We start from the raw sequence: 224146 nt of genomic DNA, 5'->3' as shown, positions 1-224146 counted from the left end.
GTGCCCTACCAGTGGGGCTGGAACGTGTTGATGTACAACACCAAGGTCTTCGGCGACAAGAAACCCACCAGCTGGAGCGTGGTGTTCGAAGAGCAGACCCTGCCCGACGGCAAGAGCAACAAGGGCCGCGTGCAGGCCTTCGACGGCCCGATCTACATCGCCGACGCCGCGCTCTACCTCATGAAAAAGAACCCGGCCCTGGGCATCAAGGACCCCTATGAGCTGAACGAGGCCCAGTACAAGGCCGCGCTCGAGGTGCTGCGCGCTCAGCGCAAGATCGTGGGCAAGTACTGGCACGACGCCTTCGTGCAGATCGACGACTTCACCAACGAAGGCGTGGTCGCCTCCAGCAGCTGGCAGTTCCAGGCCAACATCCTGGGCTCCAAGAAGGCTCCGATCGCCACCGTGGTGCCGGTCGAAGGCGCTTCCGGCTGGGCCGATTCGACCATGATGCACGCCGACGCCAAGCACCCCAACTGCGCCTACAAGTGGCTGGAGCACTCGCTCAACCCCAAGCTGCAGGGTGACCTGTCGGCCTGGTTCGGCTCGGTGCCGGCCGTTCCCGCTGCCTGCAAGGGCAACAAGCTGCTGGGCGACGAGGGCTGCGCACGCCAGGGTTACAACGACTTCGAGCGCATCTCCTTCTGGAAGACGCCGACCAGCCAGTGCAAGACGCAGAACAACCAGTGCGTCCCGTACCACAAGTGGGTCTCGGACTACATCGCCGTCCTCGGCGGCCGTTGATCCGCACTTGAGCGTCTGAACGGGCTGGCGCGTGTGCGCCAGCCCCTTCCCCTGTATTTCTCTCGCGAAAGAGTGTTTCCGATGACTTCGGCTGTGAGTTTGCGCGATGTCTCGTGCGTGTTTCGTTCGGCGGGCAAGACCGTCCATGCGGTGGCCGGTGTCGACCTGGATGTCCAGGCCGGCGAGTTCTTCACCCTGCTGGGCCCCTCGGGCTCGGGCAAGACCACCTGCCTGCGCATGATCGGCGGCTTCACCCTGCCCACCAGCGGCCACATCACCATCCATCGCCAGGACGTGAGCCAGCTGCCCCCCTATGCCCGTCCGGTCAACACCGTGTTCCAGGACTACGCGCTCTTTCCGCACATGAGCATCCTGGACAACGTGGCCTACAGCCTCATGGTGCGCGGTGTGGACCGTGCCACCCGCGAGAAAAAGGCCCAGCAGCTGCTGGAGACCGTGCAACTGCCCGACGTGGGCCAGCGCAAGCCACCCCAGCTCTCGGGCGGCCAGCGCCAGCGTGTGGCCCTGGCGCGCGCCCTGATCAGCGAGCCCCAGGTGCTGCTGCTGGACGAACCCCTGGGCGCGCTGGACCTCAAGCTGCGCGAACAGATGCAGAGTGAGCTCAAGAGCCTGCAGCGCAAACTGGGCATCACCTTCATCTTCGTCACGCACGACCAGCACGAAGCCCTGTCCATGAGCGACCGCATTGGCATCTTCAGCAAGGGCCGCCTGGAGCAGGTGGCCACGCCGGCCGAGCTTTACAAACGACCGGCCACGCGCTTCGTTGCCGAATTCGTGGGTGCGGCCAATGTGCTGCAGGGCGGCGATGCGCGCCAGTACGCCGCGGCCGACGCCCTGATGATCCGCCCCGAACTCATAGGCATCGAGTTCGGCCCTGCCGCCACGCGCGGCAGCCCGCGCGCACGCGGCACCGTGCGCGAAGTGCAGTTCTTCGGCTCCTTCTGGCGCGTGCATGTGCAGCCCGAGCAGGGCGGCGCCGCACTGCTGGTCGACCTGCCCGTGCAGGGCAGCAGCGCCACGCCCGAGACCGGCGCCAGCGCCAGCCTCTACTGGAGCGACGCGGCCATGCACGTCATTGAAGCCGCCTGAGCATGAGCAGCCTCACCCTGCCCCCGCCCCGCAACAGCCTGGCCGACCGGCTGTCCACGCTGCTCTACACGCGGCGCGGCCTGCTGCTGGCCCTGCTGCTGGCGCCGCCCCTGCTGTGGTTCGGTGTCATCTACCTGGGCTCGCTGTTCAGCCTGCTGGCCAACAGCTTCTTCCGCCTGGACGACTTCACCGGCCAGGTGGTGCGCGAAATCGGCTTTTCCAATTTCGTCGAGATCTTCACGCCCACCAACCTGGACGTGGCGCTGCGCAGCACGGTGATGGCCATCCTCGTCACCGTGGCCTGTGTGGTGATCGGCTTCCCCATCGCCTATTACATGGCCCGTTACGCGCGCGGCCCGCAGAAGGCCCTGCTCTATGTGGCCGTGATGCTGCCCCTGTGGTCCAGCTACCTGGTGCGCCTGTACGCCTGGAAACTGCTGCTGGCCAAGGAAGGCGCCATCTCCTGGGTGATGCAGAGCCTGCACCTGCAGTGGCTGCTCGATGCCCTGCTGTCCATGCCGGTGGTGGGCGGCAGCTCGCTGAGCTTCTCGCCCATGGGCACCTTCATCGTCTTCGTCTACATGTGGCTGCCCTTCATGATCCTGCCCATCATGGCCTCCATCGAGCGCATCCCCGGCTCCTACTTGGAGGCCTCGGCCGACCTGGGCGCCAGCCCGGCGCAGACCTTCCGCCAGGTGATCTTCCCCCTGGCCATGCCGGGCATCGCGGCGGGTTCCATCTTCACCTTCTCGCTGACCCTGGGCGACTACATCATCCCGCAGGTCATCGGCAACTCCACGCTCTACATCGGCCAGGTCGTGTACCGCCAGCAGGGCGTGGCCGGCAACCTGCCTTTTGCCGCGGCGTTTTCCCTGGTGCCCATCGTGATCATCGGTGTCTACCTCTGGCTGGCCAAGCGCAAGGGAGCTTTCGATGCGCTCTGACACCGCCGCCAAATTTTCGAAGCCGCAACGCGGCGCCTCCTGGGGCCTGAAGGCGGCCACCTGGGCCGGCGTGCTCTTCCTGCACATTCCGCTGGCGCTCATCATCCTCTACGCCTTCAGCAGCGAGGACAAGAGTTATGTCTTCCCGCCCCCGGGCCTGACCACCCAGTGGTTCGCCGTGGCGCTGGAGCGCCAGGACGTGTGGGACGCGATGAAACTCTCCTTCCAGGTCGCGCTGTGGGCCACCGGCATCGCCGTGGTGCTGGGCACGCTGGCCGCCGGCGCGCTGGCGCGTACGCAGTTCTTCGGCCGCGATGCCGTCAACCTGCTGCTCATCCTGCCCATCGCCCTGCCCGGGGTCATCACCGGCATCGCGCTGCGCTCGTCCTACCATGCCATGGAGATCCCCTTCAGCTTCTGGACCATCGTGATCGGCCACGCCACCTTCTGCGTGGTGGTGGTCTACAACAACGCGGTGGCGCGGCTGCGCCGCATCAGCCCGGCGCTGATCGAGGCCTCCATGGACCTGGGCGCCAACGCCTTCCAGACCTTCCGTTACGTGCTGCTGCCCCAGCTGGGCTCGGCCCTGCTGGCCGGCGGCCTGCTGGCCTTTGCGCTCAGCTTCGACGAGGTCATCGTGACCACCTTCACCGCCGGCCAGCAGACCACGCTGCCGATCTGGATGCTGCAGGAGCTGATCCGCCCACGCCAGCGGCCCGTGACCAATGTGGTCGCCGTGATCATGATCGCGCTCACCTTCATTCCCATCGTGGCGGCCTACTGGCTGACCCGCGCCGACGAAGACAGCCAGAACCGCTGAGCGGTCCACCCCTACACCTCATTCATCAGCCCATCCAGGAGACCAGACCATGGGACACCCATCCGAACCCACCCTGCAGTTCCCCACCGAACTGCTGATCGACCAGCAAGTGGTCCGCGGCGAAGGCGCCGAAGAACCCATCCTCAACCCGGCCACGGGCGAAGTGCTGTGCACCGTGCGCGAGGCCTCGCCCGAGCAGGTGGCCCGCGCCGTCTCGGCCGCCAGCCGCGCCTGGGAATCCTGGTCGCAGACCACACCGGGCGAGCGCAGCAATCTGCTGCTCAAGCTGGCCGACGCCGTGGAAGCCAACGCCGAGCAGTTCGCACGCCTGGAGTCGCTCAACTGCGGCAAGCCCTATGCGCGTGCCCTGGGCGACGAGATCCCGGCCATCGCCGACTGCTTCCGCTACTTCGCGGGCGCCGCGCGCTGCATGAGCGGCACGCTGGCCGGTGAATACCTGGCCGGCCACACCAGCATGATCCGGCGCGACCCCATCGGCGTGGTGGCCTCCATCGCGCCCTGGAACTACCCGCTGATGATGGCCGCCTGGAAAACCGCGCCGGCCCTGGCTGCCGGCAACACCGTGGTGCTCAAGCCCAGTGAACAGACGCCGCTGACCGCCCTGCTCTTCGGTCGCCTGGCCGCCGAGATCCTGCCCAAGGGCGTGCTCAACGTGATCTGCGGCCGCGGCGCCAGCGTGGGCCAGCCCCTGGTGGAACACCCGCAGGTGCGCATGGTCTCGGTCACGGGGGATGTATCCACCGGCCGCAAGATCCTGCAGGCCGCATCCGGCACGCTCAAGCGCACCCATCTGGAACTGGGCGGCAAGGCACCCGTCATCGTGTTCGACGACGCCAACCTCGAAGAGGTGGTGGCCGGTGTGCGCACCTTCGGTTTTTACAACGCGGGCCAGGATTGCACCGCCGCCTGCCGCATCTACGCCGGCCCCAAGATCTACGACAAGCTGGTGACCGAACTGAGCGCCGCCGTGTCCACGCTCAAGATGGGCACACAGGACGAAGACGGCGTGGAGCTCGGCCCGCTGATCTCGGACCGCCAGCGCAACCGCGTGGCCAGTTTCGTGGAGCGCGCGCAGATGACCGGCCACATGGAAGTCACCACCGGCGGCAAGCTGCGCCAGGGCGCGGGCTACTTCTACGAGCCCACGGTGATCGCTGGCGCCAGGCAGGACGACGAGATCGTGCGCCGTGAAGTCTTCGGCCCCGTGGTCTCGGTCACGCGCTTTTCCGACGCCGAGCAGGTCGTGGGCTGGGCCAACGACTCCGACTACGGCCTGGCCTCCAGCGTCTGGACCCAGGACGTCAGCAAGGCCATGCGCGTGGCCAAGCAGCTGCAGTACGGCTGCACCTGGATCAACACGCACTTCATGCTGGTCAACGAAATGCCGCACGGCGGGCTCAAGTCCTCCGGCTACGGCAAGGACATGTCCATGTACGCGCTGGAGGACTACACCGTCCCGCGCCACGTCATGGTCAAACTGTGATTTGAAGGATAGAAGGACAAGATCATGAAACACTCATCCAACGAAGCCCTGATGGCCCGCAAGGCCGCTGCCACGCCGCGCGGCGTGGGCGTGATGGGCACCTTTTTCGCCGACCGCGCGAAGAATGCCGAGCTCTGGGACGTCGAAGGCCGCCGTTACATCGACTTCGCCGGCGGCATCGCTGTGCTCAACACCGGCCACCGCCACCCCAAGGTGATCGCCGCCGTGCAGGCGCAACTGGAACGCTTCACCCACACCTGCTACCAGATCGTGCCCTACGAGAGCTACATCGCCCTGGCCGAGAAGCTCAACGAGATCACCCCCGGCAGCCACGCCAAGAAGACGGCCCTCTTTTCCACCGGCGCCGAGGCGGTGGAAAACGCCATCAAGATCGCGCGTGCGGCCACCGGGCGCAGCGGTGTCATCGCCTTCGGCGGCGCCTTCCATGGCCGCAGCGTCTACGCCATGTCGCTCACCGGCAAGGTGGCCCCTTACAAAAACGCCTTCGGCCCCATGCAGGCCGAGGTCTACCACGTGCCCTTCCCCAGCGACGCCGAGAGCCTGGCCGAAGCGCGCAAGGGCGTGGAGCGCCTGTTCAAGTACGACATCGAGCCCAGCCGTGTCGCGGCCTTCATCTACGAGCCCGTGCAGGGCGAAGGCGGTTTCAACATCATCCACCCCGAGGCCGTGCGCTGGATGCGCGAGCTGTGCAACCAGCACGGCATCCTGATGATCGCCGACGAGGTGCAGACCGGCTTCGGCCGCACCGGCAAGCTGTTTGCCATGGGGCATTACGAAGACCAGGGCATCACGCCCGACCTCATGACCAGCGCCAAATCCATGGCCGCCGGCCTGAACCTGTCGGCCGTCACGGGCCGTGCCGAGGTGATGGACGCGCCGGCCCCCGGCGGCCTGGGCGGCACCTATGCCGGCAACCCCCTGGCCGTGGCCGCCGCGCATGCGGTGATCGACATCATGCGCGACGAGAACCTGCCGGCGCGCGGCCAGCAGCTGGGTGACCAGCTCCAGACCCGCCTACGCAGCCTGCAGGCCCGCGTGCCCCAGCTGGCCGAGGTGCGTGGCCTGGGCGCCATGGTGGCGGCCGAGTTCCGCCACGCCGACGGCCGCCCCGACGCCGATTTCACCAAGCAGGTCCAGGCACGCGCGCTGGGGCAGGGCCTGATCCTGTTGACCTGCGGCATGGACGGCAATGTGCTGCGCTTCCTCTTCCCGCTGACCATCGAGCAGCCCCTGTTCGAGGAGGCACTTGTCATCCTGGAGACGGCGCTCACGGGCGCCTGAGGCACAATGAGCGCCCACCCGGATACCTGACGAGGCCGACCATGGACATGAAAACCTCCCCGCTTTCCCTGCTGAAAGACCCCACCCTGCTCAAGACCGACGCGCTGATCAACGGCCAGTGGGTCAAGGGCGCAGCCGGCACACGCTTCGACGTACTGGACCCGTCCAACGGCCGCAAGCTGGCCGACGTGGCCAATCTGGGCCCGGCCGACGCTGAACTCGCCATCAAGGCGGCCAACGCCGCCTGGCCGGCCTGGCGTGCCAAGACCGGCAAGGAGCGCAGCATCATCCTGCGCAAGTGGTTCGACCTGCTGATGGCCAACCAGGAAGACCTGGGCCGCATCATGACGGCCGAGCAGGGCAAGCCCTTCCCGGAAGCCAGGGGCGAGGTGACCTACGGCGCCAGCTTCGTCGAGTGGTTCGCCGAGGAGGCCAAGCGCGTCAACGGCGAGACCCTGCCGCAGTTCGACAACAACCGCCGCCTGATGGTCATCAAGCAGCCCATCGGTGTCTGCGCCGCCATCACGCCCTGGAACTTCCCGCTGGCCATGATCACGCGCAAGGTCGCCCCGGCGCTGGCCGCGGGCTGCCCGGTCATCATCAAGCCGGCCGAGCTGACCCCGCTCACCGCCCTGGCCGCCGCCGAGCTGGCCATCCGTGCCGGCATCCCGGCCGGCGTGCTCAACATGCTGACCGCCGACGGCGACAACTCCATCGCCGTGGGCAAGGTCTTCTGTGCCAGCGAGGTGGTGCGCCACATCAGCTTCACCGGCTCCACCGAAGTGGGCCGCATCCTGATGGCGCAGAGCGCCCCCACCGTCAAGAAACTCAGCCTGGAACTGGGCGGCAACGCGCCCTTCATCGTCTTCGACGATGCCGACATCGACTCGGCTGTCGAAGGCGCCATGGCCAGCAAGTACCGCAACGCCGGCCAGACCTGCGTCTGCGCCAACCGCATCTACGTGCAGGAGGGCGTGTACGACCAGTTCGTGCAGAAGTTCGCCGCCAAGGTGGCGGCCGTGAAGATCGGCAACGGCTTCGAGGACGGCGTCTCGCAGGGGCCGCTGATCGAGCCGGCCGCGCTGGACAAGGTGGAGCGCCACGTGGCCGACGCCGTGGCCAAGGGCGGCAAGGTGCTGACCGGCGGCAAGCGCGCCACCGAGGTGGGCAGCCAGTTCTTCCAGCCCACCGTGCTGGCCGAGGCAAAACAGAACATGCTGTGCGCCACCGAGGAGACGTTCGGACCCTTCGCCCCGGTGTTCCGCTTCAAGACCGAGCAGGAAGTCGTGGAGATGGCCAACGCCACCATCTTCGGCCTGGCCAGCTACTTCTACAGCCGCGACGTGGGCCGCATCTTCCGGGTCAGCGAGGCGCTGGAGTACGGCATGGTGGGCATCAACGTCGGCGTCATCGCGACCGAACACGTGCCCTTCGGCGGCGTCAAGCAATCCGGCCTGGGCCGCGAGGGCTCGCACCACGGCATGGACGACTACGTGGAACTGAAGTACCTCTGCCTGGGCGACATCCTCAAGTGATGGCCGTTTGAACACCGCCCTGCTCCGGGTCAGCCGCCGTCTCGCGCTGGTCGTCCTGCCGTTTCTGCTGGCTGGCTGCGCCGCGCTGGCGCCCGACAACGCGCCCAGGGTCGAGGTCGCGGCCATCGAGCCGCTGCCCTGGCGGGGCCCGGAACTGCGCATGATGGTCCGCTTGCGCATCGTCAACCCGGGCAACGAGCTTGTGCAGTACGACGGCGTCTACCTGGAAATCAACGTGAACGGCCAGAGTTTCGCCAGCGGTGTCACGGACGCGCAGGGCAGCGTGCCGCGCTTCTCCGAGACGGTGCTCGAGGTCCCTGTCACCGTGACGACCATGGCCCTGGTTCGCCAGGCCATCGCCATCACCTCGGTCGAGAACAGTTCAACGATGAGCTACCAGCTGCGCGGCAAGCTCTCCGGCCCCATCTTCCGAAGCCACCGCTTCGACGCCACCGGCGAGTTGAAGCTGCCGATGCCACCTCACCTGCGCTGAGATCGCCCGTAGCGGGTCCGGCCGCCGGCCTTCCGCTAGAATCAAGCACTATCGCGGGTGTCGTTCAATGGTAGGACTCTTGCTTCCCAAGCAAATAACGTGGGTTCGATTCCCATCACCCGCTCCAGTCAGCCTCCATGTCCAGCACACCATCCGGCGCATCCGAACCCGAATTCGATGCGCCGTTTGTTTTTAGCGCTGACGGTCGCAAATCCCTGTATTTCACCTTCGACCAGCTGCAGAGCCGCATGTGCAGCGAGCATCCCACGCAGCTGGAACTGGACTACACCCGCACGATGATGGGTTTCCTGCTGTTTGAGCGCCAGCCGGCCCATATCGCGATCATCGGGCTGGGAGGCGGATCGCTGCTCAAGTTCTGCTACCACCACCTGCCCGACACCAGGCTGACGGTGATCGAGATCAACCCCCACGTCATTGCGCTGCGCCGTGAATTCGAAGTGCCAGACGATGCGGCGCGCATCACCATGGTGTGTGCTGACGGCGCCGACTTTGTCCGGACCCTGCCGCCCGCCCCTTCACAACGCTACGACGTACTATTGGTGGACGGCTTTGACAGCCGGGGTCAGGCTGCCAGCCTGTGTACCCAGCGCTTCTACGATGACGCTTTCCAGGCGCTCTCCCCCGAAGGCATCATGGTGGCCAACCTGCACCATGACATCCCAGACCACGCCTTGTACACGCAGCGTATCCGTCGCAGCTACGACGGCAATGTGCTGGAGGTGGCGTCCAAGGAAAAGAGCAACAGCATCCTCTTCGCGCGCAAAGGCCGCGGAATTTCAGTCGACGAAGTCCGGCAAAGCGACCCGCTGGAGCACTTCCCCCCGGAAGTGCGTACCGAACTTCAACGTGAGTTTTCGCGCATCGGCTGGGAGATAAGACCAGTCACCTAGCAAGGCGTCCCGGGAAGCGGGTGCCGCATCGGCTGGCGCGTCAGCGTCACCGTTAACTATTTCACGCACCAGCGCCCTTCCTCGCCAGGATATGTACTCTCACGCAAGCAAGGTTTTGGACAGGCCCGGATAATCAGCACACTCAGGAGTCTCCCCATGCTGATTCAATTGACCTACGCCAGCCACTCTTCCCGCGCCCTCGGCCCAGCCGACGTCAAAGACATACTGCAAACCTCACAGCGCAACAACGCGGCCGTCGGCGTGACCGGTGCGCTCTGCCTGGCCAACGGCCTCTTCCTGCAGCAGCTCGAAGGCGACCGTGACGTGGTGAACCAGGTCTATCTGCGCATCCTCAAGGACAGCCGCCATACCGAGCCGTCCATCCTGGACTTCGGCGAGATCGCCTCGCGCCGTTTCAGCAACTGGAACATGGGCCTGATCTCGTCGATCGCCGAGAACCGCCAGATCTTCCTGAAGTACTCGCGCAAATCCGAGTTCGATCCCTACAGCATGAGCCCGTCTTCGCTGCGCGGCTTCTTCGACGAGATCGTGCAGGGCGGCGTGCGCTGGATCGGCTGAAGCCGTCATCGAACAACAGCCCGACCCGGGCAACTGCCAGGCCAGCAAGGCCTGCCGTCCGGTCTTGAGTAGGCGTTCAGCCCCGGGTACGCAGGCTTGCAGATCCGGCGGCTAAGCCTGCGGCCCGAGGAAAAACTCGATGGCCCGCACCACCACCTCCGGCACGATCACATGATCGCCCTCAAAGGGCAGAAGCGTGAGATCGACACCCTCCTCCAGCAGCTTCAGCGCATGCTGTCGTGCGCTGGTCTCGAAAGGCAGTTGGGTATCTGAACGACCGTGGGCGATGAAGACCTTGGGTGAACCGTTGCGCGTGAAGGTGTTCATGAAACCCGCCGACAGCGCGATCACATGGCTGGCCACGTCGCCGTTGCTCAGCCCCACCGACAGCGCATAACTCCCGCCGTCGGAAAAACCCGCGAAGGCCAGGCGCGCCGGATCCAGCCTGAAGTGCGAGGCCACCTGCAACAGCGCGGCGTCCAGCCGTTCCAGGTCCGGCCCATGACCGCCGATCACGATGTCCCAGGTCGGGAACATGGACTGCGGGGCCAGCAGCAGGAAACGCCGGGCCCGCGCCCAACGCACGAAGTGCGGCAGTACCTTGTTGGCCTCGCCGCCCGCGCCGTGGAACAGCACGAGCAGGGGCACGGGCACGTCGGGGTCCAGGTCCTCGGGCACGACGAGCACGGCCTCGCGGCCTTCGGGAAAGGTCAGTGCATGGCGGCCCGCTGGCAGCGCTGCCGCGGTGGGTTCCGGCAAGCGGAAGACCAGGCGCCCGAGCAGCGCACCGCCCATGAGCTGGGGATCGATCATGCGCTCATTCTAGGAGTGGGGACCGCCCCCGCTGGCGCTGGCGATCAGAGCCGGCCGAAGCGGGACGATGCAGCCACCGGATGGTGGTCCCGGAACAGCGCGGTCAGCCCCATCAGGCAGTTGCGTGCCTGCGCCTCGCCGCATTGCGCGGCGATGGCGTTCATGATCTCGGGGCGCAGGTACCAGAGGCCTTCGATGTCCTGCGTGCATTCCAGCTGGCGCTGCAGGGCCCCGGCGTCCTCGCCCAGGTGCTCCTGCACGGCGCAGCGCATGGCCAGGCGCACACGCTCCACCACGGCCGAGGGGGCCTCGGTTTCCTGCTGGCCCAGCAGGGCCCAGAAGCTATGACGCAAACGCATGGATCGAAGGGAAAAAACAGCAAGCTACCCATCCATGATGGCGGCGTGCCGGCCGACGAAAGCCGGCAGGAAAGGGCCGATCACCGACCTTTTCCATGCTTCGGGGCAGAGGAAAAAAAGGACCCGTGCGGGGCCTTCTGCCTTTGACAAGAGCTCGGCCGTCTCAGACCAGCGGCACACCCGTCTTGGACTGGATGAACTCGCGCGTCACGCCCGGGGCCAGTTCCACCAGCTTGAGGCCCTGGGGGGTGATGTCCATCACGCCCAGGTCGGTGATGATGCGGTCGATCACGGCCTTGCCGGTCAGCGGCAGCGTGCACTCGGGCAGGATCTTGAAGTCTTCCGTGCCGTCCTTCTTCTTCGCCACATGCTCCATCAGCACGATGCAGCGCGGCACGCCGGCCACCAGGTCCATGGCGCCGCCCATGCCCTTGACCATCTTGCCGGGGATCATCCAGTTGGCCAGGTCGCCCTGGCCACTGACCTGCATGGCGCCCAGGATGGACAGGTTGATCTTGCCGCCGCGGATCATGGCAAAGCTCTCGTGGCTGCCGAAGATGGCCGAGCCCTTGATGGTGGTGACGGTCTGCTTGCCGGCGTTGATGAGGTCGGCGTCGACCTCGTCCTCGTAGGGGAAGGGGCCGATGCCCAGCATGCCGTTCTCGCTTTGCAGCCACACCTCGATGTGGTCGGGCACGAAGTTGGCCACCAGCGTCGGGATGCCGATACCGAGATTCACATAGAAGCCGTCCTGCAGCTCCTGCGCCGCACGCGCGGCCATCTGTTCTTGGGTCCAGGGCATGTTGTTCTCCTCAAACTTTACGGTCGCGGGTGGTGCGCTTCTCGATGCGCTTCTCGGGCGTGGGGTTGTGCACGATGCGGTGCACGTAGATGCCCGGCAGGTGGACGTCGTCGGGTGCCAGCTCGCCGGTGGCGACGATGCGCTCCACTTCCACGATGCAGATCTTGCCAGCCATGGCGGCGGCCGGGTTGAAGTTGCGCGCCGTCAGGTTGAAGCGCAGGTTGCCCGAACGGTCGGCGATGTCGGCCTTGATCAGCGCCACGTCGGGCAGCAGGGAGCGCTCCATCACATAGGTCTCACCGTCGAACTCGCGCAGTTCCTTGCCCTCGGCCACCACCGTACCCACGCCGGTTTTGGTGAAGAAGGCCGGGATGCCGGCGCCGCCGGCACGCAGCTTCTCGGCCAGCGTGCCCTGGGGCGTGAACTCCAGCTCCAGCTCGCCGGCCAGGTACTGGCGCTCGAACTCCTTGTTCTCGCCCACGTAACTGGAAATCATCTTCCTGACCTGGCGCGTCTGCAGCAGCTTGCCCAGGCCGAAGTCGTCGACACCGGCATTGTTGGAAATGGCGGTGAGGTTCTTGATGCCGGCATCACGCACGGCGTCGATCAGAGCCTCGGGAATGCCGCACAGGCCGAAACCGCCCACGGCAATCAGCTGGCCATCGCGGACCACGCCCTGGATGGCAGCAGCCGCACTCGGGTACACCTTGTTCACGCTGTTCTCCTTTTAAAAATATTCAAAGCAGCAGACGCGCAACGATACTACTTATCAGAATACGTAGTTATGCCTAGAATCCATCCCTTATGGATATCGACTACCGCCTCGCTTTCGAACTCGCCCCCGTCGGCATGGTGCTGTCACGCGACCGCATCATCATGGACTGCAATCGCCAGGTCTGCGACATGTTCGGCACCAGCCGCGAAGAACTGGTGGGCCAGTCCTTCCAGGTCCTCTACCCCAGCGCCGACGAATTCGAGCGCATCGGCGCGCGCATCAGCCCCATCATGAACCGCCAAGGCAGTTATGCCGATGACCGCATCATGAAACGGGTGGACGGCCGTTTCAAGGGGGAGGTCTTCTGGTGCCACGTGACCGGCCGTTCGCTGGACCCGGCCGAACCGCTGGGCGCCGGCATCTGGACTTTCGAGGACCTCAGCTCACGCCGCCCGGTCAAGGCCGAGCTCACGGCACGCGAGCGCGAGGTGGCCGCCCACCTGCTCGAAGGCCTGACCTCCAAAGAGATCGGCAAGGCCCTGGCCATCAGCTACCGCACGGTGGAAATCTACCGCGCCCGACTGATGCGCAAGTACAAGGCCAGCACCACGGCCGACCTGGTGCACAAGCTCACCGCCGGCTGATCCCGCCATGCCCCCATCTGCTGCACCCCTGCGCCTGCTGCTGGCTGGCGCCACCGGCGCCGTGGGCCGCGAAGTGCTGGCCGCCGCCCTGGCCGATCCGCGTTTCCAGCAGGTCGTCGCCCCCACGCGCCGGCCCCTGCCCGCCCACCCCAGGCTGCTCAACCCGGTACTCGACTTCGCGACCCTGCCCGCCGATGCGCCCTGGTGGCAGGTGGATGCCGTCATCTGCACCCTGGGTACCACGATCAAGGCCGCCGGCTCGCAGGCCGCCTTTGCCGCGGTCGACCGCGACCTGCCCATCGAGGTGGGCCGGCTGGCCCGTGCGGCCGGCGCCAGCCGCTACGCGCTCAACTCCTCGCTGGGCGCCAGTGCGCAAGGCAACTTCTACCTGCGTACCAAGGCGCAGGCCGAGGCCGGCATCCGCGCCCTGGGCTACCCGGTCTGCACCGTGGTGCGCCCCTCCCTGATCGACGCCCGGCGCGAGGAGTCGCGCCCGGGCGAGCGCATCGGCCTGGCCATCGCGCGCGCCCTGCGCCCGCTGATCCCGCGTCGTTACCGGGCCGTGCCGGCTGCGCGCATCGCCCAGGCCCTGCTCGCCGGCGTGCTGCGCGAGCAGCCGGGTGTAGACATCGTCGAATCGGAACAGCTGCAAGCCTGACAGCGCGGCCTCAGAGCCTGCGTGACTTCTTCATCACTTTGACGCCTGGCGAGGCCGGGCCATCTCGACGCGGCTGGGGATATGCATTAGAGTGCCAGTCTGGGTTTCAGGGACTGGCTGCAGGCGTAACAGGCGCGCAGAACAACAAGATCGAGTCGTTAGGAGTTCCCGTTTGCAAGGTCTCAAGGGCTGGCTGATCGAGCAGACGCTCGGGGTCCATCACCGCATCGTCTACGGGCTGGTGGGTGGTTTGCTTCTGTGTCTCTGGGGTTTCGTCGGCTTCTGGTCCTGGTGGGAGCGCAGCAGCACCCTCGCGGCCAACGAGCAGGTGCTCAAGCAGCTCAATACCGCCGTCCACGAGCAGACCCGCAACCTCTTCAAGGAGGCCCAAACCTCCCTCACCATCGCCAGCCTCTGGATGGCCGAACACCCCGACCAGGACCCCGGCAAGGCACCGGGCTTCATCCGCCTGGTCGAGAACCTGCGCAACGCCTCCGACAAGCTCATCGACATCCGCATGGTCACGCGCGACGGCACGCTGCGTTACGTCCCCGACCGCGGACAGACGAACCGGACCAATGTCGCCGACCGCGACTACTTCCAGGCCCAGTTCAAGGAGCAGACCCGCGGCCTCTACGTGGCCAAACCCGTGGTCAGCCGGGTCACGGGCAAGCTGGGCATCCCCATCTCCATCCCGGTGACCCGGGCCGGCGGCGACATCGCCGTGCTGTTCGCGGCCATCGAGCTCGACCGCATCGCCGGAAACTTTGAAGCCGAGCGCATCCAGCCCCGGGGCACCATCGCCATCCTGCGGGACGATGGCCTCTTCATGTTCCGCAGCCCCATGGATGACAAAATCATCGGTTCCTCCGTCGCACAGAGCCCGATGTGGAGGCAGCACATGGGCAACAAGCCTGGCGGTTTCTACCATTCCGAGCTGAGCCCGGTCGACGGCCGTTCCCGCGCCGTGGCCTACACCCGCGTGCAGGACTACCCCCTGGTGGTGGCCGTCACCGCCTCGATCGAAGACCTGCTGGCAGACTGGCGCCTGCACACCGGGCTGCTGGTCCTGGTCGCCCTCCTGATCTCGGGCTTCTCCGTGCTGCTGGGGTCCATCCTGCTGCGCACCCTCAAGAGAGAGGAGCTGGCACGGCACGAACTCGAACGGCTGATGCTGACCGACGCACTCACCGGCATCGGCAACCGGCGCATGCTGGAGTTGCGGCTGGACGACGAAATCCTGCGCGCGCAGCGCTACCGCCGCGCGCTCACCGCCGTCTACTTCGACCTGGACCATTTCAAGCAGGTCAACGACAAGTATGGCCACGACGTCGGTGACACCGTGCTGCGCCAGGTGGCCGACAGCCTGGTGGCCAATCTGCGCCAGAGCGACCATGTCGCGCGCATGGGGGGCGAGGAGTTCGTGACCCTGCTGACCGAAACCGGCCTCGACGATGCCGTGACGCTGGTGGAGCGCATGCGCGCGGCCGTGACGGCGCTGAAGATCCCGGGGCTGCCCCAGCACATCACCATCAGCGCCGGCCTGGCCCAGTGGCGCGAGGGCGAAACCGCCGAAACGCTGCTGCGCCGCGCCGACCGGGCCCTGTACCGCGCCAAGGCCTCGGGCCGCAACAGCGCTTTCACCGACCTGGAAGCCTGAGAGGGTGAGAGTCTTTCGTTCATGCCCGCTCACCACGCCCAAACGCACCCGCTCGGCGTTGCAAATGCGCGCCATAGCCCGAGCTATGGCTGTGCTTTGCGCCTAGATCGGATACGTTTGGGCGCGTTGCTCGGCCACGCTCGAAAAACGCTCACCCTCTGAGTCCGCGCCCGATAATGCGCTCTCCACCTGTCGGAGACCGCATGAACCGCTACCCCCACCCCGAACTCAAGGACCTGCCCGAGGACATCCGCGCCCGCATCCTGGAGGTGCAGGAGAAATCCGGTTTCATCCCCAACGTCTTCCTGGCGCTGGCGCGCCGGCCGGCCGAATGGCGCGCCTTCTTCGCCTACCACGACGCGCTCATGCTCAAGGAAGACTCGGGTCTCACCAAGGGCGAGCGCGAGATGATCGTCACCACCACCAGCGCAGCCAACCAGTGCCTGTACTGCGTGGTGGCGCACGGCGCCATCCTGCGCATCTACGAGAAAAAGCCCCTGGTGGCCGACCAGGTCGCCGTCAACTACCGCAAGGCCGACATCACGCCACGCCAGCGCGCCATGCTGGACTTCGCCATGAAGGTCTGCCAGCGCTCGCATGAAATCGGCGAGGACGACTTCGCCGCCCTGCACGCCCACGGCTTCAGCGATGAGGACGCCTGGGACATCGCCGCCATCACGGCCTTCTTCGGCCTCTCCAACCGCATGGCCTCGTTCAGCAACATGATGCCCAACCCCGAGTTCTACCTGCTGGGCCGTGTGCCCCGGGACAAGAAGTAAGGGCTGGTAACACCGCCAGCGGCACGGCTTGCAATCCCCGCGGGCCAAGCCTAAGCTTGTTGCCCGGACCCGACCCGCGGCCATCCCGCCGCCGTCCGGCAGGAGCCGCATCATGCGTTCCATCACCCTGCCCGCCATCGTTATGGCCATGCTGCTGTGTGCCACCCCGGTACGCGCCGCCGACATCACCCCCGTCACCCCGGACCCGCCCGACGAGTTGCAGCAGGCGCGCGCGCTGATCAAAAAGCAGGACTGGCGCGCTGCCGCCACCCTGCTGACAGGCTACACACGCGAACACCCCGGCAATGCCGACGGCTACAACCTGCTGGGCTACAGCTACCGGCATCTGCAGCGCTACAACGAATCGCTGGATGCCTACCTGCGCGCGCTGGCGCTGGACCCGAAACACCGCGGCGCCCACGAGTACATTGGCGAGGCCTACCTCTCGCTCGGCCGCCTGGACAAGGCACGCGAGCACCTCGAGATACTGGACCGGCTCTGCTTCTTCCCCTGCGAGGAATACCGCGACCTGAAAAAAGCCTATGAGGCCGCGCTCCTGGGCAAGTAGGCGCTACTTCAGCGTGCGTGGCCGGCGCTCGGGTTTCGCGCCGGCGGCCTGGGTGGCCTTGCGGTAGTCCTGCAGTGTCTTCTGTGCGCGGCCCAGCACCGTGTCGGCCGGGTAGCCGGCGGGACCGAGTTCACCAAAGCGCTGGCCACAGAGCAGCTCCATGCCCTCGCCGGCGCTGTCGGCCGTCCAGATGTGGAAACGCCCCTGGACCACCGCCTCCACCACGCGCGGGTCCAGCATCAGGTGGCGGCGGTTGCGGCGCGGGATCAGCACGCCCTGGCGGCCCGTCAGACCGATGAGTTCGCAGCTGCGGAAGTAGCCCTCGATCTTCTCGTTGATGCCACCCACCGGCAGCATCTCGCCATGCTGGTTCACCGCGCCGGTCACGGCGATGCCCTGCTGCAGCGGCAGGCCCGAGAGCGAGGACAGCAGGGCATAGAACTCGGCGCAGGAGGCCGAGTCGCCCTCCACCCCGCTGTACTCCTGCTCGAACACCACCGCGGCGTTGAGCGCCAGCGGCGCGATGTGCGCGAACAGCGCGGCCAGGTAGCTGTTGAGGATGAGCACGCCCTTGTCGTGGATGGGGCCCGAGAGCTCCACCTCGCGCTCGATGTTGAGCAGGCCCTCGTCGCCCGCGTGCGTGCGCGCCGTCACGCGCACCGGGAAGCCGAAGCGGTAGTCGCCCAGGTCGACCACGGTCAGGCCGTTGACCTGCGCCACCCTCTCGCCGTCCACGTCCAGCAGGCGCTCCCCATCCAGTATGGTTTCCTGCAGGCGCTGCTCGGGGTAGTCGTGGCGGTGGATGCGCGCCAGGCGTGCGGCCAGCACATCGCTCGCCTCCACCAGCGCGGCGCCGCGTGCGCGCGCCATGGCTGCCGCCTCCATCACCAGCGCCTCGCTGTGCGCGAAGATGGCGCTCTGGCGCGTCTGGTCCTCGGCCTCGCGGTGGGCCTGCTCCAGCAGCGCAGCCACGGCCGGCGCGCTGAAATGCGGCAGGCCCAGCTTGCGGCAGGTGTGGGCCACGAAGATGGCGGTGGCGCGGCGGGTCTGGGCACTGGCCGTGAAGCTCTCGGCAAAGTCCACCTTGCAGCGGAAGCGCCGCGCGAACTCGGGGTCACCCTCCTGCACGGCGTAGTACTCCTCCACCGAGCCCACCAGGATGATCTTCACGTCCACGTCCACCGGCTCGGGCTGCAGCGACACGGCGGCGATGGGCGCGTAGAGCATGCCGGGCTCCTCGATCTGCAGGCGGGCGCTGCGCAGGAAACGGCGCAGCTTCTCCCACACCGGCTCGTCGGCCAGCAGGTCGCGCAGGTGCAACATGAGGAAACCGCCGTGCGCGCGCAGCAGGCTGCCTGCGCGGATGCGCGAATAGTCCGTCACCAGCACGTCGTTCTCGTTCTGGTACTCGACGCTGCCGAACAGGGTGCGGAACAGGGGGTTGTCCTCGACGATGACCGGCGCGCCGGCGCGGCCCTGGTTGTCCACCACCAGGTTCACGCTGTAGCGCGTCAGCACGCTGGCCAGCGCCACGGCACGCACGCCATCCTCGTCGCTGTCACCGGGCTGGAACAGTTCCAGGTTCTCCAGCACGTCGTGCGCCACCTGGTCCAGGTAGCTGCCCAGCTTGACCGTGTCCTTGATCTGCTTGCGCAGTTCGTTGCGGATCTCCTGCAGCTCGTGCTCCAGCAGGGGCTTGATGACCTGGCGGCGCAGCGCGGCCAGGCCCTCGTTCATCACCCGTTCCAGCGCGCGCGTCTTCTCCAGGTAACGCGTGATCTCGCCGCGCAGCTCTTCCTCCAGCCGGTCGGTCTCGGCACGTTTTTCCTTCGGCAGGGCCAGCAGCTTGCCCTCGGTCATGGGCTCGCCCTTGTCGTCGCGCAAGGTCAGCACCAGATGGCCCTCATCGCGGATGATGGCAAAGTTGCGCGCCTCGGCGTAGGCGTCCAGTTCGGCGTAGACGCGCTGGTCCTCGGCCTTGTAGGCCTTCTGCAGGTGGGCACTCTCGCCACGGAAGTCCTCGCCGTCCAGGCGCTTGGCAATCTCCGCCTGCAGGGTCTTGACCAGCTGCTGCATCAGGCTGCGCAGCTGGCGGCCCTGGCCGGGCGGCATGCGCAGCGCGCGCGGGCGTTCGGGCGCGTCGAAGTTGTGCAGGTAACACAGGTCGGGTGGCACCGGCCGACTGGCCGCCACCTCGCGCATCATCTGCGCCAGCAGCGTGGTGCGCCCGCTGCCCACCTCGCCCAGCACGAAGAGGTTGTAGTCCGGCGCGTCCATCTGCAGGCCGAAGCGCGCCGCCTGCTCGGCCCGCTCCTGCCCGATCCAGGGCAGGGGCTGGTCCAGCAGTTCGGAGGTGTCGGCAAATCCCAGCGCCCGGGCGTCGACGCTCAGGCGCAGGTCGGCAGGCGGGACCGTGATGATGGGCATGTGCCTATTTTGCGCCGCCGGGCCCGCCGTTTCATGACCTGCATCAAGGCCCGGCCACGGCAGCCGAAGGCAGCCCTCAGGTCGCGAAGCCGTCGTCGGCCTGGATCACCGCGCCGTTGATGAAATGGCTCTCCTTGGCACACAGCATCACCAGCACCGCGTCCAGGTCGGCCGGCTGGCCCACGCGCTTGCGCGGCAGCATATCGATGAGCTTGCGCCCCTGCTCGGTCTGCCAGTGGTGGTGGTTGATCTCGGTGTCGATGTAGCCCGGGCACAAGGCGTTGACGTTGATGCCGAACTTGCCCCACTCCATGGCCATGGCGCGCGTCATGTGCACCACGGCCGCCTTGCTCATGCAGTACACGCCGATCTGCGGCAGCACCTTGAGCCCGGCCATGGAGGCGATGTTGACGATGCGCCCACCCGTGTAGGTGCCCGGCGCCGCCCCCCGGGCGCGCGCCAGCATGCGCTTGCCCACTTCCTGGGCCACGAAAAAAGCGCCCTTGGTGTTGGTGTCGAGCACGTAGTCGTAGTCCTCCTCCGTCACGTCCACCAGGCGCTGCGTGGTGCTCACACCCGAGTTGTTGATGAGGATGTCGATGGAGCCCACCTCGGTCTCGGCGTGCGCCACGGCCGACTTGATGGAGCCGATGTCCGTCACGTCCAGCTCCACCACGTGGGCGTCCCCGCCCTCGCCCTCGATCTGCGCGCGCAGTTCCTTGAGCTTCTCGGTGCGGCGCGCCGCCAGCACCACGGCAGCGCCGGCGCGCGACAGGGTACGCGCAAACTGCGCGCCCAGGCCGCCCGAGGCGCCGGTGATGAAGGCCACACGGCCGGAAAGATCGATGCTGTAAGCCATGCTGGGCCCTTTCGAAAAATACCCGACAAAAATAGAACGACCGTTCTATTTTGCAATCATTCCGCTTTAAAATCAGTCGCGTATCCGACAGGTTTGCCGCGGGTTAATCCGTAGCATTGCGCGCCGAACCCGCACCATTATCAAGCGACTTCCAAAGAAGAAAGCAGCCGCCATGACCCACGAAGAAATCCTTGCCCAGTTCGGCCCCCGCGAAGCCATGGAATACGACGTGGTCGTGGTCGGCGGCGGCCCCGGCGGCCTGTCCACGGCCATCCGCCTCAAGCAACTGGCGACTGAAAAAGGCCAGGACGTCTCGGTCGTCGTGCTGGAAAAAGGCGGCGAGCCCGGTGCCCACATCCTCTCCGGCGCGGTGATGGACCCGATTGCCCTGAACGAGCTTTTCCCCAACTGGAAAGAGATGGGCGCCCCGCTACACCAGCCGGTGACCGGCGACGACGTGCTCTTCCTGTCTGAGACCGGTGCCAAGCGCACCCCCAACTTCCTGGTGCCCGACTGCTTCCACAACGAGGGCAACTACGTCATCAGCCTGGGTGTGCTGACCAAATGGCTGGGCGAGCAGGCCGAGGCCCTGGGCGTGGAGATCTTCCCCGGCTTCACCGCCGCCGAGGTGCTCTACAACGACGATGGTTCGGTCAAGGGCGTGGCCACCGGCAACCTGGGCATTGGCAAGGACGGCGAGCCTACCGAAAACTTCCAGCTCGGCATGGAGCTGCACGCCAAGTACACCGTGTTCGCCGAAGGCGCGCGTGGCCACCTGGGCAAACAGCTCATCGCGAAATACAAGCTCGATGAAGGCAAGGACCCGCAGAGCTACGCCCTGGGCATCAAGGAACTGTGGGAAGTGCCGGCCAACCAGGCCAAACCCGGTCTCGTGGTGCACACCGCCGGCTGGCCCATGGACAACAGCACCTACGGTGGCGGTTTCCTCTACCACCTGGAAGGCAACAAGATCACCCTGGGCTTCGTCACCGGCCTGGACTACCAGAACCCGTACTTGAGCCCCTTCGAGGAAATGCAGCGCTGGAAGACGCACCCCGCCATCCGCGCCCACATCGAAGGCGGCAAGCGCATCGGCTACGGCGCGCGCGCCATCACCGCTGGCGGCCTGCTGAGCCTGCCCAAGGTGGTCTTCCCCGGCGGCGCCCTGGTGGGCTGCGACGCGGGTTACCTGAACGCCAGCCGCATCAAGGGCAGCCATGCCGCCATCAAGAGCGGCATGCTGGCCGCCGAGGCGCTGTACGGCGCGCTGGGCAGCGGCCGCGCGCACGACGAGGTGAGCGCCTACCCGGTGGCCTTCGCCCAGAGTTGGCTGTACGACGAGCTGCACAAGTCGCGCAACTTCAAACAGTGGTTCAAGAAGGGCAACCTGATCGGCGCCATCATGACCGGCATCGAGCAATGGTTCCTGCCGAAGATCGGCATCAAGAGCCCGTTCTGGACGCTCCACCGCAAGGAAGCGGACCACACCCGCCTCAAGCCTGCGGCCGAGTGCGCACAGATTGCCTACCCCAAGCCGGACGGCAAGCTGACCTTCGACCGCCTCTCCAGCGTCTTCATCAGCAACACCAACCACGCCGAAGACCAACCGGCCCACCTGACGCTGAAAGACGCCAGCGTGCCCGTGGGCATCAACCTGGCGAAGTACGCCGGCCCCGAGAGCCGCTACTGCCCGGCCGGTGTCTACGAGTTCGTGAAGAACGAAGACAACACGGACCGCCTGCAGATCAACGCCCAGAACTGCGTGCACTGCAAGACCTGCGACATCAAGGACCCCACGCAGAACATCGTCTGGGTCACGCCCGAAGGCGGCGGCGGGCCGAACTACAGCGGCATGTGAGGCGCTGAAGCGTCCACGGGAACGGGGCCCAACTGCACAGTTCGGCCCCGTGCTCATTTCTGTTCTCAGTTGGCCGAAGAAGGCCGAGGAAGGCCGCCAGGGATCCTGTGCCGCAGGCGTGCAGGAATGCATCCGGATGGTTACGATCGATGGTGTCGATCAACTGGAAAGAACCCGATGGAACTGCGACATCTCCGCTATTTCGCTGCGCTGGCCGGCTCCCTGAGCTTCACCCGGGCGGCCGAGCGGGTGCACGTGACCCAATCCACCCTGTCGCACCAGATCCGCCAGCTCGAGGAAGAACTGGGCAGCCTGCTGTTCGAGCGGGTTGCCAAGCGCGTCACGCTCACCGAAGCCGGCGAGACCTTTCTCGTCTACGCGACCCGGGCCCTGCAGGAGATTGACCAGGGCGTCGGCGCCCTGAAGGAATCGGACAGCGAACTTGCCGGTTTCGTCCGGGTGGGCGCTACCCACTCCTTCAACCTCGGCTTCATCCCCGAGTGCGTCTCGATCTTCATGAAACGGCACCCCACCGTCCACATGACGGTGCAGGAACTGGCGGCCGACAGCATCGTCCACAAGGTCAGCGCGGGCGAGCTGGACCTGGGCATCACCTACCGCCCCGCCGGCCTGAGCGAGCTGGTTTTCGAGCCGCTCTACAACGAGGAGATGGTGCTGGTGGTCGGCCCCAGCCACCCGCTGTACAAACGCAAGCGGGTGCGCATGGTGGAGCTGCACCGGCAGGCGCTGGTCCTGCTCACCCGGGAGTTCACCACGCGCTCGCTGCTGGAGGAATGTTTCGTGGCCAGCGGCGCCGAGCCGCGGGTGGTGGCCGAAATGAACACCATCAGCCCCATGCTGTCCCTCGTGGAGCGCACCGAGATCGCGACCATCGTCTCGCGCAGCGTGATACCCGGCGGCGCTTCCCTCAAGGCCATCCCGATCGAGAACCCCACCCCCATCCGCACCCCGGGCATCCTGCGGCGCAAGGCAGACCGCCCCTCGCCCGAGGTGCGTTCCTTCTCGTCCATCGTGCGCAAGCTGGGTTTCAACAGCAGCCTGCAGAAGGTGCATTGAATGGAAAAGGCCGATGTCCGGCAAACCGGACATCGGCCTTGTTCAGATGCAGAGCAGCGGCTCAGTCCAACCGGATGTTGCGTGCCTTGGCGATCTTGCTGAACATGCCGGCATCCTGGCTCACCAGGATGGCCATGTCAGCCCGCGAGAGACCGAGCGGCTCCACGTTCAGATCCCGGATGCGTTTTTGCATGTCGGCATCCTTGCTGGCTTCCACCAGCACGCTGTTGAGGCGTGCCAGCACGGCGGCCGGCGTGGCCGAGGGCGCCCAGATGCCATGCCAGGACGTCACGGCCAGGCCCGGCACCACTTCCGAGAGCGTGGGCACATCCGGCAGGGCGGGATGGCGGCTGGGCCCGGAATAGGCCAGTGCCTTGGCGCGGCCGCTGGTGATCAGGGGCATGGCAGTGGCGATGGGCTCCATCAGGGTGTCCACCTGGCCACCCACCAGATCGGCAATGGGGCTGGCACGGTAGGGCACGTGAATCATCTCGATCCTGGTCTCATCCTTCAGGATCTCGACGATCAGATGGGACGGGCTGCCGGCGCCATAAGAAGCGTGCGAGATGGTGCCCGGCTTGGCTTTCGCAGCGGCCACGAGTTCCTTGATCGAACTGGCGGGGAACTTCGGGTTCGCGATCAGCACCAGGCCCTGGCGCATGGTCGTGGCCACCGGGGTGAGGTCCTTCTCGGGATCAAAGGGCAGCTTGGTGTAGAGGAAGGGGTTGAGCGTGAACCCGGTCGACAGGTTGTAGAGCACGGTATAACCATCGGCCGGCGATTTCGCCACCGTGTCCGAGGACAGGTTACCGGCCGCCCCCGGCTTGTTGTCGACCACGACCGGCACGCCCAGCTTCTTGGAAGCGTAGTCGCCGTACATGCGGGCAAAGATGTCCGGTGGGGTGCCGGCCGCAAAGCCGACCACGATCTTGATGGGCTTGCTGGGCCAATCGGTGTTCTGGGCATGGCCCAGGCTGCACAGCAGCCCGAGGAACAGGCCTCCGAGCAATTTGATATTCAAGCGCATGTTTGTCTCCTTGTGCGGACTGAAGTCCGCTTTGATAAAAATTCTGACTTGCTACTTTCACAGGGTCACCCGGGGTCGAAGCCAACCCGGTACTCACTTGCTCTGGGATCAATCGATGGCATGGGCTCCTTTCTGCATGTCCGTCGACCGGCTCGATCTCACGCGGCCTCCCCGTAACCTTCGGGCAGGAGCCCGTCGTACTGCAGCTCGCGCGTGGCCTGGTAGGACAGGGCAAAGCCGCTGGGCTTTTCGGCCTCCTCGGCCAGGTGGGCGATCAGGCCCGCCGTGCGCGCCAGGATGGGCACACCGCGCAGCGAGGACACCGGGAAACCAACCCCCATGAGCACGGCCGGGATGGCGGCCGAGACGTTCATGCGCAAGTCCTTGCCGGTGATGCCGGGGATGGCGCGCTCCAGCGCCTGGGCGATGTGCACGTAACGCAGGTCGGCCCCGGCCTGGGTGGCCACTTCGATCAGGCGATCCACACGCGGGTCGCGGGCCTTGTGCAGGGGGTGGCCATAACCTGGGATCGCACGGCGCGCGGCCTTGAGCTCGGTGATCGCGGCCGCCGCCGCAGCGTCCAGGCTGGCACCGGCATCCACGCGCGCGGCCACGTCCGCAAAGAGTCGGCCCGCGGTTTCGGACGCCCCCAGGATGACCGAGCCGCAACCCAGGATGCCGGCCGCCACCGCGCCCTGCAGCGCATCGGGTGCCGCCGCAAAGGTCATGCGGCTGGCCTGCACGCTGGGCACCAGGCCGTGCTCGGCTATGGCCACCAGGGTGGCGTTGAGCACCGCGCTGCAGGCAGCGTCGGGTTTGCGGCCCGTCAGCAGCAGGAAAAAGTAGTCCGCAAAGGACAGGTGGCCGATCAGGTCCTGGCACAGGTCCTGCCCCCGCACGACGATGGTGTGCTCGTCGGAGGTGCAGATGGCGGTGCGGGGAATGGTTTCTTTGCCGATTTTCATGGGAGTTGCTCTCAGGCCTGCCGGGGGGCGAGGCAGAAGTCGTAGTGGGCGGACCAGTAGGGCTGGTCCATGACCCGGCCATCGGGCGCCTTGCCGGCGGGGTGCTTTTCGTAGTCCACGATCAGGCTGGGCCGCACGCCGAACACCGCGTCGGAGTCGATGTAGGGGCTGTTGGCGACGAACAGGTGGGTGGTCACCGGCACATGGCCGGGCGCCGACACCATCATGTGGATGTGGCCAGGCCGGTTGGGGTGGCGCCCCATGCCGCCGAGCATGCGCCCCACCGGTCCGTCCACCGGCACCGGGTAGTAGGAGGGCTGGATGGACCAGTACCAGTAACGGCCCTGCTCGTCGGTGCGGATGCGGGCCCGCGCGGCCATCTCCGCGCCCTCGATCTGCATGTCGTAGTTGCCTTCGCCGTCACCGGACCAGATGTCGAGCAGCGCGCCCTGCAGCGGTTTGCCGCTGGTGTCGGTGATGCGCCCGCTGTAGAAGGTGGGCTCGCCTGCCACCCCCTCGGCAATATTGGCGCCCAGCGGCTGCTCCGGCGCACCCTCCCAGTAGTAGGGGCCCTGCACGGTGGCTTCGGTCGCCTCGGTGGCCTTCGCCCCGGTCCGCCCCTGTGCCAGGGCGCGGGCCTGGTCCAGCATCACCACCATCATCGAGGCGCCCAGGGTGTCGGACAACAGGATGAATTCCTGGCGTTTGTCGGTGCAGGCCTGGCCCACCGCCGTCAGGAACTGGATGCCATTCATCCACTCGTCGGGCTTGAGGTCCACGTCGCGCAGGAAGGCGTGCAGGTGTTTGATCAGCGACGCCATGATCTGCGCAAAGCGGGGATCGGTCGCGCCTTCCAGGCGCTCCAGCACCGCCAGGGTCAATTCGTTTTCGTTCGAGGGATTCATCTCTTGGGGTCTCCTGGTCTTTGTCGTTGTGTCGTTGGGATGAAGCTCAGGCCGCACGCTTGGGCACGGCGCCCAGGCTGCGGCGTATGGGTTCGACGATGGCCTCGTTGTCGGCGCCCAGCGCGGGTGGGGCCGTGACCTCCAGTGCGCGCTCGCCATCGAAGCTCACGGGGGAACGGATGGTGTGCCACTCACCGCCCTCGGGGTGCGGCGCGCTCACCTGGAGTTGCAGGTGGCGGGCCTGCGGGTCGTCCATGGCCTCGCGGGTGTCGTACATGGGCGCGTGGGGCACGTCCTCGGCCTCCAGCCGGCGGCACCAGGTGGCGCGGTCGTGCTGGCGGAACAGGCCGCTGAGCAGCACGATCAATTCGTTCTGGTGGGTGATGCGGGCCTCGCGGTCGGAAAAACGTGGGTCCTCGAACAGCTGCGGCCGTTCGATGGCCTTGGCCAGCCCCTGCCAGAACTTCTCGGGCGAGGACATGTGCAGCGCGATCCACAGTCCGTCGGCGCACTCCAGCACATAGGACTGCGAGACGCTGGGGCGGCTGAAGGGCCCCATGATCTCGCCCTCGGAAAAATAGTGGGTGAAGGCATCGAGGTTGAAGTGGCACATCGCCTCCAGCATCGACACCTCGACCTTGCGGCCCACGCCCGTGCGGCCGCGCTCCACCAGCGCGCCCAGGATGCCGTAGGCGGCATAAAAACCGGTCATGGCATCGGCCACGGCCGGCCCCACCACACGCGGATTGGCCGGGTTGACCAGCAGCTTGAGAAAGCCACTGGCCGCCTGCGCCACGGTGTCATAGGCCGGTCGGCCCGCGGCCGGCCCCGTCTGGCCGAAACCGCTGATGGCGCAATAGACCAGCCGCGGGTTGAGCCCGCGCAGATGAGCCTCGCCAGCGCCCAGGCGCTCCGCGGTACCGGGGCGGAAGTTCTGGATGTAGACGTCGGCGTCCTTCACCAGTTCGTCGAACACCGCGGCGTCCTCGGGCAGCTTGGTGTTGAGCGTGATGCTGCGCTTGTTGCGGTTGTAGGTCTGGAAATGCGGGCTGTACAGGCCGCCGCGGAAGGCGCGGAAAGGGTCCCCCGTGCCCGGCTGTTCGATCTTGATCACCTCGGCCCCGAGATCGGCCAGAAACATGCCGGCCGCCGGGCCGGTGATGAAGGTGCCTTGCTCCAGCACCTTGATGCCGCTGAGGACTTTCTGCATGACGACGTCTCTTTCTTTATCAGTCTCTTGCCTTGTCTGGCATGGGGCGGACTGTAGAGCGCGTGATCAATTTTCAGAAATGATTGTTTTTCATAAAGATGATCGATGGCATCGATTGATTGGGCGACAGGCCTGTCCAGACATGAACACTCAAGACGACTGGGGTCTGGAACGGTGTGGCGCAGGGCGCGGGGAGCTGAGCCCCGGCCCGCAAACGATCAGCGAAACACCCGGCGGGTGTACTCGTCGCGGTCGGCCTGCGCGCTGTTGGCCGTGCGCCGCAGCTGCTCGGCCAGCGCCAGGTCTTCGGCAGTCGGGGCGGCCCCCTTGCCCTCGGCAAACGATTTGTAGCGCAAGAGGTTCTTCATCTCCATGCGCCTGGCTTCCTGGTTGGCCGCCACCCAACGCTGGTGCAGCTCCTCCCACTTCAGGCCGGCTTCTTTCAGATCCATGCTGAGTCTCTTTTTTGGGGACCCATGCATGCTGGGGAAAACTCCCGGAGCGTCTGCATCTGGCCGGAGTGGATACTAAGACCAATCACCCCCGTCAAAGCACGGAAAGGCACGCAGGAATGTGACGTTCTGCAACAGCCGGGAGGATGGGGCCCGACGTGGCGCCGGGGCCCCGCTCTTTATTCAGCGTGGGCGCACCCCAGGCAACTCAGCGCTGCGCCAGCGCGTAGGCCGCGGGTGCCACCGCCGCCACGGAGCGGAAGGCCGGCTTGGCGAACAGGTAACCCTGCATCAGGCGGATGCCGCTGTCGTGCAGCCAGTCGCGCTCGGCCGGGGTTTCGATGCCCTCGGCAATGACCTGGATGCCCATCTCCTCGCACAGGCGCACCAGGCTGCGCACGATGGCCTGGCGTGCGCGGTCGGCCTGGATGTTGCGGATCAGGTCCATGTCGATCTTGATCAGGTCGGGCTGGAAATCCGCCAGCAGCTTCATGCCGGCATAACCGGCCCCGAAGTCGTCGATGGCGGTCTTGAAACCGCAACGCTTGTACTCGCGCAGGATCTCGGCAAACCAGGGGCCGTCTTCGATGCGCTCGCCTTCGGTCACCTCGAAGATGATGCGCTCCAGCGGAAAGCTGTGCACGCGCGCGGCCTCCAGCGTGGTGCGTATGCACACCTCGGGTTTGTAGATGGCGTTGGGCAGGAAATTGATGGAGATGCGTTCCTGGATGCCCAGCTCGCTGGCGCCCTTGATGGCCTTGACCCGGCAGGCCTGGTCGAAGCGGTAGCGGTTCTGCTCGTGCACCTGCGACAGCACGGTCATCGCGCCTTCGCCGGCGGGGCCGCGTACCAGCGCCTCATGCGCAAAGACCACCTGGCGGTCCACGTCCACGATGGGCTGGTAGGCGTAATCAAACTGGAAACCCACGCGCTCGGCCCTGCCGCACTCCTCGCAATCGCGAGACGTACCGGCCAGGGGCATGAATCCGACAGGGAAGGCGGGATTGACTCTGGAGGTAGGGAGGTCGCTCATGGCTGACATTCTGACAGCGTCAGAAGCCCGGGCGCCCGTGACGGGCCGCCCTGCCGCACAGTCAGAGACCAATTGCCTGCCCTGGCCCCCATGGTCTCAGGTGTTCAAGGATTCCCGAGGTAATCCCGCTTCCCGATCTCCACCCCGTTGTGTCGCAGGATGGCGTAGGTCGTGGTGACGTGGAAGTAGAAGTTGGGCACGGCGTGGCCCAGCAGGAACTGCTGGCCGGTGTAGCGGGTTTCCTTGTCGCCGCGCTTGATGACGATTTCCTTGTCTTCCGTGCCGTCGATCTGCGCGGGCTGGAAGGTCTGCAGGTAGGCGATGGTCTTGGCGATGCGGGCCTTGAGCTCCGCCAGGGTCTTTTCCGTGTCTTCGTAGACCGGGATGTCCACGCCGGCCAGGCGCGCGGCCAGGCCCTTGGCGGTGTCGGTGACGATCATGACCTGGCGGGCCAGGGGCAGCATGTCGGGGTAGAGGCGAAAGCCGGTGAGCGCGGTCTCGTCCAGCTTTTTCGCATCCACATGGGCCTGCGCCTTGTCCAGGATGGCCGACAGGTTGCCCAGGGTGTTGATGAAACGCGGCACGCTGGCCTGGTACATGGAAAGGGTCATGGAAGTCTCCGGGGTGGTGGCGATGAAACAGCGCGCATTGTGGTGCCGCTGGCCAGCACCTGCTGGCGCAAGGGCTTTGCCGCGTTTGCCGGGGCACAAAAACACACCGGGGCGCCAGGGCCCCGGTGTGCCAGGCTGCAAGGTCCGCTGGTGCTCAGCGGGCCCGGCCTGAGGGCCTATTTTTTCTTCTGGATGGCCTTGGCCAGGGCCGCCGTCTGCTTGAGCGCCTGCTGCAGGTACTCGTCGATCGCCTGCTGGGCGGCGCCCACGCCTTCGAGCACAAGCTCACGCGAGAGTTTGTCGCTGCTGCGCTTGAGGATGGCTGCGAGTTTTTCATCGTCCTCCGGCAGCTTGTGCGCAATGGTGTTGACCACGGAGCCCAGGATGACACGGCGCAGGTCCTGCAGGGGCAGCAGGGAAGGATCGGAGCGTTTGTCCTGTTCGGCGCTTTGCGGCGCCCGCTGGCCCTTGAGCATTTGCCCCAGCGCGGGCGAGGCTTCGCTGGTAGTGAGCATGTCGTCCACCACATCGGCCAGCATGCCCGGGCCCCACTGGCGGTTGACGATCTCCTCGGCCAGCAGGCCGATGCGCAAAAGCGGGTCCCAGGGGCAGGGGTGCGGCAGCGGCAGACGGAATTCCTGCATCTCGAAGTCGAAGCGCGCGAGCGTGGCGATGACAAAGGGCCAGCAGGTGCGGCGGCCGATGGGCGCGAGCCAGCGCACGGTGTTGAGGTAATAGGCCCGGATCTTCATGTACTCGGGCGTGGGTGTGCCCGCCGCATACAGGCCGGTGCGCGGCAGGCCGGTGCCGGGGTCGATGCCAGCGCCGGAACCGTTGAGGTTGATGTTGACGAAGTGGTGCCAGGTGGCGTCGCACACCACGCGGCCTACCCGGGCGGGGTCACCGTCATAGGCCGAGATGGCACCGAAGCAGCGCGGCCGCACCGGCGGCTTGAGGGTGTCCACGATGAAACGCCCGGCCGAGACCGAGACCACGGCGATCTGCGCCCCCACGCGGGCGCCGCCACCCACGGGGGCCGGCCACTCCTCGATGCCGGCAAAAACGCCGGCCACCGGTGCAGGCGCCAGGCATTCGCTCTCGTGCGGGTGGTCGGGTAGATGGTCCACCGCGCCGGAGCTGTGGCGCAGCACGGGGTGCACGCTCCAGCTGCCGGCCACGTTGTCGGGGCCGCCATTGGAGAAGAACACCGGGTAGATGCGCTGCGGTGTGGCGTCGGCCTGGTCGTTGAACTGCTTGATGCCGTCGGCTCCGGGGTCGATCACGGTGTCGTGCCGGCTGGGGTTCACCATGGGGATGGTGGCCCAGTTGCGCATGCCGCGCACGCGCGGGATGCTGGTCCCCATGCCCGAACCTATGGTCTCGTGGTCGCCGGTGGCGAACACACCACCGCCCGCGGCCATGAACTGGGCCATCCTGGTCTGCTCCGCTGCCGTCAGCGGCGTGGAGCTGAAACCGAAGAGCCAGATCTGGTCGTAGTTGGCCGTGGTCACAGCGGGGCTGGCGGTGGCGAAGTTGTAGGCCCCAGGAATGCTGAGGTTGGGGCCGCTGCCGCTGCGGTGCGCCGTGGTGACGGTGTGCCCTGCCGCCCGGACGATGCCGACAAACTCCGACAGGCCGAAGCCGTCGGTGCCGAAGCTCAGGCTGCTGTCGGTCACCATCAGGACCTTCTGTGCACAGGGGTATCTGAAGATGATGTCGGCGAAGCGGTTACCGGTGATGGAAATATCGATATCAGGCATGGCGATCTCCCTTGGATGCTCGTGGCAAAAGCAGAGCAGGCAGCCCTGCCCACGAGTGCACGGCCACCCAACGAGAACACGCGTCATGAGGGTTTGCACAAAGGTCGCACCGCAGCGATGACCTTGTCGAGCACGCGCAGCTTGCTGCTGCTGAAGTTCTTGCCCACTTCAAGCCTGCATCCGGAAAACCGCCGGAGCCCCTGCTCCCGACGGTCAACAGGCTATGGTGTGGATGCTAGTGAGGCGGCAGAGGATGTCCATCCCACAAACTGGGGAGCGCTGCAGGCGGCGCCGCAAGCGCCGGGCTTCGGCGATTTCAGCGTGCGGGCTCGCGCAGCGCCAGGTTGAGCTGGTCCACCAGCTCGGCCCAGTCGGCATCTTCCTGCAGGTTCTCGCGCAACAGTGCGGCCTGCGGCGGCGTCCAGAAGGGAGCCTCTTCCAGCCGGGTGGCGGGGGGCAAGGGCGAATGGCTCTGGATGAAGGCGGCGATGCTGGGCACGTCAGCGGGCAGGCCCAGCTGGGCGAACAGTTCGCAGAACTGGTGGTAGTGGGGTGACATGGCGAGCTTCCTTTCCGGCCGGGCCCGGCGGTGCCGGGGGCACAAGCGGTATTGAACCCGCATCTGGCGCGGCGCACAATGGCTGCAGTGGAATGACCCACCGCAGCACGGGAGCATCATCATGTCCCTCAGCACACCCCCTCCCCCTACACGCACGGAGCGCGACAGCTTCGGCCCCATCGAGGTGCCCGCCGAGCGGCTCTGGGGCGCGCAGACACAGCGCTCGCTGGCCTTCTTCGCCATCTCCACCGAGCGCATGCCGCTGGAGATCGTGCAGGCGCTGGCCATGGTCAAGCTGGCCTGCGCCCGTGTGAACCTGGAGCTGGCCCTGCTGGCGCCCGAGAAGGCCATGGCCATCGCCAGCGCGGCCGAAGAGGTGCTGGACGGCGAGCACAACGCCGAGTTTCCGCTCTCGGTCTGGCAGACCGGCTCGGGCACGCAGAGCAATATGAACCTCAACGAGGTGCTGGCCAACCGGGCCTCCGAGCTGCTGGGCGGCCCGCGCGGCGCCGGCCGCGTGGTGCACCCGAACGACGACGTGAACCTGGGCCAGTCGTCCAACGACGTCTTCCCCACGGCCATGCACCTGGCCGCGGCGCACAGCATCACCGTGGCGCTGCTGCCGGCGCTGACGGGCCTGCACGAGACGCTGGCGGCCAAGGCCGCAGCCTTTGCCGGCATCGTGAAGATAGGCCGCACCCACCTGCAGGACGCCACGCCGCTGACGCTGGGCGACGAATTCTCGGGCTACGCAGCGCAGCTGGCGCAGGCCAGGGCCCACATCAGCGCCACGCTGGCCGCGCTCTACCCGCTGGCCATCGGCGGCACGGCCGTGGGCACGGGCCTGAACACCCACCCCGAGTTCGGCGCGCGGGTGGCAGCCGAGCTGGCGCGCGGCGCGCAGCTGCCCTTCACCAGCGCTTCAAACAAGTTCGCCGCGCTGGCTGCGCACGACGGCCTGGTGGCCATGCACGGCGCCCTCAAGACACTGGCGGTGGCGCTGATGAAGATCGCCAACGACGTGCGCTGGCTGGCCTCGGGCCCGCGCGCGGGCCTGGGCGAGATCAGCATCCCGGAAAACGAGCCGGGCAGCTCCATCATGCCGGGCAAGGTGAACCCCACACAGTGCGAGGCGCTCACCATGCTGTGCTGCCAGGTCATGGGCAACGACGTGGCCATCGGCATCGGCGGGGCCTCGGGCAATTTCGAGCTCAATGTCTACAAGCCGCTCATCGCCCACAACCTGCTGCAGAGCATCCGCCTGCTGGCCGACGGCATGGCCAGCTTCGACTCGTTCTGCGTGCAAGGCATCGAAGCCCGGCGCGAACGCATCCAGGCCCTGCTGGACAGCTCGCTGATGCTGGTGACGGCCCTGGCGCCGCACATAGGCTACGACCGCGCCGCGGCCATCGCCAAGCGCGCACACCTCGACGGTTGCACGCTGCGCGAGGCGGCGCTGGCGCTGGGCGAGGTGAGCGCAGAGGACTTCGACCGCTGGGTGCGGGCCGAGGAAATGCTGCGACCGGGCACCTGAAAACCCTGCATGCCCTTGCGGTTTCCAGGGGCATCGTCACCGATTGGTGCGAGCTTGCGCCAAATCAAAAAAGGGTTATTCGCGTCTCTCTCTAATCACTCCATCGCAACACAGGAGTGAACAAGATGAATGCCCGACTGGAAACCACCGCCCCCGATACGCTGAGCGCCGACCAGGCCATCGGCCAGATCGCCGTGCAGCTGCCCGGCGCCACCGCCGTCTTTCGCCGGCTCAAGCTGGACTTCTGCTGCGGCGGCCAGATCAGCCTGCGCCAGGCGGCGAACGACAGGAACCTGAACCTGCCCGCGCTGCTGGAAGAGCTGGGCACGCTGCAGCGCCCGCGCGCCCTGCCCGAGGCGCAGGAACCTGCGGCGCTGATCGACCACATCCTTGCGCGTTACCACGAGGTGCACCGTGCCCAGCTGCCCGAGCTGATCCGCATGGCGCGCCGGGTGGAAGCCGTGCACCGCGAGAGCCCGGACGTGCCCCGCGGCCTGGCCGATTTCCTGGAACACATGGAACAGGAGCTGCTCTCGCACATGATGAAGGAGGAGCAGGTGCTGTTCCCCATGCTCAAGGCCGGCGGCAATGCCTTTGTGGTGAACCCCATCACGATGATGCGGCACGAGCACACCGACCACGGCGAGGCCCTGGAGCGCCTGGCCGCCCTGACCCACGACGCCACGCCTCCGGCTAGCGCCTGCAACACCTGGCGCGCGCTCTACGCCGGCATCGCCCAGCTCAGCGAAGACCTGATCAACCACATCCACCTGGAGAACAACTTGCTGTTCCCGCAGTTCGAGACGCCGCAGCCGGCGCAGGGCTGCGGCACGGCTTGCGGCTGCAGCTGAGACCCGCTCCCCGCGCCTCGCCAGCCCCGCCGCTGGCGCAGGGCGCGTGCATGGGTTAACCTTGCCTCCAGCAAGACGACCCATGTCCATCCAGTTCCTGATCTTCGGCCAACACCTCGCGCGCAGCACGCGCGGACGGCCCTGCGCGCCTCCGGCTCGCGGCTGAACACCCACGTGGCGTGCTCCGGCACGCTGGCTGATCATTTTTCTGGAGACCTCTCATGGCTGATCTGTTCGACAACCCCATGGGCCTGTGCGGCTTCGAGTTCGTGGAATTCGCCTCGCCCGCCCCCAACACCCTGGAGCCCCTGTTCGAGAAGATGGGCTTCTCCCTGGTGGCGCGCCACCGCAGCAAGGACGTGCTGCTCTACCGTCAGGGCCACATCAACTTCATCGTGAACCGTGAACCGCGCAGCCTGGCCGGCTACTTTGCCGCCGAGCATGGCCCCAGCGCCTGCGCCATGGCCTTTCGCGTGCGCGACTCCCATAAGGCCTACGCCCGTGCGCTGGAACTGGGCGCGCAGCCGGTGGAGGTACCCACCGGCCCCATGGAACTGCGCCTGCCGGCGATCAAGGGCATCGGCGGTGCGCCGCTCTACCTGATCGACCGCTTCGAGGACGGCAAGAGCATCTACGACATCGACTTCGAGTTCATCGAGGGCGTGGACCGGCACCCGCGCGGCCACGGCTTCAAGGTGATCGACCACCTGACGCACAACGTCTACCGCGGCCGCATGGCCTTCTGGGGCGCCTTCTACGAGCGCATCTTCAACTTCCGCGAGATCCGCTATTTCGACATCCAGGGCGAGTACACGGGCCTGACCAGCCGCGCCATGACGGCACCCGACGGGCTGATCCGCATTCCGCTCAACGAGGAGTCGGGCCGCGGCACGGGGCAGATCGAGGAGTACCTGATGAAGTTCAGCGGCGAGGGCATCCAGCACATCGCCCTGCTGACGGACAACCTGCTGGAGAGCGTGGACGCGCTGCAGATGGCCGGCATTCCGCTGATGACGGCGCCCAACGACATCTACTACGACATGCTGGCCGAGCGCCTGCCCGGCCACGGCGAACCGGTGCCTGAACTGCAGGCACGCGGCATTTTGCTGGACGGCTCCACCAGGGACGGCAAGCCGCGCCTGCTGCTGCAGATCTTTTCCGAGACGCTGCTGGGCCCGGTGTTCTTCGAGTTCATCCAGCGCAAGGCCGACGAAGGCTTCGGCGAAGGCAACTTCAAGGCCCTGTTCGAGAGCCTGGAGCGCGACCAGATCCGCCGCGGCGCGCTGAAGGTGGGGGGCTGAACGCGGGGTTCAGGCCTGGGTCTGCTGCTGCGCCAGCCAGTCCTGCAGCGGCACCGGCCGTGCGTACAGGTAACCCTGCAGGCTGGGACAGCCGCTGTTGCGCAGGTAGTCGGCCTGGGCCCGGGTTTCCACGCCTTCGGCCACCACGTGCAATGAGAAGTTGCGCGCGATGGACAGCACGGTCTCGACGATGCCGCGCGCGTGTGCATCATCGGGCAGGCCCTGCACGAAGCTGCGGTCGATCTTGAGCTCGTACAGCGGCATGCGGTTCAGATAGGCCAGGCTGGAGTAGCCGGTGCCGAAGTCGTCGATGGAAAAGCGGATGCCCAAGTCCGCCAGCTCGCGCATGCGTGCCAGCATGGTCTCGACGTTTTCCACCAGATGGCCTTCGGTCACCTCGAAGATGAGCCGGTCCGCGGGAGCCCCGGTATCGGCCAGCACACGACGCACCTGCGCCACGAAATCCGCCTCGCGCAGCTGGCGCGGGCTGATGTTGATGGACAGGGGCATGGTGTGCCCGGCCTGCGTCAGCATGACCAGCATGCGGCAGCCCTGGACCAGCACCCAGTGCCCCAGCTCCAGGATCAGGCCGGTGGACTCGGCCAGGGGGATGAACTGCGCCGGCGACACGAAACCGCGCACGGGGTGCTTCCAGCGCAGCAGCAGCTCGGCGCCGCAGGGCAGGCCGGCCACATCGACCTGGGTCTGCAGGTGCATGGCGAGCTGGTCCAGGTCGATGGCATGCTTGAGGTCGAATTCCAGCGCCAGCCGCTCCTGCACCTCGGCGTGCATGGCCGGCTCGTAGAAGGCGATGGCATTGCGGCCAGAGGCCTTGGCGCGGTACATGGCCGTATCGGCCTCGCGCAGCAGGTCGTCCACCGAGCGGCTCATCGGCGTGAGCAGGGTCACGCCGATACTGCAGCCCGAGGCATAGACCTGGCGCTCCAGCTCCACCGGCTGCTGCAGGGCCTTGCGGATCTTCTCGGCCACGCCCAGCGCCACCAGGCCGGCCTCGTGGGTGTCGCTGCCCACATGGGGCAGCAGGATGACGAATTCATCGCCGCCGATGCGCGCCACCGTGTCCTGCTCGCGCAGCAGGCTGCGCAGGCGTTCGGCCACCCGCTGCAGCAGGGCATCGCCCACGGCGTGGCCGCTGGCATCGTTGACGTTCTTGAAGTGGTCCAGGTCCAGGAACAGAACGGCGGTGCAGGCGCCCGAGCGCTGCGCGGTGTGCAGGGCCACGGCCAGCCGGTCCATCAGCAGGCGCCGGTTGGGCAGGTCCGTCATGGGGTCGTAGAAGGCCAGGCGGTGGATGCGCGCCTCGTTCTCGCGGCGCTCGGTGATGTCGACGAAGCTCACGCGCAGCTGCCGGCGCCGGTCCGAGGGCATCTGCAGCAGGTTCATCTCGCACAGCACGTCAGCGCCGCCCGTCACCGGGCGCACGCGGCACTCCTGCACCACGTGCTGCCCGCGCGGCAGGGTGGCGAGGATGGTGTCGAGGAAGCGCTGCACCGACATCCCGTCAGGCTGGACCGCATCCGGCGCGAAGAAACGCATGAGGTCGGAGCGCAGGATGTCGGCACGCGGGCAGGCAAACAGCAGTTCCGCCTTGCGGTTGGCGTCCACGCACAGGCCCGAGTCCAGGTCGTACACGACGATGGCCTCGGGCGCGTTCTCCACCAGCATCTTGACGCTGGCCTCGCTCTCCAGGGCCTGCTGTTCGGCCAGGCGGCGGCGCCGGTTCTGCAGGGTCAGGGTCACCACCATGCCCGACAGCACGAGCAGCGCGGCGCCGGTGGCCAGCACCACATTGCGGTGCTCCTCGTACAGGCTGCGCGGGCGGTGGATGATGACGCTGTCGGGCGGCAGGGCCGAGGTGTCGGCGCCCCAGCGCTGCAGTTGCGCCCAGTCGAACATGGGCACGCTGCGGCTGGGCAGCGGGGTGACGGCTTCCTGGAGCTGCAGCCGGCCCAACACGATGTCATGGCCCAGGCGCGCGGCGCGCTCGCCCTCGGTGCCGATGGCGTACATCATGCCGCCCACGCTGGACTCGACACCGAACTTGGTGTCGAACAGGTAGAAGGTGGGCACGCTGGTCACGCGCGAGAACGCCACGCCGACATCGGCCGAGCTGAAGGTCTGGCCGGCGGCGTCGCGGTTGAAGGTGGTGCGCAGCACGATGGTGCCGGCCGGGAGCTGGGCCAGGCGCTGCAGGATCTGCTCGTAGCTCAGCTCATTGGTGTAGTCGAACTGCAGCCGCCCCTGCCAGCGCGGCGCCAGGGCCTCCAGTTCGCGACGCGCCGCCAGGTCCGGCACACCCGTGCCGCCCAGCACCAGCACCTTGCGGGTGGCCGGAAAAAGCTTGAGGGCGATGTCCAGGGTGCCGGCGTAGTCGAAGCTGACGTCCTGGCGCAGGAAGCGTCGCCCGCTCTGGCTGGCTTTCTCGGCACTGATGGTGGCGTTGGAGGCGATCACCGGCGCCGCCGGGCTCAGGGATGGCAGTTCTTCGAGCAGGAAATTGAGCGGCGTCTGCTGGAAGGTGACGATCAGGTCCAGCGGGCGGTTCGCGTATTTGTGCAGCAGCAGGTCGCGGTTGAGCTTGCGGTAGGCCGGGTCCGGGTTGCGCGCCAGGTCCAGGTACTCCACATAGACCCGCTCGGTCGACATGCCCTGTTCCCGCCAGGTGGCCACGAAGCTGGCGACATAGGCATCCACGCCGGGTCGGCCATACCCGGGCTGCAGCAGCAGCAGCACCTGCTTGCCGCTGTCCGCTGCGGGCCGGGGCGCCTGGGCCTGCACCTGGCCCGCGGCGCAAACCAGCAGCCAGGCCAGCAGCAGGCTGCGGCGCACGGCCACACCGGCACACCAGCGCAAGAGACGGACGGTACCCATGGCGGCAATGGTACATGGGGCGCCCCGCCCCCGGAAAGGGGCCTGACGCCCCTGCGGTGCAGACAGCCTCAGGCCGCCGTCAGCACCCGGTTGCGGCCCTGGTCCTTGGCGAGATACAAGGCCACGTCGGCCTCTTTCAGCAGGGCCTCGGCCTGCTCGGCGCGCTGCACGAGGCCGGAGGCCACGCCGATACTGACGGTGACCACGGGGGCGACCGGTGAATGTTCGTGCGGCATGCCCCGCACCTGGACGGCGGTGCGGATGCGCTCGGCGACGACCCGCGCCTCGGCCGCCGTTGCGCCGGGCAGCACGAGCACGAACTCCTCGCCGCCGTAACGCGCCACCAGCTCGCCGGAGCGGCGCACCTCGGCCGCCAGGATGGCCGCCACCTGGCGCAGGCAGACGTCCCCCGCCTGGTGGCCATAGTGGTCGTTGTAGGCCTTGAAGTGGTCCACGTCGATCAGGGCCAGGGCCAGCGGCAGGCCCAAACGGGCCGCGCGCTGCCATTCGGCCGCCCAGACCTCGTCGAAGCGGCGCCGGTTGGCCAGGCCGGTCAGGGCGTCGGTGCTGCTGAGCGCGGCCAGCTGTGCGTTGGCCGCCTGCAGCTCGGCCGTGCGCTCACGCACGCTGGCCTCCAGCTGCTCGTTGGCGGTTTCGATGGTCTGCTGCAGGCGGGCCTGCGCGGCCACTTCGCTGCGCAGGCGGCGCGAGAACATCAGGCCCACCCAGACCAGCAGGCCCAGTGCGGCCAGGCGCAGGCCGTAGGTCAGCTGGCGCATCTGCTCCAGCCGGCGGGCGCGTTCGGCCAGCTCATCGCTTAGCGCGCTGATGACGGATTCGGTGGTGATCTCGTAGATCTTCTTGGCCAGCACGTAGTCTTCCTCGAAGAGCACGGCGCGCGCCCGGCGCCAGTTGCCCGCACGCATGTGGCGCAGGGAGCGCGCCTCGGTGGCGCGCAGGCCCTGCTGCAGTTCGAGCAGCACGGAAATGTCGCCCGAGAGTTCCAGTTCGCGGCTGAGTTCGGCCACGGCACCGACCGTGGTGGTGAGCTGTTCGTCCACGCTGTCGTAACGGCTCACGCGCAGCAGCTTCTCTTCCAGCACCGCACCGCTGAGCAGGCTGGTGAGCTCCTGCTCCAGCCGCACGATGCGTTCCAGGCGCGTGCTGATGCCCAAGTGGCGCACGTGCATGTCCTCGCTGCGCACGTCGACATACAGCCCCAACACAAAGGTCAGGACCAGGATGGCCACGGCGATGTAGGTACTGCCCAGGTATCTCATGTTCGAGTTCTTGTGAGTCCAGGGGAAGAGCGCTCCCGAGAAACGCAGAGGCCATTTTGCAGGCCCGGGCGGCGCCTGAAAAAAATTTATCGGCACAATTCCACAATACCGCGTACAATCCGCACGTTGCTGCAATTTGCTTACCTTTGCAGCAGCTGTTGTCTGACTTGGTTCGCGGCACCTACAAGCCGCCCGCCTCACCCTCTGGCCGCTCTCACCGGCCCCGGTCGTCAAACTCCCCTTCTCTGCGGCGAGCCCTATCCCCGGTCTGTCTTTCTATCCCTGGACCGGACACCCGAGCGGCGTGTGCCGCAACGTCCAGCCCCTGGGCTGACGGTTGACCCTGATCCTTGTACGCGCGACGATACGCGCGCCTTTTTAGTTTTGATGAATACCACCCTAGAAAAAGCATTCTCGGTGGGCAAGTACCTTGTCTCACCCCTTACCCGTACCACTGAGTCGGGCCAGTACACGGCATCCGTGTCCATCCGTAGCGGCAGCGGCCGCGGCACCTCAGACCGCGTGTACCGTTTCGTCCCGGAATTCGACACCCGCGAAGGTGCCCTGCAGTACGCTGTGGCCGAAGGCCACAGCTGGCTGCAACAGCGCCAGTGCGCCGCCTGACCCCACATCACTGTCACATACCACGAGGAACCCCCCATGGCCAAGGAAGAACTGATCGAGATGGAAGGCAAGGTTGATGAAGTCCTGCCCGATTCGCGCTTTCGCGTGACGCTGGACAACGGCCACAGCCTGATCGCCTACACCGGCGGCAAGATGCGCAAGCACCATATCCGCATCCTGGCAGGCGACAAGGTGTCGCTCGAACTCTCGCCCTATGACCTGGGCAAGGGCCGCATCACCTTCCGCCACCTCCCTCCCCGCACCGGCGGCGCACCCGCGCCCGCACGGCGCACGTTTCGTTGACCATCCATCCGGACGGTCATTCCCCTGCGTCACAAGTTGCATTGCGACCCACGGCGCGTTTTTAGAAAGGCTCAATCATGAGCAGCAAACTTTATGTCGGTAACCTCTCCTACTCGGTGCGGGACGACGATCTTCAGCAAAAATTCGGTGAGTTTGGTTCGGTTCAATCCGCCAAGGTCATGATGGACCGCGACAGCGGCCGCTCCAAGGGCTTCGGCTTCGTGGAAATGTCCAGCCCGGCAGAAGCCGAAGCTGCCATCCGCGGCATGAACGGCCAGAACGTTGACGGCCGCGACATGGTCGTGAACGTCGCCCGTCCGATGGAACCCCGCACCGGTGGTGGCGGCGGCTTCGGCGGCGGTGGCGGCGGCCGTCGTGAAGGCGGTGGCGGCGGTGGTGGTGGTTACGGCGCTGGCCGCACCAACCGCTACTGAAGTCTCCCCACTTCAATGAAAAACCGGCCCCTGGGCCGGTTTTTTCATGCCCGCTGCACATCCAGCCGGACGGGTAAGATCACGCCCTCAAACTTGGAGAGTTGGCAATGATCAGGTTCAGCGACGAACACGTGTGGGTGCGGGTGGAAGGCGAGACGGGCGTGGTGGGCATCACCGTACACGCGCAGGACACGCTGGGCGACATTGTCTTCGTGGAACTGCCCGCCGTGGGCAAGGTGCTGGCCGCCGGCGAGATCGCCGGCGTGGTGGAGTCGGTCAAGGCCGCGGCCGATGTTTATGCCCCAGTCAGCGGCACCGTCACCGAGGTCAACGAGACCCTGCGCGCCGACCCGGCCCTGGCCAACAGCGAGCCCCTGGGCGCGGGCTGGTTCTACAAGCTCAAGCTCTCGCATCCGCAGGAGCTGGACGCCCTCATGGACGAGGCGGCCTACGCCAAGTTCAGCGCCTGACTCCGCGCTGACGCACAGGCCCCTGGCCGGGCACTGTCTTCATCCTGTCATCTTGCTGCCTTAAAAACCGGGGCAGGCCCGGTCGCTTGACCGGCGTTTTTTCATTCCACCCCGGTACAGCAGCATCATGGCCAAAGACTTTTCCAGCATGGAGAACAGCAACTGTTCTTCCAACCCCGACATCCACACGATTTCCGCATTGAGCCGGCGCACCGTGCTGCAAGGCGGCCTGGGCGCGGCGGTCAGCCAGCTGCTGGCCCCGCTGGCCGGCGCCTCGGCCCTGGCCGGCTGCGCCAGCATGGGCAGCGGGCCCCTGCTGGGTTTCAAGAGCGTGCCGGTCTCGACCGCCGACACGGTCACCGTGCCCGAGGGTTACAGCGCGCAGGTGATCGCGCCCTGGGGTGAACCGGTTGGCCTGTCGGGCGAGAACCCGGCTTTCCGCGACGATGCCTCCAACAGCGCCGCCCAACAGGCCGCGCAGATGGGCATGCACCACGACGGCATCCACTACTATCCGATCGAGGGATCGTCGCACGGACTGCTGGTGATGAACCACGAGTACACCGACGAAGGCCTGCTCTTCCCGGACGGTTTCCAGAACTGGTCGGCCGAGAAGGTGCGCAAGGCCCAGGCCGCGCACGGCGTGTCCGTCATCGAGGTGGAAAACAAGAACGGCCAGTGGCAGATGGTGAAGCCCTCGCCCTGGGCGCGCCGCATCACGGCCAGTACGCCGATGAGCGTGAGCGGGCCGGCCGCCGGCCACGCGCTGATGCAGACCGCCGCCGACCCCAGCGGGCGCCGGGTGCTGGGCACTATCAACAACTGCGGCAGCGGCATCACGCCCTGGGGCACCTACCTCAGCTGCGAAGAGAACTTCATCAACTACTTCAGCGGGGGCGACACGCCCAGCGCGCACGAGAAGCGCTGGGGCCTGCGCAAGGGCGGCAGCGGCTACCGCTGGCACGAACACGATGCGCGCTTCGACGCCACCAAGGAACCCAACGAGCCCAACCGCTTCGGCTGGGTGGTCGAGATCGACCCGATGAACCCGAGCTCCACCCCGGTCAAACGCACCGCCCTGGGACGCTCGGTGCACGAGGGCGCCACGGTGGCCGTCACGAAAGACGGCCGCGCCGTGATCTACATGGGCGAGGATGCGCGCTTCGAATACATCTACAAGTTCGTCAGCCGCGACCGCATCCAGCCCGGCGGCGCCCGGGCCAACGCCGAGCTGCTGGACCACGGCACGCTCTACGTGGCGAAGTTCAACGCCGACGGCAGCGGCCAGTGGCTGCCGCTCACGCACGGCCAGGGCCCGCTGACGGTCGCCAACGGTTTTGCCGACCAGGGCGAGGTGCTGATCAAGAGCCGCCAGGCCAGCGACCTGCTGGGCGCGACCAAGATGGACCGCCCCGAGTGGATCGACGTGGACAAGAACGGCTGGGTCTACTGCACGCTGACCAACAACAGCCGCCGCGGCGCCGACAAGCAGCCGGGCGTGGATGCGATGAACCCGCGCGCCAACAACAGCATGGGCAACATCATCCGCTGGAAGGAAGACGGCGACTTCCACGGTACGACGCTGAAGTGGAACCACTTCGTGCTGGCGGGCGACCCGGCCAACACACGCGCCGAGGCGCGCGGCAATGTGAAGGGTGACCTGTTCGCCTGCCCGGACGGGCTGTGGACCGACGCCCGCGGCGTGCTCTGGATCCAGACCGACATGTCGACCTCGGCCATGGGCAAGGGTGACCTGGTCCGCACGGGCAACAACATGATGCTGGCGGCTGACCCGGCCACGGGCGAGATCCGCCGCTTCCTGACCGGCCCGCGCGGCTGCGAGGTCACGGGCGCCACGGCCACACCCGACGGTCGCACGATGTTTGTCAACATCCAGCACCCCGGCGAGAACCCGGCCGGTCGCAACGATCCGGCCGACCCCGGCAAGTTCTCGACCTGGCCCTCGGGCAAGACCGGTGCGCGCCCGCGCTCGGCTACGGTGGTGATCCGCAAGCGCGATGGCGGCGTTATTGGAAGTTAACCCCCCGAGCGGCTGCGCCGCTCCCCCCTTTCTCGCCTGCGGCGGAAGGGGGGCGCTCCCGGCGGACTGGCAAAGCCAGATCCGCGGGAGCCCTGGATAGGTGTCCCTGGTGTTCAGGCCCCCGGCTACTTCCAGTAGCCCGGATCGGGCAGCTCGTTGAAGACCTTGCGCAGCTGCTCGCCCCAGCGCTCGCGCAGCGAGGCGAAATAGGGGTCCTTGCCGTCGATCAGGGTGCGGCGCTGCACGCGCAAGCTATCTTTTTCATAGCAAAGCAGGTCCAGCGGCAGGCCGACCGAGAGGTTGGACTTCATGGTCGAATCCATGGAGATCAGGCAGCACTTGGCCACTTCGTCCAGCGAGAGCTGCCCGCCGACGACACGATCCAGGATGGGCTTGCCGTACTTGGACTCGCCGATCTGGAAATACGGGGTCTCGGGCGTGGCCTCGATGAAGTTGCCGGCGGAGTAGATGTTGAAGAGGCGCGGCTCCTCGCCCTTGACCTGCCCGCCGAAGATCAGGCTGACGTTGAACTCGATGCCGAAGGCCTTGAGCGATTCGGCGTCACGCGCGTGCACCTTGCGCACGGCGTCACCCACCAGCTTGGCGGCGGAGAACATATTGGGCGCCGAGGCCAGGCTCTTCTCGCCCTGGTTTTCCATCTGCACCCGCAGGCCGCTGGCCACCGACTGGCTGACGGACAGGTTGCCGGCAGTCAGCAACACCATGACGCGCTCGCCCGGCACCTCGTAGACGTGCATCTTGCGGAAGGTGTTGATCTGGTCCACCCCGGCGTTGGTGCGCGAGTCGGACAGGAAGACCAGCCCGTTTTCACGGCGGACGGCGACACAGTAGGTCATGGAGATTCACTCGTGGGATGAAGGCAGCCGCCATCTTAGCGGCCGCCCCGGCATGTCGGGCCCCTGGCTCAGGCGATCTCGGGCATCAAAAAATCACGGCTGATGCGCGCGCCGATGTCGTTCACGCGGTCCAGGAACTGCGTCAGGAAGGCATGCAGGCCGGTGGCGAGGATCTCGTCGATGCGGCCATATTGCAGTTCGGCGCGCAGCTTGCCGGCATGGCGCAGGGTTTCGCTGTCGCTATCGCTGCCCACCAGGTGCAGGTTGCTCACCACCTCGTTCATGCTGGCGTGCAGGGAACGCGGCATGTCGGGGCGCAGGATCAACAGCTCGGCCACGCGCTCGGGCCGGATCACGTCGCGGTAGACCTTGCGGTAGATCTCGAAGCCGCTCACGCTGCGCAGGATGGCGCTCCAGTGGTAGAAGTCGTACTCCTGGTCCTTCTGCTTGCCGTTGCCGAAGAAGTCGCTCTGCACCGCATGGAACTTCACGTCCACCAGGCGCGCGGTGTTGTCGGCGCGTTCGAGGAAGGTGCCCAGGCGCATGAAGTGCAGCGACTCGTCCATCAGCATGGTGCCCACGGCGACACCGCGCGAGAGGTGGGAGCGGAACTTCACCCATTCGAAGAACTGGCCGGGATCGCGCTCGAACTCGCCGTTCTTGAGCATCTGGTTGATCGAGAGCCAGGTCTGGTTCTGGGTCTCCCAGACTTCGGTGGTCAGCGTGCCGCGCACGGCGCGTGCATTCTCGCGCGCGGCGCGCAGGCAGGAGATGATGGACGAGGGGTTGTCCTGGTCGCTGACCATGAACTCCATGACACCCTTGGCCGTGATCTCGCCGTACAGCGCGGTGTAGGACGGCAGCAGCTCGCTGATGGACAGCAGTCCCTGCCAGCCGACCTGGGCCACGGCCGCCGACTGCGGCAGCAGCGAGGTCTCGTAGTTCACGTTGAGCATGCGCGCGGTGTTTTCGGCCCGCTCCGTGTAGCGGTTCATCCAGTAAAGGTGATCGGCGGTACGTGACAACATTCAAATATCTCCTGTGGCCTCAAACACCGCAGGCGCTGCGCGCCTCGCAGTATTTTGGTGAAAGCCGGCCTGCGGCCAGCTTTTCCGCACGCTCGGTGTAGCGGTTCATCCAGTAGAGGTGGTCGGCGGTTCGGCTCAGCATGATGGTCTCCTCTTCAGCGCTTCAGATTTCCAGGATCCAGGTGTCCTTGGTGCCCCCGCCCTGCGAGGAGTTGACGACCAGCGACCCTTCCTTGAGGGCGACACGTGTGAGGCCGCCCGGCACCATCTGCACTTCCTTGCCCGAGAGCACGAAAGGCCGCAGGTCGATGTGGCGCGGGGCAATGCCCTGCTCCACAAAAGTGGGGCAGGTGGACAGGCTCAGCGTGGGCTGGGCGATGTAGTTGCTCGGATTGGCCAGCACGGCCTTGCCGAAGTCCTCGATCTCGGCCTTGGTCGAGGCCGGGCCGACCAGCATGCCGTAGCCCCCGGCGCCGTGCACCTCCTTGACCACCAGGTCCTTGAGGTTGGCCATCACGTACTTCAGGTCCTCCGCGTTGCGGCACATGTAGGTGGGCACGTTGTTGAGGATGGGCTTCTCGCCCAGATAGAACTCGATCATCTTCGGCACATAGGGGTAGATGGACTTGTCGTCCGCCACCCCCGTGCCCACGGCATTGCAGATGGCCACGTGGCCGGCGCGGTAGGCATCCATCAGGCCCGGACAGCCCAGGGTGGACGTGGGGCGGAAGACCCTGGGGTCGAGGAAGTCGTCGTCGACCCGGCGGTAGATCACGTCGACCCGGCGCGGGCCGCGCGTGGTACGCATGTAGACGAAGTTGTCCTTGACGAACAGGTCCTGCCCCTCGACCAGCTCCACGCCCATCTGCTGGGCCAGGAAGGCATGCTCGAAGTAGGCGCTGTTGTACATGCCGGGCGTGAGCACCACCACGGTGGGCTCGGCCGAGGTGCCCGGGCTGGAGGCGCGCAGGGTCTCCAGCAGCAGGTCGGGGTAGTGCGCCACCGGCGCCACGCGATGCGCGCTGAAGAGATCGGGAAAGAGCCGCATCATCATCTTGCGGTCTTCGAGCATATAGCTCACGCCGCTGGGCACACGCAGGTTGTCCTCCAGCACGTAGTACTCGCCTTCACCCTGCGCATTGGGCGCACGCACGATATCGACGCCGCTGATGTGCGAATAGACCTGGTTGGGCACGTCCACGCCCATCATCTCGGGGCGGAACTGCGCGTTGTTCAGAATCTGCTCGGCCGGGATGAGGCCGGCCTTGATGATCTCCTGCCCGTGGTAGACGTCGTGGATGAAGCGGTTGAGCGCGTTCACGCGCTGCACCAGGCCTTGTTCCATGCTGGCCCACTCGCGCGCAGGGATGATGCGCGGGATCAGGTCGAAAGGGATCAGCCGCTCGGTGCCGGCGCCGTCCTCGTCCTTGGCGCCGTAGACCGCGAAGGTGATGCCCACGCGGCGGAAGATCATCTCGGCCTCTTCGCGCCGGGCCTTCATGAGCTCGCTGCTCTGGCGCGCCAGCCACTGGGCGTAGGTGCGGTAGTGTTCCCGCGCCTCTGCTGCGGACGCCCCCCCCTGCGATTGCGAGGAACCCTGCCCGCCGCCCTGGCTCTGGCTTTGCCCGGCAGCTGCCGGTCTGGTGTACATCTCGTCGAATTTCAGCATGGCACCTTCTCCTGCAGGGGATACAGCAATTTCCGGGCCTGGCGCGGTTCTTGCGGTCCTGGTAGCAGGGCCTGCGCTGCCGCGGCGGCCCGCACCCGACCGAGTCCTTGCCATGTCCATCCACGCCGCCCTGAACCACGTCACGCATTACAAGTACGACCGCCTGGTGAACCTGGGGCCCCAGGTCATCCGCCTGCGCCCGGCCCCGCATTGCCGCAGCAAGATCATTTCGTACTCCCTGAAGATCGAGCCTGCCACCCATTTCATCAACTGGCAACAGGACCCCTTTGCCAATTACCAGGCCCGCCTGGTTTTCCCTGACACCACCCGCGAATTCAAGGTCACGGTCGACCTGGTGGTGGAGATGGCGGTCTACAACCCCTTCGACTTCTTCCTGGAACCCGAGGCCGAAGAGTTCCCCTTCAGCTACAGCGCGCTTACCCGCGAGGAACTGGCCCCCTATCTGGCCGTGCCGCCGCTCACGCCGCACATGAAGGTCTACATGGCCCGGATCGACCGCACGAAGATGCGCACGATCGACTTCCTGGTCAAGCTCAACCAGCAGTTGCAGAACGACATCAAGTACCTGATCCGCATGGAACCCGGCGTGCAGACGCCCGAGCAGACCCTGGGCCTGGGCAGCGGCTCCTGCCGCGACTCGGGCTGGCTCATGGTGCAACTGCTGCGCCATTGCGGGCTGGCGGCGCGTTTTGTCTCGGGTTACCTGATCCAGCTCAAGCCCGACGTGAAGTCGCTGGACGGCCCCAGCGGCACCGAGGTCGACTTCACCGACCTGCACGCCTGGTGCGAGGTCTACCTGCCGGGCGCGGGCTGGGTCGGCCTGGACCCGACCTCGGGCCTGATGGCCGGTGAAGGCCACATTCCCCTGGCCTGCACGCCCCAGCCTTCGGGCGCGGCCCCGGTCGAAGGCGGCGTGGACGAGAGCGAGGTGGAGTTCGCCCACCACATGCAGGTCACGCGCATCTACGAATCGCCGCGCGTCACGAAACCCTATACCGACGCGCAGTGGGCCCAGGTCATGCAACTGGGGGAGGCGGTGGAGGCCCGCCTGCAGGCCGGTGACGTGCGCCTGACCATGGGCGGCGAGCCGACCTATGTGGCCGCCAGCGACCGTGACGCACCAGAATGGAACACCGACGCCCTGGGCCCGACCAAACGGGCCTATGCCACCGAATTGGTGCACAAATTACGCACCGAATACGGGCGCGGCGGTTTCCTGCACTTCGGCCAGGGCAAGTGGTACCCGGGGGAGCAGTTGCCGCGCTGGGCCCTGTCGATCTACTGGCGCCAGGACGGCCAGGCGCTGTGGCACAAGCCCGAGCTGTTTGCCGACGAACGCGTGCCTGCCGCCTACACCAGCGAGGATGCGCGCCGTTTCACCCACACCCTGGCGAAGAAGCTGGGCATGACGGACCAGTACATCCAGCCGGGCTACGAGGACGTTTTCTACTACCTCTGGCGCGAACGCAAACTGCCGGTCAACGTGGACCCCTTCGACTCCAAGCTCGACGACGAGATGGAGCGCATCCGCCTGCGCCGTGTCTTCGGGCAGAAGCTCGACGCCGTGGTGGGTTATGTGCTACCGCTGCAGGCCAATGACACCACGCTCGCAGGCGCCAGCTGGTCCACCGGGCCCTGGTTCTTCCGCGATGACCGCATGTACCTGCTGCCCGGTGATTCCCCCATGGGTTACCGCCTGCCGCTGGAGTCCCTGCCCTGGGTCAAGCCCGGCGACTACCCCTACCTGATCGAGCAGGACCCCTACGCGCCGCGTTCGCCGCTGCCGCAGGCGGCACAGTTGCGCACGCAGTACGCGCCGCACCAGCGCAGCGGCGGCGCGACCAAGGACGGCACAGCAACCGGAGCCGCCGCGGGACAGACGGCAGGCGCTGCACCGACACAAGAACCGAAACGCTTCGAATCCGCGCACTGGATCACACGCACCGCCCTGTGCGTGGAGGCGCGCGACCCCATGCGCGCCAACGGCCCCAAGGCCGAAGGCGCGCACGGCGGCAAGTCCAGCCTGCTCTACGTCTTCATGCCGCCGCTGGCGCGCCTGGAAAACTACCTGAACCTGCTCGCCGCGGTGGAAGCCACCGCCGACGAACTGGGCATGAAGATCGTGCTCGAAGGCTATCCGCCGCCGCGTGATGCGCGCCTCAAGCTGCTGCAGGTCACGCCGGACCCGGGTGTGATCGAGGTCAACATCCACCCCGCGCACAACTGGGGCGAGCTGGTGCAGCACACCGAATTCCTCTACGACGCGGCCTTCGAATGCCGGCTCTCGGCCGAGAAGTTCATGACCGACGGCCGCCACACCGGCACCGGTGGCGGCAACCATATGGTGCTGGGCGGCGCCACACCGGCCGACAGCCCCTTCCTGCGCCGGCCCGAGCTGCTGGCCAGCCTGCTGCTCTACTGGCACAACCACCCTTCGCTGAGTTATCTCTTCAGCGGCATGTTCATCGGCCCGACCAGTCAGGCACCGCGCGTGGACGAAGCCCGCAACGACCAGCTTTATGAACTGGAGATCGCGCTGCGCGAGATCCAGAGCAACCGGGAAAAGTTTGGTGCCGATATGCCCCCCTGGCTGGTGGACCGCACTCTGCGCAACATCCTGGTCGACATCACGGGCAACACGCACCGCAGCGAGTTCTGCATCGACAAGCTCTACTCGCCCGACAGCGCCACCGGCCGCCTGGGCCTGCTGGAGCTGCGTGCCTTCGAGATGCCGCCGCACGCCCGCATGAGCGTGGTGCAACAGCTGCTGCTGCGCGCCCTGGTGGCGCGCTTCTGGGACACGCCCTACCAGGCGCCCGCCACCCGCTGGGGCACCGAACTGCACGACCGTTTCCTGCTGCCCACCTTCGTGCGCATGGACTTCGCCGACGTCATGACCGAGATGCGGCAGGCCGGTTTTGCCTTCGACGAGACCTGGTTCGCCCCGCACTTCGAGTTCCGCTTCCCCCTGGTGGGTGAGGTGCAGAGCATGGGCGTGGCGCTGACCCTGCGCAATGCGCTGGAGCCCTGGCACGTCATGGGCGAAGAAGGAACCTCCGGCGGCACGGCGCGTTACGTCGACTCCTCGCTGGAACGCATTGAGGTGCGCGTGAGCGGCCTGAACCCCAGCCGTTACACCGTCACCGTCAACGGCCAGGCCCTGCCCCTGCAGCCCACGGGCACGGTGGGCGAGTTCGTGGCCGGTGTGCGCTACAAGGCCTGGAACCCGCCCTCCTCGCTGCACCCTTCCATCGGCGTGCATGCGCCGCTGACCTTCGACATCGTGGACACCTGGATGAAACGCTCCATGGGCGGCTGCCAGTACCACGTCACCCACCCGGGCGGGCGCAGCTACGACACCTTCCCGGTCAACTCCTACGAGGCCGAGAGCCGGCGCCTGGCGCGTTTCTTCCGCATGGGGCACAGCGATGGTGCACTCGACGTACCACCCGCCAACAGCAAGTTGTCAGGAAGCCGCGAATTTCCGTTTACGCTGGACCTCAGGTGAGAGAAAACGGCGGCGCGCGTCGACAGTGATGTAACAATACCGTCACAGTGGATCACGCCAACCCCGACCTCTTCGACGCCGCCACCCCACCCTCGCCAGCCCAGCGGGCGGCGGCCCTGGCGCCACCGGCCAGCAGCGGCCATTACGATGAATTGCGCGGCGGCCTGTCGGGCCAGCAGGCGGCCCTGGCCTGGTCAACCTTCTTCGAGCAGCTGGGCCACGAAGGCTTCGCCGACCTGAACCACCGCGCCCACAGCCTGGCGCGCCAGATCCGCGACAACGGCGTCAGCTACAACGTGTACAGCGACGCCAGCGGCCCGCAACGGCCCTGGTCGCTGGACCTGTTCCCGCTGATCGTGACACCCGAGAGCTGGTCGCAGATCGAGGCCGGCGTGCTGCAGCGCGTGCGTGTACTCGAACGCGTGATGGCCGATGTCTACGGCCCTCAGGAACTGCTCAAGGCCGGCCTGCTGCCGCCGGCCCTGGTGCAGGGCCACCCCGGTTACCTGCGCCCCATGCATGGTGTGGCCCCCGTGGGCGGCACACACCTGCACATCGCCGCCTTCGACCTGGCGCGCGGGCCTGATGGCAACTGGTGGGTGATCTCGCAGCGCACCCAGGCGCCCTCGGGCCTGGGTTATCTGCTGGAAAACCGCATCTCGATCTCGCGCCAGTTCGCGCCGGCCTTCGAGGGCATGCACATCCAGCGCCTGGCCGCCACCTACCGCGCACTGATCGAGTCGCTCAAGCAGATGAGCCCGGCCGGTGCCGATTCGCACATCGCCCTGCTCACGCCCGGCCCCTACAACGAAACCTATTTCGAACATGCCTACCTGGCGCGTTACCTGGGCCTGACCCTGGTCGAGGGCAGCGACCTGACCGTGCGCGACCAGAAGCTCTACCTCAAGACCCTGCGCGGCCTGGAGCCGGTGCACGGCCTGCTCAAGCGCCTGGACGACGAATTCCTGGACCCGCTGGAACTGCGCCCCGACTCCACCCTGGGCGTGCCCGGCCTGCTGCAGGCCATCCGCGCCGGCAACGTGCTGGTGGCCAATGCGCCGGGCTCGGCCTTTCTGGAGTCGAGCGCGCTGCTGGGTTTCCTGCCGGCCCTGGCCAAACATCTGCTGGGCGAGGAGCTGTCCCTGCCGGCCCTGCCCACCTGGTGGTGTGGCGAACGCGCCGGCATGGAAGACGTGCTGCCGCGCCTGGGCGAGTGCGTGATCAAGCCCACCTACCCCGGCGCGGCCGGTGGTTTCGAGGCCGTGCTCGGCCGCACCCTGACACGCAGCGGGCTGGACGAATGGGCCGGCCGCATCCTGCGCGCGGGTGACCTGCACACGGTGCAGAGTTACCTGCCTCCCTCGCAGATGCCGACCTGGCAGGACGAGCGCATCGTGCCGCGTTCGGTCATGCTGCGCGTGTTTGCCATCGCCGACGGCCCGCAGTCCTGGCGTGTGCTGCCCGGCGGCCTGGCCCGGCTGGTGAACGCCAGCGCGGGCATGGCATCGATGCAGCGCGGCGGCAGCAGCGCCGACACCTGGGTCATGACCCACGGCGAGGTGGACCGCACCACCCTGCTGTCGACGCACCATGCCACGCCCATCCTCACGCAACGCAAGCGCCTGGTCACCAGCCGGGCCGCCGAGAACCTCTACTGGCTGGGCCGTTACACCGAGCGCACCGAGAACAACATCCGGCTGGCCCGCCTCACCCTGGACAGCCTGAACGGGCAGGACCCCTGCTCACCCGCCCTGCTGAGCTGGCTCAGCGAGCTGGCAGTCCGCAACACCCTGGTGCTGCCGGACGTGCCCACCGCCCAGCAGGCGCGCCGTGTGTTCGAACGCTCGCTGATCGCCAGCCTGGGCAGCCATGACATGGCCACCAGCGTGGGCTACACCCTGCGCGCGCTCAAGCTGGCCGCTGCAGCCGTGCGCGAGCGGCTCTCGCAGGAGCAATGGAACATCATCACCCGTGCCGAGGCCGAGATGACGCAATGCTGCGCCGAGCAGGCGGCCCAGGGTGACTACTCCGCGGTGGAAGCCCTGCGCGCGCTGGAAGCGGCCAGCAGCCACCTGGCCGCCATCACCGGCGCCCAGACCGACCGCATGACACGCGACGACGGCTGGCGCCTGCTGTCCATCGGCCGCCAGATCGAGCGCCTGTGTTTCCTGGCACCAGCCCTGGCCGGCAGCTTCGAAAGCGGCGCGGTCCATGACGACGGCGGCTTCGAGGCGCTGATCGCCCTCTTCGACAGCACCATTACCTTCCACGCCCAGTACCAGCAAAGCCGTGAAGTCCCCGCCCTGCTGGACCTGCTGGTGCTGGACCGCGACAACCCGCGCTCGCTGGGCTGGGTGGTGCAGACCCTGCGCGGCCGCCTGGCCAAGCTGGCCGGTTGCCCGGCCGGCGAAATGGATGCCCTGGCCCAGATGGTGCCCGACCCCGAGCGCTGGGACCTGCAGGCCTTGTGCCAGGCGCGCGAGGACGGCATCCTGCCCCAGCTGGCCGAACTGCTGACGCAATGCAACGAGGCCTCCTGGCGGGTCTCCGACGAGATCAGCCTGCGCTACTTCACGCACACGGGCGAATCCGGGCAGAGCCTGGGGGCCTGAGCCCAAGCCCATGCACCTGCGCATCACGCACGAAACCCTGTACGACTACACGCCGGCGGTCGAGACGGCGCAGCACGTGGCCCATCTGCAGCCGCTGGACACGGCGCACCAGACCCTGCTCCAGCACCGGCTCGACGTGTCGCCGGCACCGGCCCAGATGACGCAGGCCGAGGACCTCTACGGCAACCGGCGCGCCTTCTTTTCCCTGCAGACCCCGCACACCCAATTACGCGTGGTGGCGATCAGCGAGGTGCGTACACGCGCGCCGCAGGCCGTCGACAGCCGCATCGTCTGGGAAACACTGCGCGAACAGTTTCGTTTCCACACCGGTGCTGCCTGGAGCGCGGCGACCGAATTCAGTTTTCCCTCCGCGCGCGCGCCGCGCCATGATGAATTTGCGGCCTATGCACGCCCGAGTTTCGGCCCCGGCGTGTCGGCCCTGGCCGGCGCGCGCGACCTGATGCAACGCATCCATACGGACTTCACGTATGAAACCGCCAGCACCGAGGTCAACACGCCGCCACTCGAAGCACTGGCCCAGCGCAAGGGCGTGTGCCAGGACTTCGCCCACATCATGCTGGGCTGCCTGCGCAGCCTGGGCCTGGCGGCACGTTATGTGAGCGGTTATCTGCTGACCCAGCCCGCGCCCGGCCAGCCGCGCCTGGTGGGCAGCGACGCCTCGCATGCCTGGGTATCGATCTTCCTGCCGGACCTGCCCGGCGCCCAGGAAGGCCAGGGCTGGTACGACCTGGACCCGACCAATGACCGGCACGGCTGGGGCACACCCGGCGAGGACTACGTGACCGTGGCCACGGGCCGCGACTACGCGGACGTGTCACCCATCCGCGGGGTCATCCACGGCGGCGGCAAGCACACCCTGGCAGTGGCCGTGACGGTGGAGCCTGTTGCAGAGGAGCGTTAGGCAGCGCCGCGCCAGCGGTGGTTGATCTGGCGCGTCAGCACGGCCTGCAGGCGACGCCCTCCGGCCATGGCGGCTTCCAGCAGCAGCAACATGAGCAGCGCCACCACGCCGCCGGTGATCAGCGCGTCCTGCGTCAGCGGCACGGTGGCGTTGTACTGGATCAGGGTCTGCTCGCGCAGGTCCGCGTCGGCGCGGAAGGCCACATGCCACAGGCGGCCCGGCAGATGGGTCTTCAGCGCCTTGGCCTCCCCCTCGAAGCGCAGCTTGCGCTGGTACATGCGCTCGATGGCGTCGCCCTCGGCCTTGAAGGCGGCCACATTGCTCTGCCGGTGCATGGCGATCAGCGCCTCGACATTGCCCGCCGTATGCTGGTTGGCGATGATCAGGAAGGGCTGGAAGTTCAGGGTGACTTCGCGCAGCGTGGCGTCGACGCGCTTGGCGTACTGGTCGGCCAGGTGGGGCAATTGCATGCCTGCCAGCAGGCAGATGCAGGCGACCACGATCATCACGTAACGCAGCAGGACCGACATGGTTTTTCTCCGGGGACGTATTCCCGACATTAAACCAAAGCCAACCGACCAAAAGGCGGCCGAAACAAACGCTTGCAGTTTGGCCGGCGTCCACCCCGCTCAGGTCGTCTGGGCGACGTCACTGGCGATGCGGCGCAGGGCGTCCGCGTACGCCGCCGCCGGCTGGCCGCCCGAGATCAGGTACTGGCGGTTCACGATGACGGCAGGCACCGAGCTGATGCCGGCCTGCTGCCACTGCAACTCGTTCTCGCGCACGGCCAGGGCGTACTCGTCACCGCCCAGGATCTCGCGGGCGCGGGCCTCGTCCAGGCCCACCGTGCCGCAGGCACGCACCAGCACCTCGGCATCGGACACGTTTTCGGCACGGCCGTGGTAGGCCATGAGCAGTTCTTTCTTCAGCGCGTACTGCTTGTCGGGGCCCTGCTCGCCCGCCCAGTGCAGCAAACGATGCGCATCGAAGGTGTTCCAGATGCGCCCGCGCCCTTCAGGCTTGAAGCTGAAACCCACGGCCGCACCGCGTGCCCTGATGGTCTCGCGGATCTGTGCCTGCTGTTCGGGCGTGGAGCCGTACTTCTGCGTCAGGTGCTCGGTCATGTCCTGGCCTTCGGGGCCCATGGCCGGGTTCAGCTCGAAGGGCTGGAAGCTGATGTGGGCATCGACCTGGCCCAGCAGCTGCTCCAGCGCCTGTTCCAGGCCACCCAGGCCGACGGCACACCAGGGGCAGGCGATGTCGGAGACGAAATCAATTTGGAGGGAGGTAGTCATGGGTGAATGCTAGGGGATCTTGAAAAACCACGCTGGCGCGGGGCGCGTGGCCCCGGTGCCAACAGGCACTACTTCCGGCTCGGCGAGAAATTCAGCGCCACATGCAGGATGCAGCGGCAATCGGGGGCAGGCCATGTAGGCATGCGTTCGATGTGATCCGCCACACAGGCCGAATGCGGGGTCCGGGGGTGCACCGCCACCTGCGACAGGCGACCGTCCGCCTGCATCACGGCTGTCAGCTTGAACTGGACGCCAAGGTCGGCATCCCCGACCGGACACTGCGCCGTGAGACGGGGAAATTCCTGCGCCAGGATAGGCATCATCTTGCGGTTCACATGGTCCGCGGCGGACCGCCGGATGTGCTCAGAGGACAGCTTGGCGATGGGATCGGCTGCTCGTGCAGGCGCGCGCAGGACCCATACCACCCCCGTCGAGATCACGGCGGCCAGCAAGGCCACCAGGAAACTGGCTCCCAGCGAAATCCCCAGGCTGAGCTTGAGGCCCAGGACATAAGCCAGCAGGAATACCCCCAGCAGCAGAACAACGCCCAGACCACTGAAATGACGTATCCCGGTGACGCTGGAGAACTTGAACACCAGGACACCGGCCAGCAGCACAAACAGAAAAGACAAACATATGGCCCGCAGGGCATCACCCCAACTGGCCGGCGCCCCTGACACCTCGCGGGCCGTCAGGCGCACGGTGATCACGACCAGCAGAAAAGAGGCGGCCAGGCCGACGGTGGTCTGGAGTGGGGCAATGAAAGCGAAGAAGAGAAACGCAAAAATGAAGAGCAGGAGAACCATGGAGATGTAGTTGGAAGGTGACAGCAAGGGGCATTATTGGTGAGCCCGTCAGCCTGTGCCATCCCCCAAAAGGGTCATGCAAATAGACACCACCAGCCGGGGGCAGTGGTTACGTGCGCTTAATGCGCGTCCGAATTGCCCCGGACCCGACCGCGCTGCGCCTTGGTCTCGGAGCGCTGGCTCTTGCCCTCCAGCCGCCGCTGGCGCGAGCCGTAAGTGGGTTTGGTGGCACGGCGCGTCCTGGGGGCCCGGGCCACGCTGTTGACCAGTTCGTGCAGGCGGGAAAAAGCGTCGAGCCGGTTCAGGTCCTGGCTGCGGTGCTGCTGGGCCTTGAGGACCAGCACACCGTCCTGGGTGATGCGGCTGTCACGCAGGGCTAGCAGGCGCTCCTTGACGTCCTCGGGCAATGACGAGGCGGGGATGTCGAAGCGCAGGTGGATGGCGCTGGACACCTTGTTGACGTTCTGGCCGCCCGCCCCCTGGGCGCGGATCGCGCTGATCTGCACCTCGGACTCGTCGACCTGCAGCAGCGCGGGCTGGGACATGGCGGGCGCCGCCTCAGGCGGCGGCTGTCTCCGGCACGCCAGCGTTCAGGTTCACGTAGCGGGCGACAAAGGCGCCGACAGCGCTGGCCGGCAGCGACAGCCAGACGGTGTGGCCGTCGCCGGGGGCCACGTCCACGGGCTGACCTTCGGCGTTCTCCATGCGGCTGATGTCGTAGTCGACATTGCCGGTCGGCTGGATCAGTTCGAGCCGGTCGCCGACAGAAAACTTGTTGCGCACACGCACCTGGGCCAGGCCGCGCGCGGCATCAAAAGCGACCACATCACCCACGTACTGGCTGCGGCCCGATTCGGAATAGCCCTTCAGGTAGTTCTGCGTTTCCTGCGGCGTGTGGCGCTGGTAGAAGCCCGAGGTGTAGCCGCGGTTGGCCAGGCCTTCGAGCTGGCCCAGCAGAGCCGGGTCCAGGCCGCGGCCGGCGGCTGCGTCATCGATACCCTGGCGGTAGCTCTGCACCGTGCGCGCCACGTAATAGGGGCTCTTGGTGCGGCCCTCGATCTTGAGCGAATCGACGCCGATTTCGACCAGGCGCTGGATGTGCTCGATGGCGCGCAGGTCCTTGGAGTTCATCACGTAGGTGCCGTGCTCGTCTTCCTCGATGGGCATGAACTCGCCAGGGCGCTTGCTTTCCTCCAGCAGGTAGGAAATGGAATCACGCGCCTCGCTGGGCAGCGTCTCGCCCTGGCCGCAGCTGTGGCCTGTGGCACGCGGGGGCGAGAGCACGTCGCCGCTGGCGTCCACCTGCGCGGCGTGAGTCTTGTAGTCCCAGCGGCAGGCATTGGTGCAACTGCCCTGGTTGGCGTCGCGGTGGTTGAAATACCCCGAGAGCAGGCAGCGGCCCGAGTAGGCGATGCACAGCGCGCCGTGCACGAAGACTTCGAGCTCGCTGTCCGGGCAGTCCTGGCGGATCTGCTCGACCTGGTCCAGCGAGAGTTCGCGCGAGAGGATGATGCGCTTGACGCCCACCTTGTTCCAGAATTTCACCGCCGCCGAGTTGACGGTGTTGGCCTGCACCGAGAGGTGGATATCCATCTCCGGCCAGGTCTCGCGCACCAGCATGATGAGGCCGGGGTCGGACATGATCATGGCGTCGGGTTTCAGTGCGATCACCGGCGCCATGTTGGCCACGTAATGCTTGACCTTGTTGCCGTGCGGAAAGATGTTGGACACCAGGAAGAACTTGCGCCCCAGTTCGTGCGCGCGGTCGATGCCGCGCTTCAGCACCTCGATGTCACCGAAGTCGTTGTTGCGCACGCGCAGCGAATAACGCGGCTGGCCAGCGTAGATGGCATCGGCCCCGAAGGCAAAGGCAGTCTCCAGCATGGCCAGTGACCCGGCCGGAGCCAGCAGCTCGGGCGCCTTGCGTGCCATCATTTCTTCTCGGCCAACTGCACCAGGCCGGCGATGGCCAGCGCATAGCCGTTGACACCGAAGCCGGCCATCACGGCCTTGGCCACGGGCGAGATCCAGGACTTGTGGCGGAACTCTTCGCGCGCATGCACATTGCTGATGTGCAGCTCGATCAGCGTCACACCGGCGCCCTTGATGGCGTCGTGCAGGGCGATGCTGGTGTGCGTATAGGCCCCGGCGTTGAGGATGACGCCCAGCAGCTTGCCCGCAGCCTGCTGGCGGCCGGCCTCGTGGATCCAGTCGATCAGCTCGCCCTCGTGGTTGCTCTGGCGGAAATCCAGCTTGAGGCCGTTGGCGGCGCTGGCGCGTTCGCACAGTTCCTGCACATCGGCCAGGGTCTGGGCGCCATAAACGGCCGGCTCGCGCGTGCCGAGCAGGTTGAGGTTGGGGCCGTTGAGGATGAGGACGGTTTTCATGCAAATTTCCTGGGTGCCGGTTTCTGGAATTGTGCCATTGGGAATAGTGTTCATGGCTCGGCTACCATTCGACAACAAGAATCACGAGGAAGACCGCCATGACCACCCCCAAGCTGCATGAACTCGGCGCCGCCCAGGCCGCCACCCTGCTGGCGCGGCGCGAACTCAAGGCCGAAGACCTGGTGCGGGCCTGCCTGGAACGCGTGGCCGCACGCAATGACGACATCCATGCCTTCGTGCACATCGACGCCGTCGCCGCCCTGGCTCAAGCCCGCGCGCTGGACAACGGCCCTGTGCGCGGCCCGCTGCACGGCCTGCCCCTGGGCGTGAAGGACATCTTCGACACCACAGACCTGCCCACGGCCTACGGCTCGGCGGTCTACGCCCACCACCGCCCCGCGGCCGACGCCGCCAGCGTGACGCTATGCCGCGAGGCCGGCGCCGTGGTGCTAGGCAAGACCGTGACCACCGAATTCGCCTACTTCGCCCCCGGCCCCACGGTCAATCCGCACAACGCCCTGCACACGCCGGGCGGCTCCTCCAGCGGCTCGGCCGCCGCCGTGGCCGACCACATGGTGCCGCTGGCCCTGGGCACGCAGACGGCCGGCTCCATCATCCGCCCTGCCGCCTACTGCGGCGTGGTGGGTTACAAGCCCAGCCTGGGCCGTGTGGTGGGCGCTGGTGTAAAAAGCCTCTCGCCCGCGATGGACGTGATCGGCGGCTTCGGCCAGGGCGTGCGCGACGTGGCCCTGCTGGGCGCCGTGCTCACCGGCGACCTGCGCCTGCTCGAAGCCCACGAACACGGCACGCTGCGCATCGGCCTGTGCCCCTCGCCCTCCTGGCCACAGGCCGACGCCGATACCCAGAAGGCCTGGGAACAGGCCACCCAGGCACTGGCCCGCAACAGCGACAGCTGCCAGGACGTCACCGTGCCGCAGGACTTCGGCGAACTGATGCAGCTGCAGAAAGACGTGATGACCTTCGAGATGGCGCGTTCACTGAGCTTCGAGCGCCTGCGCCACCGCGAGGCGCTGAGCCCCCAGCTGGTGGCCCTGCTGGACGCGGGCATCAGCATGGACGGCGCCGCGCACGCGGCCAACCTGCAGCGCACGGCCGAGTGGCGCCTGCGCATCGACGCCCTGTTCGAGCGGCACGACGTGCTGCTCACACCCAGCACCATGGGCGCGGCACCGGCCGGCCTGGCGGCCACCGGCGACCCCCTGTTCTGCCGCAGCTGGTCGCTGCTGGGCCTGCCGGCCGTGCACCTGCCCTTGACCCGGAACGCCAGGGGACTGCCCGTGGGCCTGCAACTGGTCGGGCGCATGGGCGAAGACCACAAGCTGCTGGCCGCGGCGCAGCGCATCCACGAACGCCTGAGGTACTGAGCGGCATGAACGATCGCCTGCAAACCGCCCTGCCCCCGGCCCTGGCCGCCCTGCTGAGCCGCCACTCACTGGGCCCGCGCTGGATGGTGGCCCCCGGACCCGACGCGCAACAGCTGGCGCTGGCGGTGCAGGCCGCGCTGCGCGCGCCCAACCACGGCCGCCTGCAGCCCTGGCGCCTGGTGACCATAGAGGAAGCCCAGCGCCCGGCACTGGCCGCGCTGTTCGAGCAGTTCGCGCGCGACGCCGGCAAGAGCGAGGAAGAGGTGGCCACCGAACGCGAACGCGCCTGGAACGGCCCGGTACTGGTGGCCTGGGTGGCGCGCATAGATTCGAACGTGGAAAAAGTCCCGCCGCACGAGCAGTGGATCTGCGTGGGGGCCGCCATGGGCAATTTCATGAACGCCCTGCACAGCCAGGGCTTCGGGGCCAAGATCCTGAGCGGACGCAAATGCCAGCACCCGGCGCTGGTACAGGCCTTCTGCGAGGAAGGCGAACAGCTGGTGGGTTTCACCTGCATCGGCACGCCCACACGCGGGCTGGAGCCGCGCGAGAAGGACGAGGCCTCAGCGCCGCTGCTCTCGGCCTGGAAACCTGGCTAGCGGACGGCGTGGTGCGGGCCATGCAAGTGGCGCCAGACCCGCCACGCACAGAGCGTGGCCAGCGCACTGCAGAGCAGGCCGGCCCAGAACACACTGGCCAGGCCCCAACGGGTTGTCAGCAGGCCCCCCACCAGCCCGCCCAGCACACCGGGCACGCCATAGGCCAACACGGTGTACAGCGCCTGGCCGCGCCCGCGCAGGCTGCCGGGGAAATGGTGTGAAAGCAGCGCGATGCAAACCGCATGGTGCGCGGCAAAGGTGAAGGCGTGCAGGCACTGCGCCAGCAGCAGCACCGGCCACAAGGCCGCACCGCCAGCCGTCAGGCCCATGCGCAGCACCGTGAGCGCAGCGCACAGCAGCAGCCAGCCGCTCAGGCTGAGCAGCGGCAGCCAGCGGCTCTGCGTGTAGAACCAGACGATCTCCACCACCACCGAAATGCCCCACATCAGGCCGATCACGGTCTTGCTGTAACCCAGCGCGTCGAGGTGCAGCGAGAAGTAGATGTAGACACCCATGTGCGCCAGCACATGGAAAAAAGCCGAGGCGAAAAACCACTGCACCGGCCGCTGGCGCAGGATGGGCAGCAGCGGGCGCTTCTGCTCATGCGGGTGCAGCTCTTCCTTGAGGTCGGGCAGCCACCAGACGCACGCCACCACCAGGGCCATGGAGACCACGGTCCAGGCCGGGAAGTGGCCCATGCCGTAGTGCTCGAACCAGGCACCGGCCGTGAACACGGTGACCAGGAAACCCAGCGAACCCCATAGCCGCACCCGGCCGTAGCGCCTGGCATCGAAGGCGCCGCCGGCACTCACCAGATGCGCCATGGCCGCCTCGCTCATGGGCATCATGGCACTGGTGTGCAGGAACATGAGGAACAGCACCCCGGCCAGCCAGGCCACGCCGGCCTCTACCCACAGGCCCAGCGACATGATCAGCGCGGTGGTGGCCGCATACCGCAGCAGCTTGACGCGCTCACCCGTGTGGTCGCTCAGGGCGCCCCAGGCATAGGGCCCGACCAGGCGCGTAACCGCGGGCACCGCCGTCAAGAGGCTGATGACCAGCAGGCTGTAACCCCGGTCCTTGAGCCACAGCGGCAAGTAGGGGTTGAAGAAGCCGATGTGCGCGAAATAGCTCGCCGACAGGGCCGAGAAAGGCAGCAGGTGGCGGCGCACGCTCGGCACGGGGAGCGCCCCTTATTTCTTCTGCTCGCTCCAGAGCACGCCGCCCGTGGCCCAGTCCGATTTCTTGATGTCGGTGAGGATCACGTCCACGGCATCGGGCGAAGTGCCCAGGGCCTTGACGGTGGCCTCGGTGAGGGCCTTGACGAATTCACGCTTCTGCTCGGGCGTACGGCCTTCGAACATGTCGACGCGGATGGTGGGCATGGTTGGACTCCTTGGTTAACAGTTCAGTTCTTGTACGAGGGATCGATCTTGTCGAGCTTGCGCAGCAGGGCCGGCCATTCGGCGTCGCCGTCGCGTTCGCTGCCGTCACCAACCCACTGGGCATAGGTACGTGCAGCCACTTCATCGTTTGCCGTCAGCACCTGGCCACCGGTGGCGGCCATGGCGCGCAGCTGGGCCCGTGCGGCGCGCTCCAGGTGGTGCATGAGCATATAGGCCTCGGCCACGGTGCGGCCCACGGTCAGGGTGCCGTGATTCTCCAGGATCAGGCCGTCGAGTTGACCGAGGTTCTGCACCAGGCGCTGCCCCTCGGCATCGCTGAGGGCCAGGCCCTCGTAGGCGTGGCGGCCCAGGCGATGGAACAGGCGCATGGCGTGCTGGGTGGTGGGCAGCAGGCCGCCGGGCACCATGGCCAGGGCCAGGCCCCATTCGGTATGCAGGTGCAGCACGCAGCGTGCGCTGGCGCGCGCTGCATGGATGGCGCCGTGGATGGCAAAACCCGTGGGGTTCACGCTATAGGGCGAGTCATCGAGCTTTTCGGCACGCGTATTGACCTTGACGAGGTTGGAGGCGCAGACCTCCTCGAACAGCAGGCCGTAGGGATTGATGAGATACACCCCCTCCTCGCCCGGCACGGCCGCGGAGATGTGGGTGTAGATGGTGTCGTCCCAGCCGTTCAGGGCGGCCAGGCGGTAGGCTGCGGCCAGATCGACGCGCGTGGCGCGTTCGGCCTCGGTCATCCGCGCAGCAGACATGGTTTAAATGGAACCGGGAATGGGATCGATCGGCAACACCACATCGCCGCACTGTGCGCGATGCCGCAACGCGTGATCCATCACCACCAGGGCCAGCATGGCCTCGGCAATCGGCGTGGCGCGGATGCCCACGCAGGGGTCATGGCGGCCCTTGGTGATGACTTCGGTGCTGTGGCCCGCCGTGTCGATCGACTCGCGCGGGATGAGGATGGAGCTGGTGGGCTTGATGGCGATGGAGACTTCCAGGTCCTGCCCGGTGCTGATGCCACCCAGCACGCCGCCGGCCTTGTTGCCCTTGAAGCCTTCCGGCGTGAGCGCGTCGCCATGCGTGCTGCCCTTGTCGCTCACGCTGGCAAAACCGTAACCGATCTCCACGCCCTTGACGGCATTGATGCCCATCATGGCGTAGGCAATGTCGGCGTCGAGCTTGTCGAACAGGGGTTCGCCCAGGCCCACGGGCATGTTGGTGGCCGTCACACGCAGGCGCGCGCCGCAGGAGTCGCCCGATTTGCGCAGCGCCTCCATATAACTCTCCAGCGCCGACACGTCGGCCACCGGGGCGAAGAAAGGGTTGTTCGGCACGTGCTCCCAGGACTCGAAGGGGATGGCGATTTCGCCGATCTGTGTCATGCAGCCGCGGAACCCGGTGCCGAATTTTTCCTTCAGCCACTTCTTGGCCACGGCGCCGGCGGCCACCATGGGCGCGGTCAGGCGGGCCGAGGAACGGCCGCCGCCACGCGGGTCGCGGATGCCGTATTTGCGCCAGTAGCTGTAGTCGGCGTGGCCAGGGCGGAAGGTCTGCAGGATCTGCCCGTAGTCCTTGCTGCGCTGGTCGGTGTTCCTGATGAGCAGGCAGATGGGCGTGCCGGTGGTCTTTCCCTCGTAGACGCCGGAGATGATCTCCACCGCATCGGGCTCGTTGCGCTGGGTGACAAACTTGGAAGTACCGGGGCGGCGACGGTCCAGGTCGGGCTGGATGTCGGCTTCGCTGAGTGACATGCCGGGCGGGCAGCCGTCGATCACGCAGCCTATGGCCGGGCCGTGGGATTCACCGAAGTTGGTGACGGTGAAGAGATGTCCGAAGGTGTTGCCGCTCATGGGCTTTGATTATCCCCGACGAACGGCAAGGCCTCTGGAACGGAATATGCATGCTGCACCGCACCATTCCTTGTCTACAGGAGGACCGCATGTTGGACCGCACCGCGACCAAGTTCTCGCACATCAAACCCGGCGACACCGCTTTCGTCTCGGGCGGCCTGCGCGATTTCTTTCTGTACCGCGACCTGGGCATCGCCGACGCCACCCACGGCAAGGTGATTGCGCACCTGGTCAAGGCGAACATGGCACCAGAAAAAGGCACGGGCTGGCACCGCCATGAGGCAGATTTCCAGATCGTCATCATGATCAAGGGCTGGGCCCGCTTCATGTACGAGGACAAGGAAACCCTGGTGGAGGCCGGCGACGTGGTGCACCAGCGCCCGGGCATACGCCACTATCTGTTCGACTACTCGCCCGACATGGAGTACCTGGAAATCGTCTCGCCCGCCGATTTCAAGTCGGTGGACGTGGAGCCGGTCTGCCCCATCCCCGACCCCACACCCTGGAAATAGCCTCGAAGTGAACTCGCGGGGCAGCCGCGGAACTGGCTTCGCCAGGCCGCTGGCTGCGCCCCCTTGAGGGGCTGAAGGCTGCGGCTCCAAGCCTGCCTGCGCAGGCTTGGACAGACCGAAGAGCCACAGCCTCAGGCTGTGTGCACCGGGCGCGCAGCGCCTCGGGGGTGCATCAAAATTCAGCGTCGAGCTCGTCGAGCTCGTCGATTTCGTCGGGTTCGGTCTTGGCGGCGGCCACCCACTCCTGCATGGCGGGCAGCGCCATGATGTGCTTGCAGTAGGCCGTGCAGGCCTTGTCCAGCGCGACGTCGTAGCTCAGGAAGCGCGTCACCACCGGCGCGTACATGGCGTCGGCCATGCCCGGCTGTTTGCCGAAGAGGTAGGGCCCGCCGTAGGTCTTCAGGCACTCGCGCCAGATCGCAAGCACGCGGTCCACGTCGGCCTGCGCGCGCGACCAGATCTTGAAGCCCGGAAAATGCGCCTTGATGTTCATGGGCAGCGCAGCGCGCAGCGATGCAAACCCCGAATGCATCTCGCCGCACACCGCGCGGCAATGCGCGCGGGCCTTGATGTCGGTGGGCAGGAGTTTGGCCTTGGGCTTGATTTCGTGCAGGTATTCCGCAATGGCCAGGGTGTCCCAGACCTTGACGCCCTCGTGCTCCAGCATGGGAACCAGCATGCTGGGCGCCAGCAGCAGCATCTCGGCCTTCATGGCCGGATCGTCGGGCGGGATCACCTTTTCCTTGAACTCCAGGCCGGCCAGCCTGGCCAAAAGCCAGCCGCGCAGGGCCCAGGCGCCGTAGTTCTTGCTGCTGATCGTCAGGATGGCTGTGGCCATGGCGCACTCCTCAACACGGAAAGTGCAGGAAACCCCGCAAGGCTTGTGCCAGCTCGGGCGGCTTCTGCGTATTCAGCTGGCCCGTAACTTGCGTCCTCCGAAATGCCCCATCTTGCGTCAGGAAGCACCATGCTCTACCAGGCCTACCAGACCCAATCGGACCTGATGTCGCCGCTGCGCCTGCTGGCCCAGAGCGGCGGCGCCAGCTTCTGGCTGCCCCGGACCGAGGGCAGCCTGCTGCGCAAGCTCGCGGCCTCGATGGAGGTGTTTTCGCGCCTGCGCCTGACCCACACGCGCCCGGCCTACGGCATCACATCGGTTTTGGTGGGCGAGCGCAAGCTGGCCGTGACCGAAGAAAGCGTGCTGCGCACCCCCTTCGGCACCCTGCTGCGCTTCAAAAAGGAAAGCCCGGCCGACCTGCCCTACCAGCCGCCCGTGCTGCTGGTGGCACCGTTGTCGGGCCATTTCGCCACGCTGCTACGCGAAACCGTGCGCACCCTGCTGCAGGACCACGACGTCTACATCACCGACTGGCACAACGCGCGCGACGTGTCACTGCGCCACGGCCCCTTCGGCCTGGACGACTACATCGAGCACATGATCCGCTTCGTGGAGGCCATCGGCCCGGGCAGCCATGTGGTGGCCGTCTGCCAGCCCTGCGTGGCCGCGCTGGCAGCCACGGCCCTGATGGCCGAAGACAACAACCCGGCCCAGCCGCGCAGCCTGACGCTGATGGCCGGCCCGGTGGACTGCCGCGTCAACCCCACGGGGGTCAACCAGCTGGCCACCAGCCAACCCATAGACTGGTTCGAGAAAAACCTCATCAGCCACGTACCCCTGCCCCATGCCGGCTACATGCGGCGGGTCTACCCGGGTTTCGTGCAGCTCAGCGCCTTCCTGAGCATGAACCTGGAGCGCCACAAGAAGTCCTTCCAGGACCTGTACCGGCACCTGGTGGACGGCGACATCGAGAAGGCCAACGCCGTGCGCCTGTTCTACGAGGAGTACCTGGCGGTGAACGACCTGCCCGCCGAGTTCTACCTGGAGACCGTGGAAAAGGTGTTCCAGACCTACGACCTGGCGCTGGGCAAGCTCATGTACCGGGGCCGCCTGGTCAACCCCAGGGCCATCCGGCGCACGGCCTTGATGACGGTGGAAGGCGAGCGGGACGATATCTGCTCGATCGGGCAGACGGTGGCAGCGCAGGACCTGTGCACCGGCATCCGCCCCTACATGAAGACCCACCACGTCCAGACCGGGGTGGGGCACTACGGCGTCTTCAGCGGCCGCAAGTGGAACCAGCAGATCTACCCGCGCGTGCGCGAGATGATCCACGCCAGCCTGGGCTAGCTTAGAACTTGGACTCGGGCACGTCGTCCTGCGGCCAGTCGCGGATATAGGCCTTGAGCATCTTGTTCTCGAAGTCCTGGCTGTCCACCACGGCCTTGGCGACGTCATAGAAGCTGATCACGCCCATCAGCATCTTCTGGTCCATGATGGGCATGTAGCGCGCATGGCGCTCCAGCATCATGCGGCGCACATCGTCGAGCTCAGTCTCCACGTCGCAGGTCAGGGGGGCGCTGTCCATGGCCGTGCGCACGTTGCTGGCGCCCACGCTGCCCTTGTTCTTCACCACCTGCTGGATCACCTCGCGGAAGGTGAGCATGCCCACCAGGTCGCCACGGTCCATGACCACCAGGGAACCGATGTCCTTCTCGGCCATGAGGTCCAGCGCCTTGGCCAGCGTTTCCTCGGGGGTCACGGTATACAGGGTGTTGCCCTTGACGCGCAGGATGTCGCTGACTTTCATGGTGTGCTCCTCGTGACGCTTGTTTGAGTCGAATATAGCCCACAATAAGTCTTAAACCGGCGTTGGGTCAAGAGGGTAGGTGACTGGCCTAGCCCCGACTCCGGGTAAACACCAGACGGAGACACCCATGCCCGGCTATTCCGACCCCGGCTTCGACACCCTGGCGCTGCACGCCGGTGCCGCACCCGACCCGACCACGGGGGCACGCGCGGTGCCCATCCACCTCACCACCTCCTTCGTCTTCGAATCGAGCGACCACGCCGCGGCGCTGTTCAATCTGGAGCGTGCCGGCCACGTCTACAGCCGCATCAGCAACCCGACCAATGCGGTTTTCGAACAACGCATGGCGGCCCTGGAAGGTGGCATCGGCGCCATCGCCGTGGCCAGCGGCCAGGCGGCGCTGCACCTGAGCGTGGCCACGCTGATGGGTGCGGGCTCGCACATCGTGGCCTCCACCGCCCTGTACGGCGGCTCGCAGAACCTGCTGCACTACACCCTGCGCCGCTTCGGCATTGAAACCACCTTCGTGAAACCGGGCGACCTGGACGGCTGGCGTGCCGCCGTACGCCCCAACACCAGGCTCTTCTTTGGCGAGACCGTGGGCAACCCGGGCCTGGACGTGCTGGACATCCCGGCCGTGAGCGCCATTGCCCACGAGGCCGGCGTGCCGCTGCTGGTGGACTCCACCCTCACCTCGCCCTGGCTGATCAAGCCCTTCGAGCACGGCGCCGACCTGGTCTACCACTCAGCTACCAAGTTCCTCAGCGGCCATGGCACGGTGATCGGTGGCGTGGTGGTGGACGGCGGTTGCTTCGACTGGGACCGGTCCGGGAAATTTGCCGAGTTGAGCCAGCCCTACGAGGGTTTCCACAACATGGTCTTCACCGAGGAGTCGACCATCGGCGCCTTCCTGCTGCGCGCACGGCGCGAGGGCCTGCGCGACTTCGGCGCCTGCATGAGCCCGCACACGGCCTGGCTGATCCTGCAGGGTATCGAGACCCTGCCGCTGCGCATGGCGCGCCACATGAGCAACACGGAGAAGGTGGTGGCTTTCCTGGCCAGCCAGCCCTTCGTCTCGCGCGTGGGACACCCCTTGCTGGAGAGCCACCCCAGCCATGCGCTGGCCAGGAAGCTGCTGCCGCGCGGCGCGGGTTCGGTGTTCAGCTTCGACATCCGGGGCAACCGTGAACAGGGCAAGGCCTTCATCGAGGCCCTCAAGCTCTTCAGCCACCTGGCCAATGTGGGCGACTGCCGCAGCCTGGTGATCCACCCGGCTTCCACCACCCACTTCCGCATGAGCGACGAGGCGCTGGCCGGTGCCGGTATCACGCAGGGCACGATCCGCCTGTCCATCGGCCTGGAGGACCCGGACGACCTGATCGAGGACCTCAAGCGGGCCCTCAAGGCCGCAGAAAAGGCAGGTGCATGACATGAGCCCCCACGTTCATCACTTCGTGTATTCACTGCCCCCCGAGGGGGCGCAGGCCTCCCTTGGGGCGGCCCGGCGGGAGGCCTGAATGGAACTGATCGTCAACGGCGCCAGGACCTACTGCTACACCGGCGGCAAGGCCTTCGACCCGGCCAAACCCACGGTCGTGATGATCCACGGCGTGCTCAATGACCACAGCGTCTGGATACTGCAAAGCCGCTACCTGGCCCATCACGGCTGGAACGTGCTGGCCGTGGACCTGCCCGGCCACTGCCGCAGCGCGGGCGAGGCCCCGGCCTCGGTAGAGGAAGCGGCCAACTTCATCGCCGCCTTGCTTGACGCCGCCGGCCTGCAGCGCGCCGCCCTGGTCGGCCACAGCTGGGGTTCGCTGATCGCCCTGGAAACTGCCGCACGCCTGAAGGAACGCATCAGCCATCTTGTGCTGGTGGGCACGGCCTATCCCATGAAGGTCTCGCAGGCCCTGCTGGACGCCTCGCTGAACGAGCCGGAGAAGGCGCTGAAGATGATCAACGTCTTTTCACGCAGCACCCTGGCCGCCCCGCCCTCTGCACTCGGGCCGGGCACCTGGGTCTATGGCGCCAGCATGGCCCTGGGCCGGCGCGTGCTGGCCAGCAACCGGGCCGTGAACGTGTTTCACCGCGGTTTCCAGGCCTGCGACCGTTATGCAAATGGCGAACAGGCCGTGACGCAGATCAGCTGCCCGGTGCTTTTCCTGCTGGGCAGCATGGACCAGATGACGATGCCGAAAGCGGCACAGGGCCTGATCGCCAAAGCACGCGAGAGCGGGAAAAAGGTGGAGGTGCTCAGCCTGCCCGTGGGCCACCACCAGATGACGGAAACCCCGGACGAGACGCTGGCTGCAATCAGGGGTTTTCTCGGGCCCTGACTACCCCCTGAGAAACCGATCCGGCCCCTACAAAAACAGGAGGGACGCGATGGAACGACGGGGAGACGCTGACCTCCGGGATGTGCTGCAACGCCAACGGGCGTTCAGCAACCCTCCCGCCGACGGGTCGCCTCGAGATTGGTGCGCAACTCGTGCAGCCTGCTCATGGCGCCGGAGCTGCCCCCTGCTCGCTCCTGGCGGCGCAGGTTCTCAGCCTGGCGGCTCAGGTCAGCACAGCGCGTCTTCTTGAAGGCCTCCTGATTCGCAGCGATCTCCTCGTCCTGGCGCTGCTGGAAGCGACTGATGTCGTTTGCAGACGGCCCCTGGGATGACGGCGGAGGAACCGCAGGGATTCCCTGGGCGCCAGCCGCCGCAGCAGCCAAGGCAGCCGCCTGACGTTGCTTCTCAGCCATGCATTCGGCCTCTATCGCCGTCCGGATTTCGGGCGCGGACCCGCGCTTGTAGTAGACGCTGTCGATCAACTGCTGGTTTTGCGCGTTCGCAGCGATCTGCTGCTCCCTCGTTGCGCCGCTCTCCCTCGCCCAGACGATCTTCACGGCCTCTTCACCCAGTCGCGCGCATTGCGGGTCTGCGACCGGCCGGTTGGCAGGGGCGGCCGATCCGCTGAAGTCCCGAAGCTCCTTGCCCGGCGGCTGCGCGCCTTCGCAAGGCCGGTCCTGGTAGGCGTTTCCACACCGGTACATCCTTTGCGCATGGGCCTGCAGCATGGACCCCATCAAGGCCGCAGCGCAGATGAAAATGGCGTACTTGTTCTTGAGCATGTGTCCTCCCTGTTTTTTGCTGTCCATGCAGTGTGCAGGACGGCCGCCGTCCTGCGGTCTCCAGTCCGGTCCCAGGCGAGAGTCCTCCCGGATCACGCCCCTGTTCCTGCTTACTTGCCGGCCATCAGCCGCGCCATGATCTGGTCGGCATCGGCCTTGAGAACGCTGTCGGGATAGGTCCTGATGAACTCGGCAATGGCGGCCTGCGCCTGGTCCTTCTGCTCGCCTTCGACCAGGCCCATGGCCTTCTGGAAGGCGGCCAGTTCCTCGGCATCGATGGACTGGGGCTTGGCCTCGCCCTTCCAGTAGACGTCGCTGGCTTCGACGGCCGAGCCGCGCACGCCACCCACGGCGGTGGTGCTGCCCAGCTTCTTCTGCGGTGTCATCTGCTCGATCTTCATGCGCAGCCGCTCCCAGAAGCCGGTCCAGGAATCACCCTGGCTGCCGCTCTGGGCAAAGGCGGTGGCCGCAGCAAAGGCAAGCAGGATGGTGATGAGCTTTTTCATGGCAGGACTCCGGATGTTCAGGGCGCGCTCGCCGTCATGAGCGAGTATGCGAGCCAGCCGCCCGAAATCAAGTCCGCTGGCGACACGCACACGCCCGTTTGTCTATTTTTTCTCACGCGGAGCCGCCGGCGCCGGTTTGGCCTTGGGGGTGGAGGACAGGGCATTCATCAGCTCCAGGCCCAGGGCCTTGTACTTGCCGGCCATGGCCGGGTCCACCTTCTGCGCCTGGGCAAACGCCGCCTTGGCCTTGTCCACATTCTTCACGGCCTTGTAGGCCAGGGCCAGGTTGACCAGGATCTCCGCATCCCTGGGGTCGGCCTTGGCGGCGTCGGCGTAGAACTTCTGGGCCTCGGCGTACTGGGAGTCCAGCATGTGCAGATTGCCCAGGTTGTTGAGGGCAGCGGCGTTGCGCGGCTGACCGTCCACGACCTTGCGGAAGTACTTGCGCGCCTCGGCGCGGTCGCCCTGGCGGGCCAGGATGATGCCGGTCTGCAAATGCGCGTCCATGTCGGCCGGGTTCTGCTGGATGGCCTGCAGGTAACGGCGCGTCATCGTCTGCGAGCTGATCTTGAGCACCGAGAGCAGGTCACCGGGGAAGTTGCGCTCGATCACCTCGCGAGTGACCACCGGCGCACGCCAGGGATCGTCGGGCAGGCCGGCGGGCTTGAACTTCTCCCAGGCCTCGTGCACGTCGAAGATGGCAAAACCGTCCTTGCCCTTTTCGCGGTAATAGGTGGCCGCCCCCGTTTCCCAGGCCTTGATGAAGGACTTGCCCACCAGCGTGGCCTCTACCGGGATCCACAGCATGCCTTCGTGCGCCACGTACATATTGTCCATGGTGTAACCATCGGACGGCGCCTCCACCCCGGTGGCCAGCATCATGAGCATGTGGCCCGGCACCAGCAGCACACGGGTGGGGATGCCCAGGCTCTCGAGCGCGGCCGAGTACAGGGCCACCAGGTCGTCGCAGTCACCCGAGCGGCGCTGGATGGTCTCGCGCGGGTACTGGATGTAGTCCACGTAGTCGACCTTGTTGGACGTCACCTGGTAGGGGTTGATCGGGTCCTGCACATAGGTCACGCCCAGGGCGCCCAGGGTGTTGAAGAGCGCCGCGGCCAGTTGGGTCGGTTCCTTGTTGGCGCCGAATTCGGAGGCGACGGCGCGCGAGAAGTTGATCAGCAGCGGATCCTTGGGCGTGACGAAGGCGGCATAACGGCCGCGCTCGTCCCAGCCCATGCGGTGCTTGTCATAGATGTTGATGGTCTTGATCTGGCTGTAGACCCGGGGCTGGCCGTTCTCGAAGTAGCTGGCCTCCAGCTTGGCCTGCACGGGGGTGTCCTCGGTCAGCGTGAGGATGTTGTTGTTGAAGACGGCCTTGAGCACGACCTCGCGGCTGGCGCCCGGCGCCAGCTCCGCGATGCGCTGCTCGGTGGGGAAGTCCATGAAGTTGTTGAGCACGAAGCTGACCTTGATGTCGTTCATGGTCGAACGCGTGTTGTTGCTCAGCTTGATGGTGCCCACGCCGTCCTTCTCGTAGAGCTTGTAGCTGTTGGAGAAGACGTTGTGCAGATGGGTGGCGTCGATCTCCAGCGGGGCGCGGTTGTCGGCCTGGGTGCTGGCCGACACGGCCTGCTTCTCGGACTCCACGCCGTCCACGCTGCGCGCGGCCAGCCAGAAGGTGTAGGCCGTTCCGGGGTTGAGGTTGTCGCGCTGGAACTCGGGCGTGGTGGTCTCGGCCAGCTTGCTGAACTTCTCGCCCTCCTTCTGGTAGACCACATAGCCGGTCACCAGCTTCGCGTCCAGCGCCTTCCAGCTGAGGCGCACGCGTGCCGTGGTGGCCTCGGCCTTGATCTCCTGCAGTGGCGGCGGCGTGTACTTGAGCGCCGCGCCGCTCACGGCCGCTCCGGCCAGGCCTTCCTGGCCACTGGCCGTGGCGGCCGCCACGCGGTAGTGGAAGGTCTCCTCGGGCCTGAGCTGGGCATCCGTGTACTGCGCGCCCGGGCTGCTGCCGATGCGCACAAAGGGCCCGGCGGCACTGGCTGCGCGGTAGACGTGGTACTGGCTCACATAGGCCAGCGGGGAAGCGGCCCAGCGCAGTTCCACGGCGTGCACCGCCGGCTGCGCGGCCAGCTGCTGCGGCGCGCGCGGTTTGTACTGCGTGCTGAACAGCTGCAGGCGCGGGCCACCGCGCTCGGCGATGTAGAAACTGCTGGCATCGCGCGCGGCCAGAGCATCGGCTTCGGAGAGTTCGCCGTTCTCGCTGCCGGGCGCCGCAAAACTGCGCAGCAGGCTGCCCTCGAAGCTGTAGACACGCACACGGTCGCTGTCGAGCACGAACAGCTCCTCCTGCATGGCCAGCAGGGCCACCGGGCGGCTGAGCTTCTCGGTCTCGCGCGCCGGGTCGTTGCCGAACTCGCGCAGCGGCTCGCCGGCCGGGGAATAGACGGTGATGGCATTGCGGCCGGTATCGAGCACGTAGAGCTGGTCCTGCGCATCGATGGCCAGCGCCACCGGACGGCGCAGCGCCTCGCTCGTACCCTTGTTGATCAGCTTGAAGAACACCCCGTCGGCGCTGAAGCCCTGGATGCGGCCGTTGCCGCTGTCGGCCACGTAGAGGCTGCCGTCGCTGGCGATGACGAAGTCGCCCGGCTCGTCGAGCTGGCCGTTGCGGCTGCCGCTGCTGCCCACGGTCAATGCCGGGTTGCCGGCCGCGTCCAGCTTGTGCAGGCGGCCGCGGTTGCGCTCCAGCACCCACAGGGCACCGCCCTTGTCGAAGGCCAGGGCGGTAGGGCTCAGATCCTTGAGCGGCATCTCCTGGGCGGCGCCGTCCTTCAGGCGCAGCAGGGCCGGTTTGTCGCGCGCCACGGCGACCAGCGTGTCCTTGCCGTCCCAGGCCATGCGACCGGCAGCCACCTTCAGGCTCTGCTGCCAGCGCACATAAGGCACGGCCGTCTGCCTGGGCGTGAGTTGCGCCGCCGGCGCGGCACCGGCGCGGAAGTGGTGCACGAGCCCGCGCGCCTGATCGCCCACGTAGACGTCGGCGCCGACCAGCGCCAGGCCGCTCAGGCTCTGGAACTGGGCGCGGCCGTCACCGCGCGAACCGAAATACGAGACCATGCGCCCCTCGGCGTCGTATTTCTGGATGGCATAGCCTTCCGCGTCGGCGACGAAAACGCCGTCATGCGCCATCTGCAGCGCCACCGGCTTGCCGTTCTTGGGCAGCAGGCGCAGGTGGCTGCCGTCCTGGGCATAGACCTTGACCTGCGAGCGGTCGCTGAACAGGCCGCCGGCCGCGTCGAGCACGTAGATCCGGCCCTGCGGGTCCACGACCACGGCGGCCGGTTTTTCCAGCTTGTAGGGCACCTTCCTGTCTTCCAGGCCCTTGTTGGCGGGCGCGCTGTCGATCGGCAGGGTGGAGAGGAAGACGCCGTTGTCACCGTACATCTGGATGCGGCTGTTGCCGGTGTCGGCCACATAAACGATGCCGCCGGCAAAAGCGATGCCCTGCGGCGAGGACAGGCCGCCCTCACTGCCGCGGCCGCCGAAACGGCCCTTGTATTTGCCGTCCAGGCCGTACATCACGACACGGCTCTCGGCGCTGTCCACCACGTAGACGGTGTCCTCGCTGACGGCCACCGCTTCGGGCTGGCCCAGCAGGGCCCGGCCCTCGGCGTCCCTGGCCTGCAGACTGAGCAGCACCTGGCCGGAGGGGCCGGCGTCGAGCACGTCGACCTGGCCATTCTTGCGGACCACGTAGAGGCGGTTGCCGCCCAGGCCCAGCAGCTTGCGGGTCTCGGCGGCCTGCAGGAAACGCACGTACTCGACCCGGCCGGGCGCGCTGCCCTGCGCCAGGACCGTGCCCTGCAGCAGCAGGGCCAGGGCGGCGATGGTGAAAAAACGCATGGTGTCTGTCCTCGGGTGGTCGCTTTTACTTGTCCTGGCGGTTGAACACGCCATCCCAGTCGGTGGAGACGGGCACTGCCTTGAACTGCAGGCAGCGCTCCAAATATAGCCGGCTCGGAATGTCATTGGGGTACTCGGCCAGGATGGCCAGGAAGGCCGTTTCAGCCGCCTCCCAGTGTTTCTGGCGGAACTGGGCCAGCGCCGCGGCGAACAGGGTCTCCAACCGGTCTTCCTGGGGTTGCACGGGGCCGCGCAGCTCGTGGATGGCCACGGGGATGTCCTTGCCGGCCACGCGCACGCGGTCCAGGCGGCGGAAGCGGAAGCTGTCGCAGGTCTTGAGGTAGGTGGCATCGCCCACCACGAAATCCACACCGAAATACTTGGCCATGCCCTCCAGGCGCGAGGCCTGGTTGACGGTGTCGCCGATCACCGTGTATTCCATCTTCTGGCCACGCGAGCCGATGTTGCCGGCCACCACGTCACCGGTCTGGATGCCGCCGCGGATCACGAAAGGCTCCAGGCCCTGCTGCTGCCAGCGTGCCCCCAGTTCGGCCATGACCTGCTTCATGGCCAGCGCGCAGGCCACGGCGCGTTTGGCGTGGTCGGGCTGGGACAGCGGCGCCCCCCAATAGGCCAGGATGCCGTCGCCCATGAACTTGTCGACCGTGCCGTCGTGCGCGTAGATCAACTGCACCATGGCGGCCAGGTATTCGTTCAGGCGCGCCACCACCACCTGCGGCTTGTGCCGTTCGCTGAAGGCGGTGAAACCCTTGATGTCGGTGAACATCACCGTCACCTCGCGGTTGTCGCCGCCGATGCGCGCGGCCCCGGGGTTCTTCTCGAGCTGGTTGACCAGCTTGCTGGAGAGGTAGCTGGAGAACATGGCGCGCATCTCGCGCGCATTGCGCTCCAGCACCATGTAACGGAAGCCCCCGCCCACCAGCAGGGAGACGATGGCCGCCAGCGGCGGGTAGACCATGCTGACCCACTGGCCCTGCAGGAACAGCCAGTAGCACAGCCCCACATAAGCGGCGCCCAGCAGCAGCACGGCGGGAATGGCGCGGTGCAGGCGCATGCGCGCCGTCAGGTAGTAGCTCAGCCCGCCGGCCAGCACGATCATGACCAGGTCGAACAGGGACTGCAGGCCGGTGCGGTGGATGTAACGCTGGCTCAGGATGTCGTCGGCCACGGCGGCGTGCACCTCCACCCCGGGCGAATTGGCATGGAAGGGCGTGACCCGCATGTCGTAGACGCCCAGCGCGGTGGCACCGAGGAACACGGTCTTGCCGCGCAGCGACGCCAGGTCGACCCGGCCGCTGACCACGTCGGCAAAGGCATAACGCGGGTAGTTGCCGGGCGCGCCGGTGTAGTTGATCCAGAGGGCGCCATCGTGGCCCACCGGAATGCTGCGCTCGCCCAGCCGCACCCGGAAGGATTCGCTGCTGAACTGTTTCTCACCCAGGGTCAGCATGGCCGCCATCAGGCCCAGCGAGGGCACGGCCTGGCCATCGCGCTCGATCTGCAGCAGGTTGCGCCGGTTGACGCCATCTTCCTCGGGGATCAGGTTGATGTGGCCGATGCCGGCCGCCGCCCGCTCCAGTTGCGGGAGGCTGCCGGTGCTGCCGCTGACGCGGAACTGGCGGTCGAACTCGAAGGTGGTGGCCAGCACCACGTTGCCGGCGCGCCGGATCGCCTCGGCCAGGGCCTGGTCGGTCTCGGCGTTTTCGACCTCGGGGAAAAAGACATCGAAGAGGATGGCCTTGGGCTTGGCGGCCTCCAGGCGCTCCAGCAGGCGCACGTACTGCTGGCGGCTCCAGGGGAAACGGCCGAGCTCGGCGATGCTGCGGTCGTCGATGGTGATGATGGCAATGTCCGGGTGCGGCGGGATCGGGCCGCGCAGGCTCTTGAAACGCAGGTCGTAGGTGCGCGCCTCGAAACCTTCGAGGAAGGCGTTCTGCTTGTAATACAGCAGCGTGACCAGCAGCACCGACACGATGGCCAGCAGGATGGATGCCGCGCGCGAACTGCGCCCCTGCAGCGCCTGACCCAGATCCATGCCATCTCCTCTGTTGTGTATTTTCTAGGTTACCAGCTTGCCCGCCGTCTGTGTATCAGTTCAGCGCCAGGGCGCGCCGGTGCCGGTCCACCCAGTAACCCCAGAGCACCAGCAGCCACTGCAACTGGCCCAGCCAGGCGATGACCTCGACGCTGGGCGGCGGGCTGCCCAGCACATTGCCGGCATAGACCACGAACAGGAACAGCACCAGCCCGACCAGGCCCCAGCGGCCGGCCGGGTCCAGCGCGCGCGTGCTGCGGCTGTAGAGCCACACACCCAGCATGAACAGCGGCACCTCCAGCGCCAGCGTCAGCGTCAGGGAGGACCACAGGCGCAGGCCGGCCACGGTATTGCCCCAGGGCCACATGGGCAGGTCCGGCCGGTGCACCAGCAGGTCCAGCAGCCAGTGGCTCAGCACCAGGCCGGCCAGGATCAGGGCGCTGCGGCGTTCGCGCTGCAGCAGGAAGTGCAGGCCCCCCAGCAACAGCGCCCAGCCCAGCACGGCCAGCAGACTGTGCGAATAAGGATAGTGCTCGAAGACCAGGGGCGTGACCGCCGTAGCCCCGGGTTCGATGCGCACGCGCTCCAGGCCCATGAGCAGGAAGGTGGGCCAGAGCAGGTCGATGAACTGGGCGGCCAGGAAGAGCGTGCCCAGCGAGACCCGGGGCGCTGCGGTCTTGGCGGCAAAGCCGATGGCGAAGTGGCCGATGAACATGGGTCGGGTTCCTTTCAGACTTGCGGCACGTCGCGCAGGAAAACCGGCAGGTCCATCACGGGCGGGCGGCAACCGGCCTGGTAGAGCATGTCGGCAACGTAGCCGCGGTGGTAGGTTTTGTGGTTCACCACATGCAGCAGCATGTCGCCGCGGCGCATGGCCCCGGCGCCACCGTCGACAAAACGGAAGTCCACCACTTCTGCCTCCCCGGCGGCGTCCAGGCCGTCGGCACAGGCGATGTACCACTGGTCCAGCGCGGCCTGGTCCTGCTGCAGCTGCGCCAGCGTGGGCTCGACCTCGGGCTGGCGCGAACTGTAGCCGTGGGCACGGCCCTGCAGGTGCGCCTGCCAGATCAGGTCCACCACCCAGGCGTGGGCCAGGGTGCCCACCATGCTGTGCTGGCCGTGGTTGCGCCGCGTCGTGGCCTCGCCAGCCGGCAAGGCGGCCAGCGCGTCGAACAGGCGCGCGTTGGCCCAGGCCGTGTAGCGGCTCAGCATGCGCAGATAAGGCACGGCAGCATCGGACATGCGGACATCCTCGGGTGACTGTGACCGGGGCACTATACCGTGGCCCTGTCGCCTGCGGGCTTGCCCGAAACGACCCGACAGGCCTACACTGCCTGCATCACAAAAACATCAGGAGACCTGCATGCAAGCCACCAGCCCCACCGATCCGCGCAGCTTCACGAGCTTCGCCGAGTTCTACCCCTTCTACCTGGGCGAGCACAGCAACCGCACCTGCCGCCGCCTGCATTTCCTGGGCAGCACGCTGGCCCTGGTCTGTCTGGCCATGCTGGTCGTCACCGCCCAGCCGCAGTACTTCCTCTACGGCCTGCTCTGCGGTTACGGCTGCGCCTGGCTGGGCCACTTCGGTTTCGAGAAGAACAAACCCGCCAGCTTCAAGCGCCCGCTCTACAGCTTCATGGGCGACTGGGTCATGTACAAGGACATCTGGACCGGCAAGATCCCGTTCTGAACCGGATCGCTATCTTTTCGATAGCGCATCGGCCAGGTTGAGGTCGTCCAGGCGGGCGCCGCGCCAGAAGCCCTCGGTGCTGGCTTCGCGCGGCAGCAGCATGGTCTGCATCAGCGGCGCCAGCGGCGTGCGCACCGGTTCGGCCAGCAGCACCAGGCGCGGCAGGCCGTCCTGCCCGTCGTCCACCAGCCGCCCCACCCAGTCCAGCCCCACCAGGGTCTCCACCAGCGGTTCGAGCTGCAGCGGATCCACGTGCAGGTGCTCGGCCAGCTGCATCAGCGTGAGCCCGCGACGCGACCCCACCAGCGCCTGCAGCAGCTCCAGTGAGAGCCGAAAACGCCAGCCCGGCACCACGGCCCGCCGCGACACACCCGCCAGCAGGCTGGGCAGATAGGCCGCGGTCACCGCCCCCAGCAGCACAATGGCCCAGGCCACGTAGATCCAGATCAGCAGGATGGGCAGGGTGGCGAAGGCGCCGTAGACCGCCGAGTAGGTGGGCACCATCTTGAGGTAGACGGCCAGCAGGTTCTTGGCCAGTTCGATACCGGCCGCGGCAAAGATGCCGCCGGTCCAGGCATGGCCCCATTTGACGGCCGTGTTGGGCACGTAGTGGTAGGTGGCCGCCAGGCCGCCGGCGATCATGAGGAACTCCAGGCCGTCGAGCAGCAGGCGCAGGCTGCCGGGCAGGCCGCCTGCCATGCCGCGCGAGGACGAGACGATGTAGGAGGTGATGGTCAGGCTGCCCGCCAGCAGCAGCGGGCCCAGGGTGATGGCGGCCCAGTAGACCAGCACGCGCTGCCCCAGCGGGCGCGGGCGGCGCACGCGCCAGATGGCGTTGAGCGTGCGGTCGATGGTGAAGACCAGGCTCAGGGCCGTGAAAAACAGCACCGTGAGGCCGGCCCAGCCCAGGCGACCGGCCCGGCCGGCAAACTGCGTCAGGTAACCCAGCACCTGGCGCGCGATGTTGTCGGGGATCAGGCTCTCCACCAGCCATTTCTGCAGCACGTCCTGGAACTTGGCGAACATGGGGAAGGCCGTGAACAGGGCCAGCGCCACCGTGAACAGCGGCACCAGGGCGATGGTGGTGGTGAAGGTCAGGCTGCTCGCACTCAGGCCGAGCCGGTCCTCGCGAAAGCGCTCGCGCAGGGTCAGGGCCGTGGTTTTCCAGGGGAAGCGCGAGAGATCGGCAAGCAACTCTTGCAGGCGGAGGGACAAGCTCATCCCGCTATGATGCCACCTCCATGCAAGCCACCCACACACCCGCGCCCTCCCCTGTCCGGCTCAGCCGCAACCTGGCCGTGGCCAGTCTGCTCGGGCTCATCGTGCTGGGCCTGGTCTGGGAACTGTGGCTGGCACCGCTGCGCCCGGGCGGCTCCTGGCTCGCGCTCAAGGTGCTGCCGCTGTGCCTGCCCCTGGCCGGCCTGCTGAAGAACCGCATGTACACCTACCGCTGGCTCAGCCTGCTGCTCTGGCTCTATTTCACCGAAGGCGTGGTGCGCGCCACCAGCGAGCCCGCCCCGGGCGCCTGGCTGGCGGCGCTGGAAGTGCTGCTGAGCCTGGCCCTGTTTGCGGCCTGCGTGATGCACATCCGCCTGCGCCTCAAGGCTGCCCCCACCCAACCGGATACCGCCACACCATGAGTACCCCCACCGAACTGCTCACCCAGCTGCGCCACATCGTCGGCGCCTCCAACGTCCTGACCGAAGGCGACCTCAGCGCCTGGGAACTCGACTGGCGCGGCCGTGAACGCGGCCGTGCCCTGGCCGTGGTGCGCCCGGCCTCCACCACCGAGGTGGCGGCCGTCGTCAAGGCCTGCGCCGCTGCGCGCGTGGCCATGGTGCCCCAGGGCGGCAACACCGGCATGGTGGTGGGCTCCACGCCGGATGCCAGCGGCACCCAGGTGGTGCTGAGCCTCACACGCATGAACAAGGTGCGCCAGCTCGACGCCGGCAACCTGACCATCACGGTGGACGCAGGCTGCGTGCTGCAGAACCTGCAGGACGAATGCGAGAAAGCCGGCTTCCTGTTCCCGCTCAGCCTGGCGTCGGAGGGCAGCTGCACCATCGGCGGCAACCTCGGCACCAACGCCGGTGGCACGCAGGTCGTGCGTTACGGCAACACGCGTGAGCTCTGCCTGGGCCTGGAAGTGGTGACCGCACAGGGCGAGATCTGGGACGGCCTGCTGGGCCTGCGCAAGGACAACACAGGCTACGACCTGCGCCATCTTTTCATCGGCTCCGAGGGCACGCTGGGGGTGATCACCGGCGCCACCATGAAGGTCTACCCGCTGCCCAAAGCCCAGCTCACGGCCTTTGCCGCCGTGCCGTCGATGGAAGCCGCAGTGCAGTTGCTGGGCCTGGCGCACGAGCACCTCAGCGCGGGCCTGACCGGCTTCGAGGTCATGGGCCAGTTTGCACTGAGCCTGGTGGTCAAGCACTTCCCACAGCAGCGGGTTCCCTTCTGGCAGGAATCGCCCTGGTGCGTGGTGCTGGAGAACTCCGACAACGAATCGGAAACCCACGCCCGCGCCCAGTTCGAACGCCTGCTCGAAGCCGCCATGGAAGCCGGCTGCGTGACCGATGCCGTGGTGGCCGAGAGCATGGCCCAGGCCAAGGCCCTGTGGCACATCCGCGAGAGCATCCCCTTGGCCCAGGCCCAGGAAGGCCTGAACATCAAACACGACATCTCGATCAACGTCTCGCGCATCCCCGCCTTCGTGGCCGAGACCAACGCCCTGCTGATGGAGAAGTTCCCCGGCGCACGCCTGGTGACCTACGGCCACCTGGGCGACGGCAACCTGCACTACAACGTGCAGGCGCCCGAGGGAGAGGACCAGCAGCGTTTCCTCGCCGAGGAGGAGCCGCCCATGAACGCCATGGTCTACGAGGTGGTGGACCGCTACCGCGGCTCGATCTCGGCCGAACACGGCATCGGCAGCCTGAAGGTGGACAAGCTGCCCGACCACAAGTCACCGGTGGCCCTGGGCCTGATGCGCAGCATCAAACATGCGCTGGACCCCCACAACCTGATGAACCCCGGCCGCATGATTCGCGGGTGAGTTAGATCAAGCGCCCTGCCGGCGTGGCTTTGCCGGGTCTCGCCCCGGCGGGCGACTCACTTTTCTTGCTTCGCCAAGAAAAGTAAGCAAAAGAAGGCGAGCCGGGTGCGTCGTCCCTCCGCTACGCTCCGGGCACGCTGCGTTGCTCGGCAGCAGCGGGAAGCTCAGAAACTCGCCCTGCGGGCTCAGACATCTGCGCTTCTTTTTCCGCCGCTGCCTGCGCTACTCGCCTCCGCACACGGCGGTGGGAACCGGATACCCGAACCCCGCAGTCCCCGCTAACGCGGGGACTGCGGGGTTCACGGTTTGTCATGCGCGCCACGCGACGCTATAGTCAGCCAAATTCTTGAAACAAAACAAGCTTTTAGCTTGCAGCAAGGGAGGCGCGAGGATGAACGTCCGTCCATGTTATTCCGCACTTTCGCGGTCCATATCACGTTAGGGCTCACATGGGACGAGCGCTGTCGCCACACACGACCTTCCTTCTCAGCACAGGAGCCTTCATCGCACTCTCCGTGGTCACAAGTGCGTTCGGCATCGCTAGTCCGTGGCTGACGCTGAACGAGAACCAGATTCTCTATCTCTTCTCCACGACAGCACAGGTAATCGCCGCAGTCTACGGCCTCACCCTCACCGGCTTCCTCTTCTTTCGCAACGAACTTACGCGCGAAGCGAACGAAGACGAAACGTTGGAAGAAGCGATCGATGAGCTGAAGACCCGCTACTTCAAGCTACTTGTGTACATCACTGGCCTAGTCGCCCTCACCCTGCTTCTTGCGAACCTCGTCATCTCGCACGAAACTTCTCCACAAACCGACCTCACTACGATCCTCATCAATGTTGGCCAGTCTGCGTTTGCGGTGGCCTTCGCAGCTATCACGCTCTTCGTGTTTGATGTGATTGCACCGCAACGCATCGAACGGGCGAGCCAGAACCTCCAAGATGAACTTGATCCTTCGCGAGACCGCGAAGCGCGTGGAAGCCTCGAGGACTTCCTCCGGAACTACAACCAGATCGAAGGCCTGCTGTCCGAAGCAGGAGAGCCGTATCAGTCATATGCGACCGCCTCCGCACAAGCGAGGCTGCCAAGGAGAATGTCAAACATGCGCTTGGCGGACATTCTGTTCCGAAGTGAGCGAATCAACGGTTCTCTGCATGGGCACCTTCGCGAGTTGATAACGCTCCGAAACGCGATCATTCACGGTGCCGAACCCATCGTCAGCCAAGAGATCGTCGCCACCTCCGCAACGGTGCTCGCCGAGTTGCGAGCCGTGTTGCAATCGGAGCGGTGAGCTCTAGCGGCACCTAATTCAGGTCAAGAGTTCAATCATGCCCACGCTCGACGAGGTATATGCCAAGTTCGGAGAAACAGCCGAGGCCGCCCAGCTTCTGGAACTTGAGCTGGGCAACTCACTGATCTTCGCCGCTGTGGACCTCCATGGGTTGGCCAAGATTCGAAGCAAGTCACTGGGGCGGAAGCTCATCGGGGAGATCGATCGCAAGACGCTTGGTCAATTGCTAGCCTCGCTTCGAAAGTCTGCGCCACCTCCACCGGAGCTTGAAGCTGAGCTTGCTGTGGCGCTGTCCGAACGCAACCGGCTCAATCACTCTTTCTATAGGCAACACAACTTTCGTCGCAATAGTGACGAAGGTCGCACCATCATGATGGCTGACCTCCAAGTCATCCACGAGAGAATCCTTGGGGCTTACACCAGCCTAATGATCTTTTCAGGAACTGACGTCCAGAAGAATCCAATTCCGTTCACGCCAGTCACTCATCTCAACCTAGAGGTCAAGGGCGATGGTGACGCCTAACCCCTCCGACAAGGGCACGCGATAGCGTGCCCTTGTCGCATTTGTCTTCGGTTTTCGGTTTCCCCCACCCTTGTGTCTGTGCCGAGAAGCGCAGCGGCAGGCGGATCAAGAGACGCGCATGTCTGAGCGCAGCGAGTTTGCGCGGCTCCCGCCTGACGCGAGCATCGCAGGTTGCCCCGGCGCAGCCGGGGACACAGACACCAGGGTCGCCTTCTCTTTGCTTACTTTCTCTTGGCGAAGCAAGAGAAAGTGAGTCGGCCGCCGGGCCGAGACCCGGCAAGCCACGCAAGAGGAAACTCATCACGAAGAAGAGCCTTCGACAAGCTCAGGCCGAACGGAGAATTTCCCGAACACCCTCAGACATCAATCGAGCTTGACCCCAGCGTCCTTGACGAGCTTCACCCAGAACTTCTCGTCCCGGGCCAGGAAGGCCGCATAGTCCGCCGGCGACTGGGACAGCGAGACCTCGGTGCCCTCACGCGCCAGCGCGGCCTTCACCGACTCCTGCTGCATGGCCGTCTTCGTCGCCTCGAAAAGCTTCTGCACGATGGCCGGGGGCGTGCCGGCCGGCACGAAGAAGCCGTACCAGAAATCGAGTTCGTACTCCGGCAGTCCGGCGTCCTTCATGCCCGGCAGATCCGGGAACAGGGCGCTGCGTTCGGTGGCACTGATGCCCAGGCCGCGCACACGACCGGACTGGATGTGCGGCAGTGTGGACGGCGGCGTGCCGAAGTAGATCTGGGTGTCGCCTGCGATCAGCGACTGCATGGCCGGACCGCCGCCGCGGTAGGGAATCTCGGTGAACTTGACCCCGGCGACCTGGGCAAACTGCGCCGCGCCCAGATGGGTCGCCGAGCCATTGCCGGCGGTGGCTACGTTTAGCGCACCGGGGTTGGCCTTGGCCTTGGCGATCAGTTCCTTGACCGAGTTGAGGCCGGCGTTGGGGTTGACCGCGATCACCAGCGGCGAAGCGGTGAGCTTGGTCACGGGCAACAAATCATTGGGCTTGTAGTTCAGTTTGGGATTGAGCGCGGGGTTGACCGAAATGGAACTCGGGCTGGCGATCAGCAGGGTGTAGCCGTCCGGCGCCGACTTGGCCACCATGTCGGCGGCAATGCTGGAGCCGGCACCGGCCTTGTTCTCGATCACGATGGGCTGGCCCAGGGCGCGGCCCAGGGCATCTCCCACCGAGCGCGCCACATAGTCGGCCGCGCCACCCGGGGCGAACCCGACCACCAGCCGGATGGGCTTGCTGGGATAAGCGGCCTGCGCCCAGACCGGGGTGGTGCCGCCCAGGGCCAGCAGGGCGGCCATCAACATGGATTTGTATTGCATGGTGTGTCTCCTCAAGTTTTTCTGTCGAGACTGCGGGGCACAGGCCCCGCATCAGCCTGCTCACTCCAGCTTGACGCCGGCGCTCTTGACCAGGTTCACCCAGAACTTCTCGTCCTGGGCCAGGAAGGCGGCGTAGTCAGCGGGCGATTTGGAGACCGACACGTCGGTGCCTTCGCGTGCCAGGGCGGCTTTCACGCCGGGCTGTTTCATCGCTTCCTGGGTGGCCTCGAACAGCTTCTGCACGATGGGCTGCGGCGTGCCGGCGGGCACGAAGAAACCGTACCAGAAGTCGATGAGGTAGTCCGGCAAACCGGCTTCCTTCATGCCGGGCAGGTCGGGAAACAGCGGCGTGCGCTCCAGCGTGCTGACGCCGAGGCCGCGCAGACGGCCGGCCGTCACTTGGGGCAGCACCGAGGGCGGCGTGCCGAAGGTGACCTGCGTGTCGCCGGCAATCACCGACTGGATGGCCGGACCACCGCCACGGAAGGGGATGTGCTGCATCTGCACGCCAGCCACCTGGCTGAACAGGGCCGCGCCCAGGTGCGGGGCCGAGCCATTGCCCGAGGTGGCGAAGTTCAGCTTGCCGGGGTCCTTCTTGGCGCGGGCGATCAGATCCTGGACCGAGTTGATGCCGGTGGCCGGATTGACCGCGATCACCAGCGGCGAGCTGGTGAGCTTGCTCACGGGCTGCAGGTCGCTGGGCTTGTAGGGCAGCTTGGCGTTGAGCGCGGGATTGACCGAGATGGAGCTCGGGCTGGCGATCAGCAGGGTGTACCCATCGGGTGCCGACTTGGCCACCATGTCGGCGGCGATGCTGGAGCCGGCACCGGCCTTGTTCTCGATCACGATAGGCTGGCCCAGGGCGCGACCCAGGGCATCCCCTACGGAGCGCGCCACGTAGTCGGCCGCACCGCCCGGGGCGAAGCCCACGATCAGCTTGACGGGTTTGTTCGGGTAGGCCGGCGCCTGGGCCAGGGCGGTCTGGGAGCAGGCGCCCAGGACCAGGGCTGCCAGTAAGAGCCTGGTCACGGTCTCCCAGGGGCCGCGCAAGCACCTTGCCGGGATGGGATGCAAGGCGTAAAACGAAGCCGGGCTCCATGCCCGGCGAGGCTTTGCAACGCCGCAGACCGCCCGGCAAGGCGCTTGCCCTTCGGGTTGGGGCGAAATCGGGCGATTTGTCCACCAAATCCCTTGCATGGGCATCAGCCCATGCGGCGGAATGTTGGCGGCCAACTCATCCCGATTGCGCCCCAACGCGGCCCCTGCGAAACCGTGACCAGGCTCTAAAAGTTTGCGTTTGTGCATGTCGTATCTCCTCGTTGGTTATGGTTGGCAAACGTCGTGACGGAATGCAGATTCAGGAAAGCCCGGCCAGCACGATCTTGCCCATGTGCTGGGCGGCTTCCATGGCGGCCTTGGCCTCGGCGAGTTGCCCGAAGGGCAGCACACGGTCGACCAGCGGCACGATGCGCCCATCGGCCAGCATGGGCAGGATCTGGGCCTTGAAGGGCGGCACACCCGCGGCCTTCATGTCGGCATTGCGCAATTTGTTGGACACACCGAAGAGCGTGAGACGCTTGGCGTGCAGGGCATCCAGGTCGATCTCGGCGTGCAGCGCTCCATCGACGTAACCCACCACGGCCAGCCGGCCCTGGAAAGCCAGGCAGCGCACGCTCTCGGCGAACATCGTGCCGCCCACGGCGTTGACCACCAGGTTCACACCCTTGCCGCCGGTGGCCTGCATGACGGCGTCATGGAAGTCGGGCGCGCGGGTGCAGATGCCGAGGTCCAGGCCCAGGGTCTTGAGGTGGTCGAGTTTGGCCTGCGAACCCGATGTGCCGATCACCTTGGCGCCCAGGGCCTTGGCCATGGTCAGCGCCGTCACGCCCAGGCCCGAGGACACACCCGGGATCAGCAGCCACTGGCCGGCCTGGAGCTGGCCTTGCAGCACCAGCATGTCGTGCACCACCAGGGACGACAGGGGCACGGCCGCGGCCTGCTCCCAGCTCAGCTTGGCAGGTTTGGGCATGGCTTCGCGTGCATCCATCAGCACGTACTCGGCAAAACCGCCGCCGCAACGGCCCATGACGGCGTCGCCGGGTTTCAGCTCGCTGACGCCGGCACCGCAGGCCACCACTTCGCCTGCCGCTTCCATGCCTGCGGCCTTGGCACTGCCTTCGGCCTGCAGGCTGTGGCCGATGATGAATTCGCCGCGGTTCAGGCCAGCGGCGCGCACGCGCACCAGCACCTGGCCCGGGCCGGGTTCCGGCTTGGGAATGTCGCGTAACTCGACGGCGATCTTGCCGCCCGTGATCTTGGCCCAGTAAGACTTCATCTTCTTGTCCTTGTCTGCTTCACTTGCCGCGGAACACGGGCTTGCGTTTTTCCATGAAGGCCTTACGGCCCTCGGCATAGTCTTCGCTCTGGAAACAGCCCTGGATCAGCGCGCGGCACTTGTCGAAGTCCACCTCGGGCGAAGGCTTGAGGATCTCGACCACGATGGCCTTGCCGGCGCGCACCGTCAGCGGCGCATTGGCAGCCAGGGCCTGGGTGTATTCGGCCAGCAGGGCGGGCAGCTGGTCCGGCGCGCAGACACGCGAAATCAGGCCCACCTCCTTGGCTTCCACCGCGCTGATGCGGCGCGCGGTGAAGAACAGGTCCTTGGCCACGCCGGGGCCGACCAGGTCCACCAGGTTCTTCATGGCCGAATAACGGTAACCCAGCCCCAGGCGCGCGGCCGGGATCGAGAACACCGCGTCGCTGCTGGCGATGCGGATGTCGCAGCTCATGGCCACGTTGACCCCGCCGCCGATGCAATAACCACGGATGCAGGCCAGCGTGGGCTTGCTGAAGTTGTAGATGCCCATGAGCGCCTGCTCGGCCATGAGCTCGTAGCGGGCCACGGCCTCGCGCGCGGCGCGCATGTCCTCGAACTGCGAGATGTCGGCGCCAGACACAAACGCCTTCTCGCCGGCACCGGAGAACACCACCAGGCGCACACGCTCGTCGGCCTCGGCCAGCGCCAGCAGCACGGGCACGGCCTCCCACATGTCGACCGACAGCGCGTTATGGCGCTCGGGGTTGTTGAAGCGGATGTGCAGGGTGCTGCCGTCCTCGTCCATCCAGCTCTGCACCCGCTCGGTGGGGGAGGTGTAGGTGATCTCTGCCATCTCAATAAACTCCTTGTGCCTTCAGGCGCTTCATTTCGTCATCGGCCAGGCCGAGTTCGTGCAGGATCTCCGCACTGTGCTCGCCACGCTTGGGGGCCGCGCGGGCGATGGTGCTGGGCGTGCGTTCCAGCTGCACCGGCTGGCCCACCAGACGCTGCGCGCCATGGTGCGCCGAGACCACTTCCTTGACCATGCCCAGGTGCTGGACCTGCGGCTCCTCGAACACTTCCTGCACGTTGTTGATCAGGCCGCAGGCCACGCCACCCTCGTTGAAGCGCTGGACCCAGTAGGCACGGTCCTGCGCGGCCAGGCGGCGGTTGATCTCTTCGTTGAGCGAGTCGCGGTTGACCGAGCGGCCCATCTTGTCGTGGTAACGCGCATCCGTCACCCACTCGGGCGCGCCCAGGATGTCGCAGAAGCGCTCCCAGATCTTGGAGCCGAAGACGGCGATGTTCATCCAGCCGTCACGCGCCTTGTAGACGCCGGTGGGGATGCTGGTCGGGTGGTAGTTGCCGGCCTGCGTGGGCACCTCGCCGTCGATCAGCACACGCGCGGTCTGGAAGTCCATCATGTAGACCATGGACTCCAAGAGCGAGGTGTGCAGGAACTGCCCCTTGCCCGAAGCCTCGCGCTCCAGCAGCGCGACCAGGATGCCCTGGGCCGCGAAGATGCCGGCGCAGAGGTCGGCAATCGGGATGCCCACGCGCATGGGGCCGTCGCCCGGCTTGCCGGTGACCGACATCAGGCCGCTCATGCCCTGGGCGATCTGGTCGAAACCCGGGCGCTGGGCTAGGGGGCCGCTCTGGCCGAAACCCGAGATGCTGGCGTAGACCAGGCGCGGGTGGTCTTTTGCAAGCGTCTCGTAGTCGATACCCAGGCGGAACTTGACGTCGGGACGGAAGTTCTCGACCACCACATCGGCCGTGGCGATCAGGCGCTTGAGCACGTCTATGCCTTCCGGCTCCTTGAGGTTGAGCGTGATGGAGCGCTTGTTGCGGTGCGTGTACTGGTAGTCCGAACCATCCTGGCCGCCCAGGGTGTCGTCGCCGCGCATGTGCTCGGGCATCTGGACCTGGATGACGTCGGCCCCCCAGTCGGCCAACTGGCGGCAGCAGGTCGGGCCGGCGCGCACCTGGGTCAGGTCGATCACGCGAAAACGCGCCAGGGCGGGGGAAGCGGGGAGATGGGGCATGGAAAAAGATCAGCGAGTCAAACTGGGACGCAGTGTCCTGTGCAGGACACAAAGTGTCAACAATTTTTGATGAATAGATGACACTTTTAATGGTTTTCCCCAACCCGTCCCCAACAGCGGGTGCTACCATCCAGCCACCCCGAAGCCGCAACGCCCGACCTGCCCCATGGACTCCGTCAAAGAAAAAACCGAGCAAGGTCTCTCCCCCGCCATCGCGGAAGAACTCAAGCGCCTGATCTACAGCGGCGAGATCCAGCCCGGCGAGCGCCTGAACGAAGCCGCTCTGGCCCTGCGCATGGGCACCAGCCGCGGCCCCATCCGCGAAGCCATCCGCATGCTGGCCGGCCTGGGCCTGGTGACGGCCGTGCCCAACCGCGGCGTCTTCGTGCGCCAGATCTCGGTGCGCGAAATGCTGGAGATCTACGAGCTGCGGGCCCTGATCTTCGGTTTCGCCGCCGAACGCGCCTGCGAACACCTCGACGACACGCACCGCGCCGAAATGGAACAGCTGCTGGTCCAGATGGACGCCGCCTGCGAGGCCGGCGAAAGCACGGCCTATTACGAACACAATCTGCGTTTTCACGCCCTGATCCTGCAGCTCTCGGGCAACCAGCGCGCCCACCAGGCCTACGACGACCACGTCAAGGAACTGCACCTGTTCCGGCGCCGTTATTTCAATGCCCCCGGCAATATGCGCCGCTCCAATACCGAGCACCGTGCCATCTTCGAGGCCATCGCCAAGGGTGCGGCCAGCCGGGCGCGTACCCTGGCCGAGCGCCATGTGCTCTCGGGGCGTGACCGTCTGCTGACCCTGCTGGACCAGCCGGCCTGAGTGCCCCCCCTGCGCGCCAGGCGGGCCCCGGACTTGTAGGAAAATCGGGGCTATGACCTCCCGCCCTGTCCGCTCCCAGTACGAAGACTTCATGCGCCACGTCTACACGACGGGCGTCACCAAGACCGACCGCACCGGCACCGGCACGCGCAGCGTGTTCGGCCACCAGATGCGCTTCGACCTCAACGAAGGTTTCCCACTGGTCACCACCAAGAAGGTGCACCTGCGCTCCATCATCCAGGAGCTGCTGTGGTTCCTCACGGGTTCGAGCAACAACAACTGGCTGAAGGAACGCGGCGTCTCGATCTGGGACGAGTGGGCCCGCCCGGACGGCGACCTGGGCCCGGTCTACGGCGTGCAGTGGCGCAGCTGGCCCACACCGGACGGCGGCCATATCGACCAGATCGCCGAGGTCGTCAAGACCCTGAAAACCAACCCCGATTCGCGCCGCATCATCGTCAGCGCCTGGAACGTGGCCGAGCTCAACAAGATGGCGCTCATGCCCTGCCACGCTTTCTTCCAGTTCTACGTGGCCGAGGGCAAGCTGAGCTGCCAGCTCTACCAGCGCAGCGCCGACATCTTCCTCGGCGTGCCCTTCAACATCGCCAGCTACGCCCTGCTCACCCACATGGTGGCGCAGCAGTGTGACTTGGCGGTGGGTGACTTCATCTGGACCGGTGGTGACTGCCACATCTACAGCAACCACCACGAACAGGTGGAACTGCAACTGAGCCGCACGCCCTACCCCTACCCCACGTTGAACATCAAGCGCCGGCCGGATTCGATCTTCGATTACCAGTTCGAGGACTTCGAGGTGCTGGACTACCAGTGCCACCCGGCCATCAAGGCACCGGTGGCCGTGTGATCAGCTCCCGGCAACTGCTGACCCTGATCGCCCTCACGCTGATGTGGGGCATCAACTGGCCGATGATGAAGTTCTCGCTGCGCGAACTCTCGCCCATGTACTTCCGCGCGCTCACCATGACGGCCGGCGCGATCTTCCTCTACACCTGGTACCGGGCCCAGGGCCTGCGCATGTTGCCGCGCGGCGCCGAGTGGCGCTCGGTGCTCGCCATCGGCGCGCCCAACATGCTGGGCTGGCACACGGCGTCCATCCTGGGCGTGAAGGAGCTGGCCTCGGGGCGTGCGGCCATCCTGGGCTTCACCATGCCGATCTGGACCGTGCTGATCAGCGTGCTCTTCCTGGGCGAGAGACTCACGCGCCGCACGGCCGTCGCCGCGGTGGCCGTGGCCATCGCCATCGCCCTGCTGACCTCCAGCGAATTCACGGCGCTCAGCGGCCGGCCGCTGGGCATCGTCTGGATGGAAATTGCCGCCGTCTGCTGGGCCGTCGGCACGCTGCTGATGCGCCGCGCCACCCTGACCCTGCCGGTGGAGACCCTCACCATCTGGACCATGATCCTGGCCAGCGCCTGTCTCTGGTTGATCGCCCTGGCCAGCGAGCCTTGGCCCAGCTGGCAATTCACCGGCCCCATGTGGGCCAGCCTGGCCTACGGCGCCTTCATCAACTACGGCTTCGCCCAGACCCTGTGGGCCGGGCTGGCACGGCATCTGCCGCCGTCCACCAGCGCCATGAGCATCATGGCCATCCCGCTGATCGGCACCCTGAGCGCCACCGTCATCGTGGGTGAATGGCCGCACTGGCAGGACTACCTGGCCATCGTCTTCGTGATGGCCGCCATTGCCGCGGTGCTGCTACCGCCGCGTTCCCGGAGAGCGACCGCATGAAACTGCACCTCATCTTCGCGCGCGCCGCCAACGGCACCATCGGCAAGGACGGCGTGATGCCCTGGCACCTGCCCGAGGACCTGGCCCACTTCAAGCGCGTGACGCTGGGCAGTCCGGTCATCATGGGCCGCAAGACCTGGGAATCGATCCCGGCGCGCTTTCGTCCGCTGCCTGGCCGCACCAACGTCGTGGTGACACGCCAGCGCGACTGGTCGGCAGCGGGCGCGCACGTGGCGCACTCGCTGCCCGAGGCCATGGCCCTGTGTGGTGCCGTGAACGACGCCTGGGTCATCGGCGGCGCCGACATCTATGCCCAGGCCCTGCCACTGGCCAGCACGGCCGTGGTGACCGAAATCGACGCCACCTTCGAGGGCGACGCCTTTGCGCCACAATTCGGGCCCGGGTGGAAGGAAACGCAGCGTGAACACCACGCCTCCTCCACCGGCCTGAAATTCAGTTTTGTCACTTACACGAACACAGAAGGAACCTGACATGTCCGGAGGCGGTTTTCACGTGCACGGCCCGCACGACCACGAGCTCGAACACGCGCAGCAAGGCGGCCATGGCGAGCACGGCGGCGGCATGACCAACCAGATCGCCCTGTTCACGGCCATCATCGCCACGGTGGGCGCCATCTTCGCCTACATGGGCGGCGCCACCCAGGCCAATGCCGGCCTGTACAAGAACAACGCGGCCCTCAAGAAGACGGAAGCCTCCAACCAGTGGAACTACTTCCAGGCCAAGAGCACCAAGCAGTCGCTGGCCGAGGTCTCGCGCGACCTGACGCCCAAGGCTGACGAGCGCGTCAAGTACCAGGCCAAGATCGACCGCTACGAGAAGGAAAAAGGCGAGATCAAGGTCGTGGCCGAGAAGCTGGAGGCCGAGGCCACGGACTGGGACAAGAAGAGCGACGAGCAGATCCACTTGCACCACCGCTGGGCCCAGGCCACCACCGTGCTGCAGGTGGCCATTGCCCTGGCCGCGATCGCCCTGCTGACCCGCAAGAAGTGGCTGGAGTACGCCATGTTCGCCGGCGGCGCCATCGGCATGGGCGTGGGCATCCTCGCCATGCTGCACATCTGATCGCACACTGCCCATGCAACTCGCCACCTGGAACGTCAACTCGCTCACCGTGCGCCTGCCGCAGGTGCTGGACTGGCTGGTCACCAACCCGGTGGACGTGCTGGCGCTGCAGGAACTCAAGCTCACCGACGACAAGTTCCCTTTTGACGCCTTCACGGCGGCGGGTTACCAGGCCGTGTGCTTCGGCCAGAAGACCTACAACGGCGTGGCCCTGCTCTCGCGTGCACCGCTCGAAGCCGTGGTGCGCAACATCCCGGGTTTCGAGGACGAGATGGCCCGCGTGATCAGCGCCACGGTGAACGGCGTGCGCGTCATCGGCGCCTATTTCCCCAATGGCCAGGAGCCGGGCTCGGACAAGTTCGCTTACAAGATGCGCTGGCTCACGGCCCTGCAGGGTTGGGTACGCAGCGAACTGGCCGCGTTTCCGAAGCTGGTGCTCATGGGCGACTACAACATCACCTTCGACGACGCCGACGTCTGGGACCCGGTAGGCCTGAAGGACACCATCCACTGCACCGAGGAAGAGCGCACCCACCTGCGCGCGCTGATCGCCCTGGGCCTGACGGATTCAGTCCGCCTGTTCCCGCAGCCCGAGAAGAACTATTCCTGGTGGGACTACCGCAACATGGCCTTCCGCCGCAAGCAGGGCCTGCGCATCGACCACATCCTGATCAGTGAGGCGCTCAAGCCCCTGGCCACTTCCTGCGCCGTGGACCCCACGCCGCGCAGGAACGAACGCCCCAGCGACCACGCCCCCGTGGTGCTGGAACTGCAGGGGCTCTGAGCGCCCTGGCCCGTCGGTCATGGACACGCTGGGCTACACCCTCTTTCCAACGCCCCTGGGCTTCTGCGGCATTGCCTGGAACAGCCGGGCGCTGACCTGCGTGCAACTGCCGGAAACCGATGAAGCAGCCACACTCGGGCGTCTGGCACGGCGTTTCCCGCAGTGCCAGCGCATCGAGCCTCTGCCCTTTGTGAGGGACGCCATCGCTGCCATCACGGCCCTGCTCGAAGGCCACCCCGGCGAACCGCGTGATCTCACGCACCTGCCGCTGGACATGTCCGGCGTGCCTCCCTTTCACCAGCGCGTCTACGAACTGGCGCGCCGCATCCCGCCAGGCGAAACCCTGAGCTATGGTGAAGTGGCGCAGCGCCTGGGTGAACCGGGCGCGGCCCGCGCCGTGGGCCAGGCCCTGGGGGCCAACCCCTTTGCGCCCGTGGTGCCCTGCCACCGCGTGCTGGGCGCGCTGACGGGCACAGGCGGTTTCTCAGCCCATGGCGGGCTGTTGACCAAGCTGAAGATGCTGGAGATCGAGGGCGCGCGCTTAGGCGGCCCGGGGCTGTTCGACTAAAGCCAGCCGCGATCGAAAGCCAACCGTCTGGTATCGACCGGGGACGCCGTGGATCGGGCTCGGCCCGGCCGCTAGCGTCGCCCGCGGCTCCAAGCCTGCCTGCGCAGGCTTGGACGGACCCGAAGAGCCGGAGTCTCCGACGTCGGCACCGGGCGGCCAGAGGCCGCTTCGGGGGCGTCCTACTCTTCCAGCCCCAGCTCCTGGATCTTGCGGGTGATAGTGTTGCGGCCTATGCCCAGCTTGTGGGCCGCCTCGATGCGCCGGCCACGCGTGCTGTCCAGCGCAGTGAGGATGAGCTTGCGTTCGAAACGCTTGGTCAGTTCGTCCCAGACATCCATGCGGCCACTGAGCAGCAGTGCCATGGCCTCGGCCTGCAGGCCGCTTTCCCAGTCACCGGACGAGGGCATGCCCGCCACCGGTGCAACCAGTGCCACGGGCTCCGGCGTACCGCCTGCCGTTGCGGAGGACGCAGGCACGGCAGCGGCCACCTCACCCGCCACTTGGCCGATCTCGGGCGGCAGGTCCTTGGGTTCGATCACCTGGGCCGGTGCCATGACGGTCAGCCAGTGGCAGATGTTCTCCAGCTGGCGCACATTGCCGGGGAAACCGAAGCGCCCCAGCCGCTCCAGCGCCGCATCCGAGATGCGCTTGGGCTCGACGCCGAGTTGGCGCGCGCTCTGCTGCAGGAAGTGGCGCGTCAGCATGGGCACGTCTTCGCGCCGCTCGCGCAGGGCCGGCAGGCGCAGGCGGATGACGTTGAGGCGGTGGAACAGGTCTTCGCGGAACACGCCTTCCTTGACACGCTGCTCCAGGTCCTGGTGGGTGGCGGCGATCACGCGCACATTGGCCTTGACCGCGCTGTGGCCGCCGACACGGTAGAAATGGCCGTCGGACAGCACACGCAGCAAGCGCGTCTGCAGGTCGAAAGGCATGTCGCCGATCTCGTCGAGAAAGAGAGTGCCGCCCTCGGCCTGCTCGAAGCGGCCGCGGCGCATGGTCTGCGCACCGGTGAAGGCACCGCGCTCGTGGCCGAAGAGTTCACTCTCCAGCAGATCCTTGGGGATGGCTGCCGTGTTGATCGCCACGAAGGGCCCATTGGCGCGCGGCGAGTGCTTGTGCAGGGCACGTGCCACCAGTTCCTTGCCCGAGCCTGATTCGCCGGTGATCAGCACCGTGACATTGCTCTGCGAGAGCCGGCCGATGGCGCGGAACACGTCCTGCATGGCCGGGGCCTGGCCCAGCATCTCGGGCGCTTCGTCGATGGACTCCTGCGCCACCTCCTCGCGCTGGCTTTCCTCGACGGCGCGGCGGATCAGCTCCACCGCCTTGGGCAGGTCGAAAGGCTTGGGCAGGTATTCGAAAGCACCGCCCTGGAAGGCCGAAACGGCGCTGTCCAGATCGGAGAAGGCCGTCATGATGATGACGGGCAGGCCGGGATGGCGGGCCTTGACCTTCTCCAGCAGCTCCAGGCCGGAGCCGCCGGGCATGCGGATGTCGCTCACCAGCACCTGCGGGCCCTCGCCCTCATCATCGAGTGCGGCCAGCACCTCGCGCGGGTTGGTGAAACTGCGCGTGGGCATCTGCTCGCGTTGCAGCGCCTTCTCCAGCACGAAGCGTATGGACTGGTCATCATCGGCGATCCAAATCGGCTTCATGTCGGCTACACCCTTAGGTCATGCTGCCTTTCTCAGGGCAGCGGTATCAATATTTTGAAATCGGTCCGGCCCGGCTCGCTGTCGCACTCGACCAGGCCATGGTGCTGCTGCACGAAGGTCTGTGCCAGCGTCAGCCCCAGGCCGGAGCCGCCTTCTCTTCCCGACACCAGCGGGAAAAAGATGCGGTCCTTGATCGAGTCCGGCACGCCGGGCCCGTTGTCGATGACATGCAATTCCAATGCCAGCTTGTAGCGCTGTTTGCCGAAAGTGATCTGGCGCGCGATCCGGGTACGGAAGGTCAGTCGCGCATCACCCGCGGCGATGCGCTCGGCCAGGGCCTGGCAGGCGTTGTGTGCGATGTTGAGCACGGCCTGGATCAGCTGCTCGCGGTCACCGCGGAACTCGGGGATGGAGGTGTCGTAGTCGCGCACCACGCGCAGCCCCTTGGGGAACTCGGCCAGGATCAGCGAGCGCACGCGTTCACAGACCTCGTGCATGTTGACGTCGCCCACCACATGGGGGCGACGGTGCGGCGCCAGCAGGCGGTCCACCAGGGTCTGCAGGCGATCGGCCTCGTGGATGATGACACGCGTGTATTCCGTCAGCTGGCTGTCGATCTCCATCTCCAGCAACTGGGCCGCACCGCGAATCCCCCCCAACGGGTTCTTGATCTCGTGCGCCAGGTTGCGGATCAGCTCCTTGTTGGCCTGGGCCTGGTCGAGCAGGCGCTCCTCGCGCTCCTGGCGGGCCTGCTGCTCCAGCGGCAGCATCTCGATCAGGATGTCACCCGGCTGATCGGTCTGCGTCAGGATCACATGCACGGGCAAGGGGTCGCGCCCGGGGCGCTTGACCCAGGCGTCATAACGCAGTGCGGCAAACTCGTTGTCACGCAGCCCGCCCAGGGCAGCGGCCAGGACCTGGGGCTCGGTGTAGTAATCCGCCAGGGCGGAACCTTCGATGCTGCGCCGTGACATGCCCAGCGCATCCTCGAGGGCGGCATTGGCATAGACCACGGCACCGTCGCCATGCACGATGGCGACGAGCGTGGCGAGGAGGTCGAAGGGCTGGAAGCGGCTGACGGAAATGGCGGTCGGTTTCAAGCCGCCTATTTTGACTCAGATACAGAGGCCTCAGGAAGACGATCGAGTTCGCGGCGCAGGCCGGCCAGATCGCTTTCATTGCGCTCGATGCTGGCCTTGAGATCGGCCACACGGTCCAGGTACTTCTGGTGGTTGCGGAACTCGGGGCCCATCTTCTCGGGTTCGCCGTTGTTGTATTCCTTGACCAGTTCGGCCTGGCGGGCCTCGGCCTTGCGCAGTTCGGACTCGATGATCATGCGGGCATCGGCATCACGCTGGCGCTGGCGCTCGCCCTCCAGGCGCGAGACCGCCTGGTTGGCTGCGGCCATGCGCACTGACTCGGTCGCACGCGGACGTTGCACCACGGTGACGTTGCCGCCTTCGAGCAGCTTGCAGCCTTTCTGACCGGGCGGCAGGGTGTTGGTGTACTCATTGCCGCAGCGGTAGATGCGGCCCTGGGCCTGGGCCAGATCGGCCACAGCCAGACCTGCTACGAAAAACGTAGCTGTCAACGAGATCAGTAAAGGCTTCTTCATAGGGTTCTCCGCGCATCGGAAATGCAGGGACGGTCTGAGAGTATCGGCTATTCCCATGAAAAATCAAACCCTGAAAATTCACGAAAAACAAAAAGGACGGCCAAAGCCGTCCTTTTTTTGCGACAGGCTGTAACGAATCACAGCCTGCGGTCGCCCCTTTACAGGGAGTAGTACATGTCGTACTCGACCGGGTGCGGCGCCATGCGGAAGCGCGTGACTTCGCCCATCTTCAGCTCGATGTAGGCGTCCAGCATGGAGTCGGTGAACACGCCACCCTTGGTCAGGAAGGAGCGGTCCTTGTCCAGGTAGTCCAGGGCCTGGTCCAGGCTGTGGCAGACGGTCGGCACCAGCTTGTCCTCTTCCGGGGGCAGGTGGTACAGGTCCTTGGTGGCAGCTTCGCCCGGGTGGATCTTGTTTTCCACGCCGTCCAGACCGGCCATCATCAGGGCCGAGAAGCACAGGTAGGGGTTGGCGGACGGGTCCGGGAAACGTGCCTCGATGCGGCGACCCTTGGGGTTGGCCACGAAGGGGATGCGGATCGAAGCGGAACGGTTGCGCGAACTGTAGGCCAGCTTCACCGGGGCTTCGAAGCCGGGCACCAGACGCTTGTAGCTGTTGGTGCCGGGGTTGGTGATGGCGTTCAGGGCACGGGCGTGCTTGATGATGCCGCCGATGTAGTACAGGGCGAAATCGCTCAGGCCGGCGTAGCCGTCACCGGCGAACAGGTTCTTGCCGTCCTTCCAGATGGACTGGTGCACGTGCATGCCGGAGCCGTTGTCGCCGGCGTAGGGCTTGGGCATGAAGGTGGCGGTCTTGCCGTAGGCGTTGGCCACGTTCCAGACCACGTACTTCAGGACCTGGGTCCAGTCGGCGCGCTGCACCAGGGTGCTGAATCGGGTGCCGATCTCGTTCTGGCCGGCGCCGGCCACTTCGTGGTGGAACACTTCGACCGGAATGCCCAGGGATTCGAGGATCAGGGCCATCTCGGCGCGCATGTCCTGCGTGCTGTCAACCGGGGGCACCGGGAAGTAGCCGCCCTTGGTGGTGGGACGGTGGCCGCGGTTGCCGCCTTCGAGCTGCTTGCCGCTGTTCCAGGGGGCTTCGTACTCGTCGATGGCGAACATCACGTTGCCGGGCTCGTTGCTCCAGCGCACGCCGTCGAAGATGAAGAATTCGGGTTCCGGACCGAAATAGGCGGTGTCGCCAATGCCGGAAGCCTTCAGGTAGGCCTCGGCGCGCTTGGCGATGGAGCGCGGGTCACGGTCGTAGGACTTGCCGTCGCTGGGCTCGACCACGTCGCACTGCAGGAACATCGTGGTCTCTTCGAAGAAGGGGTCGATGTTGGCGGTGTTGGGATCGGGCATGAGCTGCATGTCCGAAGCCTCGATGCCCTTCCAGCCGGCGATGGACGAACCGTCGAAGGCGTGGCCCGAGCTGAACTTGTCTTCATCGAAGTGGGAAACCGGCACGGTCACGTGCTGTTCCTTGCCACGGGTGTCGGTGAAGCGGAAGTCAACGAACTTGACTTCGTTTTCCTTCACCATCTTCATCACGTCTGCGACGGTCTTGGCCATCTGGTACTCCTGGTAGGAAGGTTGATTAAAAGTTACGCAAGCACATGAATGCAGTTTCTGTGCCAATCCGGCTTATGCCGGCCTGCGTCGAATTCGGTATTTTGCCTTGAGTTTGGGCGCCATCTGAAGGCGAGTCATGCACCGCTCCAGAAACTTTCAACGCATATGCCTTAGTTTGGTGCAATAAATATGCACTGTATTTGTGCATTACTGGTTACGCACCAATTCGGGGCCAATCTTGGCGCCAGCCTGGCGCAGGCCCTCCAGCAGTTCGGCATAGGCCGGCGGGGTCTGCTGCGGGCTGCCCTTGACCCCCAACTCGATGTGCCGGCCATGCTGGGGATGGTCGACACTGGGCAGGCTGAAGACCTTGATGCCGGCATGCCGCGCCTCGATGGCCTGCATCAGGGGCGTGAGCGTGGCCTCCATGGCACCGTAGACGATGACGGACTGCTCGCACCAGGCATCGCGGCGGAACAGTGGGGCATAAAACGTATCCAGCACCCATTCGACCATGGGCCAGGCCATCACCGGGAAACCCGGCACAAAATGGACTGCGCCCTGCCCTGTCGGCGCAGCACAGCTGAAGCCCGGGATCTTGTTGTAGGGATTGGGAATGATCTGCGCGCCAAGGGGAAAAACTCCCATGTTGAGGCGGTGCACATTGTCCGGACGATCCGGCTCGTAATTCAGACCCTGTTCGCGCGCCACGTCCTGCATGCGCTCGCGGATCAGCCCTTCGGCCTGCGGGTGCAGGGCAAGCTCCACCCCCAGGGCACGCGCCGCGCACAAACGCGTGTGGTCATCGGGCGTGGCGCCGATGCCGCCGCAGGAGAACACGATATCCCCTGAAGCGAAGGCGCGCGCCAGGGTCGCCGTGATGCGGTCCGGATCGTCGCCCACGTAATCGGCATACGCGAGCTGCAGGCCGCGCGCACCCAGCAGTTCGATCACCCTGGGAAGATGCTTGTCGGCACGCTTGCCGGAGAGGATTTCGTCACCGATGATGATGAGACCGAAGGACATGGAAGCATCAGGCATGGGGTTCGGACGAGGAGCTGCTGTCGTCCTGCAGGATAGGCGCCGGACTGGACACCGTCAGCGCCTCGCCCCGCAGGAGGGTCAGCGCTGCCAGCCCGTAATGGGTGAACCAGAGCGCGGCAAAGATGAACACAAAGGTGTAGATCCAGATCGCCAATGGCACCAGCAGGGGCGCGAGCACCACCGCCATGGCCCCGATCGCCCAGATCAGGCCCGGCGCTGCCCCCATGTAACCGCTGAGCACGCCGATGCCCAGCAGCCAGTAGCGATGGCGACGCATCAGCTCTTCGCGCTCCTCCAGGGTGGCATGCAGGGCCAGCGCGTCGTAGACCATGACACGCGCCGTGAGCCAGCCCCAGACCAGGGGCGGCACCACGATCACCAGCGGAGGGATCAGCCACAGCGGCAAGGTCAGGACCAGGGCCAGCAGCGCCAGCAGGGCCGAGCCCAGGCCCAGCAGCAGGCTGCCCACGAAGGTCCCGCCGCGCCGCTGCGCCAGCTTGGGGAAACGGCGCTCGGTCACCAGCCTGACGATGGCGGGCATGGCCAGCCAGGCCACCGTGAGCAGGGACAGCACGATCACCAGCGGCAGGACCAGCATGATCAGCAGCAGCGGCGCCAGCACGTTGCGCAGGTGCGCCATGCCCACGCTGTCGAGCCAGCGGAACAGGCTTTCCATCAGGGCCCAGTCCGACAGCCAGACCTGCAAGCCCAGCACGGCCGGCTCCCAGAACAGCCAGAACAGGCCCACACTCAAGGCCGCCAGTAACAGCAGGGGCAGGAAAGACAGCGCAATCACGCGCGGCTGCAGGCAATAGGCCAGCGCACGCCAGAAGGAGTCCAGGAAAAGTGTCATGTTCCAAGCATACCTTGGCGCATGTTTCAAACCTGTTTCAGGCCCGCCCGGCCAGCCGTTTCAGGCCCAGCCATTGCTGCGCCCAGAAGCCGCGCCCGTAATCGCGCCCCTGCTCCACCTGGTCACGGATGCCGGTCGGGTCGTAACGCAGCTCGAAGTTGGCGGTGCCAAAGAGCATGTCCCACCAGGGCAGGAGCACACCGAAGTTGCAGCCGCCGAGTTTGACGCCCCCCACGCTCGGCACTGACGTGTCCTCGCTGCCCCCCGAGGGGGCCCTCGCGCCTTGGGGCGGCCCGGCGACGCTCAAGGTGTCTTTGTTCGGCTTGGCTTGCAACTCATGGCCGATCCCGATGCTGTGATGCCGGCGGTGGAAACGCGGGCTGATCCACAGCCGCTCACCCCAGCGGCCGAACCAGAGCCGCACATTGGCGTGCTGCAGGCTTTCGCTGAGCTGGGTGATGGCCACGATGGCCACGAACTGCCCCGGCGCCACGCCGATGAACTGCGCCAGCGTGACCAGCAGCAGGTCCCGGATCAGGTCGTCAAGCAGATGGTTGCGGTTGTCGCTCCACAGCGTCATCTGGCGCTGAGAATGGTGCAGCGCGTGCAGGCGCCACCACCACTCGAAGTGGTGCTGCCCCCGGTGCAGCCAGTAGTCGAAGAAATCCATCACCAGCAAGTACATCAGCAGGCTGAGCAGGGGCTGGTCGGTCACGCCGGGCCACAGGTCGTCCAGGTGCAGGGTCGGCAAGCCGGCCACGCGCAGCATGCCGATCAGTTCGTCCAGCAAGGGCGTCAGGGTGAAAAACAGCACCAGTCGGAACAGGCCCAGGCGGTGGATCAGGGTGTAGATCACGTCGACACGGATGGCGGCACGGTCCGTCACCGGCTCCACCGGGCGCCAGCGCTGCAGCGGGGACAGGAGCAGCAGCATCACCACCAGTTGCAGCAGGCCGATGAGCAGCCAGCCGGTCCCGCTGTAGGCATCCTCGAGCCGATTGCCCAGGCCCATGGCAAACACCAGCGGCTGCACCAGCCCCTCGAACAGCCACTGCTGCAGATCGTTGAAGGCGTTGATCAGCGCGTCCATGCCCGATTATTTCCCGGCCGGCAAACGCTGGGCGATCCAGCCCTGGTAGTCCGGGTGCTCGCGCAGGGTGCGGAAGCAGAAACCGCGCGCCTTGAGCCCAACGATCAGCGGCTCCAGCACCGCCGGCGCCCAGGGATCGCGGCGCGACCAGATGCCCAGGTGCGCCATCAGCACGTCACCGGACCGGATGTCACGCAAGGCCTTGTTCAGCAGCGCCTCGTTGGGGTACTTGTCGCTGGGCAATTCATCGCCCAGGAAACCGGCCGGGGCCCAGCCCACGTGCAGGTAACCGCACTGGCGCGCCGCCGCCAGCAGGGCCGGCGAGGTCTTGCCACCGGGGGCCCGGAACAGCGGCAGCGGGGCGCGGCCCGTGTGCTGCTGCAGTCGGACCGAGGCCGCGTCGATGGCGGCGCAATACTGTGCCGCCGTCCAGACCTGGTCGCGTCCAGCCTGGGCTCCGGCCGAGGCACGCACGCGAAAAAGCACACGGCCGTCAGCCTGCGGCAGATCTGCCCGCCAGTAGCTGTGGTCCAGCGTGTGCGAGGCGAAGGCGTGCCCCTCGTCCGCGCGCGCGCGCCACCAGGCCGCCCAGTGCGGGCCCAGGCTGCCATCCCCCACCTGCGTGCGCTCGTCGGCGGCAAAAAAAGTGGCGCGCACCTGCTGCCGCTGCAAGACCCCGGCGATCAGATCGGCCACACCCATGTGTCCGGTGTCGAAGGTCAGGTAGACCGGCTTGCTGCAGCCTTCGACGGCTGGAGGGCTGGCGGCCACCGGCAAGGCCAGGACCAGCAGTGCCAGCCCCAGGGTAGGGATAAGGCTACTGGCGCGGCGCATGGTCCAGGGTCCAGACCCCGTGGGGCGATTTGCCGACCCGGATCTGGCGCACCACCTGGCGCGTGCCGGTGTCGATCACGCTGAGCTTGCCGGCCCAGCGCGACGACAGCAGGATGTAACGCCCGTCGGCCGTGAGGTCCATGCAGTCCGGACCACCGGGGCCGGGGTATTCATCCACCACGGCCATGGTCTTGAAGTCGATCTTGCTGATGGTGTTGGCCACCCGGTTGCTGACCAGCACATGGCGGCGGTCCCCCACGGCGCGAAAGGCGTGCGCGCCCTTGCCGGTGGGGATGAGCTGCACCGCCGCCGGCACCGGCATGGCCAGGTCGTAGACCTCCACACCCTCGCCGCCGGTCAGGCCCACCAGCAGGAAACGGTCGTCGGGGGTGCCGAACACGTCGGCCGGCATGGGGCCGGTCTTGATGCGCCACAAGGGCTGCTGACGCTGCAGGTCGATGGCCAGCAGCTCGTCACTGTCCTGCATGGTCACATAGGCCACCGTGCTCTTGCTGTCGATCCAGATGTGGCTGGGCGTCTTGCCGGTGGGAATGCGCCTGGCCAGCGTCAGGTCGCGACCGTCCCAGCGGTAGATGTCGACGTGGTTGAGCCGGTTGGCAGCGGTGACGAACCACTGCATGTCGGGCGAGAAACGCAGGTGGTAGGGATCGAGGATGCCGCGCACGGTGCGCTGCACCTCCGCCGTGCGCGGATCGACGAAGGTCAGCGTATCGCTGAAGGCATTGGCGATGATCAGCGACTTCTCGTCCGGCGTCAGGTAGAGATGGTGCGGTTCCTTGCCCGTGGCAAAGCGCTTGATCTCCTTCCAGCTCACCGGGTCGATCACGCTGACATCGGCATCCTTGGAATTGAGCACGAAGATCGGTGCCGGTGTGGCCTGCGTCTGCGCCAGGGAGGGCCCGGTCGCCAGGATCAGCAGCAGAACGAAAGCGCAGGAAAAAAGCTTCGGCATGGAACACTCGCGACTAAGGAGTTCCAAGTGTAGCGGTCGCCGTCAGGGCGCCGCCTCAGCGGGCTTGGGGCAGGTCAAGACCTGGGCGCAAGGGCAGCGCCAGACGCGGTGCCATCCTGGGCCTGCGCCAGATCCTGGGGCGTGAGCCAGCGCCACTGCCCCGGCGCCAGATCGGGCGGCAAGACCAGGCCACCAATCTGCGAGCGGTGCAGGGCCTCGACCCGGTTGCCGACGGCGGCCACCATGCGCTTGACTTGGTGGTACTTGCCGGCCGTGAGGGTCAGCCGCAGGTGTAAGGGGTCGCTGAGTTCGCAGGCGGCCGCGCTGACCGGCCGCGGGTCGTCGTCCAGCACCACGCCCGCCAGCAACTGCTGCAGTTCGCGCTCGCCGGCCGGATGCTTGAGCGTGACTTCATAGACCTTGGGCACCACATGGCGCGGCGAGGCCAGGCGGTGGATCAGCTGGCCATCGTCGGTCAGCAGCAGCAGGCCCGTGGTGTCCTGGTCCAGCCGGCCGATGGCCTGCACCCCCTGCACGGCGCCCTTGTTGGGGCGCTGGCGCAGCGGCGCCGGCAGCAGGGTGTAGACACTGGGCCAGGCCGAGGGCTTTTGCGAGCATTCGGTGCCGGCCGGCTTGTGCAGCATGATGCAGGCGCGCCGGTGGCAGACCCATTCCAATCCCTGCACGCGCAGGCGCAGGCCTTCGTCCTCGTAGTCGGCCGTGGCCTCGGTACAGAGATCGGCCGCCCCCGCGCCGCTGGCCGGGTAGATGGCCACATGGCCCTGCTGGATCAGGCCGGCACACACCCGGCGCGTGCCAAAACCCTGGGCGTAAAGAATGTCCTGCAACTGCATGAAAAGGTCTCAAGGGCACGGCTGGCAAGGCCGGGAAGTTCAAAAACTGTAGCGAATCAGCACGCTGACCCTGCAATCAGGGCCCGTTTCCGTGCAAAAGTACATCCCAAAGCCCCTCCAACTTGCTCCAACTTCGCTTATCTGGTTCAGGATAGGGGCTGTAGACCTTACACTTTTCGCAAACAACGATACCGCTGCATATGAACGGGTACACAGGGTGGATGATAGTCGCAGGGCTCATGGCCGTGAGCGGTGCACTGGGTGCGTACGCCTACGCCGCGCACCTGAAAAAACAGGAGCTGGCCAAGCGACGCATCCCGCGCAAATGGCCGCTGGCTGTTCGAGCCATGGTGAACAGCCGGGAGCGGCTCGTCTGGCGCTGGATGCTGCGCGCCTTCCAGGACCAGCACGTCATGGTCAAGCTACCGGTGACGCGCTTCACCATGCCGCAGATCCGGGAGGAAGGCCAGCACTGGTTCCAGATCCTCAGCGGGGTCTACTGCACTTTCACCGTCTGCAATGGCGAGGGCCAGGTCGTCGGCTGCGTTGATGTCCCCGGCCCGCAGGGCCTGTCGCTGAGCAACCAGACCCTCAAGCACACCCTGCTCTCGCAGTGCAATGTGCGTTACTGGGTGGTTGATCCCGAGCATCTGCCCAGCCTCAGCACGATCCGCGCCGCCTTCCTGGGCGAACAGGCCGTGATGAAAGAGGAACTGGAGCGCGTGCGCACGGAAACCGAGTTCAACCAGACACGCGCCAACCTCAAGGCCGCCCTGTCACGACAACGCGGCCACCAGCCCACGGCCAGCGAGTTCGCCCGCCTGGATGCCCTGCTGTCGGCCGATCCGCACAGCCACGAAGCTTACGAGAGCCAGCTCTCCACCACCTGGAAGCACGACTCCTTCGTCGCCCCGCTGGACAGCCGGTCCGGCGAACTCACCGAAGGCCGCTGACCCGCCTTCCGCCCGGCCGGGCATGCAAAAAGACCCCGACCGTCACCGGCCGGGGTTTTGTATTTGGGGACCGGGAGATTCGAATCAGCCGGCGCTTGCCAAGCTCACTGGCTCAGGCCAGCTCGATCAATTGCAGGAGCTCGCCCGGCGCATGGATCAAGGCGTGGGCACCCCAGCCCGAAACATCGTTCTTCTGGCCCAGGTAACCGTAGGTGGCGGCCACCGTGCCCATGCCGGCCGCCAGGCCCGCCACGATGTCGCGTTCGTCATCACCGACATAAAGACAGCGCTGCGGATCCAGCCCCAGGCGGCGCGCGGCCTCGAACAAGGGCGCCGGATGCGGCTTGGGATGCGGCGTGGTGTCACCGGCGACGATGGCCCGTGCACTGGCAAACAGGGGCATGGCGCCCGTCAGCGGCAGGGTGAAACGCTCGATCTTGTTGGTCACCACGCCCCAGGCCAGCTCGCGTTGCAACAGGGCCTCGACCAGTTCGACCACGCCGTCAAAGGCGTAAGTACGCTGCGTCATGCAGCGCTCGTAGTTCGCCATGAACTCCTCGCGCAGTTCGTTGTAGCCCGGGTCTTCCGGCCGCAGGCCGAAGGCCACGCCGATCATGCCGCGCGCGCCGGCCCCGGCCATGGGGCGATAGTGCTCCAGCGGCAGGGGCGGCAGGCCGCGGTCGGTACGCATCTGGTCGGCCGCGGCACCCAGGTCGGGTGCGCTGTCGATCAGGGTGCCGTCCAGGTCGAAGAGGACGGCCTCGATACCGGCAAACGACCTCATCGCGGTTCCGGCTTGCGCGTGGCCAGCAGGTAGTTGACGCTGGTGTCGCCGCTGAGCCAGTAACGCCGGGTCAAGGGGTTGTATTCCATGCCGCGTGTGGGGCCCAGTTCCAGGCCTGCCTGGCGGCAGTGACGCGCCAGTTCGCTGGGACGGATCATCTTGGCGTATTCGTGCGTGCCGCGCGGCAGCATGTTGAGGATGTACTCGGCACCGACGATGGCGAACAGGAATGATTTGGGGTTGCGGTTGATGGTGGAGAAAAACACCCAGCCCCCGGGTTTGACCAGGGTGGCACAGGCCCGCACCACGGAGGCCGGGTCCGGCACGTGCTCCAGCATCTCCATGCAGGTCACGACATCGAAACTGCCGGGCTGCTCGGCCGCCAGGGCCTCGGCCGCCACCTCACGGTAATTGACGTTGGGCGTACCGGCTTCCAGCGCATGCAGCTGGGCCACCTTGAGCGCCTTGGTCGACAGGTCGATGCCCGTGACCCGGGCGCCCTTGCGCGCCATGGCGTCGGACAGGATGCCACCACCACAGCCGATATCGAGCACCTGCCGGCCGGCCAGTGGCGCCAGGCCGTTGATCCAGTCCAGGCGCAAAGGGTTGATCTGGTGCAGTGGGCGGAATTCGCTCTCGGGATCCCACCAGCGGTGGGCGAGTTCGGAAAACTTGGCCAGTTCGGCCGGATCGGCATTCACGGTAGACGTCATGACGCAATTATCTGCTGAGCAATAAAAAAACCCCGCCGAGGCGGGGTTTGTTTCAAGCGATCAGCAGATCACTTGTTGGCGCGGGTACCGACCACTTCGATTTCCACGCGACGGTTCTTGGCGCGGCCTTCGGTCGTGCGGTTGTCAGCCACGGGCTGCTTCTCGCCCTTGCCTTCGGTGTAGACGCGGTTCTTGTCGATGCCCTTGGAGGTCAGATAGGCCTTCACGGCTTCGGCACGACGCACCGACAGCTTCTGGTTGTACTCGTCGGTACCGATGGAATCGGCGTGACCCACGGCAATGATGACTTCCAGGTTGATGCCCTTGACCTTCTCGGCCAGGTCATCCAGCTTGGCCTTGGCGTCCGCCTTGATCACAGCCTTGTCGAAGTCGAAGAAGGTGTCGGCAGCATAGGTGACCTTGACGGCAGCGGCCGGCGGCGGGGCGGCCGGACGGGGAGCTGCAGCAGGTGCCGGGGCGGGTGCCGGAGCAGGCGCCGGAGCCGGAGCGGGTGCCGGAGCAGCCGGTGCAGCTTGCGGAGCGGGGGTGGGTTCGGGGGTGGACGCACAACCGGCCATCACGAGTGCGACTGCAGCGAACAGGGCTGCCACGGAATTCAGTTTCTTCATGGTTCTCCTCTAGCGGATTGGGGCCTGAGCGGCACGGCGGTTAAATGGAAGGCATTCATTGTTATGAGCGCCACCCGACTGTCTTATACATTGTGCCATACCAAAACGAGGGGTCAACCAGCGAAACGGGACGCGGGCGCATGCCTGCTGGGCTTTCCAACGGTCTGTTGCAGCCATGCCACATGGCCGGCACTTTAGAATTGCAGATTGCCCACGTCCGAGCTCACCCCTTCCATGACCCAATTCGCCAAGGAAACCCTGCCCATCAGCCTAGAAGAGGAGATGCGTCGCAGCTACCTGGACTACGCCATGAGCGTGATCGTCGGGCGGGCCCTGCCCGATGCCCGCGACGGCCTCAAGCCGGTGCACCGGCGCGTGCTCTTCGCGATGCACGAGCTCAACAACGACTGGAACCGGGCCTACAAGAAGTCGGCCCGTATCGTAGGCGACGTCATCGGCAAGTACCACCCGCACGGCGACCAATCGGTCTACGACACCATCGTGCGCATGGCACAGGACTTTTCCATGCGCCACATGCTGGTGGACGGCCAGGGCAACTTCGGCTCCGTCGACGGCGACAACGCCGCCGCCATGCGATACACCGAAATCCGCCTCGCCAAGATCGCGCACGAGATGCTGGGCGACATCGACAAGGAAACCGTCGACTTCGGCCCCAACTACGACGGCTCGGAAAAGGAGCCGCTGGTCCTGCCCAGCCGCCTGCCCAACCTGCTGGTCAACGGCTCGGGCGGCATTGCGGTGGGCATGGCCACCAACATCCCCCCGCACAACCTCAACGAGGTGGTGGACGCCTGCCTGCACCTGCTGCGCAACCCAGAGGCCTCCATCGACGAACTGATGGAGATCATCCCGGCGCCGGACTTCCCCACCGCCGGCATCATCTACGGCATGACGGGTGTCAAGGAAGGCTACCGCACCGGCCGCGGTCGCGTGGTCATGCGCGCGCGCTGCCATTTCGAGGACATCGACAAGGGCCAGCGCCAGTCCATCATCGTCGACGAGCTGCCCTACCAGGTCAACAAGAAGACCCTGCTGGAGCGTATCGCCGAACTGGTGCACGAGAAGAAGATCGAGGGCATCAGCCACATCCAGGACGAGTCCGACAAGTCCGGCATGCGTGTGGTGATCGAGCTCAAGCGCGGTGAAGTGCCCGAGGTGGTTCTCAACAACCTGTACAAGCAGACCCAGCTGCAGGACACCTTCGGCATGAACATGGTGGCACTGGTCAACGGCCAGCCCAAGCTGTGCAACCTGAAGGACCTGATCGAGGTCTTCCTGGACCACCGCCGTGAAGTGGTCACCCGCCGCACGGTCTTCAACCTGCGCAAGGCGCGCGAACGCGGCCACGTGCTCGAGGGCCTGGCCGTGGCGCTGGGCAATATCGACGACTTCATCGCCATCATCCGCAACGCCCCCACCCCGCCGGTGGCCAAGGCCGAGCTCATGGCCCGGCCCTGGGACAGCAAGCTGGTGCGCGAGATGCTCACCCGCACCCGCGCCGACGGCGGCGTGGTCAATGCCGACGACTACCGCCCCGATGGCCTGGAAAAGGGCTACGGCATGGGCAACGACGGCCTGTATCGACTGTCGGACACGCAGGCCCAGGAAATCCTGCAGATGCGCCTGCAGCGCCTGACCGGCCTGGAGCAGGACAAGATCGTTGCCGAGTACAAGGAAGTCATGGCCGAGATCGAGGACCTGCTCGACATCCTGGCCCGCTCCGAGCGCGTGGCCATCATCGTGGGGGAAGAGCTCGCCGCCATCAAGCAGGAGTTCGGCCACGGCAAGATCGGCCTGCGCCGCAGCCAGGTCGAGCACAACGCCCAGGATCTGGCGACCGAAGACCTGATCACCCCGACCGACATGGTGGTGACGCTCAGCCACAGCGGCTACATCAAGAGCCAGCCCCTGTCCGAATACCGCGCGCAAAAACGCGGCGGCCGCGGCAAGCAGGCCACCGCCACCAAGGAAGACGACTGGATCGACCAGCTCTTCATCGCCAACACGCACGACTACATCCTGTGCTTCTCCAACCGCGGCCGCCTGTACTGGCTCAAGGTCTGGGAAGTGCCTGCCGGCTCGCGCGGCTCGCGCGGCCGCCCCATCGTCAACATGTTCCCGCTGGCCGAGGGCGAGAAGATCAATGTGGTGCTGCCGCTGACCGGCGAATTCCGCAGCTTCCCTGCCGACCACTACGTGTTCATGGCCACCTCCATGGGCACGGTCAAGAAGACGGCACTGGATGAGTTCAGCAACCCGCGCAAGGCCGGCATCATCGCCGTGGACCTGGACCCGGGCGACTTCCTCATCGGCGCCGCCCTGACCGACGGCAAGCACGACGTGATGCTGTTCAGCGACGGCGGCAAGGCCGTGCGCTTCGACGAGAACGACGTGCGCCCCATGGGCCGCAATGCACGCGGCGTGCGCGGCATGATGCTGGACGACGGCCAGGGCGTGATCGCCATGCTGGTGGCCGAGGACGAGCAGCAAAGCGTGCTGACCGCCACCGAAAACGGCTACGGCAAGCGCACCTCCATCCTGGAGTACACGCGCCACGGCCGCGGCACCAAGGGCATGATCGCCATCCAGCAGAGCGAGCGCAACGGCAAGGTCGTCGCGGCCACGCTGGTGCATGCCGACGACGAGATCATGCTGATCACCGACAAGGGCGTGCTGGTGCGTACCCGTGTCTCCGAAATCCGCGAGCTCGGCCGTGCCACCCAGGGCGTCACCCTGATCGGCCTCGACGAAGGCGCCAAGCTCAGCGGTCTGCAGCGCATCGTCGAAAACGATGCCAATGGGGCCGAAGGCATCGAAGGCGACGCGGAAGACGCCTCCTGATGCAGCGCCCCTACAACTTCTCGGCTGGCCCGGCCACCATTGCGCCCGAGGTGCTGCAGCAGGCCGCCAGCGAGATGCTGGACTGGCACGGCAGCGGCATGGGCGTGATGGAGATGAGCCACCGCGGCAAGGAGTTCATCAGCATCTACGAACAGGCCCAGGCCGACCTGCGCGAGCTGCTGGCCGTGCCGAAGCACTTCCACATCCTCTTCATGCAGGGTGGTGGCCTGGCGGAGAACGCCATCGTGCCACTGAACCTCTCGCGCGGCGGCACGGCGGACTATGTCGTCACCGGCGCCTGGAGCCAGAAGTCGCAGAAGGAAGCGCGCAAGTATTGCAACGTGCACATCGCTGCCAGCGACGAGGCCCGGGGCTTCACGCAGCTGCCCGCGCCGGCCGGCTGGCAGTTCAGCCCCGAGGCCAGCTACGTGCACCTGTGCTCCAACGAAACCATCCACGGTGTCGAGTTCCATGCGCTGCCCGACCTGCAGGCCCTGGGCTCGCGGGCCCCGCTGGTGATCGACTTCTCCTCCCAGGTCGCCTCGCGCCCGGTGGACTGGGCGCGCGTGGGCCTGGCCTACGGCGGCGCACAGAAGAACATCGGCCCGGCCGGCCTGACCCTGGTCGTGGTCCGCGAGGACCTGCTGGGCCATGCCCTGCCGGTCTGCCCCAGCGCCTTTGACTACAAGACCGTGGCCGACAACCAGTCTATGTTCAACACCCCGCCGACCTACGCCATCTATATGGCCGGCCTGATCTTCCAGTGGCTGAAAAAAATGGGCGGTGTGCCGGCCATCGAGGCGCGCAACATCGCCAAGGCGAAGCTGCTCTATGAGGCCATCGACAACTCGCAGTTCTATGTGAACCGCGTGGCCAGGGACTGCCGTTCACGCATGAACGTGCCCTTCTTCCTGCGCGACGAATCCCGCAACGAGGCCTTCCTGGCCGGCGCCAAGGCCGCCGGCCTCTTGCAGCTCAAGGGCCACAAGATGGTCGGCGGCATGCGCGCCAGCCTCTACAACGCCATGCCGCTCGAAGGCGTGCAGGTCCTGGTCGAGTACATGCGAGAATTCGAACGTACACATAGCTGATTCCCTGATGGCCAAGACCCTGCCCGAACTGCGCATCCAGATCGACGCCCTGGATCAGGAACTGCTCGCCCTGCTGAACCGCCGGGCCGCCCTGGCCCATGAAGTGGGCGAGATCAAGAAGGTCGAGGGCTCACCCGTGTTCCGCCCCGAGCGCGAGGCCCAGGTCATCTCCGGCCTGCAGGCGGCCAACCCCGGACCGCTCCAGCGCGACAGCGTGGCCACCATCTGGCGCGAGATCATGTCGGCCTGCCGCGCCCTGGAGGCGCCGCAACGCGTGGCCTACCTGGGTCCGGCCGGCACCTTCAGCGAACAGGCCGCCCTGCAGTTCTTCGGCTCCAGCATCGAGCGCATGCCCTGCGGCAGCATCGACGAGGTGTTCCGCGCCACCGCCGCCGGCAGCGCCCAGTTCGGCGTGGTGCCCATGGAGAACTCCACCGAGGGCATGGTCTCGCGCTCGCTCGATCTCTTCCTCGCCTCGCCGCTGCACGTGGTCGGCGAAACCAGCCTGCTGGTACGCCACAACCTGCTGCGCCTGGGCGATTCGCTCGAAGGCATCACGGCCGTCTATGCCCACCCGCAGGCGCTGGCCCAGTGCCAGAACTGGCTCAACACCCACCTGCCGCACGCCGAACGCCATGCGGCGGCCAGCAATGCCGAGGGCGCGCGCCTGGCCTCGACGAACCCGGCCTGGGCCGGCATCGCCAGCGAGCGCGCCGGCAGCGAATTCGGCCTGCACGTGGTGGCCCACGCCATCCAGGACGACGCCTACAACCGCACCCGCTTTGCCGTGGTCTGCCTGCCGCAGACCCTGCAGACCCCCGACGTCTCGGGCAAGGACTGCGTGAGCCTGATCGTCTCGGTCCCGAACCGCCCGGGGGCCGTGCACGACCTGCTGGTTCCCCTGAAGAAACACGGCGTGTCCATGACGCGTTTTGAGTCGCGGCCAGCGCGTTCGGGCCAATGGGAATACTATTTCTACATCGACATCCAGGGCCACACCTCGCAGCCTCATGTCGCCGCCGCCTTGCAGGAGTTGCAGTCCCTCTGCGCCTTCTACAAGATACTCGGCACCTACCCGGTATCTGAATAATGAGCCCCCACGTTCATCACTTCGTGTATTCACTGCCCCCCGAGGGAGTGCAAGCCTCTCTTGGGGCTGCCCTGCGAGGGTCTTATGTTTGAACAGTTGGGTCTGATCGGTTGTGGCCTCATGGGCGGTTCCTTTGCCCTGGCGCTCAAGCGCGCCGGCCTGGTCAAGCGCGTGGTCGGCTACAGCAAGTCGCCGTCCACCACCGAACGCGCCCGCAGCTTGGGCGTGATCGACGTCGAGGCCCCCTCGGCCCTGCTGGCCGTCTCGGGTGCCGACATCGTGCTGATTGCCGTGCCGGTCTCGGCCACCGAAGCCACCTTCAAGGCCATCAAGCACCTGGTCACGCCGCAGATGCTGATCATGGACGTGGGCTCGACCAAACGCGACGTGGTGGACGCTGCGCGCCGCGCCCTGCGCGAACAGGTGGGTTCCTTCGTGCCGGCCCACCCCATTGCCGGCAAGGAAGTGGCCGGTGTGGAACACGCCGACCCCGACCTCTATTCGGGCAAGCAGATCATCCTCACCCCCCTGGATCGCACCCATGCGACCCAGGTCCAGCAGGCCATCGACGTCTGGTCCGCGCTGGGCTGCAGCGTGCTCAAGATGACACCGGAGTCGCACGACGCGGCCTTTGCGGCGGTGAGCCACCTGCCCCACCTGATCGCCTTCGCGCTGATGAACTCCGTCACCGGCCAGGGCCAGGGCAAGGACTTCCTCTCGCTGGCCGGCCCCGGTTTCCGCGACTTCACCCGCATCGCCGCCAGTGACCCGCACATCTGGCGCGACATCATGATCTCCAACCGGGAAGAGCTGCTCACCCAGTCCAAGCTTTTCCAGCGCAACCTGCAGGCGCTGGAACTCATGATCTCCAATGGCAACGCCGACGCGCTCGAAGAGTTGATCGGCCAGGCCAGCCAGGCCCGCGCCCAGTGGAGCATGAACAAGAACCGCCGGTAATCCCGAACCGATGTTTTCCACCGCGTTTCTCGACCTGCCGCCGCTGGCTGGCGCGCATGGCCGGGTGGTCCTGCCCGGCTCCAAGAGCATTTCCAACCGCGTGCTGCTGCTCTCGGCCCTGTGCCGAGGCCGCACCACCCTGCACGACCTGCTGGACTCCGACGACACGCGTGTCATGCTGGCCGCGCTGCGCCAGCTCGGCTGCGGCGTGCAGCAGGAGGGCTCCACCGTCGTGATCGACGGCATCGCCGGCCAGTTGCCTGCGACCCCGATCAAGTTCTTCATGGGCAACGCCGGCACCGCCATGCGCCCGCTGACCGCCGCGCTGGCCATTGCCGGTGGCGACTTCGAGCTCTCGGGCGTGCCGCGCATGCACGAGCGCCCCATCGGCGATCTGGTCGATGCCCTGCGTCCGCTGGGCTGCACCATCGATTACCTCGGCAAGGAAGGTTATCCGCCGCTGCGCGTGGGCAGACCCAACCTGCAGCTGGAGGCCCCGATCCAGGTGCGCGGCGATGTCTCCAGCCAGTTCCTGACCGCGCTGCTGATGGCACTGCCCCTGGTGGCCACGACAGACATCGTCATCGAGGTCGTCGGCGAACTGATCTCCAAGCCCTACATCGAGATCACGCTCAACCTGCTCGCGCGTTACGGCATCCAGGTGCGCCGCGAAGGCTGGCAACGTTTCACCATCCCCGCCGGCAGCCGCTACCAGTCGCCCGGCGTGCTGCACGTGGAGGCCGACGCCTCCTCGGCCAGTTATTTCATCGCCCTGGGTGCCATCGCCGCCGACGCGGGCGCGCCGGTGCGCATCGAGGGCGTGGGCGAAAGCTCCATCCAGGGCGACATCCGCTTCGTGGACGCCGCCCGCCAGATGGGCGCGCACGTCAAGGGCGGCCCGAACTGGCTCGAAATCAGCCGCGGCAGCTGGCCGCTCAAGGCGATCGACCTCGACTGCAACCACATCCCCGACGCCGCCATGACCCTGGCCGTGATGGCTCTGTATGCCGACGGCCCGAGCATCCTTCGCAACATCGCCAGCTGGCGCGTCAAGGAGACCGACCGCATCGCCGCCATGGCCACCGAGTTGCGCAAGCTCGGTGCCACGGTCGAGGAAGGGGCTGATTTCATCCGGGTCACGCCCATCGTGCGCTCCAGCTGGAAACCGGCCAGCATCCATACCTACGACGACCACCGCGTCGCCATGTGCTTCTCGCTGGCCGCCTTCAACCCGGCCGGCCTGCCGGTGCGCATCCTGGACCCCCAATGCGTGGCCAAGACCTTCCCGGACTACTTCGAAGCCCTGTTCTCGGTCACCACGCCGGTGAGCGGCACCGTCCCCGTGCTGTGTGTCGATGGGCCGACCGCCTCGGGCAAGGGCACCCTGGCCGCACGCCTGGCCGTGCGCCTGGGCTACCACCTGCTGGATTCCGGCGCCCTCTACCGCGTCACCGCCCTGGCCGCCCTACGCGCCGGGCTGTCCCTGGAGCCGGCCTTTGAGCCGGCCATAGCCGCCCTGGCCCGCCAGCTGCCGGTGCGTTTCGAAGGTGAGCGCGTGCTGCTGGACGGCGACGACGTCAGCGTGGCCATCCGCAGCGAAGAAGGGGGCATGAACGCCTCCAAAGTCTCGGCCCTGCCGGCCGTGCGCACGGCCCTGGTGGCCCTGCAACACAGCTTTACCCGCCTGCCCGGCCTGGTAGCCGACGGGCGCGACATGGGCACGGTGATCTTCCCGGACGCCCCCTTGAAGGTGTTTTTGACCGCCAGTGCCGCAAAAAGGGCGGAAAGACGCCATAAGCAGTTGATTTCAAAGGGGATTTCGACTACACTTGAAACCCTTCGCGCCGATCTGGAAGCGCGTGATGCGCGGGACATGTCCCGTAGCGTCGCGCCTCTCAAGCCGGCGCAGGATGCCCGCCTGCTGGACAACTCGGATCTGACGATAGAAGAATCGGTGGATCTCGTGCTGGACTGGTGGTCGGACAAGCAGCCTTTCGGGCCCTCGACACACTGAGGCCCGGGTGGCTGGACAGGCCCACCCGGCTCCCCTCGCGCAGCAAGCGCCCCGGCCGTGTGGATCAGCAACTTAACCCGCGGAACACCCGCACACAACGCCGTCGAAAGCTACCCCCCAGTCGCAATGGTGCGGCTGTCACGCCATGGCCTCCAGGCCGTGGACGCCCAGATGGTCTAGGAACTTACATGTCTGAATCTTTTGCCGCCCTGTTTGAAGAATCCCTGACACGCACCGAAATGCGTCCGGGTGAAGTGATCACCGCCGAAGTCGTGCGCATCGAGCACAGCTTCGTCGTGGTCAACGCCGGCCTCAAGTCCGAGGCCTATGTCCCCGTCGAGGAATTCAAGAACGACCAGGGCGTGCTCGAAGTCCAGGTTGGCGACTTCGTGTCGGTGGCCATCGGCTCCATCGAAAACGGCTACGGCGACACCATCCTGTCGCGCGACACCGCCAAGCGTCTGGCTTCCTGGATGAGCCTGGAAAAGGCACTGGAAACCGGCGAATTCGTCACCGGCACCACCAGTGGCAAGGTCAAGGGCGGCCTGACCGTTCTGGTCAACGGCATCCGCGCCTTCCTGCCGGGCTCGCTGGTCGACACCCGTCCGACCAAGGACCTGTCCCCGTACGAGAACAAGACCCTGGAATTCAAGGTCATCAAGCTCGACCGCAAGCGCAACAACGTGGTGCTGAGCCGCCGCGCCGTGGTGGAAGCCTCCATGGGCGAAGAGCGCGCCAAGCTCATGCAGAACCTGAAAGAAGGTTCCGTGGTGCAGGGCGTGGTCAAGAACATCACCGAATACGGTGCCTTCGTGGACCTGGGCGGCATCGACGGCCTGCTGCACATCACCGACATGGCCTGGCGCCGTGTCCGCCACCCGAGCGAAGTCGTTCAGGCCGGCCAGGAAATCACCGCCAAGATCCTCAAGTTCGACACCGAGAAGAACCGCGTGTCCCTGGGTCTCAAGCAGATGGGCGATGACCCCTGGATGGGCGTGAGCCGCCGTTACCCCCAGAGCACCCGCCTGTTCGGCAAGATCACCAACATCGCCGACTACGGCGCGTTCGTGGAACTCGAGCCGGGCATCGAAGGTCTGGTGCACGTCTCCGAAATGGACTGGACCAACAAGAACGTGGCCCCCTCCAAGATCGTGGCCCTGGGCGACGAAGTCGAAGTCATGGTCCTCGAGATCGACGAAGACAAGCGCCGCATCAGCCTGGGCATGAAGCAGTGCAAGGCCAACCCCTGGCAGGAATTCGCGCAGAACACCAAGCGCGGCGACCGCGTCAAGGGCCCGATCAAGTCCATCACCGACTTCGGCGTGTTCGTGGGCCTGGCTGCCGGCATCGACGGCCTGGTGCACCTGTCCGACCTGTCCTGGAACGAGCCGGGCGAAGCCGCCGTGCGCAACTACAAGAAGGGCCAGGAAGTGGAAGCACTCGTGCTGGCCGTCGATGTGGACCGCGAGCGCATCTCCCTGGGCATCAAGCAGCTCGACCAGGATCCCTTCACCACCTTCACCTCGGTGAACGACAAGGGCGCCATCGTGACCGGCAAGGTCAAGACCGTGGACGCCCGTGGCGCCGAGATCGATCTGGGCCAGGACATCCTGGGTTACCTGCGCGCCAGCGAAATCTCGCGTGACCGCGTGGAAGACGCCCGCAACGTGCTCAAGGAAGGCGACGAAGTCACCGCCGTGGTGGTCAACGTGGATCGCAAGACCCGCAACATCCAGCTGTCGATCAAGGCCAAGGACCTGGCCGACGAGCAGGGTGCCATGGCCAACCTGAACCAGCAGTCGGCTCGCGAAAGCGCCGGCACCACCAGCCTGGGCGCCCTGCTGCGCGCCAAGCTGGACACGTCCGAGAAGTGATGCGCATGGGGCACGCTGCTGCCAAGCGGCGGTGTGCCCCTGCCAAACACGCGAACGTCATCCACACATGACCCGCTCCGACCTGGTTGAAGAGCTGGCTGCCCGTTTCGGGCAGCTGACTCACCGCGACGCCGAGTTCGCGGTCAAGGCCATCCTGGACGCGATGAACGATGCACTGGTGCGCGGGCACCGCATCGAGATCCGCGGCTTCGGCAGCTTCTCCATCAACCGCCGGCCGCCGCGCATGGGGCGCAACCCCCGTAGCGGCGAGAGCGTGGCCATTCCCGAAAAGCGCGTTCCCCACTTCAAGCCGGGCAAGGCCCTGCGCGAGGCGGTGGACCAGCGCACCAGCGAAATGCAGGCGATCGAACCGAAAAGTTGATGCCCGCAATCGCTAGAATGCCCTCACCCGGGGGACATTGATGAAACAACTGACATGGCTGCTGAAGTGGATACTGAGGGCAGCCATTTTTTTTGCCCTGCTCGCCTTTGCCCTGAACAACCAGCAGGTTGTCAGCGTGCACCTGTTCTTCGGCCACGTCTGGCAGGCCTCCCTGGTACTGGTGCTGCTGGCCGCCTTTGCCCTGGGCCTGGCCGCCGGTGTGCTGGCCATGCTGCCGCGCTGGCTCAAGCAGCGCCACGCGGCGCGGCAGTTGCGCCGCCGGGCCGTGGCCGACAGCGAACTCGCCCTCACCACCATCCAACCGCCCCATGAATCTTGACCTGAGCTGGATCCTGCTCGGCCTGCCTGCCGCCTTCATCCTGGGCTGGCTGGCCTCGCGACTGGACCTGCGCCAGCTGCGCATCGAAAACCGGCGCAACCCCAAGGCCTATTTCCGAGGCCTGAACTTCCTGCTCAACGAACAGCAGGACCAGGCCATCGACGCCTTCATCGAGGCCGTGCAGAGCGACCCCGACACCTCCGAGCTGCATTTCGCCCTGGGCAACCTGTTCCGCCGCCGCGGTGAATACGAGCGCGCCGTGCGTGTGCACGAGCACCTGCTCTCGCGGGGTGACCTGTCCGAGGCCGATCGCCAGCGCGCCCAGCACGCCCTGGCGCTGGACTACCTCAAGGCCGGCCTGCTCGACCGCGCCGAGGACGCGCTGATCAAGCTCGAAGGCACGCCCTTCCAGGCCCAAGCCCGGCTGGCGCGCCTGGCCAACTACGAACGCTCGCGCGACTGGCCGCAGGCCGCCGAGATCGCACGCCAGCTGGAAAGCGCCGAGACCGGCAGCTTCAGCAGCCGCCTGGCCCACTACCTGTGCGAACAGGCCGCCGCCCACCTGGCGCGCGGCGAGATCGCACAGGCACAGGAGGTACTGGCCCAGGCCGTGAGCACCGCCCCCAACGCCCCGCGCGCGCGCATCGAACTGGCCCGCCTGCAGCTGGAACAGGGCCAGGCCGCCTTGGCCTGCGCCACGCTGGAAGAAGCGCTGGGTGCCTGCCCCGCGGCCACCCCGCTGATTGCCGCCCCGCTGGCCCAGGCCGCCGTGGCCAGCGGCCGCACCGTGACCGTGCTGGCCAGGCTGCAGGAGATCTACGAACAGATACCTTCGCTGGACGTGCTCGAAGCCCTGGTGACGCTGCAGGCGGCCGCTGGCAGCAGCAGCACCAGTACGCGCGACTGGTACGTGCACCACCTCGAACGCGAGCCCTCGCTGGTCGCTGCCGCCAAGTGGATCGCCGGCGAGAAGCTGGAGCACGAGCAGTTCCATCCCCAGGTGCAGCGCGCGCTGGACCACGCCGTCAAGCCGCTCACGCGCTACCGCTGCGCCGCCTGCGGCTTCGAAGCCAAGCAGCATTTCTGGCAATGCCCGGGCTGCCAGACCTGGGACAGCTACCCTGCTCGTCGAGTAGAAGAACTATGACAATTTCCAAAGCCCAACTCGCCAAGTCACGCGTGCTCGTGGTGGGCGACGCCATGATCGACCGCTACTGGTACGGCGCGGTCGACCGCATCAGCCCCGAAGCGCCGGTGCCCGTGGTGCGCGTCACGCGCGAGGAACTTCGCATCGGCGGCGCCGCCAACGTGGCCAGCAATGTGGTCTCGCTGGGTGCCCAGGCCACCCTGCTCACCGTGGTCGGTGACGACGAAGCCAGCCACACCCTGGAATCCCTGGTGGCCAAGACCGGCATCACACCGCACTTCGGCCGCGACGCCGCCCTGCAGACCACCGTGAAGCTGCGCGTGATCGGCCGCCAGCAGCAGCTCATCCGCCTCGATTTCGAGAACTCGCCCAAGAGCGAGGTGCTGGCTTCGCAGACGGCAGACTTCATCAAGCTGCTGCCCACGCACGACGCTGTGCTCTTCTCCGACTACGGCAAGGGCGGTCTGGACCACGTGCACCTCATGATCGAGCACGCGCAGGCGGCCGGCAAACCGGTGCTGATCGACCCCAAGGGCTCGGACTATTCGCGCTACAGCGGCGCCACCGTCATCACCCCGAATCGCGCCGAACTGCAGCAGGTGGTGGGCTCGTGGAGCAGCGAGGACGAGTTGCGCGCCAAGTCACGCGCCCTGCTCGACAAGCTCGGCCTGCAGGCCCTGCTGCTCACCCGCAGCGAGGAAGGCATGACACTCTATGACGCCGCGGGCGAGATCAGCGTGGCCGCGCAGGCGCGCGAGGTGTTCGATGTGACGGGCGCGGGCGACACCGTGATCGCCACTCTGGCCGCACTCGTGGGCGCGGGCCTGCCCCTGCGCGAGGCCATGCCCCTGGCCAACAAGGCCGGCGGCATCGTGGTCGGCAAGTTCGGCACCGCCACCGTCAGCTACGACGAGCTGTTCGCGGCGCCCTAAACCGAAGAGGATTTCAAGATGACCAGAGTAGTAGTGACCGGAGCGGCGGGGTTTAGCTCCGACATAACTTGCCGAGGCAAGTTAGTCTTCACTGAAACCAGCTGGAGGTTTGCATGAGAGTTGTAGTTACCGGGGCAGCTGGTTTTATCGGCGCCAACATCGTCAAGGGCCTGAATGCGCGCGGCATCGACGACATCATCGTCGTCGACGACCTGAGCCAGGGCGACAAGTTCCGCAACTTCGCCGACCTCAAGATCGCCGACTACGTGGACCTGGACGACTTCTATCCCAACTTCGAGGAAGGCCACTACGGCCAGGTCGAGGCCGTGTTCCACGAAGGTGCCTGCAGCGACACCATGGAGCAGGACGGCAAGTACATGATGGACAACAACTACACGCTCTCCTGCGAGTTGTTCCAGTCCTGCCAGGCGCAGGGCACACGCCTGCTCTACGCCTCTTCCGCCGCAACCTACGGCAACTCCGAGACCTTCCGCGAAGTGCCCGAGTTCGAGGCCCCGCTCAACGTCTACGGCTACTCCAAGCTGCTGTTCGACCAGCGCATGCGCCGCGAGCTGGGCAACAACTTCGAGCGCGCCAAGACCCAGGTGGCGGGCTTCCGCTACTTCAACGTCTACGGCCCGCGCGAGCAGCACAAGGGCCGCATGGCCAGCGTGGCCTTCCACCAGTTCAACCAGTTCCGCACGGAAGGCAAGGTCAAGCTGTTCGGCGAGTACGGCGGTTACGCCCGTGGTGAGCAGAAACGCGACTTCGTCTTCATCGACGACGTGGTGGCCGTCAACCTCTGGTTCTTCGACCACCCGGACAAGAGCGGCGTCTTCAACCTCGGCTCGGGCCGGGCCCAGCCCTTCAATGACGTGGCGCTGAGCGTGCTCAATACACTGCGCGGCCTCAAGGGGGATGCCCCCATGTCGCTGGCCGAGGCGGCCCATGGCGGCATGATCGATTACATCCCCTTTCCCGACGCGCTGCGCGGCAAGTACCAGTGCTTCACCCAGGCGGATCTGAGCAAGCTGCGCGCTGCCGGCTGTGACCACACCTTTGCCGATGTGCAAACCGGTGTGGCCCATTACGTGAAGTGGCTGGCCCGCCAGGCCTGATTGCCCTCTTCCAAGAAAAAAGCCGGCGGGATCCGCCGGCTTTTTTCTTGGGCGCGTTCAGCGCCTCATTTGCACTTGAAGACTTCGTAGGAACGCTTGCCGTACTCCAGGGAATTGCCCTTGACCACGGTGTCGCCACCTTTGTCGATGGCCTCGTTGCGCGCCATCTGCAGCAGGTTGTCTTCCACCGCCTCGGCGCTGCGCGTGAGCGGCCCCAGCGAGGACAGCACGCTGAGCGTGGAACGGCCCAGCGACTTGCACTTGGCCACTTCGCTCTCCTTGGCCAGCACGACCTGGTCGGCCCCGATGCGCTCGCCGATCAACTTGCTGGCGCAACCCGACAGGCCGGCGGCCAGTAGTCCCAGGGCCGCGAGGCGCATCAAGTTCTTCGAGAATTGCATAGTTACTCCTATCAACAACAGAAACACAATGCCCGGAGTCTAGCGGGTCTGCGTGTATCCAAATGCAAAATCCGGCTCAGGCTCCGGTCAGCTTGCGATAGGCCTCGCGCGTCTCGGGCGATACCGATGCGATCAGCTGCGCATGGCTGGTCTGGTGACGCGCCTGCATGCGCGCCGAGGCAACGGCCCGGGAACGGCAGAACCAGTGGCAGCTGTGCTGCATGAGGAACAGTTCCGCCGACATCGTGTAGGCCTTGTCGCGCAGCGGGAGCTGGCGCCGGTTCTCGGCTGCCGCGGCGATGCCCTCGGCATGGATGGCGATCAAGTGGCGCATGTCGAAAGTCTGGCGCGGAAGGATCTTGTCGGCGTAGGGAAAGGCAAAGCCCAGGGTGCTGACCTGCGTCTGGCCGTTCCAGACCTTGGAAAAATCGGCGGCAAAACGCTGGAACTGGCTGCTGAGCTCGGTCTCGGCCGTGGCCAGCAGGCTCCAGATCTGTTCGCGACGCTCGGAGTTCTCCTCGCCAAGCGCGCGCAGATACCCCTCTGTGACGTTCTCCATCAACTTCTCGATCTGGTACTGGCTCAGGTAGCCGCCCAGCAGATAGATGCGGCGCCGCTGCTCGCGCGCCTTGAGGAACTGGAAGCCCACGATGAGCGCGAGCGGCAGGAAAAAGAGAATGTCCATCGGGTCGTCGTTTCTGCGCGCAAAGGCGTCAGTTTAGACGGCTCGCAGCCTCTCAATCCGGTGCGCCGTAACCACCACCCCCGGGCGTGTGGATTTCAAACACATCGCCGGGCGCCATCGCCGCCTGACCGATGTGGCCCAATTCCTCCACACGACCATCACTGCGCAGCACGCGGTTGATACCCGGCAGGCCGGCCCGGCCACCGGCCAGACCGAAAGCGCCGCTCTTGCGGCCGTTGGACAGGATGCTGGCCGTCATGGGCTCCAGGAACAACACACGCCGCACGCCGCCATCGCCGCCGTGCCAGCGACCCGCGCCGCCCGAGCCCTGGCGCATCTCGTAGCCCAGCAGACGCACGGGAAAACGGAACTCCAGCACCTCGGGGTCGGTCAGGCGCGAATTGGTCATGTGCGTCTGCACCACGCTGGTTCCGTTGAAGCCCTCCCCGGCGCCGGAACCGCCGGAGATCGTCTCGTAATACTGGTAGGTCGCGTTGCCGAAAGTAAAGTTGTTCATCGTGCACTGGCTGGCTGCCATCACGCCCAGGGCACCGTACAGCGCATTGGTGATGCAGCTCGAGGTCTCCACATTGCCCGCCACCACCGAGGCCGGCGGGTTGGGGTTCAGCATGGAGCCCGGCGGGATGATGACCTTGAGCGGCTTGAGGCAGCCCGCATTGAGCGGGATGTCGTCGTCCACCAGGGTGCGGAAGACGTAGAGCACCGCCGCCATGCAGACCGCGGTGGGCGCGTTGAAGTTGTTGGTCTGCTGCGCGCTGGTGCCCGTGAAGTCGATCTCGGCGCTGCGTGCCTGGGCATCCACGCGGATGGCCACGCTGATCTGCGCGCCGTTGTCCAGCGGCAGCGTGAACTGGCCGTCCTTCAGGCGGGTGATCACCCGGCGCACCGACTCCTCGGCGTTGTCCTGCACGTGGCGCATATAGGCCTGCACCACATCCAGGCCGAACTGGACCACCATCTTGCGCAGCTCCTGCACGCCCTTTTCGTTGGCCGCGATCTGTGCCTTCAGGTCGGCCAGGTTCTGTTGCGGGTTGCGCGACGGATACTCGCCACTGGCCAGCAGTGCCAGGATTTCCGCCTCGCGCAAGTGACCCTGCTCGACCAGCTTGAAGTTCTGGATCTGCACGCCCTCCTCCTCGATGCGGGTCGAGAAAGGCGGCATGGAGCCGGGCGTCGTGCCTCCAATATCGGCATGGTGTCCCCGGGAACCGACGTAGAACATGGGCTGCTCCGAACCATCCAGATACACCGGTGTGATCACCGTCACATCCGGCAGGTGCGTGCCGCCGTGGTAGGGGTCGTTCAGCACGTAGACGTCGCCGGGCAACATCCTGCCGGTGTTCTCGCGAATCACGGTCTTGATGCTCTCGCCCATGGAGCCCAGGTGCACCGGCATGTGCGGCGCGTTGGCGATCAGGTTGCCCGCCGCGTCGAACAGCGCGCAGGAGAAATCCAGCCGCTCCTTGATGTTCACCGAATAGGCCGTGTTCTGCAGCTGCAGGCCCATCTGCTCGGCAATGTTCATGAAGAGGTTGTTGAAGACCTCCAGCAGCACCGGGTCGGCCGTGGTGCCGGCGGCATAGCGCTGCTCGCGTGGGACGCGGCGCGTGAGCACGATGTGGTCCAGCGTCGTGAGTTCGGCCTCCCAGCCGGGCTCCACCACCGTGGTCGCGTTCTTCTCGGCAATGATGGCCGGACCTGGGATGCGGTCGCCTGCTCTCATGTCCTCGCGCACCACCAGCGCCGTCTCGTGCCACTGGCCACCCGAATACAGACGCACCGTCTCGCGGCTGGGCACGGCGCGCGCCGGGTGCAAAGTGTGCTTCGGCTCGGCCGGCGCATCACCGGCCACCACGGCCTCCACCGATACGGCCTCCACGATCAGGCGCTTGCCCTGCATCAGGAAAGCAAAACGCTGGCGGTAGGCCGCCTCAAAGGCGGCGCTGATCTCGGACAGTGAACCGAAGGACACGATCAGCGCCGAGTCGCTGCCCTCGTAGCGCACATGCACACGGCGCTGCACGCGCACGGCGGCCGCGCTGAGCTGCTGGCGCTCCAGTTCGCTGCGCGCGGTCTGGGCCAGCGCGTCGAGCCTCCCGGTGATCGCCGGCAGGGCGTTCGCGTCCAGCGGCAACTCCACCGCCTGCTCGCGGATCACGTTCTGGTCCGCCAGCCCCATGCCGTAGGCCGAGAGCACCCCCGCCAGCGGATGCACCAGAACGCGCGTCATGCCCAGCGCGTCGGCCACCAGGCAGGCGTGCTGGCCACCGGCACCACCGAAGCACTGCAGGGTGTAACGCGTCACGTCGTAACCCCGCGCCACCGAAATCTTCTTGATGGCATTGGCCATCTGCTGCACGGCGATGCTGATGAAACCTTCGGCCACGTCTTCCGCGCTGCGCCCGGTCTGGGCCGCCAGTGCGGCGAATTTCTCGCGCACCACGGCATCGTCCAGCGCCTCCTGGGCCGCCGGGCCGAACACATGCGGAAAGTGCGCCGGCTGGATCTTGCCCAGCATCACATTGGCATCGGTCACCGCCAGCGGGCCGCCGCGCCGGTAGCTGGCCGGGCCTGGGTTGGCGCCCGCGCTCTGCGGCCCCACGCGAAAGCGTGCGCCGTCATACTGCAGGATGGAGCCGCCGCCCGCGGCCACCGTGTGGATGCTCATCATGGGTGCGCGCATGCGCACGCCGGCCACCTGGGTCTCGAACTCGCGTTCGAACTCGCCCGCGTAGTGCGAAACGTCGGTGGAGGTGCCGCCCATATCGAAGCCGATCACGCGATCCATGCCGGCCAGCTCCGCGGTCCGTGCCATGCCCACGATGCCGCCGGCCGGGCCGCTGAGGATGGCGTCCTTGCCCTGGAAGGCGTGGGCATCGGCCAGGCCGCCGGAAGACTGCATGAAAAAGATACGCACACCGGGCATCTCACTGGCCACCTGGTCGACGTAACGGCGCAGGATGGGCGAGAGGTAGGCGTCCACCACCGTGGTGTCGCCGCGGCTGACGAACTTCATCATCGGGCTGGTGCCGTGCGAGGTACTCACCTGGGTGTAGCCGATCTCGCGCGCAATTCGCCCGGCCGCCTCTTCATGCGCCGTGTAGCGATAACCGTGCAGGAACACGATGGCCACGCAACGCAGGCCGGCCTCAAATTGCGCCTGCAGCTCGCGGCGCAAGGCGACCTCGTCCAGCGGCGTGACGAGCTCACCACGCGCGCCCATGCGCTCGCTGGCTTCCACCACCGCGCTGTACAGCAGCTCGGGCAGCACGATATGGCGGTCGAACAGGCGCGGCCGGTTCTGGTAGGCGATGCGCAGCGCATCGCGAAAACCACGCGTGGTGACCAGCAGCGTGGGCTCACCCTTGCGCTCCAGCAGGGCGTTGGTGGCTACCGTGGTGCCCATCTTCACGCAGTCCACGCGTTCGGGTGTGATGGGCTCGCCCACCTTGAGCCCCAGCAGATGCCGGATGCCGGCCACCGCCGCGTCGCGGTACTGGCCCGGGTTGTCCGACAGCAGCTTGTGCGTGACCAGGCTGCCGTCGGGCCGGCGGCCCACGATGTCGGTGAAGGTGCCGCCGCGGTCGATCCAGAACTGCCAACGCTGAGCCATCAAATCCGTCATACCCAAAACTCCTCAAAACACCCTGAGTGCGGCATGCGCACAGGGACAAGTCCAGGAACACCGTGGAACCGGCTTGGCCGGGCCACTGGTGTTGTCCCCTTGAGGGGAAGGCGGCGCCAGCCGCCACAGGGGTGCTTCACAGTGACGCAGCGGACCGTGCCGCCTGGTCGTACACACCCGAGAGCACGCGCAGCAGGCGGGCCAGTTCGCCGATGTCGCGGTTCAGCCCTTCATCGGCCTTGAGCGCATTGATCAGGCAGCTCTCGCGGATCTCGCGGTAACGCTGCACGTAACGGCGCCCCTCCTCGGTGGCGGCATAGGTCACTTCCTTGCCGTTCTTGCTCGATGCCACCACGCCCAGGCCCTGCAGCTTCTTGAGCGCGTAATTGATCAAATGGGTGTCTTCCACGTTCATGATGAAGCTGATGTCGGCCAGGCGCTTGTCGCGCGCGCGGTGTGTCACGTGGTGCAGCACCAGCACGTCCAGCGGCGTCAGGTCCTTCAGGCCGGCGGCCGACATGCAGTGCACGATCCAGCGGTGGAAGGCATTGCCCGAGACGATCAGGCCGAACTCGAACTCGCTCATCTCGGCGCTGCGCGGCGAGACCAGGTGGGCCGAGGACACGATGGGGTCCTTGGTGGCCACGGCACGGGACGGGATGGGCTTCTTGGCCATGCACGGCACTCCTCTAGGGCACGTCGCCCCGTTCTGGTGACAAGCGGAAATACAACAACAATTTGTTGACAATTTATCAGCATTTAGGGAATATGCCTATGCCCCGACGTGCGGGACCGGCTTAAAGTTTTCCCACCCATCAACCACCGTGGAGTGCTTATGCAGCGTCGTCATTTCTCTCTTGCCAGCGTGACGCTGGCCCTGACCCTGGCCGCCGGCAGTGCCCTGGCCCAGACCAAATGGGACCTGGCCGCCGCCTACCCGGCCAGCAACTTCCACAGTGAAAACATGGCGCAGTTCGCCGCCGAGGTGGACCAGGCCAGCGGCGGCAAGCTCAAGATCACGCTGCATGCGGGCGCCTCCCTGTTCAAGGCCCCGGAGATCAAGCGCGCCGTGCAGGGCGGCCAGGCCCAGGCCGGCGAGATCCTGCTGGCCAACTTCCAGAACGAATGGCAACTCTACGGTGCCGACGGCCTGCCCTTCCTGGCCGACAGCTACGACGCCTCCGTCAAGCTTTACAAGGCGCAGCGCCCGCTGCTGGAGAAGAAGCTGGGCGAGCAGGGCATGCAACTGCTCTACGCCGTGCCGTGGCCGCCGCAGGGCATCTACACCAAGAAACCCATCAACAGCGCGGCCGACCTCAAGGGTGTGAAGTGGCGCGCCTACAGCCCGGCCACCGCGCGCATTGCCGAGCTGGTGGGCGCCCAGCCCGTCACCGTGCAGGCCGCCGAGCTCTCGCAAGCCCTGGCCACCGGCGTGGTCGAGGCCACCATGACCTCGGGCGCCACCGGCGTGGACAGCAAGCTCTACGAACACCTCAAGTACTACTACGACACCCAGGCCTGGCTGCCCAAGAACGCCGTCATTGTCAACAAGAAGTCCTTCGACGCGCTGGACAAACCCACGCAGGACGCCGTGCTCAAGGCCGCTGCCAGCGCCGAGGCGCGCGGCCTGGCCGCCAGCCAGCGCATCAACACCGAGACCCTGGCCAAGCTCAAGGCCAACGGCATGCAAGTACTCGCCCCCTCGGCCGCACTCAAGGCCGACCTGAAGAAGGTGGGCGACACCATGCTCAAGGAGTGGCTGGAGAAGGCCGGCCCCGAGGGCAAGACCCTGATCGACGCCTTTGGCAAGTGAAGCGCTGAGCCGGACCGACACCATGCGCCGCCTGCTCGACGCGCTCTACCAGGGCGCCGCCGTGCTGGCGGCGCTGTGCATGCTGGGCCTGCTGGCCATGGTGCTGCTGTCCATCGCCAGCCGCCAGTTTGGCTTTCATGTGCGCGGCACCGACGCCTACGCCGGTTACCTGATGGCCGGCGCCGGCTTCCTGGCGCTAGCGCACACCCTCAAGAAGGGCGAACACATCCGCGTCACGCTGCTGCTCAACGGCCTGCACGGCACGGCACGCCGCACGCTGGAACTCTGGAGCCTGGCCCTGGCCGGTGCCCTGGCCGTGCTGCTGGCCGTCTACAGCTGCCGCCTGGCCTGGTTGTCGCACGCCTTCAACGACATCTCCACCGGCAACGACGCCACCCCCCTGTGGCTGCCCCAGCTCAGCATGGCCCTGGGTTGTGTCATCTTTGCCATTGCCCTGCTGGACGAACTGCTGCTGGAGCTGCGCGGCCAACGCGCCGTCCCGAACCCCGAAGGCGAGCCGCTGCGCAATGAATGAACTCCTCATCACCGCGCTGCTGATCGCCGCGCTCTTCCTCATCCTGGGCAGCGGCGTGTGGATCGGCCTCACGCTCTCGGGCGTGGCCTGGATCGCGATCCAGATCTTCTCGGCCCGCCCGGCCGGCGACGCCATGGCCGTCACCATCTGGGGCTCGGCCTCGGGCTGGACGCTCACCGCCCTGCCGCTCTTCATCTGGATGGGAGAGATCCTGTTCCGCACCCGGCTCAGCCAGGACATGTTCCGCGGCCTCGCGCCCTGGATGCAGGCCCTGCCCGGGCGCCTGCTGCACACCAATGTGGTGGGTTGTGCCATCTTCGCCGCCGTCTCGGGGTCGAGCGCCGCCACCTGCGCCACCATCGGCAAGATGACCCTGCCCGAACTCAAGCGACGCGGTTACCCGGACGACATCGCCATCGGCACGCTGGCCGGCGCCGGCACCCTGGGCCTGCTGATCCCGCCCTCCATCATCATGATCGTCTACGGCGTGGCCGCCGACGTCTCCATCGCCCAGCTTTTCATCGCCGGTGTCATCCCGGGTTTCCTGCTGGCCCTGCTCTTCTCGGGCTACATCATGGTCTGGGCCCTGCGCCATCCGGAGCAGGTACCGCCGCGTGACCCGCCCATGAGCCTGGGCGCCAAGCTGCAGGCCTCGCGCAGCCTCATCCCCGTGCTGCTGCTCATCGTCGGCGTGCTGGGCTCCATCTACGCCGGCATCGCCACCGCCACCGAAGCCGCCGCCATCGGCGTGGTGGGGGCACTACTCCTCTCGGGCCTGCAGGGTTCGCTGAGCCGGGCCACCTTCTGGGACGCGCTCATGGGCGCCACCCGCCTGTACTGCATGATCGCCCTGATCCTGGCAGGTGCCGCCTTCCTCACCCTGGCCATGGGCTACATCGGCCTGCCGCGCCAGCTGGCCGAGTGGATAGGCTCCATCGGCCTGAGCCCCTTCGGCCTGGTGCTGGCGCTCACCGTCTTTTTCATCGTGCTGGGCTGTTTCCTCGACGGCATCTCCATGGTGGTGCTCACCATGGGCGTGCTCATGCCCACGGTGCAGAAGGCCGGCATCGACCCTCTGTGGTTCGGCATCTTCGTGGTCCTCGTGGTGGAGATGGCGCAGATCACGCCGCCCGTGGGTTTCAACCTCTTCGTGCTGCAGGGCATGACGGGCAGGCAACTGCCCTGGATCGCCCGTGTTGCCCTGCCCATGTTCGGGCTCATGGTGGGCGCCGTGCTGCTGATCTGGTTCGTGCCCGGTCTGGTGACCTGGCTGCCGCAGCAGATGAAACTCTGAACGGCCTCAGCGCTTGAGGGCGATGGTCACCAGGGCCGAGGCATCCTCCATGGCCGTCACGCCGTGCAGGGCACCACCCGTGAGGAACAGCATTTGCCCGGCGCGCAGTACATGGCTGCGACCGCCGAGGGTGACATCGAGCACACCTTCGATGCAGTGGATGGTGATTTCGCCGGCCACCTGATGCGGCGGCAGCGCCTTGCCGGCCTGCAGCACCAAGCGCATCACTTCGAGATCCTGCGCCTTGAACAGCGCCACCGTCTTTTCATCCACCAGGCGCGCGCCCAGCGGCTGGGCGTCGATGATCTGACCGGCGGAAGCGTGCGGCTGGGCCATGCGAAAGATGATACGCCGGGGCTGCCGGCAGCGGTACCCCGCACCCGGGGGCGATAAACTCCCCCCATGCTGCCCGTCCTCGCCATCTGCCTCGGCGCCTGCGCCGGCGCCCTGCTGCGCTGGCGGCTGGGTCTGTGGCTCAGCACCCCCGGCGCCCTGCTGCCCTGGGGCACGCTCACCGCCAACCTGGTCGGCGGCTACCTGGTGGGGGCGGCCGTGGCGCTGTTCCAGGCCCTGCCGCAGCTGGACCCCACGTGGCGCCTGCTGCTGGTCACCGGCTTCCTGGGCGCGCTGACCACCTTCTCCAGCTTCTCGGCCGAGGTGGTGGCCATGCTGCAGCAGGCGCGTTATGTGCTGGCGCTGGGCACGGCCATGCTGCACCTGACGGGCTCGCTGCTGCTCACCATCGCCGGCATCAAGTCGGTGGAGTTCGTCCTGGCGCGCTGACGCTGCGCCCGCAGGCCCCTCAAGCCTGCCGGGTGGCGGGCGATTCCAGCAAGGTCCGGATCTGCGGCTGCGCTGCGGCGCCATGCAAGCGGTGCAGGGTCAGCACCTGTTCACACACGGACTGCCAATGCGCGGCGCCCTGGCTGCAGGCCGATGCCAGCGCCTGACCGCCATCCCCCGCGCCATACGCCGCGTAGGCCCGCTCCAGCCCGGGCGCCAGTTCGGCGCGCAGGCCTTCAAGGTTGGCGAACCAGAAGTGCAGCGAGGCCCCCTGCTGGCGCTGCAACAGAGTGGGCAGGGTGACGCGGCAGTCGGCCAGCAGGTCGCGCACGGCGCGCACGTAAAGTTCGGTGCGGCGATCGTTCAGGACCTGGCGCATGGCGGACCAGTCGGAGCCCAGCAGGACAGCCGCCTGGGCTTCGCCCAGTTCGTGCAGGATCAGCGTTTCGGCCTGCAACTGCACCATGCGCGTCACCGCCTGTTCCCCATCGGCCGCATAGCCGTGGGCGTCGAGTGCGCGCTTGAAGGGCCCTTCGGAGCGGCGCAGGGTCCAGGCCTCGTATTTTTCCCAGAGCCAGCGCTGCAGCGATTCCTGGCGCAGGTAGATGGTGCCGTCCTGCAGCGCGGCCGGTGGCGAGCTCAGGCCGCGCGCGTACTCGTGCCCGCTGGTGCGCACCAGCACGCCATCGCGCGGCTGCGCCGATTCCAGCGCCGCGAGGAAAAAGCTGGCGCGGCCAGGTGCGGTGTAGCCAGCGCCATAGACCAGGCCCTGCGGCAGCAGCTCGGCATTGATGGGCTCCACATCGAAGGGATCGATGCTGCCGCCGGCCAGCGGCAGTGCGCGCCAGGCCTGGCCCTCCAGGCCGTCCCACAGCGCCTCGCGTGCGCTGAGCCAGGCCCCCACGGCCTCGCGCGCCATGGGCTGCAGCGGGGGCAGTCCCAACTCCCAGCGGTAGAACTCGCGCATCTGCAGCAGGTAGATGCACAGCGTCATGTCGGCCGCGTGCGCCGCATCGGCGATGTGGCAGTTGGTCTGCACGGCCTCGATCAGGGCACGGTCCGGGGCATTCACGGCTGGGGTCCCTGCGGGGTTCGGCGGCGTGGCTGCCAGGCCACGATCTGGGCCACGATGCGCGGCCAGGGCAGCTCGGTCAGGCTGCCATGCGCCTCCTGGGCCTGGCCGATCAGGCGGTGCACATCAGCGTGATCGGCCTGCAGCGCCTGCTGCAGGCCGCGCAGGCCACCGCAGTGCAGTCGCATGACGGTGGCGTGCGTGAGCGGCACGCCCGGGTGCAGCTTGAGCGGAAAGGTGGCGCGCTCCAGGAAAAGGCGCTCCAGCGTCTCGCAGTTCAGGTGGGCCGGCGCACTGGGGCAGGCCAGGGTTTCACGTTCGGCCAGCGAGCTGCGCTGCACCAGTTCGCACACGGCGTGGCGGGCCAGCAGTGCGCCATGGAAGACGCAGGGCAAGGGGTGACGCTGCTCGCGCACCTCCCTGAATGCCGCTTCGTCCACCACGATGTGCGCTCTGCTTTCTACTCTTCGCCGGGCGGCCCGGGTTCGCGCACCTGGCACAGCAGGTCTTCGGCCTGCAGCTCGTTCTCGGCAAAGATGACCTTGATCTTGTCGCGGGTGCCGGCGTCCAACCCGGTGCGCAGGATCTTGGCCTGGGCCGAAGCGGGCGCAAACGCCCCGTGCTCGGCCAGCTTTTGCAGGCCGGCGAAGGATTTGACGCGGTAGATGTAATACGGCACGTGGACCTTTCAGACGTAACGCTTGCTGGCGCGCCGGCGGCCCGGCAGCGCCTTCTGGATGATGACGCCGCGCACGGTGGTGAGGTCGGGCAGCAACAGATCGGGGAAGGCCGGGTTCAACGCATGCAACTGCCAGGCCTCGCCCCTCCTGCACAGCTGGCGGAAGATCCACTCGCCCTCGTGTTGCGCCAGCACGTAGCTGCCATCGCGCAGCGCGCCCTCGGGTTCGATGACGATGATCTCGCCCTCCATGAACTCGGGCTCCATGCTGCTGCCCAGCACGCGCAAGGCAAAGGCCTCGCTGCCGCTGCAGGCGGATTCATGCTCCCCCACGCTTGCCACTGCGTGTGCTGCGCTGCCCCCTGAGGGGGCCCTCGCGCCTTGGGGCGGCCCGGCGGCGCTCAAATCGGCGTTGATCTGCAGTGCGTCTGTCATCATGCCGTCTCCCCCACCGGCTCCAGCAGCACGTTGCAGTGGATCTGCGCGGCGGGCACGCCGGAGGCACGCAGCTCGGCCTGCAGGGCGTTCACGAACACCTCGGGGCCGGCAAGATAAAAGTCGCACTCGATGTCGAAGAGGTCGGCGCGCATGGCGCGCGCCAGCTGGGCCGCACCGAAGCTGACGTCGGGTTCGGCCAGCAGCTCGTATTCGAAGGGGTCCAGCGCCTCGCCCCAGGCACGGCACTGGTTCTCCAGAAAGTGGCCGTCGGGTTTGGTGGACAGCCAGAACAGCGAGAGCGAGGGCGCGGCGTCCAGCGCCAGCGCATGCTCGATCAGGCTCTTGATGGGCGCGAAGCCCGCATCACAGGCGGCAAAGACCAGCGGGCGCTGGCTGTCTTCCAGCACGAATTCACCCACCGGCCCCCAGACCGTGACCGCATCGCCGGGTTTGATGCCGTCGGCGAACAGCTGCAGGGCGAAGGGGTCGAGCGGGTGGCGTTCGATGAAGAAATGCAGGTTGCGGTCGTCGCAGGGGCAGCTGGCCACCGGGTAGAGCGCATGCACGTCGCTGCCGTCGGCACGGCTCACGCCCAGCGTGACCGACTGCCCCGCCAGGAAGCGCAGGCGATGGCTGCGCGGCGTCTGCAGATGGAGCAGCCGCGTGCCGGGTGCCAGCTGGGTGACGGCGCGCACGGTGGTGACGATCTGCTGCTGCGGGATGTCCTGCGGGCCGCTGGCCTCCAGCAGCTCCAGCGTGAGTTCGCTGCTGCCCGCGGTGTGCGCGCACATCAGGGTGTAGCCCTGGGCGCGTTCGGCTTCGGACATGGGGTAGTCGCAGGGCTGGGTGCGCACCACCTGGCCGGAGATCACGCGCACCTTGCACATGCCGCAGGTGCCGTTGCCGCAGCCGTAGTTGAGCTTGAGGCCGGCACGCAGGCCGGCCTGCAGCAGCGTGTCGTGGCCCTCGACGATGAATTCGTGGCCGCTGGGGCGCACCGTCACCTGTGCAGACATGACCTTGAGCATATCGTCCATCACTGTCAAGAGATCGGCCTGTTCGGTGGCCAGGGCCTTGGCCAGGCCCTGGTCCACGAAGTCCTGCAACTCGGCCAGCTCCAGGGGCGAGGCACCCTTGCCCTGCAGGGCATGGATGCGCTCCTGCAGGGCCACCACCAGCTCGTGGTAGCGCTGCAGGTAACGGCGCACGTCGGCCAGTTCCTGCGTCTGGCTGAACAGGCGCTGCGCGAGCACTTCCTGGCTGGGCAGCAGGCGTTCGCGCAGGCGCCGGCCAAAGGCCTCGTCGCGGATGGTGATGACGCGCTCCAGGATGCCGGTGTCTTCGAGACGGGTGGTGGGGTACAGGCGCAGCAGCTGGTCGGTGGACACCAGGCCCTCGGTGAGGACCAGCGAGCCATCGCGCACCTGTTGCTGCAGCACGCCGCGCGAGACGCCCACGAGCTGGGCGGCGCGCCAGACAGTCAGCCAGTGGGTCATACGGCCACCTCCTCTTGCGGCTGCACCACGCGTTCATCGCGCACATGATCCAGATAACGCGCACGGTACAGCAGGCGTGGCTGCTGCGGATCGTCGCTGAAGCCGCTGCGCTCGTGCGGCACGTTGTTGGCCACGACGCCCATGCCCGGCTGCAGCAGCAGACGGAACAGCCAGGGCGGATTGCCCGCCAGCAGCTGCTCGATGAAGGCAGCCGCCTCGCGCAGGACGGGATCGTCCTTCCACTCGATGCTGCGCGTGCGCGCCGTGTAGCGCATCTGCAAGCCGCCATCGGGGCGCAGATAGAAGACCGGGCCGCTCTGCGCCGGGCGGGCCACGCCGTTCCCGTCGGCACGCTCGGGGATGGTCATGGCGTCGCTCGCCATGAGGGCACGCACCCACCCGGGCTTGGCGTCACGCAGGGCCAGGTAGACCATCTCGTGGTCGACCAGATGGCTCACGCCGCCCTCGCCCGCACTGCGCACGCAGTGCAGGATCATGCCTTCGATGCGGCGCGCCTGCGGGTGGTAATAGCCGTCGGTGTGCCACTTGATGGGCTTGTCGGTATAGGGGATGAACTCGCCTTTCGGGGCCCCCTCTTCCTCCTGCGCGACGGCAATCGACGAGATGCCGTCCTCGTCGGCCAGCCAGTTGGCGTCCAGCCGGTGCAGGCCGAGCTGGACACCGAGCAGTGACGGCAATGCCTTGTCCTCTGCGGTCACCGGACTGCGGTAGATGGCCATATTGGTCCGGGCGCACAAAGCCAGGATGGCCTCCCGCTCCGCCAGCGTCAGCCGGCGCGGATCGGCCACGTCCACGATCAGTTCCTCCGCCCGGCGCGGATGGGAGGCCAGCTTGGCCGCGCGCCAGCGCGCGTAGGCTTCGGGCTGATCAAGGTCGAACGGGTTGGCTGCCTGCATGCTCACTCTCCACTCATGGTGGCACGCCGTTTCGGGCGCGGTTCGGTCGACAGGACGCCGTCCAGCCCGCGCTGGACCATCTCCAGCGCCTCGGGCACTTCGTAGGCCATCACCTGGTCCTTGACCCAGTGCCGGTCCTTCCCCGGCAGGACGGACTCCAGCCGGCTGCCGAGGTAACGCACGAAACCGAAGTCCGGGCCCTCGGGGCCATGGCCGAATTCGGCATAGGCTTCGGCCAGCTCGTTGGACTGGTCGATGAACTGGTTGCGCCAGCGCTCCTGGCCAGCGGGCGGCTCGCCCAGCCATTCCTGCTCGCTCTCCTCCAGGATCTCGGCCACGCGCACGACCAGGGCGCTGGTGAACTCGGCGCGCTGCTCACCCGGCATGCGTTCGAAGGCCATGCGATCGACCACCTGGCAGAGAAAGACCAGCACCTCGCGCATGAAGGCGAAGTACTGCGGCCCGACGTCGATGTCGAACTTGGCCTCGCGCATCTGCTTGACCATGTTCTGCGTCACGCGCCAGGTGATGAAAGCCATGGCGCTGGCGTTCTCCCGCGGCGTCTTCGGCCGTCCTTCCTTGAACCACTGGTTCTTGATGCGCAGGGCCATGACTGTTCCTTACCCTTCAGCCAAACACGCGGCGAATGAAGGATCCCAGGCCGGGAACGCCGTGGAACGGGCTTCGCCCGGCCACTGGCGTTGTCCCCCACCGGGGGAAGGCGGCGAAGCCGACACAGGGGGGAGCCATCAGTACCCGCCCTTGCCCAGGGGCTGCGGCAATCCTGCCACCTTGGCCGCCTGCTTGGCCGGGCCGGTGGGGAAGAGGTCGTACAGGTACTTGCTGTCCACATCCCCGTCGCGGCTCTCGTTGAAACCCTTGAGCATGTTGCGGAAATTGGGCGTGTGGCCGTTTTCCTTGTACTGGTCGCGCATGTAGTTGATGACCTCCCAGTGCGCGTCGGTCAGCTTGATGCCTTCGGCCTCGGCAATCACCTGCACCACGTCCTCGCTGTAATCGGGTTCGAGCAGGTAGCCCTCCTTGTCGGTCTCGAGTTCCGCGCCGTTCACGCTGTAGCCCATGCTTGTGTCTCCTCTACTTGTTGCACAGAAAACTATTCGCCCACCGCCGCCGCCGACTTGTGGGGCACAAAAACGCCGCAGCCCAGCTGCCGGTGCGGCCCCAGGCCCTGCTCCTGCACGCGCAGCGAGTCCGCCCGACTGAGGGCGTGCAGCATCAGGCTGAAGGTGGTGAGGGTCTGCCCCTCATGGGGACGGCCGCCACGTTTGCCGCAGACCGTGTGCGTGCGCACCCCCAGGGCCTGCAGCTCGCCGGCCACGGCCTGCATGAAAACCACTTCATCCTCGCCCGCGGCGGCCACGGCGTAGGCATAAAGCGTGGCATGCGGTAACAGCTCGCGCTCGTGCGGCTCGCCCAGCTGCACGGGGTGCTCACCGATCAGGAGCGTGCGGCCGGCCAGGGCGCTGGCATCGGCCACGCGCTCGCGCGGCAGGCGCAAGAGCAGGCGGGTGCGCTGTGACAGCAGGCTCACCGGGCCAACGCTGGAACCCTGCACGAGCTTGAGCGGATGGATGCCGGCGCGCGTTTCCTGGGCCAGCCAGGGCAACTCCTGCTGCAGCGCAGCATGCAGCGCCTGCATGTAGTCGCGCGGGACGGTCCGGCCCGCCAGCGGGAAGGCCAGGTCGACGACGCTGGCCGGGGGCAGGTCGTCCGCGAAGCTCATGGCGTGGGGGTCTCCCGCGGCTGTTTGTCGGCCCAGGCCAGCAGGGCGCGGCCCCAGGCCTCGGCCGTGTCGGGGTCGATGTCGAAGATGGTGAAGCGGGATTTCTCCCGGATGCGCGTGCGCAGGAAACTCATGCCGCCGGTGTAGAAGTCCACCTGTTGCAACTCGATTTCCTGACCGCCGAGCGGCACCCTGAGTTTGTCCAGCGGGGTGATCTGGGTCATGTCTCCGTCTTTGTTCTGGACGGGACCGGCTGTTGGTCCGCCCCGTCTGTAAGCGCTATTGACGCAATTCCGGGCCGGACCGTCTATAGCCGGGACGGGTGGCGCCATATAACCCTTTTGGGTAGTCCCGCCTACTCAACGAGGGGGATAGCTAAGGCAGCACCCCCGCCCCTAGGATGCACCCGAGAGGCAGAAAAAGGGACCCCAAGAGTCCGGACCCTGCCCGCAGTGCGTGACCGCCGTCGTCAAACACGGCATCCAGGACTTGCGACAAGTTCTAAGACAGGAGACAAGATCATGGCGAAAAAAATGCACGCCACCCCGATGCTCGACGAGCTCGAGAGTGGCCCGTGGCCCAGTTTCGTGACCGGCCTCAAGCGCCTGGCCAAGGACAAGGACTACATGGTGGACCTCATGGGCCAGCTGGAGACGTCCTACCAGACCCGCAAGGGCTACTGGAAGGGCGGCACGGTCGGCGTCTTCGGCTATGGCGGCGGCGTGATCCCGCGCTTCACAGAACTGAAGGACGCCGAAGGCAAGCCACAGTTTCCGGACGCGGCCGAGTTCCACACCCTGCGCGTGCAGCCGCCGGCCGGCATGCACTACAACACCGACATCCTGCGCAAGATGGCCGACATCTGGGAGCGCCACGGCTCGGGCCTGATCGCCTTCCACGGCCAGTCCGGCGACATCATGTTCCAGGGCGCCAAGACCGACAAGGTGCAGGACGCCTTCGATGAGCTCAACGAACTGGGCTTCGACCTGGGCGGCGCCGGCCCCGCGGTGCGCACCTCGATGAGCTGCGTGGGCGCGGCGCGCTGCGAGCAGTCCTGCTACGACGAGGCGCGCGCGCACCGCCAGGTGCTCAACACCTTCACCGACGACATCCACCGTCCGGCCCTGCCCTACAAGTTCAAGTTCAAGTTCTCGGGCTGCTCCAACGACTGCATGAACTCGATCCAGCGCTCGGACATGGCGGTGATCGGCACCTGGCGCGACAACATGCGCACCGACGAGACGCTGGCGCGCAAGTGGTTCGAGAAGCACGGCATGAACGAGCTGGTGAACGACGTCATCAACCGCTGCCCGACCAAGACCATCATGCTCAAGGAAGTCAAGGACGTCGCCAAGGGCGACAAGATTTCCAGCGTGAAGATCAACGACACCCAGTGCCTGGAGATCGACAACAGCAACTGCGTACGCTGCATGCACTGCATCAACGTCATGACCGGCGCCCTGGCCCACGGCACCGACACCGGCGCCACCATCCTGGTGGGCGGCAAGCGCACGCTCAAGATCGGCGACCTGATGGGCACGGTGGTGGTGCCCTTCATGCCGCTCAAGACCGACGCCGACTACCAGCAGCTGGTCGAGCTGGGCCAGAAGGTGATCGACTTCTTCGCCGAGAACGCGCTGGAGCACGAGCGCACCGGCGAGATGATCGAACGCATCGGCCTGGTCAACTTCCTCGAAGGCATCGGCCTGGAGGTGGACGCCAACATGGTCTCCACCCCGCGCACCAACCCCTATGTGCGCGCCGACGGCTGGGACGATGAAGTGGCCAAGATCAACGCCCGCAAGCAGGCGGCCGGCTGAGCGCCGCACGACTGGCCTCATCCATCCTCTGAACGAACGATAACGGGAAGACCACCATGGCCCAAATGCGTACCCCCATCGAGAGCGGCGTGCCGGACAACAAGCCCTACCTGCACCCGACCCTGCTGAAGAACTATGGCAACTGGAAATACCACGACCGGCCGCGCCCCGGCGTGCTGCACCACGTCTCGCACAGCGGCGACGAGGTCTGGTCGGTGCGTGCCGGCACCCAGCGCCAGATGGACGTCTACACCATCCGCAAGCTCTGCGACATCGCCGACACCTATGCCGAAGGCCATGTGCGCTTCACCATCCGCTCCAACATCGAGTTCATGGTCTCCGACCCGAACAAGGTGGCGCCGCTGATCAACGCGCTGGAGGAAAGCGGTTTCCCCGTGGGCGGCACCGGCAACTCGGTCTCCATGATCGCCCACACCCAGGGCTGGCTGCACTGCGACATCCCGGGCACCGACGCCTCGGGTGTGGTCAAGGCCCTGATGGACGAGCTCTACGACGAATTCAAGCGCGAGGACATGCCCAATCGCGTGCATTTGTCCACGAGCTGCTGCGAGATCAACTGCGGCGGCCAGGCCGACATCGCCATCATCGTGCAGCACACCAAGCCGCCCAAGATCAACCACGACCTGGTGGCCAACGCCTGCGAGCGACCGGCCGTGGTGGCGCGCTGCCCGGTGGCCGCCATCCGCCCGGCCCTGGTCAACGGCAAGCCCTCGCTGGAAGTGGACGAGAAGAAGTGCATCTGCTGCGGCGCCTGCTACCCGCCCTGCCCGCCCATGCAGATCAACGACCCGGAGCACTCCAAGCTGGCCATCTGGGTCGGCGGCAAGAACTCCAATGCGCGCGGCAAGCCCACCTTCATGAAGATGGTGGCTTCCGGCCTGCCCAACAACGCGCCGCGCTGGCCCGAGGTGTCGGAGATGGTCAAGAAGATCCTCTACACCTACAAGGCCGACGCCCGCCCCTGGGAGCGCCTGTCGGACTGGGTGGAGCGCATCGGCTGGCCGCGTTTCTTCGAGAAGTGCGACCTGCCCTTCACCAAGTACCTGATCGACGACTGGCGCGGTTCGCGCGCCAACCTCAACGCGTCGACCCACATCCGCTTCTGAGCGCCACAGCCTAACAACCACGACATGAAATTCGGATTACTCGTCAGCGAAGGGCCTTACACCCACCAGGCCTCCGACAGCGCCTACCAATTCGCCATGGCGGTCATCGCCAAGGGCCATGAAGTCCAGCGCGTCTTTTTCTACCACGATGGCGTGAACAACGCCACGCGGTTGACGGAGCCGCCGCAGGACGACCGCCACATCGTCAACCGCTGGTCCGAGCTGGCGGAGAAACACAAGGTGGACCTGGTGGTCTGCGTGGCCGCCGCGCTGCGCCGCGGCATCAAGCAGGAGGTGCTGGCCCCGGGCTTTCGCATCTCGGGCCTGGGCCAGCTGGTGGACAGCGGCATCAAGGCCGACCGCCTGGTGACGTTTGGCGACTGACGGGAAAAAAATGATGCCCCCACGTTCACTTCGTTCTCTGCCCCCCGAGGGGGCGCTGGCCTCCTTTGGGGCGGCCCGGCAGGAGGCCCAATGAAAAAATTCATGTTCGTCAACCGCAAGGCCCCCTACGGCACGATCTACGCGCTGGAGAGCCTGGAAGTGGTGCTGATCACCGCCACCTTCGACCAGGACGTGAGCCTGGTCTTCATGGACGACGGCGTCTACGAACTGGCCAAGGGCCAGCAGACCAAGGACATCGGCATCAAGAACTTCTCGCCCAGCTACCGCGCGCTGGAAGGCTACGACGTGGAGAAGCTCTACGTCGACGCCGACTCGCTGAAGGCACGCGGCCTGAGCGAGCAGGATCTGCTGGTGCCGGTGGAGGTGCTGGACAGCGCGCAGATGGCCGAGCTGATGGCGCAACAGGACGTGGTCCTGAGCTTTTGAGGAAAGACCATGCTGCACATCGTCAACAAATCCCCCACCGCCGCCCGCTCGCTGGAGAGCTGCCTGCGCATGGCCCTGCCGGGCCAGGCCGTGCTGCTGATCGAGGACGGCGTCTACGCCGCCACCACCGGCAGCAGCAGCGAAGCGCAGCTGCGCGCCGCCGCCGGCAAGGTGAAGCTCTATGCCCTCAAACCCGACCTGGACGCACGCGGCATGAGCGCGCGCGCCCTGGACAACGTGACGCTGGTGGACTACGGCGGCTTCGTCGACCTGGTGGCCGAGCACGGCACCCCGAATTCCTGGCTCTGAGCGCCAGACCATAAAACTGATTTGACAACCTGAGGAGAGAGAAGATGGGCATCGAAGTCAATGGCAGCACCTACGAGACCGACGAGGAAGGCTACCTGATCAACCTGGCCGACTGGAACAAGGACATCGCCGAATACATCGCGGCCGAAGAGAAGGTGCCGCTCACCGAGAACCACTGGGAAGTCATCAACTTCCTGCGTGACTACTACAACGAGTACCAGATCGCCCCGGCCGTGCGCGTGCTGACCAAGGCCATCGGCAAGCAGTTCGGCGAGGAAAAAGGCAACAGCAAGTACCTGTACGACCTGTTCCCCTATGGCCCCGCCAAGCAGGCCTGCAAGATCGCCGGGCTCCCGAAACCCACGGGCTGCGTCTAAGACACGCCGCTCCTTCTGCTGCGTGCAGCAGTCCCGCGCCGGCAGGCCTGTCCTGTTGGTGCCGGATGGCTGCGCCCTGAACCAAAGCTCGAAGATCCTGCTGCAATGAACCAAGGCTGACGCGATGAGTGCCCTCTCCCTCCTCTACGCCGTGCTGTTCTACTTCGCCACCGCCGTGCTGGTGCTGGGTCTGGCGCGCAAGATCCGGCAGTACGCGCGCACCCCGGCGCCGCTGAAGATCGCCCTCACGCCCGCCCCCGTCACCCCGGCCGGCGTGCCCTGGCGCCTGGCGCGCGAGGTCGTGTTCTTCGAAAGCCTGTTCCGCTCCAGCAAATGGACCTGGCTCTTCGGCTGGCTCTTCCACGCCGCCCTGCTGCTGGTGATCCTGCGCCACGTGCGTTATTTCCAGGAACCGGTCTGGCTGGTGATCACGCTCATCCAGCCTTTCGGTACCTATGCCGGCTTCGCCATGGTGGTGGGCCTCGCCGGCCTGTGGGCGCGCCGTTTCCTGGTGGACCGGGTGCGCTACATCTCCACCCCGTCCGACCACCTGATGCTGGCGCTGCTCATCGCCATCGGCCTCACCGGCCTGGGCATGCGTTTCGTGCGCCACACCGACATCGTCGCCGTCAAGGCCTACATGCTGGGCCTGATGCGTTTCGACATCCAGCCGCTGCCCACCGACCCGGTGCTGCTGCTGCACCTGGGCCTGGTGGCCCTGCTGATGATCGTCTTCCCCATCAGCAAGCTGCTGCATGCGCCCGGCCTGTTCTTCAGCCCGACGCGCAACATGGCCGACAACCCGCGTGAAGCGCGCCACGTGGCGGCCTGGGCCAGCGCGCTGGACAAGTAAGAGCACGGAGACACCATGGCCACCGCCGCCTTCGACACCCCGAAGCTCAAGGAATACCCGGTCATCCCGCTGATCCAGGTGGGCGCGACCTCGCACCTCAAACCCTTCGTCGCCAGCGAAGCCATCCAGAAGAACCTGGGTTTCCCCGGCGAACTGGTGGAGGACTGGCAGGCCAAGGCCATCGCCAAGATGGGCGATCTGCTGGGCAAGTACCGCTCGCTGCAGGTCTACATGGATGCCTGCGTGCACTGCGGCGCCTGTGCCGACAAGTGCCACTACTTCCTCGGCACCAAAGATCCCAAGAACATGCCGGTAGCGCGCCAGGACCTGCTGCGCCAGGTCTACCGCCGTTATTTCACCTTCGCCGGCAAGTACTTCCCCTGGCTGGTCGGCGCCAAGGACCTCACGAAGGAAGTGCTGGACGACTGGTACAGCTACTACTACCAGTGCTCGGAATGCCGGCGCTGCTCGGTCTTCTGCCCCTACGGCATCGACACCGCCGAAGTCACCATGGCCGCGCGCGAGATCATGGACTCCATCGGCATGGGCCAGAAGTACTCCAACGAGATCATCGGCAAGGTGCACCGCATCGGCAACAACCTGGGCATCCCCGGCCCGGCGCTGCAAGACACGCTGGAAGGCCTGGAAGAGGACACCAAGGACGAAACCGGTGTCGACGTGCGCTTCCCGCTGGACGTCAAGGGCGCCGAAGTGCTGCTGGTCACCCCCTCGGCCGACTTCTTCAGCGAGCCGCACGTGGACAGCCTGATCGGCTACGCCAAGGTCTTCCACGCCGCCGGCGTGAGCTGGACGCTGTCGGCCAAGGCCAGCGAGGCCGGCAACTTCGGCATGTTCATCGGCAACTACGAGCAGCTGCGCAAGATCGCGCTGCGCATCCGCGAGGCCGCGCTGGAACTGGGCGTCAAGCGCATCGTGGTCGGCGAGTGCGGCCATGCCTGGCGCGTGGCCTACAGCTTCTGGAACACGCTGGTGGGCATCGGCGCCGGCGGCAAGGACCCGTTTGCCATCGAACTGCAGAACCAGCTGGACCACCGCTACAAGCAGCCCATGCACATCTGCGAGTTCACCTACGACCTGATCCAGCGCGGCGCGCTCAGCTTCGACAAGGAAAAGAACGACAGCCGCATCATCACCTTCCACGACTCGTGCAACGTGGCGCGCGCCTCGCGCATGGGCGACTTCGCCGGCGGCCAGTTCGTCATTCCGCGCGAGATCATCAAGGCGGTGGCCAACAACTTCCACGACATGGCCCCGGAAACCATCTTCGAGTCCACCTTCTGCTGCGGCGGTGGCGGTGGCCTGCTGACCGACGACCTGCTGGAGCTGCGCGTCAAGGGCGCCCTGCCGCGCATGGAAGCGCTCAAGAACGTGGTCGACGAGCACAACGTGAACTTCATGGCCACCATCTGCGCGATCTGCAAGGCGCAGTTCACCAAGGTGCTGCCGCAGTACGGCTTCGACATGAGCATGGTGGGCGGCGTCCACCAGCTGGTGAGCAAGGCCATCCGCCTCGGCGACAAATAACGGTTAACGCGTCCACGCAACGACACCAGGAGACTAGACATGTCAGCCAACCCCGAATCCGTCAGCGTCAAGCCCCTCACCTTCCGGCGCTACAAGGACGGCGACGCCACGCCGCGTCCCTGGCAGCAGCAGATCTTCAACGCCGACCACTCGCACAAGTGCCCGACCTACATCCAGAGCACGCCGCCCTGCCAGGGCAGCTGCCCCTCGGGCGAGGACATCCGCGGTTACCTGAACATCGTGCGCGGCATCGAGAAGCCGCCGGCCGGCATGAAGTGGCAGGAATACGCCTTCCGCCGCCTGACCGAGGCCAACCCCTTCCCCTCCGTCATGGGCCGCGTCTGCCCGGCGCCCTGTGAATCGGGCTGCAACCGCAACCAGGTGGAAGACTTCGTCGGCATCAACTCGGTCGAGCACTTCCTCGGCGAGTACGCCATCACCAACAATCTGGCCTTCACCGCGCCCGACTTCAGCACCGGCAAGAAGGTGGCCGTCATCGGCGGCGGCCCGGCCGGCCTGTCGGTGGCCTACCAGCTGGCGCTCAAGGGCCACGCCGTCACCATCTTCGACGAACGCGAGGAACTCGGCGGCATGATGCGCTACGGCATCCCGGGCTTCCGCACGCCGCGCCACATCCTGGACGCCGAGATCAAGCGCATCCTGGACCTGGGGGTGACCGCGAAGATGAAAACGCGCATCGGCACCGACATCACCATGGAGCAGATCCACCAGGATTTCGACGCGGTGTTCCTGGGCATGGGCGCCCAGTCCGGCCGCGCACTGCCGGTCGAAGGCGCCGACGCGCCCAACTGCGTGACCGCCACCTCCTTCCTCAAGGCCTTCAACGACGGCCGCCTGCGCCACGTGGGCAAGCGCGTGGTGGTGGTCGGTGGCGGCGACACCTCCATCGACGTGGCCACCGTGGCCCGTCGCCTGGGCCACATCGACAAGATCAACCCCAGCGACCGCCCCGAGCACGCCATTGCCGGCCACGTGGCGCACGACGTCGCCGCGGTCTCGGCCAAGCAGGGCGCCGAGGTGACGCTGACCTCCATCTTCGCGGTCGACAAGATGCAGGCCTCCAGGCACGAGGTCGAGCACGCCCTGTCCGAAGGCATCGCCATCCGCGGCGGCTACGCGCCGGTCTGCGTGGTGCGCGGCCCCGACGGCCGCGCCACCGCCCTGCGCGTGATCCGCTGCGAGGCGAAGATCGCCGGCGGCAAGCTGGAGATCAAGAACATCGAGGGCTCGGAGGAAGACATCCCGGCCGACCTGATCGTCTCGGCCATCGGCCAGGCGGTGGATTTCACCGGCCTGGAGATGTTCAACAACGGCAAGGGCGCGGTGCCGGCCGACAAGAACTACCAGGTGCAGGGCCACGCCGGCGTGTTTGCCGGCGGCGACATCATCCGCCCCCATCTGCTGACCACCGCCATCGGCCACGGCGCCATCGCGGCCGACGGCATCGACCGCTTCCTCGGCGGCGAGGCGCTGGAAAAGCGCCCGAAGATCGACGTGCACGCCTTCGACCTCAAGCGCAAGATGATCGAGAAGGGCCTGGTCGTCAGCGAGGTGCACGAACCCATCCGCGGCACCGACAGCAGCAACGTGGCCATCCACAACTACGACAACCGCTCCGACCGCTACGTCATCTCGCACAAGGAGCTCTTCCTCGGCCACTTCCCCTTCACGCCACGCAACAAGCGCACCATCACCAACCTCACGGCCGAAGAGGCCCTGGGCAACTTCGACGAACGCCTGCAGGCCCTGGTGGAAGCCCAGGCCCAGGCCGAGGCCAAGCGCTGCATGAGCTGCGGCCAGTGCTTCGAATGCGACAACTGCGTGGTCTACTGCCCGCAAGTCGCCGTGTTCAAGGTCAAGAAGAACCAGTCCACCACCGGTCGTTATGTGGACACCGACTACAACAAGTGCATCGGCTGCCACATCTGCCACGACGTCTGCCCCACGGGTTACATCCAGATGGGCCTGGGAGAATAGGATGCACCCCCAGGCTCCGCGCACTTCGTGTCGCTCCGCCACCCCCCTCAAGGGGGCGGCACCAGCGGCCCGGCAAAGCCGGTTCCGCGGTGCCCCGCGGTTTGGCGTATTTGTTCTCCTGCTGGGTCTGCTGATGGGCGGTGTCGCCCACGCCGCTGACGAACCGGCCAAGGGCAGCCGCGTGCCCAGGCCGGTCATCGAAGCGGCCAAGGGCGGCCAGTGCGTGGAACCCGCCGCCGACATGCGGCGCAACCACATGGAGTACCTCAAGCACCAGCGCGACGACACCATGCACGGTGGCATCCGCGGCGCCAAATACAGCCTGAAGACCTGCATCGAGTGCCACGCCAGCCCGGCCACCAACAGCGTGACGGCGGCGCCCACCAACTTCTGCATCAGCTGCCACAGCTACGCCGCGGTCAAGGTCGACTGCTTCGAATGCCACGCCACCCAGCCGGGCAAGGCCACCTCCTCCTTCCACCCGCTGGTCCATCCCACGGGCGCCACCGCCGCGCTGAGCCGGCAAGTGCGCCAGCTTGCGACCCAACCTGCTGACTAGCCATGACACCGGAGACCTCCTCCCCCTGTTCCTGCGGCTCCGGCGACGCCTGCCAGGACGAGACCCAGAAAGCGCGCCGCGGTTTCCTGGGCGTAGCCGCCGCCGGCCTGGCCGGCATCATGCTCGCGCCCGGCGTGCGCCTGATCGAGGTGGCACAGGCCGCCCCGAATCCTGCCGCCACACCCGCCGGTGCGAGCGCCGGCGCCAGCCCCAAGGTGCGCTGGGGCATGCTGGTCGACACCAGCAAGTGCACCCCCGGCTGCAATGCCTGCGTCACCGCCTGCCAGACCGAGAACGGCCTGCCCACCCAACCGGGCCCGACCGACGCGCAGTGGATCCGCAAGATCGAGATCAAGGAGATCAAGACCGGCAAGGCGCACTCGCTGCCCGTGATGTGCCAGCATTGCGCCGAGCCGCCCTGCGTCGACGTCTGCCCCACCGGCGCCTCCTTCAAGCGCGCCGACGGCATCGTGCTGGTCGACAAGCACATCTGCATCGGCTGCCGCTACTGCGTGATGGCCTGTCCCTACAAGGCCCGCTCCTTCGTGCACGAGCCGCAGACCCAGCAGAAACCCGACGTGCCGCGCGGCATGGGCACGGTGGAAGGCTGCACCCTGTGCGTGCACAAGGTGGACAAGGGTGAAAGCCCTGCCTGCGTGCAGGCCTGCGCCGCCGCCGGTTATGGCGCCATCGCCTTCGGCGACCTCAACGACCCCAACAGCGAGATATCCAAACGCGTGGCGCAGTACAGCACGCGCCAGCTGCGCGAGGACCTCAGGCTCGATCCGGGTGTCCGCTACATGGGTTTGTAAACAATGAAAATCGCACTGCGTCAACTCGAAGGCCGCAGCCCCGGCTACTGGGCCCTGCTGGCCGTGCTGGCCGCGGTCAGCGGCGTGGGCCTGCTGGCTGCCTGGACCATGGAACACCACGGCCACGTCATCACCGGCATGAACAACCAGATCGTCTGGGGCATTCCGCACGTCTTCGCCGTCTTCCTGGTGGTGGCCGCCTCGGGTGCGCTCAACGTCGCCTCCATGGCCTCGGTCTTCGGCAAGACGGTCTACAAGCCGCTGGCCCCGCTCTCGGCCCTGCTGGCCATCGCCCTGTTGGCCGGCGGCCTCGCCGTGCTCATGCTCGACCTGGGCCGGCCCGACCGCCTGATCGTGGCCATGACCTACTACAACTTCAAGTCCATCTTCGCCTGGAACGTGGTGCTCTACTCCGGCTTCATGGGCCTGGTGGTGGCCTACCTCTGGACCATGATGGAGCACCGCATGAACGCGTACTCCACCTACGCGGGTCTGGCCGCTTTTGTGTGGCGCCTGCTGCTCACCACCGGTACCGGCTCCATCTTCGGCTTCCTGATCGGCCGCCAGGCCTTCGGCTCGGCGCTCATGGGCCCCATGTTCATCGTCTACTCGTTGTCCTACGGCCTGGCCATCTTCCTGCTGGTGCTGCTGGCCGTGAGCCGCTGGACGCAGCGCCCGCTGGAATCTGCCATGCAGGCCCGCCTCACGCGCCTGCTGGCCGTCTTCGTGGCCTGCGCCGCCTACTTCGTGCTGGTCTACCACCTGACCAACCTCTACTTCGCCAAGCAGCACGGTCTGGAGCGTTTCCTGCTGCAGGGCGGCGGCCTCTACACACGGCTGTTCTGGCTGGGCCAGCTGGGCCTGGGCAGCCTGCTGCCGCTGGTGCTGCTGCTCGCCCCCAAGACCCGCAACTCGCGCGCCATGCTGGTGCTGGCCGCGCTCGCCGTCATCGCCGGCGGCCTGGCCCAGATGTACGTCACCATCATCGGCAGCCAGGCCTGGCCGCTGCAGATCTTCCCCGGCTACGAGGTGAGCAGCAGCTTCTACGACGGCGTGGTCGGCAGCTACACCCCCAGCCTGCCCGAGTGGCTGCTGGGCATCGGCGGCGTCGGCATGACCGGCCTCATCGTCGTGCTGGCGCTCAAGTGGCTGGCCTTCCTGCCGCAGCGGCTGGACCAGTTCCCGTCCGACGCCGTCGCCGGCAACGCCCACTAGGCATCAGGGCCGCATCATGAATCGCCTGCTCGTCTCGGCTGCACACAAGTCGTCGGGCAAGACCACGGTCACCCTGGGCCTGTGCGCCGCGCTGAGCGCGCAGGGCCAGCGCGTGCAAGCCTTCAAGAAGGGGCCGGACTACATCGACCCCATGTGGCTGGCCCAGGCCAGCGGCCGCCCCTGCTACAACCTCGACCCCTACCTGATGACGGGCGCGCAGATCCGCAGCCTGTTCGGCCAGCACGCGCAACACGCCGACCTCAGCATCGTGGAAGGCAACAAGGGCCTGTACGACGGCCTGGCGCTGGACGGCAGCAACAGCAATGCCGCCCTGGCCCACATGCTGGAGCTGCCGGTGCTGCTGGTGATCGACGCGCGCGGCATGACCCGCGGCATCGCGCCGCTGATCCTCGGTTACCAGGCTTTCGACAAGAACCTGCGCATCGCCGGTGTCATCCTCAACCGCCTGGGCGGCAGCCGCCACGAAGCCAAGCTGCGCGCCGTGATCGAGCACTACACCGACGTGCCGGTGCTGGGCGCCATCGCCGAAGACGAGGAACTGGCCGTGGCCGAACGCCACCTCGGCCTCATGCCCAGCAACGAACACGCCCAGGCCGCGCAGCAGGTGCAGCGCATCGGTGCGCGCATCGCCGCCCAGGTCGACCTGCAGCGGGTACGCGACCTGGCCGCCAGCGCACCGCGCTTCCAGCCCGAACCCGCCCCGCCGGCAGCGTCGCCGGTCGCCCCCGCGCAGCGCGTGCGCATCGGCCTGGCGCGCGACCAGGCCTTCGGTTTCTACTACCCCGACGACCTGCAGGCCCTGGAAGCCGCCGGTGCCGAACTGCTGCCCTTCGACACCCTGCGCGACACCTCCCTGCCGCCCGATCTGGACGGCCTGTTCATCGGCGGCGGCTTCCCCGAACTCTTTTTGCCGCAGCTGCAGGCCAATGCCGCGCTGCGCGCGCAGATCGCCGACGCCATCGAAGCCGGCCTGCCGGTCTACGCCGAATGCGGCGGCCTCATGTACCTGGCGCGCTCCATCAGCTGGCAGGGCCAGACCGGCCGCATGGTGGGCGCCATTCCTGCCGACGTCGTCATGCACACCAGGCCGGTGGGCCGTGGCTACGTCAGCCTGAACGCCAGCGCCGTCATGCCCTGGCCCGCCCTGCGCGATACCCAGGTACGCGGCCACGAATTCCATTACTCCGCCCTCGAAGGCCTGCCGGCCGGCGCCCGCACGGCCTGGCGCGTGACACGCGGCCACGGCCTGGACGGCCAGGTGGACGGCCTCGTGCATCGCAACGTGCTGGCCGGTTACGCCCATCTGCGCAGCCTGGGACCGGAGGGCTGGGCGCCCGCTTTCGTCGACTTCGTGCGCCGCTGCCGTGGGACGGCCCGTGCAGCGGCCGCGCCGGAAATTGCAGGAGTGGCACCATGACCGAAACACCCACCCCCATCGCCCGGGATGTCTTCACCCGCGAACTGCTGGTGAAAGGCCGGCCCGTGCTGACCGACTCCGAAGGTTATCTGCGCAACCTCGGCGACTGGTCGGAAGACTTCGTGCGCGCCCTGGCCGCCCACGAGGAGCTGAAACTGGGCGACGAGCACTGGGCCATCATTCGCTACCTGCGCGAGTACTATGCTGAACATGGTGTTCAGGCCCAGGTTCGCGTCATGATCAAGCACTTCACGGAACTCTGGGGCCCGGAGCGCGGCAACAACCATTACCTGCACGAATTGTTCCCGCGCGGCGGCCCGCAGAAACAGGGCAACCGGCTGGCCGGCCTCTTGCGGACCAAGGGCGAACACTGATAAAAATCTGACGAGGAGCCAACACCATGTTCACACTGACCAGCGCCGCAGCGCAACAGATCGCACAAGCCGCCCAGGACAGCGGCGCCCAGGACGCCGTGCTGCGCGTGGCCGCCCGGCGCGAGCCCGACGGCAGCATAGGCTACGGCATGGGCTTCGACGACGTGGGCGACGGCGACACGCGCCTGCAGATCCAGGACGTGCACATCGTCATCGCCCCGCACCATGTGGCGCTGCTGGAGGACACGACCCTCGACTTCGTCGAACTCGAACCCGGCCAGTACAACTTCATCTTCGTCCAGCAGGAGGCGGAGGCGGTGGGCAGCAGCGCTGGCGGCTGCGGCACCAGCACCAGCACCGGGGGCGGTTGTGGCAGCGGCGGCTGCGGCACGGGGGGTGGCTGCGGCAGCAAGGGTGGTGCCCATTGAAAACCCAACACAGCACCGGCGCCGCGCGCGGCCGGGTCTATCTGGTGGGCGCCGGCCCCGGCGACCCGGAGTTGCTGACGCTCAAGGCCGTGCGCCTGCTGGAGCGCGCCGACGCCATCGTCTACGACCACCTGGTCTCCAGCGGCGTGCTGGACTTCGCCCGCGCCGACGCGCAGCGCATCTACGCCGGCAAGCGCCGCAACGAACACACCATGCGCCAGGAGCAGATCAACGCCCTGCTGGTGCAGCTGGCGCGCGAAGGCAAGCAGGTGGTGCGCCTCAAGGGCGGCGACCCCTTCGTCTTCGGCCGCGGTGGCGAGGAGATGCAGGAACTGGCCGCCCACGGCGTGGACTTCGAGGTCGTGCCCGGCATCACCGCGGCCTGCGGCGTGGCCAGCTACGCCGGCATCCCGCTCACCCACCGTGACCACGCCCAGGTGGCCATGTTCGTCACCGGCCACCTGAAGGAAGGCAGCGTGACCGACCTGGACTGGGCCGCCCTGGTGCGCCCGAGGCAGACGGTGGTGATCTACATGGGCCTGAACGCCCTGCCCGACATCTGCCGCCAGCTCATGGCCCATGGCGCCCCGGCATCGCGGCCGATCGCCGCCGTGCAGCACGGCACCCTGGCCACGCAGCAGGTGCTCACCGGCACCCTGGCCGACCTGCCGGCCAAGGTGGCTGCGAGCAACTTCACTTCACCCAGCCTGCTGATCGTGGGCGACGTGGTGAAACTGCACGGCACCCTGCACTGGTTCGACCCGGCCACGGGCGACACCAGCAAACTCTCGCACAACGTGCCGGTGCAGCTGCCGATCAATCCGGCGGCGGCGAACTGAGTCGCTTCAACGTTCGAGCTAACCCAAATGCGCAAGCGGGCGAAGCCCGCTGTAGCCCTTCGGGTGCAGCGAAGGGTTAGGCTTCACCGTCGCTAAGGCTCAGGAATGCGCGGGTGTATTCGCTATGGTCTTCGGACAACAGGGACCGCGTGTTTCCCTTGCATAGCCATCCGATGTGCTTTGGCAAATGCAGCCAGGACGGTGGTGGTGGCGGTGGACCAGCGCTTTTAGCGTGCCAATTGGAGATGCCGGTAGCGACCTCAACGAGCGCGATGCCATGCGCCTCGGCAAACTCGACGGCCCCTGCTTGAAAGCCGGCGATCGAGAAGAGCATTGCCTTTTGAGCACCGGTTGAGAGCAACTTGCTATGCAGAACCTGAACGTCTTGCCGCTCCACTGGACGAGCTTGGTGTTTGCATTCGACGAGCACGACGAACTTGGCGCCGAGTGCGGAAAAGTTGGCCACGACATCGATGACGTAATCACCATCGGAACCTTGCAGCGAGGCGAGGTGGTGTGACTGGTAGTCCACGAGTGAGCCAGCGGCCGCATCCAGAATGCCCTGGACCAAGAGCTCGAACTCACGCGGCGTCAGTGAGAGCGGCTCGTTCGGTGGACGCACGTGAAGCCTAACGTAAAGTTGAGGGGCGCGCCGCTTTAGGCGCGTCCCTCTCGAACGCTATGTTAGCCCCGCTGCTCATTTGGAACTGAAAAGCATTGAGACCGCAAGCATGGCCATGACAGCAACAAATACTTGAATTGCCACAGATCGGCGTGATGCTGAAACGGCTAGTGGCGTTATTTGCTTGAGAGAAAACACGCGCCCAATAATAAGAGACCAGATAAATAGGCTGAGCGGGAAAACAAGCAGGACGAGCCAGCTTTTGAAGACTATGGCCGCAACGATGCTGCCCCAAAAAGAGAACTCAACCGCGAGAGTTGACGCGGCATGTGCCCAAGCCGAAACAAACGCGAGACCACCGCACGAAGCGCACTTGGCCGGGAAAGTGCTGGACGCACTGAACTTACGCCATGTGCCGATGGTTAATTGACCGCAGTGAGGACAAGAAAACATAGGGGCTAACTTGATATAGGCCGCAAATCTGTCGGCATAACAAAGCTCATGGCTCCTCCCGTGATCTGTTGTAAGTACCTGATTTATATCAGCCTTCTCCCACTCCGCCCAGTCAGACGGACCATGAACAAAACCGGCAAACCCTGCATGCTCGGCGGCGAGGAACGGTTTTGCGTCTCTTTGCCAAACGGGAAGCAGACTAGTCGCCGCGATGGTCGGCGCCGCGCCCGGGAGCGGCGACAGGGGCGCGCTGTGCGCAGGGCCGTCTACTTGCGCGGCTCGCCGCTGGCCGGCTGCGCGCTGTCACCCGAGGTCCTGTGCTCGAAGGCAAACACCGCCGCCTCCACCCGTGAACCGAGATCGAGCTTGGCCATGATGTGGCGCACATGCAGCTTGACGGTGTTGTGGCTGATGTCCAGGGCCTGGGCGATGACCTTGTTGCTCTTGCCGCGGGCCACGTGCTCCAGCACCTCGCGCTCGCGCTCGGTCAGGCTGCCGACCAGGTCGCGCTTGACCGAACCCTGCTGCCACATCTGCGCCAGCTTGAGGGCCATGCTGGGCGCCACCACCAGCTCGCCGCGGGCGGCGCGCTGGATGGATTCGATCACCTCGTCGGGTTCCATGTCCTTGAGCAGGTAACCCCGCACGCCGGCACTCAGCGCCGCGGCCAGGTCGTCCTCGGCGGTGCACATGGTGAGGATGACCACCGGGGTCTCGATGCCCTCGGCACGCAGGGCGCGCAGCACGCTCAGGCCGTCGACGGGGCCCAGCCTCAGGTCCAGCAGCAGCAGGTCGGGCTGGTGCTGGCGCACCAGGGCCACGGCCTCGTCCGGCTTGCCGGTGTCGCCCAGCACTTCCATGCCGCCGCGACCGCGCAGCAGGTCGGCCAGGCCGCTGCGCAGCACGGCATGGTCATCCACCAGTACCAGGCGCACCGCCTGGCTCACGACGCAGCCTCCGCGCCGGGCATGGCAGTGCAAGCCCCTGCGGACGGCCGTGCGGCGCTCATGCGTTCCCCACGTGCGCCGTCGGGAACGGCACCGTCAGGCGCACCCGGGTCCCGCCGCCCACGCGCGGGCCGATCTCCACCACGCCGCCCAGGCGCTGGGCACGTTCGTTCATGATGTCCAGCCCGAAATGCGCGCGGCCGTCGGCCTGCAGGGCGGCCACGCCGCGGCCGTCGTCCTCGACTCGCACATCGAGGTGGCTGCCGCGATGGCTCAGCGTCAGCCAGGCCTGCTGTGCCTGGGCATGGCGGCCGACGTTGGCCAGCGCCTCCTGGACGATGTGAAAGACCTGCACTTCCTGTTCGCTCGTGAGACCGAGCTCGGGCACTTCGCACTGCAGCTGCAGCGGGATGCCCGCGCGCTGGCGGAACTCGGTGGCCAGGACCTGCACCGCGTGCACGAGGCCCTGCGGATCCATGGCGACGCGGAAGTTGGTCAGGATCTCGCGCAGGTTGCACTGGATGCTGCCCATGGCCTGCTCGACGTCGGCAAAGTATTTCTGCGACAGCGTGTCGTCGTGCGCCTGCATGGCGTCCTGCAGCAGGGGCAGGCGCATGTTCACGTAGGCCAGGCTCTGGGCGATGCTGTCATGCACCTCGCTGGCCAGGAACTTGCGCTCGGTCATCACGGTGCTGGCCAGGGTCTCGCGCTCCAGGCGCGCGTTGTGCAGGGCCAGGCCCAGCAGTTCGCCGATGGAACGCAGCACGGTCTGCACGTCGGCGCCGAGCTCTGCCTCGCTGCAGAAGAACAGGTTGTACAGGCCCAGCAGGCGGCCGCGGTGCCGCAGCGGCATGGCCAGCATGCGCTGGCAGTCCTGGTAGAAGCGTGCGTCCGAAGGATGGTGGCGCGCGCACTCGCTCATGTCTGCGCTCCAGGCCGGGGCATCGCTGTCGGCGGCCACGCCGCAGGTGCCGCAATGCCGGTCCACCAGCAGTTCGGCGAAACGCACCTCGGGCGGCAGGCCCACGTCACCCACCAGACGCATGTGCTCGCCGTCTTCGGAGAGGATGCGCACCACGCCGGCCTGGGCGCCGGCCAGTCGCACGATCGGCCCCAGGAACTGCCCCAGCAGGGTTTCCAGTTCCCGGCCCTGGCTCAGTCCGGAAGTGATCTCCGCCAGCAGACTGGCCACCGGCGGCGCATCGACCGCGGCGATCTCCACGGACAAGCCGCCCGCCTGAGGCGCAAGCCTCAGCATGGCGCCCTCCCGGCCGGACGGCTGCTCGTGTTCATCATGTCTCTCTCTGCACCATGCTGGAGCACGGTATATGGTTATATATTCAGCAATCAGTATATTTACGAATACCCCCAGGGGGAAGGGCCATAGGCGCCTTTGGACCTCAGGTTTTCCCTGACTTGCCGGGGTCCTTTCCCCGTTTCACCCCCGGGCATACCCCATAACCCATTTGGGTGAGGTGTCAATCACCCGTGTCGGTAATAGACGTTTAACCCCGGACTTGAGGTAATCCGGGGATGGCATCCATCCCCCTGCACGACCCCTTGGCCCCCGCGCTGGCCGGGGCCACCACCGAGACCCGCAACACCACCTGCTACATGTGCGCCTGCCGCTGCGGCATCAAGGTGCACCTGCGCAACGGCGAGGTGCGTTACATCGAAGGCAACCCGGACCACCCGCTGAACAAGGGCGTGATCTGCGCCAAGGGTTCCTCGGGCATCATGAAGCAGTACTCCCCGGCGCGGCTGACCAAACCGCTCAGGCGCAAGGCCGGGTCCGAGCGCGGGGCCGGCGAGTTCGAGGAGATCTCCTGGGAAGAAGCCTTCAGCACGCTGGAGGAACGCCTGCGCCACCTGCGCGCCACCGACCCCAAGAAGTTCGCCCTCTTCACCGGGCGCGACCAGATGCAGGCCCTCACCGGCCTGTTCGCGCGCCAGTTCGGCACACCCAACTACGCGGCGCACGGCGGCTTCTGCTCGGTCAACATGGCCGCCGGCATGATCTACACCATCGGCGGCTCCTTCTGGGAGTTCGGCGGCCCGGACCTGGACCGCTCCAAGCTCTTCATCATGTTCGGCACCGCGGAGGACCACCACTCCAACCCGATGAAGATGGCGCTCTCGAAGTTCAAGCGCAACGGCGGCCGCTTCATCTCGGTCAACCCGGTGCGCACCGGCTACTCGGCGATTGCCGACGAGTGGGTGCCCATCAAGCCCGGCACCGACGGCGCCCTGCTGCTGGCGCTGATCCATGAACTGATCGCGCTGGGCCTGTACGACCGCGAATTCCTGGCGCGCTACACCAACGCCGGCCAGCTGGTGAACCAGGACGCCAAGGGCGACGAGTTCGGCATGTTCCTGCGCAAGGAAGACGGCGACAAGGTCAACCCGCTGCGCCCGGCCAACTTCTGGTGGTGGGACCGCCTGAGCGGCAAAGCGGTGGCCGACCACGCCGAGGGCGCCGACCCGGCCCTGCTGGGCCAGTTCGCCATGCCCGACGGCACACCCGCCGTGCCGGCCTTCCAGCTGCTGGCCGACCGCGTCAAACCCTACACGGCCGAGTGGGCTGCCGACATCACCGGCGTGCCGGCCGCGACCATCCGCCGCATGGCGCACGAGATGGGCATCACCGCGCGCGACCAGAAGATCGAGCTGCCCATCGCCTGGACCGACAGCTGGGGCAGGAAGCACGAATCGGTCAAGGGCAACCCGGTGTCCTTCCACGCCATGCGCGGCCTGGCTGCGCACAGCAACGGCTTCCAGACCATCCGCGCCCTGGCCATCCTGATGAGCCTGCTGGGCACCATCGACCGCCCCGGTGGTTTCCGCCACAAGGCGCCCTACCCGCGCGCCGTGCCGCCCAATGCGCGGCCGCCCAAGGGCCCGCAGGCCGTCAAGCCCAACACGCCGCTGGACGGCGCGCCGCTGGGCTGGCCCGAGAGCCCGGACGACCTGTTCGTGGACGACAAGGGCGAACCGGTGCGCCTGGACAAGGGCTTCTCCTGGGAACACCCGCTGTCGGCGCACGGGCTGATGCACAACGCTATCACCAATGCCTGGCGCGGCGACCCTTACCCCATCGACACCCTGCTGATCTTCATGGCGAACATGGCGTGGAACTCCACCATGAACACCAGCGAAGTGCGCAAGATGCTGAACGACAAGCGCGAGGACGGGGAGTACAAGATCCCCTTCCTCGTGGTCTGCGACGCCTTCCAGTCCGAGATGACGGCCTTTGCCGACCTGGTGCTGCCCGACACGACCTATCTGGAGCGGCACGACGTCATGTCCATCCTGGACCGCCCGATCTCCGAGTTCGACGGCCCGGTGGATTCGGTGCGCATCCCGGTGGTGCCCCCGAAGGGCGAGTGCAAACCCTTCCAGGAAGTGCTGGTGGAACTGGCCAGCCGCCTCAAGCTGCCGGCCTTCACCACGGCCGAGGGCGGGCGCAAGTTCCGCGACTACCCGGACTTCATCGTCAACTACGAAACGGCGCCCGGCTCGGGCATCGGCTTCCTGGCCGGCTGGCGCGGCAAGGGCGGCGAGAAGTCCATGCGCGGCGAACCGAACCCGCGCCAGTGGGAGATGTACGCGCAGAACAACTGCGTCTTCCACTACGAGATGCCGGCCAACATCCAGTACATGCGCAACTGGAACCGCGACTACATGCAGTGGGCCCAGTCCATGGGCCTGCGCCGCGACGCCGACCCCATCGTGATCCACATCTACTCCGAGTTCCTGCAGGGCTTCCGCCGCGCCGCCCAGGGCAAGCGCCCGGGCAAGCAGCCGCCGGACCACCTGCGCAAGCGGGTGGAGACCTACTTCGACCCGCTGCCCTTCTACTACACGCCGCTCGAATCGCAGGCCACCGACACCGCCGCCTTCCCGCTCAACGCGGTCACGCAGCGCCCCATGGCCATGTACCACGCCTGGGACTCGCAGAACGCCTGGCTGCGCCAGATCCACACCTACAACTTCCTCTTCGTCAACCCGGTGACCGCGAAGGCGCAGGGCATCGAGGACGGCGGCTGGATGTGGGTCGAGTCGCAATGGGGCAAGGTGCGCTGCCTGTGCCGTTACTCCGAAGCGGTGGAGCCCGGCACCGTCTGGACCTGGAACGCCATCGGCAAGGCGCCGGGCGCCTGGCGCCTCACCCCCGACGCCAACGAATCGCGCCAGGGTTTCCTGCTCAACCACCTGATCAGCGAGGAGCTGCCCGGCCCCAGGGCGGGCAGCACGGTCTCCAACTCGGACCCCATCACGGGCCAGGCCGGCTGGTACGACGTGCGCGTGCGCATCAGCAAGGCCGAAGCGGGAGAACCTGAAGAGAGCTGGCCGCGCTTTGATACGGTACCGGCCGCGCCGGGCACCGGCGCCACACCCGGGAGCCAGTCCTACTTTGCCGGCACGGGGGAGTGGAAAGCATGACACAACTCGAAAAACAGGAGCGCTCGCTATGACACAGCTCGCGTTGGTCATCGACCTCAACGTCTGTGTCGGCTGCCACGCCTGCGTGACCAGCTGCAAGCAGTGGAACACCTCGGGCACCGCCGGCGCGCTGGCCGACCTCAACCCCTACGCGTCCGAGCCCAACGGCACCTTCTTCAACCGCGTGCAGACCTTCGAGGTCGGCGAGTACCCGAACACGCAGACCGTGCACTTCCCCAAGAGCTGCCTGCACTGCGAAGACCCGCCCTGCGTGCCGGTCTGCCCCACGGGTGCGAGCTACAAGCGCGAGAGCGACGGCATCGTGCTGGTGGACTACGACAAGTGCATAGGCTGCAAGTACTGCTCCTGGGCCTGCCCCTATGGCGCGCGCGAGTTCGACGAGGAGCGCAAGGTCATGAGCAAGTGCACGCTGTGCGTGGACCGCATCTACGACCAGGCCATCCCCGAGCCGCAGCGCAAGCCCTCCTGCGTGATCGCCTGCCCCTCCAACGCGCGCCTGTTCGGCGACATCCACGACCCGGCCTCCGAAGTCTCGGTCGCCATCCAGGAACGCGCCGGCTACCAGCTCATGCCCGAGTGGGGCACCAACCCGGCCAACCACTACCTGCCGCGGCGCAAGACCGAGATCCGCATCCACCCCGAAGACCTGGAGCGCGTGGACAACCCGCTCAAGATCGACGGCCAGCACCCCGAACACCCTCACCGCACGCCCGGCCGCGAGGACCACTCCACATGAAGCCCGCTTTTTCCGTCATCTTCCTCACCACGCTCATCGGCGCCGGCCAGGGCCTGTTCCTGGCCCTGTTCGCCACCGAAATGATGCTGCCGTCCAGCCCGGAGCTGCGTGGGTTCCTCGTCGTCGGCGACATCGTGGTGCTGGGCTTCTGCGGCCTGGGCCTGCTGGCTTCCTTCTTCCACCTGGGCCGGCCCGAGCGCGCCTGGCGCACCGCCACCATGTGGCGCACTTCCTGGCTCTCGCGCGAGGTCATCATCCTGCCGGCCTTCATGGGCGGCGTCTTCCTGCACGGCCTGAGCCACTACCTCGGCCAGGGCCCGGCCGCGCTGGTCGGGCTGGGCACGGCGCTGGTCGGCCTGGCGCTGTATGTCTGCACGGCCATGATCTACGCCTCGATCCGCTTCCTGCAGGAATGGGCCAGCCCCCTGACCGTGGCCAACTACACGCTGCTGGGCCTGGCCTCGGGTTTCACCCTGGCCACCCTGCTGGCCGGTGTGCTGTCGCCCGGGCTGGCCAGCGCGTATGCGCTGGGCGCCTCCCTGTTCACGCTGGCCGGCTTCGTCAGCCGCAGCGCCTCGCTGCTGCGCAATGCCCGCCTGAAACCGACGTCGACGATCCAGAGCGCCATCGGCATCAAGCACCCGAAGATCGTGCAGAAGTCGCAAGGCTTCATGGGCGGCTCCTTCAACACGCGCGAGTTCTTCCACGGCAGCAGTGCTGCCATACTGCGCAACGTGAAATGGAGTTTCCTCTTGCTGGTGTTCCCGCTGCCCCTGCTGTTCCTCGTGGCCGGGCTCAAGGGCGACTCGCTGCCCTATCTGGCCGCCGCCTTTGCCCTGCAGTACCTCGGCCTGCTGGCCGAGCGCTGGTACTTCTTCGCCCAGGCCAACCACCCGCAGAACCTGTACTACCAGACCATCGCCTGAGGCGCCATGGGTTCCACTTTTCCCATGCTGCGCCGCTCGCTCACCGCCCTCGCCCTGCTGTTGCTGGTGCTGCCGGTCCAGGCGGCCGAGACCCTGCAGGCCGTCTCCACCATGCCCTGGTGGTTCTGGCCGCTGGCGCTGTTCGTCACCTGCTTCCTGATCGGCATCGTCGCGGTGCCCGCCGGCATCGGCGGCGGCATCCTCTTCGTGCCCATCGTCGGCGGTTTCTTTCCCTTCCACCTGGACTTCGTGCGCGGTGCCGGCCTGCTGGTCGCGCTGGCCAGCGCGCTGGCCGCCGGGCCCATGCTGCTGCGCGGCAACCTGGCCAGCCTGCGCCTGGCGCTGCCGCTAGCGCTGCTGGCCTCCATCAGTTCGATTGCGGGCGCCATGATCGGCCTGGCGCTGCCGGCCTCGACCGTGCAAATGGCGCTGGGCGTGATCGTGCTGGGCATCGTGGTGCTGATGTTCAGCGCGGGCAAGTCCGAGGTACCGGAGGTGGCGCGCCCCGATGCGCTGTCCACCGCGCTGGGCATCCACGGCGTCTTCACCGATGGCGCCACCGGCCGGCGCATCGACTGGCAGGTGCACCGCACGCCGCTGGGCCTGTTCGTCTTCACCGGCATCGGCATGCTGGCCGGGGTGTTCGGCATCGGTGCGGGCTGGGCCAACGTGCCGGCGCTCAACCTGCTCATGGGCGTGCCGCTCAAGGTCTCGGCCGGCACCTCCGGGCTGGTGCTGTCGCTGGTGGACTCGGCCGCGGCCTGGGTCTACATCAACCGCGGCGCCGTGCTGGCCATCATCGCCGTGCCCTCGGTGGTCGGCATGATGCTGGGCGCACGCATCGGCGCGCGGCTGCTGCACGTGCTCAAGGGCTCGGTCATCCGCAAGATGGTGATCAGCCTGCTGCTGTTCGCGGGCATCCGCGCCTTCCTCAAGGGAGCCGGCATATGGATGTGAAGGACACCCTGCCCGAAGAGGCCGTCCGCTACGCCACTCTGCTGGAGTGGGGCACACGCGCAGGGCTGGCCCTGCTCTTCCTCAGCTTCATTGCCTACGTGGGCGGGCTGCTCGCGCCCCACGTGCCGCTGGAACAATTGCCGCAGTTGTGGAACCAGCCGGTGGACGAGTACCTGCGGCGCACGCAGTCGCCGCAGGGCTGGGGCTGGCTGGCGCTGGCCGCCCGGGGCGATTTCAGCAACCTGGTCGGCATTGCCGTGCTGGCCAGCTGCTCGATCCCGCCGCTGCTGGCGGTGCTGGCCCTGTTCCGCCGGCAGGGTGCGCGGGCCTATGCCATCATCTGTGGACTTGAAATCCTGGTGCTCCTGCTGGCCGCCTCCGGCTGGCTCAGCGCCGGGCACTGACACTGATCCACGACGTACATCGCATGGCCAACGTCTTCCAACACCTGCTGCTGGCCACCGAGCACAGCGAATTCGACAGCGGCGCCGAAGCCCTGGCCATGGCCCTGGCGCGCCGCTGCCAGCTGCCCCTGGCCGGCGTGCTGCCCATCGTCAGCAACCCCGAGTTCGAGGCCGCGGCACCCGCGCTGGCCACGCGGGCCGACCAGCAGGCCGCCACGCGCATCGCCGAACTGCACGAGCTGGCCCAGGCCCAGGGCGTGTCGCTGGCCCTGCAGGCGCGCCGCGGCCCCGAGCCGCACGAAGAGATCGTCGACGAGGCACGCGTGCGCGGCAGCGACCTGATCGTGATCCGCCGCCGCGGCAAGCGCGGTTTCCTCGCCAACCTGCTGCTGGGCGAGATGGTGTCGCGCGTGGTGGCGCACGCCCCCTGCAGCGTGCTGATCGTGCCGCGCGGCGCCGCCATGTGGCGCCAGCGCGTGCTGGTGGCCGCCGAGCCCGGCACCCAGGGCCAGCGGCTGGTCGCCCTGGCGGGTGCCGTCGCGGACGAATGCCAGCTGCCGATCACCGTGGTCTGCGTGGCCGAACCTTCACGCCAGGCCGAAGCCCGGGCCTTCGTGCAGGACAGCGTGCAAGGGCTGCAGCAGCGCGGCCTCACGGCCCAGGGCCAGGTGCTGGCCGGCAAGCCCTACGAACAGATCCTGCAGGCCGGCCGCGACAGCGGCGCCGACCTGATCGTCATGGGCAGCCGCGGCGAGGTGCCGCTGGCGCGCGCCGTGGTGGGCGGCGTGGCGCAGAAGGTGATCGGCCTGTCCGAACACCCGGTGCTGGTGGCGCATACTCCGTAGACAACAAGGAGAAGACCCAGATGAGCGACGCGTTGAACTACCTGGTCCAGGCCCGGCCCGAAACCATGGGGCACTACTTCAAGTTCCTCAAGGAAACCGGCAAGCACCTGGACCCCAAGACGCGCAACCTGATCTCCGTCATCACCAAGGTGCACGCGCAGACCGAGCGCGGCTTTCGCCAGTACCTCAGCCGCGCGCTGCGCGAAGGCTGCTCCCCCATGGAGGTGCTGGACGCCCTGCTGATGGCCTTCCCCGCGCTGGGCCTGGCCAAGATCGTCTGGGCCACCGACATCATCCTGGACATGAACATCCCGGGCTTCGAGCCCGAAGCCCTGCGCGGCGAGCCGCCGAAGTGGCGCGATGTCATGGCCGCCGCCGACGTGCCCGATGGCGAGGTGGCGCGCCTGGAGTGCGAGGGCCGCGGCCTCTTCATCTACCGCGAGAAAAAGAGCTACCAGGTCTACGACAGCCGCTGCCCGCACCAGAGCACCGACATCCCCCATCTGGCGCTCAAGGGCAGCACCCTGACCTGCCCCAAGCATGGCTGGGCCTTCGACGTGAAGAGCGGCGACTGCATCAAGAAGGGCAACACCCCCCTCACCCGCATCGAGTCCAAGGTGCTCAAGGGCCGCCTCATGGCGCGCTGGTAAGTCACGGCCCACATCCCTGCCCCAAGGCCCGCGATGCGGGCCTTTTTTGCATCCGCCGCCCCGCTGCGGCGCCCGGCAGATCGCTGCGCGCTAACCCTATTACCCACATGGATTACACCCCCCCACCCGTTGCGGTAATAGACGCCGCAGGGGGTACCCCCAAGAATGGTTACAGGCAGCCACCCTGCGGGAGTGGCATGCCGGCGAGACCCGACAAACGATGCTGCAACGGCAGCGAATGGAGACAAGGATGAACTTCGACAAGGAATACGACGCTTCCGGCCTGGCCTGCCCGCTGCCCATCGTCAAGACCAAAAAAGCACTGGCCGACATGGCCTCCGGCACCGTCCTCAAGGTCATGGCCACCGACCCCGGCTCCGTCTGCGACATGGCAGCCTTTGCCGAGCAGACCGGCAATGCCCTGCTGGAGCAGGGTGAGGAAGGCGGCAAGTACGTCTTTTTCCTCAAGAAGGCCTGAGCCCCGCACCGGACCGAGACAGAACATCAAGAGGAGACGAGACTATGGCAAAGAAAATGGCGCTGATCGCCACCAAGGGCACGCTGGACATGGCCTACCCGCCCTTCATCCTGGGCTCCACTGCCGCGGCGCTGGGCTGGGACGTGCAGATCTTCTTCACCTTCTACGGCCTGCAGCTGCTGCGCAAGGACCTGAGCGACGTCAAGATCAGCCCGCTGGGCAACCCGGCGATGCCCATGCCCATCCCCATGCCTGTCATGGTGCAGATGCTGCCGGGCATGGAGTCCATGGCCACCATGATGATGAAGCAGAAGATGAAGTCCAAGGGCGTGGCCTCGCTGGAAGAGTTGCGCGACCTCTGCCTGGAGGCCGACGTCAAGTTCGTCGCCTGCCAGATGACGGTGGACCTGTTCGAGTTCTCCAAGAGCGACTTCATCGACACCATCGAGTACGGCGGTGCCGCAACCTTCATGAAGTTCGCCGGCGAGTCGGACGTCTGCCTCTTCATCTGACGCTGCCACGGCCGGTGCGCCCGCAGGCGCCGGCCGTTTGCTGGCGGCACGCCGCCACCGGTACGCGGCCGGCCGGCTCCGCGCTCTCGCGGTCGAACTGAACAAGGGATCGTCATGAAACCTCTCATGAAGCGTTTTTTCCTGAGTCTCGTCCTCCTCGCCGGCGCTCCGGCCTGCCTGGCGCTGGCCCCTTATGTGCGCGGCGCCAAGCTGCCCGCCGCCGAGCTGCCGGCGCAGGTGGCCGCCGTCGAGCAGAAGCTGCAGGCCGCCGGCTTCACGGTCATCGGCCGGCATATGCCCAAGGGCATCCCCACCAATGCCACCATCATCGTCACCGACCCCGGCATCCTGGATGCCATCGGCAAGGTGGGCGGCTCGGCCATCAGCGCCGCCGCCTTGCGCGTGGGCGTGCAGGCCGACGGCAGCGTCTCCTACATGAACCCCGAGTACTGGCACCGCGCCTTCGTGCGCAGGAAATACGGCCAGGTGGAAGCCGCCGTCAAGGCCAGCCAGGCCCGGCTGACGCAGGCGCTGGGCGAAGGCGCGCCCTTTGGCGGCAACGTCGAGGCCGACGACCTGGCCAGCTACCGCTACATGTTCGGCATGGAGCGCTTCGACTCCAACAGCGAGCTGGTCCAGCACGCCAGTTTCGACGAAGCCCTGGCCAGCGTGCGCGCCAACCTGGCCAAGGGCACGGCCCAGACGGCCCGGGTCTACGAGGTCGTGCTGCCCGAGCGCAAGGTCGCCGTTTTCGGCGTGGCCATGAACGACACCGAGAGCGGCGAGGGCTGGTGGGTCAACAAGATCGAAGGCAGCGCCCACGTGGCTGCCCTGCCCTACGAGATCTTCATCGTCGACAACACGGTCTACGCCCTGTACGCGCGCTTTCGCATCGCCCTGGCCTGGCCCGGGCTCGGCATGGGCCAGTTCATGGGCATCTTCAATGCACCGCACGTGATCCATGACACCATGAGCAAGGTGGCGGCCAAGCCCTGAACGACACGCGCACCGACAACAACATCACCACGGAGACTATCGAATGGAAAACACCGTCAATCTGGCCGCCTGGGTCGTCTGGGGCGGCTTTGCCCTGGCCCTGGTTTTCGGCTTTGTCGCCAGCAAGACCAACTTCTGCACCATGGGCGCGATCTCCGACGTCGTCAACATGGAGCACTGGGGTCGCATGCGCATGTGGCTGCTGGCCATAACCGTGGCCATCGCCGGCACCGGCCTGCTGCAGTACTTCGGCCAGATCGACGTGGCCAGGAGCGTCTACCAGCGCCCGACCCTGCCCTGGCTGTCCCTGCTGGTGGGCGGCGCACTGTTCGGCGTGGGCATGACCCTGGCCGGCGGCTGCGCCAACAAGAACCTGCTGCGTGTGGGCGGCGGCAGCATCCGCTCCTTCGTGGTGCTGACCTTCCTGGCCATCTCGGCCTACATGACACTCAAGGGCCTGTTCGCCCAGTGGCGCGCCAGCCTGCTGGACCCGGTGTCCATCGACCTCACGCGCTTTGGCGTCAAGACCCAGAGCCTGCCCGATCTGCTGGCCGGCGCCTCCGGCCTGCCGGCAAAGACCGCCCTCCTCGTCGTCGCCGGCATCGTCACGCTGGCGCTGCTGGGTTTCGTCTTCAAGGACAAGCGCTTCCGCGGCAACCTGGCCCAGGTGCTGGGCGCCGTGGTGCTGGGCGCGATCATCGTGCTGGGCTGGTACCTGAGCGGCCACATCGGCTACGGCGAAAACCCGGACACGCTGGAGATGACCTACTTCGGCACCAACACCCGCACCATCGAATCCTTCAGCTTCGTGGCGCCCACCGCCTACTCGCTGGAGCTCATGATGCTGTGGACCGACAAGTCCCTGCGCGTGACCTTCGGCATCGCCACCGCGCTGGGCGTGGTGCTGGGCTCGCTGGCCTGGGCCCTGTACAGCAAGACCTTCCGGCTCGAAGGTTTCGCCTCCATCGCCGACCTGCGCAACCAGATCATCGGCGCCACGCTCATGGGTTTTGGCGGCGTCACCGCCATGGGCTGCACCGTGGGCCAGGGCCTCACCGGCATCTCGACCCTGGCGCTGGGCTCGCTGCTGGCGCTGGGCGGCATCGTCGCCGGCTCGGTCGCCACGCTGAAGTGGCAGAACCGCGACTGAGCGTCTCATTCGCCCATGAAAAAGCCGCGCTCTGCGCGGCTTTTTCATGCGATCAGCGGAAGTGCCTCAGGTGTTCCAGCTCAGGTTGTTGCAAGCCTCGCACTCGTCCTTCATCAGACCCATCTTCACCAGCAGGGAGTGCACCTTGCAGCCCACGCAGAAACCCAGCACGGTCTCCATCCACATGAAACCCAGGCAGACCCAGACCAGCACCAGCGGGATCCACTTGGGCATGTAGTTGAAGGTGGTGGGCAGCACCTCGTGCATGGCCACCGCATTGACCCAGCCGGCGAAGGTGTCCGGGTTGAAGAAGACCAGGCAGACCGCGATGAAACTCGCGCCGATCGACCAGGCGAAACGCTTGGGCGTCAGCGGCTTCCACACCGGGGCATGGTGACGCGCCAGCAGGCTGGCGATGTAGATGGTGGGCGAGAAACGCGCCGTGATGGCGAACATGCCCGCCAGCATCTCGAACAGCGCGTACAGCAGCACCCAGGTCTGCAGCGTGTAGTCGTAGGTACGGCGGATGGCTTCCACGTGGTAGAGGATGCGCTCATCGAAGTCCGTCTCGAAGGTGTCCTTGATGTAATTGCCGGTCACCACCCAGTTCGAGCCAAACACCGCGTCGTACAGCGTGAAGGCCATGAACAGGGGGATGGCCAGCATGATGCCGGCGCGGATGCGCACCGCGATGTCGTTGATGAACAGCGTGTCGGCGGCCGGGTCCTGGAACCAGAGCTTGCGAAAGGTGGAGAAGAACGGCCCGTGGGCTTTTTTCAGTGGCATGGATGGTCTCTCGGCATGAAGGTATGCATACAACCCCACCCCACCGCCCCCTGCGGGCGCACATCCGTGGACGGGATTCACATAATTAAGAATGTGAGCATATAAGAAAGTTCCACTACTCCGCAAGCGGGAGATCACGCAGGGCACGGACCGAGCCCTCGATCCTAGGGTTTACCCGCCCCCGCGCTGCGTATAAAGATCGAAACGCTTCATGAAAACGTGGCGCTGCTCCTCACTCACCCCGCTGAAGGCAAAACGCAGCGCCAGACGCGGCAGGCGCATCAGGGCGATCACCCGCGGGGGCTCCACGCGCCAGGCCAGTTGCAGGCGACCGGCCCCCAGACTCACCTGCGCCTGCGAGCCGGTGACTTGATAGGGATGTGCCCCCACCGCACGCGGCAGCCACAAGAGCCACTCGGCCTCGGTGCAGGCCATGTCGCGCTCGAAGGTCTCGGGGTAGAAGGATTGCACGAGGGATGTTGGGCTTGGCCGGGCTCAGCCCGAACGGAAGAAACTAGCCACCCGCAATCGGCGGCCAGATCGCCAGCACGTCGCCTTCGACCAGCGCGCGCGTGGTCCGCTGCTCGGGCGGGATGTACACGCCGTTGACCAGCACCAGGTGCACCAGCTTGTGCGGCAGGCCATAGGGTTCGATCACCTGCGTGATGGTGGCGCCGGGCGTCACGTCTACGGCGATCTGGTTGTCGCCGCGCGCCTGCGGCGGCAGGTAGTCGGTCAGCGAAGCGAAGAGCTTGAAGGTGATCTTCATCACCAGCAATTATCGACGGTCATGCCCGCCGACGCGCATCGTCCGCCCCGCTCCAGTGGCCCTGCGCCTGCGCGCAGGCGAGATACGCCGGCACCAGCTGCGTGGGGTCCTTGAGCAGTTCGTCCTTCCAGCCGCCGAGCTTCACCTGGCCTTCGACCAGGCCGCGCATCACACCCACGTGTTCGGTCCAGCCCACGCTGTTGCAGCCCACCAGCACGTCGCCCTGGAACTGCAGGCTCAGGTGGCGCCAGGCCGGCGCATCGGTCAGCTCGGCGTGCTGGCCGCCGGGGGCGCCCTGCCAGTTGCCGAAGCTGGTGGAGATCAGGCCCAAGGTGTCCAGCACGTTGATCTGCGTGACGCCGCGCAGCACGGCGCGCTTGCCCGGCCGGTTCTGCAGCGCCATATTGAGTGCAGCCACCCGCGCCTGCTCGGCCGCATTGGGCTGGATGGCACTCACCACCGTGGTGCCGCTGACCTTGTCAAAGGCCTCGGCGCAGTCACCCGCGGCGTAGATGCCCGGCACGTTGCTCTGCATGTGCTCGTCGGTCAGCACACCCTGCAGGCACTTCACGCCCGTCTTCTCCAGGAAACCGATCGCCGGTTTCACGCCGGTGGCGCTGATGACCAGGTCCACGTTGAGCGTCTTGCCGTTGGACAGTTTCACGTCCAGCGTCTTGTCCTTGCCCTGGGCGATGGACTCCACGCGCGTGCCGGTAAACACCGTCACGCCCTTGGCCTCCACCCACTGCTTGATCATCCCGCCCGCCGCCGGGCCCATCATGCGCGGCACCATGCGGTCGCCCATCTCCACCACCGTCAGCGCCACGCCACGCGCGGCCAGCGCTTCCAGGATGATGCAGCCGATGAAACCCGCGCCCATCTGCAGCACACGTGCGCCTTTGGCGGCACGGGCCTGGATGGCGCGCGCATCGGCGAGCGTCCAGCAGCTCTCCACACCGGGCAGGTCGATGCCCGGGATGGGCGCGCTCACCGGGTTGGAGCCGGTGGCGATCAGCAGCGTGTCGAAGGCCAGTGATGCCCCGTTGTCCAGCGTGACCTGCCTGCCCTGGGTGTCCACAGCGGTGGCGCGCGCCTGCACGGCCTCGATGCGCAGGTCGCTGTAGTGGCGCGCACCCTTGCGCAGCAGCGTGCCCTCTTCGCCGATGTTGCCCATCAGCAGGTAGGGGATGGCCATGCGCGAGTACGGCGCCTCGCGCTCGTCCCCCACCAGGGTGATGCGGTCGTCCGGTGCCTGCCTGCGCAGGGTCTCGGCCGCGATCACACCGGCCGGGCCGGCGCCCAGGATCACGTGGTGGACCATCTCAGAGTCCCAGGCGCTTCTTGGTCGCGGGCGTGGGCCGGCCTTCGGTGTCCCAGCCGCGCACCTCGTAGTACTTGGGCAGCATCTTGGCCAGTTCGTTGACCTTGCCCTTGGCCGGGCCGGTCTTGGCCGGCTCGGTCAGCAGACGTTTCGGCAGCGAGTCATCCGCCTTGGTCAGGCCGGCGCGGTTGTTGAACTCGCGCTCCATGTTCCAGATGCGCTCGCCGATCTTCTCCAGTTCCTCGGTCGTGTACTGCTCGCCGATCGCGCCCTGCAGCTGCGGCGCCAGGTCGGCCAGGCCCCAGGCAAAGGTGGTGAACACGCACAGGCCCGACGAATCGAAGGCCGCGGTCGCGTCCTGGAAGGCCTTCACCAGTTCGGGCTTGCCCTCGTGCTGCAGCGGATCGGTCTTGACCGGGATGCCCAGCACTTCCGAGGCAATCGTGTAACCGCGCAAGTGGCAGCCACCGCGGTTGCTGGTGGCGTAGGCCAGGCCGATGCCCTGGATGCCGCGCCCGTCGTAGGCCGGGAACTCCTGGCCCTTGGAGGTCATGGACAGTTCGGGGTGGCCGTACTTGGCGGTCAGGCGCTTGCTGCCCTGGCCGATCTCCTTGCCGAAACCGCGGCCATGCACCGTCTCGTCCACCAGGAAGGCCAGCGCCTTGGCCGAACCGAAGGGCGCCTCGATGCCGATCTGCTCCTTGGTGAGCACGCCTTTTTCATAGAGCTCCATCACCGCGCCCACGGTGGCGCCGAAGCTGATGGGGTCGATGCCTTCCTCGTTGCAGATCATGGTGGCGTACTGCAGGCACTCCAGGTCGTTCACACCATTGGCCGCGCCCAGCGCCCAGGCCGCTTCGTACTCCAGGCCGCCGGAGGCGCCCCAGTACTGCGGCTTGTTGGCCACGGTGAAGTGGTTCTCGTCCATCTTGCTGATGCGCCCGCAGGCGATGGTGCAGCCGAAGCAGGCCTGGTTGGTCACCAGCTGCTTCTTGCCGTCGGTCTTGCGCGGCGTGGCCATGGCCTCGGCCGAGATGTCCTTGGCCCCTTCGAACTGCACGTCCTGGTGGTTGCGCGTGGGCAGTGCGCCCACCTCGTTGATCACGTTCATCAGCACCTGGGTGCCGTAGGCCGGCAGGCCCTGGCCGGTGACCGCGTTGTCCTTGAGGATCTGCTTCTTTTCCTTCACGGCCTTCATGAAAGCCTTGGGGTCGCGGATATTGCCCACGCCCTTGGTGCCGCGCACCGCGATGGCCTTCAGGTTCTTGCTGCCCATCACCGTGCCCACACCCGAGCGGCCGGCCGCGCGGTGCAGGTCATTGACCACGGCGGCGAACAGCACGCCGTTCTCACCGGCCTTGCCGATGCTGGAGACACGCAACAGCGGGTCCTGCAGGCTCTTCTTCAACGCCTCCTCGGTCTTCCAGACGCTCTGGCCCCAGAGGTGGCCGGCGTCACGCAACTCGGCAACGTCGTCGTTCACATACAGGTAGACCGGTTTGGGCGACTTTCCTTCGAAGATCACCATGTCCCAGCCGGCCATCTTGAACTCGGCGCCCCAGTAACCGCCCGAGTTGGAGCAGGCGATGGCGCCCGTCAGCGGGCTCTTGGTGATGACGGTGTAGCGCCCGCCGGTGGAGGCCATGGTGCCGGTCAGCGGGCCGGTGGCCCAGATGATCTTGTTGCCCGGCGAGAGCGGGTCGACCTTGGCGTCCACCTCTTCCACCAGGTATTTGGAGCCCAGGCCGCGCGAGCCCAGGTAAGCGTGCGCCCAATCCATGTTCAGCGGCTCCGAGGTCACGGTGCCCTTCGTCAGATCGACGCGGAGAATTTTTCCAGCCCAAGACATAGTCGTTCTCCTTAAGCGGCGGAAGGTTGGTTGCCGAGCTTGTTGGCCCACTGTTCCATCTTGCCCAGGCCGGTCCAGTTGGCGTCGATGAAGGTGATGGCCCCGGTCGGGCAGGCTTCGGCGCAGGCCGGTTCGCCGCCGCACAGGTCGCATTTCTGCACCTTGCCGGTTTCCTGCACGTAGTTGATGGTGCCGAAGGGGCAGGCGATGGTGCAGACCTTGCAGCCCACACAGGTGGAGTCGTTCACCACCTTGGCGCCGGTCTCCTTGTTGACCGTGATCGCCTCCACCGGGCAGGCGTGCAGGCACCAGGCCTCGTCGCACTGGGTGCAGGTGTAGGGCACTTTCTTGCCGGTGTGGTGGAAGTCGAAGACCTTGATACGCGACTTGGCGGTGGCGAAGGTGCCGTAGTTCTCGAAAGAACAGGCCATTTCGCACTGCAGACAGCCGGTGCATTTGTCTGCGTTGATGTGCAACACCTTTTGCATGTGTGTCTCCTCTGGGTAATCGTGCCGCGGCCGGCACTTTGCCTATGAACCTATGTGCATAGGATTCTTTGGCGGCGCACCTCCGAAGGGACTAGGGAGAACCCTAGTCACCCAGTCGCCTGCTGCGCTTTATTCTCAAAATGCAACACCCCCCAAAGGCTGGCATGATGCTCGCCAGAAACGCAGCACCACCGCCGTCCACCATGTCCGCCACGCCCAGCCCCCAGCCCGTCTCGCGCCTGGCACGCATCGCGCAGGCCCGCCAGTTGGCCATGCAGGAGGCCGCCCCCCTGGCCGGCGGCCTGGTGGAGCCCTGGATCGCGCAGAGCTGGCAGCGCTGCCTGGCCCGCGGCCTGCGCCCGCAGGAGCGCGTGAACTTCGAAGCCGTCACCACCGCCGTGATGCGCCAGGCCTCGGAAGCCAACCACAAGCTGATGCAGGCCGCGCGCCCCATCCTCAAGCAGCTCGGCAGCGCCCTGGCCGAGACGCGCTATTTCGCCATCCTCACCAACCACGAAGGCGTGGTGATCGACACCGACGGCCCCATCGACCGCAGCGACCGCCGCGCCACCCTCATCACCCGCGTGGGCGTGGACCTGTCGGAGAAAAACGTGGGCACCACCGCCATCGGCGCGGCGCTGCGCGAGCTGCAGCCGGTCTGGCTGCACCGGGGTGAACACTTCTTCCAGGACACCTCGGTCTACAGCTGCGCCGGCTCGCCCCTGTTCGGCCCCGACGGCCGCTGCGTGGGCATGCTGGACCTCACCGGTGTGGAAGCCGCCGAGCGCCCCGAACTGCGCCACCTGGCCACCCACGCCGCGCGCCGCATCGAAAACGCGCTCATGCTGCAACGCCCGCACCGCCTGCTGCTGCGCCTGAACTGGCCCGGCATGCCGCTGGGCGACGACGCCGACGGCCTGCTGGCCCTGGACGCCGACGGCATGGTCAGTGCCTCCAACCGCGCGGCACGCCAGCTGCTGCCCATGCTGGGCGGTCCGCACCACGAGCTGCACAGCCGCGACCTCTTCGCCCTGCCCTGGGAAATGCTGTTCGACGCCGCGCGCCAGGGCCAGCCGGTGGAAGTGCCGCTGTGGTCCGGCCTGCGCCTGCAGGCGCGCGCCGAACTGGTGGGCCGCGCCGCCGGCCCCGCCGTGGCCGCCCCGCGTGTGACGACCACCACCCAGCCCCTGCGCGACGTGGAAACCGGCCTGATCCGCAAGGCCGTGGAAGACGCCCGCGGCAACGTGGCCCAGGCCGCGCGCAACCTGGGCATCAGCCGCGCCACGGTCTACCGCAAGCTCGGTACCGGCAAGCGGGACTGAGCCCCAACCTTCACCCCCGGGCCGGCATGCGACTGACGAGCCATCTGGCACTCATGCTCCTCTCGCTCGGCGTGGCCGGTTATGCCCTGGTCGTCTACGGCTTGCTGCCGCTGGGCATCGGACTGCACCCGGACATGCGCGCCACCTTCGAGGCCCAGCGCATCGGCATCTATGCCCACGTCTTTGCCGCGGTGTTCACACTCGTCCTCGGGCCCTTCCAGTTCTCCACGCGCCTGCGTGCAGCCCGCCCCCACCTGCACCGCTGGATGGGTCGGCTCTACCTGGGCATCGGTGTGCTGGTGGGTGGCTTGGCGGGCCTGTACATGGCCTTTTTCGCCTTTGGCGGGCCGGTCGCCAGGCTGGGCTTCGGCCTGCTCGCGCTGGGCTGGCTGTACACCGGCCTGCGCGCCTACCTGGCCATCCGTGCGCGCCAGGTCGTGGAACACCGCCGCTGGATGGTGCGCAACTACGCACTCACCTTCGCTGCCGTCACGCTGCGGCTCTGGCTGCCCGCGTCCTTCGCGGCCGGCCTCCCTTTCGAACTGGCCTATCCCGTCATTGCCTGGCTGTGCTGGGTGCCCAACCTGCTGGTGGCCGAGCGCATGCTGCAGCCCAGGCCGGCCTGAACCCGGCGCGCCCTCAGGCCGCCGGCTTGCGCCGCACCACGTAGCGCAGCAGCAGCTGCGCCACCCCGCCCAGCAGCGAAAAGCCCATCATCAGCAGGCCCAGGCCCACCGGGCCATCGTGCTCGAGCAGGCCCACCACGTAACTGCCGAATGAGCCCAGCACCTGCTGCGAGGCGCCGGCCACGGCCGCAGCGGCACCGGCCAGCGCGGGGATCAGGCCCACCGTGCCCGAAATCGCGGTCGGCGAAATCATCCCGTGGCCGAAACCCAGCAGCATCAGCGGCAAGGCAAAGGCCCAGGGCGTCCGCAGGCCTGCCCAGGCCAACAGCAGCATGAGCCACAAACCCGCCTGCACCGAGAAGAACCCCAGCCCCATCAGGCGGCTGTCGCCGATGCGGTGCACCAGGCGGCTGGTCAGCACATTGCCCAGGATGTAGGGGATGGGCACCGCCATGATGTACCAGCCCATGCGGTCCGGTCCCACGCCGTACTGCGTGAGCACGATGGGGGCGCCCGAGAGGAAACAGTAGAAGGTGGAGGTGAGCGTCGCGATGATGAGCACGTAACACAGGAAGGCCGGTTCGCGCAGCAGCCGCGCGTAGGCGGTGAACAGCGCAGCCAGCCAGTGCGAAGGCACCGCCGCCCGCGCGGGCTTGCGTGCCGGCAGCCCGCGCCAGCCCGCCACCAGGGCCACCAGCGCCAGCGCCGCCGCGATCCAGAAATTGGCCTGCCAGCCCAGGGCCACGTGCACCTGGCCACCCAGCAGCGTGGCCAGCGGCGGGCAGGTGCCCATGGCCATGCCCACATAGGCCATCATGCGCGTACGCTCGCGGCCGCTGAAAAAATCCTGCACCATGGCCCGCCCCACCGACATGCCCGCCGCGCTGCCCGCACCCTGCAGCACACGCCCCAGCACCAGCACGACCAGGTTGGGCGCCAGTGCCGCGATCACCGAGCCCAGCAGGGCCAGCGCCATGCCGCCCAGCAACAGCGGCTTGCGCCCGACACGGTCCGACCAGGGGCCGTAGACCAGTTGCAGGCCGCCGAAGGCCGCCACATAGGCACTGAAGGTCAGCTGCACGCTGGCCTGGCTGGCACCGAATTCCGTGGCCCAGGCCGGCATCGACGGCAGGCACAGGGTCATGGCCAGGATGCCGAAAACGATCTGCAGCAGCAGCGTAGCCATCAGCCAGCCACCGGGATGCGCCGGGGTGGTGGCCACAGGGTCTTGGGTCCTGGAAGTCATGCGGATCACAAAGGGCTGGAAAAGAAAACGGCAGCACGACGGCGCCACCATGTTCAGGCCAGTGTAGACCCGGCCGCAGCCCTTGTCCGATGTGCCGCCGCACTAGCAGATAGAACGGGGCGTGATGAGGCCCCGGCCGTGCGAGATCCAGCGATACCCGGGCTCAGATATCCTCGTTCTTCCCGGGTTTCTGACGCCGTTCAAGCACAAAGGGTTGTGCCTTGCCCCAGGTCTTTACCGCCTGCTGCACGTCCTGCTTGCGCAGACGGGACAGGCGCTCCGAGCCGGGGTCCAGATAGTGCGCCATCGCCATGGCCCGCCCGCGATCCGTGGCGCTTTTCCCCAGCCGGGCTTCCATCGCGTAACTCCAGGCCTGCCATGGCTCGATCTTCTGGAAAGTCTTCGCCCAGGCGAGAGCGATTTCGCGCAACCTGGCCTCACCTGATTGATCAGCCAGCAACTCCACGAACTCACCGAAGGTGTATTGCGTCAACAACGGCCTCGCCTCGGTATGGGGGCGGGAATACCGGGCCCGGGCGACATGCTTGAGCGCGTCGTCCTTGCGGCCATCGGCGAGATCGAGCGCGGCACGCGCCAGGAAATAGTCGAACCCCTGCTGCTTTGGCTTGACACGCGCCAGCAGATGCTCGACCGCCTGCCGTCCCCCCGTCTGCAGCTGCACATAAGCGTAATACGGCAGCATGAAACTGGACTGGGCCGTCAGGTCGTACAAGGCAGCAGCTTCATCGAAAATCGCCTTGGCGGCCGGTAGATTCTTCAGCTTCAGCTCACGGTGCGCCGCGGCAAAGTAAGCCAGGTTGGATCTGACCCGCTGTTTCTGGGCCGCGGCATACATGCCCAAGGGCAGCATGGCTTGCCCCCCCATGGCGTCGGGACCGAGTATTGACGCTGTGCTCCCGTCGGCGGAAGGACGAACGACATACTTGTCAGGTGACTGCAGTTGCCATATCGGTCCGTCGATGCTCTGGATGGCTTCAGCGAGTTCGGCCGAAGGAATGCGATCGGTGGTCGCAAAACGCAGGAGATAAACAGCGCCGGCATTGGCCTGTGGACCGGCATTCAGATGCTCCGGCCGCTGCGCCCAGGCAATGAGTTCGGCATCGGACACCCCCTCCCGACGGTGACCCACCATGGCCGTCTCCCAGACATGCGGAAGCTTCGGCATGTCCCTCACCAGCTGTGAGAAACCTGCCCACGCCTCTTGGGAATGCCCGGCGGCATGCAGCATGCCGAGGTAGTCGCGATAGGCATACGTATCGCCATAACGGCGGGCTCTGCGCAACGTCCCTGCGAGCGCCTCTCCCAGATCGCTCTCCATCAGACGCAGCCGTGTCGCGCTTGAGATGTCGCTGCTCGCGCCGGTATTTTGCGCGGCAGATATCCGATAGAACGGTTCGGCCAGATCGAGGTGCCCTGACCAGTAAAAAAACGACCCCACCTCATACGCGTGGTTGGAAATGCTGACGCGGTTCTCATCCGAGCCTTTGCGAAAGCCGGCATACATCCGCCACACCCGTGCCGCCTCGCGAACTTCACCTTCCTGGTACAGCAGCTTGCCCCACTGGAAAATCGAATTCCAGTGCCCGGGCAGCCGCTCCGCATTGCTTCGGTAGTGCGCCATCGCGGCCTGGCGATCGCCCTGGCTCAGGGCCGCGTCGGCCAGTAGCTCATTCTTCTGGGGCGCTCCATTGAAGCGCCCTTCGATGGATTTCAGGAGGCCCGCGGCCCGGCCGTCATCCGGTGAATACTGTTGATACAGGTCGTAAAGCTGGCTGACCGCATAGAACTCATGGGTGGCATTGCTGGCCGCAGCGAGCCTGTTGTCGGTCTGCGTCTTCAGGTTTCCGCCATCGGCCCAGGTCCAGTAATAGGGACGGAACGGGCGATCGGCATGGTAGAAATTCCCATACCGGCCATAGTCCTGGCGACCTATCCGGCTGATCTGGTCCGCGGCCATATCCGAGATCAGGGACTGCCCCTGCTCCCAGTACATGGCGTCGAATGCCCGTTGATACGCCGACTTGAGCAGCCCCTCCCGTTCGGCAGCACTCGCGTTCTTCGCCTGCGCCAGCTCCGCCTTCGATCGCATCAGCTCGTAATAGGGATGGCCCTTGTAGATGGCATCGATGCTGTTGGCAAACCCGATGGCACCGGTTGCATTGCCCTGGACCACCGAGTAAAACTGGATGCGACGCAGCAGATTGTCATGACCGATCCCCAGCAACAGTTCCAGGTAATCGTGATGCCCCAGCCGTCCGGAGGCAACACTACAACACCACCGTCCCGGATCCGCGTCATACAGCCTGCGGGCATGTTCGACGAAGGACCGATCGACGATGGCCTCCATCTTCGAAGGATCACCCAGCGACAACTGCCCCTTCACCATCTCTTCCAGAGCGAATCCCTGGATGGGATAGCCGATGTCCATCAGGTATTTGGGCATGGCATTGTCGAACTGGGCCCAGTGGTCCCCGTCCACAAAAGCCCGGGCCACCAGATGCTGCCAGTAGTCGCCCGGCAGCTTCATCGCCTCCACCTCGGCCAGCGACTGCCGCTGGTTTCTCAGGCCGTAGCGGGTCGCCAGCAGGTTTTCGTCCAGTTTCAGCAGCAGACGCTTGAGCGGATGCTGCTCCCGCGAAGCCGCGTGTTGCAGCTCGATCAGATTGCCATTGGCATAGGCCAGCACGCCGCTTTCCTCGTCATTCAAGGGCGCCGCCAACACCCTCAGGGCCGCCTCGCGCGTACCGAGAGCCAGCAGGGTGCGCGCCCGCAGCGCCCGATACTCAGGGGATTCGGGCGCCAGCCTGAGCAGCGCCAGATAGGCTTTCTCGGCAAACACCTCCCGTGTCCGCTCCATGTGGCGAGGCACCAGGGCCGCGTACAACAGGAATGCGTACGCATCGCGGGCCGGATTGTCCGCCTCGGCGATCAGGCTGGCCGGCGTCTGCCCCAGTTCCTTGAGGTCCAGCGCCGCGATCGACCTCGTGCCGCCCGCATCGGCAAGCTCCAGGCCCACAGCCTTCATGATCTCAGGCAAACGGGACGCATAGACCTCGATCGGTGCAGTATCCGGCGGCATCGGGATGCCGGTCAGGCGCTGCCATGTGCCATGACCAGCCTGCGCCCAATCACCGACAGCACCCTGGGCAGGATTCCCCGCCGGGCGTTCCTGGCGTCGGACGAGTACCGTCATCTGACCCTGCCTGTCGTGGCCGGCATGCCCCCAGATGATCTGGCGCGCACCGATCGCGTCGGCCAGACCATAAACATCCTTGGGATTCAGCTGGCGCCTGCCTTCACCCAGCGCCTTGGCCACCAGATGCGGATCCGGCAGCTTCCACTGGGTTGCCCGGCTCACGGCGAGACTCAACTCAGCCGTCATCAAGGCCCGTGTGGGTCGATCAAAACCAGCGCCAGTGACCTGGAAAGGAACCACCAACGCATCAAAACGCCCAGACGCCAGCAGCTTGGCATGGAAACTCCGCTCCCTGGCCTGCCAGTCCGAGACCCCACGCGGATAGGCCGCCGGAATCTCGAACTGGGAACTGTCGGGCGCGGGCGACATCGCCGCCAGCCGGGCCGATTGCTGCCACTTTTCCCGCTCACGCTCCATCGCCTGCGCATACCGCAGCGCCTGTTCCTCGGTTGCCCTGGCCTCCGCCTGGGCCATTCGGAACTGTATTCCATACCCCACCAAGCTGAGCAAAAGAATGCCCAGCAGGACAATACGCATCCTCGTCATGTGATCCCCCCTGACATGTCATATCCGCCAAGCCCCGCCCATGTTCTATCCGGGCAATGATGCTGGCAGTGCTGTTTATTCTAGGGGGGACTGTGCCGATCCAGGAAAGTCCTGGACCGCAGGCCACGTCGGTGCGCCCCCGCTCAGACCAGCCCTTCGGCCTTCATCGCCGCCTGCACACCCGCTCCAGCTGCCAGCGCAATAAGAGATGGTGTGGCCGTCTTCTGCGCCAGGCCCCTCAGTAAGATGCCTCCCATGCGTCTGCCACTGCACACCTTCCTGCTGGACCGCTGGAGCGGCCGGTCCACGCGCGCCCATCTCCTCTGGCGCGACATGGTCGGCGTCGGCACGCTCGTCAACCTGCTGTTCAGCTTTGCCGGTCTCATGGTCATCGCGCAGGGCGGGCCGGGTGCCTGGGCCTGGGCCCTGCATTTCGCCCCGCTGCCCTACAACCTGTTCCTGCTGCTGGCGGTGGGCAGATCACCGTGGCAACGCCCCACCGACATGACCCTGGCTGCCGCCTGGTTCGTGGCCATGCTGGTGCTCTGACCCGAGTCGGCGCGCTCGTGCAGCCTCAGACCAGCCCTTCGGCCTTCATCGCCGCCTGCACGCCCGGGCGCGCGGCCACACGGGCCATGTAGGCCGTGAGGTTGGGCAGGCCACTGATGTCGATGGCCACGCGTTTCGTCCAGTTCGTCACGGTGAACAGATAGGCGTCGGCCACGCTGAAGTCCTGGCCCATCAGGTAGTCGCGGCCGGCCAGCTGCTCGTTCACGTACTTCAGGCGGCGCTCGATGTTGGCGCGGCAGAAATCCTTCCACTCCTGCGGCGCGGCCGGGTTGAACAGGGGGCTGAAGGTCTTGTGCAGCTCAGTGCCGATGAAGGTCAGCCAGCCCTGCAGGCGGTAGCGCTCCACCGTGCCGTTGGCCGGCGCCAGCTTCTTGCCGGGCTGGCTGTCGGCCAGGTACTGCACGATGGCCGGGCCTTCGGTCAGCACGCTGCCGTCGTCCAGCTGCAGCGCCGGCACGTAGCCCTTGGGGTTGATGGCCAGGTAGTCGCCACCCGAGGCCGTCTTCTTGTCCTTGAGGTCCACCACCTCGGTGTCGTACTTCAGGCCCAGTTCTTCGAGCACGATGTGGGGGGAAAGGGAGCAGGCGCCGGGTTTGATGAAGAGTTTCATGGGGTGGGTCTCGCGATGAAGGTGGATGCGCCCGCCAGCGGGCGGGAAGGGCCGCGTCAGTTTAAGCAATCAGCGCCACCTTTGCGCGCGCCGGGTCTATCAGGCCATCAGCGCCCGGTGTTTCTCCAGCGCCTCGCGCACGATGGGCAGCACGCCTTCGCCGCCCTCATCGAGCAGGGCCTTGAATTCGCGCTGCATGCGTGGCTCCCAGAACTTGGCGATGTGGTTGGCCAGGCCTTCCAGCGCCTCGGCCCGGTCGGGCTGGGACTGGAAGAAGGTGCCGATCTGGTTGGCCATGCGGACCAGGTGTTCGCGGTTCATGATGACTTGCTCTCAAGTGAAATTCGTTCGGGATGGCTGTAGACGCACAGGTCGGCGCCGCGCGCAAAACCCAGCAGCGTGAGGCCGCAGCCGCGCGCGGTGTCGATGGCCAGGCCCGTCACCGCCGAGACGGCGGCCAGCAGGCCCACGCCGGCGCTGGCGGTCTTCTGCACCATCTCGTAGCTGGCGCGGCTGGTCACCACGATGAAACCCTCACCCGCCGGCAGGCCGGCGCGATGCAGCGCGCCCAGCAGCTTGTCCAGCGCGTTGTGGCGGCCCACGTCCTCGCGCAGCAGGGCGATCCGGCCATCGGCCGTGCACCAGGCCGCCGCGTGCGAGGCGCCGGTCACGCCCTGCAGCAGCTGGCGCTCGCGCAGGCCGGACAGCGCGGCGGACACGGCGCCGGCCTCGAAACGAGTCGTGGTCTGCAAGGGCAGCGGCGCACGCACCGCCTGCGCCAGGCTGTCGGTGCCGCACAGGCCGCAGCCCGTGCGCCCGGCCAGCGTGCGCCGGCGATCTTTCAGGCGTGCAAAGCAGGCCGCCGCGATGTCGAGTGAGAGCGTGATGCCCTGCGCCGTCTCGCCCTGCTCCATGTCGTAGATCTGCGCCGGGCTGTCCACGATGCCTTCGCTGCAGCTGAAGCCGATGGCGAAGTCCTCCAGGTCCGAGGGCGAGGCCAGCATCACCGCGTGCGAGACGCCGTTGTAGACCAGGGCCACCGGCACCTCCTCGGCCACCCAGTCCGTGGTCTCGAAGACGGCGCCGCCGCGCAGGCCGCGCACGGCCGTGGCGCGGGCACCGGCCACCGGCGGGTAGGGCAGTTCATGCATGTGCATGGCCTGCCTCCCTACTTCCCCACCACTTCCGGGTGCGCCGCCTGCAGGTGCTGCAGCTGTTCCTTGTTGAAGCGCTGGTAGCCCTTCTGCCAGGCTGACAGCCCCCACGACGGCCGAGCCGTCTGCCCCCCGAGGGGGCTAACTTCGGCTTGGGGCGGCCCGGCGCCGAAGTTGCTGGGTTGCGTCACCGGCATCACCTGCACCGCCGTCACCTTGTACTCGGGGCAGTTGGTGGCCCAGTCGGAGTTGTCGGTGGTGATCACGTTGGCGCCCGACTCGGGGAAGTGGAAGGTGGTGTAGACCACACCCGGCTGCACCCGCTCGGTGATGGTGGCGCGCAGCACCGTCTCGCCCGAACGGCTCTGGATGCCCACCCAGTCGCCGTCCTGGATGCCGCGGTCTTCCGCGTCCTGCGGGTGGATCTCCAGCCGGTCCTCGCTGTGCCACAACACATTCTCGGTGCGGCGGGTCTGCGCGCCCACGTTGTACTGCGAGAGGATGCGCCCCGTGGTCAAAATCAGCGGGAACAAACGCGTGACCTTCTCGTCGGTGGGCACGTACTGCGTGATGATGAACCGGCCCTTGCCGCGCACGAAGGTTCCGATGTGCATGGTGGGCGTGCCCTCGGGCGCCTCGTCGTTGCAGGGCCACTGCACGCTGCCCAGCTGGTCGAGCTTGGCAAAACTCACGCCCTTGAAAGTGGGCGTGAGCGCGGCGATCTCGTCCATGATCTCGCGCGGATGCTGGTAGTTCATGGGGTAACCCAGCGCGTTGGACAGCATCTGCGTCACCTCCCAGTCGGCGTAACCGGCCTTGGGCGGCATCACCTTGGTCACGCGCGAGATGCGGCGTTCGGCGTTGGTGAAGGTACCGTCCTTTTCCAGGAAGGAGGCGCCGGGCAGGAAGACGTGGGCGTACTTGGCGCTTTCGTTGAGGAACAGGTCCTGCACCACCACGCACTCCATGGCTTCGAGCGCATGGGCCACGTGCTGGGTGTCCGGGTCGGACTGCACCGGGTCTTCGCCCTCGCAATACAGGGCCTTGAAGCTGCCGTCCAGGGCAGCGTCCAGCATATTGGGGATGCGCAGGCCGGGCTCGGCGCGCAGCGATACGTTCCACGCGCTCTCGAAAGCGGCGCGCGCCGTGCTGTCCGACACATGGCGGTAACCAGGCAGCTCGTGCGGGAAGGAGCCCATGTCGCAGCTGCCCTGCACGTTGTTCTGGCCGCGCAGCGGGTTCACGCCCACGCCTTCGCGGCCCACGTTGCCCGTGGCCATGGCCAGGTTGGCAATGCCCATCACCATGGTGGAGCCCTGCGCGTGCTCGGTCACGCCCAGGCCGTAGTAGATGGCACCGTTCTTTCCTTTGGTGGCAAACAGGCGGGCCGCGCCGCGGATCTGCGCGGCCGGCACACCGGTGACGGCCTCCATGGCTTCGGGCGAGTTCTCGGGCCGGGCCACGAACTCGCGCCATTCCTTGAAGGACTTCAGGTCGCAACGCTCGGCCACGAAGGCCTCGTCCACCAGGCCCTCGGTCACCACCACGTGGGCCAGCGCGCTGATGATGGCCACGTTGGTGCCCGGCTTGAGCTTGAGGTGGTAGTCCGACCTGATGTGCGGGCTCTTGACCAGGTCGATCTGGCGCGGGTCCACCACGATGAGTCTGGCGCCAGCGCGCAGGCGCTTTTTCAAACGCGAGCCGAACACCGGGTGGCCGTCGGTCGGGTTGGCGCCGATCACCATGATGATGTCGCTCTTCTCCACCGACTTGAAGGTCTGCGTGCCGGCCGATTCACCCAGCGTCTGCTTCAGGCCGTAACCCGTGGGCGAGTGGCACACGCGGGCGCAGGTGTCCACGTTGTTGTTGCCGAAAGCGGCGCGCACCAGCTTCTGCACCAGGTAACCTTCTTCATTGGTGCAACGCGAAGACACCAGGGCACCCACGGAATCGCGGCCGTATTTGGCCTGGATGCGCTTGAATTCGCTGGCCGTGTGTTGAATAGCCTCTTCCCAGCTCACCTCCGTCCACGCGTCGTGGATGCTCTTGCGGATCATGGGCTTGGTGATGCGGTCCTTGTGCGTGGCATAACCCCAGGCAAACCGGCCCTTCACACAGGCATGGCCTTCGTTGGCCTTGCCGTCTTTCCACGGCACCATGCGCACCACCTCGTTGCCCTTCATCTCGGCCTTGAAGCCGCAACCCACGCCGCAATAGGCGCAAGTCGTCGTCACGCTGTGCTCGCTCTGGCCCAACCAGATCACGCTCTTCTCCTGCAGCGTGGCCGTGGGGCAGGCCTCCACGCAGGCGCCGCAGCTCACGCACTCGCTCTCCATGAAAGGCTGGTCCTGGCCCGGCGACACCCGGCTCTCGAAACCGCGGCCCGAGATGGTCAGCGCAAACGTGCCCTGCGTCTCTTCACAGGCCCGCACGCAGCGGTTGCAGACGATGCATTTGGAAGCGTCGTAGCTGAAGTAGGGGTTGGAATTGTCGATCTTGGGCTTGCTCTCGCCGCGGAAATGGTTGGCGCCCGTCATCGCATCGCCCATGCCGTAGCGCACCTCGCGCAGGCCCGTCACGCCAGCCATGTCCTGCAGCTCGCAGTTGCCGTTGGCGGAACAGGTCAGGCAGTCCAGCGGGTGGTCGGAGATGTAGAGCTCCATCACGTTCTTGCGCAGCTCCTGCAGCTTGCTGGTCTGCGTCTTCACCTTCATGCCGGCCTCGGCCGGGGTGGTGCAGCTGGCGGGGTAACCGCGGCGGCCTTCCACTTCCACCAGGCACAGGCGGCAGGAACCAAAGGGCTCCAGGCTGTCGGTGGCGCAGAGCTTGGGCACCTTCACGCCGGCATCCACCGCCGCGCGCATCAGCGAGGTGCCCTCGGGCACGGTGACGCTCTGGCCGTCGATCTCCAGCGTCACTTCCTTGACCGACTCGCGCCGGGGCGTGCCGTAGTCGATGTCGAGTTTGAGGTGGTTCAGCATGGCAATTCCTTTCAGGCGGCCTTGCGGTCCGGCTTGGACAGACCGAAGTCTTCGGGGTAATGGTTGAGCGCGGACAGCACGGGGAACGGCGTCATGCCGCCCATGGCGCAGAGCGAGCCGTTGACCATGGTGTCGCAGAGGTCGCGCAGCAGCTTGACCTGCTGCGGGCGGTTCTGCGCATCGCCCTGGGTGATGCGGTCGATGGTCTCCACCCCGCGGGTGGAGCCGATGCGGCAGGGTGTGCACTTGCCGCAGGATTCGATGGCGCAGAACTCCATGGCGTAACGCGCCAGCCTGGACAGGTCGGCCGTGTCGTCGTGGATCACGATGCCGCCGTGGCCCACCGTGGCGCCCACGGCCGTCCAGCCCTCGTAGTCCATGGGCAGGTCCCAGTGCGCTTCGGGCACATAGGCGCCCAGCGGGCCGCCCACCTGCACCGCCTTGATGGGCCGGCCGCTGGCCGTACCGCCGCCGTAGTCGACCATCAGCTCGCGCAGCGTCACACCAAAGGCCTTTTCCACCAGGCCGCCGTGCTTGACGTTGCCCGCGATCTGGATGGGCAGCGTGCCCCTGGAGCGGCCCAAACCGTAGTTGGCGTAGAAAGCCGCGCCGCGCGCCAGGATGATGGGCACCGAGGCAAAGGTGATCACGTTGTTGATGACGGTCGGCTGGCCGAACAGACCCTTGAGCGCGGGGATCGGCGGCTTGGCGCGCACCACGCCGCGCTTGCCCTCGATGCTCTCCAGCATGGCGGTTTCTTCGCCGCACACGTAGGAACCCGCGCCCTTGCGCACTTCCAGGTGGAAGGCCTGGCCCGAGCCCAGCACGCCCTTACCGTCTTTATTGCCCAGGAAGCCGGCCTCCGTGGCGCGGGCGATGGCCTCGTTCAGAGCGGCAATCGCGTGCGGGTACTCGCTGCGCACATAGATATAACCACGCGTGGCGCCCGTGGCCATGGCAGCTATCGTCATGCCCTCGATGAGCATGTAGGGGTCGCCCTCCATGGTCATGCGGTCAGAGAAGGTGCCCGAGTCGCCCTCGTCGGCATTGCAGACCACGTACTTCTGCTCGGCCTGGGCCGCGGCCACCGTCTTCCACTTGATGCCGGCCGGGAAAGCCGCGCCACCACGGCCGCGCAGGCCCGAGTCCAGCACCTGCTGCACCACCTCGGTGGGTTTCAGCGTCAGCGCCTTGCACAGGCCGGCGTAGCCCTCGTGCGCCTGGTAGTCGTCCAGCGAGACCGGGTCCGTGATGCCCATGCGGGCGAAGGTCAGGCGCTCCTGTTTCTTCAGGTAGTCAATCTCGTCCGTCAGGCCCAGGCCCAGCTTGTGCGCGCCGCCGTTGTGGAAACCCACGTCAAACAGGCCGGCCACGTCTTCAGGCTGCACCGGGCCATAGGCCACGCGGCCCTTCTTGGTGGCCACTTCCACCAGCGGCTCCAGCCAGAACATCCCGCGCGAACTGTTGCGCACGAGTTCGATGGGGATGCCGCGCTGGCGCGCCTGCAGGGCGATCACGGCGGCCACCTCGTCGGCCCCCAGGGCCAGGGCCTCCGAATCGCGCGGCACGTAAATCTTGATCTTGCTCATGCAGCCTCCTTCAGCTGCGCCAGCAGGTGGTCGAACCTGGCGTGGCTCACGCGGGCATAGGGCTTGTCGTTGATGCTCATGGACGGGGCCGTGGCGCACAGGCCCAGGCAGTAGACGGACTCCAGCGTCACGTTCTGGCCCTTGGCCTGCTTGCTGGCGTGCTCCCACAGCGCTTCGGAGCCGCAGGACTGGCAAGCCTCGGCCCGGCAGACCTGCACCACGGCGCCCTTGGGCGCCTCGGTGCGAAAGTGGTGGTAGTAGCTGATGACCCCGTGCACCTCGGCGCGTGAGAGGTTCAGCGCCTCGGCGATGTCGGCCACGGCCTCGGGCGGCACATGGCCCAGTTCGTCCTGGATGTCGTGCAGGATGGGGAGCAGCGCCCCCGGCATGCCCCTCTTGTCGTCCAGCACCCGGCGTATGGTGCTCTGGACCTGGTTGTTGCTTGTCATGTCTGCCTCGCTTTACAGCGACGCACCCAGGGAAAGGGCACGTCTAAGGAGGCGGAGTCTCAGCCTTATTTACAGCAGGGGCAAATTGATTCGGGACATGCACGTATTTAGTTTGCTGATGTATGCAAGCAGCTGCATAGATCCTATGCAGTACGCTGCATGGTCGTGCGCACGACCATGCACTTCACTCGAACTCGACCCGGTAGCCCAGCTCCCACACCGCGTCGGACTGGCGGTCCAGCGGCAGCTTGCCGGTGGCATAGGTCAGCTGCCAGCCCGAGTCGTGGCGCAGGGTGGCGGCGGCGTAGCGGTGGCGGTCCAGCCCGGCAGCTTCGATGGCCGCTGCCGGGTTCTGCTCCTTGAAATAGCGCCAGCTCCATTCGAACTTCACCTGTTTGCCCTGCACCACCCCCAGCGGGCTGCTCATGGCGATTTCGATGTTGGCGCGGTCGTAGTCCGGCGGGTCGCCCAGCAGCGCGGTGCGATCCGGGTCCTTGCCGGGCTGCACCCGCTCCAGGGCCAGGCGCAGCTTGGGAAAGGCATCGGGCGAGGCCGTGAGCCCCAGGGGATGGCCGGTGAGCCAGCGCGCCAGGCGGAAAGGCCAGTCCAGCGGGTTGGCCTGGTTGACAAAGGAGCCCGGCGCGGGCCGGTAGACCGTGGTGAGGTGCGCGCCGAAGGTTTCGTTGCGGCGGTCAAAACGCTGGTCCGATTCCAGCGAGCCGATGAGGCCGGTAAACAGCACCAGCGCATCACCACTGCGCGAACGCGCGGCCTCCTCGCGGCACTGGGGCAGCGTGGCCGGGTCCGTCGGGTCGCAGCCCGAACCCGGGCCGCCCAGGGTGACGGCGCTGGCGTACTGGTAGACGTAGTTGAGCTCCAGGCCCGTCTTCAGGAAATCGCTGGGGTTGATGTCGCGGTTGAAGGCGACGTTGCCCTCGGCCTTGAAGTCCAGGTCCAGCTTGTGGAAAGACTCTTTCGACAGCTCCTGCGCCTTGGCCGGCGTGGCCACGGTCTTGTCGATCTTGTACGTGAACCCCAAACCGCCCTGCTGGCCGGTGCCCACGCTGGGCTCGAAGTACTTGGGCGTGATGACGATGCCCTTGCCCGCCCCGGCGTCCTGGGCACCCACCTGGGCCGGCCCCAGCAGCAGGCCGATGAGCGCAGCGCTTGCAGCAAAACTTTTCATGGTGAAGCTCCTCAGCGGATGCCGATCTTCTGCAGCCGCTTCTTCAGCGGGGCCGACACCGGCTGGTGCGCCACCATGGCCGCCACCGGCACCGAGGCGCTGCCCTCGTTCTTGAAGCGGAACACCTTGTCCACTAGCTGGGCCAGGTCGTGCACGGACTTGGCCGGGTCCATCAGCACGGCGGTGAACAGGCCCACCAGCTCGGGCACCGTCTTGTTCTCGTGGCCGGCCTCGCGCTGCTGCGTGTAGTAGGTGTTCACGTGCACGATGAGCATGTGGGCCATCTGCGCTGCCACGGCCTTGAGCATGTCCTGGCTGCCGGCGCCGTTGAAAAAAGTCAGGTCCCGCATCTTCTGCAGGCCCATGCCCGGCAGATCGGGGGTGCTGACAAAAGGCCGGATGGACTGGCCGTTGATGCTGAGGAACATGAAGGCGCTGACGTGCGCCTGCGTGGACTTGTCGAGTTCTGCCATGGCGAAGCTCCTGGAAGTGGCGGGCACCCGAAACGCCTGGGCCAGCAGAACCGGGGCGGGTGCCGTCGCCCAGGCCCGGCCCCTGCCCTGCTAAGTCTCTTCCTTGGACTGGCTATCCTTGCCCAGCAGATAACCGGCAATGGCGCCGAACAGCCCGACGATGGGCGTGAGCTGCTCGTTGCTGTAGCCGATGACCAGCAGCAGCGAAGAAAAACCGAGGATGGTGATGACACCGAACACCCGCAATACATGGTGGGCCGGCGCATGCGAACGCCACAGCAGCGCCGTGGCCAGGATCAGGGCCGCAAAGGCAAACAGCAGCACCCCGATGGCGAGGAACTGCACCAGGCTCGGCGACCAAGGCTGGGTCCAGGTGGAAGGCGCGGCCTGCGCCAGGTCCACGGCCTGTTGCGCCGCATCCAGCGCGGCGATGGCGGCATCGGTTTTCGTGGCCATCAGCGTGCTCCCCGTTCCAGCTTGCCGATGCGCGCTTCCAGCTCGGTCAGCTGGCCATGCAGCGCCTTGATGGCGGCCGTCTGCTTGCGCAGCAAATCGGAAAGATCGGCATTGCTGGGCTGCGACGCCTGGGGTGGCGCCTTCTCGATGCCATGCGGCACCTGGAGCATCGTCTTGTCGAGGCCCAACGGCACCTGTTTCGGTAGTGGTTTCTCGATGCCCCGCGGCGCCTGGTCTGCAGAACCACCCCAACTTCGTTCTGCATCACGGGGAGGCGCGGGCGCGGGCGGCAGCTGCGCCCAGCTACTCGCAGCGGCGAGCAGCAAGGCAAGACCAAAGATCAGCTTCATGACGGCTCCTCCTTGAAAAGGACTCCCGGTCAGATCCCGGGCCCATCACCGTCGTATTGTTGGCAAGTGCCGGCCGAAGTAAATCCCATGAACGGGGGATGCGCCAGCGGGTGACCAATGTCTCGGCTTGTCCTGGCTGGCTTGGTGATTAGGGCGAGGTAGACACTGCCTATGGCGGTTCGCGTCCAGCACCCGGCGGATGGTGTGTCTCGCCTGTTCAGCGACACGCCCGGGGAATGGATGCGCCTTACGAGGCGGAGTGTCGACCTCGGATCAGCAGAGGAGCTGTGATTCGGGAGATGCAGGGATTTAGTTTGATGGTGTATGCAATGGGGTGCATGGATGGTATGCACGAATGTGCATGCCGCAGGATTAATTCAGACAAGAGGATTACTCTTGTCTATTTTTTGAGGCATAGCCACGGAGATCGCCATGTAGTGCTTCGTCTTTCACTTTGTCCCACTCGCGTTTGAGCATGGCTTGCGTAGCTGAAACGAGCGAAGCTTGAAGCATCAAATAATCTTCAAGCGTAGAAGATTGAGTCCAGCTTGGCAATTGATCAAGCAATCGTTCAATGTTTTGATCTTCTGGATCGTTTGGATTAAGTTGCAGGCGGATTTGATTTTTCAAACGCTCCATTTCACGATGCAAGTCGGGCAAAGGTTGATGGTTTGGATGAAGAATCCATTGATCACAGAGCGCACACAATTCAGCAATATCCGTACGAATTTTCCCGATCCACTTTACGCGCTCGGATGTAACCGTATTGATAAACGACGTGCGTTTAGACGTCTTTACATTGAAGTAGAGATTCACCAAGCCCAGCACAAACGTAACGGCAACACCAGCTTGCAACAGAAAATCTTTCAGTTCGATATTCATATTGATAACCTAACGTAGTTGCGAATGACGCCGCCGCAGCGTTCGTCCACCAGGCCCAGGATGGCGAAGGGGCCGGAGCCACCATCACTCACGCCACGAAACAGAAACGTTTTTGACCTCGTTTGCATTCCAGGCCGTCACCACACTCGAGACGGTCTTGCCTTGCGCGTTCGAGACGACATGCAGCGAACTCACGTGCAGTCGATACCCAGGCCCCAACTGCTGCTCGGCCATGGCCTTGGCCCGATTGGCCGTCTCTCCGCCCAGGAACATCGGCAGCAGCACGCCCAACAACGCCACCAGCGCCACCCCCGATGCGGCAGGAACTCGCATGTCACGCCACTTGCGACCCGCACCGGTGATGGCCGTACGAACCGGATCACGCCCCAACTCCCGGGCAACCCAGAACAAAAGCCCTGCGGCAAATGCGATGAACGCCAACCACAGGACCGTACCTGAAGGATTCAAGCGAAACTGAGTCCTGGTCAAATCCCAGGGCTGCAGCACAGGCCAAACCACCATCATGGAAAGCATCGCTGCCAACATGAACACGGTGAACCAGCGAATGATGGCTACAGCCCGCAAGTTGCCACGCAGCAGAAACACCCCCGCGATGACGGCGAAGATGTTCAGGCTCGATGAATATGAAATGCTGTTGCTGATGCAGTAGATCATGTAGGCAATGTCGATCACCCCGACAAGCAGCAGGACCCAACCGACTCGCTTGAGTATGGAAAGATGCTGATCAGACATGGTTTTCAAGCTGCGGCTTTCGGATTGGGTCCGTACTTGTTCTGGCCAGCCTGGCTGTCTCGTATGAGAAAGGCGATCAAGACCAGCCCACCGATGAACGGGATGATCGCGATCAACTGCCACCAGCCCGATTTGCCCATGTCATGCAGGCGCCTGGCCGCCACGGCAAAGCTGGGCAGGAGCATCAGCAAGGCATAGAGGGTGCTGAACAGACCAACGTCTGATTTGCGGTTGTAGGTGCCCAGGCCGTTATCCAGAAAGACCAGGGCCACGAAGATCAGCAGATAAAACAGCATGAAATACCAGTACTCGCTACGACGCGAGCGGCCGCTGAAGACGGCGTATTTTTGCAAGGCCAGAAAAAACCAGCTCATCACAACCTCCCTTGGTGTCCTGTTGCGGACTACTTATGCATGCGTAGCGCTATGCCACGCGACGGATTCACCCGAACTTGCAGGTGCAATGCGATTCTAGGGAGGCAGTGAAGTCGCGGCTATCCCCCAAAAGGGTCATCCTGAATGTCTTGCCCAGCGTTGTGATCAGCCCCGCCCCACCCTCGCCCCCACCGCAATAATCGGCGCCGCCGCATTCAAGGCCTCCATCGCAAACCCTGCCGCCTGCTTGTAGCGCGCCATGAACTCCTCGCGCTCGGCCTTGGGGATCACATCGTCGATGTTGTCGAAGACGCCGCCGCAGCGCTCTTCCACCAGGCCCAGGATGGCGAAGGGGCCGGAGCCGCGGTTGCGCAGCACCAGGGCCGAGATGTCCTTGCACAGCTTCTGGTCGTAGGCCTGCAGCGCCTGCGCGTTCACGCCGTGCTGCACCATGGCCGCGCCCAGCACGCGTGTGTCGACGATGGCCTGGCTGGCGCCGGCCGAGCCCACGGGGTACATCACGTGGGCGGCGTCACCCAGCAGGGCCACGCGGCCGTCCACCCAGGTGGGCACGGGGTCGCGGTCGATCATGGGGTACTCGAACACTTCTTTCGCACCGCGCAGCATGGCGGGCACGTCGAGCCAGTCGTAGTTCCAGCCCTCGAAGTGGTGGATGAACTCTTCCAGCTTCACGCGGCGGTTCCAGTCGCCCTGGGTCCAGCCGCCCTGGTTGTCCACGGTGATCTCGGCGATCCAGTTGATGGTGGACAGGCCGGTGGCCGGGTCCGGCGGGGAGATGGGGTAGACCACCACACGGTGGCGCAGTGAGCCCACGCCCACGAAGGAGGCGCCGGTGCGGTGCGCCACCCCCGGCGTGGTGCCGCGCCACATGATGGCGCCGCCCCACTGGATGGGCGGCTGCGTGGGGTGCATCTGCGCGCGCACGGCGGAGTGCAGGCCGTCGGCGGCAATCAGCAGACTACCCTGCACTTCGCGGCGTTCGCCCTTGCGGGTCTCGATGAAGGCGGTGACACCCTGCGCGTCGTTGCGGTAACCGGTGACACGCTGGCCCAGCTGCACGGCGCCCGGCCCCAGGCGGCGTTGCACTTCAGCCAGCAACAGCATCTGCAGCTGGCCGCGGTGCACCGAATACTGCGGCCACTTGTAACCGGCCAGCAGGCCGCGCGGCTCTGAATACACGTCGTTGCCGTTGCGGCCCACCAGGGCCCATTCCTTGGCCTGGATGCCGATGGCATCCAGCTGCTCGGCGCCTATGCCCAGCTCGTACAGTTCGCGCACGGCATTGGGCTGCAGGTTGATGCCCACGCCCAGGGGCAACATTTCAGGCACGGCTTCAAACACCTGGCAGGGCACGCCGATCTGGTGCAGGGTGAGGGCCAGCGTGAGGCCGCCGATGCCGCCGCCGGCGATGAGGACGGGGGCTAGGTCTTGGTTCTGGGAAGTCATGTCTGTCTTTTGTTCTGGTGGTCCGCACCCGGGCGCGGGCCCCGGGCGTGGCGACACTTTAAGGCATGGCCGGGCAGGCAGGCGGCTGCGCTGCCCGGCCAGGGTTCAGCTGGTGTAGTCGCCCGAGGCTTCGGGCTGGAAGAGGATGGCCGCCACCTCGGCGCAGCGCTCCTCCCCCTGCGGCAGACGCCAGCGGGCCATGTCGCCCAGGCGCAGGCCCAGCAGGGCCGCGCCTATGGGCGAGAGCACCGAGACAAAACCCAGCGCGGGCTCGGCGTCGCGCGGGTAGCAGAGCGTGAGCTTCTGCCGGTGGCCGGAATCGATGTAGGCCAGTTCCACCTGGGAATACATGGTGACGATGTCTGGCGCGATCTCGCGCGAGGGCACCAGGTGGGCTGTGCCCAGTTCCTCGGGCAGGGGCCGGCCATAGAGGGTGGACAGGCGGGCAAAGTCGAGTTCGGTCAGCTGGCGCTCAGCGCCGGGGTGGGAAACCATGAAACATCTCCATCAAGTGCGAGCCGGCCTGCTCTTGTTGCAGGCGGCCGCGATCGCGCGGGGCGGGGGCCCGGCGATGGATGGTTGCGCAGTAAGGGGGTAAGGGTTATCGCCGGGCCGGGGAATGTGCGACCGGCTTGCGGGGCCAGGTCTTGCACACGGCGGCGCACCGCTGCCCGAACGGGCGGCTCGGGGCGCTCGTGTGTCGGGGCGTGAAGGTGGCGGGCACGGTGATAACGGTGGTGGGGTTCGGAGCGGGGATGGTAGCGGCAAAGGGGTATCGCACTAAAGCGCGCGGGATTAGGGTCGCCGCAATGGCACAATGCCCGTCCTTCGCCGCCTGCACCCCAGGCCCCTGCCCTCACCTCCCGCTCCATGACCCTCCCCGGCACCCTCGGCATCGATTTCGGCACTTCCAACTCCGCCATGGCCTGGGCCGCGCCCGGGGGCACGGCGCGCCTGATCCCGCTGGAAGGCGCGGCCACGGCCATGCCCACGGCGGTGTTCTACAACCACGAAGACCACAGCACCCACTTCGGCCGCGACGCGGTGACGCACTACCTGGAAGGCACGGAGGGGCGGCTGATGCGCTCGCTCAAGAGCCTGCTGGGCAGCCCGCTGCTGCTGGAGACCACGGTCATCAACAACCAGCAGGTGAGCTTTCAGGACATCATCGCCACCTTCCTGGCCACGCTGCGCGAGCGCGCCACCCTGGCGCTGGGCGCGGCACCCACGCGCGTGGTGATGGGGCGGCCCGTGCACTTCGTGGACGACGACCCTGAACGCGACGCGCTGGCCCAGGCTTCGCTGCAACAGGCGGCGCAGGCGGTGGGTTTCACGGACGTGAGCTTCCAGCTGGAGCCGATTGCCGCAGCGCTGGACTACGAGCGCCGCCTGAGCAAAGAGAGCACGGTGCTGGTGGTGGACCTGGGCGGCGGCACCTCGGACTTCACCGTGGTGCGGCTGGGGCCCGAGCGCATGAAAAAGGTGGACCGCACGAGTGACGTGCTGGCCACCACGGGCGTGCACATCGGCGGCACGGACTTCGACCACAAGCTCAGCCTGGAGCAGGTGATGCCCCTGCTGGGTTACCGCCACATCGGCCCCGAGGGGCGCGAGGTGCCCAGCCGCATCTTCTTCGACCTCTCCACCTGGCACCTGATCCACTGGCTCTACCAGCCGCGTGCCATTGCGCAGGCGCAGGCCCTGTGGACCAACTATGCGGACATCACCCTGCACCAGCGCCTGATGCGCGTGCTGACGGAGCGTTACGGCCACCGCATCGCCCACGAGGTGGAGTTGGCCAAGATCCGCTGCTCGCAGACGGATGCGGACACGACGCTGGACCTGTCTTACGTGGCAGCCGCCCTGGCCGCCCCCATGACAGTGGCCGCCATGCAAGCGCAGCTGCACAGCCTGCTGGAGCGCACCGTGGCCTGCGCGCGCGACTGCGTGCACAAGGCCGGCGTAGCCGACGGAGCGCTGGACGCCATCTACCTCACCGGCGGCTCCTCGGCCCTGCGGCCTTTCCAGCGCGCGCTGCAGGCGGAGTTTGCGGGCGTGCCGCTGGTGGAGGGGGACCTCTTCGGCGGGGTGGCGTCGGGGCTGGTCTACAGCGGCGGCTGAGCAGCGGGGCGGGCGCTCAGTCCTGCTGCTTCTTGTAGGTGTGAACAAAACGACCGAAGGCCCGGTCTTTCTTGCGCCGCTCCAGGCTGGAAAGTTCGTGAAACTCGGATTCCTTGCGCAGCTTCTGGTAGTTGCGCAGGTGTTCTTCGCTGAGTTCCTGGCGCTCGATCGCGGCCCGCACCGCGCAGCCCGGTTCGCTGCCATGGGTGCAATCCGGGTAGCGGCAGCCGGTCGCCAGGGTGTCGATGTCGACATAGGTTTCGTTGAGGCCCTCGCCTGCGCCCAGCAGGCCCAGCTCGCGCATGCCCGGCATGTCGATCAGCAGCGCGCCCTGCCCCAGCACGACCAGGTGGCGGCGCGTGGTGGTGTGGCGCCCCTCCCCGGTGTGGCTGACCTCGCGGGTTTCCAGCGTGTCGTCGCCCTGCAGGCGGTTGATGAGTGTGGTCTTGCCGACACCGGAAGAACCGAGCAGGCAATAGGTCTTGCCCGGCACCATGAGTTCGCGCACCTGGTCCACACCCGCACCCGTGACGTTGCTGACGCAGACGATGTCGGCGTCCACGCCCATCTCCCGGATGCGGGCGATCAGCTGCTCCAGTTCCTGCGGGCTCACCAGATCGGTCTTGGTCAGCAGCACCACGGGCTGGATATGGCCGTCGCGCACCATGACCAGGTAGCGTTCCAGGCGGCGGGCGTTGAAGTCGAAGTGGCAGGCCTGCACGATGAAGGCCACGTCGATGTTGGCAGCAATCATCTGGAACTCGACATCGCGGCCGGCGGCCTTGCGCCGCAGGAAGGAGCGGCGCGGCAAGAGGTGGTGAATGATCGCGTGGCTGGCGCCGTCCAGGTAGTGCGCGCACACCCAGTCGCCCACACAGGGCAATTCGGCGGACGACTCCGCGAGGTGGAGGAACTTGCCGGTCAGCTCGGCAGGCACTTCACCGTGTTCGCCCCGGATGAGGCAGCGCCCCCTATCGACCGCAGTGACCCGGGCCGGGGACGCATCCGGCCCGCACAGTTCACCGGCTTGTGCCGCCAAGCACGCATCCCATCCCAATTCAAGGAGTTTCATACCAAGAGTCTGCCAGCGCAGGATGCGACTGCCAAGCGCCGCCGGGCCGGGCAGCGCGCTTACTCGGGCGCTGCGTCTTTTTCCGGCGAAGTCGCGGGGGGAACAGCACCCGGCTCGTGCAGCTTGGCCTTGACGAGCACTTCCGCCAGCCGTGCGCTGGCCCGGTTGAGGGGCCCCTCGTTGGCGAGGTCTTCCTTGGCTTCGGCAAACTTTTTCTGCTGGATCTTCTCAACGATGCCGGCCGCGACCCGGTGAAACTCGTCATGCGCCTGCTGAACCTCGGTGCGGCGCTTCTCGGGCATGAGGCGGTAGCCTTCATGGTCCAGCCAGTCGCCGAACTGGCAGCGGTGGCTGTCACCCACGGAGGCCACGTCAAAAGAGGCCTTGCCGCTCAGGAAATCCTTGAAGTGCTTGCGCCACGCCGAATGCGCGTGCAGGGCCTGTTCGATTTCTATCTTCATTCCCATGGTGCGGCGACTTCCAAAGCTGTTCGTGATGGACACCATCTTCCCCGGCCGGGGCGGCTTGTCAAGCAGCATCGCGGTGATGAAGGGCCCTTGGGCGGGGTGGCGTCGGGGCGGGTCTGCAGCGCCTAGGCCCGGGACAGGTTCAGCGGCGCCGGCGCCGTGGGTGCCTCGCGCGGGCCGGGGGTGGCGGCGTCGGCGTAGACCACCTGGTTGCGGCCGCGGCTCTTGGCCAGGTAGAGGGCGGCGTCGGCCGCGGCCAGCAGGGGTTCCACGGCGGTGAGGCTGCCGGGCCTGGCCAGCGCAACACCCACGCTCACGCTGACAAATGGCCCGGTGCTGCACTCGGCATGGGGCAGCTGGTAGCGCAGCACGGTGTTGCGCAGGGTTTCGGCCACGTACAGGGCGCCGAGCTGGTCGGTGTCGGGCAGGATGAGGGCGAACTCTTCGCCGCCGTAACGCGCGGCCAGGTCGGAGGGCCGGCGGCAGCAGGAGCGCAAGGCGGCGGCCACCCGCTTGAGGCAGTCGTCCCCCGCCTGGTGGCCATAGAGGTCGTTGTAGGCCTTGAAGTGGTCGACGTCGACCAGCACCAGGCCCAGGCTACGGCCATGGCGTGCATTGATGGCGTTCTGCTCCTGCAGGTATTTGTCGAAGGCGCGGCGGTTGGCCAGCTGGGTCATGCCGTCCTGCATGGAGATCTGCCAGAGCAGGTCGTTGGCGCTGCGCAGCTCGGCCGAGACCTGCACCAGGCGTGCATAACTGCGCGCGTGTTCGCTGAGCAGCACGATGAGCAGGAAACAGGCGGCCAGCAGACCATAGGCGCGGCCGGCGTACCAGCCCAGGTCGTAGCGGCCGGTGTTGAGCACGGCGGCCAGCGCCACGTCGAAGATCCAGACGCACATGACCACCAGCAGCCAGGCGTCCAGGGCGGTATGGGGTTTGCTGCGCCAGAGCACGGCCAGCGCCAGCACGCTCAGCAGCCAGGTACCGAACAGCCAGCGGTGGCCGGCGACGGTGACGCGGTCGCCGTCCAGCACCACGGGCAGTTCATCGTGCCCCAGGACCGCCACCGCGAGGCCGCCGGCCGCCAGGGCCAGCACGATGGCCACCGATGCCAGGATGGGATAGCGCGCAGGGCCAGGCGCCGCCGCGGGCGGCAGTGCTGCCGGGCGACGTTTGGCCCCGGCATAGGCCATGACGGCCAGCGGAAAACCCGCGTGCCAGAACATGTACATGGCCGGCGTGCTTTGCGGCCCGGCCCCGAACAGGCCCATGGGCGCCAGCAGACCGGGGAAGAGCAGGGCAAAACCCAGGGTGGCCAGGGTCGTGAAGAGATAGGCGGCGGCGAGGATGAGCAAGGCCCGCGAGCGCAGGACGTAGTACTGGCCGTAGAGCATGACGGCGGTGATCAGGTCGCTGATGATCAGCGCCGTCACGTAGACCGGCACGAACACGGGGTGGCGCTGGAACTGGAGCGCGGAGTAAGGCAAGGCCAGCAGGAACAAACCGGCCGAGAGCAGCACCATGATCCAGGCAAAGCGGATCTCCTGGGGCCCGGCGGGCTTGAGGAGGAGGTGCGCGCCTTGCGCCTCGTCCTTATGCGGGTGCAGCTCCATGGGCATGCCTTTTTCGGAGGAGGCCGTTGAAGACCAGCCAGACCGACGACCTGCCCTGAAAACCCGGGAAACAAGAGGGTCCCCAACGTAGCACCCCTGGGGTGTTGCGCAACGTGGGTTGGTGAATGCTTGGCGCGCGCATGGCCTTGAATTGGTATTTCACCCGGCTCCACTGTGCGCTTCGCGGTCGGCAGCAGGTCTAGGGTTTACCCTTGACCTGCTGGCCCTGGCCACCAGACACCAAGGGTCTGCGCGCGTCGGAGGCGATGCGGGATCGAGGGGGCAGAATCCAGGGCCATGGCACACGACAAAGAACCCGCCCCGCTGTTGAAGGACCTGCTGAACCCCAAGGCCCTGGCGCGCATCGGCCGTGCCGCAGCGCAGGTGCACCCTGATTTCGATGAGCGGGCCTACCTGGCCATGGCACGCAAGGGGCTGGAAGACTTGTCCATCATGCAGCGTTTGAGCCATGCGGCGGATTGCCTGCGCGCGCACCTGCCCCCCGCCTACCCCCGCGCGCTGAAGATCGTGCGCCAGATGGCGCCGCTGCTGCCCGGCGGTTTTGCCGACATGGTGCTGCCCGAGTTCGTGGGCCGGCACGGGCTGGACCATTTCGAACTCTCGCTGGAGGCGCTGCGCGAGCTCACGCCCTACAGCAGCGCGGAGTTCGCCATCCGCCCCTACATCGCACAGGACCCCGAGGCTGTGCTGGCACTGGCCCTGCGCTGGGCCGAAGACGAGAACGAACACGTGCGCCGCCTGGCCAGCGAAGGCACGCGCCCGCGCCTGCCCTGGGCCCGGCGCCTGCCGCTGCTGGCAGCCGAGCCGCAGCGCACACGGCCCATCCTGGAAAAGCTCCGGGCCGACCCGGCGGACTACGTGCGCCGTTCGGTGGCCAACCACCTGAACGACATGGCCAAGGACCACCCCGAGTGGGTGCTGGACCTGCTGGAGGGCTGGCCCACGCAGCAGCCCGAAACGAAGTGGATCGCCAAACACGCGCTGCGCAACCTCATCAAGGCCGGCCACCCGCGCGCGCTGCAACTGGTGGGGGCCACGCTGGGCGCCAAGGTGCGGCTGGCCTCCTTTGACGTGACACCCAGGCTGCTGCGCCTGGGCCAGACGCTGCAGCTGAAGACCACGCTGGTCTCAACGGCAGACCAGCCGCAGAAGCTGGTGGTGGACTACGCCATCCACTACGTGAAGAAAAACGGCGAGAGCAGCCGCAAGGTCTTCAAGCTGCGCACGCTGGCGCTGGAAGGCGGCGCCGAGCTGACACTGGAGAAGGCCCAGACCATCAGCGACTTCACGACGCGTGTGCACTACCCGGGGCGGCACGCGGTGGAGCTGCTGGTGAACGGACTGACGGTGGCGCAGGGCCACTTCGAGTTGAAAAAGCCGAAGGCTTAAGACCTCAGGCCCGGGCCGCCTGCATCATGCGGTCCAGCCGGGGCTTGACGTAGAAGGCCATGAGCAGGCCGATCAGCACGCCCACCGGCAGGGAACGGCTGAAGGCCCGCCACCAGTAGAGGCCGAAGCTGCTGTCCCAGGGGCTGTTGATGGCGGACACCGCCAGGGCCAGCACGCTTTCGATGGCGAAGGCCGTGAGCAGGGAGACGATGAGCTTGCGGCCGAAGCGGTGCATGGCGGGGAAGAGCCTGTTCACCAGCCGCTCCAGCGGGCCCAGGCTGGCCAGCACCAGGGGCAGGATCACCAGGCTGCTGAGAAAGCTGCGCGCCCAGGTAGCGAGATAGGCCTCACCAAAACCCACGTTGGCCCAGCTCATGAAGGCACTCAGGACAAACGCCACCGAGGGCATGATGATCAGCGGCGGCAGGATCTTGCGCAGCGTGCGGACGGCAGCAGAGGGAGGCGTGTTCATGAGGGCCCAAATGGTTGACAATAGCAACATTGTAGCAGATGGTTGACTTTATCAACCTTCAACCCGCCATGAGCCAACCCAAACGCCGCGAGACCGCCTCTGCCCTGGCCACCTTCCAGGCCTTCATGACCCTGTTCGGCAGCGTGCGGCAGCAGCTGAAGACCCGCATGCAGGACGACGGCGGCCACGCGCTGGGGCCGGTGCACCTGCGCGCGCTGAGCCTGTGCCAGCGCCACCCGGGCTGGACCCAGCAGCAGCTGGGACAGGCCATGGGCCGCGACAAGGGGCAGATCACGCGGCTGATCCGCGAGCTGGAGGAACAGGGCCACCTGGCCCGCAGCCCGGACGAGCAGGACCGCCGGGTCTGGCGCCTGAACGTGACGCCCGCTGGCGAGAAGGAATGCGCGTGGTTCCTGGCCATCGAGGCCGAACTGGCCGGCGACCTGTTCGGCGGGCTCGCGGCGAAGGAGCGTGAGCAGCTGGTGCAGTTGCTGGGCGGCGTGCAGGAGCGCATCAGCGCGACAAGCGACGAGGCCTGAGCGGGCTCAGCAGGCGGTGCAGGCCTCCAGCGCGCGCAGGCTCTGCTCGCGCGTCTGCTCCATCAGGTAATCGAGGAACACGCGGCTGCGCTGCGGAATGAACTTGCGGCTGGGCAGGGCCGCGTACATGGCCAGGCGCCCGGTGATCCAGGGCGAGAGCACGCGCACCAGATCGCCGCGTGCGAGGTAGGGCGCCACCAGTTCCATGGTGACCGAGGTGATGCCCGCGCCGTCCAGCGTGGCGCGCAGCAGGCTGTCGGTGTGGTTGGCCAGCAGCACGGACTGGACTTCCACCTCCTCGACCAGCTCGGGCTGCTCCTCGCGCCACAGGCGCCACTGGCGGTAGCGCCCGTTCGGCGTCTTGTGGCGCAGGCAGTCGTGCCCGGCGAGATCGGCCGGGGTTTGCGGCAGGCCGCGGCGCTGCACATAGGCGGGTGCGGCCACGAGGATGGCGTTGGACTCGATGACCTTGCGCGCCACCACATCGGCATCGAAACTCACGTCGGCCGGGATCAGGGTGATGTCGAAGTCCTCTACCGGTGGCTCACGCACGGTCTCGACCTCGAGGTCGATCAGGATGTTCGGATAACGCTGGCGAAAGCCCGCCAGCAGGGGCGCGACGACATAGGTGGCCAGCACCGGCGGCGCATGCAGGCGCAAGAGGCCGCCCAGCTCGCGGGTATGGGCGCCGACGGTTTCATCGGCCTCCTCGATGTCCTGCAGGATGTTGCGCACGCGGTTCAGGTAGAGCTGGCCGGCGTCGGTGAGCGCGAGACGGCGCGTCGTGCGTTGCAGCAGCCGCGAGCCCAGGTGCTCTTCCAGATCGGCCACCAGCCGGGTCACGACGGGGGCGGACATGTCCAGCGCACGCGCGGCGGCGGCAAAACTGCCCTCGTCGGCCACGCGCTGGAACACCCTCATCGAAAGCAGACGATCCATGGCAACTCCGGCGTTTTCAAGGGCTCGATTATTTCTGAAATAGAAACACCGTAGGCATGAAAAGGCTATTTATCTATTGTTTCCGGAACTTTAAAGTTCATCCCATCGATGCAGCAAGAGCAAGCAAATCGCGGCATCGACGGGATCCCGGCCCGGCCCACAAGGCCAGACGGGGGTCAGTTTCATTGTTTATCTGAAGGTAATGTCATCATGAACCGCACCACTGTTTCGATCCTGGCCCTGTCCGTGGCCGCCCTGTCCGCTGGCCAAGCCCTGGCCGCCGAGCCCGCCGGCAAGACCCGCGCCCAGGTGCAGGCCGAACTGGCCGACGCCGTCCGCAACGGCGACATCCTGTCCGACAACGAAGCCTACGCCGGCAAGAAGCTGAACGAAGTCTTCCCCGCCAACTACGCCGCCAAGGCCCAGGCCGCCGGCAAGACCCGCGCCCAGGTGCAGGCCGAGCTGGCCGAAGCCATCCGCACCGGCGACATCGGCCCGGCTGCTGCCGACCACCGCGGTCGCAAGATGAACAAGATCGTGCCGGGCAACTACCCCGCCAAGGCCCAGGTGGCCGTCAAGAGCCGTGAGCAGGTGAAGGCCGAACTGGTCGAAGCCGTGCGCACCGGTGACATCCCGAGCGACAACGAAGCCTTCGCCGGCAAGAAGCTGAACGAAGTGTTCCCGGGCCAGTACTCGCGCAAGTCCTGATCCCCAAGAGCCTGTTCGCGGTCTCGCAGGGGTCGCGTTGGGGCGTAATCGGGATAAGTTGGCCGCCAACATTCCGCCGCACGGGCTGAAGCCCATGCAAGGGATTTGGTGGACAAATCGCCCGATTTCGCCCCAACCCGAAGGGCAAGCATCTTGCCGGGCGGTCTGCGGCGTTGCAAAGCCTCGCCGGGCATGGGGCCCGCCTTCGTTTTGCGCCTTGCATCCCATCCCGGCAAGATGCTTGCGCGGCCCCTGCGAGGCCGTGAACAGGCTCTGAGGATCGCACCGCGGCCCCTGTGGCCGCTGACCCCGCAAAGGCTGCCCACGAGGCGGCCTTTGTCGTTTCCGGGGGGCACTCAGGCTGGCCAGTGGTGCAGCACCTGGGCCGTGTCCTTGCGGCTCTCGGTACTGAGCGCACGGGTGGGCGTGCCGACCGAGATCCAGCCCGCCAGGGTCTCCCCCGGCTCGCAGAAGGCCTGGGCAATCTGCGGGGCACGGGCCTTGTCGCCGCTGAGCATCTTGGCCGCAAAACCATGCGCATGCACGGCGTTGAGGAAGTTGGTGATGGCGCCACCCACGCACATCCACTGTTCGTGCGCGGGCACGAGCGGATGCCCCAGGTCGATGCGGGCGATGACCGCCACGGTCAGCGGCGCCTTGAGCGCACGCTCGCGCTCGATGGCGATGCCGGCCGCGTCCTTGCCTTTCGTGCGCGCATGCGCCACGAAGAGTTCGGCCAGCTGCTCGCGCGCGGCACCGCGCACCACCGCCAGGCGCCAGGGCACGAGTTCGCCATGGTCGGGCGCGCGCAGGGCGGCCGCCACCATGGTCCGGATCTGCACATCGTCGGGGCCGGGCTCGGCCAGGTGCTTGATGCCCAGGGAATGGCGCGACAGGAGCTTGTCGAGTGCGGGCTGGTTCATGTGCATCAGAACACCAGGCTGCGCCAGGCCGGGTCGGCCGTGCGGTCCATGAACTGCACCGAGCCGCCCAGGCCGGAACACAGGGGCGTCAGGTCATGGCGCGTGAGGCCGGCCGCATACAGGGCCTGGCTGCAGGCGTAGAGCCTGACGCCGAGTTCGCTCACCTGCGCCAGGTACTCTGCCAGCGGCCGCTGCTCGGGGCCGAAGCCCACGGTCAGGCTACCCAGGCGCGGCGTGAGCAGTTGCACGCACTGCGCGGAGAAGTAGATCTCCACCTCCATGTCCAGCGCGGCAGCGGCCTGCGCCATCACGAAGGGCGTGGCCAGGCGATGCGGCGCCGACAGGTCGGCCGACCAGATCAGCAGGGCCAGCGAACGGATGGTGCCACTCATGCCCCACCCTCCGAAAAATCCAGGTTCTCCAGCTTCATGCGGGTGATGGCAGCTGGCGCCAGCGCAGCGCCATGGTGCAGCAGCAGCAAGTCCCCGTCCCAGCGCGTAGGCTCCAGCGTGACCAGCCAGCCCTGGCCATAAGGCTCACGCTCGATCAGTTCGGCTTGTTCCTCCAGCAAGGGATTGATTGCACGCACGATGCCGCTGACGGGCGTCTTGACCGTGACCACCGACTTGTTGAGCTCCACGATCGCCACCGTCTGCCCCTGCTCCAGCACCGTCCCCACCGCCTTGGGCCGGCACATGAAAAAGGCCCCGCTGATGTGCACCCCAAACACCGTGATGCCCACCTGTATGAGCCCACTCTCCAGCCGCCGCGCCCACATGTCACGCTCCAGCCAGTAGTAGAGATCGTCGGGATAGTCGAAACCCAGGAGGTTCATGCCACAAGCTCCAACCACCCAATGTCGCCGGAACGGCGACGAGCGAAAGAAGCAAGGCGCCTCCCCGAAGGAGGCACGATGTGGCAGATTGCGTAGCGAGCGGCCGCAGGTTGGGCCGAGGCGCGCAACCGTACATCGGTACGGTGAGCACCGCAGGCCCAAGATGCGCCCGCGCAGTAGCAAGATGCCATATCGTGGCGGAAGGAAGCAGGAGTCGAACCTACCCGGCGACGCATGGCGCCACCCACTGGGTTTGAAGCCCAGCCGCCCCACCAGGAGCGTGTTCCTTCCAGATTCTGTGTCATGCCGCAAGCTCCTCCACCGCAAACAGCGGGGTGCCGGGGCGTAGCAAGTGTATGTCGCCCACCCGGCGCAGATAGCCGATGCGGTCGAAAAATTCGAGGATCTGGATCGCGCGCTTGCGGCCCAGGTTGGTCGCGTCACGAAAGGCGGCAGCGGTGATCTCGCCCTCGCGCTGCTCGATCTCGCGTGCCAGTTGTGCCAGTTCCTGCACCACCTTCGGGTGGTAGTACAGGTCCTTGACGATCTGGAACACTTCGCCGCTCTTGGCCAGGCGCGCCAGCACGCTGCGCACCTGCGCTTCGGGCAGACGGGCCGTGCCCGCGATGTCGCGCACCCAGGGCGGGTCAAACCTGCCCTGCTGCAACATGGGCAGGGCGCGCTCGGCAACGATGCGATCGGCCTCGCGCAGCTGTTCGCCATGCGCCGGCAGGTGGAGGAAGCCGTTGCGCCGCTTGATCTGCTGCTGGCTGATCAGATGCTCCTGCAGCTGTGCCCACAGCACCTCGGGCATGCGCGGCGCGGCCAGGCGGCGCGCGCGTTGGGCGTCCGGGCCCAGGTCTTCGGGCAGCCGGGCGTGGAAGTCTTTCAGCATGTCCAGCACGGCCTGCTCGCTTTTGACCAGTTGCTCGGTGGCCACCAGCCACTGCTGCTTCGATGCATGCACCACACCGGGCAAGGCCGCCACATCGAAGGGCCAGGCCAGCAGGCCGGCGTAACGCAGCGCCTCGGCGCCATGAATGCCAAACGGTGCGTGGGCCAGCGCGCCCAGCAGGCGCTGCGCGGCATCCGTGTTGCGCTGGCTCTGCAGACAGGCCAGGCGCTCGGGCGTCTGTCGGTAGCGCGCCAGACCCTGCGCATCGAGCACGCAACCGCCGCCCACGGTGCGCCGGGCCGAAGCGTCGCGCAGCACGAAACGTTCACCCCACCACAGGTGCGCGGGGCTCTGCAGCACCAGTTGCGCGGGCCCGGCTTCACCGGGCGCGATGCTGGCCTGGCCCAGCACGGCCACGGTGGCCATGAGGTCCTGGGTGCCGGCGTGCAGGTGCACCAGGGTGCCCGAGCGCAGTACCTTGTCTTCGGTGGGCGCGAGCTGCAGCCAGACGTCGATGCGCTGCGAGCTTTGCGCGATGGCGGGGTCGCACAGGGTCATGCCGCGCTCGACCTTGCTGCGCTCCAGGCCGACGAGGCCAATGGCGCAGCGCATGCCGGCCCGGGCCTGCTGCAGGCTCTGGTTGTGGCTGTGCAGGCTGCGCACACGGTACAGCGCGGCGGGGTCGTGCGCGAGGCACAGGCTGTCACCCACGCTGACCTGGCCGGCGGCGATGCTGCCGGCCACCACGGTGCCGATGCCGTCCAGCGTGAACACGCGGTCCAGGCCCATGCGCAAGCCGTGGCCCTCCACCGCCCTGCCCTGCAACTGGCAGGCCGTGGCGTTGAGATGTTCCTTGAGTTCGGCCAAACCGTCGCCCCGGTGGGCGGAGACAGCCAGCACCTCATACCCGTCCAGGCCGTGCGCGGCCAGCAGGGTGCGCGCCTGGGTCTTGCGCTCTTCGATCTGCTGCGGCGTGGCGCGGTCGATCTTGGTGATGAGCACGGCGCCCTGCGTGATACCCAGCAGACCGAGGATGGCGGCGTGCTCCACGGTCTGGGGCATGACACCGTCGTCCGCGGCGATGAGCAGCAGCGCGTAGTCGACGCCGCTGGCGCCGGCCACCATGGTGCGCACCAGCTTCTCGTGGCCCGGCACGTCGATGAAGGAAATCACCTGGCCGTCGGGTGTGCTCAGGCTGGCGTAGCCCAGCTCGATGGTGATGCCGCGCTTCTTCTCCTCGGGCAGGCGGTCGGCGTTGATGCCGGTGAGCGCCTGCACCAGGGCGGTCTTGCCGTGGTCGATGTGGCCTGCGGTGCCGATGATCATGCGAACACGGCTTTCAGGTGGGGCAGCTGGGCCAGCACGGGGGCCACGTCATCGACGCAGCGGCAGTCGAGCAGCAGGCGGTCGTCGTCGATGCGGCCGATGATGGGCAGCGGCAGGCCGCGCAGGGCGGTGGCCAGCGCTTCCAGTGCGGTGCCGGCACCGCGTTTGCCGCTGAGCACGGGCGCGATGGCCAGGCCGGCGGACGGCAGGCGGTCCACGGGCAGGGAGCCGGAGCCGATCTGGCTGCTGAGCTCCACCACCTGCACGCTGTAGCGGGGCGCGAGGGCCTGCTGGAACGGGGCCAGCAGGCCCTGCGCGGTGGCGGCCACGGTGTCGCGCGGACGGGTGAGCCAGCGCAGCGTGGGCAGATCGCGCGTCAGCAAGTCGGGCTGCAGGTAGAGCGTGAGCGTGGCTTCGAGCGCGGCCAGGGGCAGCTTGGACAGGCGCAGCGCCCGCTTCATGGGGAACTTGCGGATGCGTGTGACCGCCTCTTTGCTGCCGACGATGAGGCCGGCTTGCGGGCCGCCCAGCAGCTTGTCGCCCGAGAAGGTAACCACGTCGCAACCCGCAGCCAGCATCTGCTGCGGGGTGGGTTCTTTCGGCAGTCCGTACTGGCCCATGTCGATCAGCGAGCCGCTGCCCAGATCGGTGGCGAGCAAGACGCCTTTGGCGCGGGCCAGCGGCGCGAGCTCGGCCTCGGACACGGCGGAGGTGAAACCCTGCACGGCGTAGTTGCTGGTGTGCACCTTCATGAGCAGCGCGGTGGCGGGCGTGATGGCGCGCTCGTAGTCGGCCAGGTGGGTACGGTTGGTGGTGCCCACTTCGACCATCTGCGCGCCGGCGCTGGCCATGACGTCGGGCATGCGGAAGGCGCCGCCGATCTCCACCAGCTCGCCACGGGAGACCACCACCTCCCGGTCCCGCGCCAGCGCGGCGATGGTCAGCAGCACGGCGGCGGCGTTGTTGTTGACGACGGTGGCCGCCTCGGCGCCGGTGATCTCGCACAGCAGGCCCTCGACGATGCTGTCGCGGTCGCCGCGGCTGCCGCTGGCCAGGTCGTATTCGAGGTTGTTGGGGCCGGCCATCATGGCCGTGATGTGATCGACCGCCGCCTGCGGCAGCACGGCACGCCCCAGGTTGGTGTGGATGACGGTGCCGGTGAGGTTGAGCACGCGCCGCATGCGCGGGGCCAGGCGTTGCATGCAACGCGCGGCCAGGGCTTGCGCGAGGCCGGCTTCCTCGGGCACGCTGGCGGGAGGCTGCTCACCCAGGAGGGTCTGGCGCAGTTCAGCCAGCAGCACACGCGCCTGCTCGGTGACGAGCACCGCGCCATGCGCAGCCACCAGGGCCTGGCTGGCCGGGTGCTTGATCAGACGGTCGACGGAAGGGAGCTTGCTGAGCATCGCCTTCGGACCATGAACCATGGATCCGTCGGACGCTCCCATCAGGGCGCTCCCGCGTGTGAGTGTTCGAGGGCTTGCGAGTCCTCGGCCGGCTCGCCCCACAGCAGCATGAAGTTGACACCGTGGCGCAGCCGGCCGGTCTCGCTGACCAGCAGGTCCAGCGCCACCGTGGCCAGGTCGTCGGCGACCGGGTCCACGTGCGCGTCCTTGGCCATGTCGACGATCTTGAGGTAGTGGCCGCAGTCGCCGCAGCATTCGGCGCGCACCGCGCCCCTGGGCACGAGGTAGGTGGACTGCTCCGCCCCCTCGGCGGGTTCGAGCGCCTGGTAGGTAATGTCGCGGGTGCTCTCGCAGTGGCTGCACTTGATGCGCACCATGTTCCATTCGGTCTGGCACAGGGCGCAGTGCAGGTAGCGGGCGCCGGCATCGTCACCACCGATGCGCGCCACGCTGGCCACGGGCTGGCTGCCGCAGCAGGGACAGACCGTGGCGTGGTCCAGGATGGGGCCGAAAGCCAGGTCGGGGAAAGCGGACTGGGTGCGATGGACCAGACGGGTCCAGTAGACCTGCAGCGCCGCACCGATCAGCGGAGCGGCCGCCAGATCCAGGCCCAGCATCACACCGCTGAGCAGGCGCTCGGCCTGCTGGTTCAGTTGCGCAGGCTCGCTGGTCTGCAAGCCCTGCAGCACGGCCAGGGCCGGTGTCTGGGCGATGCGCGGCGCCAGCGCAGCCAGCAGCTCCCGCAGATCGTCACGCCATTCCTCGTGCAGGGTCCAGCGGGGAAACTCCAGCGGTGGCTGGCCCGCCCGCGCGGCATCCCCCAGGAAGTCCTGCGTGGGCAGGTGCACGGTGCGCGGCGCAGCCAGCACGGTGTGCTGGGCGTCGGCCACCTCGGCCATGAAGACCAGGTAGTCGCGCATGGGATGGCCGGCCGCCAGCTGGCGCAGGCGCAGCGCGCGATCCCGGAAGACGAAGGCCAGCTCGGGGAACTTGAGGTGTGCGGCTTCGCCGACATCACGCGCGGCGATCTCTTCGGGACTGAGGAACTTGACGGGACTGGCAGTGGACATCAAAGACTTTGCAGAAAAACGGGTGGCACAGCCGCCGTGCCACCCGTGGGTTCAGAGACGAAGGCCTACTTGCGCTTCATCTCCTCGTACCAGAGCGGATGGTTCATGCGGGCCCAGCCCGGCGTGACGGTGCCGCGGGTCATGGCGCGCGTGGTGCCCTTGACCCAGATGGCGGCGTAGACGTGCACGATGACGGTGAGCACCAGCACCACGGCCGAGAAGGCATGCAGCAGGACACCGATGCGACGGGCCAGGATGGGCAGGTCCGGGAACCAGGCGTGCCAGAACAGCGCACCGGTCGCCAGCAGGACCAGCAGGCTGATGCTCATGAGCCAGAACACCAGCTTCTGCCCGGCGTTGTACTTGCCCACGGGCGGCATGCCTTCCTTGTTGCCCTTGAACATCTCGCCAGCCTTGTCCAGCCAGGCCTTGTCCTGGGCGTTCATGACGTTTTCACGCCAGAGCCGCACGTACAGGCCGAGGAAGCACAGGAACATCGCCACGCCCAGGTAGGGGTGCAGGATGCGGCTCCAGGTGCCGCCACCGAACAGGTTGGAGAGGAAGAACAGGGACGGATGGAAGAAGGCCAGGCCGGACAGGCCAGCCGCGAAGAACAACAGGGCGATGGCCCAGTGGTTCATGCGGGTGTTGTCGTCGTAACGCCGAAGTTCATTGGGGGATGTTTTCATCATGATCTCCTCAGGCGTTTTCCTTGTCGGCTTCTTTCTCTTCAATCGGGCCGACCTTCATGTAGTGGAAGAAACCACCCACGACGGCACCGATCATGGCGAACATGGCCAGGGGCTTGAGCGTGCCCTTCCACAGCGACACCAGCGGACTGATGGTCGGGTTGCTGGGCAGGCCGGCGTATTTCTCGGGTGTGTCGGCATGCTTGAGCACGTACATGACGTGCGTGCCGCCGACGCCGGCCGGGTTGTACAGGCCCGCGTTCTGGAAGCCGCGCTCCTTCAGTTCGCCGCTGCGCTTTTCACCGTAGGCCACCATGTCTTCCTTCTTGCCGAAGACGATGGCGCCGGTCGGGCAGGTCTTGACGCAGGCCGGCTCCAGGCCCACGCCGACGCGGTCCGAGCACAGCGTGCACTTGTAGGCCTTGTTGTCCTTCTTCGAGATCCGGGGGATGTCGAAGGGGCAGCCGGTGACGCAGTTGCCGCAGCCGATGCAGGCTTCCTGCTTGAAGTCGACGATGCCGTTGGCGTACTGGATGATGGCGCCGGGCGAGGGGCAGGCCTTGAGGCAGCCCGGATCCGCACAGTGCATGCAGCCGTCCTTGCGGATCAGCCACTCCATCACGCCGCGGGTGTCGTTTTCCACCTCGGTGAAACGCATCAGCGTCCAGGACTTGTCAGTCAGGTCCGAGGGGTTGTCGTAGACGCCCACGTTGGTGCCGATGTCGTCGGACAGTTCGTTCCACTGGCTGCAGGCCACCTGGCAGGCCTTGCAGCCTATGCACTTGGATTCGTCGATCAGCTTGGCCACTTCCACCCCCTGCCGCACGGAGGCGGACGGGGTGGTGGTGGCGGAGCGGGCCACGATGTCGAGGGATGATTGCATGGTCATGGCTTCCTCACGCTTTCTCGATGTTCACCAGGAAGGACTTGAACTCCGGTGTCTGCGAGTTCGCGTCCCCCACGTAGGGGGTGAGCGTGTTGGAGAGGTAGCCGTTCTGCGCCACGCCGATGAAGCCCCAGTGGATCGGGATGCCGACCGTATGGACCTTCTTGCCGTTGCACTCCAGACCCTTGATGCGCTTGGTCACCACGACGCTGGCCTTGATCTGGCCCCGGTTGGAGCTGACCTTGACCGTGTCGCCGTTCCTGATGCCCTTTTCCTTCGCCAGGTCCTCGCCGATCTCGACGAACTGCTGCGGCTGGACGATGGAGTTCGCGCGCGAATTCTTGGTCCAGTAGTGCAGGTGCTCGGTGAGGCGGTAGGTGGTGGCCGCGTAGGGGAACTCGGCCGCCTTGCCGAACTGCTCCATGTCACCCTTGTAGACCCGCGCCGCCGGATTGCTGATCGCCTTGGGGTTGGTGTTCAGGGGGTTGGCGCCCAGCGGGGTCTCGAAGGGCTCGTAGTGCTCGGGCAGCGGGCCTTCGGCCATGAGCCCGATGGCGAACAGGCGCGCCACGCCTTCGGGGGTCATGATGAAAGGACCGGCACCGGTATCGGGGCCGAGCGCCGGATTGATGTCCGGCACGTCGGAACCGGCCCAGGCCTTGCCGTTCCAGGCGATCTGGCGCCGCGAGGCGTCCCAGGGCTTGCCGTCGGGAGAGGCCGCCGCGCGGTTGTAGAGGATGCGGCGGTTGGCCGGCCACGAGAAACCCCAGTTCTGGTACACGCCCAGGCCTGAAGGATCGGACGTGTCACGGCGCGCCGAGTTGTTGCCGGCCTGCGACCAGACACCGGAGTAGATCCAGTTGCCGCAGGCGGTACTGCCGTCGTCACGCAGCACACCGAAACCCGGCAGCTGTTCGCCGGCCTTGGCCTGGAAAACAGGCGGGGCCTTGGGGTTCTTGGGATCGGGCGGCGCGACCAGGTCGGCCAGGGCGCGGCCGTTGATCTCGCGCAGCACCTCTTCCGGCGCCGGGTTGCCCGGGTTGCCGTAGTTCCAGGTCAGCGCCTTGATGGCGTCGGGGAAGGCGCCCCCCTCCTTGGCGTACATGCCGCGCAGCTTCACGAACAGGCTGGACATGATCTCGCGGTCGGTCCTGGCCTCGCCCGGAGGGTCGATGGCCCGGCCGTGCCACTGCACGTTGCGGCTGGAGTTGGTGAAGGAGCCCGGATCTTCCGCGAAGCAGGAGGCCGGCAGGCGGAACACCTCGGTCTGGATGGTGGACGAGTCAACGTTGTTGAGCTCGCCGTAGTTCTTCCAGAAGTCGGCCGTTTCGGTCTGCAACGGATCCATGATGACCAGGTACTTGAGCTTGGCCAGCGCGGTGCCCAGTTTCTTCTTGTTGGGCACGGCCGCGATGGGGTTGAAGCCCTGGCAGATGAAACCGTTCATCTTGCCCTGGAACATGCGCTCGAAGATGGACAGCACGTCGTACGCCCCGTCACGCTTGGGCAGCCAGTCGTAGGCGAAGTCGTTCTCCTTGGTGGCGGCGTCGCCGAACCAGGCCTTGCGCTGGCTGACGGACCACTTGGGGAAGTTCTGGCCGAAGTTCATCGAGCCCGGGCGCAGGGCCTTGGGCGTGCGGGCGGCGAGGTACTTCTCGTGCGTGTCGTCCGTATCCAGCGGCGCGCTCAGGTAACCGGGCAGCACTTCGGAGTAGGCGCACATGTCGGTGATGCCCTGCACGTTGGCGTGGCCGCGCAGCGCGTTGACGCCGCCGCCAGCCCGGCCCATATTGCCCAGCAAGAGCTGGATCATGGCCATGGTGCGGATCATCTGCGAGCCCACGGAGTGCTGTGTCCAGCCCAGCGCGTAGAGGATGGTCATCACGCGGTCCGGGGTGTGGGTGCCGGCGATCATCTCGGCAATCTGAAGGAAGGCTTCCTTCGGCGTGCCGCAGACCTTGTTCACCATCTCCGGGGTGTAGCGCGCATAGTGCTTCTTCATCAGCTGCCAGACGCAGTTGGGCGACTGCAGGGTCTCGTCGACCTGCGCATAGCCATCCTTGCCGATGACGTACTGCCAGGTGGACTTGTCCGGGTAGGCGCGCTTGCTTTCGTCGTAGCCGCTGAAGAGGCCGTTGTCGAACTTGAAGTCCTTGTTGACCAGGAACGGCGCATTGGTGTACGACTTGACGTACTCCATGTGCACCTTGTTGTTGCTGATCATGTAGTTGATGACACCCCCCAGGAAGGCGATATCGCTGCCCGTTCGGATGGGTGCGTACACGTCGGCCACGGCGGCCGAGCGCGTGAAACGCGGATCCACCACCACCAGCTTCGCCTTGCGATGCTGCATGGCTTCGATCACCCACTTGAAGCCACAGGGGTGGGCTTCGGCGGCATTGCCACCCATGATGAGGACGAGGTCAGCGTTCTTGATATCGTTCCAGGAGTTGGTCATCGCTCCTCTGCCGAAAGTCGGGCCCAGACTGGACACCGTCGGCGCGTGTCATATTCGTGCCTGTGTATCGAGGGCAACCACCCCCATGGCACGCAACATCTTCACAGAGAGATAACCGGCTTCGTTGCTGGACGCGCTGGAGACCAGCATGCCCGTGGTGTTCCAGCGGTTGACCGTGACACCCTTGTCGTTCTTTGCGATGAAGTTCTTGTCGCGGTCGGCCTTCATGTGCTTGGCCACGCGGGTCAGGGCCTCATCCCAGGAGATGCGTTTCCATTCCTTGGCGCCAGCCTCGCGCACCTCGGGGTACTTGAGGCGGTTCGGGCTGTTGATCATGTCGGCCAGGCCGGCACCCTTGGGGCACAGCGTGCCGCGGTTGACGGGGTGGTCCGGGTCACCCTCGACGTGCACCAGCGCCGGCTTGTTGTTCTTGGCGTTGTCGCCCAGCGTGTACATGATGACGCCGCAGCTGACCGAGCAGTAGGGGCAGGTGCTGCGCGTCTCCGTGGTCTGCGACAGCTTGAAGCTGCGGGTCTGGGCCAGGGCGGCCGTGGGCGAAAAGCCCAGTGCGACGAGGCTGGAGCCAACCAGTCCTGCGCCGCTTACCCGGAAGAAATGTCTCCGGTTCATATCCATGGAATGACTCCTATATGCGTCGGTATGGGTACGACCTGCACGCAGGATGCGCAAATTCATTCTAGGAAGGGCCCTGCCCGCCAGCATGCGCGTGATCCCTTATGAAATGCAGTTCCAAGGTGATGCGCCACCGGCCTTGCGACAACTTGTCGCAGGCAGCTGTCGAGTCAAACCGATGCCTTGCGACAATTTGTCGCGAGTTTCAGCATCACGGACAGGCAAGTCGATGCGGTGGATCGTCCGCGCGACTGTCGGTGAATGGAGACAGTCCGGCGTGCCTCAGGCCGGATCCGCCGCCAGCACGCGGTTGCGCCCGCCCTGTTTGGCGGCATACAGCGCCTGGTCGGCGCGTTGCACCAGGGCGGCAGCCTGGACAGCGGCGTCCACTTCGCCTGCGGCTGGCAAGAGCGCGGCGCCGATGGACACCGTGATGCGCAGCGGCTCGGCCACCTGCACCGGCATGCTCTGCGCGGCGATGACACGGCGGATGCGCTCGGCGGTGTCCAGCGCAGCGCCCAGGGGCGTGGCGGGCAACAACATGATGAACTCTTCGCCGCCGTAGCGGGCCACCACGTCGCTGCCGCGCAGCTGGGCGCGGATCAGGCGCGCCACGTAGCGCAGCACGGCGTCGCCCGCGGGGTGGCCGTGCGTGTCGTTGATGCGCTTGAAGTGGTCCACGTCCAGCAGCAGGCAGACCAGGGGCAGCTTGCTGCGACGCGCTGCTTGGACTTCCTCGAGGCAGCGCGCTTCGAAATAACGGCGGTTGTGCACGCCGGTGAGGCCATCGGTCAGGCCGGCAAGCTTGAGGCGTTCGGTGGCCAGCGCGCTGTCCAGGCAGACGGCCACCAGCGCAGCCAGGCGCTCCAGAAAATCGGTGCTGCTGCCGCTGGCGAAACGCGTGGTCTCGCGGCTGCCCAGGTTGAGGCTGCCGATGAAGGCGCCGCGGTGCACCAGGGGCAAGAGGGCCACGCTGCCCGGCGTGGTCGATGCCCCATCGAACAGGAAATCGTGCGCTGCCGTGGGCGCGCCCAGCAGCGGGCGGGCGCCGGCCCCATAAAGCTGCTGCAGGGGCTGCTCACCGTGCAGCAGGAGCAGCTGGACGGGCTGGGCTGCGCCGCCCTCGCCCAGGATGCGCGCGGCTTCGTACTGTGCGTCCACCAGCGCCAGGGTGACGCAGTCGAGTTCGAACAGCGCGGGATAGTCCACCAGCAGGGTCTGCACCAGATCGACCAGCGAGGACGCGGCTATGACCTTGCGTTCGAGCTGGTCGAAGCGGCGCAGCTTGTCCTGGTTGAGGCGGGCCTCGGTCATCAGGCCGTCGAGCTGCTCGCGCAGGCGCCGGTTCTCGGCCTGCAGCAGGGCGACCGACAGGCGCGCGGGGGCGCCCGTGCTGTCCGGCGCATGTGCGCCACTCCCTGACTCGTTCTTGTGCATGCCTGAATGGTAACGCGGCGCCCTGCACGGTATGTGTGGGATATGTGTCAGGCCGTGGCCTCGAAAGCCGCGTGGAAAACCACGCTGCCCTGCGGCAGGGAAGCGCCGAAGGCCAGGGCCATGAAGTACTCGGGCGGGATGCCGGGGTAGAGCAGGCCGGACACGGGCTTGAAACCGAAGCGTGTGTAATAAGCCGGGTCGCCCACCAGCAGGCAGCCGGCCGCACCACGCGCACGCAGGCCGTCGAGCGCGGCGTGCATGAGGGCGGAACCGATGCCCTGCCCCTGCAGCGCGGGCAAGACGGAGATGGGGCCCAGGCCGTACCAGCCCGGTGCTCCATCGGAGATGGTCACGGGCGACAAGGCCACGTGGCCCACCACCACGCTGTCGCGTTCGGCCACCAGCGAGAGCGTGAGCTGCCCGGCGCGCCGCAGGGCGTTGACGATGAAGTGCTCGGTGTGCGCGGTATGCGGCGCATTCAGAAAAGCGGCTTCGGTGAGGGCCGTGATGGCCGGCACGTCCAGGGTGGTTTCGTCGCGGATGCGCAGGTTCATGCCCGGACTGTAGCGTGTGACAAAAGTCGCAGTCCGGCGCGCGGCCAGCGCGGCAGGCCTGCATCGACGCCGGTGCCGGCTAGACTGCAGCCTGGCCCGCTTCGCCACACCCCACAGCCACTCCGCCCCAAGGAAGTTCTGATGAAAAGAATCTTGTGTTTCGCCGCCCTGATGCTGTCCCTGCTCGCTGCGCCGTCGATGGCAAACGAAGTCCCAGACGAGGCGCTGGCCGTGCCGCTCAAGGCCCTGCGTCGGGTGGACAGTCCCTTGCTGCAGGACAGCGCGGGTGTCGTGGCCCAGGCGGTCGTCGGCGGCTCGCAAGCCGCGGCAGCAGGGTTGCAAGCCGGGGATCTGCTCATCCGCTACGGGGACCGACCCATCCATTCGATGACTTCTTTCATCAGCCGGATCGGCAAGACCTCGGCAACGGACAGCCTGAATCTGGTCTTCCTGCGCCAGGGGGAAACCCGGACCGTGCAGGTCCGTGGCGGCAGGCTGGGCGTACAACTCTTCGATGGATCAGACAAGTTCTGGTTCAACAATGCCAAGAGCAAACTGCGCCTGTCGCACGACGGCCTGACGGTGGACCTGCACGCACATGCCCGCCTGCAACTCACGGCGTCTGACACCACGCCACCTGCGACCGCTCAGGTCGCGGCAAGCGCGCGCATGCTGGACTGGCAAGCCTATCTGAACACCCCGGCGCTGCTCGCTGCGAAAACGCAGCCACCCCTGGCCGCACCTCTCACGGAAACCGCTGGCATGCCGGTCACCGACTGGAAAAACTCGCTGGCGCCCAAGTTCAATGGCAAGCCCCTGGCTCTGGCCCGGGGCGAAAGTTCGCGCGCCCTGGCCATCGCCCCCGATACATCCCGCTTCGTGCTCGGCACGGACAGCGGGCTGCGGATGTTCGATCGCAACGGCCAACAGCTCTGGTACACCAGCACCGCTACGGAAACCTGGGCCGTGAACCTCTCCGGCGACGGCCGCTACGTGGTCGCCGCCTTCGTGGACGGCAGCCTGCGCTGGTTCGGAGCCGCTGACGGCCAGGAGCGGCTGGCGCTGCTGCTGATGTTGAGCCAGGACAACTGGCTGGCCTGGACGCCCGAGGGTCATTACATCGCCGCCAATCCGGCCGATCCGCGACTGGGCCAGGAGATCTACCCCACCCTCAGCCCGGCGGCACGCCGGATCAAGACCCCGGACGGCTCGCTGAACCCGGAATACCACCGGCCCGACCTGGCGCTGGCCGCCTTGTTGGGCAGCGATGCGGGCAAGTCGGCGACGTCAGCGGCTGCACCCGCAGGACGCCGCTTGTCGGCCCAGCTGTCATGGGTGAACAACCAGAACCTGCCGCCTCCCGCTGAAGTCGCAGCCCCCCGACCGATCGCGGGCAACAGCGGACGTTTCTTCAGCCCCTACACCAGCACGGGCGCCATGGCCATGTGGGTCATACCGCAGCAGGCGGCCCCCGGCGGCAACTCGGAAATCGCCGGCACCGTCGGCAGCCAGGTCGGCAAGCAGGTTGGTAGCAAACTGCTCGACTTCGTTCCTTTTGGGCTGGGCAGCGCCGTGGGCGCGCAGCTCGGGGACTCGATGGCCCGCAACGCTGCCGGTGGCGGGGGTCAGACGACCACCACTAGCCCGGAGAGTGTCAGGGCCCAGTCGGACCTGTCCTTCAACACCCTCGATGAGCTGGCCGCCTACCTCTATGCCCAGCATTCCGCCCGCGCCGATTACGGCCAGGCGCTGGAACGGACTTTCGCGGTGTATCCCGAGTTGCGCCGTCTCTACCCGCATGCCATCTACCGGGCCGAACTGGTGTCGAGCCGCTCGACGCCAGCCGCCACGGCGACGGCTGGCGCCAACACCAGCGCCAGGGACCGGCTGCTGCAGCTGCAGCAGTTGAAGAGCGACGGCTTGATCACCGAAGCCGAATACCAGGCCCGGCGCAGCCGGATCCTGGAAGGGCTATGACGGCCCGCCTGGCAGAAAGAGCGGAAGCATGCTGGCGGCCGACTTTCTGTGCGTGGTCTCGAACCTGTCAGCGACTCACTCGGCCTTGAGGCCTGCGGTCTGGATGGCTTTGCGGTTGAGTTCGATGTCCTTCACGAGGAAGGCCTGGAACTCTTGCGGGTTGAGGAAGGTCGGCACCGCACCATTGGCCTCGAAGGCGGTCTGCAGCTCGGGTTGTTTGATGGCCTGCTCGGTCACTTCCAGCAGTTTGCGGGTGGCAGCTTGGGGCAGGCCCTTGGGCGCCAGCAGGCCGATCCAGCCGGCGAATTCGTAGCCGGGCACCGTCGAGGCCAGTGAAGGTGTGTCACCCACCGGCCTGTGACTCGGCCCCATGCTGTGCCCCAACAGGCGCAGCCGTCCGCTCTTGACCAGTGACATGGCGGCGGGCGCCGGCGTCAGCACCCAATCCGTCTCGCCGGCCACCACCGAGGCCACGCCCTGGCTGCCGCCCTTGTAGGGCACGTGCAGGGACTTGAAACCCGCCGCGTTCTGGAAGGCCACGCCCGCCAGATGGCTGGCCGAGCCCGGCCCCGCCGAGGCCATGTTCGTCTTGTCGCCCTTGGAGCGGGCGTAGGCGATGAGTTCAGCCGTGGTCTGCACCGGCAACGCCGGGTTGACCACCAGCACATTGGGCAGCATGGCAAAGATGGCCAGCAGGTCCAGGTCGCGCAGCGGATCGTAGGGCACGGCTTTTTGCAAGAGCGGCGCCGTGGTGATGGCGCTGGTGGAGCCGATGATCAGGGTGTAGCCGTCCGGGGCGGCCCGGCGGCCGGCCTCCACACCGATGGCGCCGGCCGCACCCGCGCGGTTGTCCATCACCATGGATTGCTGCAGCAGCGGGGCCATGCGTGCAGCCACGGCGCGGCCCATGGTGTCGACGGAGCTGCCGGGCGCATTGGGAATGATGAGCTGGATGCTGCGGCTGGGATAGATCTCCTGCGCGGCAGCGGGCAGGACCTGCGTTGCCGCGATGGCGGACAGGGTGCCGAGGAAACCCCGGCGGGATGCACGAGCGATTTGCGAGTTGTTCATGACTGTCTCCTTGATGTATGCACGGACCCAGGACACGGAAGAAGAAACGGCGCCCAGCATCCCTGACGGAATGCTGGACGCGCGCGCCCTCACTCAAGCTCTTCAATGCGCGTAGCGCAGCACCAGGCTGGCCGCACCCAGCGCCTTGCCCTGCAGTGCCGTCATCAGCTCGGCCTTGTTCAGGCCGGGCGGCAGCGCGTCGGGCGCCAGCGAAGTGGCGATCAGGGTGTAGACGTAGTGCTGGGGCGCGTTGCCGCGCGGCGGGCAGGGCCCCAGGTAAGCCGGCATGCCCAGCGTGTTCTTGCCCGCCACCAGCTTGCTGCTGGCGGTGCTCGCCTCGCCTTCGGCCAGGCCGCTGACGGTGGGTGCAATGCCGTAGGCCACCCAGTGGTTGACGCCCAGGCCGGCACGGCCGGCCTGGTCATCCATCACGATGGCGAAGCTGCGCGTGCCCGCGGGCGCACGCGTCCAGGCCAGGGCCGGGGTGATGTTCTCGCCCACGCAATTGGGGTTCTTCGGGTTCTTGCCGGCATAGGGCTGGGTCAGCAGGGTGTTGTCGGCACGGCCGGGCGAGCTGAGGGTGAAGCCGGTCGAAGTTGCCGGCGAAGCGCCGGACAGGCCGGCGCAGGCGCCCAGCAGGCTGGCGCCTGCCAGCAGCAGGCCGAGTTGGAGGACGCGATGCAGGGGGGGTGTGATGCGCATGGTGGTTCTCCTTATTCCGGCAAGAGGCCGATTTCCTGGGCCGCGGCGCTCCAGCGCTGGTGCTCGGCGCCGAGGAAGGCGCCGGTCTGCTCGGGCGCACCCAGCGCCTCGGCCATGGGGCCGATGGTGGCCATGCGCTGCATCACGTCGGCGTCGCCCAGCAAGGCATTGATTTCCTTGTTCATGCGCTGGATGGCAGCGGCCGGCGTGCCGGTGGGAGCCACCACGGCGAACCAGCCCACCATCTCGAAGCCGGGCAGCAGCTCGGACAGGGCCGGCACCTGCTCCCAGCCGGCCACGCGCTTGGCCGCGGTGACGGCGAGGTAACGCAGGCGGCCCTGGCGCACCAGCGCGGCGGTGGAGGCCACGTCGGCCACGGCCACGTCGGCGTGCCCGCCGATCAGGTTCTGCACCGCCACGCCGACCGAGGCATAACCCACCAGGTTGGCCTGCATCCGGGTGCGTGCGTTGATGACGCGGGCGATGATGCCGCCGAAGGTGCGCGGGCCTTCATTGGCCAGCGAGACCTTGCCGGGCTCCGCCTTGGAGCGGGCGACCAGGTCCTGCATGGAGGTGATGGGCGACTCGGCCTTCACGACCACGGCAAAGGGGCTCTTGGCGATGAAGGCCACGGGCACGAAGTCCTTCTCGGGGTCGTAGGGCATGGTCTTGAACAGGTACTTGTTCGTGACCAGCGCGGCGGTGGTGGCGAAGTACAGGCTGTAGCCGTCGGCCGGCGAGCGCGCCGCGGTCTGCGCGCCGATGATGTTCTGGCCGCCGGGCTTGTTCTCGATGACGATGGGCTGGCCCAGGGCCTTGCCCAGGCGCTCGCCCAGCAGGCGCGCCACGTTATCCGGCCCCGAGCCCGGGGGCTGCGAGAGGATGAACTTGACCGGCTTGTCGGGGAAGGCACCGTTGGCCTGGGCCCAGGCGGCGGGAACGGCGCTGGCCAGCAGGCTGGCCTGGATGAAATGTCTGCGTTGCATGTCTGTCTCCTCGTTGGCTGTCGTTGTAAAAACTGTTGATCTCAGAAAGCCGCCAGCGCCTCCAGCTGCGCCGCAAGTTCCTGCGCACCGGATGCCACGCCGTACACGTAATGGTCGGGGCGCACCAGGGCGGCCGTGCAGCCCTGGCGCTCGAACCAGCGTTGCAGCACGCCCTCGGCCTCGGTGCAGCCGGGTGTGCCGAGCTGGACCACGGTGAGGCCGGGCCGCACCTGCACGCGCGCCTGCTGGCGCAGGGCGGCATCTGCATGCTCTGCCAGCACCAGGCGCCAGCCGCTGCCCAGCACGTCGTCCATGCGCTGCTTGTCGCCATCGATCAGCAACCAGGGCTGGGGGAAGATGGTGCCGCGCGCGGGATGCACCTGTGCGGCCAACAGGCCGGCGCGCAGCGCGGGCTGCACGTCCTGGCGCGGCGTGGGCTGCACCACACCACCGCATTCGGCCAGCAGCTTCGCATCACGCGCGCGGGCGCGCACGGGGTCGCGCTCACAGATGATCTGGCCGATGCCCTTGATGCGCGTGGTGAGGTCGATGACGTGGGCCTTGCGCTCCTCGCCGTAGCTGTCGAGCAGGCGTTCGGGCGCGCCGGCCTGCAGCACGGCCTGCAGCTTCCAGCAGAGGTTGGCCACGTCGCGCACGCCCTGGCACATGCCCTGGCCCAGGAAGGGCGGCTGCTGGTGGGCGGCGTCACCCGCCACGAAAACGCGGCCGCTGCGCCACTGGCTGGCCACCAGGGCGTGGAAGCGGTAGCTGGCCTGGCGCCAGAGCGTGGCATCGGCCGGCGTGAGCCAGGGGGCCAGCAGCTTCCAGGTGCCTGCGGGTGTGGCCACCTGCGTCGGGTCTTCGCCGGGGTTGATGGAGATTTCCCAGCGGCGGTGCTTGCCGGGGCAGATCAGGTAGGTGCTGGGGCGTTCGGGCTTGCAGTACTGCACGCTGGTGGTCGGCAGTTTGGCCAGGCCTTGCTCATTGACCAGCACATCGACCACCAGCCAGGGTTCGTCGAAATCCAGGTCTTCCAGCGTGATGCCGACCTGGCTGCGCACGGTACTCGACGCCCCGTCGCAGGCGATGACATAACGCGCCTGCACGGTAGAGGTTTTGCCATCGTCACCGCTGAGGGTGAGCGTCGCCTTGTCGGCGTCCTGCTTGATCTGCGTGAGCGTCTGGCCCAGGGCCACGGTGACGCAGGGAAAGGACAGCGCGTGCTCGCGCAGGATGCGCTCGGCCGGCGGCTGGGTAAACACCACCGAGGGCGTGTGGCCCAGCGGGTAAGGCGGCGCCACGGTGGACATGCGCTTGATGACCTGGCCGTCCACGCCGTAATAGACCGAATCGGTAAAGGGTTCGACAAAAGGCTTGATCTTTTTCGCCACGCCCATCTGCTGGAACAGGCGGATGATCTCGTGGTCCAGCGCGATGGCGCGGGGTTTGTCGTAGACCTCGCGCAGCTTGTCGCACACATAGGTGCGGATGCCCAAGGCGCCCAGCAGGCCGGCCGCGACCGCACCCGACGGGCCGAAGCCAACGATGGCGACGTCATAAGGCGCCGCCGCTTTCACGTTCGCCATGGTCAGGCCTCGTCCTCGATGGTGTTGCGCAGCAGGCCGATGTTCTCGATCTCGATCTCGACCACGTCGCCGTGTTTCATCCAGACCGGGGGCGTGCGGGCCTGGCCCACGCCGGCCGGCGTGCCCATGACGATCACGTCGCCGGGCTCCAGCGTCATGCACTCGGTGAGCAGCTGGATGGTCTCGGCCACGCCCCAGATCATGTCGCGGGTGTTGGCGTCCTGCATGACCTGGCCGTTCAGGCGCGCCTGGATGCGCAGGTCGGTGGCGCCCGCGGGCAGTTCGTCGGCGGTGACCAGCGCGGGGCCGAAGGGGCCGGTGCGGTCGAAGTTCTTGCCGATGCTCCACTGCGGTGTCTTCTTCTGGTAGTCGCGCACCGAGATGTCGTTGAAGACGGAATAACCGAACACCGCTTCCAGCGCGTTGTCCATCGTGCAGTGCTTCACGGTCTTGCCGATCACCACGGCCAGTTCGGCCTCCCAGTCCAGGCGCTCGGAGACTTTGGGGCGCAGGGCCTTGGCGTTGGGTGCCAGCAGCGAGGAGGCGCAGCGCAGGAAGAACCAGGGGTAGACCGGCTTCTCGCGTCCGCCTTCCTTGGCGTGGTCGTAGTAGTTCAGGCCCAGGCAGACGATCTTGCCGGGCTCGGGCAGCACGGGGGCCAGCGTCACGCTGGCCAGCGGCACGCGCCTGGCGTTGGAGGCGATGGCCGCCTTGGCGGCACCGGCCAGGTCCTGGCCCGCGCGCAGGGCGGTGCGCAGGTCGGCGCTGATCTGGGGCTGGGCCTGGTTCAGGTCGATGACCTCCTGGCCGGTGACGACGCCCAGTCGCTGCTGGCCGCCCTGGATGTAGGTGATGAAACGCATGAAAAAACTCCTGGCTACAAATCAGAAAAAATTCAGGAAACGAAAACAATGGCTTTTTGCGCCTGCTTCAGGCGCGCGCTGGGCGGCAACGAGATGCCCCACTGGTCGACGCGGCCCGGTGGCCAGGTCCAGTCCGAGGGCTGTCTGGCCTGGTAGCTGTCGTCGACCTGCTCGACCTCGGCCGTGTATTCGATGACCACATCGAAGGGGCCGACGAAGTAGTTGAAGGCGTTGTCGCCGGGGCCGTGTCGGCCCGGCCCCCACTCGATGCCGTAACCCGCGTCGCGCATGCGGCCACCGCCGCGCATGACGGACTCCAGGTCGGGCATGAGGAAGGCGATGTGGTTGAGCGCGTCGTTGTCGGTGTCGCCCAGCGCGATGCTGTGGTGGTCGCTGTTGCAACGCATGAAGGCCATGATGCGGGTGCGGTCAGAAAGCGAGAAGTCGAAGACCTGCTCCATGAAGGCGCGTGTGGCTTCCACGTCGTGGCTGTTGAGCACGGTGTGGGCCAGGCGCAGGGGGCGGTCTTTTTCTTCACGCGCGTCGGTGTGCAAGGCGTCGCCGTGCACCAGGCGGAAGATGCGGCCGTCGGCATCGGCCACGGTCACAGCCGTGCCACCACCGGGCTCCTGCACCGGACCCACGGACTCCAGCACACGACCGCCCGCCGCGTTGACGGCCTGCGCTACTTCGTCCAGCGCCGCACGGTTGCGCGCGCGCAGCGTGACGTTGCGGATGCGCGCCGGACCCGGAGCCTGGTGCAGGGCCAGCAGGTGATGGTCGGCACCTGTGCCGCGCAGGTAGAGGGCATCACTCGTGCGCGCGGCCACGCTGAGATTCCAGGTGCCGGTGTAGAACGCTTCGGCCTGTGCCAGGTCGGGCACGGTCAGGGCCACGCTGCGCAGGGCGGCCACGCGGGAAGAGGCATGGGTCATGCTTGTTTTCCTTGTGAAATGGGCAAACCCAGAAAGCGCCGGGCATTGGCCTGCGTCAGCTGGTCGACGACGGTCTCGTCGAAACCCGCGGCGCGGATGCTCTCCAGCGGACGGGCGTCGTGGAAGTTGAAGGGGTAGTCGGTGCCCACCATGAGTTGCGAGGCGCCAAAAGTGCGCACCAGGTGCTGCAGCGTGGGCGCATCAAACACCAGGGTGTCGTAATAGAGTTCACGCGCCTGTTCGGCGGGTGACTTCAGCACGCTGTCCTTCAACGCGGGGAAGACGGACATGGCCTGCTGCAGGCGCGGCAGCAGCATGGCCAGCGTGCCACCGCCGTGGCTGAAGGCCAGGCGCAGGCCGGGCACGCGGGCCAGCAGGTTGCCGGTGAGCACGGAGGCGGCGGCCAGGCCCACGTCGGTGGGATAGGCCAGCACCTGCTGCAGCGGCGGCGGGCCGACCAGGCGGTCCATGCCGGCCGGGCGCAGCGCGTGCACGAAGACCGGCATATCCAGCGCGGCGCAGGCCTCGAAAAAAGGCAGCCAGCGCGGGTCGCCCATGACGACGCCGTTGATGTTGCTGCCGATCTCCACACCCTTGAGCCCCAGGGATGTCTTGATGTAAGTCAGTTCGCGGATGGCCAGGTCCATATCCTGCAGCGGCACGGCCCCCAGGCCGATGAGCCGGCCGCCGGACTCGGCCACCATGCCGGCGATCTGCTCGTTGAGGTAACGCACCAGCTGCGCACCCACGGCCGGCGCCAGCCAGTAGGACAGCAGTTCGGGCATGGGCGAGATGGCCTGCAGTTCCAGGCCCATGTCGGCGAAGTCGGCCAGGCGACGCGAGGTGGTCCAGCTCTTGTCGGAGACGGTGCGGTAGTTCTTGCCATCGATCATCACGCTGCGGTGAAAACAGTCCTGCGCCGGCGCCATGGAAGGCCAGCCGCTGGGTGCGGCCCCGCCCAGCCAGGCAGGAAATTCACCGGGGATGACGTGGGCGTGGACATCCACGCCGCAGTTGCAGTGCATATGCAACGCCCTTAGCCCGCGACCAGGCCGGCCGACACCACACCGGCGATGCAGATGGCTTCGTCCTCTTCACCAGTGCCGCCGCTGGCGCCCACGGCGCCCAGGGTCTCGCCGTCGGCATTCCTGATGAGAACGGCACCGGTCTGCGGCAGGAATTTGCCGCCAGCCGTGGCGGCCAGGGAGACGAAGAAGTTGGGGTTGTCCTTGGCGCGCTGGCCCAGCAGACGGCTGGACACGCCCATGCCCACCGCACCCCAGGCCTTGGCCTGGGCGACCTCGAAACGGAACATGCTGGCGCCGTCCTCGCGGGCAAAGGCCTTGAGATGCCCCGCCTCGTCCAGCACGACGATACCCATGGGCTTGTAGCCGGCGGTTCTGGAATGGGCCAGCGCGCCCGCAATGATCTGCTGCGCCTGGGCGAGCATGAGTGTCTGCACCTTGTCTGTCTCCTCGTGGGCCGGATCCGTCTTGACGCGGATCAAATCAGTGATGGAAGCGAGTCTAGGGAGAGCCCCATCATTGATCTAGTCGATTCCATAAATACATAGAATCCATGGCATGGATATACGATCGGTCGACCTGAACCTGCTGGTGGTGTTCGACGCCATGCTGCAGCACCGCAACGTAACCCGCGCCGGCGAGGCGCTGGGCCTGAGCCAGCCGGCCATGAGTGCGGCGGTGGCCCGGCTGCGCGTGCTCTTCGACGACCCGCTGTTCGTGCGCGCCGGTGCGCAGATGAATCCCACGCCGCGCGCCGAGGGCCTGGGCACGGTGATCCGGCCCATCGTGCTGACCATCCAGTCCGAGATCCTGCAGCCTTCGATCTTCGATCCGGCCAGCAGCCAGCGCGCCTACACCCTGCTGACGCCGGACATCGCCGAGATGAACTTCCTGCCGCGCCTGCTGGCACACTTGGCCGAACACGCGCCGCAGGTCAGCCTGAAGACCCTGGCCATGCCGCGCCACGCGGCTGCCTCGGCGCTGGAGTCGGGCGCGGCCGAACTGGCCATCGGTTATTTCCCCGACCTGCAGAAGGCAGGCTTCTACCAGCAGCGCCTGATCCGCAGCTCGCATGTCTGCCTGCTGCGCAAGGGGCACCCGCTGGGCCGGGGCAAGCTGACACTGCCCCAGTTCCTCAAGGCCTCGCACGCGGTGGTCAAACCCGATGGCCGCGAGCACGTGATCGAGCAGTTCCTGCAGGCCAAGGGCATCCAGCGGCGCGTGGTGGTGGAGCTTTCGCACTTCATGAGCCTGCTGCCCATCGTCGAGACCTCGGACCTGATCGCCACCGTGCCGCGCGACCTGGCGGCGTTCTTCGTGCAGCACGGTGAGGTGCGCTACGTGGACACGCCCATGAAGTCACCGGTGATCGACGTGCACCTGTTCTGGCACCAGCGTTTCCAGAAGGACCCGGCGCACGTCTGGCTGCGCAAGCAAATCCACGAGCTGTTCCGGCAGGACTAATAAGGCTTGCGCCCGACCCAGTTGCCCGCCGGCTGGTACTGGCAGACCCAGACCTGGTCCTGGCTGTCCGCACACACGGCCATGGCACAGCCGACCTCGGTGCTGGTCTGCCAGACCAGCTGCGTGTAGTGGCCGCACATCCTGCCGGGCTTGCAGCTGTTCTTCTCGTGGTTGTAGTCGCGCTTCTCGCTGCCCCAGCTGTCGACCACCTGGGCCGGCGACACCCGGGCCTGCTCGCGTCGCCCGTCCGACCAGCGCAGGGCGCTGGACCAGTAGAGGTTTTCGCCGTAGCGCCCCTCG

Annotated in this window: 222 protein-coding genes and 2 tRNA genes (2 of these 224 running past the window's edge); 99 read left to right on the top strand and 125 right to left on the bottom strand. The window is 66.6% G+C overall.

Features of this window, described 5'->3' with window-relative positions:
* From HTY51_RS05300 to HTY51_RS05250, 11 genes are all read left to right on the top strand, one after another.
* Positions 1 to 744, top strand: partial view of an ABC transporter substrate-binding protein gene (locus HTY51_RS05300; protein ID WP_174251756.1) — the 3' portion only. Its footprint begins 417 nt before the window's first position; the window shows 744 of its 1161 coding nt (coding positions 418–1161); its start codon lies beyond the left edge, outside the window; the stop codon is at positions 742 to 744.
* A gap of 117 nt (positions 745 to 861) precedes the next feature.
* Entirely contained in the window at positions 862 to 1854 is a 993-nt protein-coding gene (locus HTY51_RS05295; protein WP_254606995.1) for an ABC transporter ATP-binding protein, read from the top strand.
* 2 nt (positions 1855 to 1856) lie between these two features.
* Positions 1857 to 2798: an ABC transporter permease gene (locus HTY51_RS05290; protein ID WP_174251754.1), complete on the top strand. Its 942-nt coding sequence runs from the start codon at positions 1857 to 1859 to the stop codon at positions 2796 to 2798.
* Complete coding sequence (locus HTY51_RS05285) at positions 2788 to 3618, top strand: ABC transporter permease (protein WP_174251753.1); 831 nt, start codon at positions 2788 to 2790, stop codon at positions 3616 to 3618. Before HTY51_RS05290 ends, HTY51_RS05285 begins: the two co-directional genes overlap by 11 nt.
* Positions 3619 to 3709: 91 nt before the next feature.
* Positions 3710 to 5122 carry a gamma-aminobutyraldehyde dehydrogenase gene (locus HTY51_RS05280; RefSeq protein ID WP_371733869.1) on the top strand — a complete coding sequence of 471 codons (1413 nt, stop codon included), beginning with the start codon at positions 3710 to 3712 and terminating at the stop codon, positions 5120 to 5122.
* Positions 5123 to 5146: 24 nt separating this feature from the next.
* A complete protein-coding gene (gene gabT, locus HTY51_RS05275; RefSeq protein ID WP_174251752.1) occupies positions 5147 to 6424 on the top strand; it encodes a 4-aminobutyrate--2-oxoglutarate transaminase in 1278 nt (425 codons plus the stop codon).
* A 41-nt stretch (positions 6425 to 6465) separates the two neighbouring features.
* Positions 6466 to 7959: an NAD-dependent succinate-semialdehyde dehydrogenase gene (locus HTY51_RS05270; protein ID WP_174251751.1), complete on the top strand. Its 1494-nt coding sequence runs from the start codon at positions 6466 to 6468 to the stop codon at positions 7957 to 7959.
* Positions 7960 to 7966: 7 nt separating this feature from the next.
* A complete protein-coding gene (locus HTY51_RS05265; RefSeq protein ID WP_254606994.1) occupies positions 7967 to 8452 on the top strand; it encodes an LEA type 2 family protein in 486 nt (161 codons plus the stop codon).
* 53 nt (positions 8453 to 8505) lie between these two features.
* Positions 8506 to 8579, top strand: a tRNA-Gly gene (locus HTY51_RS05260).
* Positions 8580 to 8589: 10 nt separating this feature from the next.
* A complete protein-coding gene (locus HTY51_RS05255; protein ID WP_174251750.1) occupies positions 8590 to 9363 on the top strand; it encodes a transferase in 774 nt (257 codons plus the stop codon).
* Positions 9364 to 9519: 156 nt separating this feature from the next.
* A complete protein-coding gene (locus HTY51_RS05250; RefSeq protein ID WP_174251749.1) occupies positions 9520 to 9942 on the top strand; it encodes a BLUF domain-containing protein in 423 nt (140 codons plus the stop codon).
* A 111-nt stretch (positions 9943 to 10053) separates the two neighbouring features.
* Here the strand turns inward: HTY51_RS05250 and HTY51_RS05245 are convergent, their stop codons facing one another.
* The 4 genes from HTY51_RS05245 to HTY51_RS05230 all read right to left on the bottom strand — a co-directional run bounded on the left by HTY51_RS05245 (position 10054) and on the right by HTY51_RS05230 (position 12631).
* Positions 10054 to 10755 (bottom strand): alpha/beta hydrolase, encoded by a 702-nt coding sequence (locus HTY51_RS05245; protein WP_174251748.1) that lies wholly within the window; start codon positions 10753 to 10755, stop codon positions 10054 to 10056.
* A 44-nt stretch (positions 10756 to 10799) separates the two neighbouring features.
* Positions 10800 to 11114 carry a hypothetical protein gene (locus tag HTY51_RS05240; RefSeq protein WP_174251747.1) on the bottom strand — a complete coding sequence of 105 codons (315 nt, stop codon included), beginning with the start codon at positions 11112 to 11114 and terminating at the stop codon, positions 10800 to 10802.
* Between the two features lie 163 nt (positions 11115 to 11277).
* The gene (locus tag HTY51_RS05235) at positions 11278 to 11916 is read right to left on the bottom strand and encodes a 3-oxoacid CoA-transferase subunit B (protein WP_174251746.1); all 639 of its coding nucleotides are present in this window, start codon (positions 11914 to 11916) and stop codon (positions 11278 to 11280) included.
* Between the two features lie 10 nt (positions 11917 to 11926).
* Entirely contained in the window at positions 11927 to 12631 is a 705-nt protein-coding gene (locus HTY51_RS05230) for a CoA transferase subunit A (RefSeq protein ID WP_174251745.1), read from the bottom strand.
* 89 nt (positions 12632 to 12720) lie between these two features.
* On the opposite strand from HTY51_RS05230, the gene HTY51_RS05225 reads away from it, so the two are divergent.
* The 5 genes from HTY51_RS05225 (at position 12721) to HTY51_RS05205 (ending at position 16940) form a co-directional block, all read left to right on the top strand.
* A complete protein-coding gene (locus tag HTY51_RS05225) occupies positions 12721 to 13275 on the top strand; it encodes a PAS and helix-turn-helix domain-containing protein (RefSeq protein WP_174251744.1) in 555 nt (184 codons plus the stop codon).
* A 7-nt stretch (positions 13276 to 13282) separates the two neighbouring features.
* Complete coding sequence (locus HTY51_RS05220) at positions 13283 to 13933, top strand: NAD(P)H-binding protein (RefSeq protein WP_254606993.1); 651 nt, start codon at positions 13283 to 13285, stop codon at positions 13931 to 13933.
* Between the two features lie 172 nt (positions 13934 to 14105).
* Positions 14106 to 15593, top strand: coding sequence for a sensor domain-containing diguanylate cyclase (locus tag HTY51_RS05215; RefSeq protein ID WP_174251743.1), 1488 nt, complete (start codon positions 14106 to 14108; stop codon positions 15591 to 15593).
* A 203-nt stretch (positions 15594 to 15796) separates the two neighbouring features.
* Complete coding sequence (locus HTY51_RS05210) at positions 15797 to 16372, top strand: peroxidase-related enzyme (RefSeq protein WP_174251742.1); 576 nt, start codon at positions 15797 to 15799, stop codon at positions 16370 to 16372.
* Between the two features lie 112 nt (positions 16373 to 16484).
* Positions 16485 to 16940 (top strand): tetratricopeptide repeat protein, encoded by a 456-nt coding sequence (locus HTY51_RS05205; protein ID WP_174251741.1) that lies wholly within the window; start codon positions 16485 to 16487, stop codon positions 16938 to 16940.
* Between the two features lie 3 nt (positions 16941 to 16943).
* On the opposite strand, the gene HTY51_RS05200 is transcribed toward HTY51_RS05205, so the two are convergent.
* Positions 16944 to 19367 (bottom strand): Lon protease family protein, encoded by a 2424-nt coding sequence (locus tag HTY51_RS05200; protein WP_174251740.1) that lies wholly within the window; start codon positions 19365 to 19367, stop codon positions 16944 to 16946.
* 76 nt (positions 19368 to 19443) lie between these two features.
* Positions 19444 to 20226 carry an SDR family oxidoreductase gene (locus HTY51_RS05195; RefSeq protein WP_174251739.1) on the bottom strand — a complete coding sequence of 261 codons (783 nt, stop codon included), beginning with the start codon at positions 20224 to 20226 and terminating at the stop codon, positions 19444 to 19446.
* A gap of 172 nt (positions 20227 to 20398) precedes the next feature.
* On the opposite strand from HTY51_RS05195, the gene HTY51_RS05190 reads away from it, so the two are divergent.
* The gene (locus HTY51_RS05190; RefSeq protein ID WP_174251738.1) at positions 20399 to 22084 is read left to right on the top strand and encodes an electron transfer flavoprotein-ubiquinone oxidoreductase; all 1686 of its coding nucleotides are present in this window, start codon (positions 20399 to 20401) and stop codon (positions 22082 to 22084) included.
* Positions 22085 to 22261: 177 nt separating this feature from the next.
* Positions 22262 to 23161 (top strand): LysR substrate-binding domain-containing protein, encoded by a 900-nt coding sequence (locus HTY51_RS05185; RefSeq protein WP_174251737.1) that lies wholly within the window; start codon positions 22262 to 22264, stop codon positions 23159 to 23161.
* A 61-nt stretch (positions 23162 to 23222) separates the two neighbouring features.
* On the opposite strand, the gene HTY51_RS05180 is transcribed toward HTY51_RS05185, so the two are convergent.
* From HTY51_RS05180 to HTY51_RS05140, 9 genes are all read right to left on the bottom strand, one after another.
* Positions 23223 to 24188, bottom strand: coding sequence for a tripartite tricarboxylate transporter substrate binding protein (locus HTY51_RS05180; protein ID WP_174251736.1), 966 nt, complete (start codon positions 24186 to 24188; stop codon positions 23223 to 23225).
* Positions 24189 to 24346: 158 nt separating this feature from the next.
* A complete protein-coding gene (locus HTY51_RS05175; RefSeq protein WP_174251735.1) occupies positions 24347 to 25153 on the bottom strand; it encodes a citryl-CoA lyase in 807 nt (268 codons plus the stop codon).
* A gap of 11 nt (positions 25154 to 25164) precedes the next feature.
* Positions 25165 to 26058, bottom strand: a complete 894-nt coding sequence (locus HTY51_RS05170) for a dioxygenase (RefSeq protein ID WP_174251734.1) — start codon at positions 26056 to 26058, stop codon at positions 25165 to 25167.
* A 46-nt stretch (positions 26059 to 26104) separates the two neighbouring features.
* Positions 26105 to 27268, bottom strand: coding sequence for a CaiB/BaiF CoA-transferase family protein (locus tag HTY51_RS05165; protein WP_174251733.1), 1164 nt, complete (start codon positions 27266 to 27268; stop codon positions 26105 to 26107).
* A 218-nt stretch (positions 27269 to 27486) separates the two neighbouring features.
* Entirely contained in the window at positions 27487 to 27720 is a 234-nt protein-coding gene (locus HTY51_RS05160) for a hypothetical protein (RefSeq protein WP_174251732.1), read from the bottom strand.
* A gap of 208 nt (positions 27721 to 27928) precedes the next feature.
* Entirely contained in the window at positions 27929 to 28753 is an 825-nt protein-coding gene (locus HTY51_RS05155) for an EAL domain-containing protein (protein WP_174251731.1), read from the bottom strand.
* A gap of 104 nt (positions 28754 to 28857) precedes the next feature.
* Positions 28858 to 29364 (bottom strand): DUF1993 family protein, encoded by a 507-nt coding sequence (locus HTY51_RS05150; protein ID WP_174251730.1) that lies wholly within the window; start codon positions 29362 to 29364, stop codon positions 28858 to 28860.
* 176 nt (positions 29365 to 29540) lie between these two features.
* On the bottom strand, positions 29541 to 31124 hold the full coding sequence (locus tag HTY51_RS05145) for a hypothetical protein (protein ID WP_174251729.1): 1584 nt from the start codon (positions 31122 to 31124) through the stop codon (positions 29541 to 29543).
* Between the two features lie 316 nt (positions 31125 to 31440).
* Entirely contained in the window at positions 31441 to 31683 is a 243-nt protein-coding gene (locus HTY51_RS05140; protein ID WP_174251728.1) for a DUF2789 domain-containing protein, read from the bottom strand.
* Positions 31684 to 31804: 121 nt separating this feature from the next.
* On the opposite strand from HTY51_RS05140, the gene fumC reads away from it, so the two are divergent.
* The 3 genes from fumC to hppD all read left to right on the top strand — a co-directional run bounded on the left by fumC (position 31805) and on the right by hppD (position 35369).
* The gene (fumC, locus tag HTY51_RS05135) at positions 31805 to 33217 is read left to right on the top strand and encodes a class II fumarate hydratase (protein ID WP_174251727.1); all 1413 of its coding nucleotides are present in this window, start codon (positions 31805 to 31807) and stop codon (positions 33215 to 33217) included.
* 125 nt (positions 33218 to 33342) lie between these two features.
* The gene (gene ytfE, locus HTY51_RS05130) at positions 33343 to 34068 is read left to right on the top strand and encodes an iron-sulfur cluster repair protein YtfE (RefSeq protein ID WP_174251726.1); all 726 of its coding nucleotides are present in this window, start codon (positions 33343 to 33345) and stop codon (positions 34066 to 34068) included.
* 221 nt (positions 34069 to 34289) lie between these two features.
* Positions 34290 to 35369: a 4-hydroxyphenylpyruvate dioxygenase gene (gene hppD / locus HTY51_RS05125; protein WP_174251725.1), complete on the top strand. Its 1080-nt coding sequence runs from the start codon at positions 34290 to 34292 to the stop codon at positions 35367 to 35369.
* A 9-nt stretch (positions 35370 to 35378) separates the two neighbouring features.
* Here hppD and HTY51_RS05120 read toward each other — a convergent pair whose 3' ends face one another.
* A complete protein-coding gene (locus tag HTY51_RS05120; RefSeq protein ID WP_174251724.1) occupies positions 35379 to 38261 on the bottom strand; it encodes a bifunctional diguanylate cyclase/phosphodiesterase in 2883 nt (960 codons plus the stop codon).
* Between the two features lie 68 nt (positions 38262 to 38329).
* On the bottom strand, positions 38330 to 39541 hold the full coding sequence (locus HTY51_RS05115; protein ID WP_174251723.1) for a diguanylate cyclase: 1212 nt from the start codon (positions 39539 to 39541) through the stop codon (positions 38330 to 38332).
* Between the two features lie 387 nt (positions 39542 to 39928).
* Here HTY51_RS05115 and HTY51_RS05110 point away from each other — a divergent pair, with 387 nt between their 5' ends.
* From HTY51_RS05110 to HTY51_RS05090, 5 genes are all read left to right on the top strand, one after another.
* Positions 39929 to 40165 carry a hypothetical protein gene (locus HTY51_RS05110; RefSeq protein ID WP_174251722.1) on the top strand — a complete coding sequence of 79 codons (237 nt, stop codon included), beginning with the start codon at positions 39929 to 39931 and terminating at the stop codon, positions 40163 to 40165.
* A 36-nt stretch (positions 40166 to 40201) separates the two neighbouring features.
* On the top strand, positions 40202 to 40468 hold the full coding sequence (infA, locus tag HTY51_RS05105) for a translation initiation factor IF-1 (RefSeq protein ID WP_174251721.1): 267 nt from the start codon (positions 40202 to 40204) through the stop codon (positions 40466 to 40468).
* A 77-nt stretch (positions 40469 to 40545) separates the two neighbouring features.
* Positions 40546 to 40902 (top strand): RNA-binding protein, encoded by a 357-nt coding sequence (locus tag HTY51_RS05100; RefSeq protein WP_174251720.1) that lies wholly within the window; start codon positions 40546 to 40548, stop codon positions 40900 to 40902.
* A 107-nt stretch (positions 40903 to 41009) separates the two neighbouring features.
* Positions 41010 to 41372 (top strand): glycine cleavage system protein GcvH, encoded by a 363-nt coding sequence (gene gcvH, locus HTY51_RS05095; protein WP_174251719.1) that lies wholly within the window; start codon positions 41010 to 41012, stop codon positions 41370 to 41372.
* A 127-nt stretch (positions 41373 to 41499) separates the two neighbouring features.
* Complete coding sequence (locus HTY51_RS05090; protein ID WP_174251718.1) at positions 41500 to 43413, top strand: PhoX family phosphatase; 1914 nt, start codon at positions 41500 to 41502, stop codon at positions 43411 to 43413.
* A 125-nt stretch (positions 43414 to 43538) separates the two neighbouring features.
* On the opposite strand, the gene HTY51_RS05085 is transcribed toward HTY51_RS05090, so the two are convergent.
* From HTY51_RS05085 to HTY51_RS05070, 4 genes are all read right to left on the bottom strand, one after another.
* On the bottom strand, positions 43539 to 44270 hold the full coding sequence (locus HTY51_RS05085; RefSeq protein ID WP_174251717.1) for a proteasome-type protease: 732 nt from the start codon (positions 44268 to 44270) through the stop codon (positions 43539 to 43541).
* Positions 44271 to 44338: 68 nt separating this feature from the next.
* Positions 44339 to 45298 carry an alpha-E domain-containing protein gene (locus HTY51_RS05080; RefSeq protein WP_174251716.1) on the bottom strand — a complete coding sequence of 320 codons (960 nt, stop codon included), beginning with the start codon at positions 45296 to 45298 and terminating at the stop codon, positions 44339 to 44341.
* Positions 45299 to 45317: 19 nt separating this feature from the next.
* Entirely contained in the window at positions 45318 to 45440 is a 123-nt protein-coding gene (locus HTY51_RS05075; RefSeq protein ID WP_174251715.1) for an alpha-E domain-containing protein, read from the bottom strand.
* A 21-nt stretch (positions 45441 to 45461) separates the two neighbouring features.
* The gene (locus HTY51_RS05070; protein ID WP_174251714.1) at positions 45462 to 46967 is read right to left on the bottom strand and encodes a circularly permuted type 2 ATP-grasp protein; all 1506 of its coding nucleotides are present in this window, start codon (positions 46965 to 46967) and stop codon (positions 45462 to 45464) included.
* A 112-nt stretch (positions 46968 to 47079) separates the two neighbouring features.
* Here HTY51_RS05070 and HTY51_RS05065 point away from each other — a divergent pair, with 112 nt between their 5' ends.
* The 3 genes from HTY51_RS05065 to HTY51_RS05055 are packed head-to-tail and all read left to right on the top strand — an operon-like array spanning position 47080 to position 54030.
* Complete coding sequence (locus HTY51_RS05065; protein ID WP_174251713.1) at positions 47080 to 50496, top strand: DUF2126 domain-containing protein; 3417 nt, start codon at positions 47080 to 47082, stop codon at positions 50494 to 50496.
* Between the two features lie 47 nt (positions 50497 to 50543).
* Positions 50544 to 53108 carry a circularly permuted type 2 ATP-grasp protein gene (locus HTY51_RS05060; RefSeq protein ID WP_174251712.1) on the top strand — a complete coding sequence of 855 codons (2565 nt, stop codon included), beginning with the start codon at positions 50544 to 50546 and terminating at the stop codon, positions 53106 to 53108.
* Between the two features lie 10 nt (positions 53109 to 53118).
* Complete coding sequence (locus tag HTY51_RS05055; protein ID WP_174251711.1) at positions 53119 to 54030, top strand: transglutaminase family protein; 912 nt, start codon at positions 53119 to 53121, stop codon at positions 54028 to 54030.
* Here the strand turns inward: HTY51_RS05055 and HTY51_RS05050 are convergent.
* The 6 genes from HTY51_RS05050 to aroQ form a co-directional block, all read right to left on the bottom strand.
* Entirely contained in the window at positions 54027 to 54560 is a 534-nt protein-coding gene (locus tag HTY51_RS05050; protein WP_174251710.1) for a DUF2937 family protein, read from the bottom strand. The two genes, HTY51_RS05055 and HTY51_RS05050, sit on opposite strands and share 4 nt — an antisense overlap.
* 99 nt (positions 54561 to 54659) lie before the next feature.
* Positions 54660 to 55325, bottom strand: coding sequence for a DsbA family oxidoreductase (locus tag HTY51_RS05045; protein ID WP_174251709.1), 666 nt, complete (start codon positions 55323 to 55325; stop codon positions 54660 to 54662).
* Between the two features lie 68 nt (positions 55326 to 55393).
* Complete coding sequence (locus HTY51_RS05040; RefSeq protein WP_174251708.1) at positions 55394 to 56131, bottom strand: hypothetical protein; 738 nt, start codon at positions 56129 to 56131, stop codon at positions 55394 to 55396.
* 119 nt (positions 56132 to 56250) lie between these two features.
* On the bottom strand, positions 56251 to 56676 hold the full coding sequence (gene arfB, locus HTY51_RS05035; RefSeq protein WP_174251707.1) for an alternative ribosome rescue aminoacyl-tRNA hydrolase ArfB: 426 nt from the start codon (positions 56674 to 56676) through the stop codon (positions 56251 to 56253).
* 13 nt (positions 56677 to 56689) lie between these two features.
* Positions 56690 to 58063 (bottom strand): tRNA 5-hydroxyuridine modification protein YegQ, encoded by a 1374-nt coding sequence (gene yegQ / locus HTY51_RS05030; RefSeq protein ID WP_174254174.1) that lies wholly within the window; start codon positions 58061 to 58063, stop codon positions 56690 to 56692.
* Complete coding sequence (aroQ, locus tag HTY51_RS05025) at positions 58063 to 58518, bottom strand: type II 3-dehydroquinate dehydratase (RefSeq protein WP_174251706.1); 456 nt, start codon at positions 58516 to 58518, stop codon at positions 58063 to 58065. Before aroQ ends, yegQ begins: the two co-directional genes overlap by 1 nt.
* Positions 58519 to 58616: 98 nt before the next feature.
* On the opposite strand from aroQ, the gene HTY51_RS05020 reads away from it, so the two are divergent.
* Together HTY51_RS05020 and HTY51_RS05015 are read left to right on the top strand one after the other, a co-directional pair.
* Complete coding sequence (locus HTY51_RS05020; RefSeq protein ID WP_174251705.1) at positions 58617 to 59903, top strand: amidase; 1287 nt, start codon at positions 58617 to 58619, stop codon at positions 59901 to 59903.
* A 5-nt stretch (positions 59904 to 59908) separates the two neighbouring features.
* The gene (locus HTY51_RS05015) at positions 59909 to 60502 is read left to right on the top strand and encodes a nitroreductase (protein WP_174251704.1); all 594 of its coding nucleotides are present in this window, start codon (positions 59909 to 59911) and stop codon (positions 60500 to 60502) included.
* On the opposite strand, the gene HTY51_RS05010 is transcribed toward HTY51_RS05015, so the two are convergent.
* From HTY51_RS05010 to aroC, 4 genes are read right to left on the bottom strand one after another with little or no spacing between them, the layout of a single operon-like run.
* Positions 60499 to 61683 (bottom strand): MFS transporter, encoded by a 1185-nt coding sequence (locus HTY51_RS05010; protein ID WP_174251703.1) that lies wholly within the window; start codon positions 61681 to 61683, stop codon positions 60499 to 60501. The two genes, HTY51_RS05015 and HTY51_RS05010, sit on opposite strands and share 4 nt — an antisense overlap.
* 12 nt (positions 61684 to 61695) lie before the next feature.
* A complete protein-coding gene (locus HTY51_RS05005; protein WP_174251702.1) occupies positions 61696 to 61887 on the bottom strand; it encodes a 4-oxalocrotonate tautomerase in 192 nt (63 codons plus the stop codon).
* 23 nt (positions 61888 to 61910) lie between these two features.
* Entirely contained in the window at positions 61911 to 62660 is a 750-nt protein-coding gene (locus HTY51_RS05000) for a class II aldolase/adducin family protein (protein ID WP_174251701.1), read from the bottom strand.
* Between the two features lie 3 nt (positions 62661 to 62663).
* Positions 62664 to 63758, bottom strand: a complete 1095-nt coding sequence (gene aroC, locus HTY51_RS04995) for a chorismate synthase (RefSeq protein WP_174251700.1) — start codon at positions 63756 to 63758, stop codon at positions 62664 to 62666.
* 89 nt (positions 63759 to 63847) lie between these two features.
* Between aroC and HTY51_RS04990 the strand changes: the two genes are divergently transcribed.
* Positions 63848 to 64270 (top strand): cupin domain-containing protein, encoded by a 423-nt coding sequence (locus tag HTY51_RS04990; protein WP_174251699.1) that lies wholly within the window; start codon positions 63848 to 63850, stop codon positions 64268 to 64270.
* A 172-nt stretch (positions 64271 to 64442) separates the two neighbouring features.
* Here the strand turns inward: HTY51_RS04990 and HTY51_RS04985 are convergent, their stop codons facing one another.
* Complete coding sequence (locus HTY51_RS04985; RefSeq protein WP_174251698.1) at positions 64443 to 65108, bottom strand: glutathione S-transferase family protein; 666 nt, start codon at positions 65106 to 65108, stop codon at positions 64443 to 64445.
* Positions 65109 to 65237: 129 nt separating this feature from the next.
* Between HTY51_RS04985 and HTY51_RS04980 the strand changes: the two genes are divergently transcribed.
* Positions 65238 to 66458: a polyhydroxyalkanoate depolymerase gene (locus tag HTY51_RS04980; protein ID WP_174251697.1), complete on the top strand. Its 1221-nt coding sequence runs from the start codon at positions 65238 to 65240 to the stop codon at positions 66456 to 66458.
* Between the two features lies 1 nt (position 66459).
* On the opposite strand, the gene HTY51_RS04975 is transcribed toward HTY51_RS04980, so the two are convergent.
* Positions 66460 to 66918: a CBS domain-containing protein gene (locus HTY51_RS04975; RefSeq protein ID WP_174251696.1), complete on the bottom strand. Its 459-nt coding sequence runs from the start codon at positions 66916 to 66918 to the stop codon at positions 66460 to 66462.
* Between the two features lie 127 nt (positions 66919 to 67045).
* Between HTY51_RS04975 and HTY51_RS04970 the strand changes: the two genes are divergently transcribed.
* Together HTY51_RS04970 and HTY51_RS04965 are read left to right on the top strand one after the other, a co-directional pair.
* Positions 67046 to 68347 carry an O-acetylhomoserine aminocarboxypropyltransferase gene (locus HTY51_RS04970; RefSeq protein ID WP_174251695.1) on the top strand — a complete coding sequence of 434 codons (1302 nt, stop codon included), beginning with the start codon at positions 67046 to 67048 and terminating at the stop codon, positions 68345 to 68347.
* Between the two features lie 88 nt (positions 68348 to 68435).
* The gene (locus HTY51_RS04965) at positions 68436 to 69254 is read left to right on the top strand and encodes an alpha/beta fold hydrolase (RefSeq protein WP_174251694.1); all 819 of its coding nucleotides are present in this window, start codon (positions 68436 to 68438) and stop codon (positions 69252 to 69254) included.
* Between the two features lie 104 nt (positions 69255 to 69358).
* Here HTY51_RS04965 and HTY51_RS04960 read toward each other — a convergent pair whose 3' ends face one another.
* From HTY51_RS04960 to HTY51_RS04935, 6 genes are all read right to left on the bottom strand, one after another.
* Complete coding sequence (locus HTY51_RS04960; protein ID WP_174251693.1) at positions 69359 to 70063, bottom strand: hypothetical protein; 705 nt, start codon at positions 70061 to 70063, stop codon at positions 69359 to 69361.
* An 83-nt stretch (positions 70064 to 70146) separates the two neighbouring features.
* Positions 70147 to 70542: a hypothetical protein gene (locus HTY51_RS04955; protein WP_174251692.1), complete on the bottom strand. Its 396-nt coding sequence runs from the start codon at positions 70540 to 70542 to the stop codon at positions 70147 to 70149.
* A gap of 102 nt (positions 70543 to 70644) precedes the next feature.
* Positions 70645 to 74445, bottom strand: coding sequence for a fibronectin type III domain-containing protein (locus HTY51_RS04950; protein WP_174251691.1), 3801 nt, complete (start codon positions 74443 to 74445; stop codon positions 70645 to 70647).
* 25 nt (positions 74446 to 74470) lie between these two features.
* A complete protein-coding gene (locus HTY51_RS04945; RefSeq protein WP_174251690.1) occupies positions 74471 to 76501 on the bottom strand; it encodes a CHASE2 domain-containing protein in 2031 nt (676 codons plus the stop codon).
* 55 nt (positions 76502 to 76556) lie between these two features.
* The gene (locus HTY51_RS04940; protein ID WP_174251689.1) at positions 76557 to 77216 is read right to left on the bottom strand and encodes a metal-dependent hydrolase; all 660 of its coding nucleotides are present in this window, start codon (positions 77214 to 77216) and stop codon (positions 76557 to 76559) included.
* Between the two features lie 14 nt (positions 77217 to 77230).
* The gene (locus HTY51_RS04935) at positions 77231 to 77743 is read right to left on the bottom strand and encodes a DinB family protein (protein WP_254606992.1); all 513 of its coding nucleotides are present in this window, start codon (positions 77741 to 77743) and stop codon (positions 77231 to 77233) included.
* A gap of 121 nt (positions 77744 to 77864) precedes the next feature.
* On the opposite strand from HTY51_RS04935, the gene HTY51_RS04930 reads away from it, so the two are divergent.
* The gene (locus tag HTY51_RS04930; RefSeq protein ID WP_174251688.1) at positions 77865 to 78191 is read left to right on the top strand and encodes an Mpo1-like protein; all 327 of its coding nucleotides are present in this window, start codon (positions 77865 to 77867) and stop codon (positions 78189 to 78191) included.
* Positions 78192 to 78200: 9 nt separating this feature from the next.
* Here the strand turns inward: HTY51_RS04930 and HTY51_RS04925 are convergent, their stop codons facing one another.
* Positions 78201 to 79412 (bottom strand): YihY family inner membrane protein, encoded by a 1212-nt coding sequence (locus HTY51_RS04925; RefSeq protein ID WP_174251687.1) that lies wholly within the window; start codon positions 79410 to 79412, stop codon positions 78201 to 78203.
* A gap of 20 nt (positions 79413 to 79432) precedes the next feature.
* Between HTY51_RS04925 and HTY51_RS04920 the strand changes: the two genes are divergently transcribed.
* The 4 genes from HTY51_RS04920 (at position 79433) to HTY51_RS04905 (ending at position 83064) form a co-directional block, all read left to right on the top strand.
* Positions 79433 to 79831, top strand: a complete 399-nt coding sequence (locus HTY51_RS04920; protein ID WP_174251686.1) for a DUF2069 domain-containing protein — start codon at positions 79433 to 79435, stop codon at positions 79829 to 79831.
* Positions 79828 to 81249 carry an FAD-binding oxidoreductase gene (locus HTY51_RS04915; protein ID WP_174251685.1) on the top strand — a complete coding sequence of 474 codons (1422 nt, stop codon included), beginning with the start codon at positions 79828 to 79830 and terminating at the stop codon, positions 81247 to 81249. Before HTY51_RS04920 ends, HTY51_RS04915 begins: the two co-directional genes overlap by 4 nt.
* 449 nt (positions 81250 to 81698) lie before the next feature.
* A complete protein-coding gene (locus HTY51_RS04910; RefSeq protein WP_174251684.1) occupies positions 81699 to 82541 on the top strand; it encodes a hypothetical protein in 843 nt (280 codons plus the stop codon).
* A 37-nt stretch (positions 82542 to 82578) separates the two neighbouring features.
* Complete coding sequence (locus HTY51_RS04905) at positions 82579 to 83064, top strand: hypothetical protein (RefSeq protein ID WP_174251683.1); 486 nt, start codon at positions 82579 to 82581, stop codon at positions 83062 to 83064.
* Between the two features lie 363 nt (positions 83065 to 83427).
* Here the strand turns inward: HTY51_RS04905 and HTY51_RS04900 are convergent, their stop codons facing one another.
* The 5 genes from HTY51_RS04900 to HTY51_RS04880 form a co-directional block, all read right to left on the bottom strand.
* Positions 83428 to 84399: a tripartite tricarboxylate transporter substrate binding protein gene (locus HTY51_RS04900; RefSeq protein WP_174251682.1), complete on the bottom strand. Its 972-nt coding sequence runs from the start codon at positions 84397 to 84399 to the stop codon at positions 83428 to 83430.
* 60 nt (positions 84400 to 84459) lie between these two features.
* On the bottom strand, positions 84460 to 85428 hold the full coding sequence (locus tag HTY51_RS04895) for a tripartite tricarboxylate transporter substrate binding protein (protein WP_254606991.1): 969 nt from the start codon (positions 85426 to 85428) through the stop codon (positions 84460 to 84462).
* Positions 85429 to 85756: 328 nt separating this feature from the next.
* Entirely contained in the window at positions 85757 to 86734 is a 978-nt protein-coding gene (locus HTY51_RS04890) for a zinc-binding dehydrogenase (RefSeq protein ID WP_174251681.1), read from the bottom strand.
* A 19-nt stretch (positions 86735 to 86753) separates the two neighbouring features.
* Positions 86754 to 87569, bottom strand: a complete 816-nt coding sequence (locus tag HTY51_RS04885; protein WP_174251680.1) for an enoyl-CoA hydratase — start codon at positions 87567 to 87569, stop codon at positions 86754 to 86756.
* 1 nt (position 87570) lies between these two features.
* Positions 87571 to 88761, bottom strand: a complete 1191-nt coding sequence (locus tag HTY51_RS04880) for a CaiB/BaiF CoA-transferase family protein (RefSeq protein WP_174251679.1) — start codon at positions 88759 to 88761, stop codon at positions 87571 to 87573.
* A gap of 166 nt (positions 88762 to 88927) precedes the next feature.
* Between HTY51_RS04880 and HTY51_RS04875 the strand changes: the two genes are divergently transcribed.
* Genes HTY51_RS04875 through HTY51_RS04845 form a run of 7 tightly spaced genes read left to right on the top strand, consistent with a single transcriptional unit; the run spans position 88928 to position 93777 of the window.
* Entirely contained in the window at positions 88928 to 89593 is a 666-nt protein-coding gene (locus HTY51_RS04875) for a GntR family transcriptional regulator (RefSeq protein WP_174251678.1), read from the top strand.
* 52 nt (positions 89594 to 89645) lie between these two features.
* Positions 89646 to 90458 carry a thymidylate synthase gene (locus HTY51_RS04870; protein WP_174251677.1) on the top strand — a complete coding sequence of 271 codons (813 nt, stop codon included), beginning with the start codon at positions 89646 to 89648 and terminating at the stop codon, positions 90456 to 90458.
* A complete protein-coding gene (locus HTY51_RS04865; RefSeq protein ID WP_254606990.1) occupies positions 90455 to 91342 on the top strand; it encodes a DMT family transporter in 888 nt (295 codons plus the stop codon). The genes HTY51_RS04870 and HTY51_RS04865 overlap by 4 nt, the downstream gene beginning before the upstream one ends.
* Positions 91339 to 91833 carry a dihydrofolate reductase gene (locus tag HTY51_RS04860; protein WP_174251676.1) on the top strand — a complete coding sequence of 165 codons (495 nt, stop codon included), beginning with the start codon at positions 91339 to 91341 and terminating at the stop codon, positions 91831 to 91833. Before HTY51_RS04865 ends, HTY51_RS04860 begins: the two co-directional genes overlap by 4 nt.
* Position 91834: 1 nt before the next feature.
* Complete coding sequence (locus tag HTY51_RS04855) at positions 91835 to 92425, top strand: DUF4337 domain-containing protein (RefSeq protein ID WP_174251675.1); 591 nt, start codon at positions 91835 to 91837, stop codon at positions 92423 to 92425.
* 13 nt (positions 92426 to 92438) lie between these two features.
* Positions 92439 to 93209, top strand: coding sequence for an exodeoxyribonuclease III (locus tag HTY51_RS04850; protein ID WP_174251674.1), 771 nt, complete (start codon positions 92439 to 92441; stop codon positions 93207 to 93209).
* Between the two features lie 19 nt (positions 93210 to 93228).
* Positions 93229 to 93777 carry a methylated-DNA--[protein]-cysteine S-methyltransferase gene (locus HTY51_RS04845; RefSeq protein WP_174251673.1) on the top strand — a complete coding sequence of 183 codons (549 nt, stop codon included), beginning with the start codon at positions 93229 to 93231 and terminating at the stop codon, positions 93775 to 93777.
* A gap of 179 nt (positions 93778 to 93956) precedes the next feature.
* On the opposite strand, the gene ntrC is transcribed toward HTY51_RS04845, so the two are convergent.
* The 10 genes from ntrC to HTY51_RS04795 form a co-directional block, all read right to left on the bottom strand.
* Positions 93957 to 95432 (bottom strand): nitrogen regulation protein NR(I), encoded by a 1476-nt coding sequence (gene ntrC, locus HTY51_RS04840; protein WP_174251672.1) that lies wholly within the window; start codon positions 95430 to 95432, stop codon positions 93957 to 93959.
* Positions 95433 to 95464: 32 nt separating this feature from the next.
* Complete coding sequence (gene glnL / locus HTY51_RS04835; protein WP_254606989.1) at positions 95465 to 96532, bottom strand: nitrogen regulation protein NR(II); 1068 nt, start codon at positions 96530 to 96532, stop codon at positions 95465 to 95467.
* A gap of 5 nt (positions 96533 to 96537) precedes the next feature.
* Positions 96538 to 97047: a hypothetical protein gene (locus HTY51_RS04830; RefSeq protein WP_174251671.1), complete on the bottom strand. Its 510-nt coding sequence runs from the start codon at positions 97045 to 97047 to the stop codon at positions 96538 to 96540.
* A gap of 158 nt (positions 97048 to 97205) precedes the next feature.
* Complete coding sequence (glnA, locus tag HTY51_RS04825; protein ID WP_174251670.1) at positions 97206 to 98621, bottom strand: type I glutamate--ammonia ligase; 1416 nt, start codon at positions 98619 to 98621, stop codon at positions 97206 to 97208.
* Positions 98622 to 98828: 207 nt separating this feature from the next.
* Positions 98829 to 99647, bottom strand: coding sequence for a molybdopterin-binding protein (locus HTY51_RS04820; protein ID WP_254606988.1), 819 nt, complete (start codon positions 99645 to 99647; stop codon positions 98829 to 98831).
* 7 nt (positions 99648 to 99654) lie between these two features.
* Positions 99655 to 100518: an EI24 domain-containing protein gene (locus HTY51_RS04815; RefSeq protein ID WP_174251668.1), complete on the bottom strand. Its 864-nt coding sequence runs from the start codon at positions 100516 to 100518 to the stop codon at positions 99655 to 99657.
* Positions 100519 to 100555: 37 nt separating this feature from the next.
* Positions 100556 to 101608, bottom strand: a complete 1053-nt coding sequence (locus tag HTY51_RS04810; protein WP_174251667.1) for a sterol desaturase family protein — start codon at positions 101606 to 101608, stop codon at positions 100556 to 100558.
* 6 nt (positions 101609 to 101614) lie between these two features.
* Positions 101615 to 102442, bottom strand: coding sequence for a polysaccharide deacetylase family protein (locus HTY51_RS04805; RefSeq protein WP_174251666.1), 828 nt, complete (start codon positions 102440 to 102442; stop codon positions 101615 to 101617).
* Positions 102426 to 103415, bottom strand: coding sequence for a YncE family protein (locus HTY51_RS04800; RefSeq protein ID WP_174251665.1), 990 nt, complete (start codon positions 103413 to 103415; stop codon positions 102426 to 102428). Before HTY51_RS04800 ends, HTY51_RS04805 begins: the two co-directional genes overlap by 17 nt.
* 74 nt (positions 103416 to 103489) lie before the next feature.
* Positions 103490 to 104269, bottom strand: a complete 780-nt coding sequence (locus HTY51_RS04795) for a 16S rRNA pseudouridine(516) synthase (RefSeq protein WP_174251664.1) — start codon at positions 104267 to 104269, stop codon at positions 103490 to 103492.
* 221 nt (positions 104270 to 104490) lie between these two features.
* Between HTY51_RS04795 and HTY51_RS04790 the strand changes: the two genes are divergently transcribed.
* Complete coding sequence (locus HTY51_RS04790) at positions 104491 to 105222, top strand: hypothetical protein (RefSeq protein WP_174251663.1); 732 nt, start codon at positions 104491 to 104493, stop codon at positions 105220 to 105222.
* Positions 105223 to 105334: 112 nt separating this feature from the next.
* On the opposite strand, the gene HTY51_RS04785 is transcribed toward HTY51_RS04790, so the two are convergent.
* The 3 genes from HTY51_RS04785 to ompA all read right to left on the bottom strand — a co-directional run bounded on the left by HTY51_RS04785 (position 105335) and on the right by ompA (position 107348).
* Positions 105335 to 106006, bottom strand: a complete 672-nt coding sequence (locus tag HTY51_RS04785) for an HAD-IA family hydrolase (protein WP_174251662.1) — start codon at positions 106004 to 106006, stop codon at positions 105335 to 105337.
* Complete coding sequence (gene ubiG / locus HTY51_RS04780; RefSeq protein WP_174251661.1) at positions 106003 to 106719, bottom strand: bifunctional 2-polyprenyl-6-hydroxyphenol methylase/3-demethylubiquinol 3-O-methyltransferase UbiG; 717 nt, start codon at positions 106717 to 106719, stop codon at positions 106003 to 106005. The genes HTY51_RS04785 and ubiG overlap by 4 nt, the downstream gene beginning before the upstream one ends.
* A gap of 68 nt (positions 106720 to 106787) precedes the next feature.
* Entirely contained in the window at positions 106788 to 107348 is a 561-nt protein-coding gene (gene ompA, locus HTY51_RS04775) for an outer membrane protein OmpA (RefSeq protein WP_174251660.1), read from the bottom strand.
* A gap of 234 nt (positions 107349 to 107582) precedes the next feature.
* Between ompA and gyrA the strand changes: the two genes are divergently transcribed.
* The 11 genes from gyrA (at position 107583) to rfaD (ending at position 121155) form a co-directional block, all read left to right on the top strand.
* Positions 107583 to 110210, top strand: coding sequence for a DNA gyrase subunit A (gyrA, locus tag HTY51_RS04770; protein WP_174251659.1), 2628 nt, complete (start codon positions 107583 to 107585; stop codon positions 110208 to 110210).
* Positions 110210 to 111301: a 3-phosphoserine/phosphohydroxythreonine transaminase gene (gene serC, locus HTY51_RS04765; protein ID WP_174251658.1), complete on the top strand. Its 1092-nt coding sequence runs from the start codon at positions 110210 to 110212 to the stop codon at positions 111299 to 111301. The genes gyrA and serC overlap by 1 nt, the downstream gene beginning before the upstream one ends.
* A gap of 7 nt (positions 111302 to 111308) precedes the next feature.
* The gene (pheA, locus tag HTY51_RS04760) at positions 111309 to 112391 is read left to right on the top strand and encodes a prephenate dehydratase (RefSeq protein WP_174251657.1); all 1083 of its coding nucleotides are present in this window, start codon (positions 111309 to 111311) and stop codon (positions 112389 to 112391) included.
* An 84-nt stretch (positions 112392 to 112475) separates the two neighbouring features.
* The gene (locus HTY51_RS04755) at positions 112476 to 113348 is read left to right on the top strand and encodes a prephenate dehydrogenase/arogenate dehydrogenase family protein (protein ID WP_174251656.1); all 873 of its coding nucleotides are present in this window, start codon (positions 112476 to 112478) and stop codon (positions 113346 to 113348) included.
* A gap of 10 nt (positions 113349 to 113358) precedes the next feature.
* Positions 113359 to 115362, top strand: coding sequence for a bifunctional 3-phosphoshikimate 1-carboxyvinyltransferase/cytidylate kinase (locus tag HTY51_RS04750; protein WP_174251655.1), 2004 nt, complete (start codon positions 113359 to 113361; stop codon positions 115360 to 115362).
* A 188-nt stretch (positions 115363 to 115550) separates the two neighbouring features.
* The gene (gene rpsA / locus HTY51_RS04745; protein ID WP_174251654.1) at positions 115551 to 117236 is read left to right on the top strand and encodes a 30S ribosomal protein S1; all 1686 of its coding nucleotides are present in this window, start codon (positions 115551 to 115553) and stop codon (positions 117234 to 117236) included.
* Between the two features lie 67 nt (positions 117237 to 117303).
* A complete protein-coding gene (locus HTY51_RS04740) occupies positions 117304 to 117618 on the top strand; it encodes an integration host factor subunit beta (RefSeq protein ID WP_174251653.1) in 315 nt (104 codons plus the stop codon).
* A gap of 40 nt (positions 117619 to 117658) precedes the next feature.
* Positions 117659 to 117958, top strand: coding sequence for a lipopolysaccharide assembly protein LapA domain-containing protein (locus HTY51_RS04735; protein WP_174251652.1), 300 nt, complete (start codon positions 117659 to 117661; stop codon positions 117956 to 117958).
* Positions 117948 to 119105: a lipopolysaccharide assembly protein LapB gene (lapB, locus tag HTY51_RS04730; protein WP_174251651.1), complete on the top strand. Its 1158-nt coding sequence runs from the start codon at positions 117948 to 117950 to the stop codon at positions 119103 to 119105. The genes HTY51_RS04735 and lapB overlap by 11 nt, the downstream gene beginning before the upstream one ends.
* Positions 119102 to 120037 carry a D-glycero-beta-D-manno-heptose-7-phosphate kinase gene (gene rfaE1, locus HTY51_RS04725; protein ID WP_174251650.1) on the top strand — a complete coding sequence of 312 codons (936 nt, stop codon included), beginning with the start codon at positions 119102 to 119104 and terminating at the stop codon, positions 120035 to 120037. The genes lapB and rfaE1 overlap by 4 nt, the downstream gene beginning before the upstream one ends.
* A gap of 113 nt (positions 120038 to 120150) precedes the next feature.
* Positions 120151 to 121155 carry an ADP-glyceromanno-heptose 6-epimerase gene (gene rfaD / locus HTY51_RS04720; RefSeq protein ID WP_174251649.1) on the top strand — a complete coding sequence of 335 codons (1005 nt, stop codon included), beginning with the start codon at positions 120151 to 120153 and terminating at the stop codon, positions 121153 to 121155.
* Positions 121156 to 121220: 65 nt separating this feature from the next.
* Here rfaD and HTY51_RS04715 read toward each other — a convergent pair whose 3' ends face one another.
* The 4 genes from HTY51_RS04715 to HTY51_RS04700 form a co-directional block, all read right to left on the bottom strand.
* Positions 121221 to 121535: a DUF4156 domain-containing protein gene (locus HTY51_RS04715; RefSeq protein ID WP_174251648.1), complete on the bottom strand. Its 315-nt coding sequence runs from the start codon at positions 121533 to 121535 to the stop codon at positions 121221 to 121223.
* Positions 121536 to 121632: 97 nt separating this feature from the next.
* Positions 121633 to 122241, bottom strand: a complete 609-nt coding sequence (locus HTY51_RS04710; RefSeq protein WP_174251647.1) for a hypothetical protein — start codon at positions 122239 to 122241, stop codon at positions 121633 to 121635.
* 52 nt (positions 122242 to 122293) lie between these two features.
* Positions 122294 to 125887, bottom strand: a complete 3594-nt coding sequence (locus tag HTY51_RS04705) for a hydantoinase B/oxoprolinase family protein (RefSeq protein WP_174251646.1) — start codon at positions 125885 to 125887, stop codon at positions 122294 to 122296.
* Between the two features lie 136 nt (positions 125888 to 126023).
* Positions 126024 to 126563 (bottom strand): winged helix DNA-binding protein, encoded by a 540-nt coding sequence (locus HTY51_RS04700; RefSeq protein WP_174251645.1) that lies wholly within the window; start codon positions 126561 to 126563, stop codon positions 126024 to 126026.
* A gap of 159 nt (positions 126564 to 126722) precedes the next feature.
* Between HTY51_RS04700 and HTY51_RS04695 the strand changes: the two genes are divergently transcribed.
* From HTY51_RS04695 to HTY51_RS04685, 3 genes are read left to right on the top strand one after another with little or no spacing between them, the layout of a single operon-like run.
* On the top strand, positions 126723 to 127700 hold the full coding sequence (locus HTY51_RS04695) for a TRAP transporter substrate-binding protein (protein WP_174251644.1): 978 nt from the start codon (positions 126723 to 126725) through the stop codon (positions 127698 to 127700).
* A gap of 22 nt (positions 127701 to 127722) precedes the next feature.
* Positions 127723 to 128235 (top strand): TRAP transporter small permease, encoded by a 513-nt coding sequence (locus HTY51_RS04690; protein ID WP_174251643.1) that lies wholly within the window; start codon positions 127723 to 127725, stop codon positions 128233 to 128235.
* Positions 128228 to 129529, top strand: coding sequence for a TRAP transporter large permease (locus tag HTY51_RS04685; protein WP_174251642.1), 1302 nt, complete (start codon positions 128228 to 128230; stop codon positions 129527 to 129529). The genes HTY51_RS04690 and HTY51_RS04685 overlap by 8 nt, the downstream gene beginning before the upstream one ends.
* 6 nt (positions 129530 to 129535) lie before the next feature.
* On the opposite strand, the gene HTY51_RS04680 is transcribed toward HTY51_RS04685, so the two are convergent.
* On the bottom strand, positions 129536 to 129865 hold the full coding sequence (locus tag HTY51_RS04680) for a cupin domain-containing protein (protein ID WP_174251641.1): 330 nt from the start codon (positions 129863 to 129865) through the stop codon (positions 129536 to 129538).
* 66 nt (positions 129866 to 129931) lie between these two features.
* On the opposite strand from HTY51_RS04680, the gene crcB reads away from it, so the two are divergent.
* Positions 129932 to 130312 carry a fluoride efflux transporter CrcB gene (crcB, locus tag HTY51_RS04675; protein ID WP_174251640.1) on the top strand — a complete coding sequence of 127 codons (381 nt, stop codon included), beginning with the start codon at positions 129932 to 129934 and terminating at the stop codon, positions 130310 to 130312.
* Positions 130313 to 130331: 19 nt separating this feature from the next.
* Here crcB and HTY51_RS04670 read toward each other — a convergent pair whose 3' ends face one another.
* The 10 genes from HTY51_RS04670 to HTY51_RS04625 form a co-directional block, all read right to left on the bottom strand.
* A complete protein-coding gene (locus tag HTY51_RS04670) occupies positions 130332 to 131384 on the bottom strand; it encodes an Sfum_1244 family protein (protein ID WP_174251639.1) in 1053 nt (350 codons plus the stop codon).
* Entirely contained in the window at positions 131381 to 131824 is a 444-nt protein-coding gene (locus HTY51_RS04665; protein ID WP_174251638.1) for a hypothetical protein, read from the bottom strand. Before HTY51_RS04665 ends, HTY51_RS04670 begins: the two co-directional genes overlap by 4 nt.
* A gap of 20 nt (positions 131825 to 131844) precedes the next feature.
* Entirely contained in the window at positions 131845 to 132063 is a 219-nt protein-coding gene (locus HTY51_RS04660) for a hypothetical protein (RefSeq protein ID WP_174251637.1), read from the bottom strand.
* Between the two features lie 9 nt (positions 132064 to 132072).
* Positions 132073 to 132501 carry a S24 family peptidase gene (locus HTY51_RS04655; protein ID WP_217448244.1) on the bottom strand — a complete coding sequence of 143 codons (429 nt, stop codon included), beginning with the start codon at positions 132499 to 132501 and terminating at the stop codon, positions 132073 to 132075.
* A complete protein-coding gene (locus tag HTY51_RS04650; RefSeq protein WP_174251636.1) occupies positions 132498 to 133997 on the bottom strand; it encodes a 2Fe-2S iron-sulfur cluster-binding protein in 1500 nt (499 codons plus the stop codon). Before HTY51_RS04650 ends, HTY51_RS04655 begins: the two co-directional genes overlap by 4 nt.
* Positions 133994 to 134914, bottom strand: a complete 921-nt coding sequence (locus tag HTY51_RS04645; protein ID WP_174251635.1) for a TauD/TfdA family dioxygenase — start codon at positions 134912 to 134914, stop codon at positions 133994 to 133996. The genes HTY51_RS04650 and HTY51_RS04645 overlap by 4 nt, the downstream gene beginning before the upstream one ends.
* A 2-nt stretch (positions 134915 to 134916) precedes the next feature.
* Complete coding sequence (locus tag HTY51_RS04640; RefSeq protein WP_174251634.1) at positions 134917 to 135525, bottom strand: hypothetical protein; 609 nt, start codon at positions 135523 to 135525, stop codon at positions 134917 to 134919.
* A gap of 138 nt (positions 135526 to 135663) precedes the next feature.
* Positions 135664 to 135996 carry a TusE/DsrC/DsvC family sulfur relay protein gene (locus tag HTY51_RS04635; protein ID WP_174251633.1) on the bottom strand — a complete coding sequence of 111 codons (333 nt, stop codon included), beginning with the start codon at positions 135994 to 135996 and terminating at the stop codon, positions 135664 to 135666.
* 32 nt (positions 135997 to 136028) lie between these two features.
* Positions 136029 to 136658 carry a type I-MYXAN CRISPR-associated protein Cas6/Cmx6 gene (cas6, locus tag HTY51_RS04630; protein ID WP_174251632.1) on the bottom strand — a complete coding sequence of 210 codons (630 nt, stop codon included), beginning with the start codon at positions 136656 to 136658 and terminating at the stop codon, positions 136029 to 136031.
* A complete protein-coding gene (locus HTY51_RS04625; RefSeq protein WP_174251631.1) occupies positions 136655 to 136882 on the bottom strand; it encodes a hypothetical protein in 228 nt (75 codons plus the stop codon). Before HTY51_RS04625 ends, cas6 begins: the two co-directional genes overlap by 4 nt.
* A gap of 297 nt (positions 136883 to 137179) precedes the next feature.
* Between HTY51_RS04625 and dsrA the strand changes: the two genes are divergently transcribed.
* The 16 genes from dsrA (at position 137180) to cobA (ending at position 151183) form a co-directional block, all read left to right on the top strand.
* Positions 137180 to 138478: a dissimilatory-type sulfite reductase subunit alpha gene (dsrA, locus tag HTY51_RS04620; protein ID WP_174251630.1), complete on the top strand. Its 1299-nt coding sequence runs from the start codon at positions 137180 to 137182 to the stop codon at positions 138476 to 138478.
* A gap of 56 nt (positions 138479 to 138534) precedes the next feature.
* The gene (gene dsrB / locus HTY51_RS04615; RefSeq protein ID WP_057676685.1) at positions 138535 to 139605 is read left to right on the top strand and encodes a dissimilatory-type sulfite reductase subunit beta; all 1071 of its coding nucleotides are present in this window, start codon (positions 138535 to 138537) and stop codon (positions 139603 to 139605) included.
* A 24-nt stretch (positions 139606 to 139629) separates the two neighbouring features.
* Positions 139630 to 139989, top strand: coding sequence for a sulfurtransferase complex subunit TusD (gene tusD, locus HTY51_RS04610; protein ID WP_174251629.1), 360 nt, complete (start codon positions 139630 to 139632; stop codon positions 139987 to 139989).
* 90 nt (positions 139990 to 140079) lie between these two features.
* A complete protein-coding gene (gene tusC / locus HTY51_RS04605) occupies positions 140080 to 140436 on the top strand; it encodes a sulfurtransferase complex subunit TusC (RefSeq protein ID WP_174251628.1) in 357 nt (118 codons plus the stop codon).
* A 9-nt stretch (positions 140437 to 140445) separates the two neighbouring features.
* The gene (tusB, locus tag HTY51_RS04600) at positions 140446 to 140745 is read left to right on the top strand and encodes a sulfurtransferase complex subunit TusB (RefSeq protein WP_174251627.1); all 300 of its coding nucleotides are present in this window, start codon (positions 140446 to 140448) and stop codon (positions 140743 to 140745) included.
* Between the two features lie 44 nt (positions 140746 to 140789).
* Positions 140790 to 141122, top strand: coding sequence for a TusE/DsrC/DsvC family sulfur relay protein (locus HTY51_RS04595; protein WP_174251626.1), 333 nt, complete (start codon positions 140790 to 140792; stop codon positions 141120 to 141122).
* A gap of 124 nt (positions 141123 to 141246) precedes the next feature.
* Entirely contained in the window at positions 141247 to 141975 is a 729-nt protein-coding gene (locus HTY51_RS04590) for a respiratory nitrate reductase subunit gamma (RefSeq protein WP_174251625.1), read from the top strand.
* Positions 141976 to 141990: 15 nt separating this feature from the next.
* Positions 141991 to 143520 (top strand): sulfate reduction electron transfer complex DsrMKJOP subunit DsrK, encoded by a 1530-nt coding sequence (dsrK, locus tag HTY51_RS04585; protein WP_174251624.1) that lies wholly within the window; start codon positions 141991 to 141993, stop codon positions 143518 to 143520.
* Positions 143521 to 143559: 39 nt separating this feature from the next.
* Positions 143560 to 145518, top strand: a complete 1959-nt coding sequence (locus HTY51_RS04580) for an NAD(P)-binding protein (protein WP_174251623.1) — start codon at positions 143560 to 143562, stop codon at positions 145516 to 145518.
* A 133-nt stretch (positions 145519 to 145651) separates the two neighbouring features.
* Positions 145652 to 146077 (top strand): sulfur reduction protein DsrJ, encoded by a 426-nt coding sequence (locus HTY51_RS04575; protein WP_174251622.1) that lies wholly within the window; start codon positions 145652 to 145654, stop codon positions 146075 to 146077.
* A 2-nt stretch (positions 146078 to 146079) separates the two neighbouring features.
* Entirely contained in the window at positions 146080 to 146889 is an 810-nt protein-coding gene (dsrO, locus tag HTY51_RS04570) for a sulfate reduction electron transfer complex DsrMKJOP subunit DsrO (RefSeq protein WP_174251621.1), read from the top strand.
* A gap of 3 nt (positions 146890 to 146892) precedes the next feature.
* Positions 146893 to 148104, top strand: coding sequence for an NrfD/PsrC family molybdoenzyme membrane anchor subunit (nrfD, locus tag HTY51_RS04565; RefSeq protein WP_174251620.1), 1212 nt, complete (start codon positions 146893 to 146895; stop codon positions 148102 to 148104).
* 16 nt (positions 148105 to 148120) lie between these two features.
* Positions 148121 to 149542, top strand: a complete 1422-nt coding sequence (locus HTY51_RS04560) for a cobyrinate a,c-diamide synthase (protein ID WP_174251619.1) — start codon at positions 148121 to 148123, stop codon at positions 149540 to 149542.
* Entirely contained in the window at positions 149539 to 149916 is a 378-nt protein-coding gene (locus HTY51_RS04555) for a TusE/DsrC/DsvC family sulfur relay protein (RefSeq protein WP_174251618.1), read from the top strand. Before HTY51_RS04560 ends, HTY51_RS04555 begins: the two co-directional genes overlap by 4 nt.
* 26 nt (positions 149917 to 149942) lie before the next feature.
* Positions 149943 to 150344 (top strand): iron-sulfur cluster assembly accessory protein, encoded by a 402-nt coding sequence (locus HTY51_RS04550; protein WP_174251617.1) that lies wholly within the window; start codon positions 149943 to 149945, stop codon positions 150342 to 150344.
* The gene (gene cobA, locus HTY51_RS04545) at positions 150341 to 151183 is read left to right on the top strand and encodes a uroporphyrinogen-III C-methyltransferase (protein WP_217448243.1); all 843 of its coding nucleotides are present in this window, start codon (positions 150341 to 150343) and stop codon (positions 151181 to 151183) included. The genes HTY51_RS04550 and cobA overlap by 4 nt, the downstream gene beginning before the upstream one ends.
* Before the next feature lie 76 nt (positions 151184 to 151259).
* Here cobA and HTY51_RS04540 read toward each other — a convergent pair whose 3' ends face one another.
* From HTY51_RS04540 to HTY51_RS04530, 3 genes are all read right to left on the bottom strand, one after another.
* The gene (locus tag HTY51_RS04540) at positions 151260 to 151754 is read right to left on the bottom strand and encodes a restriction endonuclease (protein WP_174251616.1); all 495 of its coding nucleotides are present in this window, start codon (positions 151752 to 151754) and stop codon (positions 151260 to 151262) included.
* A gap of 770 nt (positions 151755 to 152524) precedes the next feature.
* Positions 152525 to 153205, bottom strand: coding sequence for a response regulator transcription factor (locus HTY51_RS04535; protein WP_174251615.1), 681 nt, complete (start codon positions 153203 to 153205; stop codon positions 152525 to 152527).
* A 58-nt stretch (positions 153206 to 153263) separates the two neighbouring features.
* A complete protein-coding gene (locus HTY51_RS04530) occupies positions 153264 to 154463 on the bottom strand; it encodes a GAF domain-containing sensor histidine kinase (protein ID WP_174251614.1) in 1200 nt (399 codons plus the stop codon).
* A 275-nt stretch (positions 154464 to 154738) separates the two neighbouring features.
* Here HTY51_RS04530 and HTY51_RS04525 point away from each other — a divergent pair, with 275 nt between their 5' ends.
* The 11 genes from HTY51_RS04525 to HTY51_RS04475 all read left to right on the top strand — a co-directional run bounded on the left by HTY51_RS04525 (position 154739) and on the right by HTY51_RS04475 (position 165323).
* Positions 154739 to 157648 (top strand): molybdopterin oxidoreductase family protein, encoded by a 2910-nt coding sequence (locus HTY51_RS04525; RefSeq protein WP_174251613.1) that lies wholly within the window; start codon positions 154739 to 154741, stop codon positions 157646 to 157648.
* A 28-nt stretch (positions 157649 to 157676) separates the two neighbouring features.
* Entirely contained in the window at positions 157677 to 158405 is a 729-nt protein-coding gene (locus HTY51_RS04520; protein ID WP_174251612.1) for a 4Fe-4S dicluster domain-containing protein, read from the top strand.
* Entirely contained in the window at positions 158402 to 159331 is a 930-nt protein-coding gene (locus HTY51_RS04515) for a DmsC/YnfH family molybdoenzyme membrane anchor subunit (protein ID WP_174251611.1), read from the top strand. The genes HTY51_RS04520 and HTY51_RS04515 overlap by 4 nt, the downstream gene beginning before the upstream one ends.
* Before the next feature lie 6 nt (positions 159332 to 159337).
* Positions 159338 to 160288 (top strand): sulfite exporter TauE/SafE family protein, encoded by a 951-nt coding sequence (locus tag HTY51_RS04510; RefSeq protein WP_254606987.1) that lies wholly within the window; start codon positions 159338 to 159340, stop codon positions 160286 to 160288.
* Positions 160279 to 160692, top strand: a complete 414-nt coding sequence (locus HTY51_RS04505; RefSeq protein WP_174251610.1) for a DUF1634 domain-containing protein — start codon at positions 160279 to 160281, stop codon at positions 160690 to 160692. Before HTY51_RS04510 ends, HTY51_RS04505 begins: the two co-directional genes overlap by 10 nt.
* Positions 160693 to 160715: 23 nt before the next feature.
* Positions 160716 to 161537 carry a universal stress protein gene (locus HTY51_RS04500; RefSeq protein WP_174251609.1) on the top strand — a complete coding sequence of 274 codons (822 nt, stop codon included), beginning with the start codon at positions 160716 to 160718 and terminating at the stop codon, positions 161535 to 161537.
* Positions 161538 to 161557: 20 nt separating this feature from the next.
* Complete coding sequence (locus HTY51_RS04495) at positions 161558 to 162187, top strand: Rieske 2Fe-2S domain-containing protein (RefSeq protein ID WP_174251608.1); 630 nt, start codon at positions 161558 to 161560, stop codon at positions 162185 to 162187.
* 250 nt (positions 162188 to 162437) lie between these two features.
* On the top strand, positions 162438 to 162665 hold the full coding sequence (locus HTY51_RS04490) for a sulfurtransferase TusA family protein (RefSeq protein WP_174251607.1): 228 nt from the start codon (positions 162438 to 162440) through the stop codon (positions 162663 to 162665).
* A gap of 44 nt (positions 162666 to 162709) precedes the next feature.
* On the top strand, positions 162710 to 163177 hold the full coding sequence (locus HTY51_RS04485) for a DsrE/DsrF/DrsH-like family protein (RefSeq protein ID WP_174251606.1): 468 nt from the start codon (positions 162710 to 162712) through the stop codon (positions 163175 to 163177).
* A 114-nt stretch (positions 163178 to 163291) separates the two neighbouring features.
* Complete coding sequence (locus tag HTY51_RS04480; protein WP_217448242.1) at positions 163292 to 164173, top strand: hypothetical protein; 882 nt, start codon at positions 163292 to 163294, stop codon at positions 164171 to 164173.
* Positions 164174 to 164216: 43 nt separating this feature from the next.
* A complete protein-coding gene (locus HTY51_RS04475) occupies positions 164217 to 165323 on the top strand; it encodes a YeeE/YedE family protein (protein WP_174251605.1) in 1107 nt (368 codons plus the stop codon).
* Between the two features lie 66 nt (positions 165324 to 165389).
* Here HTY51_RS04475 and HTY51_RS04470 read toward each other — a convergent pair whose 3' ends face one another.
* The 6 genes from HTY51_RS04470 to HTY51_RS04445 all read right to left on the bottom strand — a co-directional run bounded on the left by HTY51_RS04470 (position 165390) and on the right by HTY51_RS04445 (position 170536).
* Complete coding sequence (locus HTY51_RS04470; RefSeq protein ID WP_174251604.1) at positions 165390 to 166109, bottom strand: DUF4395 domain-containing protein; 720 nt, start codon at positions 166107 to 166109, stop codon at positions 165390 to 165392.
* 171 nt (positions 166110 to 166280) lie between these two features.
* The gene (locus HTY51_RS04465) at positions 166281 to 166580 is read right to left on the bottom strand and encodes a hypothetical protein (RefSeq protein ID WP_174251603.1); all 300 of its coding nucleotides are present in this window, start codon (positions 166578 to 166580) and stop codon (positions 166281 to 166283) included.
* A gap of 43 nt (positions 166581 to 166623) precedes the next feature.
* On the bottom strand, positions 166624 to 166878 hold the full coding sequence (locus HTY51_RS04460) for a MoaD/ThiS family protein (RefSeq protein ID WP_174251602.1): 255 nt from the start codon (positions 166876 to 166878) through the stop codon (positions 166624 to 166626).
* 19 nt (positions 166879 to 166897) lie between these two features.
* Positions 166898 to 168199, bottom strand: a complete 1302-nt coding sequence (locus HTY51_RS04455) for an NAD(P)/FAD-dependent oxidoreductase (protein ID WP_174251601.1) — start codon at positions 168197 to 168199, stop codon at positions 166898 to 166900.
* A 1-nt stretch (position 168200) separates the two neighbouring features.
* A complete protein-coding gene (locus tag HTY51_RS04450; protein ID WP_174251600.1) occupies positions 168201 to 170048 on the bottom strand; it encodes an aldehyde ferredoxin oxidoreductase family protein in 1848 nt (615 codons plus the stop codon).
* 11 nt (positions 170049 to 170059) lie between these two features.
* Positions 170060 to 170536, bottom strand: coding sequence for a 4Fe-4S dicluster domain-containing protein (locus HTY51_RS04445; RefSeq protein ID WP_174251599.1), 477 nt, complete (start codon positions 170534 to 170536; stop codon positions 170060 to 170062).
* Between the two features lie 164 nt (positions 170537 to 170700).
* Here HTY51_RS04445 and HTY51_RS04440 point away from each other — a divergent pair, with 164 nt between their 5' ends.
* On the top strand, positions 170701 to 171858 hold the full coding sequence (locus HTY51_RS04440) for a helix-turn-helix domain-containing protein (RefSeq protein WP_254606986.1): 1158 nt from the start codon (positions 170701 to 170703) through the stop codon (positions 171856 to 171858).
* A 26-nt stretch (positions 171859 to 171884) separates the two neighbouring features.
* Positions 171885 to 172484, top strand: coding sequence for a DUF2306 domain-containing protein (locus HTY51_RS04435; RefSeq protein ID WP_174251598.1), 600 nt, complete (start codon positions 171885 to 171887; stop codon positions 172482 to 172484).
* Positions 172485 to 172497: 13 nt separating this feature from the next.
* Here HTY51_RS04435 and HTY51_RS04430 read toward each other — a convergent pair whose 3' ends face one another.
* Together HTY51_RS04430 and HTY51_RS04425 are read right to left on the bottom strand one after the other, a co-directional pair.
* Positions 172498 to 173730, bottom strand: a complete 1233-nt coding sequence (locus tag HTY51_RS04430) for a Bcr/CflA family efflux MFS transporter (RefSeq protein WP_174251597.1) — start codon at positions 173728 to 173730, stop codon at positions 172498 to 172500.
* A gap of 163 nt (positions 173731 to 173893) precedes the next feature.
* Complete coding sequence (locus tag HTY51_RS04425) at positions 173894 to 177484, bottom strand: hypothetical protein (RefSeq protein ID WP_174251596.1); 3591 nt, start codon at positions 177482 to 177484, stop codon at positions 173894 to 173896.
* 264 nt (positions 177485 to 177748) lie between these two features.
* Here HTY51_RS04425 and HTY51_RS04420 point away from each other — a divergent pair, with 264 nt between their 5' ends.
* Positions 177749 to 178042, top strand: coding sequence for a hypothetical protein (locus HTY51_RS04420; protein ID WP_174251595.1), 294 nt, complete (start codon positions 177749 to 177751; stop codon positions 178040 to 178042).
* Positions 178043 to 178067: 25 nt separating this feature from the next.
* On the opposite strand, the gene gstA is transcribed toward HTY51_RS04420, so the two are convergent.
* The 15 genes from gstA to HTY51_RS04345 all read right to left on the bottom strand — a co-directional run bounded on the left by gstA (position 178068) and on the right by HTY51_RS04345 (position 191282).
* The gene (gstA, locus tag HTY51_RS04415) at positions 178068 to 178673 is read right to left on the bottom strand and encodes a glutathione transferase GstA (protein WP_174251594.1); all 606 of its coding nucleotides are present in this window, start codon (positions 178671 to 178673) and stop codon (positions 178068 to 178070) included.
* 99 nt (positions 178674 to 178772) lie between these two features.
* Positions 178773 to 178994 (bottom strand): formate dehydrogenase subunit delta, encoded by a 222-nt coding sequence (locus tag HTY51_RS04410; RefSeq protein WP_174251593.1) that lies wholly within the window; start codon positions 178992 to 178994, stop codon positions 178773 to 178775.
* Complete coding sequence (gene fdhD / locus HTY51_RS04405; protein WP_174251592.1) at positions 178991 to 179830, bottom strand: formate dehydrogenase accessory sulfurtransferase FdhD; 840 nt, start codon at positions 179828 to 179830, stop codon at positions 178991 to 178993. The genes HTY51_RS04410 and fdhD overlap by 4 nt, the downstream gene beginning before the upstream one ends.
* 11 nt (positions 179831 to 179841) lie before the next feature.
* Positions 179842 to 182808 carry a formate dehydrogenase subunit alpha gene (gene fdhF, locus HTY51_RS04400; RefSeq protein WP_174251591.1) on the bottom strand — a complete coding sequence of 989 codons (2967 nt, stop codon included), beginning with the start codon at positions 182806 to 182808 and terminating at the stop codon, positions 179842 to 179844.
* 11 nt (positions 182809 to 182819) lie between these two features.
* Positions 182820 to 184397: an NADH-quinone oxidoreductase subunit NuoF gene (locus tag HTY51_RS04395; protein WP_174251590.1), complete on the bottom strand. Its 1578-nt coding sequence runs from the start codon at positions 184395 to 184397 to the stop codon at positions 182820 to 182822.
* Entirely contained in the window at positions 184394 to 184846 is a 453-nt protein-coding gene (locus HTY51_RS04390; protein WP_174251589.1) for an NAD(P)H-dependent oxidoreductase subunit E, read from the bottom strand. Before HTY51_RS04390 ends, HTY51_RS04395 begins: the two co-directional genes overlap by 4 nt.
* A 184-nt stretch (positions 184847 to 185030) precedes the next feature.
* Positions 185031 to 186032: a hypothetical protein gene (locus HTY51_RS04385; protein ID WP_174251588.1), complete on the bottom strand. Its 1002-nt coding sequence runs from the start codon at positions 186030 to 186032 to the stop codon at positions 185031 to 185033.
* 11 nt (positions 186033 to 186043) lie between these two features.
* Positions 186044 to 186505, bottom strand: a complete 462-nt coding sequence (locus HTY51_RS04380) for a hypothetical protein (protein ID WP_174251587.1) — start codon at positions 186503 to 186505, stop codon at positions 186044 to 186046.
* Positions 186506 to 186595: 90 nt separating this feature from the next.
* Positions 186596 to 186961 carry a hypothetical protein gene (locus HTY51_RS04375; protein WP_174251586.1) on the bottom strand — a complete coding sequence of 122 codons (366 nt, stop codon included), beginning with the start codon at positions 186959 to 186961 and terminating at the stop codon, positions 186596 to 186598.
* Entirely contained in the window at positions 186961 to 187311 is a 351-nt protein-coding gene (locus tag HTY51_RS04370) for a hypothetical protein (RefSeq protein WP_174251585.1), read from the bottom strand. The genes HTY51_RS04375 and HTY51_RS04370 overlap by 1 nt, the downstream gene beginning before the upstream one ends.
* 390 nt (positions 187312 to 187701) lie before the next feature.
* Positions 187702 to 188193, bottom strand: coding sequence for a hypothetical protein (locus HTY51_RS04365; protein WP_174251584.1), 492 nt, complete (start codon positions 188191 to 188193; stop codon positions 187702 to 187704).
* Positions 188194 to 188277: 84 nt separating this feature from the next.
* On the bottom strand, positions 188278 to 188955 hold the full coding sequence (locus tag HTY51_RS04360) for a hypothetical protein (protein ID WP_174251583.1): 678 nt from the start codon (positions 188953 to 188955) through the stop codon (positions 188278 to 188280).
* Positions 188952 to 189320, bottom strand: a complete 369-nt coding sequence (locus tag HTY51_RS04355; RefSeq protein WP_174251582.1) for a DUF805 domain-containing protein — start codon at positions 189318 to 189320, stop codon at positions 188952 to 188954. Before HTY51_RS04355 ends, HTY51_RS04360 begins: the two co-directional genes overlap by 4 nt.
* 165 nt (positions 189321 to 189485) lie before the next feature.
* The gene (locus tag HTY51_RS04350; RefSeq protein WP_174251581.1) at positions 189486 to 190787 is read right to left on the bottom strand and encodes a flavin-dependent oxidoreductase; all 1302 of its coding nucleotides are present in this window, start codon (positions 190785 to 190787) and stop codon (positions 189486 to 189488) included.
* A gap of 105 nt (positions 190788 to 190892) precedes the next feature.
* Complete coding sequence (locus HTY51_RS04345; protein WP_174251580.1) at positions 190893 to 191282, bottom strand: GreA/GreB family elongation factor; 390 nt, start codon at positions 191280 to 191282, stop codon at positions 190893 to 190895.
* Positions 191283 to 191657: 375 nt separating this feature from the next.
* Between HTY51_RS04345 and HTY51_RS04340 the strand changes: the two genes are divergently transcribed.
* Entirely contained in the window at positions 191658 to 192908 is a 1251-nt protein-coding gene (locus HTY51_RS04340; protein ID WP_174251579.1) for an Hsp70 family protein, read from the top strand.
* 16 nt (positions 192909 to 192924) lie between these two features.
* Here the strand turns inward: HTY51_RS04340 and rsgA are convergent, their stop codons facing one another.
* The 3 genes from rsgA to HTY51_RS04325 all read right to left on the bottom strand — a co-directional run bounded on the left by rsgA (position 192925) and on the right by HTY51_RS04325 (position 196060).
* Positions 192925 to 193845 (bottom strand): ribosome small subunit-dependent GTPase A, encoded by a 921-nt coding sequence (gene rsgA / locus HTY51_RS04335; RefSeq protein ID WP_217448241.1) that lies wholly within the window; start codon positions 193843 to 193845, stop codon positions 192925 to 192927.
* Positions 193846 to 194039: 194 nt separating this feature from the next.
* Positions 194040 to 194519, bottom strand: a complete 480-nt coding sequence (locus HTY51_RS04330) for a CZB domain-containing protein (protein ID WP_174251577.1) — start codon at positions 194517 to 194519, stop codon at positions 194040 to 194042.
* Between the two features lie 53 nt (positions 194520 to 194572).
* The gene (locus tag HTY51_RS04325) at positions 194573 to 196060 is read right to left on the bottom strand and encodes a sensor domain-containing diguanylate cyclase (protein ID WP_254606985.1); all 1488 of its coding nucleotides are present in this window, start codon (positions 196058 to 196060) and stop codon (positions 194573 to 194575) included.
* Positions 196061 to 196357: 297 nt separating this feature from the next.
* Between HTY51_RS04325 and HTY51_RS04320 the strand changes: the two genes are divergently transcribed.
* Positions 196358 to 197470 carry a DNA alkylation repair protein gene (locus HTY51_RS04320; protein WP_174251575.1) on the top strand — a complete coding sequence of 371 codons (1113 nt, stop codon included), beginning with the start codon at positions 196358 to 196360 and terminating at the stop codon, positions 197468 to 197470.
* A gap of 4 nt (positions 197471 to 197474) precedes the next feature.
* Here HTY51_RS04320 and HTY51_RS04315 read toward each other — a convergent pair whose 3' ends face one another.
* The gene (locus tag HTY51_RS04315; RefSeq protein WP_174251574.1) at positions 197475 to 197942 is read right to left on the bottom strand and encodes a DUF2798 domain-containing protein; all 468 of its coding nucleotides are present in this window, start codon (positions 197940 to 197942) and stop codon (positions 197475 to 197477) included.
* Positions 197943 to 198010: 68 nt separating this feature from the next.
* Here HTY51_RS04315 and HTY51_RS04310 point away from each other — a divergent pair, with 68 nt between their 5' ends.
* The gene (locus HTY51_RS04310; protein ID WP_174251573.1) at positions 198011 to 198481 is read left to right on the top strand and encodes a MarR family winged helix-turn-helix transcriptional regulator; all 471 of its coding nucleotides are present in this window, start codon (positions 198011 to 198013) and stop codon (positions 198479 to 198481) included.
* A 6-nt stretch (positions 198482 to 198487) separates the two neighbouring features.
* Here HTY51_RS04310 and HTY51_RS04305 read toward each other — a convergent pair whose 3' ends face one another.
* On the bottom strand, positions 198488 to 199420 hold the full coding sequence (locus HTY51_RS04305) for a LysR family transcriptional regulator (RefSeq protein ID WP_174251572.1): 933 nt from the start codon (positions 199418 to 199420) through the stop codon (positions 198488 to 198490).
* 210 nt (positions 199421 to 199630) lie between these two features.
* On the opposite strand from HTY51_RS04305, the gene HTY51_RS04300 reads away from it, so the two are divergent.
* Positions 199631 to 200128: a DUF4148 domain-containing protein gene (locus tag HTY51_RS04300; protein ID WP_174251571.1), complete on the top strand. Its 498-nt coding sequence runs from the start codon at positions 199631 to 199633 to the stop codon at positions 200126 to 200128.
* 356 nt (positions 200129 to 200484) lie between these two features.
* Here the strand turns inward: HTY51_RS04300 and HTY51_RS04295 are convergent, their stop codons facing one another.
* The 12 genes from HTY51_RS04295 to HTY51_RS04240 all read right to left on the bottom strand — a co-directional run bounded on the left by HTY51_RS04295 (position 200485) and on the right by HTY51_RS04240 (position 213237).
* On the bottom strand, positions 200485 to 201051 hold the full coding sequence (locus tag HTY51_RS04295; RefSeq protein ID WP_174251570.1) for a nitroreductase: 567 nt from the start codon (positions 201049 to 201051) through the stop codon (positions 200485 to 200487).
* Positions 201052 to 201056: 5 nt separating this feature from the next.
* Positions 201057 to 201443: a DsrE family protein gene (locus HTY51_RS04290; RefSeq protein ID WP_174251569.1), complete on the bottom strand. Its 387-nt coding sequence runs from the start codon at positions 201441 to 201443 to the stop codon at positions 201057 to 201059.
* The gene (locus HTY51_RS04285) at positions 201440 to 201886 is read right to left on the bottom strand and encodes a glycine cleavage system protein H (protein ID WP_174251568.1); all 447 of its coding nucleotides are present in this window, start codon (positions 201884 to 201886) and stop codon (positions 201440 to 201442) included. The genes HTY51_RS04290 and HTY51_RS04285 overlap by 4 nt, the downstream gene beginning before the upstream one ends.
* Positions 201887 to 202081: 195 nt before the next feature.
* A tRNA-Sec gene (locus tag HTY51_RS04280) sits at positions 202082 to 202177 on the bottom strand.
* A gap of 10 nt (positions 202178 to 202187) precedes the next feature.
* A complete protein-coding gene (gene selB / locus HTY51_RS04275) occupies positions 202188 to 204107 on the bottom strand; it encodes a selenocysteine-specific translation elongation factor (RefSeq protein ID WP_174251567.1) in 1920 nt (639 codons plus the stop codon).
* The gene (gene selA / locus HTY51_RS04270; protein WP_254606984.1) at positions 204104 to 205510 is read right to left on the bottom strand and encodes an L-seryl-tRNA(Sec) selenium transferase; all 1407 of its coding nucleotides are present in this window, start codon (positions 205508 to 205510) and stop codon (positions 204104 to 204106) included. Before selA ends, selB begins: the two co-directional genes overlap by 4 nt.
* 41 nt (positions 205511 to 205551) lie before the next feature.
* A complete protein-coding gene (gene fdhE, locus HTY51_RS04265) occupies positions 205552 to 206580 on the bottom strand; it encodes a formate dehydrogenase accessory protein FdhE (protein ID WP_174251565.1) in 1029 nt (342 codons plus the stop codon).
* A gap of 65 nt (positions 206581 to 206645) precedes the next feature.
* Positions 206646 to 207269 carry a formate dehydrogenase subunit gamma gene (locus HTY51_RS04260; protein WP_174251564.1) on the bottom strand — a complete coding sequence of 208 codons (624 nt, stop codon included), beginning with the start codon at positions 207267 to 207269 and terminating at the stop codon, positions 206646 to 206648.
* A 10-nt stretch (positions 207270 to 207279) separates the two neighbouring features.
* Positions 207280 to 208158: a formate dehydrogenase subunit beta gene (fdxH, locus tag HTY51_RS04255; protein ID WP_174251563.1), complete on the bottom strand. Its 879-nt coding sequence runs from the start codon at positions 208156 to 208158 to the stop codon at positions 207280 to 207282.
* Positions 208159 to 208165: 7 nt separating this feature from the next.
* The gene (gene fdnG, locus HTY51_RS04250; RefSeq protein ID WP_174251562.1) at positions 208166 to 211249 is read right to left on the bottom strand and encodes a formate dehydrogenase-N subunit alpha; all 3084 of its coding nucleotides are present in this window, start codon (positions 211247 to 211249) and stop codon (positions 208166 to 208168) included.
* 279 nt (positions 211250 to 211528) lie between these two features.
* The gene (locus tag HTY51_RS04245; RefSeq protein ID WP_174251561.1) at positions 211529 to 212683 is read right to left on the bottom strand and encodes a diguanylate cyclase; all 1155 of its coding nucleotides are present in this window, start codon (positions 212681 to 212683) and stop codon (positions 211529 to 211531) included.
* A gap of 47 nt (positions 212684 to 212730) precedes the next feature.
* A complete protein-coding gene (locus HTY51_RS04240) occupies positions 212731 to 213237 on the bottom strand; it encodes a GNAT family N-acetyltransferase (protein WP_174251560.1) in 507 nt (168 codons plus the stop codon).
* Positions 213238 to 213378: 141 nt separating this feature from the next.
* On the opposite strand from HTY51_RS04240, the gene HTY51_RS04235 reads away from it, so the two are divergent.
* Complete coding sequence (locus HTY51_RS04235) at positions 213379 to 215214, top strand: PDZ domain-containing protein (RefSeq protein ID WP_174251559.1); 1836 nt, start codon at positions 213379 to 213381, stop codon at positions 215212 to 215214.
* Between the two features lie 75 nt (positions 215215 to 215289).
* On the opposite strand, the gene HTY51_RS04230 is transcribed toward HTY51_RS04235, so the two are convergent.
* From HTY51_RS04230 to HTY51_RS04195, 8 genes are all read right to left on the bottom strand, one after another.
* Entirely contained in the window at positions 215290 to 216285 is a 996-nt protein-coding gene (locus tag HTY51_RS04230) for a tripartite tricarboxylate transporter substrate binding protein (RefSeq protein ID WP_174251558.1), read from the bottom strand.
* Positions 216286 to 216387: 102 nt separating this feature from the next.
* A complete protein-coding gene (locus HTY51_RS04225; RefSeq protein ID WP_174251557.1) occupies positions 216388 to 216987 on the bottom strand; it encodes a YbhB/YbcL family Raf kinase inhibitor-like protein in 600 nt (199 codons plus the stop codon).
* Between the two features lie 11 nt (positions 216988 to 216998).
* Positions 216999 to 217973, bottom strand: a complete 975-nt coding sequence (locus HTY51_RS04220) for a tripartite tricarboxylate transporter substrate binding protein (RefSeq protein WP_174251556.1) — start codon at positions 217971 to 217973, stop codon at positions 216999 to 217001.
* Positions 217974 to 218014: 41 nt separating this feature from the next.
* Positions 218015 to 219559 carry a bifunctional 3-(3-hydroxy-phenyl)propionate/3-hydroxycinnamic acid hydroxylase gene (locus HTY51_RS04215; protein ID WP_174251555.1) on the bottom strand — a complete coding sequence of 515 codons (1545 nt, stop codon included), beginning with the start codon at positions 219557 to 219559 and terminating at the stop codon, positions 218015 to 218017.
* Between the two features lie 2 nt (positions 219560 to 219561).
* Complete coding sequence (locus HTY51_RS04210) at positions 219562 to 220422, bottom strand: fumarylacetoacetate hydrolase family protein (protein ID WP_174251554.1); 861 nt, start codon at positions 220420 to 220422, stop codon at positions 219562 to 219564.
* A 32-nt stretch (positions 220423 to 220454) separates the two neighbouring features.
* Complete coding sequence (locus HTY51_RS04205; protein ID WP_174251553.1) at positions 220455 to 221357, bottom strand: VOC family protein; 903 nt, start codon at positions 221355 to 221357, stop codon at positions 220455 to 220457.
* Complete coding sequence (locus HTY51_RS04200) at positions 221354 to 222364, bottom strand: amidohydrolase family protein (RefSeq protein WP_371733858.1); 1011 nt, start codon at positions 222362 to 222364, stop codon at positions 221354 to 221356. Before HTY51_RS04200 ends, HTY51_RS04205 begins: the two co-directional genes overlap by 4 nt.
* Positions 222365 to 222393: 29 nt before the next feature.
* The gene (locus HTY51_RS04195) at positions 222394 to 222819 is read right to left on the bottom strand and encodes a heme-binding protein (RefSeq protein ID WP_174251551.1); all 426 of its coding nucleotides are present in this window, start codon (positions 222817 to 222819) and stop codon (positions 222394 to 222396) included.
* A 121-nt stretch (positions 222820 to 222940) separates the two neighbouring features.
* Here HTY51_RS04195 and HTY51_RS04190 point away from each other — a divergent pair, with 121 nt between their 5' ends.
* Entirely contained in the window at positions 222941 to 223846 is a 906-nt protein-coding gene (locus HTY51_RS04190) for a LysR family transcriptional regulator (protein ID WP_174251550.1), read from the top strand.
* Here HTY51_RS04190 and HTY51_RS04185 read toward each other — a convergent pair.
* Positions 223843 to 224146, bottom strand: the 3' portion of a protein-coding gene (locus tag HTY51_RS04185) for a CAP domain-containing protein (RefSeq protein WP_174251549.1). The gene runs 218 nt beyond the window's last position; 304 of the gene's 522 nt are visible here — the last part of the coding sequence; its start codon lies off the right edge, out of view; the stop codon is at positions 223843 to 223845. The genes HTY51_RS04190 and HTY51_RS04185 overlap by 4 nt on opposite strands.

This window comes from Rhodoferax sp. BAB1 (assembly GCF_013334205.1).
In the GTDB taxonomy this organism is placed as follows: Bacteria; Pseudomonadota; Gammaproteobacteria; order Burkholderiales; family Burkholderiaceae_C; genus Hylemonella.
The sequence above is the reverse complement of the archived record's forward strand: the minus strand, read 5'-3'. Positions and strand labels throughout refer to the sequence as shown.

Bases quoted from the DNA above. Each gene is read 5' to 3' on its own strand.
- HTY51_RS05290 (WP_174251754.1), top strand. From the start codon at position 1,857: ATGAGCAGCCTCACCCTGCCCCCGCCCCGCAACAGCCTGGCCGACCGG.
- HTY51_RS05285 (WP_174251753.1), top strand. From the start codon at position 2,788: ATGCGCTCTGACACCGCCGCCAAATTTTCGAAGCCGCAACGCGGCGCC.
- gabT (WP_174251752.1), top strand. From the start codon at position 5,147: ATGAAACACTCATCCAACGAAGCCCTGATGGCCCGCAAGGCCGCTGCC.
- HTY51_RS05270 (WP_174251751.1), top strand. From the start codon at position 6,466: ATGGACATGAAAACCTCCCCGCTTTCCCTGCTGAAAGACCCCACCCTG.
- HTY51_RS05255 (WP_174251750.1), top strand. From the start codon at position 8,590: ATGTCCAGCACACCATCCGGCGCATCCGAACCCGAATTCGATGCGCCG.
- HTY51_RS05250 (WP_174251749.1), top strand. From the start codon at position 9,520: ATGCTGATTCAATTGACCTACGCCAGCCACTCTTCCCGCGCCCTCGGC.
- HTY51_RS05245 (WP_174251748.1), bottom strand. From the start codon at position 10,755: ATGATCGATCCCCAGCTCATGGGCGGTGCGCTGCTCGGGCGCCTGGTC.
- HTY51_RS05240 (WP_174251747.1), bottom strand. From the start codon at position 11,114: ATGCGTTTGCGTCATAGCTTCTGGGCCCTGCTGGGCCAGCAGGAAACC.
- HTY51_RS05235 (WP_174251746.1), bottom strand. From the start codon at position 11,916: ATGCCCTGGACCCAAGAACAGATGGCCGCGCGTGCGGCGCAGGAGCTG.
- HTY51_RS05225 (WP_174251744.1), top strand. From the start codon at position 12,721: ATGGATATCGACTACCGCCTCGCTTTCGAACTCGCCCCCGTCGGCATG.
- HTY51_RS05220 (WP_254606993.1), top strand. From the start codon at position 13,283: ATGCCCCCATCTGCTGCACCCCTGCGCCTGCTGCTGGCTGGCGCCACC.
- HTY51_RS05210 (WP_174251742.1), top strand. From the start codon at position 15,797: ATGAACCGCTACCCCCACCCCGAACTCAAGGACCTGCCCGAGGACATC.
- HTY51_RS05205 (WP_174251741.1), top strand. From the start codon at position 16,485: ATGCGTTCCATCACCCTGCCCGCCATCGTTATGGCCATGCTGCTGTGT.
- HTY51_RS05200 (WP_174251740.1), bottom strand. From the start codon at position 19,367: ATGCCCATCATCACGGTCCCGCCTGCCGACCTGCGCCTGAGCGTCGAC.
- HTY51_RS05195 (WP_174251739.1), bottom strand. From the start codon at position 20,226: ATGGCTTACAGCATCGATCTTTCCGGCCGTGTGGCCTTCATCACCGGC.
- HTY51_RS05190 (WP_174251738.1), top strand. From the start codon at position 20,399: ATGACCCACGAAGAAATCCTTGCCCAGTTCGGCCCCCGCGAAGCCATG.
- HTY51_RS05185 (WP_174251737.1), top strand. From the start codon at position 22,262: ATGGAACTGCGACATCTCCGCTATTTCGCTGCGCTGGCCGGCTCCCTG.
- HTY51_RS05180 (WP_174251736.1), bottom strand. From the start codon at position 24,188: ATGCGCTTGAATATCAAATTGCTCGGAGGCCTGTTCCTCGGGCTGCTG.
- HTY51_RS05175 (WP_174251735.1), bottom strand. From the start codon at position 25,153: ATGAAAATCGGCAAAGAAACCATTCCCCGCACCGCCATCTGCACCTCC.
- HTY51_RS05170 (WP_174251734.1), bottom strand. From the start codon at position 26,058: ATGAATCCCTCGAACGAAAACGAATTGACCCTGGCGGTGCTGGAGCGC.
- HTY51_RS05165 (WP_174251733.1), bottom strand. From the start codon at position 27,268: ATGCAGAAAGTCCTCAGCGGCATCAAGGTGCTGGAGCAAGGCACCTTC.
- HTY51_RS05160 (WP_174251732.1), bottom strand. From the start codon at position 27,720: ATGGATCTGAAAGAAGCCGGCCTGAAGTGGGAGGAGCTGCACCAGCGT.
- HTY51_RS05155 (WP_174251731.1), bottom strand. From the start codon at position 28,753: ATGAGCGACCTCCCTACCTCCAGAGTCAATCCCGCCTTCCCTGTCGGA.
- HTY51_RS05150 (WP_174251730.1), bottom strand. From the start codon at position 29,364: ATGACCCTTTCCATGTACCAGGCCAGCGTGCCGCGTTTCATCAACACC.
- HTY51_RS05145 (WP_174251729.1), bottom strand. From the start codon at position 31,124: ATGCCTGATATCGATATTTCCATCACCGGTAACCGCTTCGCCGACATC.
- HTY51_RS05140 (WP_174251728.1), bottom strand. From the start codon at position 31,683: ATGTCACCCCACTACCACCAGTTCTGCGAACTGTTCGCCCAGCTGGGC.
- fumC (WP_174251727.1), top strand. From the start codon at position 31,805: ATGTCCCTCAGCACACCCCCTCCCCCTACACGCACGGAGCGCGACAGC.
- ytfE (WP_174251726.1), top strand. From the start codon at position 33,343: ATGAATGCCCGACTGGAAACCACCGCCCCCGATACGCTGAGCGCCGAC.
- hppD (WP_174251725.1), top strand. From the start codon at position 34,290: ATGGCTGATCTGTTCGACAACCCCATGGGCCTGTGCGGCTTCGAGTTC.
- HTY51_RS05120 (WP_174251724.1), bottom strand. From the start codon at position 38,261: ATGGGTACCGTCCGTCTCTTGCGCTGGTGTGCCGGTGTGGCCGTGCGC.
- HTY51_RS05115 (WP_174251723.1), bottom strand. From the start codon at position 39,541: ATGAGATACCTGGGCAGTACCTACATCGCCGTGGCCATCCTGGTCCTG.
- HTY51_RS05110 (WP_174251722.1), top strand. From the start codon at position 39,929: ATGAATACCACCCTAGAAAAAGCATTCTCGGTGGGCAAGTACCTTGTC.
- infA (WP_174251721.1), top strand. From the start codon at position 40,202: ATGGCCAAGGAAGAACTGATCGAGATGGAAGGCAAGGTTGATGAAGTC.
- HTY51_RS05100 (WP_174251720.1), top strand. From the start codon at position 40,546: ATGAGCAGCAAACTTTATGTCGGTAACCTCTCCTACTCGGTGCGGGAC.
- gcvH (WP_174251719.1), top strand. From the start codon at position 41,010: ATGATCAGGTTCAGCGACGAACACGTGTGGGTGCGGGTGGAAGGCGAG.
- HTY51_RS05090 (WP_174251718.1), top strand. From the start codon at position 41,500: ATGGCCAAAGACTTTTCCAGCATGGAGAACAGCAACTGTTCTTCCAAC.
- HTY51_RS05085 (WP_174251717.1), bottom strand. From the start codon at position 44,270: ATGACCTACTGTGTCGCCGTCCGCCGTGAAAACGGGCTGGTCTTCCTG.
- HTY51_RS05080 (WP_174251716.1), bottom strand. From the start codon at position 45,298: ATGTTGTCACGTACCGCCGATCACCTTTACTGGATGAACCGCTACACG.
- HTY51_RS05075 (WP_174251715.1), bottom strand. From the start codon at position 45,440: ATGCTGAGCCGAACCGCCGACCACCTCTACTGGATGAACCGCTACACC.
- HTY51_RS05070 (WP_174251714.1), bottom strand. From the start codon at position 46,967: ATGCTGAAATTCGACGAGATGTACACCAGACCGGCAGCTGCCGGGCAA.
- HTY51_RS05065 (WP_174251713.1), top strand. From the start codon at position 47,080: ATGTCCATCCACGCCGCCCTGAACCACGTCACGCATTACAAGTACGAC.
- HTY51_RS05055 (WP_174251711.1), top strand. From the start codon at position 53,119: ATGCACCTGCGCATCACGCACGAAACCCTGTACGACTACACGCCGGCG.
- HTY51_RS05050 (WP_174251710.1), bottom strand. From the start codon at position 54,560: ATGTCGGTCCTGCTGCGTTACGTGATGATCGTGGTCGCCTGCATCTGC.
- HTY51_RS05045 (WP_174251709.1), bottom strand. From the start codon at position 55,325: ATGACTACCTCCCTCCAAATTGATTTCGTCTCCGACATCGCCTGCCCC.
- HTY51_RS05040 (WP_174251708.1), bottom strand. From the start codon at position 56,131: ATGGTTCTCCTGCTCTTCATTTTTGCGTTTCTCTTCTTCGCTTTCATT.
- arfB (WP_174251707.1), bottom strand. From the start codon at position 56,676: ATGTCCCAGCCCGCGCTGCTGCAGGTCGACGAGTCCGAGGTGCAGATC.
- yegQ (WP_174254174.1), bottom strand. From the start codon at position 58,063: ATGGCACGCAAGGCGCCCGAGCTGCTGGCTCCGGCCGGGTCACTGGCC.
- aroQ (WP_174251706.1), bottom strand. From the start codon at position 58,518: ATGAAAACCGTCCTCATCCTCAACGGCCCCAACCTCAACCTGCTCGGC.
- HTY51_RS05020 (WP_174251705.1), top strand. From the start codon at position 58,617: ATGACCACCCCCAAGCTGCATGAACTCGGCGCCGCCCAGGCCGCCACC.
- HTY51_RS05015 (WP_174251704.1), top strand. From the start codon at position 59,909: ATGAACGATCGCCTGCAAACCGCCCTGCCCCCGGCCCTGGCCGCCCTG.
- HTY51_RS05005 (WP_174251702.1), bottom strand. From the start codon at position 61,887: ATGCCCACCATCCGCGTCGACATGTTCGAAGGCCGTACGCCCGAGCAG.
- HTY51_RS05000 (WP_174251701.1), bottom strand. From the start codon at position 62,660: ATGTCTGCTGCGCGGATGACCGAGGCCGAACGCGCCACGCGCGTCGAT.
- aroC (WP_174251700.1), bottom strand. From the start codon at position 63,758: ATGAGCGGCAACACCTTCGGACATCTCTTCACCGTCACCAACTTCGGT.
- HTY51_RS04990 (WP_174251699.1), top strand. From the start codon at position 63,848: ATGTTGGACCGCACCGCGACCAAGTTCTCGCACATCAAACCCGGCGAC.
- HTY51_RS04985 (WP_174251698.1), bottom strand. From the start codon at position 65,108: ATGGCCACAGCCATCCTGACGATCAGCAGCAAGAACTACGGCGCCTGG.
- HTY51_RS04980 (WP_174251697.1), top strand. From the start codon at position 65,238: ATGCTCTACCAGGCCTACCAGACCCAATCGGACCTGATGTCGCCGCTG.
- HTY51_RS04975 (WP_174251696.1), bottom strand. From the start codon at position 66,918: ATGAAAGTCAGCGACATCCTGCGCGTCAAGGGCAACACCCTGTATACC.
- HTY51_RS04970 (WP_174251695.1), top strand. From the start codon at position 67,046: ATGCCCGGCTATTCCGACCCCGGCTTCGACACCCTGGCGCTGCACGCC.
- HTY51_RS04965 (WP_174251694.1), top strand. From the start codon at position 68,436: ATGGAACTGATCGTCAACGGCGCCAGGACCTACTGCTACACCGGCGGC.
- HTY51_RS04960 (WP_174251693.1), bottom strand. From the start codon at position 70,063: ATGGACAGCAAAAAACAGGGAGGACACATGCTCAAGAACAAGTACGCC.
- HTY51_RS04955 (WP_174251692.1), bottom strand. From the start codon at position 70,542: ATGAAAAAGCTCATCACCATCCTGCTTGCCTTTGCTGCGGCCACCGCC.
- HTY51_RS04950 (WP_174251691.1), bottom strand. From the start codon at position 74,445: ATGCGTTTTTTCACCATCGCCGCCCTGGCCCTGCTGCTGCAGGGCACG.
- HTY51_RS04945 (WP_174251690.1), bottom strand. From the start codon at position 76,501: ATGGATCTGGGTCAGGCGCTGCAGGGGCGCAGTTCGCGCGCGGCATCC.
- HTY51_RS04940 (WP_174251689.1), bottom strand. From the start codon at position 77,216: ATGTTCATCGGCCACTTCGCCATCGGCTTTGCCGCCAAGACCGCAGCG.
- HTY51_RS04935 (WP_254606992.1), bottom strand. From the start codon at position 77,743: ATGTCCGATGCTGCCGTGCCTTATCTGCGCATGCTGAGCCGCTACACG.
- HTY51_RS04930 (WP_174251688.1), top strand. From the start codon at position 77,865: ATGCAAGCCACCAGCCCCACCGATCCGCGCAGCTTCACGAGCTTCGCC.
- HTY51_RS04925 (WP_174251687.1), bottom strand. From the start codon at position 79,412: ATGAGCTTGTCCCTCCGCCTGCAAGAGTTGCTTGCCGATCTCTCGCGC.
- HTY51_RS04920 (WP_174251686.1), top strand. From the start codon at position 79,433: ATGCAAGCCACCCACACACCCGCGCCCTCCCCTGTCCGGCTCAGCCGC.
- HTY51_RS04915 (WP_174251685.1), top strand. From the start codon at position 79,828: ATGAGTACCCCCACCGAACTGCTCACCCAGCTGCGCCACATCGTCGGC.
- HTY51_RS04910 (WP_174251684.1), top strand. From the start codon at position 81,699: ATGGGACGAGCGCTGTCGCCACACACGACCTTCCTTCTCAGCACAGGA.
- HTY51_RS04905 (WP_174251683.1), top strand. From the start codon at position 82,579: ATGCCCACGCTCGACGAGGTATATGCCAAGTTCGGAGAAACAGCCGAG.
- HTY51_RS04900 (WP_174251682.1), bottom strand. From the start codon at position 84,399: ATGCAATACAAATCCATGTTGATGGCCGCCCTGCTGGCCCTGGGCGGC.
- HTY51_RS04890 (WP_174251681.1), bottom strand. From the start codon at position 86,734: ATGAAGTCTTACTGGGCCAAGATCACGGGCGGCAAGATCGCCGTCGAG.
- HTY51_RS04885 (WP_174251680.1), bottom strand. From the start codon at position 87,569: ATGGCAGAGATCACCTACACCTCCCCCACCGAGCGGGTGCAGAGCTGG.
- HTY51_RS04880 (WP_174251679.1), bottom strand. From the start codon at position 88,761: ATGCCCCATCTCCCCGCTTCCCCCGCCCTGGCGCGTTTTCGCGTGATC.
- HTY51_RS04875 (WP_174251678.1), top strand. From the start codon at position 88,928: ATGGACTCCGTCAAAGAAAAAACCGAGCAAGGTCTCTCCCCCGCCATC.
- HTY51_RS04870 (WP_174251677.1), top strand. From the start codon at position 89,646: ATGACCTCCCGCCCTGTCCGCTCCCAGTACGAAGACTTCATGCGCCAC.
- HTY51_RS04860 (WP_174251676.1), top strand. From the start codon at position 91,339: ATGAAACTGCACCTCATCTTCGCGCGCGCCGCCAACGGCACCATCGGC.
- HTY51_RS04855 (WP_174251675.1), top strand. From the start codon at position 91,835: ATGTCCGGAGGCGGTTTTCACGTGCACGGCCCGCACGACCACGAGCTC.
- HTY51_RS04850 (WP_174251674.1), top strand. From the start codon at position 92,439: ATGCAACTCGCCACCTGGAACGTCAACTCGCTCACCGTGCGCCTGCCG.
- HTY51_RS04845 (WP_174251673.1), top strand. From the start codon at position 93,229: ATGGACACGCTGGGCTACACCCTCTTTCCAACGCCCCTGGGCTTCTGC.
- ntrC (WP_174251672.1), bottom strand. From the start codon at position 95,432: ATGAAGCCGATTTGGATCGCCGATGATGACCAGTCCATACGCTTCGTG.
- HTY51_RS04830 (WP_174251671.1), bottom strand. From the start codon at position 97,047: ATGAAGAAGCCTTTACTGATCTCGTTGACAGCTACGTTTTTCGTAGCA.
- glnA (WP_174251670.1), bottom strand. From the start codon at position 98,621: ATGGCCAAGACCGTCGCAGACGTGATGAAGATGGTGAAGGAAAACGAA.
- HTY51_RS04820 (WP_254606988.1), bottom strand. From the start codon at position 99,647: ATGTCCTTCGGTCTCATCATCATCGGTGACGAAATCCTCTCCGGCAAG.
- HTY51_RS04815 (WP_174251668.1), bottom strand. From the start codon at position 100,518: ATGACACTTTTCCTGGACTCCTTCTGGCGTGCGCTGGCCTATTGCCTG.
- HTY51_RS04810 (WP_174251667.1), bottom strand. From the start codon at position 101,608: ATGGACGCGCTGATCAACGCCTTCAACGATCTGCAGCAGTGGCTGTTC.
- HTY51_RS04805 (WP_174251666.1), bottom strand. From the start codon at position 102,442: ATGCGCCGCGCCAGTAGCCTTATCCCTACCCTGGGGCTGGCACTGCTG.
- HTY51_RS04800 (WP_174251665.1), bottom strand. From the start codon at position 103,415: ATGCCGAAGCTTTTTTCCTGCGCTTTCGTTCTGCTGCTGATCCTGGCG.
- HTY51_RS04795 (WP_174251664.1), bottom strand. From the start codon at position 104,269: ATGCAGTTGCAGGACATTCTTTACGCCCAGGGTTTTGGCACGCGCCGG.
- HTY51_RS04790 (WP_174251663.1), top strand. From the start codon at position 104,491: ATGATAGTCGCAGGGCTCATGGCCGTGAGCGGTGCACTGGGTGCGTAC.
- HTY51_RS04785 (WP_174251662.1), bottom strand. From the start codon at position 106,006: ATGAGGTCGTTTGCCGGTATCGAGGCCGTCCTCTTCGACCTGGACGGC.
- ubiG (WP_174251661.1), bottom strand. From the start codon at position 106,719: ATGACGTCTACCGTGAATGCCGATCCGGCCGAACTGGCCAAGTTTTCC.
- ompA (WP_174251660.1), bottom strand. From the start codon at position 107,348: ATGAAGAAACTGAATTCCGTGGCAGCCCTGTTCGCTGCAGTCGCACTC.
- gyrA (WP_174251659.1), top strand. From the start codon at position 107,583: ATGACCCAATTCGCCAAGGAAACCCTGCCCATCAGCCTAGAAGAGGAG.
- serC (WP_174251658.1), top strand. From the start codon at position 110,210: ATGCAGCGCCCCTACAACTTCTCGGCTGGCCCGGCCACCATTGCGCCC.
- pheA (WP_174251657.1), top strand. From the start codon at position 111,309: ATGGCCAAGACCCTGCCCGAACTGCGCATCCAGATCGACGCCCTGGAT.
- HTY51_RS04755 (WP_174251656.1), top strand. From the start codon at position 112,476: ATGTTTGAACAGTTGGGTCTGATCGGTTGTGGCCTCATGGGCGGTTCC.
- HTY51_RS04750 (WP_174251655.1), top strand. From the start codon at position 113,359: ATGTTTTCCACCGCGTTTCTCGACCTGCCGCCGCTGGCTGGCGCGCAT.
- rpsA (WP_174251654.1), top strand. From the start codon at position 115,551: ATGTCTGAATCTTTTGCCGCCCTGTTTGAAGAATCCCTGACACGCACC.
- HTY51_RS04740 (WP_174251653.1), top strand. From the start codon at position 117,304: ATGACCCGCTCCGACCTGGTTGAAGAGCTGGCTGCCCGTTTCGGGCAG.
- HTY51_RS04735 (WP_174251652.1), top strand. From the start codon at position 117,659: ATGAAACAACTGACATGGCTGCTGAAGTGGATACTGAGGGCAGCCATT.
- lapB (WP_174251651.1), top strand. From the start codon at position 117,948: ATGAATCTTGACCTGAGCTGGATCCTGCTCGGCCTGCCTGCCGCCTTC.
- rfaE1 (WP_174251650.1), top strand. From the start codon at position 119,102: ATGACAATTTCCAAAGCCCAACTCGCCAAGTCACGCGTGCTCGTGGTG.
- rfaD (WP_174251649.1), top strand. From the start codon at position 120,151: ATGAGAGTTGTAGTTACCGGGGCAGCTGGTTTTATCGGCGCCAACATC.
- HTY51_RS04715 (WP_174251648.1), bottom strand. From the start codon at position 121,535: ATGCGCCTCGCGGCCCTGGGACTACTGGCCGCCGGCCTGTCGGGTTGC.
- HTY51_RS04710 (WP_174251647.1), bottom strand. From the start codon at position 122,241: ATGGACATTCTCTTTTTCCTGCCGCTCGCGCTCATCGTGGGCTTCCAG.
- HTY51_RS04705 (WP_174251646.1), bottom strand. From the start codon at position 125,887: ATGACGGATTTGATGGCTCAGCGTTGGCAGTTCTGGATCGACCGCGGC.
- HTY51_RS04700 (WP_174251645.1), bottom strand. From the start codon at position 126,563: ATGGCCAAGAAGCCCATCCCGTCCCGTGCCGTGGCCACCAAGGACCCC.
- HTY51_RS04695 (WP_174251644.1), top strand. From the start codon at position 126,723: ATGCAGCGTCGTCATTTCTCTCTTGCCAGCGTGACGCTGGCCCTGACC.
- HTY51_RS04690 (WP_174251643.1), top strand. From the start codon at position 127,723: ATGCGCCGCCTGCTCGACGCGCTCTACCAGGGCGCCGCCGTGCTGGCG.
- HTY51_RS04685 (WP_174251642.1), top strand. From the start codon at position 128,228: ATGAATGAACTCCTCATCACCGCGCTGCTGATCGCCGCGCTCTTCCTC.
- HTY51_RS04680 (WP_174251641.1), bottom strand. From the start codon at position 129,865: ATGGCCCAGCCGCACGCTTCCGCCGGTCAGATCATCGACGCCCAGCCG.
- crcB (WP_174251640.1), top strand. From the start codon at position 129,932: ATGCTGCCCGTCCTCGCCATCTGCCTCGGCGCCTGCGCCGGCGCCCTG.
- HTY51_RS04655 (WP_217448244.1), bottom strand. From the start codon at position 132,501: ATGATGACAGACGCACTGCAGATCAACGCCGATTTGAGCGCCGCCGGG.
- HTY51_RS04650 (WP_174251636.1), bottom strand. From the start codon at position 133,997: ATGACCCACTGGCTGACTGTCTGGCGCGCCGCCCAGCTCGTGGGCGTC.
- HTY51_RS04645 (WP_174251635.1), bottom strand. From the start codon at position 134,914: ATGCAGGCAGCCAACCCGTTCGACCTTGATCAGCCCGAAGCCTACGCG.
- HTY51_RS04640 (WP_174251634.1), bottom strand. From the start codon at position 135,525: ATGGCCCTGCGCATCAAGAACCAGTGGTTCAAGGAAGGACGGCCGAAG.
- HTY51_RS04635 (WP_174251633.1), bottom strand. From the start codon at position 135,996: ATGGGCTACAGCGTGAACGGCGCGGAACTCGAGACCGACAAGGAGGGC.
- cas6 (WP_174251632.1), bottom strand. From the start codon at position 136,658: ATGAGCTTCGCGGACGACCTGCCCCCGGCCAGCGTCGTCGACCTGGCC.
- HTY51_RS04625 (WP_174251631.1), bottom strand. From the start codon at position 136,882: ATGACCCAGATCACCCCGCTGGACAAACTCAGGGTGCCGCTCGGCGGT.
- dsrA (WP_174251630.1), top strand. From the start codon at position 137,180: ATGGCGAAAAAAATGCACGCCACCCCGATGCTCGACGAGCTCGAGAGT.
- dsrB (WP_057676685.1), top strand. From the start codon at position 138,535: ATGGCCCAAATGCGTACCCCCATCGAGAGCGGCGTGCCGGACAACAAG.
- tusD (WP_174251629.1), top strand. From the start codon at position 139,630: ATGAAATTCGGATTACTCGTCAGCGAAGGGCCTTACACCCACCAGGCC.
- tusC (WP_174251628.1), top strand. From the start codon at position 140,080: ATGAAAAAATTCATGTTCGTCAACCGCAAGGCCCCCTACGGCACGATC.
- tusB (WP_174251627.1), top strand. From the start codon at position 140,446: ATGCTGCACATCGTCAACAAATCCCCCACCGCCGCCCGCTCGCTGGAG.
- HTY51_RS04595 (WP_174251626.1), top strand. From the start codon at position 140,790: ATGGGCATCGAAGTCAATGGCAGCACCTACGAGACCGACGAGGAAGGC.
- HTY51_RS04590 (WP_174251625.1), top strand. From the start codon at position 141,247: ATGAGTGCCCTCTCCCTCCTCTACGCCGTGCTGTTCTACTTCGCCACC.
- dsrK (WP_174251624.1), top strand. From the start codon at position 141,991: ATGGCCACCGCCGCCTTCGACACCCCGAAGCTCAAGGAATACCCGGTC.
- HTY51_RS04580 (WP_174251623.1), top strand. From the start codon at position 143,560: ATGTCAGCCAACCCCGAATCCGTCAGCGTCAAGCCCCTCACCTTCCGG.
- HTY51_RS04575 (WP_174251622.1), top strand. From the start codon at position 145,652: ATGGGCGGTGTCGCCCACGCCGCTGACGAACCGGCCAAGGGCAGCCGC.
- dsrO (WP_174251621.1), top strand. From the start codon at position 146,080: ATGACACCGGAGACCTCCTCCCCCTGTTCCTGCGGCTCCGGCGACGCC.
- nrfD (WP_174251620.1), top strand. From the start codon at position 146,893: ATGAAAATCGCACTGCGTCAACTCGAAGGCCGCAGCCCCGGCTACTGG.
- HTY51_RS04560 (WP_174251619.1), top strand. From the start codon at position 148,121: ATGAATCGCCTGCTCGTCTCGGCTGCACACAAGTCGTCGGGCAAGACC.
- HTY51_RS04555 (WP_174251618.1), top strand. From the start codon at position 149,539: ATGACCGAAACACCCACCCCCATCGCCCGGGATGTCTTCACCCGCGAA.
- HTY51_RS04550 (WP_174251617.1), top strand. From the start codon at position 149,943: ATGTTCACACTGACCAGCGCCGCAGCGCAACAGATCGCACAAGCCGCC.
- HTY51_RS04530 (WP_174251614.1), bottom strand. From the start codon at position 154,463: ATGCTGAGGCTTGCGCCTCAGGCGGGCGGCTTGTCCGTGGAGATCGCC.
- HTY51_RS04525 (WP_174251613.1), top strand. From the start codon at position 154,739: ATGGCATCCATCCCCCTGCACGACCCCTTGGCCCCCGCGCTGGCCGGG.
- HTY51_RS04520 (WP_174251612.1), top strand. From the start codon at position 157,677: ATGACACAGCTCGCGTTGGTCATCGACCTCAACGTCTGTGTCGGCTGC.
- HTY51_RS04515 (WP_174251611.1), top strand. From the start codon at position 158,402: ATGAAGCCCGCTTTTTCCGTCATCTTCCTCACCACGCTCATCGGCGCC.
- HTY51_RS04510 (WP_254606987.1), top strand. From the start codon at position 159,338: ATGGGTTCCACTTTTCCCATGCTGCGCCGCTCGCTCACCGCCCTCGCC.
- HTY51_RS04505 (WP_174251610.1), top strand. From the start codon at position 160,279: ATGGATGTGAAGGACACCCTGCCCGAAGAGGCCGTCCGCTACGCCACT.
- HTY51_RS04500 (WP_174251609.1), top strand. From the start codon at position 160,716: ATGGCCAACGTCTTCCAACACCTGCTGCTGGCCACCGAGCACAGCGAA.
- HTY51_RS04495 (WP_174251608.1), top strand. From the start codon at position 161,558: ATGAGCGACGCGTTGAACTACCTGGTCCAGGCCCGGCCCGAAACCATG.
- HTY51_RS04490 (WP_174251607.1), top strand. From the start codon at position 162,438: ATGAACTTCGACAAGGAATACGACGCTTCCGGCCTGGCCTGCCCGCTG.
- HTY51_RS04485 (WP_174251606.1), top strand. From the start codon at position 162,710: ATGGCAAAGAAAATGGCGCTGATCGCCACCAAGGGCACGCTGGACATG.
- HTY51_RS04480 (WP_217448242.1), top strand. From the start codon at position 163,292: ATGAAACCTCTCATGAAGCGTTTTTTCCTGAGTCTCGTCCTCCTCGCC.
- HTY51_RS04475 (WP_174251605.1), top strand. From the start codon at position 164,217: ATGGAAAACACCGTCAATCTGGCCGCCTGGGTCGTCTGGGGCGGCTTT.
- HTY51_RS04470 (WP_174251604.1), bottom strand. From the start codon at position 166,109: ATGCCACTGAAAAAAGCCCACGGGCCGTTCTTCTCCACCTTTCGCAAG.
- HTY51_RS04460 (WP_174251602.1), bottom strand. From the start codon at position 166,878: ATGAAGATCACCTTCAAGCTCTTCGCTTCGCTGACCGACTACCTGCCG.
- HTY51_RS04455 (WP_174251601.1), bottom strand. From the start codon at position 168,199: ATGGTCCACCACGTGATCCTGGGCGCCGGCCCGGCCGGTGTGATCGCG.
- HTY51_RS04450 (WP_174251600.1), bottom strand. From the start codon at position 170,048: ATGTCTTGGGCTGGAAAAATTCTCCGCGTCGATCTGACGAAGGGCACC.
- HTY51_RS04445 (WP_174251599.1), bottom strand. From the start codon at position 170,536: ATGCAAAAGGTGTTGCACATCAACGCAGACAAATGCACCGGCTGTCTG.
- HTY51_RS04440 (WP_254606986.1), top strand. From the start codon at position 170,701: ATGATGCTCGCCAGAAACGCAGCACCACCGCCGTCCACCATGTCCGCC.
- HTY51_RS04435 (WP_174251598.1), top strand. From the start codon at position 171,885: ATGCGACTGACGAGCCATCTGGCACTCATGCTCCTCTCGCTCGGCGTG.
- HTY51_RS04430 (WP_174251597.1), bottom strand. From the start codon at position 173,730: ATGACTTCCAGGACCCAAGACCCTGTGGCCACCACCCCGGCGCATCCC.
- HTY51_RS04425 (WP_174251596.1), bottom strand. From the start codon at position 177,484: ATGCGTATTGTCCTGCTGGGCATTCTTTTGCTCAGCTTGGTGGGGTAT.
- HTY51_RS04420 (WP_174251595.1), top strand. From the start codon at position 177,749: ATGCGTCTGCCACTGCACACCTTCCTGCTGGACCGCTGGAGCGGCCGG.
- gstA (WP_174251594.1), bottom strand. From the start codon at position 178,673: ATGAAACTCTTCATCAAACCCGGCGCCTGCTCCCTTTCCCCCCACATC.
- HTY51_RS04410 (WP_174251593.1), bottom strand. From the start codon at position 178,994: ATGAACCGCGAACACCTGGTCCGCATGGCCAACCAGATCGGCACCTTC.
- fdhD (WP_174251592.1), bottom strand. From the start codon at position 179,830: ATGCACATGCATGAACTGCCCTACCCGCCGGTGGCCGGTGCCCGCGCC.
- fdhF (WP_174251591.1), bottom strand. From the start codon at position 182,808: ATGCTGAACCACCTCAAACTCGACATCGACTACGGCACGCCCCGGCGC.
- HTY51_RS04395 (WP_174251590.1), bottom strand. From the start codon at position 184,397: ATGAGCAAGATCAAGATTTACGTGCCGCGCGATTCGGAGGCCCTGGCC.
- HTY51_RS04390 (WP_174251589.1), bottom strand. From the start codon at position 184,846: ATGACAAGCAACAACCAGGTCCAGAGCACCATACGCCGGGTGCTGGAC.
- HTY51_RS04385 (WP_174251588.1), bottom strand. From the start codon at position 186,032: ATGAAAAGTTTTGCTGCAAGCGCTGCGCTCATCGGCCTGCTGCTGGGG.
- HTY51_RS04380 (WP_174251587.1), bottom strand. From the start codon at position 186,505: ATGGCAGAACTCGACAAGTCCACGCAGGCGCACGTCAGCGCCTTCATG.
- HTY51_RS04375 (WP_174251586.1), bottom strand. From the start codon at position 186,961: ATGGCCACGAAAACCGATGCCGCCATCGCCGCGCTGGATGCGGCGCAA.
- HTY51_RS04370 (WP_174251585.1), bottom strand. From the start codon at position 187,311: ATGAAGCTGATCTTTGGTCTTGCCTTGCTGCTCGCCGCTGCGAGTAGC.
- HTY51_RS04365 (WP_174251584.1), bottom strand. From the start codon at position 188,193: ATGAATATCGAACTGAAAGATTTTCTGTTGCAAGCTGGTGTTGCCGTT.
- HTY51_RS04355 (WP_174251582.1), bottom strand. From the start codon at position 189,320: ATGAGCTGGTTTTTTCTGGCCTTGCAAAAATACGCCGTCTTCAGCGGC.
- HTY51_RS04350 (WP_174251581.1), bottom strand. From the start codon at position 190,787: ATGACTTCCCAGAACCAAGACCTAGCCCCCGTCCTCATCGCCGGCGGC.
- HTY51_RS04345 (WP_174251580.1), bottom strand. From the start codon at position 191,282: ATGGTTTCCCACCCCGGCGCTGAGCGCCAGCTGACCGAACTCGACTTT.
- HTY51_RS04340 (WP_174251579.1), top strand. From the start codon at position 191,658: ATGACCCTCCCCGGCACCCTCGGCATCGATTTCGGCACTTCCAACTCC.
- HTY51_RS04330 (WP_174251577.1), bottom strand. From the start codon at position 194,519: ATGCTGCTTGACAAGCCGCCCCGGCCGGGGAAGATGGTGTCCATCACG.
- HTY51_RS04325 (WP_254606985.1), bottom strand. From the start codon at position 196,060: ATGGAGCTGCACCCGCATAAGGACGAGGCGCAAGGCGCGCACCTCCTC.
- HTY51_RS04320 (WP_174251575.1), top strand. From the start codon at position 196,358: ATGGCACACGACAAAGAACCCGCCCCGCTGTTGAAGGACCTGCTGAAC.
- HTY51_RS04315 (WP_174251574.1), bottom strand. From the start codon at position 197,942: ATGAACACGCCTCCCTCTGCTGCCGTCCGCACGCTGCGCAAGATCCTG.
- HTY51_RS04310 (WP_174251573.1), top strand. From the start codon at position 198,011: ATGAGCCAACCCAAACGCCGCGAGACCGCCTCTGCCCTGGCCACCTTC.
- HTY51_RS04305 (WP_174251572.1), bottom strand. From the start codon at position 199,420: ATGGATCGTCTGCTTTCGATGAGGGTGTTCCAGCGCGTGGCCGACGAG.
- HTY51_RS04300 (WP_174251571.1), top strand. From the start codon at position 199,631: ATGAACCGCACCACTGTTTCGATCCTGGCCCTGTCCGTGGCCGCCCTG.
- HTY51_RS04295 (WP_174251570.1), bottom strand. From the start codon at position 201,051: ATGAACCAGCCCGCACTCGACAAGCTCCTGTCGCGCCATTCCCTGGGC.
- HTY51_RS04290 (WP_174251569.1), bottom strand. From the start codon at position 201,443: ATGAGTGGCACCATCCGTTCGCTGGCCCTGCTGATCTGGTCGGCCGAC.
- HTY51_RS04285 (WP_174251568.1), bottom strand. From the start codon at position 201,886: ATGAACCTCCTGGGTTTCGACTATCCCGACGATCTCTACTACTGGCTG.
- selB (WP_174251567.1), bottom strand. From the start codon at position 204,107: ATGATCATCGGCACCGCAGGCCACATCGACCACGGCAAGACCGCCCTG.
- selA (WP_254606984.1), bottom strand. From the start codon at position 205,510: ATGCTCAGCAAGCTCCCTTCCGTCGACCGTCTGATCAAGCACCCGGCC.
- fdhE (WP_174251565.1), bottom strand. From the start codon at position 206,580: ATGTCCACTGCCAGTCCCGTCAAGTTCCTCAGTCCCGAAGAGATCGCC.
- HTY51_RS04260 (WP_174251564.1), bottom strand. From the start codon at position 207,269: ATGAAAACATCCCCCAATGAACTTCGGCGTTACGACGACAACACCCGC.
- fdxH (WP_174251563.1), bottom strand. From the start codon at position 208,158: ATGACCATGCAATCATCCCTCGACATCGTGGCCCGCTCCGCCACCACC.
- HTY51_RS04245 (WP_174251561.1), bottom strand. From the start codon at position 212,683: ATGCACAAGAACGAGTCAGGGAGTGGCGCACATGCGCCGGACAGCACG.
- HTY51_RS04240 (WP_174251560.1), bottom strand. From the start codon at position 213,237: ATGAACCTGCGCATCCGCGACGAAACCACCCTGGACGTGCCGGCCATC.
- HTY51_RS04235 (WP_174251559.1), top strand. From the start codon at position 213,379: ATGAAAAGAATCTTGTGTTTCGCCGCCCTGATGCTGTCCCTGCTCGCT.
- HTY51_RS04230 (WP_174251558.1), bottom strand. From the start codon at position 216,285: ATGAACAACTCGCAAATCGCTCGTGCATCCCGCCGGGGTTTCCTCGGC.
- HTY51_RS04225 (WP_174251557.1), bottom strand. From the start codon at position 216,987: ATGCGCATCACACCCCCCCTGCATCGCGTCCTCCAACTCGGCCTGCTG.
- HTY51_RS04220 (WP_174251556.1), bottom strand. From the start codon at position 217,973: ATGCAACGCAGACATTTCATCCAGGCCAGCCTGCTGGCCAGCGCCGTT.
- HTY51_RS04215 (WP_174251555.1), bottom strand. From the start codon at position 219,559: ATGGCGAACGTGAAAGCGGCGGCGCCTTATGACGTCGCCATCGTTGGC.
- HTY51_RS04210 (WP_174251554.1), bottom strand. From the start codon at position 220,422: ATGCGTTTCATCACCTACATCCAGGGCGGCCAGCAGCGACTGGGCGTC.
- HTY51_RS04205 (WP_174251553.1), bottom strand. From the start codon at position 221,357: ATGACCCATGCCTCTTCCCGCGTGGCCGCCCTGCGCAGCGTGGCCCTG.
- HTY51_RS04190 (WP_174251550.1), top strand. From the start codon at position 222,941: ATGGATATACGATCGGTCGACCTGAACCTGCTGGTGGTGTTCGACGCC.